The 180,928-nt window shown below is 61.6% G+C and carries 136 protein-coding genes, 1 tRNA gene and 1 pseudogene (1 of these 138 running past the window's edge); 48 read left to right on the top strand and 90 right to left on the bottom strand.

Annotated elements, in window-relative coordinates; genetic code table 11:
• From JNK74_01115 to JNK74_01100, 4 genes are all read right to left on the bottom strand, one after another.
• A partial coding sequence (locus tag JNK74_01115) for an aminotransferase class III-fold pyridoxal phosphate-dependent enzyme (GenBank protein MBL7644765.1) occupies window positions 1-953 on the bottom strand: 953 nt, incomplete at its 3' end.
• Window positions 954-1,029: 76 nt separating this feature from the next.
• Window positions 1,030-1,962, bottom strand: a complete 933-nt coding sequence (locus tag JNK74_01110) for a hypothetical protein (protein ID MBL7644764.1) — start codon at window positions 1,960-1,962, stop codon at window positions 1,030-1,032.
• Between the two features lie 261 nt (window positions 1,963-2,223).
• Window positions 2,224-3,402 carry an amidohydrolase family protein gene (locus JNK74_01105; GenBank protein ID MBL7644763.1) on the bottom strand — a complete coding sequence of 393 codons (1,179 nt, stop codon included), beginning with the start codon at window positions 3,400-3,402 and terminating at the stop codon, window positions 2,224-2,226.
• Window positions 3,395-4,138, bottom strand: coding sequence for a GntR family transcriptional regulator (locus JNK74_01100; protein ID MBL7644762.1), 744 nt, complete (start codon window positions 4,136-4,138; stop codon window positions 3,395-3,397). The genes JNK74_01105 and JNK74_01100 overlap by 8 nt, the downstream gene beginning before the upstream one ends.
• A gap of 240 nt (window positions 4,139-4,378) precedes the next feature.
• Here JNK74_01100 and JNK74_01095 point away from each other — a divergent pair, with 240 nt between their 5' ends.
• The 5 genes from JNK74_01095 (at window position 4,379) to JNK74_01075 (ending at window position 9,130) form a co-directional block, all read left to right on the top strand.
• Complete coding sequence (locus tag JNK74_01095) at window positions 4,379-5,704, top strand: neutral/alkaline non-lysosomal ceramidase N-terminal domain-containing protein (GenBank protein ID MBL7644761.1); 1,326 nt, start codon at window positions 4,379-4,381, stop codon at window positions 5,702-5,704.
• 34 nt (window positions 5,705-5,738) lie between these two features.
• Window positions 5,739-7,112, top strand: a complete 1,374-nt coding sequence (locus tag JNK74_01090; GenBank protein ID MBL7644760.1) for an FGGY-family carbohydrate kinase — start codon at window positions 5,739-5,741, stop codon at window positions 7,110-7,112.
• Window positions 7,113-7,257: 145 nt separating this feature from the next.
• Window positions 7,258-7,686: a hypothetical protein gene (locus JNK74_01085; GenBank protein ID MBL7644759.1), complete on the top strand. Its 429-nt coding sequence runs from the start codon at window positions 7,258-7,260 to the stop codon at window positions 7,684-7,686.
• Window positions 7,683-8,123 carry a hypothetical protein gene (locus JNK74_01080; protein ID MBL7644758.1) on the top strand — a complete coding sequence of 147 codons (441 nt, stop codon included), beginning with the start codon at window positions 7,683-7,685 and terminating at the stop codon, window positions 8,121-8,123. The genes JNK74_01085 and JNK74_01080 overlap by 4 nt, the downstream gene beginning before the upstream one ends.
• A gap of 5 nt (window positions 8,124-8,128) precedes the next feature.
• Window positions 8,129-9,130, top strand: a complete 1,002-nt coding sequence (locus JNK74_01075; GenBank protein MBL7644757.1) for an amidohydrolase family protein — start codon at window positions 8,129-8,131, stop codon at window positions 9,128-9,130.
• A gap of 45 nt (window positions 9,131-9,175) precedes the next feature.
• On the opposite strand, the gene JNK74_01070 is transcribed toward JNK74_01075, so the two are convergent.
• From JNK74_01070 to JNK74_01050, 5 genes are all read right to left on the bottom strand, one after another.
• Window positions 9,176-9,850: an outer membrane lipoprotein-sorting protein gene (locus JNK74_01070; GenBank protein ID MBL7644756.1), complete on the bottom strand. Its 675-nt coding sequence runs from the start codon at window positions 9,848-9,850 to the stop codon at window positions 9,176-9,178.
• The gene (locus JNK74_01065) at window positions 9,847-10,794 is read right to left on the bottom strand and encodes an endonuclease/exonuclease/phosphatase family protein (GenBank protein ID MBL7644755.1); all 948 of its coding nucleotides are present in this window, start codon (window positions 10,792-10,794) and stop codon (window positions 9,847-9,849) included. The genes JNK74_01070 and JNK74_01065 overlap by 4 nt, the downstream gene beginning before the upstream one ends.
• A gap of 257 nt (window positions 10,795-11,051) precedes the next feature.
• The gene (locus JNK74_01060) at window positions 11,052-12,020 is read right to left on the bottom strand and encodes a sugar phosphate isomerase/epimerase (protein MBL7644754.1); all 969 of its coding nucleotides are present in this window, start codon (window positions 12,018-12,020) and stop codon (window positions 11,052-11,054) included.
• Between the two features lie 150 nt (window positions 12,021-12,170).
• Window positions 12,171-12,938: a hypothetical protein gene (locus tag JNK74_01055; GenBank protein ID MBL7644753.1), complete on the bottom strand. Its 768-nt coding sequence runs from the start codon at window positions 12,936-12,938 to the stop codon at window positions 12,171-12,173.
• Entirely contained in the window at window positions 12,938-13,549 is a 612-nt protein-coding gene (locus JNK74_01050) for an RNA polymerase sigma factor (GenBank protein ID MBL7644752.1), read from the bottom strand. Before JNK74_01050 ends, JNK74_01055 begins: the two co-directional genes overlap by 1 nt.
• Window positions 13,550-13,718: 169 nt before the next feature.
• Here JNK74_01050 and argH point away from each other — a divergent pair, with 169 nt between their 5' ends.
• Entirely contained in the window at window positions 13,719-15,092 is a 1,374-nt protein-coding gene (gene argH, locus JNK74_01045) for an argininosuccinate lyase (protein ID MBL7644751.1), read from the top strand.
• Between the two features lie 83 nt (window positions 15,093-15,175).
• On the top strand, window positions 15,176-16,693 hold the full coding sequence (locus tag JNK74_01040; GenBank protein ID MBL7644750.1) for a response regulator: 1,518 nt from the start codon (window positions 15,176-15,178) through the stop codon (window positions 16,691-16,693).
• A gap of 9 nt (window positions 16,694-16,702) precedes the next feature.
• Here JNK74_01040 and JNK74_01035 read toward each other — a convergent pair whose 3' ends face one another.
• Window positions 16,703-17,551, bottom strand: a complete 849-nt coding sequence (locus JNK74_01035) for a DNA adenine methylase (protein ID MBL7644749.1) — start codon at window positions 17,549-17,551, stop codon at window positions 16,703-16,705.
• Entirely contained in the window at window positions 17,548-17,886 is a 339-nt protein-coding gene (locus tag JNK74_01030) for a hypothetical protein (GenBank protein ID MBL7644748.1), read from the bottom strand. The genes JNK74_01035 and JNK74_01030 overlap by 4 nt, the downstream gene beginning before the upstream one ends.
• A gap of 653 nt (window positions 17,887-18,539) precedes the next feature.
• On the opposite strand from JNK74_01030, the gene JNK74_01025 reads away from it, so the two are divergent.
• The 4 genes from JNK74_01025 to JNK74_01010 all read left to right on the top strand — a co-directional run bounded on the left by JNK74_01025 (window position 18,540) and on the right by JNK74_01010 (window position 23,651).
• A complete protein-coding gene (locus tag JNK74_01025; GenBank protein MBL7644747.1) occupies window positions 18,540-19,838 on the top strand; it encodes an ammonium transporter in 1,299 nt (432 codons plus the stop codon).
• A gap of 158 nt (window positions 19,839-19,996) precedes the next feature.
• Window positions 19,997-20,338: a P-II family nitrogen regulator gene (locus tag JNK74_01020; protein MBL7644746.1), complete on the top strand. Its 342-nt coding sequence runs from the start codon at window positions 19,997-19,999 to the stop codon at window positions 20,336-20,338.
• A gap of 189 nt (window positions 20,339-20,527) precedes the next feature.
• Window positions 20,528-20,604, top strand: a tRNA-Val gene (locus JNK74_01015).
• Between the two features lie 335 nt (window positions 20,605-20,939).
• Entirely contained in the window at window positions 20,940-23,651 is a 2,712-nt protein-coding gene (locus JNK74_01010; protein MBL7644745.1) for a phosphoenolpyruvate carboxylase, read from the top strand.
• A gap of 95 nt (window positions 23,652-23,746) precedes the next feature.
• Here the strand turns inward: JNK74_01010 and JNK74_01005 are convergent, their stop codons facing one another.
• From JNK74_01005 to ndhC, 13 genes are all read right to left on the bottom strand, one after another.
• Window positions 23,747-25,195, bottom strand: coding sequence for an NADH-quinone oxidoreductase subunit N (locus JNK74_01005; protein MBL7644744.1), 1,449 nt, complete (start codon window positions 25,193-25,195; stop codon window positions 23,747-23,749).
• Window positions 25,192-26,712: an NADH-quinone oxidoreductase subunit M gene (locus JNK74_01000; protein ID MBL7644743.1), complete on the bottom strand. Its 1,521-nt coding sequence runs from the start codon at window positions 26,710-26,712 to the stop codon at window positions 25,192-25,194. Before JNK74_01000 ends, JNK74_01005 begins: the two co-directional genes overlap by 4 nt.
• The gene (gene nuoL / locus JNK74_00995; GenBank protein ID MBL7644742.1) at window positions 26,709-28,595 is read right to left on the bottom strand and encodes an NADH-quinone oxidoreductase subunit L; all 1,887 of its coding nucleotides are present in this window, start codon (window positions 28,593-28,595) and stop codon (window positions 26,709-26,711) included. Before nuoL ends, JNK74_01000 begins: the two co-directional genes overlap by 4 nt.
• A gap of 13 nt (window positions 28,596-28,608) precedes the next feature.
• Window positions 28,609-28,917 (bottom strand): NADH-quinone oxidoreductase subunit NuoK, encoded by a 309-nt coding sequence (gene nuoK / locus JNK74_00990; GenBank protein ID MBL7644741.1) that lies wholly within the window; start codon window positions 28,915-28,917, stop codon window positions 28,609-28,611.
• Entirely contained in the window at window positions 28,917-29,432 is a 516-nt protein-coding gene (gene nuoJ / locus JNK74_00985; GenBank protein ID MBL7644740.1) for an NADH-quinone oxidoreductase subunit J, read from the bottom strand. The genes nuoK and nuoJ overlap by 1 nt, the downstream gene beginning before the upstream one ends.
• Window positions 29,433-29,445: 13 nt before the next feature.
• The gene (nuoI, locus tag JNK74_00980) at window positions 29,446-29,961 is read right to left on the bottom strand and encodes an NADH-quinone oxidoreductase subunit NuoI (protein ID MBL7644739.1); all 516 of its coding nucleotides are present in this window, start codon (window positions 29,959-29,961) and stop codon (window positions 29,446-29,448) included.
• A 7-nt stretch (window positions 29,962-29,968) separates the two neighbouring features.
• Window positions 29,969-30,922 carry an NADH-quinone oxidoreductase subunit NuoH gene (gene nuoH, locus JNK74_00975; protein MBL7644738.1) on the bottom strand — a complete coding sequence of 318 codons (954 nt, stop codon included), beginning with the start codon at window positions 30,920-30,922 and terminating at the stop codon, window positions 29,969-29,971.
• Entirely contained in the window at window positions 30,919-33,639 is a 2,721-nt protein-coding gene (gene nuoG / locus JNK74_00970; GenBank protein MBL7644737.1) for an NADH-quinone oxidoreductase subunit NuoG, read from the bottom strand. The genes nuoH and nuoG overlap by 4 nt, the downstream gene beginning before the upstream one ends.
• A gap of 3 nt (window positions 33,640-33,642) precedes the next feature.
• Window positions 33,643-34,917, bottom strand: a complete 1,275-nt coding sequence (gene nuoF, locus JNK74_00965) for an NADH-quinone oxidoreductase subunit NuoF (GenBank protein ID MBL7644736.1) — start codon at window positions 34,915-34,917, stop codon at window positions 33,643-33,645.
• Between the two features lie 9 nt (window positions 34,918-34,926).
• On the bottom strand, window positions 34,927-35,391 hold the full coding sequence (nuoE, locus tag JNK74_00960) for an NADH-quinone oxidoreductase subunit NuoE (protein ID MBL7644735.1): 465 nt from the start codon (window positions 35,389-35,391) through the stop codon (window positions 34,927-34,929).
• 26 nt (window positions 35,392-35,417) lie between these two features.
• On the bottom strand, window positions 35,418-37,166 hold the full coding sequence (gene nuoC / locus JNK74_00955; protein ID MBL7644734.1) for an NADH-quinone oxidoreductase subunit C/D: 1,749 nt from the start codon (window positions 37,164-37,166) through the stop codon (window positions 35,418-35,420).
• Window positions 37,167-37,232: 66 nt separating this feature from the next.
• On the bottom strand, window positions 37,233-37,865 hold the full coding sequence (locus JNK74_00950; protein MBL7644733.1) for an NADH-quinone oxidoreductase subunit B: 633 nt from the start codon (window positions 37,863-37,865) through the stop codon (window positions 37,233-37,235).
• 38 nt (window positions 37,866-37,903) lie between these two features.
• Window positions 37,904-38,200, bottom strand: coding sequence for an NADH-quinone oxidoreductase subunit A (ndhC, locus tag JNK74_00945; protein ID MBL7644732.1), 297 nt, complete (start codon window positions 38,198-38,200; stop codon window positions 37,904-37,906).
• Window positions 38,201-38,703: 503 nt separating this feature from the next.
• On the opposite strand from ndhC, the gene JNK74_00940 reads away from it, so the two are divergent.
• On the top strand, window positions 38,704-42,102 hold the full coding sequence (locus JNK74_00940) for a protein kinase (protein ID MBL7644731.1): 3,399 nt from the start codon (window positions 38,704-38,706) through the stop codon (window positions 42,100-42,102).
• Window positions 42,103-42,154: 52 nt separating this feature from the next.
• On the opposite strand, the gene JNK74_00935 is transcribed toward JNK74_00940, so the two are convergent.
• Window positions 42,155-43,108 (bottom strand): hypothetical protein, encoded by a 954-nt coding sequence (locus tag JNK74_00935; GenBank protein ID MBL7644730.1) that lies wholly within the window; start codon window positions 43,106-43,108, stop codon window positions 42,155-42,157.
• 346 nt (window positions 43,109-43,454) lie between these two features.
• Here JNK74_00935 and JNK74_00930 point away from each other — a divergent pair, with 346 nt between their 5' ends.
• Window positions 43,455-45,296: a sigma 54-interacting transcriptional regulator gene (locus JNK74_00930; GenBank protein ID MBL7644729.1), complete on the top strand. Its 1,842-nt coding sequence runs from the start codon at window positions 43,455-43,457 to the stop codon at window positions 45,294-45,296.
• Window positions 45,297-45,418: 122 nt separating this feature from the next.
• Here the strand turns inward: JNK74_00930 and JNK74_00925 are convergent, their stop codons facing one another.
• Window positions 45,419-52,810, bottom strand: coding sequence for an amino acid adenylation domain-containing protein (locus JNK74_00925; GenBank protein ID MBL7644728.1), 7,392 nt, complete (start codon window positions 52,808-52,810; stop codon window positions 45,419-45,421).
• Window positions 52,811-53,146: 336 nt separating this feature from the next.
• Here JNK74_00925 and JNK74_00920 point away from each other — a divergent pair, with 336 nt between their 5' ends.
• Together JNK74_00920 and JNK74_00915 are read left to right on the top strand one after the other, a co-directional pair.
• On the top strand, window positions 53,147-54,601 hold the full coding sequence (locus JNK74_00920; GenBank protein MBL7644727.1) for a hypothetical protein: 1,455 nt from the start codon (window positions 53,147-53,149) through the stop codon (window positions 54,599-54,601).
• An 80-nt stretch (window positions 54,602-54,681) separates the two neighbouring features.
• A complete protein-coding gene (locus JNK74_00915) occupies window positions 54,682-56,043 on the top strand; it encodes a divalent metal cation transporter (GenBank protein ID MBL7644726.1) in 1,362 nt (453 codons plus the stop codon).
• Window positions 56,044-56,077: 34 nt separating this feature from the next.
• Here the strand turns inward: JNK74_00915 and JNK74_00910 are convergent, their stop codons facing one another.
• The 3 genes from JNK74_00910 to JNK74_00900 form a co-directional block, all read right to left on the bottom strand.
• The gene (locus JNK74_00910) at window positions 56,078-57,553 is read right to left on the bottom strand and encodes a pectate lyase (GenBank protein MBL7644725.1); all 1,476 of its coding nucleotides are present in this window, start codon (window positions 57,551-57,553) and stop codon (window positions 56,078-56,080) included.
• Between the two features lie 149 nt (window positions 57,554-57,702).
• Entirely contained in the window at window positions 57,703-58,767 is a 1,065-nt protein-coding gene (locus JNK74_00905) for a Gfo/Idh/MocA family oxidoreductase (GenBank protein ID MBL7644724.1), read from the bottom strand.
• A gap of 93 nt (window positions 58,768-58,860) precedes the next feature.
• The gene (locus JNK74_00900; GenBank protein ID MBL7644723.1) at window positions 58,861-61,434 is read right to left on the bottom strand and encodes a PQQ-like beta-propeller repeat protein; all 2,574 of its coding nucleotides are present in this window, start codon (window positions 61,432-61,434) and stop codon (window positions 58,861-58,863) included.
• Window positions 61,435-61,637: 203 nt separating this feature from the next.
• On the opposite strand from JNK74_00900, the gene JNK74_00895 reads away from it, so the two are divergent.
• From JNK74_00895 to JNK74_00865, 7 genes are all read left to right on the top strand, one after another.
• Entirely contained in the window at window positions 61,638-65,180 is a 3,543-nt protein-coding gene (locus JNK74_00895) for a hypothetical protein (protein MBL7644722.1), read from the top strand.
• Between the two features lie 35 nt (window positions 65,181-65,215).
• Window positions 65,216-66,292: a hypothetical protein gene (locus JNK74_00890; protein ID MBL7644721.1), complete on the top strand. Its 1,077-nt coding sequence runs from the start codon at window positions 65,216-65,218 to the stop codon at window positions 66,290-66,292.
• Between the two features lie 216 nt (window positions 66,293-66,508).
• Window positions 66,509-67,285 (top strand): DUF1080 domain-containing protein, encoded by a 777-nt coding sequence (locus tag JNK74_00885; GenBank protein ID MBL7644720.1) that lies wholly within the window; start codon window positions 66,509-66,511, stop codon window positions 67,283-67,285.
• A gap of 96 nt (window positions 67,286-67,381) precedes the next feature.
• Window positions 67,382-68,260 (top strand): cytochrome c, encoded by an 879-nt coding sequence (locus tag JNK74_00880; GenBank protein MBL7644719.1) that lies wholly within the window; start codon window positions 67,382-67,384, stop codon window positions 68,258-68,260.
• A 137-nt stretch (window positions 68,261-68,397) separates the two neighbouring features.
• On the top strand, window positions 68,398-69,798 hold the full coding sequence (locus JNK74_00875) for an MATE family efflux transporter (GenBank protein MBL7644718.1): 1,401 nt from the start codon (window positions 68,398-68,400) through the stop codon (window positions 69,796-69,798).
• A gap of 185 nt (window positions 69,799-69,983) precedes the next feature.
• Window positions 69,984-73,112: an ammonium transporter gene (amt, locus tag JNK74_00870; protein MBL7644717.1), complete on the top strand. Its 3,129-nt coding sequence runs from the start codon at window positions 69,984-69,986 to the stop codon at window positions 73,110-73,112.
• Entirely contained in the window at window positions 73,109-74,692 is a 1,584-nt protein-coding gene (locus JNK74_00865; GenBank protein MBL7644716.1) for a DUF3369 domain-containing protein, read from the top strand. The genes amt and JNK74_00865 overlap by 4 nt, the downstream gene beginning before the upstream one ends.
• A gap of 69 nt (window positions 74,693-74,761) precedes the next feature.
• Here the strand turns inward: JNK74_00865 and JNK74_00860 are convergent, their stop codons facing one another.
• From JNK74_00860 to JNK74_00845, 4 genes are all read right to left on the bottom strand, one after another.
• Window positions 74,762-76,933: an acetylxylan esterase gene (locus JNK74_00860; GenBank protein MBL7644715.1), complete on the bottom strand. Its 2,172-nt coding sequence runs from the start codon at window positions 76,931-76,933 to the stop codon at window positions 74,762-74,764.
• Between the two features lie 295 nt (window positions 76,934-77,228).
• Window positions 77,229-78,956: a thioredoxin family protein gene (locus tag JNK74_00855; protein ID MBL7644714.1), complete on the bottom strand. Its 1,728-nt coding sequence runs from the start codon at window positions 78,954-78,956 to the stop codon at window positions 77,229-77,231.
• A 165-nt stretch (window positions 78,957-79,121) separates the two neighbouring features.
• Window positions 79,122-80,093 carry a Gfo/Idh/MocA family oxidoreductase gene (locus tag JNK74_00850; GenBank protein MBL7644713.1) on the bottom strand — a complete coding sequence of 324 codons (972 nt, stop codon included), beginning with the start codon at window positions 80,091-80,093 and terminating at the stop codon, window positions 79,122-79,124.
• Between the two features lie 198 nt (window positions 80,094-80,291).
• On the bottom strand, window positions 80,292-81,725 hold the full coding sequence (locus tag JNK74_00845; protein MBL7644712.1) for a Gfo/Idh/MocA family oxidoreductase: 1,434 nt from the start codon (window positions 81,723-81,725) through the stop codon (window positions 80,292-80,294).
• 183 nt (window positions 81,726-81,908) lie between these two features.
• Here JNK74_00845 and JNK74_00840 point away from each other — a divergent pair, with 183 nt between their 5' ends.
• The 6 genes from JNK74_00840 (at window position 81,909) to ispH (ending at window position 88,744) form a co-directional block, all read left to right on the top strand.
• Complete coding sequence (locus JNK74_00840) at window positions 81,909-82,415, top strand: hypothetical protein (GenBank protein MBL7644711.1); 507 nt, start codon at window positions 81,909-81,911, stop codon at window positions 82,413-82,415.
• A 445-nt stretch (window positions 82,416-82,860) separates the two neighbouring features.
• Window positions 82,861-84,603, top strand: coding sequence for a tetratricopeptide repeat protein (locus JNK74_00835; protein ID MBL7644710.1), 1,743 nt, complete (start codon window positions 82,861-82,863; stop codon window positions 84,601-84,603).
• 55 nt (window positions 84,604-84,658) lie between these two features.
• Window positions 84,659-86,095 (top strand): hypothetical protein, encoded by a 1,437-nt coding sequence (locus JNK74_00830; protein ID MBL7644709.1) that lies wholly within the window; start codon window positions 84,659-84,661, stop codon window positions 86,093-86,095.
• A 15-nt stretch (window positions 86,096-86,110) separates the two neighbouring features.
• A complete protein-coding gene (locus JNK74_00825; protein ID MBL7644708.1) occupies window positions 86,111-86,248 on the top strand; it encodes a hypothetical protein in 138 nt (45 codons plus the stop codon).
• 418 nt (window positions 86,249-86,666) lie between these two features.
• The gene (fbaA, locus tag JNK74_00820) at window positions 86,667-87,695 is read left to right on the top strand and encodes a class II fructose-bisphosphate aldolase (GenBank protein MBL7644707.1); all 1,029 of its coding nucleotides are present in this window, start codon (window positions 86,667-86,669) and stop codon (window positions 87,693-87,695) included.
• A gap of 128 nt (window positions 87,696-87,823) precedes the next feature.
• Window positions 87,824-88,744: a 4-hydroxy-3-methylbut-2-enyl diphosphate reductase gene (ispH, locus tag JNK74_00815; protein MBL7644706.1), complete on the top strand. Its 921-nt coding sequence runs from the start codon at window positions 87,824-87,826 to the stop codon at window positions 88,742-88,744.
• A 293-nt stretch (window positions 88,745-89,037) separates the two neighbouring features.
• Here the strand turns inward: ispH and asnB (JNK74_00810) are convergent, their stop codons facing one another.
• From asnB (JNK74_00810) to JNK74_00750, 13 genes are all read right to left on the bottom strand, one after another.
• Window positions 89,038-90,924, bottom strand: coding sequence for an asparagine synthase (glutamine-hydrolyzing) (asnB, locus tag JNK74_00810; protein MBL7644705.1), 1,887 nt, complete (start codon window positions 90,922-90,924; stop codon window positions 89,038-89,040).
• A gap of 70 nt (window positions 90,925-90,994) precedes the next feature.
• Window positions 90,995-91,909 (bottom strand): glycosyltransferase family 2 protein, encoded by a 915-nt coding sequence (locus JNK74_00805; GenBank protein MBL7644704.1) that lies wholly within the window; start codon window positions 91,907-91,909, stop codon window positions 90,995-90,997.
• Between the two features lie 84 nt (window positions 91,910-91,993).
• Window positions 91,994-92,836 (bottom strand): hypothetical protein, encoded by an 843-nt coding sequence (locus JNK74_00800; GenBank protein ID MBL7644703.1) that lies wholly within the window; start codon window positions 92,834-92,836, stop codon window positions 91,994-91,996.
• Window positions 92,836-94,659, bottom strand: coding sequence for a BatD family protein (locus JNK74_00795; protein ID MBL7644702.1), 1,824 nt, complete (start codon window positions 94,657-94,659; stop codon window positions 92,836-92,838). Before JNK74_00795 ends, JNK74_00800 begins: the two co-directional genes overlap by 1 nt.
• Window positions 94,660-94,662: 3 nt before the next feature.
• Window positions 94,663-95,874 (bottom strand): tetratricopeptide repeat protein, encoded by a 1,212-nt coding sequence (locus tag JNK74_00790; GenBank protein MBL7644701.1) that lies wholly within the window; start codon window positions 95,872-95,874, stop codon window positions 94,663-94,665.
• On the bottom strand, window positions 95,871-96,884 hold the full coding sequence (locus JNK74_00785) for a VWA domain-containing protein (GenBank protein ID MBL7644700.1): 1,014 nt from the start codon (window positions 96,882-96,884) through the stop codon (window positions 95,871-95,873). The genes JNK74_00790 and JNK74_00785 overlap by 4 nt, the downstream gene beginning before the upstream one ends.
• Window positions 96,881-97,939 (bottom strand): VWA domain-containing protein, encoded by a 1,059-nt coding sequence (locus tag JNK74_00780; GenBank protein ID MBL7644699.1) that lies wholly within the window; start codon window positions 97,937-97,939, stop codon window positions 96,881-96,883. Before JNK74_00780 ends, JNK74_00785 begins: the two co-directional genes overlap by 4 nt.
• Before the next feature lie 4 nt (window positions 97,940-97,943).
• Window positions 97,944-98,891, bottom strand: coding sequence for a hypothetical protein (locus JNK74_00775; GenBank protein ID MBL7644698.1), 948 nt, complete (start codon window positions 98,889-98,891; stop codon window positions 97,944-97,946).
• A 212-nt stretch (window positions 98,892-99,103) separates the two neighbouring features.
• A complete protein-coding gene (locus tag JNK74_00770; protein MBL7644697.1) occupies window positions 99,104-99,982 on the bottom strand; it encodes a DUF58 domain-containing protein in 879 nt (292 codons plus the stop codon).
• A gap of 28 nt (window positions 99,983-100,010) precedes the next feature.
• Entirely contained in the window at window positions 100,011-101,000 is a 990-nt protein-coding gene (locus JNK74_00765; protein MBL7644696.1) for an AAA family ATPase, read from the bottom strand.
• Between the two features lie 312 nt (window positions 101,001-101,312).
• Window positions 101,313-101,648 carry a hypothetical protein gene (locus JNK74_00760; protein ID MBL7644695.1) on the bottom strand — a complete coding sequence of 112 codons (336 nt, stop codon included), beginning with the start codon at window positions 101,646-101,648 and terminating at the stop codon, window positions 101,313-101,315.
• 2 nt (window positions 101,649-101,650) lie between these two features.
• A complete protein-coding gene (locus JNK74_00755; protein ID MBL7644694.1) occupies window positions 101,651-103,663 on the bottom strand; it encodes a serine/threonine protein kinase in 2,013 nt (670 codons plus the stop codon).
• An 11-nt stretch (window positions 103,664-103,674) separates the two neighbouring features.
• Window positions 103,675-104,019: an STAS domain-containing protein gene (locus JNK74_00750; GenBank protein MBL7644693.1), complete on the bottom strand. Its 345-nt coding sequence runs from the start codon at window positions 104,017-104,019 to the stop codon at window positions 103,675-103,677.
• Window positions 104,020-104,169: 150 nt separating this feature from the next.
• On the opposite strand from JNK74_00750, the gene JNK74_00745 reads away from it, so the two are divergent.
• On the top strand, window positions 104,170-105,705 hold the full coding sequence (locus JNK74_00745; protein MBL7644692.1) for an arylsulfatase: 1,536 nt from the start codon (window positions 104,170-104,172) through the stop codon (window positions 105,703-105,705).
• On the opposite strand, the gene JNK74_00740 is transcribed toward JNK74_00745, so the two are convergent.
• The 7 genes from JNK74_00740 to JNK74_00710 all read right to left on the bottom strand — a co-directional run bounded on the left by JNK74_00740 (window position 105,693) and on the right by JNK74_00710 (window position 116,458).
• Window positions 105,693-106,955: an acetylxylan esterase gene (locus JNK74_00740; GenBank protein ID MBL7644691.1), complete on the bottom strand. Its 1,263-nt coding sequence runs from the start codon at window positions 106,953-106,955 to the stop codon at window positions 105,693-105,695. The two genes, JNK74_00745 and JNK74_00740, sit on opposite strands and share 13 nt — an antisense overlap.
• An 86-nt stretch (window positions 106,956-107,041) precedes the next feature.
• On the bottom strand, window positions 107,042-108,394 hold the full coding sequence (locus JNK74_00735) for a right-handed parallel beta-helix repeat-containing protein (GenBank protein ID MBL7644690.1): 1,353 nt from the start codon (window positions 108,392-108,394) through the stop codon (window positions 107,042-107,044).
• Between the two features lie 69 nt (window positions 108,395-108,463).
• A complete protein-coding gene (locus JNK74_00730; protein MBL7644689.1) occupies window positions 108,464-110,629 on the bottom strand; it encodes a hypothetical protein in 2,166 nt (721 codons plus the stop codon).
• Between the two features lie 79 nt (window positions 110,630-110,708).
• Window positions 110,709-112,841, bottom strand: coding sequence for a serine/threonine protein kinase (locus JNK74_00725; GenBank protein ID MBL7644688.1), 2,133 nt, complete (start codon window positions 112,839-112,841; stop codon window positions 110,709-110,711).
• A gap of 234 nt (window positions 112,842-113,075) precedes the next feature.
• Window positions 113,076-113,837, bottom strand: coding sequence for a succinate dehydrogenase/fumarate reductase iron-sulfur subunit (locus JNK74_00720; GenBank protein MBL7644687.1), 762 nt, complete (start codon window positions 113,835-113,837; stop codon window positions 113,076-113,078).
• Window positions 113,837-115,747 (bottom strand): fumarate reductase/succinate dehydrogenase flavoprotein subunit, encoded by a 1,911-nt coding sequence (locus JNK74_00715; GenBank protein ID MBL7644686.1) that lies wholly within the window; start codon window positions 115,745-115,747, stop codon window positions 113,837-113,839. The genes JNK74_00720 and JNK74_00715 overlap by 1 nt, the downstream gene beginning before the upstream one ends.
• A gap of 3 nt (window positions 115,748-115,750) precedes the next feature.
• Window positions 115,751-116,458 (bottom strand): succinate dehydrogenase cytochrome b subunit, encoded by a 708-nt coding sequence (locus tag JNK74_00710; GenBank protein ID MBL7644685.1) that lies wholly within the window; start codon window positions 116,456-116,458, stop codon window positions 115,751-115,753.
• A 297-nt stretch (window positions 116,459-116,755) separates the two neighbouring features.
• Here JNK74_00710 and JNK74_00705 point away from each other — a divergent pair, with 297 nt between their 5' ends.
• From JNK74_00705 to pepE, 3 genes are read left to right on the top strand one after another with little or no spacing between them, the layout of a single operon-like run.
• Window positions 116,756-117,346: a DUF4202 domain-containing protein gene (locus JNK74_00705; GenBank protein MBL7644684.1), complete on the top strand. Its 591-nt coding sequence runs from the start codon at window positions 116,756-116,758 to the stop codon at window positions 117,344-117,346.
• Window positions 117,339-117,950 (top strand): uridine kinase, encoded by a 612-nt coding sequence (gene udk, locus JNK74_00700; GenBank protein MBL7644683.1) that lies wholly within the window; start codon window positions 117,339-117,341, stop codon window positions 117,948-117,950. Before JNK74_00705 ends, udk begins: the two co-directional genes overlap by 8 nt.
• Before the next feature lie 25 nt (window positions 117,951-117,975).
• Complete coding sequence (pepE, locus tag JNK74_00695) at window positions 117,976-118,680, top strand: dipeptidase PepE (protein ID MBL7644682.1); 705 nt, start codon at window positions 117,976-117,978, stop codon at window positions 118,678-118,680.
• A gap of 70 nt (window positions 118,681-118,750) precedes the next feature.
• Here pepE and JNK74_00690 read toward each other — a convergent pair whose 3' ends face one another.
• The 6 genes from JNK74_00690 to JNK74_00665 form a co-directional block, all read right to left on the bottom strand.
• A complete protein-coding gene (locus JNK74_00690; protein MBL7644681.1) occupies window positions 118,751-119,716 on the bottom strand; it encodes a glycosyltransferase family 2 protein in 966 nt (321 codons plus the stop codon).
• A gap of 315 nt (window positions 119,717-120,031) precedes the next feature.
• Window positions 120,032-121,894, bottom strand: a complete 1,863-nt coding sequence (gene asnB, locus JNK74_00685) for an asparagine synthase (glutamine-hydrolyzing) (protein ID MBL7644680.1) — start codon at window positions 121,892-121,894, stop codon at window positions 120,032-120,034.
• Window positions 121,895-121,897: 3 nt separating this feature from the next.
• Window positions 121,898-123,040 (bottom strand): glycosyltransferase, encoded by a 1,143-nt coding sequence (locus JNK74_00680; GenBank protein ID MBL7644679.1) that lies wholly within the window; start codon window positions 123,038-123,040, stop codon window positions 121,898-121,900.
• Entirely contained in the window at window positions 123,037-125,304 is a 2,268-nt protein-coding gene (locus tag JNK74_00675) for a bi-domain-containing oxidoreductase (GenBank protein ID MBL7644678.1), read from the bottom strand. Before JNK74_00675 ends, JNK74_00680 begins: the two co-directional genes overlap by 4 nt.
• A gap of 241 nt (window positions 125,305-125,545) precedes the next feature.
• Window positions 125,546-126,751, bottom strand: a complete 1,206-nt coding sequence (locus tag JNK74_00670) for a hypothetical protein (protein ID MBL7644677.1) — start codon at window positions 126,749-126,751, stop codon at window positions 125,546-125,548.
• A 126-nt stretch (window positions 126,752-126,877) separates the two neighbouring features.
• A complete protein-coding gene (locus JNK74_00665; protein ID MBL7644676.1) occupies window positions 126,878-127,960 on the bottom strand; it encodes a glycosyltransferase in 1,083 nt (360 codons plus the stop codon).
• 72 nt (window positions 127,961-128,032) lie between these two features.
• On the opposite strand from JNK74_00665, the gene JNK74_00660 reads away from it, so the two are divergent.
• Together JNK74_00660 and JNK74_00655 are read left to right on the top strand one after the other, a co-directional pair.
• Window positions 128,033-129,550: a hypothetical protein gene (locus JNK74_00660; protein MBL7644675.1), complete on the top strand. Its 1,518-nt coding sequence runs from the start codon at window positions 128,033-128,035 to the stop codon at window positions 129,548-129,550.
• Window positions 129,551-129,799: 249 nt separating this feature from the next.
• Window positions 129,800-130,645 (top strand): diaminopimelate epimerase, encoded by an 846-nt coding sequence (locus JNK74_00655; GenBank protein MBL7644674.1) that lies wholly within the window; start codon window positions 129,800-129,802, stop codon window positions 130,643-130,645.
• 4 nt (window positions 130,646-130,649) lie between these two features.
• Here the strand turns inward: JNK74_00655 and JNK74_00650 are convergent, their stop codons facing one another.
• From JNK74_00650 to JNK74_00625, 6 genes are all read right to left on the bottom strand, one after another.
• Window positions 130,650-132,140 (bottom strand): sulfatase-like hydrolase/transferase, encoded by a 1,491-nt coding sequence (locus JNK74_00650; protein ID MBL7644673.1) that lies wholly within the window; start codon window positions 132,138-132,140, stop codon window positions 130,650-130,652.
• Window positions 132,141-132,150: 10 nt separating this feature from the next.
• On the bottom strand, window positions 132,151-133,548 hold the full coding sequence (locus JNK74_00645; GenBank protein ID MBL7644672.1) for a class I SAM-dependent methyltransferase: 1,398 nt from the start codon (window positions 133,546-133,548) through the stop codon (window positions 132,151-132,153).
• A 39-nt stretch (window positions 133,549-133,587) separates the two neighbouring features.
• The gene (locus JNK74_00640) at window positions 133,588-134,274 is read right to left on the bottom strand and encodes a hypothetical protein (GenBank protein ID MBL7644671.1); all 687 of its coding nucleotides are present in this window, start codon (window positions 134,272-134,274) and stop codon (window positions 133,588-133,590) included.
• A gap of 166 nt (window positions 134,275-134,440) precedes the next feature.
• Entirely contained in the window at window positions 134,441-135,364 is a 924-nt protein-coding gene (rbsK, locus tag JNK74_00635; protein MBL7644670.1) for a ribokinase, read from the bottom strand.
• Entirely contained in the window at window positions 135,361-136,005 is a 645-nt protein-coding gene (locus JNK74_00630; GenBank protein ID MBL7644669.1) for a transglutaminase family protein, read from the bottom strand. The genes rbsK and JNK74_00630 overlap by 4 nt, the downstream gene beginning before the upstream one ends.
• Before the next feature lie 4 nt (window positions 136,006-136,009).
• Window positions 136,010-137,179, bottom strand: a complete 1,170-nt coding sequence (locus JNK74_00625; GenBank protein ID MBL7644668.1) for a radical SAM protein — start codon at window positions 137,177-137,179, stop codon at window positions 136,010-136,012.
• Window positions 137,180-137,347: 168 nt separating this feature from the next.
• Here JNK74_00625 and JNK74_00620 point away from each other — a divergent pair, with 168 nt between their 5' ends.
• From JNK74_00620 to JNK74_00605, 4 genes are all read left to right on the top strand, one after another.
• Window positions 137,348-137,977, top strand: a complete 630-nt coding sequence (locus JNK74_00620) for a hypothetical protein (protein ID MBL7644667.1) — start codon at window positions 137,348-137,350, stop codon at window positions 137,975-137,977.
• A 134-nt stretch (window positions 137,978-138,111) separates the two neighbouring features.
• Window positions 138,112-139,374, top strand: coding sequence for a PAS domain S-box protein (locus JNK74_00615; protein MBL7644666.1), 1,263 nt, complete (start codon window positions 138,112-138,114; stop codon window positions 139,372-139,374).
• Complete coding sequence (locus tag JNK74_00610; GenBank protein ID MBL7644665.1) at window positions 139,375-140,580, top strand: response regulator; 1,206 nt, start codon at window positions 139,375-139,377, stop codon at window positions 140,578-140,580.
• Window positions 140,558-141,808: an HDOD domain-containing protein gene (locus tag JNK74_00605; protein ID MBL7644664.1), complete on the top strand. Its 1,251-nt coding sequence runs from the start codon at window positions 140,558-140,560 to the stop codon at window positions 141,806-141,808. Before JNK74_00610 ends, JNK74_00605 begins: the two co-directional genes overlap by 23 nt.
• Before the next feature lie 18 nt (window positions 141,809-141,826).
• On the opposite strand, the gene JNK74_00600 is transcribed toward JNK74_00605, so the two are convergent.
• From JNK74_00600 to JNK74_00585, 4 genes are all read right to left on the bottom strand, one after another.
• Window positions 141,827-143,008, bottom strand: a complete 1,182-nt coding sequence (locus JNK74_00600) for a hypothetical protein (GenBank protein MBL7644663.1) — start codon at window positions 143,006-143,008, stop codon at window positions 141,827-141,829.
• Between the two features lie 242 nt (window positions 143,009-143,250).
• Complete coding sequence (locus JNK74_00595) at window positions 143,251-143,445, bottom strand: hypothetical protein (protein ID MBL7644662.1); 195 nt, start codon at window positions 143,443-143,445, stop codon at window positions 143,251-143,253.
• Window positions 143,446-143,795: 350 nt separating this feature from the next.
• Window positions 143,796-145,184: a sulfatase gene (locus JNK74_00590; protein ID MBL7644661.1), complete on the bottom strand. Its 1,389-nt coding sequence runs from the start codon at window positions 145,182-145,184 to the stop codon at window positions 143,796-143,798.
• Between the two features lies 1 nt (window position 145,185).
• Complete coding sequence (locus tag JNK74_00585; GenBank protein ID MBL7644660.1) at window positions 145,186-146,544, bottom strand: sulfatase; 1,359 nt, start codon at window positions 146,542-146,544, stop codon at window positions 145,186-145,188.
• Between the two features lie 189 nt (window positions 146,545-146,733).
• On the opposite strand from JNK74_00585, the gene JNK74_00580 reads away from it, so the two are divergent.
• Together JNK74_00580 and JNK74_00575 are read left to right on the top strand one after the other, a co-directional pair.
• Window positions 146,734-148,101, top strand: a complete 1,368-nt coding sequence (locus JNK74_00580) for a sulfatase-like hydrolase/transferase (protein ID MBL7644659.1) — start codon at window positions 146,734-146,736, stop codon at window positions 148,099-148,101.
• 163 nt (window positions 148,102-148,264) lie between these two features.
• The gene (locus JNK74_00575) at window positions 148,265-148,909 is read left to right on the top strand and encodes a hypothetical protein (protein ID MBL7644658.1); all 645 of its coding nucleotides are present in this window, start codon (window positions 148,265-148,267) and stop codon (window positions 148,907-148,909) included.
• Window positions 148,910-148,973: 64 nt separating this feature from the next.
• On the opposite strand, the gene JNK74_00570 is transcribed toward JNK74_00575, so the two are convergent.
• The 14 genes and pseudogenes from JNK74_00570 to JNK74_00505 all read right to left on the bottom strand — a co-directional run bounded on the left by JNK74_00570 (window position 148,974) and on the right by JNK74_00505 (window position 161,084).
• On the bottom strand, window positions 148,974-149,849 hold the full coding sequence (locus JNK74_00570; GenBank protein MBL7644657.1) for a YifB family Mg chelatase-like AAA ATPase: 876 nt from the start codon (window positions 149,847-149,849) through the stop codon (window positions 148,974-148,976).
• A 24-nt stretch (window positions 149,850-149,873) separates the two neighbouring features.
• Window positions 149,874-151,826, bottom strand: coding sequence for a recombinase family protein (locus JNK74_00565; GenBank protein ID MBL7644656.1), 1,953 nt, complete (start codon window positions 151,824-151,826; stop codon window positions 149,874-149,876).
• 110 nt (window positions 151,827-151,936) lie between these two features.
• Entirely contained in the window at window positions 151,937-152,728 is a 792-nt protein-coding gene (locus tag JNK74_00560) for a hypothetical protein (protein ID MBL7644655.1), read from the bottom strand.
• 2 nt (window positions 152,729-152,730) lie between these two features.
• Entirely contained in the window at window positions 152,731-153,228 is a 498-nt protein-coding gene (locus tag JNK74_00555) for a hypothetical protein (GenBank protein MBL7644654.1), read from the bottom strand.
• 20 nt (window positions 153,229-153,248) lie between these two features.
• A complete protein-coding gene (locus tag JNK74_00550) occupies window positions 153,249-154,652 on the bottom strand; it encodes a hypothetical protein (protein ID MBL7644653.1) in 1,404 nt (467 codons plus the stop codon).
• Window positions 154,649-155,032 carry a hypothetical protein gene (locus tag JNK74_00545; protein ID MBL7644652.1) on the bottom strand — a complete coding sequence of 128 codons (384 nt, stop codon included), beginning with the start codon at window positions 155,030-155,032 and terminating at the stop codon, window positions 154,649-154,651. The genes JNK74_00550 and JNK74_00545 overlap by 4 nt, the downstream gene beginning before the upstream one ends.
• A 78-nt stretch (window positions 155,033-155,110) precedes the next feature.
• The gene (locus JNK74_00540; protein MBL7644651.1) at window positions 155,111-155,713 is read right to left on the bottom strand and encodes a recombinase family protein; all 603 of its coding nucleotides are present in this window, start codon (window positions 155,711-155,713) and stop codon (window positions 155,111-155,113) included.
• The gene (locus JNK74_00535; protein ID MBL7644650.1) at window positions 155,713-155,889 is read right to left on the bottom strand and encodes a hypothetical protein; all 177 of its coding nucleotides are present in this window, start codon (window positions 155,887-155,889) and stop codon (window positions 155,713-155,715) included. Before JNK74_00535 ends, JNK74_00540 begins: the two co-directional genes overlap by 1 nt.
• A 360-nt stretch (window positions 155,890-156,249) precedes the next feature.
• Window positions 156,250-156,339 (bottom strand): annotated as a pseudogene (locus JNK74_00530) (poly(3-hydroxyalkanoate) granule-associated protein PhaF).
• A gap of 382 nt (window positions 156,340-156,721) precedes the next feature.
• On the bottom strand, window positions 156,722-157,816 hold the full coding sequence (locus JNK74_00525; protein MBL7644649.1) for a DUF262 domain-containing protein: 1,095 nt from the start codon (window positions 157,814-157,816) through the stop codon (window positions 156,722-156,724).
• A complete protein-coding gene (locus JNK74_00520) occupies window positions 157,813-158,925 on the bottom strand; it encodes an adenine-specific methyltransferase EcoRI family protein (GenBank protein ID MBL7644648.1) in 1,113 nt (370 codons plus the stop codon). The genes JNK74_00525 and JNK74_00520 overlap by 4 nt, the downstream gene beginning before the upstream one ends.
• 68 nt (window positions 158,926-158,993) lie before the next feature.
• Window positions 158,994-159,305: a hypothetical protein gene (locus JNK74_00515; protein MBL7644647.1), complete on the bottom strand. Its 312-nt coding sequence runs from the start codon at window positions 159,303-159,305 to the stop codon at window positions 158,994-158,996.
• Between the two features lie 173 nt (window positions 159,306-159,478).
• On the bottom strand, window positions 159,479-160,186 hold the full coding sequence (locus JNK74_00510; protein ID MBL7644646.1) for a recombinase family protein: 708 nt from the start codon (window positions 160,184-160,186) through the stop codon (window positions 159,479-159,481).
• A gap of 232 nt (window positions 160,187-160,418) precedes the next feature.
• Window positions 160,419-161,084, bottom strand: coding sequence for an ATP-binding protein (locus JNK74_00505; GenBank protein ID MBL7644645.1), 666 nt, complete (start codon window positions 161,082-161,084; stop codon window positions 160,419-160,421).
• 269 nt (window positions 161,085-161,353) lie between these two features.
• On the opposite strand from JNK74_00505, the gene JNK74_00500 reads away from it, so the two are divergent.
• The 6 genes from JNK74_00500 to JNK74_00475 all read left to right on the top strand — a co-directional run bounded on the left by JNK74_00500 (window position 161,354) and on the right by JNK74_00475 (window position 167,133).
• Complete coding sequence (locus JNK74_00500) at window positions 161,354-162,076, top strand: hypothetical protein (GenBank protein MBL7644644.1); 723 nt, start codon at window positions 161,354-161,356, stop codon at window positions 162,074-162,076.
• 204 nt (window positions 162,077-162,280) lie between these two features.
• The gene (locus tag JNK74_00495) at window positions 162,281-163,324 is read left to right on the top strand and encodes a PD40 domain-containing protein (protein ID MBL7644643.1); all 1,044 of its coding nucleotides are present in this window, start codon (window positions 162,281-162,283) and stop codon (window positions 163,322-163,324) included.
• Window positions 163,321-163,809: a hypothetical protein gene (locus JNK74_00490; protein MBL7644642.1), complete on the top strand. Its 489-nt coding sequence runs from the start codon at window positions 163,321-163,323 to the stop codon at window positions 163,807-163,809. Before JNK74_00495 ends, JNK74_00490 begins: the two co-directional genes overlap by 4 nt.
• Window positions 163,810-164,099: 290 nt before the next feature.
• On the top strand, window positions 164,100-164,936 hold the full coding sequence (locus JNK74_00485) for an alpha/beta hydrolase (GenBank protein ID MBL7644641.1): 837 nt from the start codon (window positions 164,100-164,102) through the stop codon (window positions 164,934-164,936).
• 3 nt (window positions 164,937-164,939) lie between these two features.
• Window positions 164,940-165,449, top strand: a complete 510-nt coding sequence (locus tag JNK74_00480) for a hypothetical protein (protein ID MBL7644640.1) — start codon at window positions 164,940-164,942, stop codon at window positions 165,447-165,449.
• A gap of 175 nt (window positions 165,450-165,624) precedes the next feature.
• A complete protein-coding gene (locus tag JNK74_00475) occupies window positions 165,625-167,133 on the top strand; it encodes a sugar ABC transporter ATP-binding protein (GenBank protein MBL7644639.1) in 1,509 nt (502 codons plus the stop codon).
• 83 nt (window positions 167,134-167,216) lie between these two features.
• Here JNK74_00475 and JNK74_00470 read toward each other — a convergent pair whose 3' ends face one another.
• The 7 genes from JNK74_00470 to JNK74_00440 form a co-directional block, all read right to left on the bottom strand.
• Window positions 167,217-168,932, bottom strand: a complete 1,716-nt coding sequence (locus JNK74_00470; GenBank protein ID MBL7644638.1) for a hypothetical protein — start codon at window positions 168,930-168,932, stop codon at window positions 167,217-167,219.
• Window positions 168,933-169,160: 228 nt separating this feature from the next.
• A complete protein-coding gene (locus JNK74_00465; GenBank protein ID MBL7644637.1) occupies window positions 169,161-171,383 on the bottom strand; it encodes an alpha/beta fold hydrolase in 2,223 nt (740 codons plus the stop codon).
• A 64-nt stretch (window positions 171,384-171,447) separates the two neighbouring features.
• The gene (locus tag JNK74_00460; GenBank protein MBL7644636.1) at window positions 171,448-171,828 is read right to left on the bottom strand and encodes a PilZ domain-containing protein; all 381 of its coding nucleotides are present in this window, start codon (window positions 171,826-171,828) and stop codon (window positions 171,448-171,450) included.
• A gap of 227 nt (window positions 171,829-172,055) precedes the next feature.
• The gene (locus JNK74_00455; protein ID MBL7644635.1) at window positions 172,056-175,718 is read right to left on the bottom strand and encodes a hypothetical protein; all 3,663 of its coding nucleotides are present in this window, start codon (window positions 175,716-175,718) and stop codon (window positions 172,056-172,058) included.
• 128 nt (window positions 175,719-175,846) lie between these two features.
• Window positions 175,847-176,869, bottom strand: a complete 1,023-nt coding sequence (locus JNK74_00450) for a Gfo/Idh/MocA family oxidoreductase (GenBank protein MBL7644634.1) — start codon at window positions 176,867-176,869, stop codon at window positions 175,847-175,849.
• Window positions 176,870-176,932: 63 nt separating this feature from the next.
• Window positions 176,933-177,910 (bottom strand): Gfo/Idh/MocA family oxidoreductase, encoded by a 978-nt coding sequence (locus JNK74_00445; GenBank protein MBL7644633.1) that lies wholly within the window; start codon window positions 177,908-177,910, stop codon window positions 176,933-176,935.
• Between the two features lie 27 nt (window positions 177,911-177,937).
• Window positions 177,938-178,774 (bottom strand): ThuA domain-containing protein, encoded by an 837-nt coding sequence (locus JNK74_00440; GenBank protein ID MBL7644632.1) that lies wholly within the window; start codon window positions 178,772-178,774, stop codon window positions 177,938-177,940.
• 312 nt (window positions 178,775-179,086) lie between these two features.
• On the opposite strand from JNK74_00440, the gene JNK74_00435 reads away from it, so the two are divergent.
• Both JNK74_00435 and dauA read left to right on the top strand, forming a co-directional pair.
• Entirely contained in the window at window positions 179,087-180,658 is a 1,572-nt protein-coding gene (locus tag JNK74_00435; GenBank protein ID MBL7644631.1) for a hypothetical protein, read from the top strand.
• Between the two features lie 211 nt (window positions 180,659-180,869).
• Window positions 180,870-180,928, top strand: the beginning of a protein-coding gene (dauA, locus tag JNK74_00430; GenBank protein MBL7644630.1) for a C4-dicarboxylic acid transporter DauA. 1,654 nt of this gene lie beyond the right edge of the window; only the first 59 of its 1,713 coding nucleotides appear in the window; the start codon lies at window positions 180,870-180,872; the stop codon falls past the right edge of the window.

Raw genomic sequence — 180,928 nt, 5'->3', positions numbered from 1 at the left:
GCTTCTTTATAGGGCTCGCGCACGGCCACGCAGGTGACGGGGAAGCCGTTGCCGAAGCCCTTGCCGATGGTGACGATATCGGGCACGGTGTCGTAGTGCTCCATGCAGAGCCACTTGCCGGTGCGGCCCCAGCTTGTTAACACTTCGTCGGCCATGAGGAGGATACCGAGTTCGTCGCAGAGCTTGCGCAGCTTGGGGAAGAAATCGTCGGGCGGCATGATGGTGCCCCCCCAGCCCTGGATGGGCTCGAGCACCCAGCCGGCCACGTCGTGGACTGTGCCCTTGTCGATGTATTCGCGATAGAAGCTGATGTAGGCATCGGTGTCGATGGAGCCGTCGGCCTTCGTCCACATGGGGCGGTAGAGGTCCGGGCGGGGCAGCATGTGTACGCCGGGCGCGCGCACGGCGCCGTACACGTGGGAGCGAATGTGACCGTGGGACACGGCGCCGTAGGTCTTGCCGTGGTAGTCGTAGAAGCAGGAGAGGGTCTCGTTTTTCTTCGTCACGGCGCGAAGCACGCGGATGCCCGCTTCTACGGCGGTTGTGCCGGAGTCGTAGAACTGGAAGCCGTTCAGATCGCCGGGGAGGATCTCCGCGAGCTTCTCTACGAGCATGGTCTTGATGGGCGTGGTGAAGTCGTGGGCGTTCATCAGCTTGAAGGCGTATTTCGCGATGGCCTCGCTGATCTTCGGGTGGCAGTGGCCCAGGGTCGTGACGTAGATACCCGAGGAAAAGTCGATGTACTCGTTGCCGTCCACATCGCGCAGCATGCAGCCTTCGCCGGATTCAAAGGTCACGGGAAAGAGCTTCACCTGACCACTGAGGCCTTTGAAATAGGTGCAGCAACGGTCGTGAAAATCCTGCGAGATGGGGCCCGGCGCGGAAACCACCATATTGGGAAGATCGGCGCAACGGGCGTTCGCCCAGTCGAGGGAAGATGTTTTCGTTGTCATGAGAATTCCTTTTAGTACCTGCGTATTCGTGTAACCTCGTTACACGTGCCGGCAAGGATGCCGGCGCTCCCAACTATCAATACCCTTTGTCCCAGCGGGGACGGATATCTTCGGCGATGCTCTCGGTCATCCACACGTCCGTACGGAGCAATTGGTGGATGGATGTGGGCAACTTCGGCGTGACCGGACCATGAAGGCAGAGCCGCGACATGGTTCGCTGCCACGAGGCCTGGGAACCGTCCACCGTGATGCCGTGGAGGTCGATGCGGTTTTTCGCACCGATAACCTCTGCGGGCCCGATGGTCGCGGCCTTCGGCGGCACGGCGGTGAGGTCGCCGCTGAGGCCGAAGCTTCCGTGGAGCGAGTTCTGCGCGATGGTGAATGGACTCAGGGTGCAGATGCGTGGGCCCATCTGCTTCCACTCCTCCAGGGGCGCTTCGAACTCGGGGCAGTCGGGTTCCACGAAAGCGAGGTGGCCCGTCCAGCCGGGGCCGCTGTAGCAATAATCCGCGCCGCCCATGTCGGCGATCATCTTGCCGTAATCATTGATGTTTTCCGAGGTCGGTCCCTTGATCTGCTCGATGGGCGGACGCAATGCGGGGTCGATGTTCGCGTAGAAATGGGTCATCATGGAGTACATGAAGCCATATTCCCACGTGGCGGGCGGCGTCTGGCCGTGCTCGTTCGCGTATTCGTCCATGTTGAAGGTGTGGAGGTGGCTGCAATCGAGGCGGTTGATGTTGATCATCTCCGCCACCCACTTGTAGCCCGGCCAGGGCTGGGGCGTGATCAGCACACAGGTGCGGTTCTCATCGCGCGCCTGCTTGATCTGGGCGTAGATGTGCAGCAGCCACTTCAACTGCAATTCTGCATCGGGAATGACCTCGATCTTCAGCTCGGGATTCGGATGCTTCGTGATGTTTTCGCGCGTGATGGCGCGCACCCGCGCAACGGCGTCCTTGTCGCGGAAGGGCACGCACTCGGCCGGGCTGAACTCAAATGTGGACATGGAAGTCCCTCTCCTGTTCTGAGACAAAAAATGATTATTACCACGAAGGACACGAAGCACACGAAGGTGAAGGAAAGGAGAAAAGAGACAGGAATTCACGCAGCACTGTTCGATTTAGAGTCGAGCTTCTCTTTGCTGAATGGCATACATTCAACAAAAACTTCGCTGCGTTCCCACTACATTCTCCCTGGTTCACTTCTTCTTCTCTTTTCCCTTCGTGCTCTTCGTGTGCTTCGTGGTGAATACTTTCTACATTCGTGGTCAAAATACTTTCTTCCCCCCGACCCAAACGGCGGCGGGGGTTAGTGCTTCATCATCGTTCCACAGTACCAGATCGGCGCGCATGCCGGGCTCCAGTTTTCCGCGATCCGTAAGGTCCAGGACCCGCGCGGGGCTGCTCGTGCCCATCGCCCACACCTCCGCTTCGGGCTTGTCGATCCATTTCAGCAGGTTTGCCATACCCTGATTCATGGTGAGGGCGCTGCCCGCGAGAGCGCCGAAGAAAGGATGCTCAGGATCCGCGATGCGCGGCGCGTTCCCCGGCTTCGCTTCAACGTTGTATCCCCAAGGGGTGTCATAGACACCGGGGCCCAGGCCCGCCCCGAAGGAGGCGTCCGTAATGAGCGAAACGCCCTCAACACCTTTTGCCGCGATGGCCGCGCGCACGGCCATCGGGTGAACATGGATTCCGTCGCAGATAAAATCGCAGGTGGCCTCGGGGTGGACGAGAATGGCCTCCACCGCGCCCACGGGCCGCACGCCGGGATCGGTCTCTTCGGGCACGGGAAACACATCATAAAAGTGGGTGGCATGGCGCGCGCCCGCTTCGATGGCGGCCCAGGTCTGCTCGGCGCTCGCGCGGGTGTGGGTGATGAAAGGCGCGATACCCGCAGCACGGAGGCGCTCAATTACGGGAATGATATTCGCCTTTTCCGGCGCGATGGACATGACACTCACGCGGCCCGAGCAGGCCTTGAGCAGGCGCTCCAGCAACTCAAGATCGCCGTCCAGCGTGGCGCAGGCGGCCCCGGCAATGGCGACGAAGGGCCCCTCCAGGTGCAGGCCGGGAATGGACACGTCGGTGATACTCGGAATGGCCGCCGCAAGTTCGGGCAACACCGCCCACATCTCGTCCGTCATTTTCGGTACGAGGGTCGGGATGACCGTGGTGACGCCATAGCGCGGCAGGAGGGCGGCGGCGGCGCGCAATTCCTCGGCGCCGCGATCATAATTGTAGTGGTGCATGCCGTGGGTGTGGACATCGATCAGGCCGGGCGTGACACGTTTGCCCCGCGCGTTGATGCATTCGATCTTGCCGCCGCCCAATACAAGGTCGGGACCAAGCGCTTTGATGACCCCATTTCTCACATGGATCGAGCCCTCTAAGACACCCTCGCCGGGCGCGATCACGCGCGCGTTCTCAATAAACAACTCAGCCATGGGATTTCCCCAGGGTGCCGCGCGATTTGAGGTCAATGGTGCTCTCGAAGCGAAATACGTCGTGGCGATAATGGGTGATAAAGAGTCCCGCGGGTATGCCGCCGGAAACAGTTACCACATTGGTCTCTTTGAGCACGATATCGTTCGTCTTGATGTTGAGCAGGGTGGCAATGGGCTTCAGGGCGCGGGTTGCTTCAATGGACTGGGTGCAATAGTCCAGCGCGATCCGTTGCCGCCGGGCCCAGAGGGCAAGAAAGTCCATTTCCTCGAAATGGGCGATGTCCAGGCGGTCGGCGAAGCGCTGCACGATGAACACCTGGTCCGTGGCGATGGGCTCCTCGCGGAGACGATCCACGCGCACCCCTTCCAGCACCGACTCGCCGGGGGCGAGTTGCAGGGCTTTCGCGGTCGCTTCGTTCGCCGCGGCCGTGCGGAGATATTCCAGGCGGCGACTGAGATCGGGCGCATGGGTCTGGATGCTGCCGAAGTAGTCTGTCGTCAGCAGGGGTATCTTGCGTTCCGGATTGGACTTGATAAAGGTGCCCACGCCCTGATGGCGTTCCACCAGTTGCTCATCCTCCAGAATCTGTAGGGCCCGGCGAATGGTGATGCGCGATGTTTGAAACCGCTCGCAGAGTTCCCGCTCCGTCGGCAACTGGTTGCTGCCTTGCCAGGTGCCCGAAAGGATCTGGTCACGGAGGGTGGCGGCGACGCGGTTGTAGGCGGTGGCTTGCATGGTTGGGCGGGGCTTCCTGGGGCCGGTCGAGAATCGATTGCAACACAGGTATGGGAAAAGTATAATTGGTTATAACAACATTATCAAGTCGAATGACGCCCCTTGTATTGGGCGGGAAGCGCGTCTACCTGTATTTCGGACCGCCATCCCGGCTAGAATTCCAGCCGCCGGTTGCCCGTTGCGCCCGTGTAGCCCGGCCGTGTTGCTTCGTTGTGTTTCAGTCCACGGAAAGGTTCGCCTTTGAACAACCAACTCTTCGCCGGCGCGGCGGCGGTGGATATCACCCCCGCGACGTCCCTTCACCTCTTCGGCTACCCCCACGTGGCCCGCAACAGCACGGGCGTCCACGATCCCCTCTACAGTTCCGCGCTCTACCTCAAGTCGGGCGGCGAGCAGCAACTTTTCATTGGCAACGATGTCATTTTCGTGCCCAAAGATCTTGCGGGCCGCGCGCGCAACCGCCTCGCATCGTCCACGGGCATCCCCGCGAGCGCCATCTGCCTGTCGGCGACCCACACGCACTCCGGGCCGGATACGGTGGCCTACGTGAGCAACGCGGCCGACCACACGGTGCCGCCGCCGGACGAGGCCTTTCTCCAGCAACTGGAGGATGGCATTGTGGCGGCGGGCGAGGCGGCGGTGAAATCCGCCGTGGCGGCGGAGATCGCGTTTGCCATTGCCGATGGTTCGTGCGTGGGCGGGAACCGGCGCAACCCCGCCGGACCGAGTATTCCCGAGGTGCCCGTGTGGCTTGTGCGCGACGCGGTGACTCAGGCGCCCATCGGTGTCATGTTGATTGTATCCATGCACCCTACGGTGCTGCACGAAGACTCTACGCTGTACAGCGGCGACTTTCCCGGCCTCACGCGGCAACGCCTTCAAGCAGCGTGGCAGGGCCTTCCCGTGATCTATCACACGGGCGCCTGCGGCAACCAGAGCCCGCGCCATGTGGTGAAGGCGAACACCTTCGCCGAAGCGGAGCGCCTGGGCTTTGCCCTCGCCGACAACGTGCTGGAGGCCATGGCCGCGCCGAAATTCAGCGCTGAATTGACACTGGGCCACGGTGCCACGTCCGACAGGCTGCCCCTGCGAGTCTTCCCCGGCGAGGCGGAAGCGGCGGCGGCGGTGGACACGGCAACCGCCCGATTCGAGCGATTGAAACAGGCGAATCCGGGCAGCCCCGAGACGCGCACGGCGGAGACGGATCTTTTTGGAGCCCAGGAGACCTTAACGCTGGCCCAGGCGGTCCGCCGTGGGCTGGTGGATGCGGCGGCGGCGAAGTGCATACCCGCCGAAGTGCAATGCTTCCGCCTCGGTGATCAGCGGATCGCGGCGTTCCCCGGTGAAGTCTTTGTGGAGTTTGTCCTCGATTTGCAGGCGGAGTTTCCGAAGCTCCATGCCATCACCATGGCCAATGGTGAACTGCAGGGCTATCTGGTAACAGAAGAGGCCCTGGCCGAAGGCGGCTACGAAGCGTCGAACGCCCTGTTTAAGAGTCCAGACGGTGCAACCATTCTGATGGACCTCGCGGCGGAACTGCTCTGCGAGCCGGCGCTGGAAATATGATGTTTTCAGTACTTCACCCAACTTACAGGGCGACATGTTGAATCCTTCCGGCACCATTCTCGTGTTCGATCTTGGCACAACCAATTTCAAGGGCACGCTTTTCGACATCAACGGGGAACTCAAGGCCCTCGTCCGCATCCCCACGCCCTTCACCAACACGCGCGGCATGCACAGTGAAGTGTCGGTAGCAGCCTTTGATGCGGCCATCCAGCAGATCGCAGACGAACTCCGGGCCTCGGCGCCTGCGGACTACGCCGCCATCACTGCGGTCACCTTTTCCAGCCAGACAAACAGCTTCGTACTGCTTGCACCATCAGGAGAGGCCCTCACCCCCTTCATTATCTGGAATGATCGCCGCGCAGCCGCCATCGATCCGCCACTGGACGCCTTCATAACACTGCCCGATTTCTACGCGAGATCGGGCGTTCCCGGACTCTCGCCGGAGTTCATGCTGGCCAAGCTCTACTGGCACCAGGAAGAAACCGCCGAACTATGGGAGCGCGTAGATCGTATTCTCCTCATCAGCGACTATCTCACGTGGCGCTTTACTGGCAAGTTTGTGACTGAAGCGGGTACGGCGGGGCTGACCGGACTCATCGACATTCATACGCTGGAATGGCGCGACGATGCGTTGGCCCTGATCGCCCTGGAGCGGGACAGCCTCTGCGACATCGTCCGCGCGGGCACCAATCTGGGTAGGGTGACGCCGGCTGCAAGCGAAGCATTTCACCTTTCATCTGATTGCCGGTTTGTCGTCGGCTGTCTGGATCAGTTTGCGGGGGCTATCGGCGCGGGCAACACGCAATGCGGCGACATCTCCGAAACCACCGGCACCGTCCTGGCCACGGTGCGTTGCGCGGATGAGTTCGCGCCCGTCGTGGGGAGCCCCGTGTTCTGGGGACCTTCCGCTTCGCCCGGTCGCTACTACCAGATGATTTTTGGCGATGTTTCCGCCAATCTGCTCGAAGCCTTTCGCAATGCCCTGCCCGAGCCGATGGAGTTTGACGCGCTCGGTGAAGAAGCGGCGAATGCTTCGAGTGGACGACTCATTTTGCCCCGCAATCTGGATACGCCGGCGCTTTTGGAACTTGTGCGCGCCTGGGCCAATATGGAGCCACGCGGCGAGGCCGTGCGCGCCATCTTCGAAGGCGTGGCGAATTCCCTGAGCGATCAACTCGAACAACTGTGCGGTCCGTCGCGCCCGAGCGAGATTCACAGCGTGGGCGGTGCGGCGCGGAGCAAGGTGTGGATGGCGATCAAGTCCGATATCCTGGGTATTCCTGCCCGAGCGGTGGACTGTCCCGAACCCACGAGTCTTGGCGCGGCCCTGCTGGCGATGCACGGTCTCAGTGGTATATCGTTGGAGTCATTGGCGGCGCGATGTGTGAAATTGGCGGGTACAGAATAACATTGAAGATTGCCAGAGAGAGATTTGAGTCTTATAGGTCGTATAAGTCGTATGGGCCAAAGGACTTGAAGTCCCATAAAACTCATAGGGCCTTTCCCCCGACGAGAACCACCTCCAAAAATCGTAGAACTTACAGGAGCCATTCATGGCCAACGTACACAAGGATTTCCACGGCGCTTTCAGTTATGGCATCCAATTCATCATGCAAAGTTATGGTATGGAAGGGCTCAAAGCCTACCTGGAGAAACTGGCCGACACGGTTTACACCCCGCTGGTGAAGGGTCTGCGCGACGAGGGCCTGTCCTCCCTCCGCGCCCACTGGGAGCACATCTTCACGCTCGAAGGCGGCAAGTTTGAACTGCGCGACGAAGGCGAAGTCCTCGTGCTTGATGTGCACGAGTGCCCGGCCATCGCCCACATGAAAAAGCAGGGCTACGACATCGACCCGAATTTCTGCGAGCACACGCGCATCTTGAACGAGGCCATCTGCCAACGCGCAGGCTATCGCAGCAGCGTGGAGTACAATCAGTCGGAGGGCCGCTGTGTGCAGCGTTTCTGGAAGGAGGAAGCATGATTTCCTGTACCGAGTTTATCTGGTGCTACAGCGAGCTGTTCCGCTTTCTGGAGGAGAAAGACGGCGAGGCGAAGGTCCACGAATTCTGGAAGGGCATCTCGGACAACTTCCTGGGCAACCTTCGGGAATATATTGAGAAAGATGGCCTGGAGGGTATGCACAAATACTGGACCCACACCCTCACCGAAGAGGGGGGCCGCCATCGCCTGTCGATCTATGAGGATATGTTCGTGATCGACATGCAGGATTGCCCCTCCGCGCGGCTGGTGCACCAGTCGGGCCGCATCGATCCCTACAAGAAGTACTGCGAGCACTGCCAGGTGCTTTACCCACCGTTGATCGAAGAGTATGGCTATCAGGTGGACTTCGATATCATCAGTTGCGAGAAGGGCCGCTGCCGCATGACGGTGGTGAAGCCGCCCGAAGTGGAGAAGTGAAACCCATGCGCCAGTTGACCCTCACCGATGACGACCGCCAGATCTACCGCACCGAGATCGCGCCCTGGCTTCCGACGCGCATCTTCGACGCCCACACGCACCTGCTGATCAACCGCTGCCACCCGCAAATCGCGGAGACCCTCTCCTTTGCCGAAGACGATCTTCTGGGCAATGTGGATCTTCCGTGGCTCCAGCACTGGTGGGAGGTCCTCCTTCCCGGCATCAATGTGCGCGGGATGGTCATGGGCTACCCCACGCCCGACGTGCTGATGGCGGAAGAAAACCTGGAAGTGGCGACCCAGTGCGCGCCGGCGGGGCATATCTTCGCGTGGCTTGTGAAGCCGTCCGACTCGCTGGAGCGGCTTGAGGCCGATATCCTTCGGCATCGCCCGGCGGTGCTGAAGCCCTACATGTGCTTTGTCGAAGGCAAGCCCATGAACGATTCGGACATCACGGATCTCATCCCGGAGGGGCAGCTCGCCCTGGCGGACAAGTATGGTCTCGCGGTGATGCTCCACGTGGCGAAACAGGCGGGCATGGGCGACGCCGACAATCTCAGGGACATTGCCCTGCTTTCAAAGGCGTTTCCCAACTGCCAGTTCATCCTCGCCCACTGCGGGCGTTGCTTCATCGCGCCAAATGCGGAGAAGATGGTGGCCGAGCTGGTTCGGGCGGACAACGTCTGGATGGACACGTCCGCCGTGTGCGACGCGGGCGTGTTTCTCACCGTGTTGAAGCACTACGACCGTTCAAAAATCCTGTTCGGCTCCGACCTTGTCACGGCGGTGGGTTTTCGTGGCAATTATGTCCGCATGGGCCTGAGCTGGCATTGCTGCACCGATGGGATGGTGGCGCGCCAGGGCGGCATGGCCCACCGAAGCACCTTCGCGGCCTATGAAAACCTGGCGTCGCTGTGCTTTGCCATGCGCTTTCTGGAAATTGACACAGCGGGCCGGGAGGCCATTTTCTTCGCCAACGCAGAGCGACTCTTCAAGCCCTTCCTCTGAGAGTCCTGGGGTGGCGCCTTCTTGCCGTCACTCATGAAACTGCGCTCAGGGCTCGGGCACAAACATGCTGGGGCTCGGGTTCGAATTGAGCTGGATATTGCTGAAAGTCATGGTAATCCCCAGGGTGCCGTCCTGCTGGTAGATCTCCGATTTCCGCTGGATGCCGAGACCCTTGTCGATATAGAAGATCGCTTTGGAAAAAGGCAGGGCCGCATCCCGAGGCTTGCCTTCGACGACGAATACTTCGTGCTCGCCCACTTTGGCGCTTTCCAGGGGCGTCAGCACCATCTGAGCTTCCATTCCTTCGATCAGTCTGCCGCCGCCAGGCGGGAGGGCGTTCTGCTCCAGGGAAGGCTTGCCCTCCTGCTTGTGCTTCTGCCCCATGACCTCGGTCACGGTGTACACCTTGTCGTCGTCATACAGCACATCCATCTTCATTTCCATGGCGAAGGGCTCGGGAACTTTGGTGACGACTTTGAAGCGATACTTGTCCTTTTCCTTATCCCGCAGGTAATTAAGTGACCCGGCGCCCGTCAGGTTGAGGGGCTCAGTGCCCACGGGAAAAAGGAAGTCCATAGTCACGTCGCTCGTGAACGACTGGACCTGCTTCCACGAGGCCTCCGCGGCGGATTTGATGGTCTCTATCGAGGGGGTTTCTCCCTGGGCCAGGCCGGTGGCGGCGAGTAACGGCATCAGCAGGGCGCAAGCGCGACGTATCATGGTTCACTCCTGTTCGTAGTGGTTTCATTTGGGCGGATCGCAATAGTGCTCATATAGCCGATGTGGTCGCTCAAGGAGATCTCCTTCTCGCTCAGCTTGACCTTGGCCTCGATCGGCTCCGTCTTGATTACTTCAAATGTATAGCGGGCGTCGGTGCGGGCGAAGATGTGGTCGATTCGGGATTCGCCGGACATAACGCGCGCGAGCCCCGCGCCGTTGACCGCGGTCTGAAACTCGGCGTCCTCGATACGGCAATTCATGTCGCCCGCCAGCAGCGCCGGGGCGCTTCCGGTGTGGCTGCGCTTGACAAAAGCAGCGAGCTCGGCCATCTGCTCGTTGCGCACGAGGTCGTAGGCGGGGTTGCCGTAGCCCGCCTGGGCGTGGGTGTTGTAAAAGTCGATGTGGCCCTCGGGCAGTTCCAACCGGGCCAGGGCCACGCCCTTGCCGGCCCACCAGTCGCCCTCCCAGATCTTATAGAAAGGATTGGACGTGGTGAAGCGGTGAAAGTAAACCTCTTTGATAGGGAAGGCGCTGGCAATCAGAAGCCCGCTGCCCACATTCCCGCTGGGATAGTATTGATGATATTTCAATCGAGTGGATTCGAGTTCCTTCAGCAGCACGGCGCGGTCGGAAGCGATAAAGGCCTCCTGAAAGCCCACGATGTCGGGATCCAGGATCATGAGCTTCGCGCCGATAGCGCGCATCCGCAGTGGACGATCTTTGCCTGCGATGTAAAGATCCTGGATGTTGAAGGTGACCACCTTCAACGTCACGGGCGCGCCGAGCGGCGCGGGTGGGGTCGCGAGGAGGGCGCTTTCGGATAGATCATCCCCCACCCCCGCACGGCTGTTCATGAGCAACAGCAGGCCGCCAAGGGCAACCGCCAAAACAGCCGAGAGCAGTGTGAACAGCTTGATGAATTTCTTCGCCGGAATTTTGCCCAAGTGATGGCCTTCCGTGGGTTCTGCGGCAATCAAGAGAGAAACTGACCACGGAGGTCACAAAGGCACGGAGAAAAACAAAGGAAGGAGCGCTTAGAAAGAACGGGCATGCCACAAAATTCCAATCCAAAACACCTCACGTTCTCTTTTTCTCCGTGCCTCCGTGAACTCCGTGGTTCATGATGTCGCTCGCATCAGTGCCAAAAGGCGGCATCCCGGGCGCTGGCCCGCGGCGCCCGGGATGTCCGCAGGATTACTGATCAGGCGAGCGCCTTTTCCACGCCTTCGCGCATTTTGCGGAGGCCGATCTCCGACACTTCCTTCGGATCCTTTTTCCACAGTTCTTCATTGAAGAGTTCCAGGGAAAGGGTGCGCGTGTAGCCGATGGCCTTCAGATCGCGCAGGGCCTGATGCAGGGGCAGAACGCCATCGCCCGGAAGAATACGCGAGGCGTCGCCCGTACCTTCGGGCTTCGCGTCCGCGCCGATGTCGTTCCAATGGAAGTTGCCGATGATCTTCTCATTCAGCAATTGGATTCCGTTGAAACCGGAGCCGCCCCGCCACAGGTGAAACGTGTCGGCCACGATGCATGCTGTGGGATCGTCGGAATCCACGGCCAGCGAGCAGGCCATGCCGAACTTATTGAGTCCTTTGAGAAAGCCGATGAACTCGATGGCCACGATGATGTTGTAGTCTTCCCGACCGATGCGCAGCAGATCCCGATAGCGTTCCGCACCCCACTTCACGTCGAAGTTTTCCCGATCGGGCGTGGGAATGGCCGCCACGTGTATGGAGCCGATATCGGCGCATTGGCGCATGCGGCGGCGGGTGACTTCGAGCGAGGCCTCCCAGGCGGCCTGATCGGCGGGGATGCTTTCCCACAGTCCGATAACGTTGGGCACAAAGAGGCCCAGGTCTTTAATCTGCTTTCCGAGGTCCTTGAGGTTGCCCCCTTCTTCCTCATACTTTTCCAAGTCGTTGATCCAGGGCTCGATGGCGTCCCATCCCGCTTCCGCCGTCACCTTGATCTTGTCCTGCAGGGAAGCGGGGCGAATGGTGCTGGTGTTCATCGAGAGGGGCCAGGGGCTGATTCCGCCCTGGTATTTGTATTTCTCCGCCGCAGTCGCTTTCACCGGGGCTGAGAGCGTGGTTGCGCCGGCGCCAAGCGCGGCCGCGCCGGTGACCGAGGCGGTCTGGAGGAAGCCGCGACGGCTTACAGGATTGGACATGGTGAATGACTCCTCTTTGCACGTTGTGTGAACCGGGAAAATTCTTCAGGCGGATAAGTGTACTGGGAGTTCGGGTGAAGTGCAAGGCGGAATCGGCAAGCAGGACGATGCGGGGGGGCGCGCACCGGCGCCGACATGGATACCCTCGCTTTAGATGAGGGTGGACTTCCGGGGCTGGAGCATGTCGATGAGGCCGGTGGAGTCGTGGCCGCAGGCCACCGCCGTCACGTAGTCGCCCGTCACGCGCGTTTCCTGAATCGTGCCGCAGCGTGCGGCGCCCTTGAGCTTCTGGGCCGCCGGTGTTCCCTGGCGCGCCACCAGCAGCGCGGCGGGTTTTCCACAGCAACTGAAGCGCAGTTCCACCAGACCCTTTTCTTTGCACTTGCTGCGGCAGGCGCCCAGAAACTCCACCTTGTGGGCATGGCCGCTGGCCGGCACGGGCAGGCTGACGAACTGCAGATCAATGTTGTTGTCGTCCAGAAACTTTTGAGCCGCTTCAACGGTGGCGGGCACTTCCGAAGCCTTGGCGAATTCCACAACGTCGGTGTTGTCGATTTCGATGATGCTCGCTTCGGCGAAATTCTGGTTGGGCGCGAGATCGGTGTAAAGCGTGACTCCAAAAACCACCAGCGCCGTAGCCGCGAGCACGGAAATACCCCGCGACAGCCAAAAGTACTTCCGCGACATGACCGCCGGAGCGGGCTTCTTCATTTTTTCATTCAGCGAGTTCCAGAGCGCCACGGGGCAGCATTCGCGGCCCATGAGGGATTCGCATACCGCGGATTCAAGCCGGACCTCGCCGGTGAGGCGGTCTTTTTCACGAGAAGAAAGCGACCGCTCGAATTCAAGCGCCTCGGACGTGCTCATCTGGCCGTCCATGTACGCCATCCATCGCTTTTCTCGTTCGTCGGTGCTCATTATGCGGTACCGTGGCTTTGCAAGCCGCTTTCATCCGTATCGCGAAGTGCGCGCGGGATAAGCCGCGGCAGATTCCGTACGATCCCTTGTTCCTGCGCATAGGCCAGGAGCTCTTTTCGGAGCTTCGCCCGGCCGCGAGAGAGGTGGGTCATCACCGTACCCACCGGTATTTCCATAATCTCGGCAATTTCCTTGTAGGAGAACTTTTCCACGCCCCGCAGCAGCAGGCAGGTTCGCTGTGCGGCCGAAAGTTTTCCCAGGGCGACGTTGACCTCGTCGCCGCACTCCTCCAACACCTCCTGAGGGTTGTCCAGCACGTCGTAGTAACCGTGCTCGTCGGACAAGTCCATGAAGGACGACTCCGGAACATCGTCGATCGGGGCCGGTGTTCTGCCGGTAACGCGATTGGCCACGTAACACTTGTTCGTGATGATCCGGTACATCCAGGCGCGGAAATTCGTGCCCGGCGTGAACTTGTGTTGATTCTCCCAGGCGGCCAGCACCGCGGACGAGAAGACGTCGTCCGCATTGCCGGGGTCCCAGAGAGTCCTCAGCACATACCGATAGAATTCATCACGATAACGCTCAACTTGTTCGATGAAGTCGTCCATAGCGTCCAATATATTCAACAGGTTGGAACGTTTATGTCAGGGGCGGGCACAATGCCCGGGCCCGTTCGAATCCGGGAGCAACAATGGGCTATCATTAACCGGGGTGGCGCAGGGTCGACAGGACGCGCCACGCCACGTAGTTAAGGATACTATAGCGCGAGGATGATGAATGAGCAAACTTTGGGGTGGCCGTTTCGAGGGCCAGACAGACGCATTGGTGGTAGCCCTCGGAGAATCGGTCAGTTATGACGCCCGCCTCGCCCCCTGGGACATCCGCGCGAGCATCGCCCACGCCGAAATGCTCGGCGATTGCGGCATTATCGCCAAATCCGAGGCCACCAAGATCATCAAGGGCTTGAAATCGATTGCCAAAGACGTGGAGGCGGGCAAAATCGCGTGGGACACGGCGATGGAGGACGTGCACACCAATATCGAGGCAGCGTTGGTGGAACGGATTGGCGACGCGGGCAAGCGCCTCCACACCGGTCGCAGCCGTAATGACCAGATTGCCACGGACATGCGCTTGTGGATGCGGGACCAGATCGACGCCGTCGTGGGACTCATCGGCGCCCTCCGAAGCGCGCTGCTGGACCTGGCCGAGGCCCACCTGGACGTTATTCTCCCCGGATTTACTCACTTGCAGAACGCTCAGCCCGTGTTGCTGGCCCATCACCTGCTGGCCTATGTGGAGATGCTGACCCGCGATGCGGAGCGGTTCACCCAGTTGCGCAAGCGGGCCAATGTGCTTCCGCTGGGCTCCGCCGCCATGGCTGGAACCCCCTATCCCATTGACAGAAATAAGGTTGCGAAGGCGCTTGGCTTCGATTCCATCTCCCGAAACAGCATGGATGCCGTCTCCGACCGCGACCACATGATCGAGTTCTGCGGCAATGCGGCCCTGGTCATGATGCACCTTTCGCGCTTCAGCGAGGAACTGATCCTGTGGTCCACGCCGGCTTTTGGCTTCGTGGAAATCGGCGACGCCTTCACCACGGGTTCCAGCATCATGCCGCAGAAGAAGAATCCCGATGTGGCCGAGCTGGTCCGCGGGAAAACGGGCCGGGTCTACGGCGACCTGAATGCCCTCCTCACGCTGATGAAGGGTCTGCCCATGACCTATAATCGCGATCTGCAGGAAGACAAAGAAGCGATTTTCGACGCCTCCGACACCGTCCAGCTCTGCCTTGCGGTCTTCGCCGCCATGATTCCGTCCATCGCGATTCAACGCGAGGCCATGGCCGCCGCGACAAGTCAGGGCTTCATGGAGGCCACGGATCTGGCGGACTATCTGGTGGTGAAGGGGGTTCCCTTCCGCGAGGCCCACGGCATTATCGGGCGGATTGTTCGCCACTGTGTGGCCTTGAAGACGACCCTCCCGGCCCTTGCACTGGCGGATTATCAACGATTTTCGCCGAAGTTTGAGGCCGATGTGTATGCCGTGCTGACGCCGGAGGCCATCGTGCGGCGGCGCAATAATCCGGGCGGCACCGCGCCGGGCCAGGTCCGCAAAGCCCTCAAAGCGGCACGCAAATTGGGTACATAAATTGACGTAAACGTATTTTGCGAAGTTTCGTCGAATCTGTGGTATGATTACCCGTAGTGCCCTGCCGGTATCTGGGAGACCTTATGGCAAAATCGGAACGCATTCTGATCGTTGACGACGAAATTGTGATTCGCGAGCTGATGTCCGATATCCTGACGGATGAAGGATTCAATGTAGAATCCGCGCCCAATGGCGTGGCGGCTCTGGAAATGCTGAAGGCGACCGACGACTTCGTCGTGCTCTTCACCGATATCATGATGCCCGAAATGGACGGTATTGAGCTGATCCGCAAGGCCCGTCTGGTTGCTCCCGCGCTGGTTCCCATCGTAATGACGGGCTACGCGACGCTTGAGACGGCTCGCGCGGCGGTGAAGGAAGGGGCCTACGACTACGTTCTGAAGCCCTTCAATCTCAGCGAGATCAAGATGGCGGTCACCAACGCGCTGGAGCGTTGCCGCCTCGCCAACGAGAATGCCTCCCTTCTCGAAATCACCGAACTGTTCAAGATCAGCGAGCGAATCGCATCGATCCGTTCGGAGGATTCGCTCCTCGATTTTGTTCTCGAAGCCGCGCTGGAGCGGGTGGAAGCCAGGCGCGGTTCGCTCATGCTCGTTTCCGAAGACGGCCAGAACCTTGAAATTGCACGCGGTGTGGGGCTCCCCCAGGACTTTGACCGTGCCGCGATCCATGTCAAGAGCAGTATCTCGGGCTGGGTGGCGGAAAACGTGAAGCCCCTTTTCATTGAAGATATCCGACAGGAACCCACGGTCGACAAGCTGAGCTGGCAACTCCGGGACAACTCCTTTATATCGGTGCCGCTGGAACGCAAAGCTTCCACCCTCGGCGAGCCCTGCTCCGACAAGGGCAAAGTTATTGCCGTACTGAATGTAACGGAAAAGCGCAGCGGCGGCACCTTTTCCGAGGCCGATCTGAAGATTCTCAGTATCATGGCCAACCACGCGGCGGCGGCGCTGGAAAATGTGCGCCTGCTCCGCGACGTGGAAGACGCCCAGCGCGAAATTGTGTTTACCCTCGGCGAAATCGTGGAGACGCGCTCGCAGGAGACGGGATTCCACGTCAAGCGCGTGGCGGAATACTGCAAGCTCCTCGGGCTCAAGTGCGGCCTTTCCCAGGGCGAGGCGGAGATTCTGCGCCTCGCTTCACCGTTGCACGATGTGGGCAAGGTGGGTATTCCAGATGCCATCTTGAACAAGCCGGGCAAGTTGACGCCGGAAGAGTTTGACGTCATCAAGACCCATGCAACCATGGGCTACGACATGCTTAAGGTCACCAAAGGCCATGTGCTTCAGGCGGCGGCCATCATTGCCCTGCAGCACCACGAGCGCTTTGACGGAAAAGGCTATCCCCACGGCCTTTCCGGGAAGGACATCCACATTTTTGGGCGCATCACCTGTATCGCGGACGTGTTCGACGCCCTCGGCGTAAAGCGGGTGTACAAAGAAGCCTGGTCCCTTGATCGCATTCTGGATCTGTTCAAGGAAGAGCGGGGCCGCCAGTTCGATCCCGAAATCACGGACGTCTTCTTCGATAATCTGGACGAGATCCTCGAAATCCGCGCCGCCCTGATCGACGAAGACTGAGTCCGTCGTTCAGAAGTTCCTCACCAGCACTTCCCTTACCTCTCCCCGCTTGTCCGCGCGGCTGTTCACTAGCCGACGGGCCATCACCACTTCGATCGTGAAGGGCGCGTACAGCTCCTGGATCAGGGGCGTGTCCGAATTGGAGAGGACCACCTTCACACCTCGACCGTGCAGGCGCCGAAACACGTCGGCCAGCGAGCGCTGGGCATCTTCTCCGAAGGGATCGCGGTGGTAGCTGGTGAAGTTGGCCGTCTTTGAAACCGGGTCGTAGGGCGGGTCGAAATAAACCAGATCGCCCTCGACGGCTCGGTCGAGCACGGCGGTGAAATGGCTGCGATGGATCTGGCAGCGACAAAGCGCCGCGGAGACCGCCCTGAGATTGGCGTGATTGCAGATGAGGGGGTTCTTGTAGCGCCCCATGGGCACGTTGAACTCGCCTTTGCTGTTCTCCCGGTAGAGCCCGTTGAAACAGGTGCGATTCAGATAAATCAAGCGCGCGGCGCAGGCGACTTTGTCATCCGGCACCTCGGCACGCACCCGGTAGTAGTGCTCTTCATTGTGCCGGGCCTGGTGCTGCTCCAACAGCGCAATGACCTGCTCCACGTTTTTCTGCACGCCTTCGTAGGCCTCAATCAGCCGGGGATTGTTGTCCGAGAGGATCGCCTTGGAGCGACCGAGTTCGTGGCGACCGTACAGATCGAAAAAGAGGGCGCCCCCGCCGACAAAGGGCTCATGATAGCGACCGTAGGGCCGGGCCTGGGCAGTCCGGACACGAAGCTCGTCCAGCAGTTGGCGTTTGCCGCCCACCCACTTCAAGAAAGGCAGGGGTGCGGGATTTGTTTGCACGGCGTCCGTCATAGTCCGAAGTAGAGCTCCAGCCACTTCTCCAGGTCGCACAATTCCACGGCTTTGCCGGTGGAAAGGAGGTAGGCTTTGATATTTTCGGAGAATCCTTCCCCCGCGAAGACCACGATGCCGCGAATAGGCCAGGCCTGAATATCCTCGATGGTCGCGGGAATCTTCTCCTCCGCCGAGCCGGTGGTGCCCTGATACTTGCACTCTATGCCCAGGCTGATTCGAGTTTCGGGATGCTTCAGCACCACATCGATCTGGCGCCGCGCGCCCCAGATACGCCGACCGACGGCCACCTGCGACTCCACCACAAGCCCAAGTGCCGCGCCGACTTCCGACACGGAGACTTCCAGGTCTTTACCTGACTTTACAGCATTGGCTTTACCGGGCATGGATTGTGGATTGGACCTCTGAACTGCCTTCCGCGGCAGGGCGGATTGGAAGGGACCGGAAGCAGAGCGCATCCGGACGCGAGCGGAGTATGGCCCAAGGGGGCCCCCGCGATCAAGGTGCCGCCCCCTGAGTGGTTGGGGGCGCGGTCGGGGGCCGGAGGCCGATTGAAACCTACTTCGGCGTACAATGCCCGGAGGCATCTTACCAAACGGTAACATTTGCCTGTCGCCGATCGGTGAGGGTCTCGACCTACCCTGCGGCGGCCCACGTTCCGTTAAGCGACCACGGGACAATGGCTTGCGGAGAGACCAAATGGCGCCCGACCGCCGGAATCAAGATTGGCACAATTGCTGCTTTTGGAGGTCGGGCAAAGATGATGCTCAACCGTTTACAAGGCGTGTGAAGCGGTTTGGGCACATCGGGTAATGGGATGGAGCCATTCGCCCGGTAATCGTCGCTATCTCGGCGTTCCCGGTCTACCTGCCTGCACTAGCTGCCATAACCATTCTTTAACGCACGCCTCAGGACTTAGTGTAAGGAGAGTTTCGTGAAAATTATGCAGAGATTTCGCAGTGGGGCGTGGTCGCGGCTTGGACTGACAATGTTCGCATTGTCCGCTTCCTGCCTTGCCTACGCCCAGGATGCCCCCCCCGCCCCCGAACCTGGCGACACCGCCTGGATGTTGACATCCACGGCGCTCGTTCTGTTCATGACCATTCCGGGTCTCGCCCTGTTCTACGGCGGCCTGGTGCGGTCGAAAAACGTGTTGTCCGTCCTTATGCAGTGTTTCACCATCACGGCCCTGGCCACCCTGCTCTGGGTCATCTGCGGGTACAGCCTCGCTTTCGCGGTGCCGGCCACGCAGGCGGAAGGCGTTATCGGATTGCATGCCTTTGTCGGCGATTTGAGCAATGTCTTCCTGAAGAATCTGACGGTGAGCAACCTGACGCTGACCTTCCCCGAGTCGGTCTTCATCACGTTCCAGTGCACGTTCTTCATCATCACGCCGGCCCTCATCATCGGCGCCTTCGCCGAGCGCATGAAGTTCTCCGCCGTGCTGGTCTTCACCACCCTGTGGCTGGTACTCGTGTACGCCCCCATGTGCCACATGGCCTGGTCCGGCGCCGGCGCGCTGTTCTGGGACTGGGGTGTGCTGGACTTCGCGGGCGGCACCGTGGTGCACATCAACGCGGGTATCGCGGCGCTGGTCGCCTGTATCCTGGTTGGCAAGCGCTCGGGCTTTCCCCAGAAGCCGATGCCTCCGCACAACATGACCATGACCGTCACCGGCGCGGGCATGCTGTGGGTCGGCTGGTTCGGCTTCAACGCGGGTAGCGCGGCCGCGGCCAACGGCACGGCGGGTATGGCGATGCTGGTCACCCAGATCTGTGCGGCGACGGCCACCCTGACCTGGCTCGCGATTGAGTGGATGAAGCACGGCAAGCCGAGCGCGCTGGGCGCGGCCACCGGTGCGGTGGCGGGTCTGGTTGCCATCACCCCGGCTTCCGGCACCTGCGGCCCGCTGGGCGCCATCCTGATGGGTATCGCCGTGGGCATCATCTGCTTCCTCGGCGCCACGACCATCAAGAAGCTGGGCGGCTACGACGACTCTCTGGACGCCTTCGGCGTGCACGGCATTGGCGGTATCGTGGGTGCGATTCTGACCGGTGTGTTCGCATCCGACGCCCTGGGTGGCGTGGGATATGTTGAAGGTGTGACGATGGGATCTCAGGTGTTTGCCCAGTTGAAGAGCGTTATCGTAACGCTGGTGTATAGCGGCCTGGTATCGCTTATACTGTTCAAGCTCATCGACCTCACCATCGGCCTGCGGGTCTCCGAAGAAGTCGAAAGCCAGGGCCTGGATCTTGCCGAACACGGCGAAGAAGGCTACATCCTCTAATCAGTATCAGTTCGGGGGAGGCCCCGTGGCCTCCCCCGCATGAAACCCCCGGCAATCAATCCGCAGCCCGCGGCGCCGGGTGGCCCCAAAGAAACCTGTAGCCTGTCGTGCTGGCCCCGAGATTCGGCGGCCCCGGCGATGGAGTGGAGAACATAAAGGTGAAAAAAGTAGAAGCGATTATCAAGCCGTTCAAGCTGGAAGAAGTAAAGGATGCCCTTTCCGGCGTTGGCATTCAGGGCCTGACCGTCTCGGAGGTCAAGGGATTTGGCCGCCAGAAGGGACACAAGGAACTTTACCGCGGCGCGGAATACGTCGTGGAATTCCTCCCGAAGGTAAAGCTGGAAATCGTCGTGACCGACGACGCGGTGGAAAAGGTGGTCAAGGCCATCATCGGCGGCGCCTCGACGGGCCGCATCGGTGACGGCAAGATCTTCGTCTCCACGGTCGACGACGCCGTGCGCATCCGCACCGGTGAAACCGGCGACGTAGTGCTGAGCTGAGCGGAAGCCGGCTGGCATATGCTGCATGTCCGCCCCGCATCCGGCCCCCCGGCCCGATGCGGGGCCTTTATTTTGCGCCTGACCGGGGACCGGGTGTGTAAACCCGATCAGCCCCATAATTTGATACGATTCCGCGGAGATGCTATACTTGCGCGTCTTGAGAAGCACCTCACCCGCTTCCATCCTTTCGGGCGATTAGCTCAGTTGGTTAGAGCACCTGTCTTACACACAGGGGGTCGCAGGTTCGAGCCCTGCATCGCCCACCATTTAATATCCCTCCCCTTTGTATCCTCTTCCACCATTGTGCCCCGGCACCCACGTTCGCCCACTGGCGTGCGCGCCATCCAATCAAGAAATCCGGGGCCTACCGGGAGGTATGCATGCCCCGCTCTTCCAGGAGGACATTCCCATCCCGGCGGAATGAATGGCCGGGTGCGTAGTGTTCTTTTTGGGGATGCGACCACTGGCATCGCATCGGGGGAAGATCCGGCTCCGGCCTTGTTGCGCCGTTCCAGGCCCCCAGTCCAGCAAGTTGATTTACCACACGCGGGCAGCACCGCTCCGAGCCCAGAAAGGATTCCATATGTCCGCAAGAGATCTGATGCCCGAATGGTCCGAGAAGGTCGGCGAGGACATTGCCTTCCTCACGGAATGTTTCGCGGAGGTGCTCACGGAGCTGGGCGAGAAACGACTGGTGCCCTTCCTGCCGTGGCATGCGAGTTATCGCCCGCGCCGCGCCAAAGCGCCCCTTCAGGTGGGCAAGGTCAACGAGCAACTTCAGGTCATGTCCATCGCGTACCATCTGCTGAATATCGTAGAGGAGAATGCCGCCGCACTGGGCCGCCGCGAGCGGGAGCGGCACCTCGGCCTGCTCCATGAGCCGGGCCTTTGGGGCCGCAGTCTGAAGCGTCTGCGCGACGAGGGATTCAGTGAAAAAGAAATCCTGAGCTCCTTGAAGAACATGGAGGTGGAGGTGGTGCTCACCGCTCACCCGACCGAGGCGAAGCGACCGGTGGTGCTCCGGCAACACCGCGCGCTCTACGATGAGTACACGAAGCTGGAGGGCACGGATTGGACGCCCTACGAGCGCACGGCGATTCGCGAGCGCATCAAGGCTCACCTCGAACGCCTGTGGCGCACCGGTGAAATGCACATGAAAAAGCCCGACGTGCTTTCGGAGCTGGAAGACATGTGCGACTACCTGGGCATGGTCTTTCCCCGCGCGGTGCTCAAGTTGAACCAGCGCCTCCAGGGGGCCTGGGCCGAAGCGGGGCTGAACCCGGCGGCGCTCTGCAAGGCGGGCGCCGGCCCGCGTCTCTTCTTCGGCAACTGGGTCGGCGGCGATCGGGATGGTCATCCTCTCGTGACGGCCGAAGTCACACGCCAGACCCTCGCGCGACTGCGCCGGGGAGCCCTCGATCAGGTTCGTACCCGGCTGGAGACACTGGCGGACAACTTGACGTTGTCGGACCTGTTTCAGCATGCCCCGCAGAATTTTCTGGATGTCCTTGAGGAAAGAAAGCTCCTCCTCTCCCCCGCCGCGCTGGGTCGGCTGGCGCCCATTCCCCATGAACCCTGGCGCGAGTTCGTCTTCGTCTTGCGGCTGCTCCTGGATGACGCACAGCATACGCCGGGAAGCGCCTATGCCCGTCCCGAAGCGCTCCGGGCCGATCTCCAGATTCTGGTGGACTCGCTGGTGGCGGTGGGTGCGCGGCGGCTGGCCGACACGGAGGTGGCGCCGGTACTTCTGCACCTGGACACCTTCGGTTTCCACATGGCGGCCCTCGATATACGCCAGAACAGCGACTTCCATGCGGTCGCGCTTACCCAGTTGCTCCATGCCGCCGGCTTTGAGGATTGGGACTACGAAAACTGGGATCGTGAACAGCGCCGCGCCTTTCTCGACCTCGAACTTCGTTCCCTGCGGCCCATCGCTCCCCGACAGTGCGACCTCGGTCACGAGGCGCGAGCGATGCTCGACCTGTACGAAGTCATTGCGGAGCACGTGCGGCACTTCGGCCCGGATGGCATCGGAAGCTTCATCGTAAGCATGACGCGTGACGAAACGGACCTGCTCATTGTCTACCTCTTTGCGCGCGAAGTGGGCCTGGTCTTTGCCGCGGAGGGCGGCCTCGCCTGCGCGCTGGACGTGGTGCCCCTCTTCGAAACGATGGAGGATCTGGAGGGGAGCCCGGCCATACTTGAGGCATTCTTGAGCCATCCCATCACACGCCAGAACACCGGCCAACCCCAGCAGGTCATGGTGGGCTACAGCGACAGCAACAAAAGCGGCGGCATGTTTGCAAGCCAGTGGGCGCTCAACCAGGCCCAGGGCCGACTCGCCGAGATCTGCCGGGCTCACGGCCGGCCCATCTACTTCTTTCATGGCCGTGGCGGCACCTATAGCCGGGGCGCAGGGCCCACCAACCAGTTTCTGGAGGCGCTGCCCGCGGGATCGCTGGATGGCCGGGTGCGCCTGACGGAGCAGGGTGAGGTTATCGGCCAGAAGTTCGGCAACCTGCCGACCGCAGTATACAATCTGGAACTGCTGACGGCGGGCGTAGCCGTGGCCACGCTCCATCACAGCCGCCCGGTGCCCGTTTCGCCCCGGCTGCTGTCCATCGGTGAAACCTTGAGTCGATTCAGTCAGGATGCTTATCGCGCGCAGTTGGAATCGCCCGGATTCATCAAATTCTGGGCTTCGGCAACGCCTATCGACGCGCTGGAACGGAGTTTCATCGGCTCACGACCCTCGCGGCGCACCGGGAAGCGTTCCGTGGCCGATTTGCGCGCGATCCCGTGGGTTTTCAGTTGGACCCAGGCACGGTATTATCTCCCCGGCTGGTTCGGCGTGGGCACGGCGCTTGAGCGCCTCGAAAAGGAGCAGCCCGAGGCCTACGAAACCCTTCGGCGCGAGAGCGGCGGCTGGCCCTTCGTGCGCTATGTGCTTTACAACGCTGAGAACAGTCTGGCGTCCGCCGACCTCGCCATCATGGAGCAATACGCCTCGCTGGTGAAAGATCCCGCCCTGCGCAAGTATCAGTTTGACCGGATCTCGGGCGAGTACCTGCGCACCGAGCGCATGTTGAATCAGTTCTTCGGCGCCACCCGCGCGGAACGGCGTCCACGGCTCACGCGTACCCTGGAAATGCGCGCGGCCGGACTGCGGAGCTTGCACGAACTGCAGATCGGGCTGTTGCGCGAGTGGCGGGCGCTTCGGGCCGCAAGGAAGAACCTGGAAGCCCAGGCCCTTATGCCCTCCCTCCTGCTTTCGGTAAACGCGATCGCCAGCGCGGAGCGGACAACGGGCTGACTGCGCAGCCATTCAGGTGATCGAGTAGGTAAGAAAGCGCCCGGTCGATTCGGTATCGACCGGGCGCTGTGTAATTCGAGAAGGGATGGGCTTGATTATTGGCCCGCGCTCATGCTCTGGATGAAGTGAATGATGGGTGCGGGGAAGATGCCGACCAGGAGCGTGGCGAGGGTCAGGCCGACCAGCACCACATCGCGCGGCACGGAAACGGGCAGGCGACGCTTGACGCAGACCGCCTCGCCGCTGTCTTCCCGGGAAGCCATGAGCACGATGACCCGGAGGTAGTAGTAGGCGCCCACGGTGCTCGTCAAGGCGAGGACGACCAGGAGCCACCAGAAATTGGTGGACGCGCCGGCGGCGAGAAGATAGAACTTGCCGAGAAAACCGGCCGTGAGGGGAATGCCCGCCAGCGAGAGCAGGCTCACCGCGAGAACGGAAGCCGCCAGCGGATCGCTCCAGAAGAGGCCGCGAAAGTCGCCTATGCGCTCCACTTCTCGGCCCGTGGCCGAATGGCTGGTCAGGCACATGATAACGCCAAAAGCCCCCAGGGTAGCGGTGGTATAGGCGAGGAGATAGAGGGCCACGGTCTCGTGGGTCGCGGAGCCGCCCGAGATGAAGGCAATGGAGAGGTAGCCCATGTGGGCGATGGAGGAGAAGGCCAGCATGCGCTTGAGATTGCTCTGCACCAGCGCGAGCACGTTCCCCGCGATCATGGAGGCGGCGGCGGTCAGCGCGATAAAGGCAACGAGCGACTCGGTCACCGGCGCACTGTCCACGGAGAAATAGCGAACGAGCACGGCGAGAATCGAAATCTTGGATATGGTTGCGGCAAAGGCCGTTACCGGCGCGGGCGAGCCTTCATACACATCGGCGGTCCAGAGGTGGAAAGGCACGATGGAAAGCTTGAAGCCAATGCTGACGAACATCATGGCGACGCCGAGGAGCACCACCCGATTTTCGGTCTGGTCCATGGTGGCGTGGGCCAGCGCGGTCATGTTCATGGTGCCGAGTTCCGCATAGACCAGGGCCATGCCGAAGAGCAGGAATGCGGCGGAGGCGGCGGCGAGAATCAGGTACTTGATGCTGGCTTCCGTGCCGCGAAAGTCGCTGCGTACATAGGCGATCAGCCCGTAGAGCGACACGCTGAGCAGTTCGAGCCCCAGGTAGAAGGTCGCGAAGTGGGTGCTCACCGCCATGACCCCGGCGCCCGCCGTGGCAAGCAGCAGGAGCACGTAGTATTCCTCCGGTTGGGATTCGCGGAGGGTGAAATAGGTCTTGCTCATGGAGAAGAGTACAAAGGTCGTGAGCAGGATCATGACCATGTACAGCAGGCCAAAGTGATCTATCAGCACGAGATTGGTGACCTGCCGGGGCGCTTCACCCGCGGCAACCCAGCAGGCGAGGAGGCCCAGCGCGAGGGACCCCATGGCCAGCACGCGGGCGACCTTATGGTTGCGCCGCCAGGCAATGGCAAGTAGCACGGCTACGGGCGCGGCGCTGAGGACCAGGAGCGGCGAGAGGGCGAGAAAGTCTGCGCCAGTCATTGAACTTCTCCATTCTGGATATCCGCGGACACGCCGGAAAGGGGGCTGCCCGAGGTTGAAGACAGGGCCGTCGGGGCGGCGCCCGCCTGCCAGGCGGTGTCAAGGAAGGGTTTGGGATAGGCGCCGAGCCAGACCAGCACCGCGATAAGCGCGGCGCAGAGGGCGAGTTGAGCGGGGGTTGCGTCCCAGGCGGGTACGCCCTCCGGTTTGGGCCCGAAAAAGACGCGCTGTACGACCCGCAGGGAATAGGCTGCGGCCAGTACGGCCCCGATGGCGGCGATTCCCGCTGCGACCGGGTGGGTTGTGAAAGTACCCAGCAGGGTCATGAATTCTCCCGCAAAATTGCCGAGGCCGGGAAGTCCGAGGGTCGCCATGGCGAATACAATGGCCACGGCGCCGAGGCGCGGCGCGGTGTGCCACAGGCCGCCGAGCTTCTCAACGTCCCGCGTCTTCATCTGGCGTTCCACGAGGTCGGCGATGAAGAACATGCCGGCCACGCTGATGCCGTGGCAGAACATCTGGAGAACGGCGCCGCGCTGGGCGAGAGGGCTCATGGAAAAAGCCCCGAGGGCAATGAAGCCCAGGTGTGAGGCGCTGGAGTAGGCGATGATACGTTTCAGGTCGTTCTGTCCATAGGCCATCCAGGCGCAGTAGATGACGGTGATGACGCCCAGCAGTACAATAGCGGAGGCGTAGTGCGCCGCGCCTTCCGGGGCGAGCGGAATCGCGAAGCGGAGCAGCCCGTAACCGGCCGCCTTGGCCATCAACCCGGCGAGGAGCACGGTGGTGTCCGCCGGCGCGGCTTCATAGGCGTCCGCCTGCCAGGTGTGAAAGGGTACGAGGGGCAATTTCACGGCAAAGGCCAGGAAGAAGCCGAGGAAGATCCACTTGGATGCCGTCGCGCCGAGTGGTGTGGCGAGGAGCGCTTCCGTCGCGAAGGTATATTCGCCCGTGGCCTGACCATGAAGAAAGAAGAGGGCGAAGATGGAGACGAGCATCAGAAGCCCGCCAGCCTGGGTGAAGATGAAGAAGCGCATGGAAGCCCGGACGCGGTTGGGGTGATCGCCCAACAACAGCAGGGCGAAAACCGGCACGAGCATGATCTCGTAGAACACGAAGAAGAGGGCCAGATCCGCCGCGAGGAACACGCCCATCAAGGAGGAAAGGGTGGCCAGGATCAGGAATCGCCGCATGCCGGCGCGGCTGCCTGCGCCGTCCCGCACCATGAACAGGGCCACGAGGCCCACAAGGCAGGTGAGGATGACCAGAATCAGTGCCAGGCCGTCCAGAGCGAAGGACAGGGACATGCCGAGCTGGGGAATCCACGGGATGGACCAGGACACGATCCAGCCGGCCTCGGGCGACGCCGCGCGCCCCCACAGGACGATAAGCTGGACGAGGGCCAGGAGCAGCGATGCGGGCCCGGCCCACTGGGACAGGGCGGGAAAACGTTGTCCCGCGAACCAGGCGGCCGCCCCGCCCAGGAGGGGCAGGAGAAATATCCAGAGAAGTATCATCGGTACACCACCAGGTAGGTGGCCGCAATGGCACCGGCGGCAATCCCGGCCATGTACCACCGCAGCTTTCCAGTCTGCGTCAGTCTAAAGAGTTGGGCCACGCCATTCACGGTCTTGTCGACGCCGACGAAGGCCAGATCGACGCCGTCGGCGCGGTTGGCACGGGCCGATGCGCCAAAGGGGGCCACCAGCAGAAAATGATAAAGGGCGTCGAATCCCCATCCCGCCGTGAGGAGGCGATGAAGCGCGCCGCCCATGGACGAGGTGGCAAGACGCTCAACAACGGGCTTCCGGGGAAGAAAACAGGCCCAGGCGATGAACAGGCCCGCGGCCACGACACAAGCCGCGGCCCCTTGAAGGGCGAGCTCGATGTTCAGCGGGCCGAAGGCGAAGCCGGGCGCGGGCAGCACATGCTCCAGATAGTGGGAGAAGGCCGGCCAGTGTCCAAGCGTGCGGGGCAACTCCAGGAATCCGGCCAGGGTCGCGCCGACGGCCAGGACCACCAGGGGGATCTTCACCGCGCGACCGGGCAGGGATGACACGAGGGTGTTGGACTCACCGAAGAAGGTGATGAAGACCATGCGGAAGGTATAGAGGGAGGTAATAAAGGCGCCCAGAAGCCCGGCGGCCCAGAGGCCCTTCCCGCCCAGGGGCGAGGACCAGACTTCCCAGAGGATCATGTCCTTGCTGTAGAAGCCTGCGGTCACGAGGGGCAGGGCCGCGAGCGACAATGCGCCGATGAGGAAGGTCCAGAACACGAGGGGCAACTGGCGCCGGAGGCCGCCCATCTTGAACATGTCCTGCTCGTGGTGCAGGCTCAGGATGATGGCGCCCGCCGCCATGAAGAGCAGGGCTTTGAAGATCGCGTGGGTCATGAAGTGAAACATGGCCGCCGACCAGGCCCCCGCGCCGAGGGCGAGGAACATGTAGCCGATCTGGCTGATGGTGGAATAGGCCAGGACCCGCTTGATGTCGCGCTGGACGAGGGCGCACGTGCCGGCGATGAGCAGGGTGGCGGCGCCGATGATGCCGACAAAATGCTGTACGGAGGGGGCCAGCTCAAAGATCGGGTGGGTGCGCGCGATGAGATAAACACCCGCCGTCACCATCGTGGCGGCGTGAATCAGGGCGCTCACAGGCGTGGGACCCGCCATGGCGTCGGGCAGCCAGACCTGAAGGGGCAACTGTCCGGACTTGCCCAGCGCACCGCCGAGGAGGCAGAGCGCGGCGAAGGTCGCGGCGGCCGACCCCGCGGCCCAGGCGTGGGGCGCGCGCTGGAGCGCGGTGGCGATGTCGAGGGTTCCGAGTTGGGCGTAGATATAGAAGAGGCCAATCACCAGGGCCACGTCGCCCACGCGGGTGGTGAGGAAGGCTTTGGTAGCGGCTTTCCCGTTCGCGGGATCGCTGTACCAGAAGCCGATGAGCAGATAGCTGCACAGCCCCACCCCCTCCCAGCCCAGGAAGAGGAAGAGGAAGTTGTCCGCCAGCACGAGAACCAGCATGGCGGCGACGAAGAGATTCATGCAGGCAAAGAATCGCGCATAGCTGTCGTCGTGGGCCATGTACTCCGTGGAGTAGACATGAATGAGGAAGCCGATCAGGGTGACAACCAGCACCATCAAGAGGGACAGGGCATCGAGGCGGAAGGAAATCGCGGAGGAGAATCCGTCGGCCGCCACCCACTCCCACAGGGTCTGGGTACGCGCTTCCGCGCCGCCCGCGAAGAAGGCGATGGCTACGACGAGGGCGGCCAGGGCGCTGAGGCCCACGCTGCCCACGCCGATGCGCGTGGATTCCTTGCGCGTCAGCCCCCCGCCGAAGAGGGCGAGGATAAGAAAGCCCGCGAGGGGAAAGGCGGGTATGGTCCAGAGTATCGACACGATAAGTATCCTCGAATTAACCGCGCATCAGGCTGGCCGCGTCGCCGTCCAGCGTCTTGAATTGCTGGTAGAAGCGGAGCACCAGGGCGAGGGCGACGGCGACCTCCGCGGCCGCCATGGTCATGATTATCAAGAACACGATCTGGCCGTCGGGCTGCTCCCACCGGGACCCGGCGACCACAAAGGCGAGGCCGGAGGCGTTGAGCATGATTTCGACGCACATGAGCATGTAAATGATGTTGCGCCGGACCAGCAGGCCCAGCAGGCCCAGCATAAAGAGCGAGGCGGCCAGTGCCAGCCCGTACTCCATGGGAATGGTTGCCATCATGAGCGTTCCTCCTTGGGGGGTTCCGGGGGGCGCCGACCGAGGTGGTAGGCGCCGACGAGCCCCGCGAGCAGCAGCATCGAGCCAAGCTCGACCACCAGGAAATAGGGCCCGTAGAGGGCGAGAGCCACTTCCTTCGGTTCCACGATGCGGGTGCCGGGCAGGGAATTGCCATCGCCGCGCAGAATCAGGGCCAGTTCGACAAAGAGCACCGCGGCCATGGCCGCCGGACCTATCCACATCCGCGGGCTGAGCCAGGCGCGCTCCTGTTTGGCGGATTCGGGCCCCTGATTCAACATCATGATCACGAAAATGAACAACACCATGATGGCGCCGGCATAGACGATGGCCTGCAGGGCCGCAATGTAGGGCGCACCCAGGACGAAGAAGATGACCGCCACCGCCATGAGGGACACGACCATATAAAGCAGCGAATGCACGGCATTGAGGCGCGTGATCGCGAGCAGGGTCGAGAAGACCGCGACGCCAGCCGCTATGTAAAAGACCTCGTTCATGGGAAATTCCTTGTCAGGGCAGCAGGCTGCGCACGTCCACGGGCGCCGCCTCATTCTCGGCTTCGCCCTTGCCCTTGTCCTTGATGGCCAAACCGGCCACGCGGTAGAAGTTGTAGCCCGGATATTTGCCCTGGCCGCTGATCAGAAGATCTTCCTTCTCATAAACCAGGTTTTGCCGGTTGAACTCGCACATCTCGAAGTCGGGCGTAAGTTGTATGGCGTAGGTGGGGCAGGCCTCCTCGCAATAGCCGCAGAAGATGCAACGCGAAAAATTGATGCGGAAGAATTCCGGATAGCGGCGTCCGTGCTCGTCTTCGGTCGACTGGAGGGCGATACAGTCCACGGGGCAGGCCACGGCGCACAGGTGGCATCCCACGCAGCGCTCTTCGCCGTCGGGATCGCGCGTCAACACGATACGACCGCGCCAGCGGGGCGCGATTTTCGGGCGCTCATCGGGGTATTGCACCGTCACGCGTTTGGCGAAGGTGTGCTTCAATACCACCCACATGCTTTGAAATATGCTGAACATGGCGTTCCTATTGCTGGGCGAGCACGATCGCGCCGGTTACCATCAGGTTAAGCAGGGCCAGGGGGAGCATCAACTTCCAGCCGAAGGCCATGAGCTGGTCGTAGCGCATGCGCGGCAGTGAAGCGCGCAGCAGGATGAACCCACAAATAAGAATAAAGGTCTTGAACATGAACCAGAAGAGGGGCGGAAGCCAGGGGCCGTGCCAGCCGCCGAGAAAGAGCGTGGACGTGAGCGCGGAGATCAGGGTGATGCCGATGTACTCGCCCACGAAGAACATGCCGAACTTCATGCCGGAGTATTCCGAGTGGAAACCGGCCACGAGCTCGCTCTCCGCTTCCGGAAGGTCGAAGGGGATGCGGTGCGTCTCCGCAATGCCGGCGATCATGAAGATGCACATGCCCAGAAACTGGGGAATGCAGAACCACATGTCCTCCTGCGCCGCCACGATGTCTTTCAGGCTGAAGGAACCGGCCAGCATCACCACGCCCATGACGGAGAGGCCCATGAACACTTCGTAGGCCAACATCTGGGCGGAAGCGCGGAGGCCGCCGAGGAGCGAATACTTGTTGTTGGATGCCCAACCCGCCAAGGCCACGCTGTACACGCCCATGGAGGACATGGCCAGAAAGAACAGCAGGCCCACATCGAGATCGAGCACCACAATATCGGGCGAAAAGGGCACCACGGCAAAAGACATGAGCACCGTGACCATGATGATCATCGGCGCGAGCACGAAAACCGCGCGGTCCGCGAAGGGCGGAGTCCAGTCCTCCTTGGTGAAAATCTTCAGCATGTCCGCGATGACCTGGCCGAAGCCGAACGGGCCCACGCGGTTGGGACCGTAGCGGTCCTGCCACAGCGCCAGCAGGCGACGCTCCAGCCAGATAAGGCCGCTCGCCGTGGTCATGAGCGCCCCAAGCACGAAGACGATGTTGAACATGGGCTGAATCATTGCACTCATTGCGCGATCGCCTTTCGCACCGTGGCGGCCCGGGGCAGGTCGAGATAGGGCATGCCGGGCAAGCCCCAGGGCAGGCCCGTCACGCCGGCCTGCAGCGTCGGGTTGATTTCGGCATTCAAGACCAGGGTGTCATCCCCCAGGGTCACCTCGACGGTATCGCCCACGGACACGCCGAGGCGTCCGGCGTCGGCGGGACTGAGGGCAACATAGGGTTTGGGTGTGCGCTCGGCCACGGCGGGCGAAAGGGCGCTCAGTTCTTCGGATCCGTAAATATGATGGAGCGGCACGGTGAGGAACTGCCCATCGGCCACGCTGTGCTCATGGGGGATGTCCTTGAAGTAGCGGGCGGTGCTTTCCGCCGCGGGCTCGATCAGGCGTATGCCTGGATCGCCGCCTTCGAGGGGACCGTTTACCTCCTCCTGAAAGCGCGTGATCGACTGGGCCGAGTTCCAGCCGGGCAGCCAGAAGGACGACACCAGGGCCGCGGGCGTCATGTGCTGGAAGCCTTCCATGGAGAAGGACATGGGCGAATCGGGATCTTCCCAGATCTTCGTCTCACTCACGTGCTCGTTCGCCTTGATGGCCGTGCGCCCGCTGAACCGGTGGGACTGGCGCGGGATGCGCTGGCCGCCGACGCGGAACGAGGCCGAGGGCGACACGTCGAGAATTCGAGAGAAGGCGGGCACCGCATCGGCCAGGGTGGAAAGGAAATCGTCCAGGGTGGACCATTCCTTCATGGTCCCGAGTCCGGCAACCGCGCGCATACGACGGATCCAACGCCACGACTCTCGAATCTGGCCGGGAGCCGCGAATACTTCCGTGATGCGCTGGGCGCGGCCGATATTGTTGACCAGCGTGCCGTCGCCTTCGGCAAAGGTCGCGGCGGGCAGCACCACTTCGGCTTTTTTCGCCGTCTCGGTGCGGGTGTGATCGATTACGATGACATGCTTTGCCGTGCCGAGGAGCGCGTCAACGCGGGCATGATCCGCGCGGCGATAGAGGTCATTCTCCACTATCACCACCGTGTCGGCCGCGCCGCTCAGGACGGCGTCGATGGCGTCGTCCAGGTTGCCGCCGCCGAGGAGCCCCAGGCCCACGGTGTTGCACTCATTTTCGGTATAGTAGATGCCGGGCGTGCGGCCCTTGCGGTGCAGGGCCCAGGCCACGTTCGCCGCGGCATGGACCGTGGCCTGGCTTCGGCCCGAGGGGCCGGAAACCACGAGGGGCTTGTCGGCCGCCATCAGATCGCGGGCGATGATCTCCGCGAGTTCAGCCACTTCGGGCGAAATTCCCTCCGGCTGGGGACATTCCGAATCGATGGCGTGAGCCACGGCAAAGCCGAGGCGCGCGATTTCGAAGGGCGGGGCATGATAGGTCTTTGTCGCAACGTCGTCGAGCTTGCCGCCCGCGGGTGTGGCGATGTACAGGGGACCCCGCTCGGTGTCCACGGCCTCTTTCACCGCGAGGGCGTTCCAGTCGGCGATGCCCAGCTTGCGGGCAATGGCCTTCGGGCGGTTCAGCACCGTCTGGCGGATGTTGAGGGCCGCCACGGGAGCCACATTGGTCAGGTCCTCGCCGAGCACAAAGGTGGCGTCGAAACGGGGAAGCTCACCGAGTCCGGGCGAGCGGACCGGGCCGTCACGGAGGATGCTTACGATGGAGGCGATGATGGCGCTGTCATTTTTCGACATGCCTTTGTAAAAGTTCTTCGCTCCAACGAGGGTGCGGAGCGCAAAGTTCGACTCCAGCGAGGCGCGGGGCGATCCGATGCCGATGACCTTGGCGCCCTTCCCGATGAGTCCCGCGATATGCGCCAGGGCCTCGTCGCGATCCACCTGCACCTGCTCCGCTTCGCCCGCCTTGCGCAGGAGGGGCATCTGGGGGCGCTCGTCGCTGTTCACGTACTCGTAGCCATAGCGGCCACGGTCGCAAAGGAAATAACCGTTCACTTCGCCGTTGTAGCGATTGCGGATACGGCGGAGCTTGCCATAGCGCTCACCGGGCGTGATGTTGCAACCGAGCGCGCAGTGAACGCAGACCGACGGCGCGGTCGTGAAGTCCCAGCGGCGGGCATAGTGTTGCTTCAGGGTCTTGTCGGTGAATACGCCCGTGGGGCAAACTTCGACCAGGTTGCCGCTGAATTCGCTTTCGAGGGTTCCGTCTTCGTGGCGACCGAAATAGGTGCGGTTGCCGTTGGCAAAGGCATCCAGATCGGTTCCGCCCGCATAATCTTTGTAATAGCGGACACAGCGGTAGCACTGGATGCAGCGGTTCATCTCGTGGTTGATGAAGGGCCCCAGATTCTGGTTCCGGAAGGTGCGCTTCTCGAAGCGGTAATCTCGATAATTGTGGCCCGTCATCAGGGTCATGTCCTGAAGATGGCATTCGCCGCCTTCGTCGCAGACCGGGCAATCGTGGGGGTGGTTCGTCATCATCCACTCGATGATATTGCCCCGGAACTCCTTCGAGTCCTGGTCTTCGACGCCGATGCGCATGCCGTCGGCCACGGGGGTCATGCAGGACATGACGACGCGTCCCTGCTTGTCGTTCTCGTCCTTGTATTGCGTCACGGCGCACTGGCGGCACGCGCCCACGGAACCGAGGGCGGGGTGCCAGCAGAAATAGGGCACGTTGACGCCCAGCTCCACGCAGGCTTCCAGCAGGTTCTGCCCGTCCGAGGTCTCGTAGGGCTTGCCGTCGATGTAAATGGTCGCCATCGATTAACTCCAGGGACACTTCTTCTCGCGGATGTGCCGCTCGAAGTCGTCCCGAAAACGCTTCAGTGCGCTGCCCAGGGGCGACATCGCGCCGGGCGCCAGTGCGCAAAAAGTCATGCCCGGCCCGAGCCAGCGGGTGTGGCGCATGATCATGTCCAGGTCTTCCATCTTGCCTTCGCCCTTCTCGATGGCCACCAGGACCTTGTCGAGCCAGGGGAGTCCATCGCGGCAGGGGGTACACCAGCCGCAGGATTCGTGGGCGAAGAACTGAATCAGATTTCGGACCATGCCCACGGGGCAGGTCTTGTCATCCAGAATAATCATGGTTCCGGTGCCCATGCGGCTGCCGGCCTTGCCCACGGTATCGAAGTCCATCTGCAAGTCGAGATGTTCCGGTCCGAGGAAATCGGTGGACGCGCCGCCGGGGATGATCCCACGCAACTCGAGACCATCCTGCATTCCACCGGCCAGATCAAGAATCTCGCCGATGGTTACGCCGAGGGGAAGTTCCCACAGGCCGGGGCGCTTCACCTTGCCGCTGACGCCAAAAAGCTTGGTGCCGCCGTTGGGCGTGCGGCTGATGCTCTTAAACCATTCGGTGCCGTTGTTGATGATGTGCGGGATGTTGCAAAGCGTCTCGACGTTGTTCACGATCGTGGGCTTGCCCCACAGGCCGCTGATCTGGGGAAAGGGCGGCTTCGAGCGGGGATTGGCGCGCTTGCCTTCGAGGGCGTTGAGCAGGGCGGTTTCCTCGCCGCATATATAGCGACCAATACTCATGTGAAGGTAGACGTCGAGGTCATAGCCCGAGCCGAGGATGTTCTTCCCGAAGTAACCCTTGGCATACGCCTCATTGATGGCGTTGGTGATGCGCTCCTGGGCCAGCGTGTATTCGCCCCGTAGAAAGATATAGGCGATGTTGGCCTCGATGGCGTAGGAGGCCAGAAAGATGCCTTCCAGCAACTGGTGGGGATCGCCTTCCAGCAACACGCGGTCCTTGAAGGTGCCCGGCTCCATTTCGTCGGCATTGACCACAAGGTACTTGGGCTTGGGCGCATCGGGGCCGATGGGCACGAGGGACCACTTGATGCCGGTGGGGAAACCCGCGCCGCCGCGCCCGCGCATGTTGGCGTCTTTCACGCGCGCGGTCACATCGGCGGGCTGCATGGTGGCGAGGGCGGAGCGTACGGCGGCGTAGCCACCCGCGCGTTCATAGTCCGCGATGGGCGGTGGCGCCTGGCCGGGCTTGATGTTTTTGGTAAGGGGCGTTTCGTTCACGGCGGCTTCTTACACGTAGCGGTTCAGGATTTCGTCGATACCGGCGGGATCGACGTTCTGGTACAGGTCCTTGCCGATCAGTAAGGCCGGCGCGCGATCACAGGTGCCCAGGCACTGATTCGGAATAAGGGTAAAGCGCCCATCGGGGGTCGTCTCGCCGAGAGCAACACCCAGGCGCTTGAGCAGCGCCTCGCGGAGCGCGTCGTAGCCCATGACCCAGCAACTGACGCTGGAGCAGATGCGAATAACGTGGCGGCCCACCGGGCGGCGGTGGATGAGATTGTAAAATGTGGCCACACTGTCCAGTTCTTCGACCGACATGTCCAGGAACTCGGCAATCTCGCGGATGCTGTCGTCGTCGATCCAGCCGCGGTGCTCCTGCACGATGCGCAGGGCCTCCGTACACGCCGCCTGCTTGTGCGCGGGCTCGTGGATGTGGTGGTTTATCTCGTCTTGTATTTCCTGGGGCAACATGGGGTCACGGTGCTTTCATAAGTCGGCTATCGATCAACGTCGGCAAGCACGTAATCCATGCTGCCGAGGATGGAAAGAAGGTCCGAGACGCCGACGCCGCGGCTCAGGAGCGGCAGCATCTGCATGTGGGGGAACGAAGGGGTGCGAATACGGGTGCGGTACGACATGGTGTTGCCGTCGCTGATCAGATGATAGCCGTAGCTGCCCTTGCTGCCTTCGATGCCGTAGAAGCCTTCACCCGCGGGGATGATGGGGCCCCAACTCACATTCAGGAAGTGGGTGATCAGCGTCTCGATATCGTGCATCGTCCGCTCTTTGCGCGGCGGTGTGGTCAGCGGGTGATCGGACTTGTAGTGGCCCTCGGGCATGTTGTTCACACACTGCTCGATGATCCGCAGGCTCTGGCGCATCTCTTCGATGCGCACCACCGCGCGATCATAGCAATCGCCTTTTACGGCGGTGGGCACGTCGAATTCATAATTCTCGAAACCCGAGTAGGGACGCGTCTTGCGCAGGTCCCAGTCGGAGCCGCAGGCGCGAAGGCCGGGGCCCGTCACACCCCAGTCGATGGCTTCTTTAAGTGAATATCCGCCCACACCCTGGGTGCGCGCCTTGAAAATACGATTTTTCATCAACGCCGTGTCGTAGTCTTTCAGGCGCTGGGGGAAGTAGGCAATAAACTCTTTGATCGGCTTCTGCCAACCCTGGGGCAGGTCGTGGGCCACGCCGCCGATGCGGAACCAGCTCGGGTGCATGCGCCCGCCGCAGATGGCTTCGACGATGCCGAGGATCAACTCGCGGTCATTGAACATGAAGAAGGTGGGCGACAGTGCGCCGATATCCTGGGCGAAGGTTCCGTACCACACCAGGTGGCTGGCGATGCGGAAGAGCTCCGACATCATCACGCGGATGGTCTGGGCGCGGGCGGGCACTTGAATGCCCGCAAGCTGCTCCACGGACAAGAGATAGGCCAGATTGTTCATCACGCCGCTGAGGTAGTCAATGCGGTCGGTATACGGAATAAAGCTGTGCCAGGTCTGGCGTTCGCCCATTTTCTCGGCACCGCGGTGGTGGTAGCCGATGTCGGGGATGGCCTCGACGATTTCCTCGCCGTCCAACTGAAGAATAATACGCAGGAGACCATGGGTACCCGGATGGTGGGGTCCCAGGTTCAGGAACATGTAGTCGAAATCTTCCGTGCCGCGCTTCAGGCCCCACTCTTCGGGCTTGAACTGCATGGCTTCCTGCTCGCGGGCCTGCTTCTCATCGGGCAACTGGAAAGGCTCGATTTCCGTGGCGCGCGCCGGGTGATCCTTGCGAAGCGGGTGACCCGTCCAGGTATTGGGCATGAGGATACGGCGGAGGTTGGGGTGACCTTCGAAGCGAATGCCGTACATGTCCCAGGCCTCGCGCTCATACCAGTTGGCATTGGGCCACAGCGAGGTCGCCGACGGAACCACGGGCAGATCGATTGGAATGGCGACCTTGAGGCGGATGTCCGCGTTGCGCTCAAAGGACAACAGGTGGTAGACCACCGTGAGATCGCCATAGGAGTGCTGCTCCCGATCCAGACGCACGCGCTCGTCGATACCGAACAGATCGTAAAGCAGCCGATAGGGTTTCGCGGCGTCGTTCTTGAGCCACATCAGGACGGGGAGCAGCAGTTGCGCGCTCACCCAGAGCGTCGGGATGCCGTCGCGGGTTTCCTGAACGACCAGCGAGTCGGCGCCGAAGCGTTGCTGCAATTCTTCCGTTATGGTGGTGGTACTGTCCATGAGCTTGGCCGGGTAAACCTGAAATTCGGGTCAGTGGGAGTTTTGGGTGCTTGCCGAAACGGGGTATCAGATGGTATCGGGTCGGGCCAGGTCGGTCGCCTTCATCCGGGCGTCCCGTTTCAGATCCCGTTGGCAGAGCCGCTCGGGCTGGATGACCCCCTGGGGGCCGACGGCCCAGCTCAAGGGGCGGCGTTCCTTACCGATGGTGTCCTGAAGAAGGAGGAGACCCTCCATGAAAGCCTCGGGACGAGGCGGACATCCAGGCACGTACACATCCACGGGCAGGAATTTGTCCACGCCCTGGACGACGCTGTAAATATCATACATGCCGCCGGAATTGGCGCAGGACCCCATGGAAATGACCCAGCGGGGTTCCATCATCTGCTCGTAGAGCTGCTTGATCACCGGCGCGACTTTGATAAATACGGTACCGGCGACGACCATGACGTCGGCCTCGCGGGGCGTGGCGCGGATCACTTCCGAGCCGAAACGGGCCAGATCGTACTTGCTGGTGAGGCTGGTGGCCATTTCCACGAAACAGCAGGAGAGGCCGAAGTTAAAGGGCCACACGGAGTTTTTCCGCCCCCAGGAGATCAGGTCTTGCAGCCGCGTAAGGACAAGGCTGTCCTGCACCGCCTTCATGGCGGCGGGCGACGCACCCAGGGCTTCTTCCGAAGGCTTGCTGAGCGACCAGTCCATAGGGGTTATTCTCCCAGGGCAACACCGGCGAGGCGGTGTTACCGTTTCGACTCCAGGGCCCCCAGACGCCAGAGATAGGCGAGGGAGGCCAGAACGACACCGACGAAAACGCATACCTGAGCGTAGCCCACCCAGCCCGCCTCCCGCACCACGATGCACCAGGAATAGACGAAGACCGACTCAAGGTCAAAAATAACGAAAAACATGGCGTAGAGGTAGAAGTCCGCCGAAAGGCGCACGCGGGCGGTGCCGGTGGAGGAAATCCCCGACTCGTAGGGCTGGGCGTCGGCGCGATCACGAATTTTCTGCCCCAGAAAGTACGAGGCGCCGATCATGCCGATCACCAGGCAGAGTACGGCCGCGAAATACACGCCTATTGGCCAGAATATCACTGAGGGTTCCTGAGGGTTCACACACACACCTTGGAGCGGAGACAGGTCGGTTCCGAAGATTCAATGCGGATTGACGTCACAACCAACCCGGCAACTGCGTTTGAATGGTTGAGCCTCCCGGCACCGCTTCCCGACCTCAAGATGCCAGAATACAGGATGCGTTTTGCACCCTGTACGACTCCGCCATAGCATAGCACCCGGCGGATGTCCAAAGCAAAATGGACACCCCCAAACGGCCCGTCGGGGGGCTCGACGCGCCCTCGTTTTCGAGGGCGCGGAACGCGACCGGACGGGCGCGGGCACCGCCCCGGCGTCATGGTAAGAAGCCCCTCCGATGCAGTATGATTCCCGTGGGCAAGCCCCGCCAAATCACCGCGATCAGGTCGCCCGCAATTTCGCGTGCGGACGGCGCATCCAGACGATTCCGGGGCAATTGAGGATTGACGATGAGGTACAACTTCGGTGAGCGCATCGGACCCTTCGAGATTCTGGGTCGGCTGGGGGAAGGGGGCATGGGCGTCGTTTACCGCGCCCGCGACACCCGGATCGGTCGCGAAGTCGCCCTGAAGCTGCTGCCCCCCTCCTACGCCCTCGAACCGGACCGAATCGCCCGCTTCCGCCGGGAAGCCTCCGTTCTGGCGTCCCTGAACCATCCCAATATCGGCGGCCTGCACGACGTCCTTGAGGTCGACGGCGCACACGTGCTGGTGCTCGAGCTTATCGAAGGGGAAACCCTGGGGGAAGCCATCCGCCGGGCCCCCCTGACCGCCGACCGGGCCGTCGCCCTCTTCGCCCAAATCGCGCGGGCTCTGGAAGCCGCCCACCAGAAGGGAATCGTCCACCGGGATCTGAAGCCCGGCAACATCAAAGTCGGATCGAACGGCACCGCAACTGTCATCGACTTCGGCATAGCCAAGACGGCCGCGGTGGCCAACCTGGAATCGGACGCCGACACGCAGATTCCGGGGGCCACACCCGACGCCCTGGAGACGACCAACGGCCTGTTGATAGGCACGCCGGCCTACATGAGCCCCGAGCAGGTCCGGGGCGGTCAGATCGATGAGCGCGCCGATATCTGGGCTTTTGGATGCTGCCTGTACCAGGCCCTCACGGGCCAGCTCCCCTTCCACGGCGACACGGCCACCGACACCGTCGCCGCGATACTGCGTTCGGAACCGGATTGGGAGCTGCTCCCCCCCGACCTCCCGCCGGAAGCCTATGTCGTCCTCCGGCGTTGCCTGGAGAAAAACGCGGCGCTCCGGCTGCGGAGCGCGGGCGATATCGCGCTACTGCTAACCTTTCAGGCGGATGCCACGGACGAGAGCGCCCACGCGGCCCGCGACTGGGTACCGGTGGCGGGCGAATCCGTGCTGGGCCGGCCAAACTGGCGCCTTGACGAGCGCCTGGGCGAAGGCGGATTCGGCGAAGTGTGGCTCGCCGCCCACCGCAAGACCGATTCGAAACGTGTTTTTAAATTCTGCCGGGACGTGGAGCGGATCCGGGGGCTGAAGCGGGAGGTGATCCTCTTTCGCCTGCTGAAGCAATCACTGGGCGACCGGAAGGACATCGCCCAGATTATCGACTGGCAGTTTGAGCGCGCGCCCTATTACCTGGAATCGGAGTATACCCAGGCGGGCGATCTCGCCCAGTGGGCCGAGACCCAGGGCGGCATCGGCGCGCTGCCGCTGGAGACCCGCCTGGACATAGTGGCCCAGGTGGCGCGGGCCGTGGCCGCCGCCCATTCCGTGGGGATTCTGCATAAAGACATCAAGCCCTCGAACGTGCTCATCGCTCAGGGCGAGGAGAACGGACCACAAGCCGTGCTCACGGATTTCGGAATCGGGTATCTCACGGATCGCCATCTGCTTGCGGAAAAAGGAATCACAGCCACGGGACTTACGGAAGCAATCGACGGGTCCTCGGGCAGCACCTCTGGAGCGGGTACCCGCATGTACATGGCCCCCGAGCTCATTGAGGGCAAGGGCGCCACGATGCAGTCCGACGTATACGCCCTGGGTGTGCTCCTCTACCAGGCCGCCGCGGGGGACTTTGCCCGCGCCCTGGCCCCCGGTTGGGAGCGGGACATCGAGGATCCCCTGGTTCGCGAGGACGTGGCCGCCTGCGTTGATCGGGATATATCGCACCGGCTGCAAAGCGCATCGGAGCTGGCCGAACGCCTGCTCCACCTCAAGGAGCGCCGGGCGGAACGGGAGCGGGAGGATCGAATCCGTGAAACGCTCCAGCAGGCCCAGGACACGGCGGCCCTCGCGCGCATCCGCCGCATCCGGCTTGTCGCGGTGGCGGCCACCGGCGTCGCCATCAGTGTGCTCTTGACCCTTTACGCCATCCGGGAAACTCAGCGGGCTTCGGTGGAAGCCGATCTGCGTTCCGAGGCCGAATCCCGCTCACAGGAGGCCCACCGCGAGCGAGAGCGGGCGGAGGAGAATTTGCAGATCGCCCGGGGTGCTGTGGACGAGTTTTTCGTCAAGATGGGGCGCAGTTCGCTGGTCTATGACCCCTCCTACGCCCCCCTGCGCACCAGCCTGATCAAGTCGTCGCTTCAATATCACCAGCAATTTGTCGATGCCTATCGCGACGTGCCCGCGCTCCGGGGCGACATGGCGTGGACCTACTTCACCATGGCGGCCATGCTCATGCAACTGGAGGACGCCACGTGGTTCGATGCCTACGCCGACGGCCTGGAATTGCTGGCGGAGATCTTGCGCACCGAGACCCGGCCCGAGGATCTCGGTCGCATGGCCGAGGGGGTCTGGCATGCGGGCGCCACCGGCGGCCCGAACGCCATCAACTCGATCCGGATGGATCCCAAACGCGCCTTTGAGCTCGGCCAACGGGCGATAGAGCTGACCGAGTCCCTGGCGGTGAAGTATCCCCAAATCCGGGCCATCCGTAATGACCTCGCGATTGACTACCACCTCCTGGGGCACATGGTGGAACCGGTGTCGCGCGAACGCGCCATGGCGGCCCACCAGCGCGCCCTCGCCCTGTGGAGCGACCTGCTGGAGGAAGACAGCGAGTCGATCGATTACATGTACGGCGCCGCCCTCAGCCTCAACCGCATCGGCAGCCTCCACGACCTGGCGGGGAACACCACCGAGGCCCTCGATCACCTGGAGCGGGCCCGCGCCATGTATGAAAGGGTGTTGTCCCACTCGCCGGGGGTGCCCCAGTTTTACGAGACCTACGCGCGCTTCCTGAACAATTACGGCCAGGCCCTGGCCAACTCGGGGCAGATGGAGAAGGGCGTGGAAGCCTTCGATACCGGCAGCGCCCGCCTGGACGAGCTGATGGCGACCTATCCAAGCCTGAAAAACTTTCATCCCCTGGCCGCCGACATCGCGTACCGGCGTGGTCGCACGGAACAGCGATTGGGCCAGTGCGACGCGGCGGTGCAGGATTTCAATCAGGCGATTGCGCTCTCCGCCGATTCACTGGAAAAGGTTACCCTCGCACTGGCGGAGGGCGTCGCGGGAAATTGCGCGAACCCCGAGCTCGCACTGACCCTCGCGACGGATGCAACCACAAGTCGGTCCGACGCCCCCACTTCGTGGCGGGCCCTCGCGGCGGTGCGCCTGGTGCGGAAAGAATTCCAACCCGCGCTTGATGCGCTGATGCGCGCCATAACGCTTGAGACGAAAGGCCCGGCCCACGTCCAGGATCTGTTTAGCGCGGCGCGATGCCATGTGGAACTCGGCAGTCTGGAGAAAGCCCGGGAGCTACACGACCAGGCCGTTGCTGTGATGGACGCGCTGTCGCCCGGTGCGGATGAGAGCCTGCAGGCGCTCAAGGCCGAATCGGAGGCCCTGCTGGCGCGCGGAGCGTAAAAAGAGGGTGGCGCTCCGCGGCGGGAGGTTCCACGGAGCGCCGGGGGGTGTATTAACGGCGGGAAACCGCCGGCTGGTGGAAGTCATGGGAGGACTCCACTTGCCGGGCTATGGAATCCACGCCGTCGCGAAGCAACATGCGAATGTGCCCCACCAACGAGGCGAAGCGGGGCGAAGTCGCGCCGCGGGAGGCCTCGGTGCGGTGGGTATCCTGTCCGCCGATCTCCGGTTGGGCGCCGGTGCGGTCGGCCCCGGGGCGGCGGGTGGTAATCCGCACCGCGCGCACCAGCGCGTTCAATTCGGCGGCGGAATAGGTCCGGCCAAAATTGAGCCCGTCGGGCCCGGTGGCGGCACTCACCTCGGTCAACCTGGTCAGGGAGCGGGGCGATACCACGTTGATGCTCACCGTGTCGGTCGTGCCCATGCCCGCGGCGTTACGCACGGAGAGGGACACCTCGTAGCGACCTTCCAGGTCGGGAAAAATCATCGGGTCTTCGGAGGCGGCGTAACTCAGCATGGCGATGCTGCCGGCGGGGGCCGACGTGATCCGCCAGTCGTATGACAGGCTTCCCGCTACGGGATTCTCGGTGGAGGCCGCGCTGAGCCGGATCGGCGCACCGGTCATCACGAGGGCGGATTCTGCCTTGGCGACGGCCACCGGAGTCATCTCATCGCGGCTCACGCGCACCTCTTTGACGAAGCGCAGCGCGCCCGCCGGGGTGCGTGCTTCGAGGCGCACGAGATAGCGTCCCGCGACATCGGGTACGAAGCTTGCCCGACAGGTGTCCGCCTTCATCAACAGGGCCCGGCTTCCTTCCGGCACCCGTGCGAAGCGCCACGCGAACTGAACCCCGCTGCCCATGGCTGTGGGATTGAGCAATGCGTTTCCGTCGAGATAGACGGTCTCGCCGGGCAGGATGGAGCGGGTGCGCTGGGTCCTGTACGCCGCAGGCCGGGGGGTATGCTCGCGGGCGGGCTGCGTTGTGGGGAGCAGGGAACTCTTCATGGTATTTTCCTCAACGTTTATTTTTTCACGATCTCTTTCGTGGCTTGCACGATCATTGTTGACCACGGAGTGGATTAAGCAATTCGCTTGCCAAGAATCATGCGCGGCTGACAAATACACCTAACCTATTGATAAGAATTGCCTTAGATGATTCCGATGCCCGAGCCGGACGCAGCACGACCTGTCTCTAAAACGAGCCTAATCTCAATTTGGAGACCCAAAAGTTTCCAAATAGAGACAAATGTGCTACCATGGCGCCGCAGCGTAGCACGGGTAACCTGGAAGTGGCCCCCGGGTGGGTGCGCAGGGCACCCGAGCGCGACGGGCCAGGCAAGCGGAGTTCAGCATGTTTCATGTTACGGTACAGCAGGGCGCGTCGCGGGGCGCCACGTGGGCCCTGACCGAAGGGTTCTACCGCCTGGGACGTTCTTCGGATTGCGACGTGGTCATCGCGGGCGATTCGGCGGTTTCGCGCAACCAGTGCGAGCTCTGTGTTGAGGGCGGCGTGTTGCACCTGCGCCATTTGAGCGACCGGAGCGTGACCCTGCTGAATGGGGACGTGGTGACCCAGGATACGACGATCCGCCCGGGGGATTCGCTCACCGTGGGTTTTACGACCCTTCTAATCAGCAGTGCCGCCCAGAGTTCGGGCTCCTTCTCCCCCCAGACCCCCGATTTGAAAACGCACGTGCTGGGCGTGGAGGACGCCGTGTATTTCGGCGGTCCCCAGAAGGGCCACGACGTGTCGCGCCGGATCGAATCGCTGCAAGATCTGGTGGAACTCTTTAATCTGGCGCTGGTTTTCAGCGAAGCAACGGGGGTCGATGACATGGCCCGCTGCATCCGCCGGGCGGTGGACGAACGATTTCACCCCCAGGCCGCGTGGGCGGCGCGCCTGCGCTTTTCGGGGACGGGATTTCGCATCCTGCCCGGCAGCGACGCGGAGGAGGGGCCCGCCTTTGAGAAATCCATGCGCCTGATGGTGCAGGCCTTCACGGAAAACCGCGGCCTCCTGGTGCCGGAGGCTTCGGGCGTGCCAGGTTCGCGCCAGGTGCGTACGTCGATGGCGGCTCCCCTTTCGGTCGGCGGCAAATCCATCGGCGCGCTCGCCGTGGTGACGGAAACCCCGAACGGGGTCTACGAAGAAGACGACCTGCAGTATCTGGTGGCCCTCGGCCGCCTGCTCGCGCCGTGCATTGTATCCGCGGAGCACACTGCGGGACTGGTTATAGAAAACGAACGGCTCCGCGCCTCCCAGGCCGACGCGGGCGAACTCGTGGGTACCAGTCGCGCCATGGCGGAGGTGCGCACCCAGCTCAAGCAGGCGGCGGGCTCGCGATTGAGCGTGTTGATCCTTGGCGAGAGCGGCACGGGCAAGGAACTGGCCGCGCGCTACGTGCACCGCCTCTCCCCCGTCTCCGACGGTCCCTGTATCGCGGTGAACTGCGCCGCCATTCCACCCGAACTCTTGGAAAGCGAGCTCTTCGGTCATGAAAAGGGGGCCTTCACGGGTGCGGCGGGCCGCCGGATCGGTCTGGTGGAACAGGCCCAGGGCGGCACGCTGTTTCTGGATGAAATCGGCGATCTCTCCCTGGAAAATCAGGCCCGCCTGCTCCGCGTACTGGAAGACGGATCCTTTCGCCGCCTGGGCGGTCGCGACGAGATCCAGGTGACGTTTCGGCTCATCGCCGCGACCAATATGGATGTGGCGGACCTCGTGGCCCAGGGCAAGTTCCGCTCGGATCTCTACCACCGCATCAACACCTTTGAAGTGATCATTCCTCCGCTGCGCGAACGCCCTTCGGATATTCCGGTGCTCGTGGAGCACTTTCTGAACCTCGCGCAGAGCCACGCCAACCGGCCCCTGCGCGGAATCGACACGGAGGCGATGGAGATGCTGAAGCGGGCCTCCTGGGCGGGTAATGTCCGGGAGTTGCGCAACGCCATCTACCGCGCCGTGCATGTGGCACAGGACGACGTCCTCACTTCTTCGGATTTCGCACCGCGAAAGGAACGTAGCCCGGCCGCGGCGGGAGCCACGCCAATGATTTCCATCGACGAAGCGGAGAAGCGCCACATCGCGGCGGTGCTGCACGCTTGCGGAGGCGATGTGGACAAGGCCGGCCCGATACTCGGTGTGGCGCGCAGCACGCTCTACAAGAAGATCAAGAAGTTCGATATCTCGTAATTTTCTGGCTCTCCGAGGCACGGAGACCTCTGGCCCACCAGTTAACGGTTCATCAGGCCCTTGAGCGCGATCACACCCCGACGCGAGAACGTCCACAACGCATCTTCCTGCCCTTGGCGTGTCTATTCGGCGCGGGCACGGGCGCGGGCCAGACATTCCGACAAACGGTCGGCGAGTATGCGCACGCAGGGCTCTTTGACCAGGGTGAAGTGATTGCCTTCGATGATGACGACTTCGACACTCTCCGCCACCCGCCCGAACCCGAAGGTCGCGTCATTCCGGTTAATCCCCCTCGGCACCTCGCCGGTGCGAAAAAGCGTTACTTCACCACCGTAAGGTTTCATTTCGAAGGCCTTCGCCGCCTGCTCGTTTGCCGTAAGTCCGGCCACGATTTTCTTCACGAACTCATCGGCCATGACATTGAGACGGCTTGACTGACCTTCCGCGGGCGGGAGACCGGCCTGCTTCAGGGCGTAGGCGTTCATGAGGCTGCTGCGCGCGAAGTGGAGATATTCTCGGAGAGACGCGCCGTTCCGCCGACGCCCCGTGGCCGCCCGGGCCATAATTCGCACGATATCGCGGGTGTGGAGCCAGAGCGTGGCCCGCGTATGAAAGAGGATCTTGATCCGGTTGAGCAGACGCAGTAAGGCGTGGCGCACGCCCGAGGCCAGACGGCCCAGGGATGGTGGCTCGGGCACGCAGGCTTTGCAGTCGATGACGGCGAGGAGGGCCACGATTTCGCCCTGTTCCCGAAGGTACCGGGCCATTTCATAGGCCACGAGTCCGCCGAAAGACCAGCCGGCCAGGTAATAGGGACCCTGGGGTTGATGACGTCGCAGGGCGCCCAGATAGCGAAGGGCCACGGACTCCACCGACGTGAACTCCCGGTATTCGGGCAGGTGAGAATACTGGAGGGCGATTATGGTCTGTGCGGTTCCCATATGGGCCGCCAGGGGGCCATAGGCGAGGCGCGCGCCACCCGCACCGAGCACACAAAAGAGCGGCGGGAGGCTCCCGCCGGTCTGGAGCGGGACGGCGCAAGGATCCCACTGGTCAGCTTCCATTTCGCCGGGGGGCGGCGCGCCATGGGTAGCCTCCTCCCCGCCGGGCGCGAGCCGTTTCGCGAGGCCCGCGACGGTGGGGCTCTCGAAAAAGTCGGTGAGGGTCAGCGCGCTTCCAAACTGGTCATTGATCCGGCTGAGCACCTGAATGGCGAGGAGCGAGTGCCCCCCGAGGGCAAAGAAATCGGTGTGAATCCCGCCCGCGGCACGGTTCAGGCATTGATTCCAAATGGCAAACACGGCTTCCTCGGTGGGGTTTTGCGGCGCTAAGCCATCCCCTGCGGAAACCAGTGCGGGCGGCGCGGGAAAGGCGGCGCGATCCAGCTTGCCTTGGACCGTCCTCGGAAAGGCCGGCAGGCAGACCGATTGGGCGGGGCGCATGTGGGCGGGCAACTGATCTTTCAGGAAGGCGTCGATGACCTCTTCTGCCGGAGGCGCGTGCTCTCCCGTCATGAGATAGGCCACCAGTCGTTGTTCCTCGGGCGAGTCTCCCACCAGCACCACGGCGGCATCCTCCACCATCGGGTGGGTGCGGAGAATGCTCTCGATTTCACCGGGCTCGATCCGGAGTCCCCGCAGCTTGATGTAGCGGCCCATGCGGCGCACGAATTGGAGCTGTAGGTCGTCTCGAAGGTAAACCAGATCACCGGTGCGATACAGCCGGTCGGCATCGGCGGCTCCGAAGGGATTCGAGACAAACTGGGCGGCCGTCAACTCGGGATCGCGGTAGTATCCCCGGGCGAGCCCGGCCCCACCGGCGTAAAGTTCGCCCGGCACGCCGATGGGCACCGGATTCATGTTCGCGTCGAGCACGTACAGGTGCGTGTTCTGGATGGCGGCGCCGATGGGCGCATTGCTCTGGGGGTGTGGCGCCCCGGCGAGAATCGGATAGAGCGTGACGTATACCGTGGCCTCGGTGGGGCCGTAGGCATTTACCATCACGAGGCCCGGCGTCGCATCCACGATATCGCCGAGCAGCGACTCGGGCAGGGGCTCCACCCCAACCATCAGCCTGCGCAAAGGGATGGGGTCCTTGCCCTGGCGCGACCGTAATGCGGGCAGCATGTAGCCGGGCAAATAAGCGGAGGCGACTTCGCGCGCTTTCATCCAGTCCAGGCATTGCAATGCATCAAGGCGGACGCGCTCGGGCACGATGTGCAGCGCCGCGCCGCCGAGGAGACCGGTCCACGTCTCGTAAACAGTGGCGTCGAAACTGAAGGCGGCCCAGACCGAACAGGCCTCGCCTGGTCCGACGGGTTGCCTGGCCTGGAGATCGTTGAAGAGATTGATCACCCCGCTGTGGTTGCAGCATACCCCTTTGGGCTCGCCCGTGGAGCCCGAGGTGAAAATGATGTAGGCGGCGTCTTCACCGTGCAGCGCCAGCCCCAGGTTACCGGCATCGAAAGGAGCCAGCACGGCGGGTTCGTCCAGCGCAACACACTCAAGGCCCGCCGATTTCAGTTGGCTGGTCATGGCGGTTTCACTGAGAATCAGGCGGGGCTCCAGCACCTTTAGAACCCGATTTCGGCGGGCCGCCGGATCCTGCAAATCCAGGGGAACATAGGCGCCGCCCGCTTTGAGAATGCCCAGCATGGCCACCACGGTGTGGATGCATCGGGAGATAAAGAAAGGAACCGGATCTCCAGGCTTCACGCCCCGCTCGATCAATAATCGGGCCAACTGGTTCGCCCGTGCGTTGAGCTCGCCGTAGGCCAGCGAGGTCGTATCGTCCGCGACGGCGGGCGCCTGCGGGTTCTGAAGGGCATGGGCCTCAAAGATACCGACGAGCGATGCGCCCATGTCGAGGGGCGCGGAAGGGCCGGACAGGCCGAGCACACAGGCGCGCTCCGCAGGTTCCAGCATGTCGATCCGGCCGATGGCAACCTCGGGCTGGCGGGACACCGCTCGCAGCAGGGTCACAAAATTATTCAGTATACGGCGTGCCGTTGTTTCGCGGAACAGGGCCGTGTTGTATTCCAGATTCAGGACCAGATCGCCGTCCACAGGTTGAATGGCGAGGGTGAGATCGAATTTGGCACCCGAGTTCGGCAGGGCCTCTTCCGTGATGCGAAGCCCGGCGAACTCCGCCTCGCAGCGCGGGGTGTTTTGCAGTACGAACATGATCTGAAACAGAGGGGAACGGCTCGGATCCCGCTCGTGCCGGACCTCGGCCACGATCTGCTCGAAGGGGACCGCCTGATTTTCCTGCGCGGCAATAATCACCGACTCGAGCTCTTCCAGGTACGCGTCGAAGCCCATGGCGGGTGTGAGCCGGGAGCGGAGCACGACGGTGTTCACAAAACATCCGATCAACCCTTCCAGATCGTGGTGGGTCCGGCCGGCGGTCACAGAACCGATGAGGATGTCTTCCTGGCCCGAATAACGGTGCAGTAGAACATTCCACGCGGCGGCCAGAACGGTGAAGAGCATCTTTCCCCGCTCCCGGGCCAGTTGCTTCAGTTCCCGGGTCAGCTCCTCGCCCAGGGGGCGCAGTGCGGATGCGCCGCACCAGGTTTGACGCGGAGGGCGGGTGAAATCGGTGGGAAACTCCAGCACGGGAAGGGGACCCGCAAGCTGCTCCTTCCAATAGGCCAACTGTTGCTTAAACTCGGGCGTTGCCACGGAGTCCCGCTGCCATTGGCTGTAGTCCGCGTATTGTATCGGCGGGGGCGTTGGCGCTTGAGAAGGCCCGGCGCAGTAGCAGGCCGCCAATTCGTCCAGAAACACGCTGACGGACCATCCGTCAAAAATGGTGTGGTGTATGACCAGGACGAGGCAGGCGTGCCCTTCCCGATGGGGAAAATACGTGAATCGCAGCAACGGTCCGGTCTCAAGGGAAAAGGATTCCGTGGCGATTGCGCCCATATGCTCCCTGGCCGCATCCAGGAAGGCCGCATCCCCGTCGACGGTGGGCAAAGGCACAACCAGAAAAGGGACCCGGAGTTCCGGGAGAATGACCTGTTGCGGTTCACCCCCCGTCTCCACGAATACGGTTCTCAGGACTTCGTGCCGTTCCACCACGGTATCGATGGCCCGCCGCAGCCGGTCCACTTCCACAACACCGCATATCTCGAAAAGGATCGGGATGTTGTAGGTGGAATTGCCCGGATCCATTCGGTCAACGATCCAGAGACGCTCCTGGGCAAAGGACAGGGGCAGGGGCGCGTCGCGTCCCGCGATGGGAAGGGAGCCGCCGCTCCAGGTGACCATTCCCGAGGCCTGCGCCTCCGCAATGGCCAGGGCGTGGGCCTGGATGGTGGGGCCCGCCATCGCCATTCGCAGCGGCAGGTCCACCCCGAAGAGCTTCCGGATGCGGACCAGGAGCCGGGTGAAGAGCAGCGAGTGCCCACCGAGGTGAAAGAAGCTGTCCTCGATCCCCACGTCGCGGCAGTCGAGGATCTCACGCCAGATTCCGGCCAGTATGCGCTGGGTGCGTGTCGCCGGCGGAACGAAGTCCCGGCGCGGTACGAGGGCGCTTTCCTCGAGTGGGGGCAGCGCCTTGTAATCCACTTTGCCGTTGACGGTCACCGGAAAGGCATCAAGCACGGCGAAACCCGCGGGCACCATGTATTCGGGCAGAGAAACACGCAGCGTGTCGCACAGCTCCGCCGCATTGAGATCGGCCCCCTGTTCCGGCACGACGTAGGCGACCAGTTGGGCCTCGCCGTGCCTGTCGTTGCGGCAGCGTACGGCGGCGTCGCGCACGCCGGGACAGCGCAGCAACGTGGCTTCGACTTCTCGAAGCTCAATGCGGAAGCCCCGGATCTTGACCTGATCATCCAGGCGCCCGAGGAATTCGAAGTTCCCGTCGGTTAGCTCGCGGACCCGGTCGCCGGTCCGGTAGAGTCGCGCGCCCGTGCCGGGACGAAGGGGGTGATCCACGAAGACCCGGGCGGTCAGATCGGGGCGATTGTGGTAGCCCCGGGCGACCCGATTTCCGCCGATGTACAGTTCCCCCGGCACTCCGGTTGGAAGCGGGTTCTGGAATCGATCCAGCACGATGGTTTCCGTGCCACGGATCGGTTTTCCGATGGGCAGATGAACCCGAACGCCGGCGGGGTCAAAGTGATCCGGCACTTCGTAGTACAGGGCGGTGATGACGGTCTCCGTGGGCCCGTAGGCATTCATGAGCGCCACGTGGGCGGTTTCGGGAAAGGTCTGCCATTGTCGCACGGTCCGGGGCAGTACGACGTCGCCCCCGACGATTAGAAGCCGAAACTGCGCCCCGAAATCGGCCAGGCCCTGGGCCATGCCCTCATCGGTCCACTGCTGCCAGAAGGCGGGGGGCAGGTTCAGCACGGTGCTCCCCGCTTCCCGCAGCACGGCGGAAAAGTCCGATGCGATGTACATGCTTTCGTCGGCGATGTGGAGGATGGACCCGGCGAAGAGGGGCGCAAATATTTGCTCCAGCGACACATCGAAGCTGAGGGAGGCGAACTGGAGCGTGCGGTCTTCCGGGACAATCCGGTAGACCTCGCGCATCAACTCGAAGTGAAGGGCGGCTTCGCCATGATTCACACAAACGCCCTTCGGGTGCCCGGTGGAGCCCGAGGTGTAGATGATATAAGCCAGGTCTTCAGGGGCTACGGGCACGGCGAGATTCTCGCCCGAGTATCGGTCCAGCGTGCTGGGCTGTCCCTCCATGATCACAAATTTCACATCCGCACCGCCAAAGCAGGGCCGGGTAGCTCCGTCGGTGATCATGACGGTGGCGCCCGAATCTTCGAGGGTGTAGACGAGGCGCTCGGCGGGATAGGCCGGATCCATGGGGACATAGGCCCCGCCCGCTTTGAGGATGCCCAGGAGCGCCACCATCGCCTGTGGCGTGTGGGGCAGACACATCCCCACGCGCGATTCCGCCCGGACTCCCAACCCCCGCAGGTGGCGCGCGAGCTGGTTCGCGCGTGTGTTCAATTCGCGGTAGGTGACGGCGATGTGCTTGTAGCGCAGGGCAATCGCTTCGGGATTTCGGGAAACGGCCGCCTCAAACCGCTCGGGCGTCATGCACACGGCCGGTGGCACGGCTTCGGGCGCGGCGCGCTTCAACAGCAATTCCAGTTCATCGGGCGGGAGCAGGTCCAGGCGCACAGCGGGAACTTCGGGATGTTCCAGGAAGGCGCTCAGAAGCTGGATTAAATGGCCCACCATGCGCTTCATGTCGGTTGCGGCAAAGCGGTGGACATCGTACTCCAGGGAAAGAAGAAGTGAAGGACCGCCGTAGCCCGCCAACATGAGGGGGACCGGCGTATATTCGTGCAGGGTGAAGTCACGCTTCACCCAGGCACCGCCGAGGCCGCGCAGAGAATCCCCCAGCGTCTCCCGTTCGAAAACATAGCACAGGTTGTACAGCGGGGCATCGCCCGGAATTTCGCCGCACGCGCGGATCAGGTCCGTGGGCGAGTGCTCGACGGCGCGCAGGGCAATCCACTGCTCGCGCAGGGCGCGCAGCCATTCGAGGGCGGTCGTGGATTCGTCCAGGCGGGTACGGACGGGCAAGGTATTGATATAGGGACCGATTCCATCGGCGGGCGCGGCGGCGCCGTGGCGTATGGCCTTGGTCGCGCCGACAACGACGTCGGCGGTGTCGCCGTAGCGGTGGGCCAGGAGCATCCACGCGCCGAGCAGGACGATGTTGAGGGTCAGGCCGTTGCTCTCCGCGAAGTTCGACAGGCGCGCGGTGAATTCCGGATCGAGGGCGTGGCGCAGATGTCCCGCGCCACGCTGGTCGGCTTCCCGCACATCGGGCGGGGAGAGGGGCAAACTCGTGGCTTCACAGAGTCCTTCCAGACGATGATGCCAATAGGACCTGGCTCCGTCCGTGGGCGCTTCCTTCAGCCAGGCGGCATAGGCCCCGAAGTTGGCGGCGCTTGCCCCGACCGCATCGGGCCAGGCGGCTCCCTCGCCGTAGCGCCCGAAGACCTCCTGGAGCAACAGGTTCATGGAACGTCCATCCACGATGAGGTGGTGGACCGTCCACACGAAATAGAAGTCGGCATCGCCCGCGCGGAACAGAGCGACGCGCATGAGCGGCGCTTCGCGAAGGTCAAAGCCCCGGGCTCTATCGGTGGTCAGAAAGTCGGAAAGGATCGAATCCTGTTCCGCGGACGATTTCGCACGCCAATCTTCCTCCAGGACCGGCAGCGTGACCTGGGGCTCGACGAACTGGCCCGGCTCGGGAGCGTCGTCCCGCTGAAAGCAGGTTCGCAGAATGCTGTGACGTCCGAGTGTGGATTGCCAGCACTCCACGAATCTCGGCACATCGAGCGACTCGCGAAGGCGCCCCACGACCTGCTCGACATAGCATCCGGAATGGGGGTGGGCAAGGGTCTGGAAGAACATTCCCTCCTGCGCCGGTGTCAGGGGATCGTGTTCCTCGCCCGGGTTCCTGAGACGGTGCGGGGTCCCCCCTGTCACTTGATAGGCCACACCCTCGCTCCCAGTAAACACGTCCATTTCCCAATCTCCGGGCGGTCGAATCATCCCTGCAGGTTACCCCGAACAAACGCCGATTGCGGGCACGACCGCGGGCGTTCTGCATTCCCCCTCGACCACCAATCCCGGCATATTTAACCACAACATGAGCGAATGCGCAATCAAAGGACGTCCCGGTCGGAAAATAGTGTTACGTCGAGACGCGGCGGCCAATATGAGTAACCGGTGAAATTCCAGATTATGTACGAAAAAGTCGTTGACTGAGGTTGCAATGCCGTGTTAGAACAGGCCAGCGCATCGGCTCCACGCCGCAGCCCGCCACGCGCGAAGCGTCTCCGCAACTTAAGGACGGAAACCATGGAAGTACGAGGATTTCGGTATCGAATCGTGTTCACCCGCGGTGTTGTGCTGGCCCTGACCGGCATCGCTTCACTGGCGGCCGCGGCAACGCCAACCGAACTGACGCTGATCGCGCTGGACGGCTGGGCCGGGCGCTTTGCCCACGAATACGACTATGTGCTGCGCGAGACCAAGGGTCTGGAGCGAATCCAGGAGCCGGTGGAGCTTACGCTGACGGTGCAAGGCGATGACACCGCGTCATGGCGGGAACATATCCGCGTAGTTCGGCTGACCGAGGCGGGCCAGGGCGCGCTGACGCCCCATCAGGTCATTGGAGAAGTCACGGCGGGGGGCGTGGAACAACGGGACGGCAATACCCCCCATCCGGCGGCCAGCATTAATATCGTGTTTCTGGCGGACTGCGGTGCGAATCAAACGGCTACCTATCGGCTTTTCTGGGGACACCCGGATGGCGCGACCGCAGGCACGGACTTGCCATCGGCGACGCTGTCGGGGGGGCTTGAGATATCGGGAGAGGCGCCCGCCCTCACCATCTCGAACGAGTTCTATCGGATGACGCTGGATCCGAAGTCGGGTGCGATCCGGCGGATCCTGCCGGCGAAGCAGGAAGAAAGCTCGGAACTTTTCTACCAGAACATTCCGATCCATTTCGGCGTAGATATCTGGAGCCCGCCCCAGAGCTGGGATCATGACTATGACTGGCCCGCGCCGCCGAACCAGAAGCTGGAGGGGGGCCCGCTGGCGCTTCGCTACCACCGCTGGGGCTCGATGCACAATTACACGGATGTGGAAGTGTCGATTACCTACACGTTTTACGCCCACAATCCCCATGTGCATGTTTCGTCAACCATGCGGCTCACGCAGGACCGCTCCGCCCATGCCATCCGCATGGGAGAAGTGGTGGTCAGCCACTCCAGGCGCCCTCCGGAAAATCCGGATCCGACTAAAGAGGAAAGCCCCGAGATCTTCACCCATTATGGGTGGCCCGTATCCGATGGCGGCACGCTGGTGCGGAAGATCAATGAGCACCGAAACGAATTGGGCCAGGCGACGGTGGAAGGGCATGTGCCCGGCGGGCTGGGCGTGCTTGATCGCGACCAGTGGTGGATCGCGGCCTTCAATCAGGACAAGGGCTTTGGCCTGGCCACGCTGCGCAAGCACCAGTTTGCCGGAAACTACCTTGGCGGTGTTACACCACAGGCGGCGCCGTGCACCTATCTCGGCCAGTATGGCTGGGGCTTCGTCTACTGGTCGCGACCGATGGTCTACCCTCTGGGCACGTCCGGGTCACCGCTGGACCTGAACACGGCGGTGAGCGCGGGCACGATATTCGGCACGGAGGAGGCCTTGCTGCTTTTTGAACCGACGGAGGACCTGGGCCAGGTGGCGGGCGCGTATGCGCGGTTTGTGACACCCCTTCGCTTCGAATTCAAGGGTACTGGACCGTGGTAATCCGCAGGGACGTGGAGATGGACATACTCCCGTGTACCGTCCCGGCAGGCGCTTCAACTTGAACGAAAGGAACGACCCGAATGACGGAAGATAAGTCCGGACTGTCGGCCTGGTTTCGCCTGGTGGCGGCCTTCGTTGGCCCGGCCGCCGTGATGACGGCGGGGATCATGGGCGCGGGTTCCACGAGCGCGCTGGTGCTGGCCGGGGCGTGGTTTCGCTATGATCTGCTCTGGCTGACGCTGCTCATATTACCCGCACTGATCATCTGCCTCGATTCCGGCGCGCGCATCGGTATCATGGCGGGGGGCAAGGGCATGCTCTCGGTCATTCGCGACGAGATACACCCCGCGATCACCTGGTTTGTCATCGTGGTGATGGTGCTGTTCAATCTCTTTGTGAATATGGGACAGATGTCCGTCATGACGGAGTCGCTTCTTTCCATTTTTAACTGGTACAAGCCGGGTGCGGACGCCACAGCGGAGGCGACAGGCGCCTACCACCTGGCCACCATCAGCGCCTCGATTCTTCTGGCCACCGGCATCTTGTATCTGCTTCTTTCCGGGGGCTATGCACGCGCACAGAAAGCCATGACCGGCCTGCTGTTTCTCATGTTCGGCTGCTTCCTGATCGTGGCCGTGCGCGGGCTGGAGGAATTCGGCGCGATTCTGGGCGGGCTGGTGCCGACGATCCCGACGGACCTGCAGATTCCGGGCACGGAGCGCACCCGCGATTCCTTCGGTTCGATCATGGCCATCGCGGGCGGCGCGCTGGCCGCCGCACCGCTGTTGAGCTTCTCCTATTTTCACGCCGACGATAATGCGAAGCCCGAAGATCTCCCCCGCTACTTCTGGAAGTCGGTTCTTAATCTCGGTGTACTCTTCGGCCTCTACTCGGTGATGGTCCTTGTGGCGGGCGGCTATGCCCTGTATCCCCTCGAAAACCATGCCTCCATTCAGACCGTAGGCGAGGCGGGACGCGTCTTGACCCGCGCGCTGCCGGCCGCGCTGAGCACCCTGTCTCCGAAAATATTCGGGCTGGGCCTGTTTTTATGCGGCTTCACCACGCTGATTGTTGTGGCGCAGTTGATGTGCTATTTCTGCCTGGACACGCTCAAGCTGGACTGGCACTATACAAAAGAGAATACGCGTTTCCGCGGGCTGCTCATCTTCTGGATCGCGGTGCCTTCGGTACTTTCGCCCTTTTGGGAGTTCCCCGCGCTGCTCAAAATCATCCTGCTGATGGGCGTGAATATCGTCATTGTCCCCATTGCCATTGTTATCATCATTTACCTGGTCAACAAGCGCTCGGTCATGGGAGCCTATAAGGCCAACGCGGGGCGCAACGCGTTCCTCGCCGCGAGCCTGCTGTTGTCGCTCTGGCTGGCCTCGGCGAAGCTGCCGGATTACTGGACACAGATTCAGAAGGCCATCAGCGGCGGCTGACGGGAGCTTCAGGCCGGCACCGGCCCCGTTGACTTTACTCCGCCACGTAGCCGGCGAGCGCCCGCATGTTGTTGCACCAGGTGCGGGTGCTGATACCGCGAAACTCGAAGCGCGGTCTGTATTTCCAGTCGATGTGATCGGCGGCGGAAAGATTCTCCAGCCAGATGCCTTTCTTCGCGTCCTGCGCATCGAGAATCTTCTTGACCTCGGCTCCGGTTGTCTCGGGTAACGGATTGACCGGCCAGGTTTCCTCTTTCATGGCCGCTTCGGGGCTCAGGGCAAAGACGCGTTCGTATTCCTTGCGAATCTCGGCGACGTCGATGGTAATCTGCATGCCGTAGTGATCGGGGAAGTTGCCGGGGGTGTAGTCCACCCAGTAGCGACCCTCCACGCGGTTCGGTCCCTCACGGTGGGCGTAGAGGGGCTTGCCCGTGCCAATGTCGACGAACTGAGCGTGGGTCTGGCCCGCGGTGGCGTGACCCTCCGGCAGCCGTTCCCGATCGAGCCAGTCGAGGGCGTCGGGAATGCCGCGCAGGTAGCGCCGGTCGCCCGTGACCTTGTAAAAACGCATCAGGTCATAGATATTCTGCACGGTCTGGCTGGGCGCAACGCATCGTGGCTCGTACTCCCGTGCGGCGCCCGGCTGGATGTCGAGGGTGTATTGCTGGGCCCAGCCGGCCTGGGGGGTACCCAATTGGGAAACGAGATAGAACTGCATGCCGCGCTCGGCGGAGACGCGGCATTCGCGCAGCCCCAGCAGGCGGTGGGCCTTCAGCATGAACTTGATGTTGCCCAGGATCACGTCGTCATTGAAGGTGAGGTAGGCGGAGTAGTCCTCCACGTGCCCCGCGCCATCGGGCAGGGCGTGAACCGGGTATCGCTGGGGCCAGCCGCCCACCGGATACTGGGAAGCCAGCATACCGTCGATGACCTTCATCACCGCATCGCGGTAGGCCGGGTCCATGGTGAGGGTGTACAGATCCAGCAGAAAATCCGCCGCGGTGGCCGTCGTGAGATCGTCGTAGGTGGCGTTACCGTGAAAATGGTAGAACTCGTCCCAGCCCCAGGCATGGGCGCCGATTTCTTCATACCATTTCGCGGTGCCCTCCGGCTCAAAATCGATAAAGTAATTCCAGCCACCGCAGGGAAGCTGGCCCCAGATCAGCGCATCCGCGCATTGGCGCGCGGCGTTCAGGAAAACTTCCTCGCCGGTGGCCTCGTGGACTTCGAGCAGCATTTTGGCCACGGTGACGGTGCCGGGATCCTGCACCCAGATCATGGAGCGTCGCGCGGGCACCTCCCCCCACTGCCGAGAGAGATCCTCCGTGTACATGCTGACGAAGCCACCACGATTGGAGACTTTGTCCATCATGTAGTCCGTTGATTTTTTCATGGCGGCGACGACTTCGGTTTTGCCGGGCCCTTCGGCGGGCAATGGCGCCGCACACAAGAGGGCGGCGGACAATACCCCCGCCGGGAGGATTTTTGAAATCCACTGCACACACTGCATAACCATCTCCTTCTCGCCAGCCACGAGCGAAATTGGCCCATTGAGTCATAAACTGTATACGGACTGCTACCACCCGGATTACGCGGGGACTTCCAAGACAATCATTCCCCATCACCTTCCCGGCGCTCGCAATTGCGCCCGGGATGAGTTCACCAGATCTCCACATCCGTCGCCAGCGGAAGCGCCACCGGACCGCTGCGTTTTGCCGACGCATACATGGCCAGGGCGACTTCCAACGTGTGACGGACACTTTCCACCGGAATCACGACATCGCGCCCGGCGAGAATAGCGTCAATCATGTCCTGCACCACAACAAGGTGATCGCGAAAACCGAAGTCGGCCGCTCCGCCGGCGGCGGTGTGTTGCTCCGCACTGCCCAGACGGCGAATGGCCTCGTCGTCGGACTGCTCATCTTTGAACTTCCACTCCGCCATCCGCTCGCCAATCAGGATCGCCGTGCCGTTTTCTCCGTGAATTTCGACGCGCAAGTCTGAACCGGGCCAGAGCGCCGTGGTCGCCTGCACGACCCCATGGGCACCGCTTTCATACTCCACGAAGGCCGACAGCGTATCTTCGAGGTTGACCGAAGGATGCTGCAGATTCGTCATCCGCGCGTCAACCCGCTTCATGGGCCCCGCCAGGTAAACTAGCAGGTCGATGTAATGAAAGGCGTGCTGGATTGTCACCCCGGCACCGCACTGGCGGGAAGAACGCCACGGATCCATATGGTAATAATCGGCAGGTCGATACCATTTCATATAGGTATCCGCCTGGAGCAGTTGACCAAAGCGCCCGCTGTCGACCGCGCGCTTGATGGCGGCCACGGCGTCGCGCACGCGGCACTGCACGGTACAGCCGAACTTCACGCCGGCATCTTTGCAGGCCGCCACCATTTGATCTGTTTCGGCAAGGGACATGGCCGGGGGTTTTTCGCACAGCACGTGCCTGCCCGCCTGCGCGCAGGCGAGGACGGCCTCGAAGTGGAGATGGTTTGGGGTGGCGATGTTGATCACGCTGATCGCGGGATCGTCCAGGAGCGCCTCAAGACTGTGGCGCGCTTCGACGCCAAACTCCGACGCGCGACTGTTCGCCCGGGCCTGATCCACGTCGGCTATGGCGACCAGGCGTCCTCCGTTGGAATGAAGGATGGCGTTGGCGTGAAAAGGGCTCACGAGCCCCGCACCGAGAATACCGAAACCGATGGAATTGTTCATACTGCTCCGAACTTCAAAATCTATTATGCTGAACCGCGAGTTCCCTTGCGCTCGTCACCACGGAGGACCGTGGCAATGAGTGTGTCCTTCCTCTTACTTCAATTTTGTCGCGTTTTTCACGTAGTACACGCTGTAGAAGGTACCTTCATCGAGGGTGGGATAGCCCTTGAAGTGGGGCTGCTCCTCGATCTCCTCGTATTCAAAGTCTTTCGACACTTTCCAGTGCTTGCGCTGCTCCGGTGTAATTTCCGCATACAGAATATGCATGGCGAGGTTGCCTTTCTCGTCGAAGGACATGCCCTGGAGATGACTCCACCGGATGTAGTCGCCGCCCGTGGCGCAAGAACCGAGATAGGTCTTCGTTTCGGTCTTGGGATCCCACACGAAAATGTCCAGGGGCACGTTGCGCCCGCCCGTGCTTCCCCAGTAAATACGGCCGTCGGGACCGCGCTCGAAAGCCTGCACCCCCGAGTGCTGTGAATCGCCATCGACGCCCACGTAGCACAAGGGGCGGGCGTGCAGCTTGCCATCCTTGCTGGTGTCCAGGCTCATCTCGAAGATCGTGTCGCCCGCGAGGCCGTAGTAGGTGCTTGTCCCCGGTGCGCCGCACGCGGAGGCATAGGAGTGGACATACTTCAGCCCCTCCTCCCCCACCACCTCGATATCGCGCAGGCGAAATTCTTCCGGATCCCACACGCTCATGAAGTTTCTGCCCGAGGGCGTGGTTTCGCCGGGGTGATAGATTTTGCCTGTGCCGGGGTCGCCCGGCATGTACCGCTTCGGGTGTCCGTGCGACATTTGACCGGCGTCCCAGAGGCGCCTGGTCTTCAGGTCATAGACAATAAACGAAACGCCGGGCACAGTGGCGCCATAGAGGTAGCCGCGCGCGGTGTCCACTTCGAAACTGGTAATACCCTGCTGGAGCAGCCCCGGTCCGAGATCCAGCGCGGTATCGGTCTTTGGGTCGTAGGAGAAAAGATGGCACGTGTACTGACTGCCGCGCGCACCCTCCGGCGCTTCCCCCACGTCGGCCCGAATCTCATAATGCAGTTCATAGCCCTGTTTCATCGCGCCGTAGATTTTGCCATCCTCGCCGAGCCGCAATTTTGTGTGGATCTTTCCGGGAATGCCCTGGCCACGCCCGTACTGACCCGTCAATTCATCCGATCTGAACACCGATTTCCAGTCCGCCGTTCGAGGCGTAAGCTGCGCGAGATAGGCCGTCTTCCCGTAGTAGGCGGTACCAATATAGACGCGGCCCTTTCGATCCTGCTCGACCGCCGTGTAGCCCGATCCACCGTGCATTGATGTGGGAATGGGATACACCTCAACCTCAAGGGGCTTGCGCAGCGCGAATCTACCTTCATCCACAACGGCGACCCTTCCCTCGCCCGCGGTTGTGGGCGGGAACACGCCGCTCTTCTCCCAGGCCTTTGGCTCGCCCGCGGTCAGGGCCCAAAGATTGCCCACGCGGTAGGCCTCCGCAGCGACCAGCGTGCCGTCCGCGGCGCAGGCCACAGCCCCCACCCGTCGGCGGTTCTGGAAGACCTGCTTTGCCGGAAAATCGATGTCGAAAGTGCCGTCGGTCACGTTGCACGACCACAAGCGACTCATGCCTTCCTCGCCGCCGCCGCTCACGCCGTAGAGCCGACCATCCAGGGGAGAAAAGGCCATGCCCATGACGTCGATGGCGCGAATGGGTTTGCCGAATACGCCCATCTCCTCGGTGGCCAGATTGTACTTGACGATGTAGCCGTCGGAAGTACCGAGGTAAAGGTGGCCATCCTTTTCCACGATGGCGTCGATACGGTTCCAATAGTTTCGTCCAGGCACGGAGGGGATATAGGCTACCGCGGTGAAACGCTGCTGGAGATCGGCCACTTCGGGGTCGTAGCGGAGGATTTGCCCATCCCAACCGGAGGTGTACATCTTTCCATCAGAGGCTACGTGCATGGCCTTCGCAATGAGACGATTGTTCCACTCCGCTTCGCCAGGTGTAATCCCGGCGAGTTCACGATCTACGGTGACCAGCCCCACGCGGTGATTCGAGACCATGGAATAGGTCTCGCCGAATGCGGTGTGCTCCACGTTACCGGTTTTCGTGTCGTAGATGAAAAAGCGGCCGTTGGGCGCGGTAACACCGTAGATGAGGCCGCGCTTCTTGTCCAGCGTCATGGTGTGGATACCCTGATTGGGCACCGGAACCCCAAGGTCCTCCAGTTTGCCCTCGCTGATACGGTACATGTGGCCGGTGTTATACTCGGGCTTGATGGGAATCAGGTTGGCGTCTTCGGGGTCAAAACCGGGCTGCGCTTTCCGAATCTTAAGCCAGAGCTGCTCCTTGGTCAGCATCGTGCCGACATAGACCGTGTCCCCATCCACCGCAAGCCCCCGCATGACCGTGTTCGTGCCGGGGACGGTTGCGAGGACATCAACTCTCGCGGTGGCGGGATCAAAGCGGAAGATATGACACGCATCACCCGATGTGGCGCCGTAGACGTAGTTCCCCTCGACCGCGAGCGCGTTGATTTCCCGGGAATCCGCCTCCATCCCGGCCGCATCGCGCAGACTCACTTCGGTGGCCTGGTTGTAGGTCAGGAACTTTTCGGGCGCGGCGTGGGCCGCCAGCGCGATGGCGATCAGCCCGATGCATACGAACGATTTCATGAAGCACGACCTCCAATGGGGTAAGGGGGAACACCCAGGAATGCACGAACCGCGCCCGACCGCACCATGCTATCGAAAGGACGGTCGGAGATCAAGGGTCTATTGATTTGGGAGTTTTTATAGACTTACACTGCCCCGGTACCGACGGAGTTCTCTATTTCCCGCACGAACCGCGCCTGTCGCATTCCCAGGGAGTCTTTCGAATGGCCCGTGCTCTATCTCTCGTCCTATTGCTTTCGGTGATCACCCCGTCTGAGGCAAACTCAGCGGCCTCTCCTCCCGGTGAAACGCTGTATTTGCCTTTTGAGGAAACTTCCGAGATCCTTTCCGACTTCGTATCGCGCAATGAGCACTACAAGAGTCAGGGAGCGGAAAGCCTGAAGGAGCGGGCTCTCTCCATCGGCGAAGGCCGCTTCGGAAACGGACTGCACATTGAGGACGGCGCGCCCAAGTCCGCCGGCACCTGGAACCAGTCGGGTCTGGACTGCGATCTGACCGTTGCCGTGGTCTGGGGCGAGTGGCGGAAGAAGCCTCACTACTGGGGCTCGGGGCATTTCTATGGGGATCGCGGCACGGTGGCTTTCTGGGTCAAGGGCGAGGCGGCCCATCGGGGAGTCCTGTTCATGCAGGGTAGCAGCGCGTGGGGCCGAAAGGAACGGGACCTCTTCACGGTGGAGGTGGATCAGGAGGGACGCCTCCACGCCCACCTGCGCGACGTGCGCTCGGAGTATCATCGCGTAAAGGCCGATCAACCCACGTGGCAAGATGGAGCGTGGCACCATGTGGCGATGAGCTACGACCGTGCATACGGGATGAAGCTCTATCACAATGGCAAACTCGTCGGGTCGTCGTGGGGGCAGGACGCGTGGTGGCAGGCGCCCCTGCCCGGACTCTTCAGCCCCTTCCTCCAGCAATCGCGCTATGACGAAATCCGGATGTTCGATTACCCATTGGACGATGCCGAGATCGCGGCGCTGTATGAAAAGAACGAAGCGCCAGCGAATCCCGCGCTCCGCGATGCACCCATGGATGGGGATGCGGCCCGGCGGCTTCTGGCGGAGTATGGCGATCTCGATGCGATGGAGCTTCCCGTGGTGAAGGCGGGCGAAGGCGTGCTGCCCATGCGCCAGAGTCTGGTGGAGTCGTGCCTGGACGAACAGATTCCGGTCTCCTTCATCATGGACGGGCGCTACGAACTGGCATGGCCCGCGCCCTACCGGCTTTTCACGTTCATCCTCGGCGATGCCGATTTTCATGGCGAGAATATCGAGGTGAAGCTTGCGACGGGCGAAAAGCCAAACTACGTCTCCTTTGAGGGCACGCTGTCCGGCTTGGACGTGCGACGCAACAAAGAGGACGTGCCCTTGTTGAGAATGGAAAAGTACGCACCGGTCTTTTATTCTGAAAAGATCGATTTGAAGGGTGATGAAATTTTTCAGATTCCGCTCGTTAAGGAACACGGCCTGCCTGAGGATCTCGAAGGCAGCGCGGAAATGCCGCTGACCGAACCTACACGTATCCATGAGATGCAACTCTGGGAAGTGGGCCGCCAGGACAAGAAGGAGACGAATCAGAGCAGCCAGGTAGCCTACATCGGCACTCCAATCGCGTCAACGGCGGACATTTCGCGCTATTGGGATGCCCTCGAGAAGCTCAAGGGCGGCCAACATCGCGTTGTTCTCCCGACGAGCGCGCAGGCGGGAGTTCCTTCGGAGCTTACCCTGGCACCGCTTCAGTCGATTCACGTGCTGGCGGCTCCGAGCAAGACCCTGACCGGCGTCGACGCGATTGGCCTGCGTCTTGTGGTCAACCCCCAGGCTCAAGCGGACGTGCTCTGGATGAAGCTGCGTGATCCTGGAAACCCCAGTCGTTTCTGGACACAGTCCTGCGTTCGTATAGACTACTCAGGCAACGACACACCGCAGGTGGTCGAGTTGATGTTCGATATTACGGACTTGGTGCTTGCGGACAACGACCGGCTACTCGTGGAGCTGACCTTCGCGAAGGGGGCCACGTTGGTGGTCGGCGGGGCAGCAGGCGCTTCCGCCCTGACGCTCACCCCCACATCCGGACAAGGGGAATCCCTGGCGCAATACGCCCAACACGCGTTGCTTCCCGCGCGCATGCAATACATGAAAGAGTACAATTACCGCCCCTGGCTATTCGCGGGAGACACGATTTCAGTGGACGAGTGGGAAGTCTTCGGCGGGCCCTACGACATGGCCTATCCCCCGCTGGCTGTGTTGCGCATCGACCCGGAGAACGAGATGGCGAAGCGCTACAAGACACTTCTTTTCGACCGCGCCTGGTTCGGCAGCATCGACGAGGACGAGCCGGAGCGACCGCTGCGTTTCGAACCTGTGGAGGGTGCCCCCGCGTGGGCGACGGCGCAGCGCGAACTCCTCGCGGCGAACTACGAAGTGGTGGACTGGATCGTGGGACAACAACGCAAGGACGGCATGTTCTGGGGCGGCTCGAATGACGACTCCTTTATTCCGCTGGGTTGGGCCGCCCTGCCGCTCCTGGGCCACGAAGGCGCGCGGAAATCGTGGCTGCGCTTCTACGACGGCCTGGAGGCGCTGGGCATCTACAAAGACGGCTACTGCGATATCTGGCCCATCGACCCGCTCCACATCACCGATTACATCTGCAGCCGCCCGCTCATGCTGTCCAATGCCCTTGGCAATCCGCGGGTCTTCGAGCGCGAACTGCAAACCGCCCGGCGCTACCGCGAGCGCGTGGAGGCGGCCAATGCGGCGCGCGCTCAGAAAGGCCTCGCGCCGCTCAACGGCGACCGCGCCATGCGGGATCAGCCCGACGTAAATCTAATCGATCAAATGGACTCGGAGATCGGTCACTACACCCGCACCCACCTCGGCTGGTGGTGGGGCGAGACCGAGACCCGCCCGCCCCACGCCATCACGGATCGCGCCGACATCGCCCGACAGATGATGGACGCCGTTAAAAAGGTGGACGACCTCGCAGTTTTCGGGCTTACCGAGGCGCGGGTCCACACCGATAATCAGCGGGGTATCGGCCGCGAAGTGCTCACCAGCGCGGCACTCGGCGGACGCCTGCAGGCCTACACCGAGCCCTTCCCCCCCTCCATCGCGGTAAGCTGGGAAGATGTCGATTCGCCCGATTTCTCGCGGCTGGTTTCGTATGCCGACGATACGCGGCTGGTGGTGAATTGCTATAACTTTGACGAGGAGCCGGTTGAATGCGCGATGCGCGTGTGGCGGCTTGAGTCAGGCACGTACGAGGTGGCGGTCGGCGCCGATCTGGACGACGACGGAGCTATCGACGCTGATGCCGTGCGGGAAGTGGCCACGGTTCAACTAAGTCGATTCAGCACCGTGCCGTTCAATGTACCGGCGGGCCAGAACACGATAATATCCATCAATCGGATCGGCGCTGTGGAGCATCCGGCGCAGCTCGCCGACCTGGCGATTTCGCACGAGGATATTCAGATCGATGGCAACACCGTGACGGTCACGGTGCACAATCTGGGCGGGGTGGCGGCGTATAACGTTCAAGTGGCACTGATCGACAGGAAGGGAATCGTGCTGGCGGAGGAGCGAATCGCCCACATCGATACGCCCCGGAGCGATCTGGCGGCCCGACGCACGACGGTTACGATCACCACAAAGGGTGAATCGGTGGTGGAATCCGTGTTCGTGGATCCGGGCGATATCGTGGCGGAGGTGTTTGAAGAGAACAACGAGGTGACGTTGGCGCGGCAGTAATGCGAAAGCGCCAAGGCGAAGCGGAGGAAAGAGCTATGCTGCGACTGAAAAAGGGCCTTATCACGGCGGGGCTGGTCGCCATGACTCCGCTGCTGAGTTCCTGCATGCACACCTATGTGGGCGGGACGTCTTATCTGCCCGAAGGCACCAATTGGGAGACCCATGACCGACGGATTTCCGTATACGTAAACGGGGCGGCGGGGCATGCCTATGTCGACAAGACCGAGAAGAGAGTATTCGTGTCGCTTCGGGACCGCGAGGGGCGACCGCTACTGCAGCGAGAGTATACGGTTGAAGCTGGCGATCTCGAATGGGCGTCGCGCGCCACTGGGGAAGACACGTTCGATCTCGTCTTTTATGAGTTCGACGCCGTCGACCCAGAGGTCGCAGGTGTACCGAATCTTCGGCAGATTCTGGGGTTGGTGTACAAAGGCGAAGACATGGAGGAATGCGGCGGTGAAATGCCTGCGCCAGATTGGGTAACTTCTCGTGTTGCAGACCAGTTGGCGCGGGAAGACAAACGGCAAGTAGTAGAGCTGACACTTTCGCTGACCAAGGAAGCGCCGGACGCAGTATTGGACCGCATACGGGCAATTGCCGCAACGTATGATCTGACCGAAAATAAGCCTGGCCCCGAGCACTTCCACGGTCTGGAGACCCGATATTCCACACGAGACTTTTCTCTAGCCATTTACCGCGACCAATCGCCGAACGAACTGCAGCTCACGCTCAATGATTGGGGACGGCACGAATATTCCTCTCAGGTGCAAGCGGCGCTTGCCGACTTGGGGGCGGTCCAGGTTAGCCGTTCGAGAAGCGTTTATGTGCGGGAGAGTGCGGTGCCGCGCGAGACCGTGCTCCGCGCTGTGGAAGAAGAGGCTCGCATCCACGGTTACACCAGAAGTGATTCATTCCCGCCGGCTTGCCTGGTGCGCTATGAGTCACCGGGTATTCAAGTCTCCGTCTCCGAGCTGTCCACGCCCGATCGGGTGGTAGTGTTCGTCGAGGACTCAAATCCGTCATCTGCCACTTGCGCATTCGAAGATTCGCTCCGTACCCGTATTGAAAGCTTGCGCAGTGAAGCGGTCGGCGGTGACGTGGGACCGAAATGACTCAAGGGATGAACCGCGCGCACTCGTGGACTTCGGTGTTGGGGCAAAGTGCCGAATCGGGGACCCACTGCGGAGTGTGTACAATACGACGACGTCTTACCCGCCCAAAAAGTTGTATTGTTCCCGCCAATCCGACAGAATGGCGGGTGTTGTCGGGACGTTGTTTTTCGCCGCCCGCCTTTCCCCATCGAAAACCCACTAAGGGAGGTTTTGACCATGAAATCAAAGTACCTTATGTTGCTTGCCCTGTTCCCGGCCCTGATGCTGGCGGGTTGTCCGAAGAGCGAGACGGCCCCCGCCACGGAGGCCCCTGCCGAGGCCGCATCCACGCCCGCGGACGAATCCGCCACACCGGCGGAGGGCTCGGGCACGGTAAATGAGGCGCCGGCGGAAGCCCCGGCGACGGCACCCGCCGCATCGGCGGAGAAGGAAGCCGAAGAAGGCGGCGAATGGATCTCCCTTTTTAACGGCAAGGATCTGGAAGGCTGGACGCCGCGCGGCGATGCGGTGTGGGAAGTGAAGGACGGCGTCATGGTGGGACGCTCGCCCGGAAAGCAGGGCCACATCTACATCGGACCGGAGCTTACGGATCTTGAGGTCAAGGGCATGTTCCGGATTGCGGTCACCGAAGAGGGCAAAAACGCGAACAGCGGTCTTTATTTCCGGGCCAATCCGCCGGCGGACAATGTGAACGGCTACCCGGAGGGCTACGAGGCCCAGATCTGCAACAGCCAGGAAGCCCACACGGGCTGGCTTTGGAAGCCGGGCAAGGGCGTGGGCAAGGCCTCGAAGCTGCTCACGAAAGACGGCGAATGGTTCGCCATGCGCGTGAAGGCCGTGGGACCGAAGATTGAAATCTTCATTAACGACGAACTCGTGACGACCTACGAGGACATGGAGTACACCAAGGGCTTCTTCGCAATCCAGTGCCATAACTCGGGCATGACGGCGGAAGCGAAAGAGCTTTACTACCGCGATCTTTCCAAGAAGTAGACTGCGTTTTGTCTCCTGCGGGCGCGTGGTGCGCCCGCGGGAGTTGCTTATCTCAGCGGCAACGGCGGGCGGTGTGCCCGCATCACGGAGGGCGTTATGTGGATTGTACTGGCACTGTTGTTTTGTGCGGCGGCGGAACCGGGCGCGGACTGGAATAAGCTCGAAGTCAGCGGCTGCGAGAATGTGTTCCAGGTGACGGAGTCCGTCTACAGCGGCGGCGAACCCCACACGGAAGAAGCGCTGAAGGCCCTGGCCGATCTGGGCATCAAGACCATTGTCAGCGTGGACGGGGCAAAGCCCGATGTGGAAACGGCGAAGAAGTACGGCCTGCGATACATCCACCTTCCCATCGGCTATGACGGCTTTTCCCGCGAGCGGGGTCTCCAGTTTGGCCGCGTATTGACGGACACCGAGGGGCCGGTCTATTTCCACTGCCACCACGGCAAGCATCGGGGTCCGGCGGCCGTGGCGGCGGGTATGGAAGCCTCCGGCCAGTGGAAACCCGGCCAGGCGAATGCTTTTCTGAAGGCGGCGGGCACGGCGGCGAAGTACACCGGGCTTTATGAGATTATCGACACCTTTACGCCACCGACGAAAGAAGAGATCGCCGCGGTGGACGTCACCTTTCCTGCGAGCGCGGATACGCCACCCTTTCAAGAGGCGATGGCGCTCATTGATCGCCAGAAGGACAACCTGGCCTTGGCGGAGAAGGCCGGCTGGAAAACTCCGGCGGACCACCCGGACATCGCACCGGCCCACGAAGCCCTCCAGCTCCGCGAGAGCTTCACCGAGATTCTTCGCCTCAAGACCGAGGCCGAGCGCCCCGCCGCGTACCAGCAGGAGATGAAGCGGGCCTTGGACGCGGCAGCAGCACTGGAGGAGGCCCTGCGCGCCAACCAGCCGGACAACGCCACGGTCGCCTTCAAGGCCCTGAACCAGTCCTGCAATACCTGCCACGAGCAGTTTCGCGACTGATTGGGGTGGTGACCGGGGGCGGGCGGGTTGCGCACGCTGAAACGGCTATCAACACCCGGCGTCCCCGTGCTATAGTACGGCTTCCCTGAATCACCCGGAAATCCACCCGCCCTCGACGGCAGTTGAAGCCCTGTTTCATGAGAAAATTCGACGACGAATTGATTTCCGGCAATATTGTCTGGTCCGTTTGGAAGCTGGCGTGGCCCGTCACGCTGCTCAATCTGGTCAACGGCCTCCACGGGATGGTGGACCACATCCTCGTGGGACACTACATTGCCTCTGAGTCCAATGCGGCCAACGCGGCGATTGGGGTGGCCTGGCAAGTATTCCTGGTCATTGTCGTATTCATCGCGTCCCTCTTCCACGGAATGAACGTGCTCATATCCCGCTATGCCGGCCGGCAGGATCGGGAGAACATGAGCCGCGTGGCCTATGAAGCTTTTCTCGCATCCGTTTACATTCTCGTGTTCATCGTGGCACCGGCGGGCTATTTCCTGGCGCCCCACCTGCTCGATCTCGTGGAGGCTCCGCCGGAGGTGCAGGTGCATGCCCTTCCCTATCTGCGCGTGCTGTTCGTATTCGGCGCGCCACTCTTCCTGAGCTTCATGTTCACCGGAGCCTTTCAGGCCACGGGCGACGCCAAGACGCCTCTGGTGCTCGGAATATTGGCCACCTTTCTCAATGTGGGCATCAGCGCCGTGTTGATCACGGGCGCGGGCCCTTTTCCCGCGCTCGGCGCTGTGGGTGCCGCTCTGGGCACGGTACTCGCCCCTCTGTTCACCGTATCCATTTCCATCGCGCTGGTGCTGCGGCGGAAGATGCTGATCCTCCCGCCCGAACACTATCGCCTGATGCCGGACTTCGCCACGATGAAAGTCATCGCGCGCATCGGGATTCCCACGGGCATTCAGGGGGTGTTGCTCAATATCGGCGGGACCCTCGTCATGCGGTTTCTCGGCGCGATGGAAGCCGGAATTTCCGCACCCGCTCTGGCGGCCTATACCATCTGTTATGCCCAGTTGTTTTCGCTGATCACCTGGACCAGTTTCGGGCTTCGGGCCGCCGCGGGGACCTTAATGGGTCAGAACATCGGCGCGGGGAAGCATGAGCGCGGAAAAAGCGCCGTCCGCGTAGCCGCAACTTTTGGTGGCGCCTGGGCCGTGCTGGTGGGCGCCGTCTTCTGGTGCTACCCCACGGAATTGCTGGCCGTCTTCGGAGCCAGCCATGGCCCGATCGTACCCATCGGCGTTTCATTGCTGCAATACCTGACCTTCTCGGGCGTGGTCATTGCGGTGGCGCTGGCGCTGACCGGCGGGCTCCAGGGCGCGGGCGAGACCAAGCTGCCCATGTACATCGCGTTCCTCACCCAGATCGTGGTGCTGCTGGGCATCTGCTGGTGGTATCAGTGGCATCAGGCCCTCACGCCCCAGCGCGTCTGGATGGCTATTCTGATCAGCCATCTAAGCCGACTTTTCTTGACCTGGCTGGTCTTCCGCACGGAGAAGTGGGCGCATACGGTGGTGGAGCTGGACGACTGATCCGCTGCGGCGCGTGATCGACGATTGCCCCTTCCCGGTTCCAGGCCCCGCTCCCGTCTCGGCACATTTCCTGCTCCCTGTTGTGTCAGGCAATGGAAGTGGACCGGAAGATTACCCTCGCGTACGGATTACCCCGCAAATCCTACTTTCGGGTATGGTTTTTCCTGTCCAGAGCGAGGAGAAGCATGTCCCAGGAGCAATCGGATATCCTCTGGATGTTGGTGACGGCGTCGCTGGTTTTTATGATGCAGGGGGGCTTCATGTGCCTCGAAAGCGGGTTCACGCGCTCGAAAAACAGCATCAACGTCGCCCTCAAGAACTTTACCGATTTTGGCATATCCTTTTGCCTGTTCTGGGCCCTCGGATTCGGTCTGATGTTTGGCGCGACCCGGGGCGGCTGGGTGGGCACGGATTCCTTCCTGCTGCCCTTCGAGACCATCGGTGAATGGCGCACCGCCTTTTTCTTCTTTCAGGCGATGTTCTGCGCCACCGCCGTGACCATACTTTCCGGCGCGGCGGCGGAGCGCATGCACTATTTGAGCTACTCCCTCGTAGCGTTAATCGTGTCGGGGCTGATCTATCCCGTATTGGGGCATTGGGTCTGGAATGGCGCGGACGGTGCTTCCGGCGGGGGCTGGCTGGGTAATCGGGGCTTCGTGGACTTCGCCGGTTCAACCGTGGTTCACAGCGTGGGCGGCTGGGTGTCCCTGGCGATCCTGCTGCTCATCGGCCCGCGCCAGGGCCGCTTCCCGGAAGGCGGGCCGCCCCAGCGCATCACCGGACACGATCTTCCCATGAGCGTGCTGGGCGCGCTTCTGCTCTTTTTGGGCTGGTTTGGGTTTAACGGGGGCAGCACCCTGACCCTGGACGCGAGCGTGGCGCGCATCGTTGCCAACACGGCGCTGGCGGCCTCCTTTGGCGGCATCACGACGCTGGCCATCGGCTGGACCCTGCGCAAGCGTCCGGACGCGGAGCTGGTGATCAACGGAACACTGGCGGGCCTGGTGGCCATTACGGCAAACTGCCACGCGGTCACGGCGTCGGAGTCTCTCGTGATCGGGAGCGTCGGCGGCATGATCATGCTCGCGCTGGAACAGCTTCTGGTCCGATGTCGTATCGACGACGCCGTGGGCGCGATTCCCGTGCACCTCGGGGCGGGCATCTGGGGAACCCTGGCGGTCGCCCTCTTTGGCGATGGGGCGCTCCTGAAAACAGGCCTGGATTTTCAGGGGCAGCTTATCGCCCAGAGTCTGGGGATCGCCGCCGCCGCCGTGTGGGCTTTCGGGGTGACGTTTCTCATCTGCTGGCCGCTGAACCGGATATTTCCCTTCCGCGTATCCGCGGAAGCCGAAGAGCAGGGACTGAATTTTTCCGAGCACGGCGCGACGACCGAGTTGATCGACCTGCTTCAAGTCATGGAATCACACGGGCGCACGGGCAACCTGAGCGCGCGGGCGCCGGTGGAACCTTTCACGGAAGTCGGGCAGATAGCGCGACGCTACAATCAGGTGCTGGACTATCTCCAGAAGGCCGTAGCCCGCTCAGATCATATTGTGCGCGATATTCAAGACGGTATCGTTACGTTTACGCACAACGGACTGCTCACCAGCCTCAATCCCGGGGCCGAGAAGCTCTTCGGCTATTCCATGGCGGATGCAGTGGGACGGCCGATCGGCCTGCTGCTCGCCGCCGAAGCCGGGGGTGGGCCGGTGCAACTCGAACGCTTCCTGTCGCAGGACAGCAACGGGCGTCCACCGCTGATCTATGGGGTCCGCGGGAACCAGGAGCGCTTTCCGGTGGACTTTCGCCTTTCCCGAAGCGGCTCCGGGGGTGCTTATGAATACACCGGGCTGGTGAAAGACGTGACCGAGCAACGCCTGGCGGAAGACGCCCTGGAGGCGAGTCGCGATCGGATACGCCGCCACAACCAGGCGCTCACCTCGCTTGCCCAGACCCATCGCGAATCCGCCGGCAATTTCGACGTGCTGCTGCGGACCATCGCCTACGAGTGCGCCACCTCTCTTGAACTGGATCGCGTATCGGTCTGGCGCATCATGGAGGACGGCAAGCGCCTGGCGAATGTCTATGTGCTGGCGGGGACCGGGGGCGTGCTGCAGGATATGAAGCGCCCCGAGCCGGTCGAGTTTTCCGAGGCATTGCGAAGCGCGGTCCATGGCCAGCGCATTATCAGCACGGACGACGCGATGAACGATCCGCGCACCGAGAGCCTTTGGAGCGCCTACCTCAACGAGTATGACACGACCGCCATACTCATCGCCCAGATCAACCTGGGGGGTGAATTGCGGGGGTTGATGTTCTTCGAGCATGTGGGTGGCCGGCGCCCCTGGTTTCCGGAGGAAGCGCAGTTTGCCGCATCGGCCTCGGATTTCCTGGTGCTGGCCTATGAAGAGGCCGAGCGGCGCTACGCGCAGGACGCCCTGCGCGAGATTAACGAGTCGCTGGAGGTCCGCGTGTCCGAGCGTACGCGGGCGGTGGAGCAGTCGAATCGTGAGCTCCGCGAGACGCTGGAGAATCTGGAGCGGACGCAAAACAAGCTGATCACCTCGGAGAAGATGGCCGCGCTTGGGGAACTGGTGGCGGGTGTGGCCCACGAGATCAATACGCCCGTGGGCGTTGCGGTGACCGCCACATCGCACCTGCAACTCAAAACGCGGGAGCTGCTCGACCGCTTCGCGAGCAACGGCATGAAGAAGTCGGACCTGGACAATTACCTCCGGATCGCGGGCGAATCCACCACCATGCTCATGACGAATCTCACCCGGGCGTCGGAGCTGGTGCAGAGTTTCAAGAAGGTGGCGGTGGACCAGTCCAGCGAGGCCATGCGGGTTTTCGATCTCAAGCAATATGTGGGCGAAGTGCTGTTGAGTCTCCAGCCCAAGCTGAAAAAGACGAAGCACGAGATCACGCTGGAGTGCCCCGAGGGTCTTGAACTGAACACCTACCCCGGCGCCCTGTCACAGGTGATTACCAACTTGATCGTAAATTCCATGATCCACGCTTACGAACCGGAAGACGCGGGGCAGATCCTGATGCGATTCGCCCCGGAAGGCAAGGAGTTGCTGTTCACTTATCGGGACGACGGCAAGGGCATTCCACCGGAGTATCTGGGGCGAATCTTCGACCCCTTCTTCACCACGCGCCGCGGCACGGGCGGCAGCGGGCTGGGGCTCCACATCCTTTACAACATTGTTTCAAGCCAACTGCAGGGAAGCATCCATTGCGAGAGTACGCCAGGAGCGGGCACGACCTTCTACATTCGCATGGCAACCACGATTGAGGACCATGAAGTATGAGTCATTCCCCAGATATCCTCCAGGAAGACCATGATGACTTGATGTTCGCCGATGACGACGGGGCGCCGCTTGCGGATCCGCAGGGGCATCCGTGGAAGGTGCTCATCGTCGACGACGAGCCGGAAGTGCACAACGTGACCCGGCTCGTGCTGGACGGATTTGTATTCGACAACCGGCCTCTGGAGTTTGTCAGCGCCCACTCCGCCGCCGAGGCGCGGGTCTTGCTCCAGGCCCATCCCGACGCCGCGATGGTGCTCCTTGATGTGGTGATGGAGACCGAGAATGCCGGACTGGAACTGGCCCAGTACATTCGGGAAGAGCTGCACAATTTCAACATCCGGATTGTGCTCCGCACGGGCCAGCCGGGCCAGGCGCCGGAGGAGCAGGTCATCCTCAACTATGACATAAACGATTACAAGGCGAAGACGGAGCTGACCGCCACCAAGCTCTTCACCACGATGGTGGCTTCCCTCCGCTCTTATCAGCACCTGCAAACACTCGAAGCCAACAAGCGGGGCCTGGAGACCATCCTCCATGCGTCGTCGTGCATCTTCGAAACCCGCGCCATGGAGCAATTCTCCACCGGGGTGCTCACCCAGCTCACCGCCCTGCTCAACCTCAAGGAAGATGCGCTCTACTGCAAGACCTCCGGCTTTGCGGCCACCTCCAGCGACGGCACCCTGCGTATTGTCACGGGCACAGGGATCTACTCCGATTTCGTGAGCCATGCGGTGGAGGATCTCAGCGACGAGGATGTGCTCACCTGCCTGGCGGAGGCTCGGAAACAGCGCAAAGAGCTCCACCTGGATGACAACCGCTATGTGGGCTATTTCCGATCCGAAAGCGGATCGGAGAGTCTCCTTTACCTCAAGGGATGGAAGGGGCTCGACGAATGGGACCAGTACCTTTTGCAGATCTTTTGCAAGAACGTGGCCATTGCTTACGACAACATCAGTCTGAACGGCGAGATACTCGAAACGCAGCGGGAGATCATCTTCAAGCTTGGTGAAATCGTGGAGACGCGATCGCGCGAAACGGGAAATCACGTCAAGCGCGTGGCGGAGTACTGCGCACTCCTTGCGCAGAAAGCGGGCCTCGGGCGCGACGAGACCGCCGTGCTTCGCTTCGCTTCGCCCATGCACGATCTCGGCAAGATGGCGATTCCCGATTCCATCTTGAAGAAGCCGGGCAAGCTTAACGACGCGGAGATGCGGCTCATGCAAACCCACACCACCGTGGGCTATGAAATGCTCTGCCACAGCAAGCGCGAACTGCTCGGAGCCGCGGCCACCATCGCCCTGCAGCACCACGAGCGCCCGGACGGGGCGGGCTATCCGAACGGCCTCGCGGGCGAGGAGATCCACGTATTTGCCCGCATCACCGCGATCGCGGACGTCTTTGACGCGCTAGGCGTGAAGCGCGTCTACAAGGAAGCCTGGCCGCTCGACCGCATTCTGGACTACTTCCGCGAGCAGCGGGGAAAGCAATTCGACGACGCGCTCACCGGGGTGTTTCTGGACAATATCGAAGACTTCATCGCCATCCGCGACGCCTTTCCCGACGTACCCGCGGAGGAGTGACGAGTAGCGGTGGCACCCGGCGTTTCATGCGAGAGTCAGCCGCTCAGGTACGTCTTTTCGGCCGAGTTGTTACTCCGCTTCCGCTTGCTTCAGACACTGCTCAACCCATCCTTCAAAGGTGTATTCCGGTCCCGGCGGTGCGTCTGACGGAAGACAGGCGAGGGTGGCCGGAACACGGTACATCGCATCCACGTCGACGACGACTGTGCCCCGTTCCCGTTGTTCGGTGTTATAGAGTTCTTCGATTTTCTGGCCCCGTGCCGATACCCAGTCGCCATATTTTATGGTCGCAATGTCGGATGCCGGCTCGGTTCCTGCCAGGTGTTTCTCCATCCATTGCAGCGCACGGGGCGTGAGGAAATAGGGCCGGTGGCATGCGCCCTCCTCCCAGGCGGTCTCCAGCACGTGGGGCGTGCCGGATGTGGCGAGCAGTGCTTTGGCCGCCGCCACGTTTTCTTCGGTGAAGCGCTGGAGCGCCGCGCCGCCTTCGCTGTGATCGATCACCGAGTCTTGCGTGCCGTTGTAAATCAGCATGGCGGCGTGCGGCGCGGCAAGTGCGGTCATTTCGGCGAAGGTCATTGCTTCCGAGAAGTCTTCATAGGGCACCTGGGAGCAGGGCTTGCCCCACTCCACCGCCAGTTGGGTGAAACCCCAGCCGGTGATGATGGCGCTTTTCACCCGCGGGTCGAGCATGGTGAAGGGCCCCGCGCTGGAGCCTCCGAGGGAGTAGCCCACGACGCCCAGTCGGCTCGGGTCGATTTCCGGTCGCGATTCGAGGTAGTCCGCGCCGCGCATGAGGTCCCACACGATCTTGCCGAGGACCGATCGCTTCATCGTGTTCTGCATGAAGGCTGCCCGCTCCTCTTTCGGCAGATGGTAGAGGTCGTGGCCGCGCACGCCCATCTTGCGCTCGGGGTGGCGTTCCTCTTCGCCGATGGTGTCGATGACCAGCACGGCAAATCCGTTCTTCGCATAGAGTTGTCCGGCATATTGTGCATAGAGCGCGGACTTCGATCCGCCATGGCCGCACGCCACAATTATCGCGGGCGCGGGTTTCGCCGACTCGGGAAGATAGAGTAGCGCGGTCACGCGGGAACCCGACTCGCTCGCGAAGGTGACGGATTCGATCGCGTAGCCGTCACCGGGGGTAATCCGGTGCGTCTGCGACGCCAGGGGCACCCGCTCGGTGGGCAGGGTGAGGGCCCGCGCCATCTTTTCGCGCAGTTCCACCGCGCGCGCGGGCCACGCGGAAGGTAACGTCCTGGGGCCGTCCCAGCGCGCGGTGCCGATGGCGAAATACTTGTTTACAAAGGGCGGGGCCTTCCGTGAGGCATACCACATGCGCCACGAGCCGTCGTCCAGCTTCAGCACGGATTGACTCGTGGTGTAGTGAGACTCCCAGGACCGCGATTCGTCGGGTTTGAACACCGGGTTGGTCGGCGATTTTGTCCACGTGAGTCCATCCCCGCTCGTGGCCACGCCGATCGCGGTGGTGTTCTCTCTGGCGGTCCAATAAGACCCATACCATAGTATAAACTGGTTATCGTGCTTGATGACGGCGGGATAAAACAGTCGACCCTTTTCCCACGGCTGGTCGATAACAAGGCAGGGTGTTTCCGTGCGCTCCCAGGTCTTGCCGTCGAGGCTTTTCGCATGTCGCACGATCCAGGGATCTGCGGAGACGTCGCTGTACCACATGCGATAGACGCCACCCTCTTTGAGAATTGTCGGCGCGTAGATACCGTCGAATTGCGCGGGCGACGGCGCGGACCAATGAACGCCGTCCGCACTCGTGCTTTCATGAAGGGTGTGCACACCATCGTTCGCCGCGAAATCGGTGGAGGCGAACCAGAGCCGTAGTTTGCCCTCCTCACGCATGACGGCGCCGTTGGTGCTGCGGAGCAGCGTCGGGGTGAGAATGGAGTGCTTACCGTCCCCAAAATCGAAAACCGGCTCGGGCCGCTTCTCGAAGTGGATACCGTCCGTGCTCATGGCCAGGCCCATCTGGAAAACCCGATTGGCCACGTCCTTCTGGGAGCCGCAGTAATACATGGAGAACACGCCGCGCTCTTCCATCACACAAGGCGCGAAGAGATGGGTGTCGTCGAAGGCGCCGGGTTCACCGAGGGAAATCACTGGCGCGTCTGTATCGCGGATCCAAGTCTGGTTGTTGAGATCGGCCGCATGGGAGAGCGTGCATATCGCGAGAAGAAGAGAAGTCGGGATCAGATGTAGATACATTGCAAGACTCCGTAAATGGGAAGTCTCGTTATACACGACGGTTACCACGGGGTGCCACCCGGGAGCGCGGGTTTTCCTACCCGCGCATGCAACGACGTTGCATAAATAGAGGGAATCGGATGCGCCGTCGGCGCTTACACGGGTAGGAAAACCCGTGCTCCCGATTTTTTGGGAGCATACAAATAATCCGGGCGTCCCGCAGTCGTCGCCGAACTGTGGATCGTCGCGACACTACCCTGGTCTCCAATTGCTATGGACCATTCGACGGCGACTGCGGCGCGCCCGGGGAGCCGCGTTACTTCAACTTGAGCACCCGATAGGCGGGCATGCCGATGACGCCGTAGTATTCCATGATCTCTTTGGTGGGCGAGAGGTCGGGACGCTCAGCCTGGTATTTGATCTTCACGAAGCCTTCCAGCTTCTCGATAACGGCGGGATCTTTCAACGTGGTGGCGTCCATCTTAAGACAATTCTTGCACCAGGTCGCCCAGAAGTCGATGACAACCGGCTTGCCGGTGGCTTTGGCTTCGGCGAGCCCCTCTTCGAGGCTGGTGTACCAGCCTTCCTTTACACCTTCGGAGGCCGTCGTATCGACGCGCATGAGGGTCCAGGCCTGGTAGCCGTAGTAGATGGCAAAGCCGATGATGAACACGCCGAAGGCCTGCTTCACCCGCACCATCCACATGCCGGGCTTGGGCATGACCGAAAGTCCCGCGCCGACGAAGGGCCAGGGCAGGGCCATGCCCACGCCGAGAAGGAAGGGAAGGGCCAGGGCGAGCGTATTGCCCTGGCTGTAGCTGTCCTGCGCGAAGAGGATGGTGGAGATGACTACGGGGGCCACGCAGGCGCCCGCGAGGAGCGCGGAGATGCTGCCCATGGCGAAGGCGATACCGAAGCTGCCCTTCTCGTTCTTGCGAATGCCGAGCTTCGCCTGGAACTTGGTGAAGTCGATCTGGATGAGGTCAAACATGGCGAGGCCGAGCACGATGAAGAGCGCGGCAATGAGACCGTTGAACCACGGCGTGGCATTGATGGTGCCAAAGGCCGAGGCGAAACTCAGCATGACGGCGAGGCCCAGCAGGCCATAGACCAGGGACATCCCCGCGCCGTAGGCTCCGCCGAGCGCAAAGCCTCGGCCGCGCGAGCCCGCTTTGGCGCCTGCGCCGATAATGGCCACATTGATGGGAATCAGCGGCAGAACGCAGGGCGTAAGGTTGAGCGCGAGTCCGCCGCCGATGATGAGCAGGATGATCAGGCCCCAACTCTTGCCCGCGAAAGCGCCGTTTTCCGATGCGGCCTTACCGGAAAGAGACGCGTCGAGAAAGCTCAGAAAGCCATCCGTGTTCTCATAGCCTGCCTTGCCCACCACGTTGAATTGATCCGCCAGGGACTTCCAATCCCCCGCTGCGGGAGCCGGCGTCGCTTCCGGCGCGGGAATGGTTTCGGGGATTGTTTTCGCCGGTGCGGCTTCGGGGGCCGGAGCGGCCTCCGCGCCTTCGGGCCACTTCACCTTTGAAAAGAGCTCCGGGTTCGCCGGTGCTCCCGCCTCGCCAACCTGAACGGTAATTTCCACCGGTAGTTTCGCGGGCGGGAAGCACATTTCATTGTTGCAGGCTTGATACTTCAATTCCCCCGCCAGCTTGTGTTCGCCCGGTGCGGTGTCGGCGGCGATCTGGAGAACCACGCCGATATGGAAAGTGTGCTCATAGACCGCGAGCTTGTCCCCCGCGAGATCGAAGAGGATATGCTCGGGGTAGACCGTATTCGCGAGTGTGATGCCGTTCGCCGGGGCGACGGTGAGTTCGGTCGGAATGAGAAACTGGTCGAGAGGCTTGTGGGCGTTGACATGCCAGGTATCGCCCAGATTGAAAGTGAGCACGGCGCGCACCGCGCTACCCGCCGGGGCCGAATTCTCGACCGTGGCGGTGTAGGTAACTTCAGGGCCCTGGGCGGAGGCCACAAGCGCTGTGACCACCATGGCCATCATTGGAAAAATTCGGAAAGTCCAGTGGTTCTTGGGCATATCGGTTCCAGTGCTTGACCGCCAAAGGCGGGAAGAGTGCGTTGGGGTGAAATCGGGCGCCACGCGCTTTGCCTGGCGGGCCCCCAGGGTTGCGTCCAGTATATTCGCGCTGGGTAACGGCGCATGTCAAGCCGAGTATTGGCCTTGAAGTACTCGGCCGGCCAGTCAGACCGGTTGTCCCGTTTCGCCCGATGACCAGCGCGCCCAATAGTCCATCGCGCCGCTCACGGCCTCCTGGGCGATACAGGCCGCGCGGAGTCGCGCGCTGGATTCTTCCCGTTCACCCGCTATCGCGGCGGCGAAGCGAGTCAAGTCCTCGGCGAGATTGGCCTCGTCCGTGGCGGGGGGCAACTCGATTTGATCCAGCAGTCCGCGCATAAGCGAGGGACCCTTTGGCCTGTCCCCACACTCCAGCACGACGGTTGCGCCGTTGCCATAGCGCAGCGTCATCAATACCCGATCCGGTGTGGATTCCGGATCGCCGTGGAATACACCACCGAGCGCGGTGGCCCGCTCCGGCGCCTCCCAGGCCAGGTGATGGTGGAGCGGATAGAGCATGTTGAAGATCCGCCGCGCGGCGGGCCCGTGGGTGCGGGTCCGATCACGTTGCCACGGTTTATCCTCGTGCGATTCAACCCGGATGGCGTTCGCCTGAATCCAAAGGGGCGCGCCTGTCCGCGCCCGGGCGTCTTTCGCCAAGGTCCAGCGGAGTACTTCTCCGGGCGCCATACCCACGTGGAGCACACGCTCCCGTTCGCACGCCAACGCGGCGAGACGCCGGGCTTCTTCGCCGGTCCGGGTAAAGGGCGGCAAGACATAGACATGCTTGCCCGCATGCAGCGCCGCAGCGGCCATCTCGGCATGGAGGTGGTCCGGCGTCGCAATGAATATGGCGTCAAGATCGTCCCGTTGTACTAGCGCGGGCCAGTCGCGCGCCGTGGCCACGAGGGGCGGCGGCCCAATGGTACGGGCGGCGATGGCCTCCATCACAAGCCGTCCGCCCGTGCCACCGCCGATCAGGCCTGCGCGCAGCGGCGGTGCGGCGTGGCTCCCGGATTGCGTCGAGACCAGTGTGGCCAGGGCGCTGGTGGCGATGAAAGCGCGGCGGGAAAAGCAGGTTGGGTCGTGCTGTGCCATGAGCGATCTCCAGGTTGTGTTACACCCCCAGCATGGCGATAGCGTCATCGAAATGCAAGGCAACATCGGACGGATCGGACCGATCTGACCGATCTGATCGGTCTGATCGGTCTGATCGGTCTGATCGGTCCGATTCGCCTGATTTTCGGCACAGAAAAAGCGCCCTCCCGCTGGAGGGCGCTTCCGATTTACTTCAAATTACCCGCGGAAGTAGGGGGCCTTGAGGCTCCAGCCGTTCTGGTATTCGCGGTAGGCCCACTCGTTGGCCGTCTTGACGGCCTGCTTGTCGTTTCCGGTGAACTTCTGCGCTTCCTTGTCCCAGCCGAGTTTCGCGCCGCCCGCCACGTAGGAGCAGGTGCCCAGGTGGCAGAGACGGGTCGTGTTGTGAATGACTTCCACGGTGGAGATGGGGTCTTCTTTGCTGCGGACGCAATTGGCGAAATTTTCCCAGTGGGGCTCGTTCAACTGGCTCTCGCCCGCTTCCTTCGCTTCGATGGGTTGCTCACGCAGCAGGGGTGCGCCGCTGGCATCCTTGCCAACATTGTTCATGACGGGGAAAACTTTGTAGCCGCCGCGGGAAACTTCCAGCGTACCGAGCGTGCCATAGAACTTGATGCCGTGGCTGTCGTCGCCGTTCCAGACGCGGTTGGTAAAGCTGATGGTGAAATTGTCGAACTCATACAGCACATCAAGGGTGTCGGGCGTGGTGCGGTTGTCCTGAAGGACCCACTTGCCGCCCGTGGCCACCACGCTCTTGGGCTGGAGCGTCGGCTTCTTGTCCTCGTTTTCCATGGCCCAGAGGGCGATGTCGAGAAGGTGCGCACCCCAGTCGGTTACTTTGCCGCCGGAGTAATCCAGGAACCAGCGGAAATTGTAGATCCAGCGGTTCGTGTTAAAGGGCTTGTGTTCCGTCCAGCCCTGGTGGAAATCCCAGTCGAGGCCCTGAGCTTTGTATTTCTCGATGTCATCCTCGCCCATGCCGATGCCTCCGACCGGATCCTTGTCGTGGATCCACGTCTCCACACGGTGCACCGAACCGATGTAGCCGCTGCGGACGAGCTGCACCGCTTCCTGGAAGTGGGCGCCGCTGCGCTGCATGTTGCCCGCCTGGAAGACCACGTTGTTGCGGCGCACCGCCTCCACCATGGCGGCGCCTTCGGCGATGGTCGTGGCGGCCGGCTTCTCGCAATAGATGGCCTTGCCGGCGTCGGCGGCGTGCAGGGTGCACAGGCAATGCCAGTGATCCGGGGTCGCGATAACGACCGCGTCGACATCTTTGTTGTCGATCACTTCGCGGAAGTCATGGTGCTTGGAGGGGTTGACCCCGGGCTTGCGGCTCGCCATGCCGTGGGCGCGATCAAGGTTTTTCGCATAGAGATCGCAGAAGGCGATGGGCTGCATGTCACTGCGCTTGAGTACGAAAACCATGTCGGCGGTGCCCATGCCGCCGAGACCGATGTGGCCAGTGCGGATCATCTCGTTGGCGCCCAGAATGGTGGAGGGGAGAATGGACTTGTACACTCCAGCTCCCGCGGATTGGGCGGTGACGGCGGCCGCGGTGCCGACGGCCGCGGTCTTGATGAAGCTGCGGCGGCTATCCGCGGAGACGGGCTTCTTGGGTGTGTCTGACATAACGTTGACTTCCTCCAGCCATTCGGAAACGAAGGCCATACAGTTGGTGAACAAAACAAGGCATGATACTCCGCTCACAAAGTCCATTTCAAAAGGAAAAAGCGGGCCGGGTAATCTATTGGCAGTTCTGCGAAGGCTGTGGTACACTCGCACCGTAAACCGGGAGAAAGGAGCCGAAGGCCCATGGAAGAACTCATTGCCCACTTTCAGGAAAATGCCATGGGGTATGGCATCGGAGCGGTCTGCGCCGCGCCGATCATCTATGTGACCCGCAAGTACTCCGTTCCCTTTATCCTGTACATCCTTGAGTTCTCCATTTATGCCACGGCCATGCACGTGGTGTTCTGGCTCCTTGTCGTAGTCACCAAGTGGTTCAAAGAACAGTCTTCCATGCGGGCCCTTCGCGAAGACGGCAAGCCGGAAGATGCGCCGGAATGGGCAACCCCGCTTCTGGAGTTCTGGAAGAAGGAGGACTACAACCCAAGCTGGATCTGGATTGTCGAAGTGGTCTTCCTCGTGATCATCTTGCTCCTCATGTGGCGCTATCGCCCCATGAAGATTCAGCGGAAGCCCAAGCGGGCCACCCAGGAGTTCGGCAAGAGCAGCGCACGAGCCGGCACCCCGGCCAAGCCGGGCGTAAAGGGCAAGCCCGGCGGCTTTGGCTCGTCCAAGGGCCGTTACGGGCGCTGAACGGCGCTGCGGTCCGGCGAACGCAGTATTCCGGCTATTCGTGGTAATCGCATGCCCGCGCTATGCGCTTTTCCTCCAACGGCTTGCTTCGCGCTTGCCCCGTGCCCAATCGGGGAATCAGTTGACAAAGGCCCTTCCACATTTTCCGGTGGCGGTGTATAATAAAGTCAGGCTGCGGGTGGGTTGCCACCTGATGAACGTGGAGTTGGCCCGGCGTGTCGGAAACTGCCTATCTGGTGATTATGGTAAGCATCATCACCGTGGTTGCGCTGGTGAGCGTGCCGGGACTTTTCCGGAAGCGGTGCCCCGAGTGCCGCGCCTGGAGTCCATTGGAAGCAAGAAACTGTAGCAAGTGTCCCCATGTTTTTCCCGAGGACGGTCCCTGAAGCGGGAACTTCTGTCGTTAGTAAGGGGAGAGAAACGGGAAACCGATTGGAGAAGTGCTGTGGGTGCGAAGATAAACTGTTCAATTTGCGGAAAACTCACCGACGCCAGCCTGGACAATTGTCCTCACTGTGGATCTCCGGTGACGGTGGGTCGCCCTCCCGCGCCCCCCACGCCGATAGTGGGGGGAGGCCGAACGGATCATTGTCCGTCTTGCGGCGCCGTTGTTCAGGATGGAGACATTGTTTGCGTGCGCTGCGGCGTGAGCCTCCTTACGGGACACAAAGTCATCAACGATAAAGCCGAATCCTCCCCGGGCGCGGTGCGCCGCCAGATACCGCTGGGGCTTGTGGCGGGGGTGCTGGTGTTGCTCGCGGCGGCGGGTGGTGTGGCGGCTTTCTTTCTGATGCGCGATCCGGTCAGCCAGGCGCGCAAGATGGCCCGCGCGGGCGACAAGCTGGGCGCCGTGAGCGTGTTGAAGAAGTATGCCGATTCCGCACCGAACGACGGGGATGCGTTCGCCACCCTTGGCAAGCTCTACCTTGACACCCAGCAGTACCCGGATGCCGCCTCGGCGCTGGAGACGGCGGTGCGCCTTGTCCCGGAAGACGAAGATCTGGCCTTCCTCGCGGTGATCGCGGCGGGCAAGCTTGAAGGTCAAGGCGGGATGCAACGCCAGATCGCGGCCCTTGAGGCGCTTGTGCAGCACCACCCGGACAATGCCCAGGCCGTGAAGATGCTTGCCCTGGCACAGGGGGCCTCGGGCAATCTGGAGCCCAGTAAGGGCACACTCGGAAAGCTGGCGGCCATCGGCCAGTCTCCGGCGGAAGTGGCCAAGTATCAAGGTATCGTCGATGCGCTCGGCGGCGATCTGCCATCGGCCCGCAGCACCCTCGCGGGTGCGGGTGACGGTGACCCCGACGTGCGGGCGGCACTGGGCTATGTATCCAGTCTGGAAGGCGACGCGTTCGCCGCGGCGGATGCCCTGAGCGCGGTGGTCACCGGAGGGCAGGATGCGGACCCTGAAGCGAAGACGCGTCTCGGGCTGCTCTATATGGCCCAGGGACAGTTTGCCCAGGCCCTGCCCCTCCTTCGCCCGGCGACCGGCGGGGGCCCCTCGGACAGTGCGCGCTTCTTCTATGCGCTCTGCCTCCAGACCTCCGGAATGGCCGACGAAGCCTTGCAGGATTTTGAGAAGCTCGTTGCCGGCGGCGGAAAGTTTGCGGAGGACGCCGCCGTGCAGATGGCGATGGTGTACCTGCAACGCGGCCAGATCGATCAGGCCGCCGAGGCGACGCGCAAGGCGCGAAAATTCGGCAGTTCGGCTCGGCTCCACACACTGGAGGGCAGTATCGCCGCGCTCCAGGGCGCGGAATCGGATGCCCAGGATCAATTCCGCACCGCCATCCAGGCCGACGCGGAGTATCCCGCCGCGCACCTGGAGCAGGGGCTCATGTATGTGCGGCGTGGTGTTCTGGACGAGGGCATTCGGGAGTTGGAGCTCTACATGACCCTGGCCGACCCGGCCATACCGGGCGGTAGAATCAACGAAGTCGACCTGCTCATCAAGCAGTTGAAGCAAACGGAAGGCGGAATGGCGCCCGAGGCCCCGGCGGCGGCATCCGCCGCGCGGCGCGCGTTACCCGAGGCGGCGCCCGCAGTCGAGCCCGCGGTCGAGTCCGCGCCCGCCCCGAAGTCCGAGGCCGAGGCCGCAACCGAATCCGACACGCCGCTGGTGGAGACGCCCGTGGTGGTTGAGACGCCCGTGGCGGTGGAGACTCCGGCGGTCGCCCCGACCTCCTGAGTCAGCCAGGCACTTCACGCACTTCCCGATGATGAGATTTTACGGAGAGCACCCGATGACCAAGATATTGATAGCCCTCGTTTCCGCCACCGCGCTGGCCTTTCCCGCGGGCGCCTGGGGTCCCAAGACGCAGCTCGCCATAAGCACCGCGGCCCTGCACCTCATCTCCAAGGAGGGCAACCAGCCGCTGAGCAAGATGAGCGATTCCGTGCGCCGCGGCGCAATGGAATCTCAGGCCACGGTGACGGCCATGTACCCCGATATGCAATCCGGCCCGATCCAGGCCATCGAGACCGAGATGGTGCTGCTGAAGTCCATGCGCGGCGAGAAACTGGACAACTACTTCGCCTATCGCATGGGGCTGCTGGGGAAGCTCGTGGCGCAGGTAACGGCGCCCATGCTGGAAGCAAACCCGACGTATCGCAATCTCTATTACACGGACGTGGAGCGCGCGATCGAGAATACGACGGTGACCAACCTGCCCAAACAGACGGTGGACTCCGGGGATTACTTTTCGCGCCGCATGGCCGAGGCCAATGCCAACAACGAAGTAATCGAGAAGGAATATGAGGCGGGTATCGGCATCGGCGGGATCGCCAAGTCCCTGCTGGCCGATGACACCAGCCGCTCGGCCCGGGCCGTGGCCGACGTGTGGGGAACCATACTCACCGGGGCCGAAGTCGCCGGGAATGTGTCGCCGGAACGCATGCGGGAGTACTGCCTGTACGGGATGAAGTTCTACATCGACCGCAAGAATACGCAGGCGATGGAAGCGGCTGAAATCCGCTACGAACAACTGGTCGCGCCGGACGCGAACTACCTCGTGGCGTTGGGCGATTCCTATTTCGGGGCCGGATTCAACGAGCAGGCGATCATCAAGTATAAGGCGGCCCTGAGTCTCGCCCCCGACCGCCGCGATGTGGCGGGGAAGATTTCGGACTACTACGTGGCCAAGGGCAACCAGGATCTGGAGAACGGCCAGCTTGAGTCGGCACAAGACTCCTTCGCCGCCGCCCTGGCGTCGAATCCGCTGCATGAGAGCGCCGAGGGGAGCCGCCTAGAGGTGACCCGTATGATCGAGGATCGCGACGCGCGCCTGGCCGCGAATCAAACGCTGCTTGATCGGGCCGCGGAACTGGAGCGGCTGGCCGATGACGAAGCGCTGCGCAATCGCGCCGCCGAAGCGATCGATCTGCTTCGGGAAGCGGAAGGCAACTACATGGAAGTGACCGACGAATTCCCCCTCGAGTATTCATTGCGCGAGCGGGGTCTCGCTGCGGTTCAGACACGAATTCAGGAGCTCAAGAAGCAGATTATCGTGAACGCCGCGGATTTCAGCGGCACAGGCTATGTTCAGGACGTTCCCCGTCTGGTCCAGGCCCACGGCACCGGGCTGGACGAGGCGGGTCTGAAGGCGCTGCTCCGGCGCGCGTATGACGCTGAGTTTGATGCGGTGGCGAAGCGACTGGAAGAATCCGCCCAGGTGAAGTAAGGCCGGGTGGGACTTATGGGACTTATGGGACTTATGGGTCGTATGGGTCGTATGGGTCGTATGGGTCGTATGGGTCGTATGGTTCGTATGGGTCGTATGGGTCGTATGGGTCGTATGGGTCGTATGGGTCGTACGGGACTTGCTCGCCCTTAGGAACCAATTCTTCCCCCTTCGTCCTACAGCCTACAGCCTACAGCCTACAGCCTACAGTCTACAGTCTACAGTCTACAGCCTACAGTCTACAGCCTTCCGCCCCATACTTTTGCAATCCTTCGAGCCCCTATAGTATGCTTTCCGTGGTTTTCGTACGGGTCCTGCCCGCGTGGAGACCGCCCCGAATTCTGGAACCGTCGGCGGCTGGGAGGCTCGCCGGATGGGGCCGCACCGCACACTGTCGGCTGCGGGGTTCCACCGAAGCATTTATCCCTGCCACCCCGCTGTCGCGCCGAAAACCTCCCCAACTGGCCCAGGCCAGCCACCGGACAGAGCGGCCTGAAATGGGGCCCGGCAACCGAAATACTCGTGCCCAGTTGTTCAGAATCCGTATCAAGCAGCCCAAGGAGATGGAACCATGCCAGTCGTAGACTTCAAGAAATATTGTGCGATGCTGGAGAAGGCTCAGAAAGAGAAGTACGCCTATCCCGCTGTAAATATCACCACCACCGACACGGTGAACGCCGCCATTGAAGGCTTTGCCGCGTCCAAGAGCGACGGCATCATCCAGGTGTCCACCGGCGGCGGCGAGCATGCCTCCGGCAACCTGAAGGACATGGTGCTCGGCGCCATCTCTCTGGCCGAACACACCCACCGTGTCGCCGCAAAGTACGACATCAATATCGCCCTGCACACCGACCACTGCCAGCCCGGCAAGGTGGACAGCTTCCTGAAGCCCCTGATTGCCGAGACCGCCCGTCGCCGCGCCGCGGGCCTGCCGAACCTGTTCAACAGCCACATGCTCGACGCCAGCGAACTGCCGCTGAAGGAGAACATGGCGCTCTCCGTGGATATTCTGAAGCTCTGCAAAGAGAACGAGATCATCCTGGAAGTGGAAGCCGGTGTGGTCGGCGGTGAAGAAGACGGCGTAAACCACGAAGGCGCCCCGGCCGAAAAACTGTACACGACGCCGGCCGACATGGTCGCGGTGTACGAAGCCCTGAGCACGGTGGAAGGCGCAAAGTACATGTTCGCCGCGACCTTCGGCAACGTGCACGGCGTGTACAAGCCCGGCAACGTGAAGCTGACCCCGATCATCCTGAAGAACGGCCAGGATGCGGTTGTCGCAAAGTATGGCGAAGACGCGCGCTTCTGGTTGGTGTTCCACGGCGGTTCCGGCTCCAGCGTGGATGAGATCCGCGAAACCCTGGACTATGGCGTGATCAAGATGAACATCGACACGGACACGCAGTACGCCTTCACGCGCCCCGTGGTGGAGCACATGTTCCACAACTACGACCAGGTGCTCAAGGTCGAGGGCGAAGTGGGCAACAAGAAGATGTACGACCCGCGCGCGTGGCTGAAGAAGGCCCGCGCCAACATGGCCGCCCGCATCTCCCAGGCCTGCGACGACCTTCGCAGCACCGGAAAGACCATGGGCGTCTGATTCTCGCCCCGAAGCATCCTTTCGCGCGTTCGTAGTATAATAAGTAGACGCGCGAGTCTATCGAAGCATTTCGCGCGACCGCCTGATACAGGCGGTCGCGTTTCATTTCCTTCAGGAGTTTGATCACTATGGAAATCATCGTCGCCAAGCCCCGCGGCTTCTGCGCGGGCGTCGAGCGGGCCATCAAATGCGTGGAGCAGGCGCTGGAACGCTACGGCGCGCCGGTGTACGTGCTCAACAACATCGTGCACAACGCCCACGTCGTGAACGAGCTCAAGGAGCAAGGCGCCGTGTTTGTGAAGGACATGGACGAAGTGCCCGAAGGCGCGCACCTCCTTTTCAGCGCCCATGGGGTCAGCCCCGAGCGCTGGGAGCACGCCAGGCGCCTCAATCTGGAAGTGATCGACGCCACCTGCCCTCTGGTGGAAAAGGTGCACTTCGAAGCGCGCCGCTTCGCGAAGAAAGGCTACACGATTATCCTCATCGGCGAAGAGGGTCACGACGAAACCATCGGCACCATGGGCCAGGCCCCGGAGCACATCATCCTCGTGACCACGAAGGAGGATGTGGATCAACTGGAGGTCGAGGACCCGGACAACCTTTCCTACATTACCCAGACAACCCTCAGTGTGAACGATTGCCAGATTATCATCGACGCGTTGAAGAAGAAGTTTCCCAATATCATGCAGCCGCCCAAGGAAGATATCTGCTATGCCACGACGAACCGGCAGGCGGCCGTAAACGCCCTCACGCCCGATGTGGACCTGGTGTTGGTCGTGGGTGACCAGGAAAGCGCCAATTCCGCGCGCCTCGCGGAGATCGCCCGAGACAAGGGCAAGCCGGCCCACCTGATTCTGGACGCCACCCGGATAGATGAAGCCTGGCTCAACGGCGTGGAGCGCGTGCTGCTCACCTCGGGCGCGTCCGTGCACGACAAGCACGTGCAGGGCGTCATACGCTATCTGCAGGATCGCGAACCCTGCACGGTGGAGGAGCGGGAACTCGTTGAAGAGAATGTGTTTTTCCGACTGCCGGCCGCGATTGCGTAGGGACTGACGCACCCACCGTGTATTGGCCGTAACGTCTTGCCCTTCGGCCCAAGACCAACGGCGACAAAGTGGAGTGTTGTCTCTGGGTGTGGCTGTCCCGTCGTGCGGGAAGTGGATTGGACGTCTCTATGGACAAGTCAACAGGCAACATGTAGTCTGGTCGATGTGGGACTGTAGACCGGTGTTATCTCCGCGAGCGACGGGACAGCCACACCCGGCGGCATCACGGACTCGCAATCGGAGCGATTGACGGGTTGTGTATCACGAAGATCTTCACCGATATCGCGGGTGCGTCAGTCCCTGCGCGCCCACAGCGCAAACATCAGCAGGGTAAAAATGAGATAGCCGTGATCGCGCTTGCCCTTGTTGTGGGCGTCGAGTAAGCCTGCCACCGTGTCGCTGTTATACATCCCCATGCCCGCGTCTTTGGCCCGCAACGTATCCTGTACCAGCTCCCGCCAGGGCCCCGCGATCCAGTGGGAGACGGGAGCGTTGAAGCCCGCTTTTTTTCGGGCAAGAACGGCCCTGGGCACTTGGCCCCGGGCCGCATCGCGCAGAATCTTTTTGCCACGAAGCCCCGACAGCTTCAGGTGCGGCGGCAACCCGGCGCAGAACTCCACCAGGCGATGATCGAGGAAGGGGCTGCGCACTTCCAGCCCGTGGGCCATGCTGGCGCGATCAACTTTTACGAGGATATCGTCGGCCAGCCAGGTCTTGTAGTCCACGTAGAGCATACGATCCAGCGGGTTCAGCTTCGGCACTTCGTCCCAGGCGCGCTGGAAAGGCGCAAAGGGATTGAAGGTTTCTTCCCAGGCATCGGCGGCTATCAATGCCTTCAGGGCATCGCGGCGCAACAGCATGCGCCACCAGGCGTGGGCGTCACAGGGGTTCAAACGGGCACCCGACAGAAACTGCTTCAGCTTGTAGGTCGCCCCCACCTTGCGCCGGTTATCGGGCAAGAGGTCTGCGGCGAGCGAAGCGGACGCCAGCAGTGGGCCGGGCACAATCGACGCCAGTCGCCGCAGGCGATCCGCCGCGTGGGTCGTGTAGCCTGCAAGCAGTTCATCACCGCCATCGCCCGACAGGGCCACGGTCAGGTGCTTGCGCGCTTCGCGGCATAGCACCCACGTGGGGAGGATAGACGTGTCCGCGAATGGTTCGTCAATGTGGCGCGTAACTTCGAGCAGCAGATCCGGGCTTTCGCATTGCACTATTGCTTCGGTATGTTCGGTTCCAAGCTCCTTTGCCACGAGGGAGGCCCAGGGCAATTCGCTGTAACTTTCCTCCTGAAAGCCAATGCTGAAGGTCTTCAGCCAGGCTTGTTGCGCTCGAATACGCGCGCAGATCATGCTGGAGTCGAGACCACCGCTGAGAAAGGCTCCGAGAGGCACATCGCTCAAGAGGCGCTCAGAAACGCTCTTATCCAACATTCCCGAAAAAGTCTCGACTTGCGCCGCGTCCGGGCTCATCTGCTCCCGTTGGCGATCCGTCCACACCCGAGCGAGGTTCCAGTAGGTGTACTCCACGATACGCTCGCCGGGTCTCCAGCATAACCACGTTCCCGGATTCAGTCGCTTCACACCGCGGTGGGTGGCCTCCTCACCCATGACGTAGCCGGTGGAGAAGTATTGAAGCGCCGCGCGTCGATTCAAGACTGAAGGAAGTCCCGGAATCTCTCGAAACGCCCTCATTTCCGACGCGAAGTAAAGTACCCCGCGCCCGTCGGTCGTCCAGTAGAGTGGTTTGACGCCCAGGCGGTCACGCACCAGGTAGAGGCTGCGGTGGTGTTCATCCCACAGGGCGAAGGCGAACATCCCCGCGAGTCGTTCCATCAGTTTTTCCATCCCCCACGCTTCATAGCCATGAAGCAGCACTTCGGTGTCCGAACGGGACTTGAAGTGGGCTCCGCCGGCGATGAGTTCATCGCGAAGATCCGGATAATTGTATATCTCGCCGTTGAAGATCACATGGAGGCCACGTTGCGGGAGCTGCATGGGCTGACGCCCGCCCTCCAGATCGATGACCGAAAGGCGCCGGTGGCCCAGCGATACGCCACTCGCGCTGCAATATCCATCGTCGTCTGGCCCTCGATGGGCAAGCGCCGTGGTCATGGCTTCCAGCACGCCGGGCGGCGGTGTTCGCTGGGGATCGGGATAGGCAATGCCGCAGATACCACACATGGTTCAGACGCCGGTCTGCAAACGAAGCTTTCGGCCCATACGGATGGGATCGATGCCGCCTGTTCTCCGCTCAGCCATCGGGCGTTGATGCCTTGTAGCCCCGCTCCGGTATACGAATTTCGGAGAGGTTGCACTGAAAGCGCACCGCGAGAAATCCGAGGGCCATGACGATATTGGCGCAATAGAAGCCCAGCGAGAACAGGAGCAGTGCTGGAAACCGCCCCGGGACGAGCAGGGCCGCGATCAGTGTGCCGACTGTGAAACCAGCGACCGCCATCACCTGCGCGAGAAAGAGCTTGATCGGATTGAACAACACAATCGTCATGACAATGATCTGCAGGGCCCGAAGCGTGTCGCGCCGGTAACGCACGTGGCTCTTTCCGTTGCGCGCAAAGTATTCGATGGGCCGATACGCCACGTGATGCCCCGTCTGAAAGGCAATAATGGTAATACTTGTGGTGAAGGAAAATCCCCCCGACAGGGCGGGGGCGCACTGGGCGATCAAGTCGCGCCGAATGATTCGCAGGCCACTGTTCACGTCGGGAATGGGCTGACCCACGACAAATTCGGTGAAGCATTTGAAGAGCACCCTGGCCCACCGCTTCACGACACCCGCCGCGAAGTGCGCGCCCTGCCGTGCGCCGACGAGCATATCGAGATCCCGTGCGACCGCCTCATCGAGCATCGGCGCCATCTCATCGACGGGATAGGTGCCGTCGGCGTCGGTAATGCCAATCCAGGGATGGGTCGCGTTGCGAACACCCGTAAGCAGCGCGTTGCCATAACCTTTGTTGGTGGGGTGAACAATAACCCGCGCCGAAGTCCGGCGCGCCCGCTCCCCGGTGTCGTCCGTGGAACCGTCGTCCACCACGATGATTTCGAAGTCATGCCCTGTGTCCTTGAAGGCCACATTCAGCTTCGAAACCGTGTCTTCGATCGATCCGGCCTCATTGAAGACCGGAATAACGATGGTGATGGCGGCCATGGCGTTCCCGCGATTACGGTTGGCGACTGAGAATGTACAGGTATCTCCGCGGTTATTATAGTGATACCGCGCATTAAATCAACCTCAATTGTCAACGGCCACCAGGGCCACGTCCCGCTTGTCCAGCCAGCACGTCCGTTCGTCGGGGAGGGTCACCTGGACCCAGTCGCCCCGATCTTCGAGCACGGAAAATTCGGTGCCCGCGTGGAGGGGTTCGCCAAAACTGGGCTGATAGGTCTCGCCGTCTCCCTTTCGCGCGACACTCTCCTTCGCCACGACGACACCCGCCGGATGGGCGCGGTGGCCCCGGGCCTCGACCGTCAGAGAGATGAACAGGAGCCCCGCGAGGAGTCCCGTGAGCACAAGCGCGCCATTGAGCACGCCGCGCTTCCAGAAGAGTCGGGCCGCCGCCAGCCCCCAGAAGGCGAGAAAGGCGCCCGTAAAAACGCGCAGGCGTATGCCCGATGGTATATCGTAGTGCCAGAAGAAGAGCGTGTTCAGAACTTTGCGCTTTTCCGTCGGCTTGAAGGAATCCATGCGCTGCTGGCGCACGTAGGCCAGATTCTGCTGGAGGTTTATGTTGTTCGGCATGTATTGCTCCGCGCGGAGATAGTTGAGGATGGCGCGCCCGATATCCCCCCGCTGGAACCATACGTTTCCCAGATTGTAGTAGAGCTTGCCGTTTTCAACGCCGCCCTCGCGAATAATCTGCTCCAACCGCAGCGTGGCCTTCTCATACTCCGCCTGGGCCGCCGCGGGATCCGTGGCAACGAGTCCGTTGCCCGCTTCGAAGGCCTTGGTGGCCTCGGTGAATGCGGTCTCAATTTCGGCCCGCCCCATGGAGGCCGCACCAGCCGGAGGGGCGGCGAGCAACACGGCCGCGATACAGAGCAGGGCCAAATGCAGCAAAGACATCATCGCGCGCATCAGCCGATCTCCTTTTCCAGCGCGTCCGCGCATTCCAGCATGCGTCGGGTGACTTCGGCGAGGGGGCTTCCACCCGCACCCGCATAGTGGTGCGCTTCGCATTCTTCGAAGACCTTCCGCAGCGCGCCCAGCGTGGCATCGCTTGCGCCCTGAGCCCGGAGGGGGCGCTCTACATCGCTGAATATCAGGGCACTGGCCCGGGCATCCAGTTTGGCGGCGAGATAGGCGCGGAGCGCCTGAAGGGCCTTGCCGTGATTCTGCTCCGTGTCCGCCAGCGCCAGAGTGAGCTGGGCGCGGGCCAGTTTTCGGGCCCGGGCCTTCGGGCGCAGCCCGCCCAGCCGGCGTACCATCAGGGTGCCGGCGAGGGCCCCCCACGCCACAGGCGGCAGCAAGAGGAGCAGCCAACTCGAAGCGGAGCGCATCCACACATCCGGCCCGAAACGCTGGGGATTGAGCGCGTCCGCCTCGGTGAAATTGTGGGCGATGCCTTCGTTCACGGCCACATGCTCGATAGTCTCTTCCCGCGGGCGGAAGCCCTCCGCATCGGAAGCGGTCACCACCTGGGTTGCCCGCACCTTAAGGGGGATGGGGTTCGACCGGGCCATTTCATAGCGGCCGCTCACCGTGTCGAAATAGGCCAGCTCGATGGGGGGCACCTCCGTCACTTCGGGTGACTGGGCGCGGATGGTCTGAGTAAAGATCTTCCGATTTTCCTCGGCGCGACCGGGGGCCATTTCGTCCGGGATGCGGAATTTTTCCGCGAGCGCGGGCTGTTGCTGGAGCGAGGGCAATTCAAAGTGGCGTAGGTAGGTGGGGCCCTGCAGCATGATCGTGAGTGTAATCGGATCGCCCACGTTGACTTCGGTCGGTGTCGCGGTCGTGGCGATCGAGAATTCTCCGATCAGTCCCGAGAAGTTTGCGGGTTTTCCCTCTTCAGGCACGGCCTTCACCGAAAGTGTCAACGGATCGGCCTGGACCACCACACTCTTGGTCTGATCGCGCGACCCGAATTCAAATGGTGAACGGCTTCGGCGCTGATCTTCCACCACCGCCTGCGCCGCGGCGGTTGATTGGGGTACTTCGATCTCGCCGGCGGCTTTCGGCACCAGTACATGCACGAAAGTCAGGGTGACAAAGCTTGTACCATTGGAGCGGGCCTCGCCCTTTTCCGCCACGACTTCCTGATTGTCGATCATGATGCCGACGTATTCGCGATCCCGGCGTTGCTCGATCTGCATCACTTCCGAATCGAAGTCGGGCGCGTTCAGCACGGGCAGATTAAAGGTTACATCCCGCACGGGATCGCCTATGTAATAGGTCGTGGTCATGGCGATGGGTTCGCCGACGTAGCAGGTCGCCTTGGAGAGTTGCGTGGTCAGTTTGAAGTTCTCGACCGCTTCCGGGGGGCTCGCCACCACGACGAGGGGCTCGGTTGTGAGGGGCCGCCCCTCGGCGGTGACGGTGATCGCCGGTATCTCGATGCGTCCGGTCCGCTTCGCGGTGAGTCGGAAATTAATGAGGTACTGGCGCGACACGACGCGGGTCGTGCGACCGTTGATCCGGGTGATTGACGCGCTCTCGTTGCGGCGGTTTCCGCCAAACTCCACGGTAAAATCATTGGACAGGAAACTGAGATCCGGCGTATCCGCGTTGTCTACGTTGCTGACCTGGAGCTGGAGGACAAAGGGCTCGCCGACGGAAACCGCCTCCTTTTCCACCACCGCGGTGATGGTGGGGGATTCCTGCGCGGAGGTTGCCCAGGCCGTGACCAGCGTCAGGACACACAACGTTACCTGAGCTATAGATGCGTGGCAGAATCTCATGGGTCACCAATCCTTCTCAACGGGCGCAACACCGATCATCCGCCTCAGGTCGCGTTGTTCTTTGTTCCGCTTTTCCTGGTTGAGAATGTCTCTGGCGTTGGCGTCCGGCGGCGGTGTTCCGTCGTCCGGTGTATCCATCTTCCCGGTTTCTTCGGGCTTGTTGTTCTCCCCGGACTTTTCTTCGGGCTTTTCGGGCTGTTCTTGCTGATTCTTGTTCTTGTTGTCCTCGGCGGACGGTTGTTCCTCGGACTGTTGTTCCTCCTTCTCCTCCGCATCGAGGGCCTTGCGGGCCTCTTTCAGTTTCTCCAGCGCCTCTTCCTGGGCCTTGTTCGCCGCTTCGGCGTTCTGGTTCTTCAGATGCTCTTCCGCTTCCTTCTGCTTTTCCGCCGCGTCTTTCGCGCTGGATTTCGATTCCGGTTCGGGCGCCGGATCGCCCGGCGACGTCATCTGCTCGGCCAGGTCTTCGGTCTTATCCCGGGTCTGTTCCTGCTGCTGCTTCATCGCCTCCATCTGCTCCGGCGTCGGCGCGGGTTGCGAGGGGTCCGACTGCTGCGTCCGCTGTTGTTGCGCGGCCTGCTCCGACTGCTGGTTCTGCTGTTGTTGCTCTTCGATGAGCTCGTCCAGCTTCTCCTTCGTCTCCTCCTTCTTCTGCTGTTCCTGCTGCTTCTGTTGTTGTTCTTTTTGTTGCCGCTCTTGTTCCTGTTGCCGCTGTTGCCGGCGGAGTTCCTGAATGGTTCTCTTCACCATTTCAAGATTGTGAGCCGCGGCATCGATCGACTTGTCGCGGGCGAGGGCGTCCTTGTAGTAACCCATGCTCCGGTTCAGCGAGGCCATGGCGGCGTCGGGGTCCTGGGCAACTTTCTCCTGCCCCTCCTTGAATGCGCAATTTCCAAGATTATAGGCGCTCCGCGCCTGCAATTGCGCGTCCTCCGAAAGGACACCGGCCTGCTCGAAGGCTTCCCGCGCTTTGGGGAGGTCCCCCAACTGGTAAAGGGCCGCCCCTCGGTTGAACTGGAGCGCGGGATTGTCCGGTTGCTCTTTCGCAAGTCGATCATAGACGTCCAGGGCTTCCTGATAGTTGCCTGCGCCGTAGAGGGCATTGGCCCTGTCCACTTCGGGATTGGACCCGGCCCAGACGTGCCCCGAAAGCAACAGTGCGCCCACAACCATCATCCGGGTTGCATGGCGCGTCAAGTTTCCAGCCGCGTATATCATGTTGATTGCCGCCTCCGCTCAGTCAACAGGGTCTCCGCACAGAGCAGGAGGAAGCCCGCCGCCAGGAAGATCTGGAACTTCTCGTCGTACAATGTGATTCGGGATTCATCCAGCGCCTTCTTTCGGGCGCTCGCGATGAATTCCTGGTAGATGGCATTGAGGTCAAATGCGCCCGTGGCCACGTTCAGGTATTTTCCGTCGGGCGTCGCGGCCGCAACTTCCCGGAGCGTGGCCGCGTCCAGGCGAGTCCATACTTCTTCGCCCTGATAGGTCAGGAAAGACTTTCGACCATTGGAATCAACGACGGGAATACGCTCGCCCTGATTCTCGTTTCCCAGGCCGATGGCGATGATACGGATACCCGCTTCTCCCGCCTGCTTTGCGGCCTCCATGGGAAAGCTCTCCTGATCGTCCCCGTCGGTAATGAGGATGATATCCCGGAATTCCTTCTCCTGCTCGTCGAATACCTCCGTCAACGCTTTGCGCAGGGCGTCGCCGATGAGGGTTCCACCGCGCGATATTTCGTCGGGTCCGATATCTTCCAGCATCATGCGAAAGAAACCATAGTCCAGTGTGAGCGGGCACTTGACCACGGAGGTGCCGGCGAAGGCGATGAGGCCGACCCGATCGCCGCTGAGGCCTTCCAGACAGTCGCGAATGGCGAGCTTGGCCCGTTCCAGGCGGTTGGGTGCGAGGTCTTCGGCCAGCATGCTGCGGGAAACGTCCACGATGAAGACCACGTCGCGCCCTTCGCGGTTGACGATCTGGGGCTGTGGGTTCCACGCGGGCCGGGCGAGTCCAATCACAATGAAGGCGACGGCGGCGAGGAGCAGGGCGTGTTTCCCCAGCCGCTTACCGGAATGGAGCTGGTTGTTGAGTTGTAGCAGCAGCGGATTGGCCGCGAATTTTTCGAGGGCCGTGCGGCGTCGCCAGGCGCCATAGGCCAGCAGCGAGATCAGGGCGGGCAGCAGCCACAACAGGTGAAGCATTTCCACGTGGTAGAGCTTCATGGGTGCCTCCGCAGCCAGGTATTGCGCAGGACAAGCTCGGCGACCAGCAGAAACAGGGCCGAGAGCGCGAAGGGCAGAAAGCGCTCGTTGTAATCCAGATAGCGAAGCGACTCTACTTCGCTGGTTTCCAGGCGACCTATTTCGTCGTAGACCGCGCGAAGGGACTCCGCCGAGTCCGCGCGCTGGTAGATGCCACCGGTCATGCCGGCGATTTTCTTGAGTGTCTCGTCATTCAAATTACGATCACCGGGCAATATAAAGGCCCCAAAAGGGCTCTGGCCCTGTTCCAGCGCGGGATCGCTGCCGATGCCGATGCAGTAAATCTTGATCCCCCACTCCTTCGCCAGTTTCGCCGCATCTTCCGGGGTCTGGGTGCCGCGATTGTTGATCCCGTCGGTCAGCAGGATGATGATCTTGCTCTTTATCTCGTAGGATTTCCCGAGGCGGGCGTTGACCTTGAGCTGCTCCTCTTCCGCCGTCTTCAACCGCGCGGCGGCCAGGGCCAGTGCGTCGCCGATTGCCGTGCCGTCCTCGCTTTTCACTTCCGGCATTTCCACCTTTTCCACCAGCGAAACGAGGGCGTCGTGTCCCAGGGTGAGGGGTGCGATGGTGTCGGCAAAACCGGCGAATACAACCAGGCCGATCAAGTCGTTCGGTCGGCCGTCGAGTTTGCCGCCGCTGCCGGTTACGAATTCGTTGAACACGCGCTTCACAACTTCGAGGCGGTTCATGATCTGGCCGTCGAAGGCCATCTCCTCACTCATGCTTCGGGAGCGGTCGAGCACCATTTCGATGGCGATGCCCTGCCCCACGTCGCGCACCCGCTCCTGCCCTTTCTGCGGGCGCGCCAGGGCGATGATGAGCAGAAAGAGCGCGAGATATCGGAGGGCGGGCAGCAGCTTCTGACAGCGTACGCGTAGCGATGCGCCGAACCTGGCCGCCGTCTCGGTGCTGGAAAAGCGCAGGGCCGCCTGGCTCCCGCGGTGTCGGCTGTAGTAGTAGAGAGCGGGCAGGGCCAGGAGGAGCAATAAGGCCAGGGGAGACTCGAATCGCACGGGCTCAAGCCTCCGCGGCGGCGGCCGCCTGGGCCACCGCTTTCATCGCCGCGCGGTGGGCCGCCTCGGAATCAATAATGAACTTCCGGCAGGACTGGAAGGTATCGCGAATCTCTTCGGAAGTGGGCTCCGCCTTGGCAAACTTAACCAGGTCACAGTGGCGCAGGAAGGCGCGCAGCAGTAGCTGCTCCTGAAGCCCGAGGACGGCGTTGTGCTGGAGTTCGGACAGAAACTCTTCCGTGGTACGCTCGGGAGCACGCAGTTGGAACTGGTCTTCCATGTAGCGTCGCAGGGCGTCCGAAACGCGGATGTAATACTCCTTGTACAGGCCTTTCTCCACGAGCTTTTCCCGTTCAATCGCATCCAGCGCCTCGAGGGCGCGCAGGTGTGGCGGAATCGGGGCCGGTGGAGGCGGGCCCGGCACCACCCGGACGCACCTGTACCAATAGAGCGCGCCAAGGGCCGCCGCGATCAGCAGCACCAGCGCGATGTATAGTGCCCAGGGCCTGGGACTCCGCACCGCCACGGGGCCGACGATATCCATAATACCGGGTTGCGCACTCGGGGCGATCACGGAAGTAACGGTGATGCTCACCGGTTCCGTTTCCGCTGTGGACTTCTCGTCGTCGCCCTCCACTTCCTTCCAGAAGGACACGGACAGGGAAGGGATGGTGTAGGTGCCGTCGAGGAATGGCTCCAGACGATACGTGCGGCTCCGGTGGACCTTGCCGTCGTCACCGAGAACCGGCGGGGCGTCTTCATAACTCGCCGAAGCGAACTCGGAGGGAAGGTCGGGCGCTGGTATCTCCGGACTGGCCGCTTCTGCCTTTTCCTGCTCGGGGTAGATTGGAAATTCCACCGAATACCCGTCATCCGTGGTTGCGGAAAGGGTGAGGGCGAGCGATTCCGCCGTGGAAATGGATTCGGCGGAGGTCTGGAGCGTAAGGGTCATGGGACCGCGTTCGATGGTCCGTTCAACGCCCCTGGGTGTTTCGGGTTTAACTTCCGTCCCACCACCACAGCCCGCAAGGACCGTGAAAGACAAGGCAAGGGCGAAGGTCGCACTCAAACCCGACGCCTTCCCGCCCGTCCAAATGCTTGCGACCCACGTCATCGCGATCCGCATTCCCGGGCCAGCCTGAAGCTTATGTGCAGACGTCCCCCTCATCGCTTCTGGCGCTCCCGTCGCTTGAAGAAACGGATCAGGTCCAGCAGATAATCGTGAGAGGTACCGACCTCGATCAGGTCGATGTCCATGGAACGCAGGTTCTCGCGGAGGCCCTCGGCCCGCGCGCGCCCCGCCGCCGCATACGCGCTGCGAATGGCGGCGCTGCCCGTATCAATCGTCACGGTTGTGCCGGTCTCCGCATCCTGGAGGTCGAGGAGGCCCACATTGGGCAATTCGTATTCGCGGGGGTCGCTCACCGATAGGGCGATGAGGTCGTGGCGACGGCTCAGGATGCGCAGGGTGCGGTCATAGTCCCGGTCGAAAAAGTCGCTGATGAGAAAGACGATGCTGCGGCGGTTGAGGATGCGCGCGGCGAAATCGAGTCCGGCGCGGATATTGGTGCCTTTCTTCTTCGGCTCGAAGGAAAGGAGTTCGCTGATAAGGCGCAGCACGTGGGTGGTGCCTTTGGCGGGTGGAATGAACATTTCCACCTCTTCCGTAAACACCACGAGCCCGACCTTGTCGTTGTTCTTGATGGCGGAGAAGGCCAGCAGCGCGCAGAGCTCCGTGGCCACTTCGTTTTTCATATTCTTCACACTGCCGAAACGCCCCGAAGCGGAGAGGTCCACCAGGAAGAGCAGCGTCAACTCGCGTTCTTCGCGAAAACGCTTCACGTAGGGGTGGCCCGTCCGGGCGGTCACGTTCCAGTCGATGGTGCGGATCTCGTCGCCGGGCTGGTATTCGCGGACTTCGTCGAATTCCATGCCCTGACCCTTGAACACGCTATGGTATTCGCCCGCCAGCACATCATTGACCGCCTTGTTGGTCATGATCTGGATGTAGCGAACTTTTTTTGCGAGTTCTTTGGAGATCATCGTGCGATACCGGGTAGCTCGGGGCCGTTCAGGGCACTTCAACCGTGTCGAGGATCTGTCCGACGAGATCTTCAGAGGTCTTTTCGTCGGCCTCGGCCTCGTACGTGGGAATCACGCGATGACGCAACACGTCCAGCGCGATGCTCTTCACGTCCTGGGGTGTCACGTAGCCCCGGCCCTGCAGCAGCGCGTGGGCGCGGGAGGCCATGGCGAGGAAAATCGTGGCGCGGGGCGAAGCGCCGTAGCGAATGTATTCGCCAATATTGAGCTGGTAGGCGTCGGGGTTGCGGGTGCACTCCACGAGATTTACGATGTACTCTTCGAGCTTCTCGTCCATGTAAATTTCTTCGGCCAGCAGGCGGAGGCGCGCGATGTCATCGGGCGTGAGCACGCCATTCGCCGAGATCTTGGTCGATGCCCTGGACTGGGAACGGAGGATCTGAAGCTCTTCGGCTTTGGTGGGGTAGTTGATCTTCAGCTTGAGCATGAAGCGGTCCACCTGGGCTTCGGGCAGTGGGTAGGTGCCTTCCTGCTCCACGGGGTTCTGGGTGGCCAGCACGAAGAAGGGGTCCGCCAGTTTGTAGCTCGCATCGCCGATGGTGACCTGCTGTTCCTGCATGGCTTCCAGCAGGGCGCTCTGCACCTTGGCGGGGGCGCGGTTGATCTCATCCGCCAGAATCACATTGGCAAAGATGGGTCCTTTACGCGTCACGAAACCGCCATCTTTGGGATTGTAGATGAGCGTGCCGATAAGGTCCGCCGGCAGAAGATCGGGGGTGAACTGAATGCGGTTGAAGCTGCACTGGACAACCTGGGCCAGGGTGGTGACGGAAAGCGTCTTGGCAAGTCCGGGGACGCCCTCGATCAGCACGTGGTTGTTGCACAGCAGCGCCAGAAGCAGGCGGTCGATGAGGTAGTCCTGGCCTACAATGACCTTTTTGATTTCGGACCGCACCTGCTGGAGGAGGGCCGCTTCCTGGCCGACGCGCGCGCTGATCTGATTGACATCCACCGCCATTATATCGGTTCTCCTTGGTTCAAACAGGGGGAATTCAAGCTGATTTGGTAAATTTCCGCAGTGGCACGGGGCTCACCTGGGCAGGAAAAGCAATATACGTGCCAGTTGGCATCCGGCGTAAACGGCTTGTTTCAAAGCAGGTTAGGGGCTTTGAGCGACCACAAAATGCCTCATTTCACCCATTCACTCCCGATATGAGGCACGCCGAAGCCTTACAGTACCCTGTCGCAGGGGGGTGAGGCAAGACGGGGCCAGTTGATTGTGGATGTTGCTGGTGCATGTTGGAGAGCAAGAAGTTCCAAATTGAGCGGATCAGTCTTCCAGCTTTCGCCGATACTCGCTGGCATACTTCTCGCGCATTCGAATTTTCTCGGTCTCCCGGTCGTACACGGCCACGGCCAGGGCCCAGGCGCGGTCCTGCATGGTATCCTGCTCCATGGCCTGCTGGTAGGCCATTTCGCCAATATCCAGGATGTAGAGCGCGGAGAGCAGCTTCTCCGGCTTGTTGCGCAGCAGGTCCAGGATCCGCTCGGAAAGCGCCTCAAGGAGCAGTTGACGGTTGGCGTCGAAAGGCGAAATGCCGCCCAGCTCGACCTGCCAGTTTTCCCGCAGCGCGCTGCAAGCGGATTGTATAAGCGATGTGTCCATGCTCAGGCGCCTCGCTTCCCGTGCTGTGTTTCCCGCATCCAGAACCAGTAATCGTCCCGCTCCAGGTGCTTTTCCAAGCGGCTGGGATATCCGAGGAAGGTGGCGAATCGGGCGTAGGCGGCGGCCGTTTCAGGTTCGATTTCCTGGTCCAGGGTGGCGAGCTCGCCCAGCGTGAAGGATAGCCAGGCCATGTCGGGCGCAAAATCCGGATAGCCGCTGATGTCGGGCCAGATGGCGTTTCGGGCGACTTCGAGCGGGAGCGTGTCCATCTCGGGCACGAGTGCGTCGAGCACCATTTCGAGGGTCAGGTGATCGTCCGGTCGGCTCCAGCCCACCACATCATCGTAGCCGATACTCTCAATTTTCCGGCCGATCTCTTGCAGGATCGCGTCCTGCATGGTGTGCAGCAATACCCGCAATTCTTCGCGCCGGTCACTGGCGCGGAGCACTTCGGCGCGCAAGAGGCGCGTGCGGAACGAGTCGGGAAACTCCTGCAGGATGGCGAGGGCCTCGTCAAATCGCTCATTTCCGATGGCGACACGGATGACGGGTTCGAGCACCTGATCGAGCGATCCGGGCGCCTGGCGGAGGTAGGCCTGGAGAACCACATCGGCGCGGGCATGGTGCCCCTGCTTGATCCAGAGCTCGGTAAGTCGGCGAACCGCCTCGTAGCCCGCGGCATGATCCTTGAGGGCGAAGGCCTTGCTTAGCTGATGCTCTTCTTCCTGGGGATCGTCAACGCAATGGAAGTAGGAGGCCAGGGCCAGGTGAAAGGCGTAGGGGCTCTGCTCCTGACCTTCGCGCAGTTTGCGCATGTGGATGGCCTGGTCGTAGCCTTCAAGGAGCGTGATGGAGCGAAGTTGCGCCGCGATCTCGGCCGGCGAGGGCCGGTTGAATTCGGACGACCGGGGCATGATGTCGAGAGCGTCCATGATGCTGAGCACGGCCACGCAAAGGTCTTCGTAGCTCTCCCAGCGATCGCGCGGGTGTTTGGCGAGGCAACGGCGGACGAGGGCGTCGACGGCGGTCGGGAAGGTGGGTCCCAGGAGCTCGCGCAGGGATTCGGGCGTTTCGTTGAGGTGCATCCGCTTCATTTCGAGAAGGCGGCCGGCGGACCCGTCGCTCTGGACGATAAAGGGTGGAAGCCCGGTGAGACACTCGAACAGACAGCAGCCAAGGGCATAGATATCCGCGCGAAAATCGACTTCGTTGGTCCGGGCAAACTGCTCGGGCGCCATGTAGGCCGGAGTACCGAAGATGGAGCCCACTCGGGTTATGTTTCCGGAGAAATCTTCAAAAACCTCCGACCGGGCCCATTGTTCCAGGCTGTCCTCCTCCATGCCCCGGGTGCGCACCAGCCCGAAGTCCGTTATCTTGATGGTGCCGTCGGGAGTGAGGAGAAGATTCTCCGGCTTGACGTCGCGATGAACCAGGCCGGGCACGGCGCGGGTGGCGTGGAGCATGCCAAGGCAGAACTGGTAGGCGACATCCAGGGTCTCCACAATCGTGAGCGGCCCGTGGTTCAATCGCTGGGAGAGGGAATGGATGCCCTTTTCATCGGAGGGCACCCACTCCATGAAGAGGCAGGGCGCCGCCTCGATAATTTCCAGTTTGCGCGCGCATACGATATTCGGATGGGAACCCACGAGCATCCAGGTGCGCGCTTCGCGCACGAAGCGCTGGAGCAGGTGAAGCTCGGTGCGAAAACGACGCTGCAGCGTCTTGACCGCACTGCGGTTGCCATGATCGTCTTCGACGATGAAAACGATGCCCATGCCGCTGGCCCCTTTCCCGCCGCGGATCTCCTTGATCTCGTAGCGGTCATCCAGCCGGTAGCCGATGTACCAGGCCTCGCTTATCTCTTCCAGGGGCGGTCCGCCCGCGATCAAGGTCGAGGCCTGGGCCATGGCCCCCTTCAGCACCTGGGTCTTCTGATCGTGCGCCACGACAGAATCGAGCAGGTCGGGCCGGGAATGGGGCGGCGGACCCTTGCTGAAGTTTTCGTCTTCGTCCATGATGCGCCCGGCTAGTTGCCGCCTTCAAATTCACGGCGTGCGGAATCGAGACTGTCGTGCACGTCAAACATGACGGAAAAATTGCTGACTTCGAATACTTCGGCCACGAAAGGGCTCAGATTGCAGAGCTTGAGGACGCGTTGCTGGTTTTTCATGGCCTTCATGAGCATGAGCAGGACGCGCAGGCCGCTGCTGCTGACATACTCCACACCGTCCATATCCACGATAAGCCCCTGGCTCTCGTTGTTGAGGATACCGGTGAAGGCCCGCTCCACCTCGGCCGTGGCCAACTCGTCCAGCCGCCCGAGCAGCGAGAGAATTGTGGCCCCGGCGGTACTCTGTTGGGAAATCTGCATGGCGTGTCGTCGTCCCGTGGAATTGCTGCATCTCGCTGGACAGTGTAGCGGATTCCACGTCGCGCGGGCCAGTTTCGACGGCTTGAATGTCCCGCAGGCCATACCGCACCATGGACGGCAGGAGAACCGCAGCCAATCGGGAGAGAATCCATGTCCTTGAGACCACACTCCGGCGTAACCCGACGGGCCTTCCTGCAGGCGGGTACCGCGTGCGCGGCCTTGTCCCTGTCCGCGTCGGCATTTACCCTCCCCGCAACGGGAGCCGCGAGCCGGCCCAACATCTTGTTTATCATGGCGGACCAGCACCGGGGGGACTGCGTGGGCGCCGACGGCAATTCGGTCATTCATACGCCGAATCTGGACCGGTTGGCCCGGGAGGGGGCCCGGTTCCGTTGCGCCTATTCCTCTACACCCACCTGCACACCGGCGCGGGCCGCACTGCTCACGGGGATGGCGCCCTGGAACCACGGGATGCTGGGCTACTCAAGAGTGCCGGCCCGCTATCCCGTGGAAATGCCTCAACTCTTGCGCGACGCGGGCTACTACACGCTGGGTGTAGGGAAGATGCACTGGTCGCCACAACGCGGAGGGCACGGTTTTCACCGGCTCGTGCTCGACGAGGCCACCCGGGTCGAGACTCCGGATTTCCTGAGCGATTACCAAGCGTGGTTTGCGTCTGTCGCACCCCATCTGGATTCCGGCGCGACGGGTATCGGGCCGAACTCATACCGGGCCGCGCCTTACGCCCTGCCCGAAGAGCTGCACCCCACCCACTGGACGGGCTCCGTGGCGAATCGCTTCCTGGAAAGCTATGACCAGCCCGAACCCTTCTTCATGAAGGTATCGTTTGTCCGCCCCCACTCCCCTTATGATCCACCAAAGCGCTGGATGGATTACTACGCCCACAAAGCGCTGCCCGCGCCCCATCTGGGTGAGTGGAGTAGAGGCAATCGAGAACGGGATACCGACAAGGACACGCTTTGGCGCGGCGACCTCGGCGCCGAGCCAGTTCGCCTGTCACGCCAGGGTTACTATGGCTCCGTCTCTTTCGTGGACGAGCAGGTTGGGCGAATGCTGGACACGCTGGAGCGGCGGGGAATGCTCGAAAATACGCTGATTCTCTATACCTCCGACCACGGCGACATGACGGGGGATCACCACCTCTGGCGCAAAGGCTACGCCTATGAGCCATCGGCGCGCATCCCCATGATGATTCGGTGGCCGGAGGGCATGGTCGCAACTGAGCGCGGCCAGGTATATCGCGCCCCCGTCGAGATTCGGGACATCCTCCCCACCTTCATTGACGCGGCGGGAACAACTGCGCCCCAGCCGCTCGACGGTCGGAGCATGCTGGACGTGATTCGGGGTGCGGATGACTGGCGGACGGTGATCGATCTGGAGCACGACATCTGCTACAGCCCGGACAATCACTGGAGCGCCCTGACCGACGGGAGCACGAAGTACATATTCCATGCACGCACGGGAGAGGAGCAGCTTTTTGACCTCGACACCGATCCAGGCGAGACCAAGGATCTGGCGCGGGACCCGGCGCACTGGGAAAAACTCAGTCTGTGGCGCAGGCGCCTCATCGCCCACCTGGAACCGCGGGGCGAAGCCTGGGTAAAGGACGGCCGGCTTGCGCTGCGACCGGATTCAATCGTTCACTCGCCCAATTACCCGGGCTGAGCCACGGCCATCAGATTCGATGAAACGATACAACCGCGATCATCGATGAGATTGATGTAGTACCACGTGCAACCCTCGGGCAAACTGGCCGTGGCCGTCTTGGTCGCGGGGTCGAGTCTGGCCTCGGCGGCCTCAAATTGCTGCACGAGGTCGAGGTGCTTTTTTTTGACACTTTGCACGTATTCGAGCGCCGCGGTGAGGTAGTAGAGGGTTGCGGAGGCGACAGGCTGTTCGCCTTCGTAGTGGAGAACTACGGTGCTGCCTTCCGCCGCTTCGGGTTGCTTTGTTATCCGCGTGAGGGGGGCGCCTGTGCCTTTCAGCAGGTGATCGGCCAGGGCGTATATTTCCGGCACCCGATCTGGCTCCCAACTCACGCCGTGGCCATGGGGCATTTTCGGGTGGATGGAGAGGATGGATTCGGGGCCGGCGCTGACGTGGGAACGGCTCAGGGTGTCGACGGAAAAGTGGGGATCGTTGTCGCCGTTGACCCAGAGCATGGGCATGGGGGCATCGGTGAAGTAACGGGCGGGGTCCCAGTATTTTCGAAGTTCCAGGGAGGCTTCGTCGTCCGCGCCCATCCGATTGAAGTAGCCTTTGGAATCGTAGAGATAACCACAGCCGTAGACCGGAGCCGTGAATACGAAGCGATCGTCCAGGCCGCCGACTAGACTTGAGAGCACACCGCCCCAACTGATGCCCGTGAGGCCGATGCGCTCCGGGTCCACCTCGGGCAGCGTGCGCAGCAATGAGTTCGCCAGCATGATGTCGGCTACCGCATGATACATCCACTGTTCTGTGCGCGGTTTGGCCTCATCGTCAAACATGCCCGTGCGGACGGGGCCGCTGAAGGCATGGCGCGGGCGATTGGGAAAGTCGTTCAGTGGAATTTGACCTTCAAGATCCATGGCGATGGCGGCGTAGCCTTTGTCGTACCAGATCTTCGCCCACTCGTGGAAGGCGGTGCCGCCGCCGCCATGGACGAGGACCATGCCAGGAATCTTCTGGCCCGCTGGAGCCTCGGGCACAGCAAGGTAGGCGAAGGCCCGCGTGGGATGGCCACCATAGGGCAAGGCGTCGTAAAAGACGGCTTTGATGGGCCCTTGATCCATTTCGGGTGCGGGGTAGTATGGCGGAGCGGTCAGTACGGTATCACCGAGGGCCGCACGGAGATCAGCGCGAGCGGCTGCGGGATCGGCGGAAACGCCCGCCGTAAAGCCAAGGGCAAGAAAAAGAAAAACAGAAAATCGCATGGGAGCTCTCTCCGAGGTTTGAAAAATCGGCCGGATCCGCCCGATCTGATCGGTCCGATCCGCCTGATCGGTCCGATTGTTCCGCCTCAGGCCTTCCTCAGATCGTTCACGGGCGTGGCGAAACCTTCGATGACATTGTCCACCAGCTCCATGGCGCCCGCGTCCGGTCCGAATTGGATACCAATCCGCTGCGCGGGCCCTCGAGTCTCTTTGATAGTATTGCGAATAAGACTATTATTCGCCGTGACGCCAAGCACGTCCACAGCCACGCCCGCATCGCCTCCCGAATCGGTGATACGGTTGTTTTCGAATCGGTTGCCCTTGGCGGTAAAGCCCTCGCCGCGCTCGGGCCGGAAATGGAGGCCGTTCACGGGACTGGCGACAATGTCGTTGTTGATAACGAGGTTTTCGTCGTCATGGTGGCCGATGGAGACGCCATAGTTGCATCGCGTGATGGTGTTGGCTTCGGCGAGGCCGTATTTCACCCCCCAGCAGAAGAATATGCCGTAGGTCGAATCGCTCACGCGATTGTTGACCATGCGCGGCCGCTGCGAGCCGGACCCCGGGTGTATGCCCAGGTCGGCATTGTTGATCAGCTCGCAGTTCTCCACGACCACATCGTGACAGATCTGAAAGCTGATGGCGTCGCCGTTGTAGTCACGCACATGCAGGCCGGTCAGGGTAATGTTGCTGCAATCCTGAAACCAGAGGGCGCCCGCGTAGTTGCCGTTGATGTTCGCGTTGTTGGCCCGATTGCCGTCCAGCGCGATATTCTCCACGGCGAAGTGGGTCTGCTCTTCCGCCGTGATCATAGGGAAGCGGGCGGTCACCGTGGGGGCCGAGGCGGTCCAGAAATTGGCGCGGAGGGCCTTGTCCAGCTTGAAGCGGTTGCCACTCCGGGCAACGAGGGTGCGCCGAAGTACATCCAAACCGCCCGTGTCGGCATTCTTCGTTTCCAGGATGATGCCATCGCCGATCTGAAATCCATCGGGATTGACAAGCGTGATTTCCTGGTCATACCAGTCCGAGTCGTCGGCCAGGGTGGTTTCCTGGCTTTCTTTCTTGAAGAGCAACGCGTCCGTCCCGCTGCCGAGTAGACGGACGCCTTTGCGCAGAAAGATGGAATTGCGCAGGGTGTAGGTGCCCGGCAGCACGTGCACGGTGCCGCCGCCGAGTCGCACCACGTAGTCCACGGCGGCCTGGATGGCGCGGTCCGTGGTCCCGGCGATATCGGCCTTGTCCGGCCCGACGGTAATGGTCAGGCGTTCGTCCCAGTTCGGCTCGGAAACGGCATCGCCCGAGGTGGCACGAGGCAGGCGGACCTGGGGCATGGGGGCGGCCTGGCCGGAACGGGCCGTGACGGTTACACCGACCGCCAGACCAGCGGCGGCCTGCAGCATCTGCCTTCGATTGAGCTTATAAACGTTGGAGAGATTCATGTGCAATTCCTTGTGATCCTGCCGATACCGTGCTGTGCGTCCACGGCCAAGGTGGACAGACGCGGGGCGCTATCGCCTGTCCACGACCGGCGATTGGAGTACATCATACGCATTCCCGTTTACAATGTCGCGCACAAGAGAGAAGCGCGGCGGAGTACCGTCGAGGGCCCAGAGCTCCGTGCCCAGACCATCGAGATCGGCGGCAAAATAAATCTTGCCCTGATGCTCGGTCGGAGACAGGAGTCCGCCACTCTGGAAAGGGGCATCCACAATATCGCTTACCATGACGGTGCCCACCGCCGTGCCATCGGTGCGCCACAACTCCCTGCCGTGGACGCCGTTGTCCGCTTGGAAATAGAGAAAGTCCTTCCAGACGAAGAACTTGTCCGGCGAGCTGGACGCTTCGCCCTCGGCGATGCCTTTCAGCAGCTTGGGTTGTCCGCCCGCCTCGAGGGTCCAGAGTTCCTCGCCCTGAATTGGCTCGAAGGCGCTGAAGAGGAGTCGGCCCTTGAAAACGATGAGATTGCCGGGTCTCGCGTCACCATCGGGATGGATGTCTTTTACAATAGAGGTGCCTTCCGCGCTTCCGTCGGAACGCCACAACTCCACACCGTTTATCCCGTCGTCCGCAGTGAAATAGAGCAATGTGCCGAGGGAGACGAGGTTCTCCGGATTGCTGCCGGGGATGTCGGGAAAAATATCCTTGACCATCCGCGTCCCGTCTTTGGTCCCGTCCGTGCGCCAGAGTTCCGTTCCATGTGCGATATCGTTGGCAGTGAAAAAAAGTATATTTCCGGCCGAAGTGAAGTGGTCGGGGTAGGAGGATGGATTTACGCTGAAATCCGTGTTGATATCGGCAAGCAGAACCATTTCCTTATTCAGTAGATTTGAGATCCACAACTCACGTCCATAAACCGGGCTGGTTGCCACGGTGACCACGCGCCCCTTGAACTCGACGGTGTAGTAGGGAAACGAGCTTTCAGGCCCAGGGTTGAAATCCGCAAAGATCTCGGGCGCCGACCGGAAGTTTCGAACGCACCAGAGTTCTTCGCCGGTGTCGGGGTGGAGCGCGCTGAAGAACAGGGATTCCCCGGATCCACAAAGCTCGTAGGGCTCGGATCCGGAAATGCCGCTGTAGATGTCCATGGGCGGCTCGAAAAGGTCCGTCTCCGCGACGTAGCGCCAGAGTTCCTTTCCGATTCCGTCCCCGACGGCCACAAGATACTGAGCACCCCTCACGTCAAACATACTCGACGGACTGGAGGTTCCCGAACCCGGAATCAAATCGGCGCGAAGCTGCGTACCCTCGGGGGTGCCATCCGTTACCCACAGTTCCCGGCCAGCATCGGGACTGGTTGCCGCAAATACGACGCTTGGCCGACCTGTGGGACTCATGAAACGCGAGCAATCACTGATTCCAGAGGACTCGGGCCCCGGATAAATGTCCTTTAGCAGGGTGGTGGTTTCTGGCGTGCCTCCGGATATCCAGAGTTCGTGGCCAATTTCTCCATATTCGGCGGCGAAAATAAAGCGCTGCTCATCCAGAGGAAACATTACCCCGGGTGGAACCGAGAATTGCCTGACACAATAGGTCCCCTCCGGAGTCCCATCCGTTCGCCACAACCCGGGTTCGGCATACTGTCGGGCGCTCACATAGTGTATTCCACCAAGTATGCAGCCGGTATAGTGATTCAACAGGAGGGGATAGTCATTTTCGATCGCCTTCAGCACGCGGGTACCTTCCACGCTACCGTCCGTAGACCACAGTTGGCTGGTCCCCTCGGAATCGCCCACCGTGAAGAAAAGTCGGTCGGCCTGTCCGCGTATGATAACACTGAGCCCCGACTCTCCGGTGGGGGAGCCGAAGGCGCGAACCAGCTCCGTGCCCTGGGCGGTACCGTCCGTGCGCCAGAGATCACCGGGGCGATTCTCGTCGGCCACCCGAAAGTACAGCCGTTCCTTGAATACGAACAGATTGTCAATGGTTGCCCCCTCCGGCCCAGGGGTGATGTCGAAAACCATTTCCGGATTCCCGGAAGCATTGACCCGCCACAATTCGCGCCCGCGGATTCCATCATCCGCTGAGAAGTAGACGTAATCGCCGAAAACGCACAGATTCTCCGGGTTTGACGACGGGGGCTGGTACTGATTCTGGGCGGTGGAACTCAGGTGGGCGCCCCATAGAAGAAGCGGAATAAGCAGGAATCGCGCACCCGGGGTGGATCGCATCATCATCAGTAACTCCTTGTAGCCTTCGACTCACCGACTGGGTTGGAGCCGGATCGCGCACCAAAGCGCTGGTACCGGGACGGAATCATCGCTCAAATTCCAGAAGCGCGCCATGTTCAAGCTCTTCATGCTCCGCCCCCCCCCAGTCCACGACGGTTCTGCGGCTGCCATCCGGGGCGCTCGCGGTAATCTGAGCGTTAATCCGCCAGCGTTTTCCGGCCTTAATGCGCGCCGAATCCTCCAGGAGTTGGAGGGGGATGCGCAGCTCAACCTGAGCTTCGCCATCCTCAATGGTCATGGCCCCTTCCCAATCGCAGGCCCATGGCTGTTCCCGAGCATTCACGAGATAGCGGGTGTTCTCTACTCCCCCTTCGCCGAGACTCCCATAGAAACGCCCGGACAGGGCGGGGGACAGCTCCAGTGCGGGCAGCAAGCCCAGTTCAAATCGGGTAGCCGGGCCACACCCTTTGGCGCGCGCGCCCAGATAGAGGGCGTCGCTGTCCCACCGAATCATGAGCGGATCCGCGCCTTGGGATGACTGGGCGGCGAGCTCGCCAACCCGTCCCCGCGCGTTGAATTGCGTTGTCCACAGCGGTTCGAGAAGCTTGCCGTCGAGCGTGAGCGCCTGATCCGTGTAGGGCACCGTCGCCCGGCCATTGGCGAAGGCGGGAAATCTGGCTTCCAGCTCCACAGCCCAGGGCAAGGTTCGCGGCAGGAGCTCCCGGTAGAGCAGGGCCTGCAGCGCAATGTTGGATTCCAGTTCCTTCAAGAAGGCCGCCTTGTCATAGGGGCTGTCCTTCGATCGGCCGACCAGACTGATTTCCTCTGGAACGTTGTCGTGGGAACGCGTACGATCGACGGAGAGCGAGAACCTGCCGACCTCGGGTTCCCAGACCATATGGCCCATAAGGGTGCCATGACGGGAAGTCGAGTTGTGCGAGGACAGACAGGCACCCCAGGAACCCTTGAGCGTATGGCGCCCGCCGTCGCCCCTGGGACCGACGTCGATGGCCCACAGTTCCAGCGGTAAGAATCCGGTGATGCGTGCGGGTTGTCCGCTGCTGTCGCACTCAACCATCCAGGAACCGGTTCCGACATCGTCCGTATTGATGGCGGTGATGTCAAAGAACCTGTAGGGCCCTTGGCGTACGGCCTGTGAATGGATGGAGGAATCCGGTGCGTCTGGCGCCACGGGGGGCGGGGGCTCCGGAAGTGTGCGGTAGTACGCGACCACACCAAAGGAGGTGGCGGCCAATGCGCCCGCGGCGGCGAGCAACTTCCACCGTCTGGAAAGGCCGGAACCGTTCCGGGGCCGATTCGCAGTCATCTTCCTCGGAGGCAGCGTGATCGTGGTCGCGATGTCGCTCTCTTTCAGCTCCCGATACTCGGGCGTACTCCGCAGACATTCCATCGCACTGGTGGCTGTGATTTCGGACGCCCCATCCCGGCAGGCGGCCAAGAGGACGTCCACAAGCCGGGCGAACTCGGGAGAGATATTTGCGTTGCCCTCGTCCAGGCGCGGCAGGGTTTCCACAAGCTGCTTTCGCATTACCGCAATGGGGTTGTCCCCCTTGAACGCTGGCTTGCCCGAGATCAATTCGTGGAGGACGACACCGAAAGAGTATAGGTCCCAGAAGGGCTCCGGGTTACCCCCCTCCCATGCCTGAATCGGCATGTAGCGCGGCGTGCCCATATAGAAGCCCGAGGAGCTGACGCCCTGTATAGTGGCTTCCATGTGGTTGGCGTAGGCCGTCGCCAGCCCGAAATCTGTAATTTTTGCCTGGCCCACGCTATTGAGCAGGATATTGCTGGGCTTGATATCGCGGTGGACCACGCCGATCTGGTGGCATGCCGCGAGGCCGCCGAGCACGTCCCGTGCGATCCCGGCGGCGAGGTGGGGTGTGACGGCGCCCAGTTGATCGAGGGAAGCGCCCTCCACGAATTCCATATCGATGGCGACGACATCGCCGGCCCGCTCCAGTCCGTGAACGCACACGATATTGGGGTGGTGAAGGGTGGAAACGCTGCACGCCTCTTCCTGGAAGCGTTCCACAAAGGCGCTATCGCGATTCAGGTAGTCATAGAGCACCTTGAGGGCAACCTGCCGCCGCAACTGGCGGTCTTCGGCCAGATACACGACGCCCATGCCCCCCCGGCCCAGTTCCCGGATCACCTGGTACTTCTCAGACGTTATCGAAGACCCATTGCCACTGCTCATTACCGGCTTCCGTCGCACACTCGGAAAGTCCCTGGGAGTGGCTTAGCCTGATGGCTACCCTCCCACTACGGCCTCTGCATGTCCGCTATTATGCCAGACATCCCCCGATGTCGTATACAACGGTGTTCGAGCGGCGCCAGCCGAAATTTCGGCGCCCGCCGCACTCCCCCATACGGCAAAACGAGCGCCAGCCGGAGGGCTGGCGCTCGTGAGGAATTGGATGGAATTTTCGGCTTAGTCCCGCGTGGCGAGGGCCCGCATGTATTCACGGTTCATGATGGTGATGTTCTCCACCTTGATCTCTTTCGGGCAGGCGGCCTCGCACTCATAGTGCTTGGAGCAACTGCCGAAACCCTCGCGGTCCATCTGCTCGACCATGGCGATGACGCGTCGGCGACGCTCGGGGCCGCCCTGGGGCAGCTTGGCAAGCTGAGTCACCTTGGCCGCGGTGAAGAGGCTCGCGGAGGCATTGGGGCATGCGGCAACGCAAGCGCCGCAGCCAATGCAGGAGGCGGCATCCATGGCGGCGTCGGCCTTGTCCTTAGGCACAGGAATGGCGTGGGCATCGGGTGCCTGGCCGGTTTTCACCGAGACATAGCCCCCCGCCTGGATGATCCGGTCGAAGGCGCTGCGGTCCACGGCGAGATCCTTGATGACGGGGAAGGCCGCGGAGCGCCAGGGTTCCACCACGATGATGTCGCCGTCGTGGAACTTGCGCATATGCAACTGGCACAGGGTGGTGGCGGACTGGGGCCCGTGGGCCACGCCGTTCACCACGGCGCCACACATGCCGCAAATGCCTTCGCGGCAGTCGTGATCGAAGACGATCGGCTCTTTGTCATCCTTTTCCAGGCCCGTATTCACGATATCGAGCATCTCCAGAAAGGAGGCGTCCGTGGAAACGTTCTTGACGCTATAGGAGGCGAAGGAGCCCCGGGCGTTCTTGTCCGCCTGGCGCCATACTTTCAACGTGATGTTGATGGTCTTGCCGGACATTACTTGTAACTCCTCTGGGTCAGATGCACTTCTTCGAAGGTGAGGGGTTCTTTGTGCAGCGCGGGCTCTTTATCCACGCCGTTGAATTCCCAGGCACCCACATAGCAGAACTCGTCGTCCTTGCGCTGCGCTTCGCCTTCCTCGGTCTGGCTTTCCTCGCGGAAGTGGCCGCCGCAGGATTCGCTGCGGTGGAGCGCGTCGCGCACCATCAGCTCGCCGAATTCCAGGAAGTCAGCCACGCGCCCGGCGCGCTCCAGCACCTGATTGAAAGTGCCGGGCGATCCGGTGACGTTGACATTCGACCAGAACTCGTCGCGCAGTTTGGGAATCTGTACGAGGGCCTCTTTGAGACCGGCTTCGTTGCGGGCCATGCCGCACTTGTCCCACATGATCAGGCCGAGTTCGCGGTGGAATTCGTCCACCGTCTTCTTGCCCTTGGAATTCACCAGGGTGTTGATCCGCGCCGTGACTTCCTCCTCCACCTTCTTCACCTCGGGGTGATCGGTCGTCACTTTGGCTGGGCCGGCCTTCGCCAGGAAATCGCCCAGGGTGTATGGAATGACGAAGTAACCGTCGGCCAGGCCCTGCATCAGCGCGCTGGCGCCGAGGCGGTTCGCGCCATGGTCGGAGAAGTTGGCTTCGCCGAGCACGTGGAGGCCGTTCAGGTTGCTCATGAGGTTGTAGTCCACCCAGAGGCCGCCCATGGTGTAGTGAACCGCCGGGTATATCATCATGGGCACCTGGTAGGGATTGTCGTCCACGATGCGCTCGTACATGTCAAAAAGGTTGCCGTACTTCTCGCGGATGACATGCTCGCCATCGCGCTCAATCGCGTCGCGGAAGTCGAGGTAGACCGCCATGCCGGTGGAACCGACACCGAAGCCTTTATCGCACCATTCCTTCGCATTGCGGGAGGCCACGTCGCGGGGAACCAGGTTGCCGAAGCTCGGGTATTTCTCTTCCAGGTAGTAGTTGCGATCTTCCTCGGGAATGTCCGCTGCGCGGCGGGTATCGCCCGCCTTGCGCGGCACCCAGATGCGGCCGTCGTTGCGCAGGCTCTCGCTCATGAGAGTGAGCTTGGACTGGAAGTCGCCGTGGACCGGAATGCAGGTGGGGTGGATCTGGGTGTAGCAGGGATTGGCGAAGAAAGCGCCGCGCCGGTGCGCGCGCCAGGCCGCCGTCACGTTGCTGCCCATGGCGTTGGTGGACAGGTAGAACACGTTACCGTATCCGCCCGTCGCCAGGAGCACCGCATCGGCCGTGTAACTCTCGATCTGGCCGTTGATGAGGTTGCGGACCACAATCCCGACCGCCCGGCCATCGACCACGATGAGGTCGAGCATTTCCCGGCGGGTGTACATGTCCACGTTGCCGTTGACGGTTTCCTTCATCAGCGCGCTGTAGGCGCCGAGCAGGAGCTGCTGGCCGGTTTGGCCGCGGGCGTAAAAGGTGCGGGACACCTGAGCGCCGCCGAAGGAGCGGTTATCAAGGTAGCCGCCATATTCCCGGGCGAAGGGAACACCCTGGGCCACGCACTGGTCGATGATGTTCAGGCTGACCTCGGCCAGACGGTGTACGTTGGCCTCGCGGGAGCGATAGTCGCCGCCCTTCACCGTATCGTAGAAGAGGCGGTGCACGCTGTCACCATCATTGGGGTAGTTCTTGGCGGCGTTGATGCCGCCCTGGGCCGCGATGCTGTGGGCGCGGCGTGGGCTGTCCTGGAAGCAAAAGGCCTTGACTTTATAGCCCATCTCGGAGAGGGAGGCGGCGGCGGAAGCGCCGGCCAGGCCGGTCCCCACGACGATCACACTGTATTTACGCTTGTTCGCGGGGTTGACCAGCTTCATGTTGAACTTGTGGCGGGTCCACTTCTCCGCCATGGGACCTTCGGGAATTTTTGCGTCGAGCATGGCTCAGACTCCTATCACATGGGCGCGGAAGAGCACGAAAAGGGGAATGGATGAGAAACCCAGCGCCACGATCAGGCCGATGGCCTTGGCTGCGAGTTCCGCCCGGTCCGTGCTCTTGTCGGCCAGGAAGCCCAGAGTAACCACCACGCTCGAAATCGCGTGGCTCAGGTGGAGCCCCACGGCGCACACCGCGATGATGTAGAACAGGGAGCGCACGGGGTTGGCAAACGAGTTGAATACGACCCCGTAGAGCCCCATGCTGTCTTCGCTCATACCGTCCACAAAGGAGCGGGCGCCTTCGCGATCGCCGGTGATGGTGAAGTCATAGACGTGGAAGAGAACGAAGCAGAGGATGGCGATGCCGCTGAGGGCCATAAGGCGGGTTGCCACCGTCTTGCGGCCGGCGGACTTCTCCACCTCGTAGCGCTGGCCGCCCCGGGCCGCCGCATTGGCGCGGGCGAGGGAGATGGCCATGCTGATGTGGGCAGTGAACATGACAATCAGGCCGAGTCGCGCGATCCAGACGAGCTCGCCCAGGCTGTGGAGCTTCTCCGCGTAATCGTTGAAGGCACCCGGCCCGAGCAGGATGAGCAAGTTGCCCATCAGGTGCATGAGAATGAACGCGACCAGTAGAACGCCGGTCACGCCGACAATGAGTTCCTTGCCGACGGTGGTCGAAAACCGGCTGCCGGAAATGGATGTGGTGCTCATAAGCGCGGCAAACCTCCTTGTGCTAGTCCGCCTTTGCGCTGCTCCTGGCCTTGAGGAGGCCCCGTGTACTGCGGCAACCCCGCCGCGGAAGCGGCCAAGGGCCCAGCGAATTTCGAACGCCGCACATGGTACCTGATGGAGCGCGCGCCATTCCAGAATTCCGCGAAATTCAGCGCACTTTCCACCGATTCAGCATGCTATGCGGGCGGCCCGAACGGACAACTTTCTTCCCTTTCGGGCAGGCCGGGGGATACAATCCCGTAGCCGTCAATCCAACCCAAAAGGGATTCCGCCACAATGACCCAGGACGAACTGGAGAAGATACTGGAGGCCATCGATCAAGCCAACCGCCAGGATCCCAACAGCGATATCGAAGCGGGCGAGTACCTGCCTCGGGAATTGCTTTACGGGCGCCGAATGAGCCAGTGGCTCGCGCGCCTCCGACCGGATGCGGACGCCGCGTTGCAAATTGCCGCGCGTGCCCAGCACATCCGGCGCTGGGAGCACCCGCGGGAAGAATATCCCATGGACCGCAAGGGCTACCTGGCCTGGCGTCGGGGACTTTACACGTTTCACGCGGAGCAGGTCGGCGCTATCATGGCAACGGCCGGCGTCGACGCTGCCATGATCGAGCGGGTCTCGTTTCTGTTGCACAAGAAACAACTGCACGACGACGCCGATACGCAGGCGCTGGAAGACGCGGCCTGCCTCGTTTTTCTGGAGCACCATATTGGCGATTTTTCCGCGAAGACAGATCGCGAGAAGATGATCGGCATCATCCGAAAGACCTGGCGGAAGATGTCGGATCGGGGTCACGAGTTCGCGCTGAAGCTGGACTATGCCCCTGAGGTATCCGCACTCCTCGGCGAGGCCCTGGCAAATGGCTGACGCACCGCGCATTGTGGGCATTGCGGGCGGGAGTGGCTCGGGAAAGACTACGGTCACCGCCGCGCTGATGGAGCGCCTGGGCCCGCTGGCGACGCTGCTCCAGCAGGACTGGTACTATCGCGATCAGTCCGCATTGTCGCCCGAGGAACGCGCGGCGCTCAACTACGACCATCCAGACGCGCAGGAGACAGATTTGCTGGTGACCCATCTGGAAACACTACGCGCAGGCCTGCCTGTGGAAGCGCCCCAGTACGACTTCGCCACCCATACGCGCCGTCCGGACACCGTGCTCGTTGCACCCTGCTCCTGGCTCGTGGTGGAGGGGATCAATGCACTGGCCCACGAGGGATTACGCGCGCGGTGCGATCTGACGGTCTATGTGGACGCCCCGGCCGACATTCGATTCATCCGGCGGCTCCGCCGCGACGTGGCCGAACGAGGGCGGACTGCAGAAAGCGTGATTGCCCAGTACCTCGCCCAGGTGCGACCCATGCATGAGCTTTACGTGGAGCCCTGCAAAAACGTGGCCGATCTGGTGTTGTCCGGCGAAGCGCCGGTGGAGAAGTCGGTGGAGCTCATTTTAGCGCGGCTGGAGTTGAAATGAATGCTGCATCAACAGGATCTCCCTCATGTCCCTCCTTCTCTTCAGCAATTCCACCATGGCGGGCGAACCCTACCTCGCCTGGACTCGGCCCTGGCTCGACCCTTTCCTTGAGGGCGTCGAGAATATTGTCTTCATCCCCTATGCCGCCGTGGACATCTCCTATGATGACTACACGGCCCGCGTGAACACGGGACTGGGCATGGAGCGCATCGTCGGAATTCACACGGCGCCTGAAAAAGCTGCGGCGATTTCCAATGCGGACTGCATCGTCGTGGGGGGCGGCAACACCTTCTCTCTGCTGTGTCGTTGCCAGGAAGAGGGACTGCTTGATGCGATTCGCGCGGCGGTCGCGGCGGGCGCAAAATATGTCGGCTGGAGTGCCGGGGCCAATCTGGCCTGCCCCACCATCAAGACGACCAACGACATGCCCATCGAGTCCCCGAGGGGACTGGAGGCTTTGGGACTGATCCCCTTTCAAATCAATCCGCATTTTATTGCGGAAGCGCCTCAAGGCCATGCCGGCGAGTCCCGCGTGCAACGGATCAAAGAATTCCTGATTCGCAACCCTGAGCTCCCCGTGCTGGGTATGCCGGAAGGCTCACTGCTATCGGTCGAGGAACGTAAGTTCACGTTGGAAGGCAAAGCGGCGATGTGGTTTCAACAGGAGAAAGAGGCCCTGCGCCTTGCCCCAGGCCCGTTGAATGTCCACCTTAGTAGTGGCGCTCACTAGTGGAATTCACAGTGATTGCAGGTATCCGTTGGAAACATACGACTCATACGACTCATACGGCCCATTCCCCCTACTTCCCCTTGCGCGCGCGGTGCTCCTGATACTCGCGCTCGCGCATGCGCCAGCGGAGATCTTCGAGCAGTTGCCGGTTCACGCCGATTAGCTCCGCCAGGAATCCAGCCACGACCAGCACGAAGCTGCCCGAAAACATGACCGCCGCCGCGATAAGCGACTGAATATTGCCGCCACCGTGTCCAGTGACGTGAAGCCAGACATAGCGCAGACTCGGGACCAGCGCCAGCACAAACAGAATCATCCCCGGAATCACAAAGAACCGAAAGGGGCGGTAGGTCATAAAGATGCGGATCGTCGTCACGATGGACTTGCCAATGTAATGCGCCGGACTCCTCATCAGTCGCGAGGGGCGCAGATCACGATTGGTACGAATCGGCACCGAGGTGATGGCCATGTTCTTTCGCCCGGCCTGTATTACGGTCTCCAGCGTGTAGGTATAGCTGTCGAAGACGTTCAGGCCCATGGCCACGTCGCGCGTCATGGCGCGAAAGCCGCTCGGCGCGTCGGGAATGTCCGTGCCACTCGCCACGCGCACAACCCATGACCCGAGTCGTTGCAACACCTTCTTCGTGACGGAGAAATGCTGAATAGTGTCGATGGGGCGCGCGCCCACCACGAATTCCGCCGTGCCTTCCAGTATGGGCAACACCAGCACGGGGATGTCCGTCGCGTTGTATTGGTTGTCGGCGTCGGTATTGACGATCACGTCGGCCCCCGCCTTGATGGCATAGTCCAGCCCCGCCGTGAAAGCCCTCGCCAGCCCGCGATGGACGCTCAAGCGCAGGATATGGTCGACCCCATGGTCGCGCGCGACCTGCACCGTGTCGTCGGTCGATCCATCGTCGATAACGAGCCACTCCACCACGTCGAATCCAGGGACCTCCCGTGGGAGCTCCTGAAGCGTGACGGGCAGGGCGCATTCTTCGTTGTAGCACGGTATCTGGATGATCAGTTTGTTCATGCTTTTCGCCTGATGGATCGGGGTTACGCCAATAGTACACCACGGAGCACCGGAAGTCATTTTCCTGGAGTTCTTGTCCTTTTGCGGCCTATGCAAAGATGCCTTCCCACAGATTTTCACAGATCAGCACAGACAGGAGGAAGAATAGTCGCAACAAAACAACCCGTTTGTGGTATACGGTTGAGGAGAGTATTCAAGGCGGAAGTTTGCCAGGCAAGAGGCCACGGAGTATCTCTGTTTTATCTGTGCGGATCTGTGTAGATCTGTGGGAAACTCTTTGCTCGCGGCCAAAGACGGCGTCAACCCTTCGCTGATTCAGTCCATATAGGCCCGGCGCCATTCTTCAAACACAATCAGCGACCACAAGCGCCAAGTGTGATCCCGCCAACCGCGCCGATGCTCCTCCATCAATTTTGCCACCGCCGCGGGCGCGAAACAGCCGCGCTGCTTCAAGCAAGCCTCCGACAGATGGTCCTCCAGTATCGGGCGCAATGCGTCGTTGAGCCAGGCACCCATGGGGGGATTCAAGCCGAGCTTTGGCCGCGTTATCACCCCGTCGGGCACGCGGCCTTTGAGGTGCTCGCGCAGCAGCACCTTCGTTGTACCTCCGTCGACTTTGAAACGTACAGGCATCGACAGAAATGTAGATGCAAGCACGGGATCGGCCAGGGGAACACGCAACTCCAAGCCGTGAGCCATGCTCATGCGGTCACCATAGCGCAGCACGTTGTTCGGCAAGAAAGTGTTCAGATCGAGGTACATGGCCTGATTCACCGGGCCGAGCGAGGCCGACTCCGTCGCCAGCGCGCGAAGATGCGCCAGGGGATCGCGCCCGGCGAGTTGCCGCCGCAATTCGGGCGCATAAAGCCCGTCGAGCGATGCCCGGTCATGATAGACGGTCCACGCCGCATATCGCGCAACGGGATCGCGGCCCTGCGCCGTCACGAAGCCCTGGAGACGTCGAATACTCGCGGGACTACTTGTGCCCGATGGGAATAGACTCATTAATGCGGCGCTGCCCCGCCAGATCGCGCGCGGCGCCCAAGCCAGTCGATCCGACAACGCAATGCCCTGATAGCGTCGATAGCCGCCGAAGACCTCGTCGCCGCCGTCGCCGGACAGCACCACGGTAACGTACTTCCGCACTTCTTCGGCGAGTACATACGTGAGCAGCGCGGTCGGATTGCCGAAGGGTTCGTCGAAGTGACGCACCATCGCAGGTAGCAGCGCGGCGACATCGGCCTCGGCGCGCAGCTCGCGATGGGTCGAACCAAAGTGCCGCGCCGACGCTCGCGCCGCCTGTGTCTCGTCCAGCCGCCCGCCCTCCGCGCCGAAGCCGATAGAAAATGTCTGGGGAGAAGTCGTGCGCGCGAGTTGCGCCACAATGCAGGCGGAATCCAGTCCGCCGCTGAGCAGCGCGCCGACGGGCACGTCGGCCTCCGCATAGTGCGGCATGTGGGTTTCCAGGTGCGATCCCAATCGCTCCAGCCAAGCGGCTTCGTCGGCCTCGGGCATGCTCATGGGCCAGTGCCAGTAGCGCCGCTCCCGCCACTCGCCCGAACGCCACGTGGCGCAATGGCCCGCCGGAAGCTGACAAATATCGCGATAAATCGTTCGAGGTGGCACGGTGTAAAGAAAGGTGAGGTAGTCCTCCAGCCCCTCCGAATCCATCTCCCGGGAAACTTCGGGGCAGCACAGGATGGACTTCATTTCCGATGCAAAATAGAGACCGTTCTGGACTCGGGCGTAATAAAGAGGCTTCACCCCCAGGGGATCCCGGGCCAGCAGCAATCGCTCTTCGGCCTGGTCCCACAGGGCAAAGGCAAACATGCCCTGAAGCCGCCGCAGCGCGGCCTCGCCCCAGTGAATCAGGGCGGCCAGCACCACTTCCGTGTCACACTGGGTATGGAACAGGTATCCCTCCGCGCGCAGCGCCTCGCGCAGTGCGCGGTAGTTGTAGATCTCGCCATTGTAGACCAGCGTGTAACGCCCCGTGGCGTCGTGCATGGGTTGGGCGCCGCCCTCGCGATCCAGCACCACCAGGCGACGATGGCCCAGTGCGATGCCCGCGCCCACGTGAAACCCCTCGCCATCGGGGCCTCGATGCGCAAGAAACCGGGTCATGCGCTCGATCAGAGCGGGGCTCTGATTTCCAGCGATGCCAGCGATGCCACACATGGACTAGCCCCGCTCCAGCGACTGAATCGCGGCGAGGAGCTTCGCCTCTTCGTGCTGCCAGTTATAGCGATCTTCCACGGCTTTGCGACCGCTTTCACCGAGCCGCCGCGCGAGCGCGGGGTCGCTCAGGAGCCGCACGATGGCCTTCGCGATGGCCCTGGCCTCGGTCACCTCCACCAGCACACCGCACGCGGCGTCATCCACAATTCGGGCCACTTCAATGGCGAAATCCGGCGCGACCACGGGCTTCGCCTCGCGCATATAATCGAAAAGCTTATGGGGCATGGCCAGGGTGTGATTTACGAGCCCCGGTTGAAAAAGAATGAGCCCCACGTCGCAGGCCGCGATCCAGGCCGGCACCTCTTCGTAGGGCACGGTGTCCACGAGCTGGAAATTTTCCGAGAGTCCCGTCCGCTCAATGGCGCGCTTGTACTTGTCGAAATCGCCGTAGGCATAGTGCCCCAGCACAACGCAGCGGACGCCGGGCACTTTCTTACGGACGATCTTCATGGCGTTGAGCAGTTGCCATGAACCGCGGATTGTGCCGAAGGTCCCCTGATGCAGCACGACGGGACCCTCGCCAATGCGTTTGCGAATGGCGTCCGGCACTTCGTTGCAGCGGGGCTGGACGTGGTTGGAATTTATGACCACGCCGCGCGGTGTGGAGAGCCCGTCCCACTCGAAGTCGAAGCTCTCCCGCGTGAGGATGATGTAGTCGGTAAAACGCGCCATGCCCCGCATCGCGCGGCGCGTGAGCCAGACGACGCCCTCCCGCAGGAACGCGGGAAAGAATTTCGCGAACTCCGTGGGCACATGTTCGTGCATGTCAAAAACGACACGACAGCGGCGCGTGCACTTGATTAGCAGCGCCGCCACCCACGATTCGGGCTCGGGCGCGAGATACAGGTCCGCACGCGCCCGGCGGCCCAGCCAGAAGAGATACGCCAGCGCCCTCAGCCGGTGAACCTTTGAGCCCGACGCCGGGATGTAGTGAAAGTGAATGCCGTCGCGCTCAGGGCCGCTAAATTCACCGCGCGGACAGATGGACACAACCTCGTGGCCCGCGGCGACGAGCGACATACCCACTTTGTGAAACATACGCTTGTCGAAAGGACCGTGGAGCACGTTGAGGATACAAATCTTCACGGCGTGGGTTCCGGGGAATTCGACGGATAGGACCGATAGGACGGATTTGTTCGATCTCCCTCATCCGTCCTATCGGTCCAATTCGTCCTACTGGTTCCCCGCGCCGAGGCCAAAGCCTCCAGGGCGATCCGAGTCGCACGGAGGCCATGTGCCGCCGTCACCTCAAGTGGCTCTTCGCCGCGTACGGCGCGAATGAAATTCTGGAGGAGCCCGAATTGACCTTTGTCCTCGCGGCCTGGCTTGACGCTCTTCCCCGGCAGGCCATCGAAGCGAACGCCGCGATAATCTTCGATGACGATCGATCCGCCGCCCCTGTAGATCTCGATACGTTCCTTGCCCGAATTCAGCGAGCCCGTGGTGCAGTAGATCACCGTGGCCAGAGATCCATCGGGAAAGCGCAGGAGCGTGGTGAGGTCATTCCAGTCCGGCGCAATACCCGCCGCTTGTGCGATGACCGAAACCGGATCGGCGTTGAGCAACCAGCAACAGAAATCGTAGAAGTGCACCGCCTCGCCCAGGATGCGACCGCCGCCCTCCTCAGGATCGAGCGACCAGTGGTCCGCCGGGCGAGGTCCCGCGTTGCAACGATAAATTACCTGCGTTGGCCCCGACACCTTCGCCAGCGCCGCTTTGGCCGCGCGGGCATGGGGCGAAGAGACCCGGTTGTATCCCACGGTCACAAGCAGACCGGTTTCAGACGCTTTCGCGCAGATCGCCTCGCAATCCGCCACTGTCAGCGCCATGGGCTTTTCCACAAAGACGTGCTTGCCCGCATCAAGGGCCGCGAGGGCTTGTGCCGCGTGAAGGTTGTGACGTGTCGCAATCACCACCGCGTGGACTTTCGGGTCCGCCAGAATCACATCGATATCGGTTGTGCAGTACCGGGCCCCGAAGCGCTCCCCAGTCTGTTTCGCCGAGCTGCCGGTGCGCGCGGCAACGGCTTCGAGGTGACAGCCTTCGATACGCTGAAGATTCGGCAGGTGAAAGGCCTGGGCGAAGGCCCCCGCGCCGACTACGGCCACGCCGATGCTGCCTGCGGGGGGATTGATGGAACGGAGATTGAGCACGGGGTCCATCCCCCCGCTGTCGAAGATGCGCCGAAGGTGGACGGGGGGGAAGGGGGGGTGAACGCCCAGGCGATCTTCGTTTGAAATAGAGTAACGCAGCAGTGCGGCTATCGTATCGCCGTCGCCCCGCGTGATCGCGTCATACGCGCTGGCGGCGTCGTCGACGGAATCGATGCGCGAAATAAGCGACGACACCCGTACCTTGCCCTCTGCGACCATGCGCAAGAACTCCGCCATATTGCGGCCCTCGGTCCAGCGCACGTGGCCGATGGGATAGTCAAGTCCATTTTCTTCATAGGCCGTATCGTAGCGGCCCGGACCATAGGAGCAGGACAGCGAAAAATCGACTTCTTTTCGAAAGAGTCCCTCGCGCTCGAGGTGCATGCCGACAGCGCCCACCACGGAGACGCGGCCGCGCGGACGGCACAGATCAATGGCCTGATTCGCGATGGCGCTGTCTTTGGAGGCGGCGCACACGATGACGGCATCCGCGCCATAGCCCGCGCTCCACTCATGGACGACACCTTCGAGCTCGTCCGGCGCGCACGCGGCTTCAACGCCCAATTCCAATGCGAGGTTGCGACGCGTCACCACGGGGTCGCAGCCGATGACGCGACAACCGGCGGCCCGGACGACCTGCGCCGCAAGGAGACCGACCAGCCCCAACCCGATTACGACGATCGTCTCGCCGAAGGTTGGCTGCGCCCGGCGCACGCCCTGCATGGCGATCGCGCCCAGGGCCACAAAGGCGCCCGCGTCAAAATCCACGCCGTCGGGTAGGGGTGTCAGGAGTTGGTGGGGCACGGCGTTGAACTCGGCGTGGCAGGCGTAGCCCACGCCCGCGCAGGCCACCCGATCGCCCACGCGAAAGCCGGGCACGTCGGCGCCGCAGGCCACGATTACGCCCGAAGTGCTGTAGCCCGGCGCCTGAAATTCGAGGAGTTTGCCGCGGACGATGTCGAGGGTGCCCTTCACCCCCACCGTCGCGAGCTTCCGCTTCACCTTTTCTATGTTGAGGGGATCTTTTGCCTTCTTGAGCGCGTAGGCGGCCGTACCGCCGCTGGAAACAAAAGAGGATTCCGTGCCCGAGCTGATGAGGGAATAGGACACCCGAACCAGTGCCATTCCGAGCCCGATGGCGGGAGGCGGCACGGTTTCCAGATGCACCCTGCCCCCTTTGACCAGCACTTGCTTCATGCGCGATGTCCCTCATTCCCGATGGCGGCGTGTGACGGGGCACATGGTACGTGGCGGGACCGTGGGGATGCAAAGGGATTTGTGGACGGAGTGGACGAGGTGGACCGAGTGGACAAGTTCGACGGAGATATCTCAACGATCATCACGGGCGCCATCCTCCTGCGACGGATCTCCGACCCACACGCGGGCCGCCTCGGGCGGCCATCAGCTTGTGGGTGCGGTGACTGAAGCGACGCGTCAATCACCCTATCCGCCACACATATTCCGCCAACGCCCGATACATCCAGGCCACGCCCCACCTGGGATAAGGCATCTTCGAGGTAAAGCCCTTGTACTTCCGGTAGTGAGGCGCGCCATCCTTCACGTCGCGCATGTAGGCCCAGGCCCAACGCAGCGCAATCACCGACTGTTGACGCGCGCCCATGAAGTCCTTCTCCAGCGTCGCGTGGCACAGAATCGCTTCGGCGCAGGCGTGGATATCAACGGGATACGTGCCATGTTCGCCATGGGGCATGCCGCTGGAATCAAGCAGGGTTCGGTAGAAGGCGTAGCCCCGTTTGAGGGCGTCTTTGATGATCGGGTTTTGTGCGTGCGCGTTGATGGCGGTCAGCGAGCGCAACACGAAACCGGTGTGGTGGTGATCCACGAGAGCCATCAGCGCCGCTTCTTGCCGCGAGCCGGGCAGCATCGCGCCATAGGGAAAAGCGCCGTCGGGCCGTTGCGCGTCAAGCGAGAACTGCACCGAACGCAGGGCCGTGCGCGCCATGGCTTCATCATCCGTCGCCACGGCGACTTCGAGCAGGTGCTGCGCCACGAGCAAGTTCGCATTGTGCACGGCGCGATGATCCGCAAGTCCGTAAGCAAAGCAAAAAGATCTGTCAGTCTCACCAATGCGCGGGAGATCTTCCATGAAGTGTCGCGCAATGGATTGCGCGGCCTCCAGGTGTTCCATTGCGCCGGTGATGTTGTGCGCCAGCAGAAAAGCTTCGCCCGCGATGGCGCTTACCACGGCAATCGGAGAGCGAGTCGGGATATCGACGCCCGCGCCGTAAACCCAAAAGGGGTAACCCCAGCACAAGCCGCTCGAGCCTGTCCATGAATGATCGCGCAGCCACTTCAGGTGTGTATGCGCGGCCTTCAGCGACCCATTGTCGCCCGCGATCTGGTGGAAGCGCAGCCGCCCGATGGCGAGGAGCGCGTGGGTCTTCGGATTTTCCGTAGGCGAGATGCCCAGCAACCGGCGCGATGCTCGGGGGAAGGCATCGCACAGCACCGTGCTCGTCTTTCGGAGGAAGGGCCGCTCCTGCAACGCGCGGATGCGCGGGTGGGCCTTGATGTCGAAGGGATCGTAGCCAACCGTACCGTGGGCCGCAAGCCAGGCTTCGAGTTCGCCGAGCCACTCCTGGGCCAGCGCGATATCGGGATCATTGGAGGGGGTCATGGGCATGGGGCTGGCTCAATGGGTCGTATGGGGCCAATGGGCCACTGGTCGTCGTGGCGGGTATTCGCAACTTTTTCATCATAAGACCCATAGGACCCATAAGACCCATAAGACCCATTTCTCAACACGATCTCACCACCGCTCTTTTTCACCACGCGCAACCCTTTCCAATACCCGCTTCAGCACGGGAAAGTATACCGCATGGCTGTAGCGCGCCTGCACCCGTGCGCGGGCCGCACGGCCCATGCGCTCGCGCAGCGCCTGATCGGTGATGAGCCGCGCAAGCTTTTCCTTCCATTCCTCAGGCGAGTCCGCCAGGAAGCCGCTGACACCATCCTCCACCACTTCCGCGTTCATACCCACGGGCGAAAGAACCACAGGGGTACCCACGGCCATATATTGCAGCGCCTTGAAGGCGCACTTGCCCCGGGCGCGGGGCGTATCGTGGAGCGGCATGAGGCCGATGTCGGCGTGTTGCAGGTACTCGATTTCGTGTTCCAGGGTCCAGTGTTCGTTTTCCACCGTCACCCCCTGCAATGCGTAGGGTTTTCCCGTGGCAATGTGCAGGGTGATGCCGTATTCGCCCGCCAGTCCCCTCAGGACGCCTTCAATCGGCGCGAGATAGCCCAGGTTGTCTTTCAGACCGGTCCAGCCGAGTATCGCGGCTTCCCGTCCGGTGTACTCCTTCTGCGTGTGCAACTCCATATCGATGCACGTGGGGATGATGGTCACACTTGGATTCAGGCGGGCAACATAGTCCCGCAACAGCCCATTTCCTACAACCGCATGGGCGCACAAGCCCGACATCTTCCGTGTCCAGCCGTAGTCCACCCAACGCAGAAAGAGGCTCTCCACATGGGCCGGTGGCTCCCAGATGGCGTCGTCGATATCAAAGACGAGGCGCGGATTCATCCACCGGATGAGTCGCTCCAGCACGGGCGGACCATAGGGTAGCAGCGGGCCTCGAAAGTACACCACATCAGCGCGGGGCACGTGACGCAGTTGCGCCAATCGCCGCAACACGACCTGAAAAAGCATCCAGAGCTTGCCCGGTTTCGATGCCCCGCTGTAATAGTGCTCTTCCTCCGCCATCGACATGGGCAGGCACACGGTGCTGCGGTGGCCCTCCGCCTCAAGCATGCGGGCGAAAGTTCCGATGCGGTAGCGGATGGCGGCAATACGGTTGGAGGCGTTCCCGAAGAAGACGATGCGCATGGCGCGATTGTACGGATTGGCCTCCGGTATAGTCCACCCGCTATGCTACTCCCTCAACCTGGAGCACAAACCATGAAACACATCAGCACCCTGCTGGCTATCCTCTGTCTGGCCCCTGTCGCCAACGCCGAACCCGGCATTATCATCAACGAGGACAACAGCCACTATTTCACCTCGCGGCCGGCGGAAATGATGAATCTTGAAGGCCTGAACGCCTTCATCGATCAATATGCCGGGACCAAAGTGTCCCACCTCTTCCTGAACGCCAATTCCATGAAGGCGAGTTTCAAGAGCGCCACGCGCGATGCCATCTGGGAACTGGGCGAGCAGAAGATGCCCGAGGGCGCCGGCAAGAAGTGGATGGACAATGCGCGCCTGCTGCACGAACAGGGCCTGGACCCCTACGCCATCTGGATTGCCCGCGCCCGGGAGAAGGGCATTTCCCCCTGGATTTCCATGCGGATGAACGACATTCACGATGTGCCGGATCCCACGAGCTACATGCACAGCACGTTCTGGGTAAAGAATCCCCAGTTCTGGCGCGTGCCCAACGATCCCAGCGGCGGCTGGACCACCCGTGCCCTGGATTTCGGCCACCCGGAAGTGCGCGCCCATGCCATGGACTTCGTCAAGGAACTGTTGGAACGCTACGACGCGGACGGCCTGGAGCTGGACTGGATGCGCTTTGGCTGGCATTTCAAGGACGGAGAAGAAGCGGCCGGCGCCGAGCTCTTGACCCAGTTCATGCGCCAGGTGCGCCAGCTCACCATCGAGTGGGGTGAAAAGCGCGGACACGCCATCCAACTTGCCGCGCGGGTTCCCGCTCACCCGGATGCCGCCAAAGGCCTGGGCATGGACGGGGTGCGCTGGGCGAAGGAAGGACTCGTGGACCTGCTCATCCCCTGCCCCTTCTGGCTGAGTTCCGATTTCGACATTCCCGTAGAGCTCTGGCGCGAGCAAATGGGCGTGGAAGGGGCCGCTGTAAAGCTGGCACCGGGACTGGAGTTTAATTCCCGGGCCTGGCACGGCGGCGCGCCCATGGCCAATGATCTCGCCTCCACCCGGGGATTTGCGGCGAGCGCCTGGCAGCGCGGCGCGGACCAGATCTACCTCTTCAACTACATGGACTCCGAGACCATTCCCGTGAGCACCTCGGACTACCGCATCCTCGTGGAACAGGGCCTCGGCAAGGACGTGGTTTTTACCCAGCCGCGCCGCCATCTGCAGTGCTTCCGCGACACCGTGCCCTCCGGCTTCCCTAGCGGCGTGGTGCTTCCGGCGGAAGGCGCCGAGGCGAGCTTCACCATCAACACCGGCCCCAGGCCCGCTGCGGGCACGGTACGCTTCATCATCGGTCTGGGCGAGAAGCCCGGCGTCGCCGAGGCTGCCTACACGGCAACGGTCAACGGCACGGCTTGCGCAGCGGCGGTGGATGTGGAGAATCCCGCCCAGTTCCCCGGCGCGGTAAGGGCGCTCGCCTTCGACTGTCCGCTGGACGCGGTGAAGGATGGCGGGAATGTGTTTACCGCGCAGCAGCCCGCGGGGCAACAGATCGTCTGGGCGGAAGTGCGGGTGGAGCCATCAATCTGACAATGAAGAATTGAACCACAAAGAACGCAGAGAGCACAGAGAAAGGTCTTTCTTTTGTGCTCTTTGCGTTCTTTGCGGTTAATCGTTTTTCAATTCCTATCTGTGTCCATTTGCGTCCATCTGTGGGAAACCATTTTCCCAGTGCTTATGCGTATGCTAAAATGCCCGCCTGCGCATATGCCCTCGTTTAAGAGCAATATGACTTGATCCCCCTTCCCATTCCCCCACTAAAGGATTCCATACATGAGCATCGCCTTCACCAAGCTCCACGGCCTGGGAAACGACTATCACTTCATCGAAGCCGCGAAGTATCCCGGCGTCGACTGGCCCGAGCTTTCCCGCCAGATGAGTCACCGCCACCTCGGCGCGGGTTCCGACGGCATTATCCTAATCCAGCCGAGCGAGCAGCATGACTTTGACATGCGCATTTTCAACGCCGACGGCAGCGAGGCGGAGACCTGCGGCAACGGCATCCGCTGCTTCGCCAAATATGTCTTCGAACGCGGCCTCACGAGCAAGACCGAGTTTGTGATCGGTACCCTCGCGGGGCCCAACGCTGTGGTGCTCAAGACCGAAGGTGGCAAGGTTTTGTCCGTCCGCTCCAACATGGGCCGGCCCCGATTCGAGCGCGCCGAAATCCCGATGCTCGGCGCGCCGGGCGAGGTGAAAGAAGAGCCCATCGACATCGACGGGCAGATTCTCCACGTGACCTGCGCGAATATCGGCAATCCCCATGCGGTGTTCTTCGTGGACGACGCCACGGCCGTGAAACTCACGGAAATCGGCCCGAAAATCGAACACCACCCCAGCTTCCCGGCCCGGACCAATGTAGAATTCGTCAACGTTGTTGACCGCCAGAATATCGTGATGCGGATTTGGGAACGGGGCAGCGGGATCACCATGGCCAGCGGCAGTGGCTCCTGCGGTTCCGCGCTGGCGTCGATGATCACGGATCGCGTGGAACGTCGTGTCAACGTGCACCTGGTTTACGGAGTCCTGGCCATCGAATGGGCCGAAGACGGCTGCGTCTACCAGGAAGGCCCCGCAACTGAGGCCTACTCCGGCATCTGGGATCATCCCATCCCGATGGCGTGAGGGATTACCGCACCTGTTCAATTTCACTGCTGCCCGGAAAGCTCATAAAGGTCTTGTCGGGCAGCAGTTCGTATTTGGTGCCGAAATACTTGTTGAACACGATCCGAAAGGTGTTCACCGGCGTGATGCCGGGATAAAAGGCGCTGTAGTCGCCATCGGGAAAGTAGATCGTGTTCAGCACGGCCGTGTAGTCGCGAATGTATTCGTCGCGCGTGCCCTTCCAGGGGATCAGGTCCGTGCCCGCGGTGCTCTGCCAGTCTGAACGGCAGCCGTGGTCGCCCTGAATGATGATTACCGAATTGGGTTGGCGCTCGCGGATTCGGTCGACCATTGTAAGCAGGCGCCCGTTGATACACTTCACGGCATCCCGAAAGCCCTCGTAGTACGGGGGCGTTTCGGTACGCGGTTTGCCTTCCGCATCAAAGTTGTGGGGCATGTGCGGCGCCATCATATGGGCGAACACAAACATGGGCTTGTCGCCCCGGCGCACCTTCCCGAGACCGTCCAGCACAAACAAGACCCGGTTGGCCTCGTTGGATCGCGACATGCGCTCCACCGGCGAACGCAGGGGCGTCATGGCGAGGTAAACCTGCTGCAATTCCGTGAGGAGAAAGGTGTCGGGCTTTACAAAGCGTCCCGCGTTGATCTCGGTGGCCGCTACGCCCGAGGAAAAGGTCGGGAACTCATAGCCATAGCCCGCCAGGAAGTCCATGACTTTGTTGTCCCAGATCTGGGCCACGAAATCGGGCAGGGCCTGATTCCACTGGGCCTCGAGCCGACCGGGATCAAGGTAGTCGAGGTTCATGGACGATGCGAGAGACATCTGAGTCTTGGGGTAGTTCGAGTGGGCATCTTCCACCACATGGAAGCCCCGCTCCTTCAGTGCATCGAGGAACGGCGTGTTGTCATGACCAAAGGTATCGCGCAGCACATCGGCCCGAGGGTAGGAATCAGGAATGATATAGTAGATGTCCGGAAGGGCCGCGAGCGCCTCGGGGGAAAGGTTGGCCGCGCCCGCGGACTGGGTGGTGGCGGCGGGCGCCTCCTGCCTGATGCGGGCCAGACCGTAGGTCGTCAGGGGCACCACCAACAGGCACGCCCCGAGTAAATTCAGCCCCTTCGTCAGCCCCGCCAGATCGCGGCGGGTCCGCCAGAGCCACACGAACAGCGCCGCGCCCCCCAGAGCGATCAGCGCGACAACAGCAAGGACAGGCAAGGGTGACGCACCGGCGCGCAGGGCCGCCTTCAGTCCGTCGGCCAGGGCGCCATAGGCGTGAAAGGGCACCCAGAAAGCCGCGATAAGCAGCGCGCACTTGTGGTGATCGCGCAGCAGGGCATACAGCAATCCCCAGAGCAAACTGGCAATCGCCGCCACGACCGCACAGGGCAGCCACACTTCGGCAAAATGGGCGTCGCCAATATTGCGGCTCAGAAGCGAAAGGGCTGGGAAAAAGCCGAAGAGCAGCGGGTACCAGGGAAAGCCTTTTCCATGCATGGGCGACGCCTCAGGGTTGGGTTCGGTTTTTCATCCGATACAGCGTCCGCAGCGTATCGTCTACCGGCGACTGGGCCTCGATGACAAAGTACGCGCCGAAGGCCGCCTCGAAACCCTCTCGGGTATAGCCCGGAAAGACATCCTCCCGCGTGGCCAGCATGCGGTTCACCATGCTGTCTTCCTTCGGCACGAATTCGATGATCAAATGCCGGCAGGTCCGGGCAAAGAAGGCGGCCGCCTGCGGAAGGGGGACGTTGTTGCCGATGCATAGGTGGTGGATAAGCGCCAGGGCCATGGCGCAGTCCGCCGGACCGCGCTGGAGCAGGCTGGCACGCTCTTCATGGGCCCAACCCAGCGCGGGACTCGGGTTGGACAGATCCATCACCAGCGGCAGCACGCCCCTGAGCGACGCTTTCTCCCGCAGGTAGAGGGCTTCCACCGCACCGTAATCCAGATCCATCGCAACGGTCACCGCGCCGCATTCCGCCGCCAACGCGCTATAGACCCCCGTGTTCGCGCCGAGATCCCAGACGGTCTCGGGAGCGATCTGGCCGAGATAGTCCCGCACCAGCGCCTCCTTCGCCCGGGCGCCCGCGTCGCTGTAGTTGGTGTGGGCGTAGTAGTCGCCCCAGGTGGTCTTGTCCGACTTCCGGTCCAGCCCGCGGATGGTGGATCGGAGATTATCGATGATCCCCAGCAGTCCCTGCCTGGAGACCTTGACGGCTTTCGCGGCGCCGCCCGGTCCCTCCTGATTCAACTGGGCACGCTCGGCCCGGGCCAGCAGGTGCAGATGGAGGAGCAAGCCCGGCTTGAGTTTCGAGCGCCAGGGCAGGGCCCGCGCCGCAAGCGGCAGAGGTATTCCGTCGATGTATCCGCGCATCAAGCGCGCCATGCCGGCCTCGCCATAGTGCATAAGGGCGAGGGGCGCGAGAAAGTGGCGGCAGAACTGGCCATAGGCGATCCAGGGCTTACCTTCCACATAGGGCTCGAAGGACAGGGTGTCGATGAATACAGCGCGCGCACCCTGGAACTGAACATTAAAGGCGCTGGCGTCTTTCAGGGACAGGCCATGCTCCATGGCGATGGATTGAATATCGAGTGTCAGCAGCGCCGCGTCGCGGAGTTGCCCCGCGCACCATTCATAAGGGTAAGAGATAAACTTGATCGGTTCCGGCGCCAGCACCCGGACGGCCTCCGACGTCAGCGCGCGCTCCAGCGAGATTTCCTCATGGGATACCAGCAGCCCCCGCTTCACCAGCTTCGCGTAAAGCCCGGAATCCATGAGCTGGTCATAGTGCGGCCCATAGACGGCATTGACCTGCCGCAGCAAGACGCCCTGGTCATCGCGAAAAACGAAACCGCTGGGATCGCGGAATGATGCGGCCAGGCGGCCCGTTTCCTGCACGATGAAGTCTCCCTGATTTCCCGAGTTGGACTCGGACCGCACCTATACCGTATGCACGGCCGAAGCAGCAGCGGCGCGGTACTCCCGCAGGGCCTCCGGCGCGGCGGGATCGCCAAGCCCCGGCACGTCCTTCGGACCGACTACAATCCGCACCCCTCCAAAACGCTGGCAGCGGGCGGCGTCCTCGGGACCCATGGGGCCTTCCGTTTCCACGGCCACGGTGTACTCATGATACCGTATGTTCTCGCAGGCAATTCGGACCCGGTCAAAGGCAGCCCGGGGCATGGCCCGCCCAGGCGCCACCGGATCCGCACCCACCAGTAACAAGCGGCCAATCTGGGGCAGCAGGTAGTTAATCTTCGTAAGGGAAGTCGTGGGCGACACCGCAACACCCGCCACATGACCCGCATCATGGATGGCGGCCAGCGTGCGGTGGATGTGGACACACGTTTCCAGGTGAATCGAGATCGTATCCGCGCGGCTCTTCAGGATTTCCGACAGCATGAGGTCGGGCTGCTCCACCAGCAGGTGGTAGTGGCAGGGCAGCTTCGTCAGGTCCTTTGCGGCAGCCACTGCCGACGGGGCCATGCCGTAGCGGGGGATGAACTTCCCGTCGGCGCCGTCGAAGTGCAATTCGTCAATGCCCTGGGCCTCCAGCGTGCGAATGACGGACTCCAACCGGAGTGGATTGAATTGTTTCAGGTCTGCGGCACAGATCAGATTGGCCACGGGGATACTCCTTTGGACGATGGATTATGCAGGCCGGTACTGTATCACAGGGGGCCGGATCGCGGCCAGTCAGAGAAATTCCAACTTGCAAGCAGGGACAACCGAGCCACCGTAGACGGAGGGACTCATCGGTCTGGTTTCCTGTCGTCCCTGTGACCAATCCTGCTCAGCGCTGCTGGTTCAAGATCCGCGTTACATCCTCCGCAAACGGCAGCGACGGCTGGGCCCCCGCTTTCGTCGTCGCCAGGGCGCCCACGGCATTGGCAAAGCGCAGTGTCTCCGCTATCGCACCCTCATTCCAGCCCACGCCGAGTGCCCCGGTGAAGGCATCGCCCGCAGCCGTCGTGTCCACCACTTCCACCTTGAAGGGCTGCGCGTCAAAGCGCGCGCCTTCGCCAAAATATCGCGATCCACGGCTCCCCAACTTCATGACAACATGGCTGGAACCAAAACTCAGCAACCGCGCGGCCGCAGCCTCGACATCGGCATCGCTTTCTATGGTCATGCCCGTCAGGCGCTCCGCCTCGCTCGTATTGGGCGTTACCACGGTAGCCTTTCCGATGACCGCCTCGGAGACGGGTTGATCCGAGCCGATATCGAGGATGGACAAGGTATCCGTCTCCCGCGCGAGATCCAGCGCGGCCTCGACCACGGCAACAGGCACTTCGAGCTGCATCAGCACCGCATCCGCCGCTTCGAAAGCCGCGCGGCAGGCAAGAATATCTTCCGGCGTCAGTTTAAAATTAGCTCCCGGAATGACCACGATGGAATTCTCGCCCTCGTCGCTTACTTCGATGATGGCGGTACCCGTGGGCGTGCCGGAGACCGTCTTCAGCAAGTCCAGCTTCACCCCGGCGGCGCGAAGGCTTTCTTTCTGCTGCACCCCGAAGGCGTCGTCGCCCACACAGCCGAGGAACGACACGTTTCCGCCCAATCGGGCGGCGGCAACGGCCTGATTTGCCCCTTTGCCCCCGCAGATGGTTGCGAAGGTCTGGCCCATGAGGGTTTCCCCCGGTCGGGGGATGCGCGAAACGCGCGCGACGAGATCAATGTTGGCACTGCCGATAACGAGAATATTGCGAGGGGTCATGGTTTCCTCTTGCGCCCCTGCACATCGGGCAGGCGGGCGTAGAACGCGTCCCAGGTTTTCCAGCGCCGCAGGGCTCTTACAATTTCGGGCAGCGGCGTGGCATGAATTTCGTCAAAAATGTACTCTTCGGAGTCCTGCAGCGGGAAGGCGAGCCGCTCCACGGGCGGGGTGAATTGTGCATCGACACCCGGCTTGTTGCCTCGGGGATCAATGCGATACCAGCCGTACACCGGCAGGTAGACGGCGTTGAGGCCGTGGGTGCAGTACGGTGGCCCGCAGATGCCGATGCTCAGGCGCTGATAAACCAGCCCGGCCGGAATGCCGTTGGCGCGGAGCAGCGCCGCGAGCAGGTGCGCCTTGGCGTAGCAATAGCCCGTGCCCGCCGCCAACACTTCCGAGGCGCTGCACGTCACGGGGTTCATCCGATAGTCCACGCTATGCCGGATCTCGTCGCGCACCCATTCGAAGCAGGCCCGCGCCGTGGCAACGGAGTCATCCTCGGAGGCGCGCAAGGTCTTCGCCAACGCGGACACGGCGGGGTGAAGAAAGTCTATCGTCTCGTCGGGCTGAAGGAAGGCGTTGAGATCGGTATCGCGGACGAGCCCAGCGCTCGACACCGTGACCTGATTGCGGGCCGGCATCTTCCTAGGCATTGCCTGCCGCCACACCCGCCACGATGGGCCGCGCGGCAATTTGCTCGCCACGGTGTTCGAGGAAACAGCAACCGGGGCAGGGCGCGAAGAGCTTCTTCTGGCATGTCTGCCGGAAGTCGCGCATTTCCGCGTTGTGCCACAGCTCCTTAAGGGAGTTCTCCCGCACATTGCCCACTTTCTGGAGCCAGCAGGGATAGGCGTCGCCGAGGCGACCGATAATGAGGGTGTTCCAGGCGTTTCGGCACTGATACGCCTTCAGATCAATGCCCCGCCCGTCATAGTAATCGAGCAGATCCTGACGGGGCATGCGCGGCAGCCGCACTTCAACGCCGACCGACTTCGCCTCGTCCAAGGTCCGATTCAGGGCGATGGATAGCTCGGAGCGATTGATTCGCGGCCAGTCGATATCTTCGTGGTTGAAGAGGGTTGGGGGCTTTTCCCCGAAGCCCGGCAGATCGTGCATCCGCGTTTCCGTGACGAGATTGAGCACATCCACCCCGGCCTCTTTCACCATGCGGGGCATGAGATGGAGCACGTCGATGTTGTCCCGCTGGATCACCGTGGTCACGTGAATATGGGGGCAGGATTTCCCGCTTGCGTCTCGAAAATGGCGCAAAAGGCGAATGCCCGCCATGCTCCGTTCCCATGCACCCTTCATCTTGCGAATTTCGTCGTGACGGTCCCCCGGTCCCTCAATGGACGTGCCGGCAAAGTTGAAGCCCACGCCTCCCGTGTGTCGGGGCGCCAGCGCCACGATGGCTTCCGCCCGATCTTCGGGCAGCATGGTCGTATTCGAAATAAAATGAGTTCGAGAGCGCCGGCTGGCAAAAGTCAGCAGCTCCATGAAGTCCTTGCGCACGAAGGCTTCGCCGCCGGTGAAGGTGATCAGGCTGAAGCGAGGGATCTGGGCCAGCACGTCCAGCCACTCCCGCGTGGAGAGTTCGCCCCGCTTTTGCTCCTTAATGGGCACGTTCTCGAGCCAGTCGATGTACTGGCACATCTTGCAGCGAAGGTTGCAGCGCCGCGTCACCTCAATAAAATAATGCCAGGCCGGGAAGGAATAGCCCGATTGCATATAGCGGTACGGCACCTCGCTGTACATCCGCTGTGCGAAGTCGTAAAGTCTTGCCAACTGGAATCGGCTCGCGCCATTTCCGCTCATGCTCGGCTGCCTTTGTCGCGTCGGCCGACCGAAGCGGTGACGCGGGTGGAAGAATCTCACCGGTGTTTGCAATCAACCGGCGCGCCTTCTATTCTACCACCGGCCCCGACACCGGTACGAACTGCGACAGTACGGGCAGGCAGCATGCCCGATGGTGGAACCCGACCTATGCACCTCGAAACTTCCGATGGGACGCGCACCAGCGTCGACGCCTCCCGCCTGGCGCGTATCCTTCAACGGCCCGCGCCCCTCGTGGCCCTGCGTGGCCCCGGCACCGCGCTGGTCGCCCTCCACGCCCGCGGGCGGGACTACCGGCTGATCTATTGGAACGGGCGCACCTGGCAGCAATCCTCCCCCGGCGTCCCCGAGTCGGCCCTCGCGGGTCTGTTTGTCGATTTCTTTCACGGCGGGGGCGACTGGCGCGCCAATCTGGTGTGGGAAACACTGCGGCAGGACGCCGCGCGAGAGACGATCCCTGCTGTCCCCGCGGGTCTACACATACTGCTGACCTTCATGCTCGTCTTCGGCGGTTTTGGCGTGGGCATCCTGCTCGGCTTCGAAGCCGGGCGGCGCGCAGAACCGTACGACGGCATCATGGTGTACGTCGGCGCCCTTCTGTTGGCTCCACCCCTCGCCCTTCTGGGGCAGCGGATCGCGCGAAACCTTCCCTCCGCCTGCGACGAGTGCGGCGAGCGTTCCATCAACCTCCAGACCGGGCGCTTCGCCTATCTCTGCACCGAATGCGGTCGACTCAATATCTCCCGGTGGGGTATCAATCGCGGCCCCATGGCGCCCTAGCAAACCCTAACCATACGCTAACAATGGCAACTCGGTGCTGGGAATGGGTGCAGCACTGTGCTATGCTTAGCTCGGGCTAGGACGGGATGGGTTGGAAGAATCACGCTGGTCCTTGCAGGGGATCGGAGGGGACTATGTCAGATTGTACGGGGAACAGTGGTGGCGTGCCTGCGGCGCAGGCGCTGCCCGCCATGGCGTTCGCCCAGGCGGAGTTTGCCGCGGCCATTACCGATGGCTGCGGAATCATCACTTTTGTAAACGACGCCTTCACCCGCCTGACGGGCTACACGCCCCAGGACGCCATCGGCGCATCCATCGAAATTCTGCGAACCACCAATTATGACGACGCCTTCTATGCCGACATCTGGCGGCGCCTGACTTCCGGTGAACGCTGGTCCGACCGGCTGTCCGTGGGCCGAAAGGATGGAAGCGCGTATCGCTCGCGCAGTTTCGCGGCACCCATCCTGGAGCCCGACGGCGCCATCGCGGGCTACAGTTTTTTCTCCCGCGACACCTCGGACGAAGCGAAGCTGGAGGCGCAGTTGGGGCACCTGCAGAAAATGGAAGCCATCGGCGAGTTGGCGGCCGGTATCGCCCACGAGATCAATACGCCCATTCAATATATTGGCGACAATATCCAATTCCTCCTTCAGGCCACGGCGGGCCTGATGCGGCTTGTCGAGGCGAGCGCCGCCGCCTGCGAAGCGGGACGGGGCGCCGCCATCCCCCCCGAAATCCTCGACGGACTCGAAACGCTGCGGCGGGAAATCGACTGGGATTTCCTGAAGGTGGAAATTCCCCTGGCAATCGAACAATCCCTGGAGGGTCGGGACCGGGTCGCCGACATCGTGCGGGCCATGAAGGAGTTTGCCCACCCCGGCGACGAAGAACTCACGCCGCTGGACATCAATCACGCCATCGAGAACACGCTCGCCGTTTCCCGGGGCGAATGGAAGAACGTCGCCGCCATCGCGCTGCACCTGACGGACCACTTGCCGCCCGTCCATTGCTACCCGAGTTCTTTCAATCAGGTCCTCCTCAATCTCGTCGTGAACGCGTCTCACGCCATCGCCGATCGCCACGGGAATGGCGGCAAGGGACTCATTTCCATCTCCAGCGCACTTCGAGAGGACGCGGTGGAGGTCGTTGTGGGAGATAACGGCTGCGGGATCCCCGCCGAGATCGTCAGCCGGATTTTCGAGCCCTTTTTCACCACCAAAGACGTGGGGAAGGGGACCGGGCAGGGGCTCGCTCTGACCCATGCCGTCATTGTGGAACGTATGAAGGGGGCGATCGAAGTCGATTCTACCCCCGGGGAGGGCACCCGCTTTCTACTGCGCCTCCCGCTGGGAGACCCCCAGAACACGCAGGGAACGGAAGAAGCGCAGGAAACTTAAATGACCGACGCCAGCTATACGATAGAACCGCAAGCCGGGAGCGCGGAACCCGCAAGGAAAAAGGTGCTTTTCGTCGACGACGAGCCCAACTTCCTCGCGGGCCTGCGCCGGATGCTCCGGGGTCAACGCGACCAGTGGGATCTGTATTTCGCCGGTGGCGCCGACGAAGCGCTGGAGCTGGTCAAGCGGGAGCGAATCGACACCATCGTTTCCGATGTGAACATGCCGCGCAAGACGGGCTTCGACCTGCTGACCGCCCTGAAGGGCAACCCCGAGACGCGGGACATCCCGGTCATTATTCTCACGGGAAATGCGGAGAACGACCTCAAACGTCGCGGCCTCGACCTGGGTGCGGACGACCTGCTCAACAAGCCGGTCAATATGGAAGACCTCACCGCGCGCGTTCGCAGCGCCCTTCGCATCAAGGAGTATGAAGACCGCCTTCGCGAACAAAACGCCGTGCTCGAGCAGAAGGTCCGCGAGAGAACCGCCGCCCTGGAACATTCGCGCCAGGACATCATCTGGCGCCTGGCCAAAGCGGGCGAATTTCGAGACCAGGACACGGGCGAGCATGTCATGCGCGTCGCCGCGTGCAGCCGCGCCCTCGCCGAGGCGATGAATCTCGACCTCCAGTTCTGCCACGCCATTTTCATCACGAGCCCGCTCCACGACATCGGAAAAATCGGCGTGCCGGACGGTATTCTCTTCAAACCCGGCAAACTGACGCCCGAGGAGCGCCAGTTCATGGAGCGGCATTGCGAGATCGGCGCGGCGATTCTGCTGGAAGTACCGCAGGAGGGAAAGTCCGACCGGTTCGGACAGGCTTTCTATACGGGCGCGGGCGCTTCGAATATGAACGGGGGCGATGAACTGCGCCTCCTGGCCGCCGAAATTGCCCTCTCCCATCACGAGCGGTGGGACGGTGGGGGCTATCCCCGCGGCCTGAGCGGGCACGACATTCCCATATCCGGGCAGATCGTGGCCATCGCGGATGTCTATGACGCCCTCCGGTCGGTGCGGGCCTACAAGCCCGCCTTCACGGTGGACCAGACGGTGGCAACCATGCGCGCCACCCGCGGCACCCACTTCTCGCCGGAAGTCTACGATGCTTTTGAACTCGTGGTCGAAGCCTTCGAAACCATTCGGCGAGACTTCGCCGAGCAGGAAAGCGCGGGGGAACCCTATGAAACGAGTCCTATTCGTTGACGATGAAATCAACGTCCTGAACGGACTGAAGCGCATGCTCCGGAGCGTGGCCCGCGATTGGAGCATGAGCTTCGCCCAGTCCGGTGAAGACGCGCTGGACGCCATGCGGAAGTTTCCCGATTTCGACGTGGTGGTCACGGACCTCAACATGCACGGCATGAGCGGTGTGGACTTCCTGATGAAAGTTCGCGAGGAATTTCCAAACACCGTTCGCTTCGTCCTGTCGGGCAGCACGGACGCCCAGATGATCCTGAAGGTCGCCAACGTCGCCCACCAGTTCATGGGCAAGCCCTGCGACCCCCAGAAGCTGTACCACGCGGTGGCCCGGGCCTTCGCGCTCCGCGAGCAACTCAACGGGGGCGCCATCAAGAGCCTGCTGCACCGCATGGGCAAACTCCCGGCCCTTCCCGTCGTATACAATCAGATCCTGCAGGAAATGATGCTCGACGACACCTCGGTCGCGCGCGTGGGCAAACTGATCGAACAGGATCCGGCGCTGAGCATCAAGGTACTCCAGATCGTCAACTCCGCCTATATGGGCGTGCGAAATCCCGTCTCCAATCTGGTCCAGGCCTGCTCCATGCTCGGTCTGGAGAGCCTTAAGAATGTCGTGCTCATGGCGGAGGTCTTCGAGCTGCCGAAAGGACGGAAACTTCCCGCAAGTTTCAACCTGGGCGCGCTCTGGAATCACAGCCTGACCGTGGGCGAAGGCGCGCGCCAGATCGCGGCCGCGGAAACCGGCGACAAGAAGATCATCGACCGCGCCTTTACCGCGGGTTTGCTCCACGAAATTGGCCAGTTGATCCTGGCATCGCAACTTACGGATGAATTCGCCACGGCCATCCGCTACGCGGATGAAAAGCAGATCTCCCTGGTTGACGCGGAGATTCAGGTCCTGGGCGCCACGCACAGTCAGGTGGGAAGTTATCTCCTGGAACTCTGGGGACTGCCCGACCCCGTGGTGGAGGCTATCGCCTTTCACATCTATCCCTCGGCCTGCCCCGCGGAAGACTACAGCCTCCAGGAATCCGGCTATCACGTGCCGGAAGAGGCCGCCTTCACCGCCCTGACCGCACTGCACGCCGCCAATTACTTCTCCGAAGAGCATGAATCCGGGGACGGGGTGAAAGCGGAGCTCGACATGGCCTATCTCGAAAACCTGGGATACGCGGATCGGATCGGCGCCTGGTGGGAGCGCTGCTCTCCCGCCAAGCCTGTTCGCGGATAGGCCCGCCGTAGGTTTCGGTCAGAAGAGGCGACCGAAGTCCACCTCGGGAAAGCTCTCCAGCGCCGTACCCGGGGTGGCGTTCAGAATCCTGCGGCCACTTCCCTCGGCCCAGCGCCGGGCGCAGTCAAAGTCCCGCTCCGCTTCTTCGGGCTCCGGCGGCAGGAAGCGGTTCTTCCCGCCATCCGTGTAGTCCGAGGTGAAGTGGGTCGCGCGGGTGGCGTCCGCCGTCGTCCAGAGCGCCGCATCGCCGGAGCGGCTCCCCTTCGTCCAGGCGCGTTGCGCGGCAAGTGCGGTCTCATAGACCCGCCCGCCGCGCAGGCGCCGCGCCACACCGCGCCATGCGCGCCGCAGAATCGGCGAGTAGCCCCGCCGCGATAATTCGTAGCGATGGTCGGCGCCGATAAGGATGATGGGGTCGCAGCCCATGATCGCCGCAATCTGCAGCAGCATGAAGGTTACCGTGAATCCGCGATAGACCCGCGACGGACAGTCTGAAAAAGCGCGGGGGAAGGGATCGGGCCACGCGCTGTTCACCGGGCATCCTTGCGCCACGCGCATCACGGGCCAGTACTCCGCCGGAAAAAACTTCACCGTGTCGGCGGGCACGGCCGATTCATAAACCGGGTGGTAGGTCTCTATCTGGTACTTGTCGTATACCCCCCAGTAACTGAAGGGGAAGCCCCACGACTCATAGCCCAGGAAGCATCGGTTCGAACCCAGGGTCAGCTCGCCTTTCAGCTTCGTCATATCAATGTCGTTCAGACTCGGCCCATTCCCCACTACAAAACAGCGTTCGCCCCGATGGCGATGGTGGAAGCCGTCCAGCAGGTGGGGCATGGGCAGGACCGTCGCGCCCCCGTGATCCACAAATACAGCCTCCCTGAAGCCGCGCCGCCAGAGCGGGGGCAACAGCGCATAGCGGGAAGACACCTCGGGCAGGGACACGCCCGCGCGGTACCGCATGGGGACCCGTTCGAGAGATACCGGGATGTGGATCCGGGGGCAGTCCCGAGCCGCGACGGCGTCGAATTCCCGCGCAAGGGTGAGTCGGGGATCGGCGGGAAGGGCGGCTTGCTCCGGAGCGCCGTGAACATCGGAGGGCAGCAGGACCACCCGCGCTTCGGGCGGAAGGGTGCGCAGCCAGCATTCCAGCAGATAGGGCGACTCACCTTCGGGAAGGCAGGCGTAATAAGGATTCATCCGGGCGGCTCCTGCCGTATTGAAGCAGGTTCGTTGCGGTGGAGGCAAGCTCATTCCACCACCCGCGGGCCACTGGAAAAAAGGAGGGGGTGCGCAGCGCGGTGGTGTGGGCCGCGCTGCGCACCATGGTGGGGGGTGTGCCTTAATCCGTCTGACTTGGGGCAGAACGGCATGTGCCGAAGGCACTCGACTGTCTTGCAGGCCGGGGTGCGTTTCCGGACCTCTTCTTGCGCATAAAAAACTTAGAAGGCTGCCATCACGGATGCGGGTTGCTCCGTGCTGACCAGGACCCAGCTATACTGATAGAGGATAACGCCGAAGATGCACAGGGTCGGCTGGCAGATGGTGGTGAACACCTTCTTGCCGCGAAAGGTGGCAAGATACCAGGCTTTGATCGGGGACTGTGTGCGGATGGCTTCGGGCATTAGCGGGCTCATTTCGGACCTTTCTGTTCCTTCATGGAGGCTCTTGGGCTGCTGTTTAACTGTCAACAGATTACCTAAAGCCATTCCCATGCCAAGAACAAACCCATCCATCTAACTGCCTACACTACAATGACTTACCCATCAAAGAGGCCCTTCAAAGCGTTCCCAGGGCCCGAAAACATCCTATGTCGGGTCCAAATTTGTACAAATAATGCGAAGCAAGGAGGCCGCGTACAATTTTGTTGAGCCCCCGCCACTTTGCCCGGACACGGCACCCCGAATACCCAATGGATCGGGGCCGGATCGCCGAAAATGGTCCGGTACGCCCTTTGGATGCCGCACATTTTCGTACGATCGCGCCCTCAGTGCCCCGAGTCGCCGTAGCCAATCGCTTCAAGCACCTCAACGTCCTCGGGAGCCAACGGTACGGTGGCGCTTTCGCTCGCAACGGACTCCGCAAGATAGGAATTGAGCATTGCGCCCATGGAGAGGGCCCGCGCCGGATCACTTACCGACACGTCCGCCCATTCTTCGGGATCGCGCTCAAGGCCGAAGAGTTCGCTCTTGTTGGCTCCATGATTCCTAATGAAACTGTGGCCTTCGCTGAAAACCGCCGACTGGTGCACGCCCAACGAGGGCCAGGGCCCCCACGTCTCGGAGAACACCGCCCCGTTGTCCAACTGACTCCATGATTCGAGGGGAGGAACACCCAGGCGCTTCGCCAGCCAGGGCAGGATCGCCATGGTGCTTGTCATTCCTTCGTGGACATTTCCCGGCGCCTGGCCGTCAACGACAATCAGAGGCACGCGCACCTGCTCCTGAAAAAGGGTGACGCCGTGGCCCATGCCGCCCCGCTCCCAGAACTCTTCGCCATGATCGGAGAGAAACACAAATACGGTATCGGGGTGCTTCTCCCGGACCGCCGTGACCAGTTCCTCGATGGCCCGATCCATGGCCAGGCACTCCAGATCATATCGGTGACGCACCGCTTCTTTGGCCCCCTTGCCGAGATCGGGCAGGGTGTGAGCACTCTGTAGTCCTATGGCCGTCTTTACCTGATCCAGATAGTAGTCCATGAAACGCCCATCATCGTCCAGAATCGCCCGGTCTTCGTCGCTCATCACAGGCTCCGCACCCAGGGCCTCCGCAAGCTCCGGCACCGGACGGTAAGGCGCGTGGGGGTCCATATAGTGAGCGTAAAGGAAGAAGGGCGCGGGAAGCTGGGGGAACGATTCCAGCGCGGCACGGGTCACCTCGCTGGCGGGCGCGCCGTTGCTGAAGCGGTACTGGCGCTCCTCATAGCCCTGGGCAAATCCGAGGGCCCTTGTCAGATTGGCGTTCGTCTGAAAAGCCCAGGGCGTGTAGCCCTGCGCGACCAGCCACTCGGCGAGGGTTGTCCACGAATCACCCAGCACGTCGCTCGTGGGATGCTCCGGATCCTCAATCCGCGCACTATGCCGCACGCCATGACGGTTGGAGTAGACGCCGGTCAGCACCGAGGCCAATGCGGGTTTGGTCCAACTGCTGGGACTGATGGCATTGCGATAGTTGTCGCCCTCCTCCGCCATCCGCGATAGAAATGGCATGACAGGCTTACCTTTGCGCCGGGCATCGATACGGTCCGCTCGGAGGGTGTCCATGACAATCAGGACGATATTCGGACGGGCCGAAGGTGGCGCAATCGGCTTGGGCGCTTCGCCGCAGCCGCTGACAACGAAGAGACCGATGAACGGTAGTATCCAGATTCGCATCTTATTCGTGCTCCCACTTCAGAATCCAGGGGTCGTTGGTCCGTTCCTGGTGCGCCTTCAGCCGGGCCTTCATTTCCGCGAGGCGCTCCTGATAGACCGGTATGTCCGCGAGGTTATGGAGCTCGTCCGGGTCCTGCTCGAGGTCGTATAACTCAAATGGCGCGCGGTGGAGATAGTCATGAACTGGACGCTTCGCGAAGTGGGTGGCGTTGGTCAATACGAGATATTGCCAGGTTTTGGATTCCCACAAGTCGGAGGCGAAGGGAAAAGACAGGCCGCTGGCCATGTTCCACATGAGCTTGTAGCGTTCGTCGCGCAACACCCGCACGGGGTAGTACATGGTCACTTCGTGAAAGGTATGGCTCAGAAACACGCTGTCCCACCCTTCGGGCGATTCCTGCTCCAGCACGGAGAGAAAAGAACGCCCGTGGAATTCCTCGGGCTTCGTCGCGATACCGGCATAATCCAGAATCGTCGGCGTGATGTCGGCCCACGTGATCATGGCATCGGTCACCACGCCCTCCCGCGCGGCCTCGGGATTGCGCACCACGCAGGGCAGGCGCACCCCCGGCTCGTAGCAGTTGGTCTTCGCGCCGGGAAAGGCCATGCCGTTGTCGGAAACATAAATGATGAGCGTGTCTTCCCAGTGGCCCGTGTCCTTCAACGACTGGATAAGCCGCACAAGGCCGCTGTCCGCCTGCTGCACGGAGGCGTAGTAAGCCGCAAGCTCCTCGCGCGTCGCGGCGTTGTCCGGCAGGAAGGACGGCACGATCACATCTTTCGGGTTGACCGCATCGGCCGTTTCCCGCTTGAAGGGCCGGTGCGGCTCCACGGTGCAGAAGTACATGAAGAAGGGCTGTGAATCGTCGGCCAGGATAAAGGCCTCGGCGGCCGCCGCCAAGTCCCCCGGCAGGATGCTCTTCTTCTCATCCATGAAATCGACGCCCCACGACGCGAAATCATAGGCCTCCGGCGGGCCCACATGGAGCTTGCCGAGGGAGATGGTCCGGTAGCCCGCTTCGTTCAGGCGGTTCGGCAGGCTCTTGACCGTCTCGAAAGTTCGAAAGTGATGATAGTCGTGCTCGTGGCCGTACTGGCCGTTGGCATGGTTCAGCAGACCGGTGAGAATCACCGAACGGCTCGCACTGCACGATGGCGTGGTGCAGAAGGCCCGGGTGAAGCGCGTGCCCGACGCCGCAAGGGTGTCCAGGCCGGGTGTCTTGATAACCGGGTTTCCGTAGCAGCCGGCGTCGGTGCTGCCCTGGTCGTCGGTGACATAGAGCACGATGTTTTTCGGCGCAGCCTTTGCCGAGAGCGCTGCCAGGAGAAGCGCCAGCGAGAGCAAGACGATTCGGTACATTTTTGGGAACTCCCTTCTCCCTTGAATAGGACGAATAAGTCCGATAGGACCGTTTACTGTCATCGGTCCTATCAGACCTGCCCGTCCTATCACGCACTTGATTTTCGCGGGCTGCGCCGCTCACCATGGCAGGCCCGTAGCATGCCGCACGCCGTGTCCATGACACAAGCCAACCGGAGAGACTCTACCATGTTTCAGAACCGACGCGCCTTCTTGAAAGCCACCGCGAGTGCCCTCGCGCTCGGTGCGCTACCCGCCGAAGCGCGACCCGCCGATGTGCGCCAGGGACAGCCAAACATCCTCGTTATTCTCGCGGACGATCTGGGCTACGGCGACCTTTCCTGCATGGGTGCGGCGGATATTCAGACGCCCCACATTGATGCGCTGATGAGCGCGGGCATGCGCTTCGACAATTTCTACGCGAACAGCCCCGTGTGCTCGCCCACGCGCGCGGCCCTGCTCAGCGGGCGCTATCCGGACCTCGCGGGGGTGCCCGGCGTCATTCGCACCCACCGCGAGAACAGTTGGGGCCACCTGCGCGAAGACATCGACCTGCTCCCCGCCGTGCTGCGTCGCGGCGGCTACCACACGGCCCTGGTGGGCAAGTGGCACCTCGGCCTGGAATCGCCCAATACGCCGAATGAGCGCGGCTTCGACCTCTTCCACGGTTTCCTCGGCGATATGATGGACGACTACTACACCCACCGGCGTCACGGCATCAATTACCTGCGCCACAATGCCGAGGCAATCGAAGCCGAAGGCCACGCCACCGATCTCTTCACCCAGTGGTCCGTGGATTACGTTCAGAAACAGCAGGTCGAAGAAGCGCCCTTCTTCCTCTACCTCGCCTACAACGCGCCCCACTCGCCCATCGAGCCGCCGGAGGATTGGTTCCGGAAAGTGCAGACGCGTGACCCCGCCCTGCCCGAGCAACGGGCGAAACTCGCCGCGCTCATCGAACACATGGACGACGGCATTGGCCGCGTGGTGCAGACGCTGAAAGATACAGGTCAGTATGAGCAAACCTTGATTCTCTTCTGCTCCGACAATGGTGGCGACCTCCGCGCGGGCGGCACGAGCGGTGCGCTCAACGGCGGCAAGCAGGACATGCTTGAAGGTGGCATCAAATCGCCGATGTGCGCGGTCTGGCCCGAAAAAATCGCGTCAGGACAGCGCTGCGACTCCCCCGCGATGACCATGGACCTCTACCCCACCCTCTGCGACCTCGCCGGGCTGCCATTTGACCGCAACATCGACGGCCTCAGCCTCCTCCCCACGCTCACCGGCGCGGGCACGGTCGATCCCGACCGCACCCTTATCTGGGTACGCCGCGAAGGCGGCCCCTACGGCGGCCGGGACTACCACGCCATCCGGCGCGGCCCCTGGAAGTTGCTGCAGAACGGTCCCTTTGAGCCGCTGCGGCTCTACAACCTCGCCGAAGATCCGGCGGAGACCACCCCGCTGCCCGAAGACCACGAGATGCACCGCGAACTCTTTACCGCTCTCCGCGAGCACATCAACCGCGCCGGGGCCGTGCCCTGGCAACCGAGGGATTGACGCGGACAGGACCCGATATTTCTCCTTGAAAATCTTCGCGCGCTGTCGTAGTATGCTGCTCATTGGAATTTATGAAGCAGGGCATGGCGGCAGTAACAGGGGCATCACTCGTTCCCCCGGGCGCTGTATTCCTGGTATTCAACCGGAAACAGGGAGAAATCGCGTGGAAATCAATGCAATTCTTGGTGCGGTAGCGGGAGCCATTGTGGGCGCAATCGTTTGGGCGGTAATCGCCGTTTCGACAGGCTATGAAATTGGATGGATCGCCTGGGGCGTGGGCGGCGCGGTGGGCTATGGCGCCTATGCCCTGGAAGGCCGGGGAAAGACCTCAGGCATCGTCTGCGCCCTGCTGGCGGCCGTCGCGATTCTCAGCGGGAAATACATGGTCATTCATCACTTCGTGAACCAGGAACTGACCCAAATCGCCGACACGAGCTTCTCTGAAGAATATTACAACGAATTGAAAGCCGACGCCGCCGATTTTGCCGCGCTCGGGTCCGAAGCGGAATACCCGGCCTTCATGGTCTCTCATGGCTACACCGAAGCGGCGACGGCCCCCGAAGTGGGTCAGGGGGAGGTCGACGACTTCAAAGAATTCCAAGTGCCCATGCTTCGGGAGTGGAGCACCGCGCCTCCCACCTTCGAGACGTGGCAGGCCGAGGCAAATGCGGAGTCCGAGGCGCTGCTCGCAGACGGGATACCGATGAGCGAAGTGTTTATCGGCTCCCTCGGACCGATGGACCTCTTATTCTTTGCCCTCGGAATCGGCACGGCCTTCAAGGTGGGATCGGGCGGCGAGTATGAATAGTACGTGCAGGGACTGACGCGGACACGCCGGAGAATGAGTTGGCTTCGCAATTCCGCGCCGGTCCCTATAGCACCGACTTGTCCAGGCTCCGGTATTGCACGGCCTCCGCAACGTGGTGTTCTGTAATGTCGTCCTTGTCTTCCAGGTCCGCGAGGGTGCGGGCGATGCGGAGGATTTTATCGTAGGCGCGGGCGCTCAGGCCGAGGGCATTGAGGGCCCGCTCCAGGAGGGTCTTGCTCGCATCGTTGAGCTTGCAATAGTGGCGCAGGGTCTTGCTGTCGAGGTGGGCGTTGTAGCGCGTTGTGCCGTTGCACCGGGCGCGCTGGCGCTCGCGGGCGGCGAGGACCTGCGCTCGCACTTCCTCCGTCGTGGGTCCGCTGATCCGGCTGTCGGTCAGATCGTCGAAGCTTAGCGCGGGTACGTCCACATGGATATCGATGCGATCGAGCAACGGTCCCGAGAGCCTTCCGATGTAGCGCTGCACGTCGTTCGTGCTGCAGCGGCACTGCCTGCGCGGGTCGGTGCGGCAACCGCAGGGGCAGGGGTTCATCGCCACCACCAGCATGAAGCGGCTCGGATAGGTTACGGAATAGTTCGCGCGGCGGATGTGGACGAGTCCCTCTTCGAGGGGCTGGCGCAACACCTCCAGCGCGGCGCGATTGAACTCGGGCAGCTCATCGAGAAAGAGCACGCCGTTGTGCGCCAGACTCACCTCGCCGGGGTGGGCATGCTGGCCGCCGCCCGCAATGGAAACCGTGGTGGAGGTGTGGTGGGGACTCCGGAAGGGCCTCGTGACGATGAGCGATTCCTTCCTTGTCTCCACGGGGCACACGCTGTAGACCCGCGTGGTCTCCAGGGACTCGTCGAAGCTCATGGGCGGGAGGATGCCGGGAATGCGGGAGGCCAGCATGGTCTTGCCGGTGCCGGGCGGGCCGACCATCAATATGTTGAGTACAGTTTACCCCTACCGCTTCTTCGCCGCCTTCTTGTTGTATTCTGTCTTCCAGTCTCGCCACATTCGGTCAAGCTTCGGGTTCACAAAACGCCAACCGGCTTGGCGTCTGGCATCCTTCGTCATCTGCACTCCGGATGCCAAGCTACCCTCTGGAACTAAGTCTACCACAGCCCCGGTCGTGAAGTGAACGCGTACAAACCGACCCTTCTTGGTCCGTCGCTGTTCGGCGATTTGTTTAATGAAGCCCCTGAACATCTTGTCGCGCCACAGGTCATCGTCGGCTTGAGCCATCATCGCGTCGTAGAAGTCATCCTCGGTCGGTATCGGTGCCGGGATGTATCGGAGCCGTCCGTTATCCTTCACCGTCCGCCCCCGCTTGGGCAGCGTGTTGTCGTCCGTCTTCTCTGTGCCTTTCGCGTACCCCTCGGCGAACACTTCGATGCTCTTTATCAGTTCCCGCAGATGGGCGTTGAGCCGCATACGCATTTCGATGGCCGTTTGGTCTCGGCCTTCGATGCTCTCTCGCAACTGTTTGAGGTCGCGTTGCCAAGTCGCAAATGATTTGGTGTCACGTTCGGCTTGCTGTAGTTCGCTTTCGCGCTCGGCGATGGCGTGTTCAATGTCAGCGTGCTGTTGCTGCATGGAGTCCCATTCATCAGCTAGGGCCTTTCGGAGGGCATCACGGTCCTCTTTCGCAATCGATTTAAGGAGGTTCTTCTGCTTCCGTTCGATATCCGTAAGCTGAGCATTCAACCCTTGGATATGCTCGGTGAGTGCTTGGCATCGCTTCGCCTGCTCATCCGGTTCGGGCAATACCTGTTCCGGTTTCAGCTTCGGGCAGTTGTCCAGTACACAGTCCGCGATGTCATCGAATCGAATCGCGTAAGGGCTCGGGTGGCGACACCCGGCGTTCCGTTGCCCGTTGTAGCAAACGAACCGGAGGCCCCCCTTGGTACGTTCGCCCTTGTTGTCAAAACTCATTGGGCCACCGCAATACTTACAAATCATCATGCTCTTGAAAATATTGCTGAACTGGTCCGCCCGTCCGCCAGTGCCCTGATTGCGGGATAGTATCTCCTGTACGGCAAAGAAGCACGGCGGCTCAACCACAATCGGGTAGTACCCTTTGATGGCTTCGCCTTTCGGTTCCCGCTTGCCGTTCACTTTTTTGAATGGTTGGTACTCACCGATTACCGCTCGGTTGCGGACTATCTTCGTGATATAGCTGGCACGCCAACCCGTCGTTATCTGATTCTCCCTCGGCGGTGCCGTCCAAGTCCCTTCTTCGTTTAGCTTGCGCTCTATGGCGCGCGTTGATAGCCCCTTGAGCTTGAGGTCAAAGAGGCGGCGTATTGCTTCCTCCGCCTCGGGGATTACTACGAACTTGTCACCCTCTTTCGTGAGCCATGCGGGGCATTGGGCTGTGATAATCTTCTTCTCGTCACGAGCCTTCTGGCGGGCCGTCTCTCGGGCCGCACCAATCAACTCGCTCTTGCGTTTGGATTCCTGATATGCCCGTTGTATCTCAGCAATCAAGCCATGTATTCGACCATCATTCACCGCATCGGGCGGGTACTCGGCAACAGTCGTCTTTACCGTGATGCCATGCTTTAGCAGTCCAAAGCAGACCATCTCGATAGCCTCTATTGGCTCCAGTCGTGTTAGCCGGTCGATGCTCTCAACGAGCAAGATGCTCCCCGACGGCACCATGCCACTTTTCACCGCGTCGAGAAATATTCCGAGTGTCCCCTTGCCGCGAAGGTGCTCCCCCTTGAACGCACTACGACCTTTGTCGAGAAGCTTGAAACTCGTGTCGAGGTGATAGCCATTCGCGTTGACGTAGTTGTCTCGCCACTCTCTCTGCCGACGCAGGGAGTCTCCCTTCTCTTGCTCTGGGGTTGAGAAGCGGATGTATGAGTAGACCCTCGGTTTGGGTCGTCCTCGTGGTACTTTCATTGTCATAGCCGACCTTCTTTCTGCCAACCGTGGTGTAAAGGAGAGGGCGACCGGGCCGGTCGGCTAGCCACACGGCGCGGGGATCAATCCGCGCCGGGTCGCCCTCCACGAAAGGATTAGGCAACGTGCCCATCCATGCTGGGCAAGTGTAAGATATCATCGTCGGCGTTCGCTACCGGGCTGCAATCGCAGGGGCTTTGATAGTTCATCGCGGGCAGCGGCAGCAAGTTGTCGTCCCGGTCACCTCCGCCGTTGTTGACGGTCGGTACCATTTCGTGGGCATAGCCCATCGTGGGCATTGGCAATACATCTTCATCGTGCTGGTTCATTGTGACTTCCTCTTGGTTGGTTTGAAATAATCCGCATCCGTCCGCCACACTGCACGCCCCAATCAGGTCGGGCAGGATGGCGAGGTGGTCGGGTTGGTGGTTTCGGGCAATCTCACCATCGAGGGCAAAGTAGAGGCCCGTGCTTACCTCCATCTTCTGATTGAGGCGGATGGCATCGGCTACCCGTTCATCGACCTGTCCGACACGTTCTGCATCAATCCACGCTTCGGCTTTCAGTCGGTGTCCGTCGAACTGGGTGTTGAAGACGGTCCCAATCCGCTGGCGGCTGGTGATGTCCGGGTCAGCGGCACTTACGCCCTGTCCGTTCAGTTGCGGGTGATAGACCACAACGGGCCTCCCGTTCCATAGTTTGGCTGATGCCCGCAGTTCGTCGGCGGTGTAGGTGATGGGGCCTTGGCTCCCGTTATGCACCCCAACCACGAGCATCGTGACCGGCAGGACATAATGGGTTCGGCCTTCGAGAGGTGCGGTGCGTGCGTTGGTTTGAACGCCGAAGCTGGCCCGAACACCAGCTTTCTTCAAGGACAGGTTGGTGTGGTTGGATACATACGTGTTCATAGTCATACCTTCATTTTGTTGAGTGCTGCGGCCTTATCTTTGATACGCTGTTGACGCTCGGCCTCGACTTCCTTCCGGGCTTCAAATTCCTTCACAGCCGGATTCTCAGACCGTTCGTCCTTGAGTTCGTCCAACGCCTGCCGGGCAACTTTCACGGCATCCGAGAGCCGCTCAAGTTCTTTCAGTTGGTCATCGGAGTAGTCATTGCCCATCATCGAATTGCGGAGCTGTTCGTGGGCCTTAACGAGGTGGTGGACCTTGGCATCCCAGTAGTCAATCCGGCGCTCAATAGCGTCGAGGTCGAGCCGGTCTTGGTTGCCGTTATACGGATACAACTGCAACATCTCGGCTGATGGCGGGCTTATGAGCCTCCCGTATGGGTTCGTCTCGCGGCGGGCACCGTCGGGATACAACAGCCAGTTACCGTTGGTTGACTGCACGGCGACGCTTGTTCCTCCGTGTCGGGCGTCAAACTCATTTATCGCTTGCGTGGGGTTCATTATGTTTTCCTTTCGTTGGGTTATTGGAGTGCGCCGGCCACTCGGTATCCGGCTGCGGCGACCACCGCCACACCCGCAACTGCGTTTGCAAGGTCATCGTGTCCCCCGGGCGGGTGGTCGATAACGTCTCGGCCTCCACTGCGGGTTCGTCGTTCAAGTGATGCGAGTTGGGATACCAATCGCTCGTCGTCAAGTAGTTCGATGTCACCTGAGCAGAGCCGGGGCAACAACTCCGCGTAGATGATGTTTTTGTTCTTGTCGCTCTTGCGATATCGGATGCCGTTCTCAACGAAGGCGCTGGCGGTGAACTCGGCTGCGTAGTTGTCACCTATGACCCGTCGAAGGCCGTATGCCTTGAGTTCTTCAGCCATCGCCGAAATAACGTGGTGCGGATTGAAGGGCGGCGCCCAGCGCTTCGCGAGGTCAATGACAACGGTTCGACCTTCCTTGTGAGCTATCGCTAGGGCAGCGTCATCGCTTCGACCACCCGACATATCAACGAAGGCGAAGTATCTATTCTCGTGGTTGTGGCTGAGGCGGTCCCGGCCCGGCACCACAAGTTCCTCAATCACCTGCCGTGGGATAAACGAAGCCACGTCGTCGCGCCATTCGCCCAGGTACTCGCTCTTGGCGGATGCCAGGTCCTCCGCGAGTGCCCGGTCAACGATTCGTTGGGGCAAGGTGGAATTCATTGTTCGGCTTGGGCAGTTCCACACTAGCGTTTCGCCAGTGTCGTTGCCGTGGTGCATCTTGTATTGGTTATGAGCCCATCCCTTGCGGGCATACGGAGACGAGATGGCTATCAGCTTCCCGCCTACTGTGGCAAGCGATGGAGCGATTGCCCGGACCAGTTCCGTATCGCTTCGGATGCGGCTCTCCTCGCTGATACCGAAAAAGCACGCCTCGTCAACGATTGCCGCCAGCAAGGTATAGCCCCGGATGGTCCGCCAGTCGCCCGCGAGTATTTCAATCATCGTGCCGTTGCGAAGCTCAAACCCTTCTCGGGTTTCGCTCTCCACCTCGCGGGCAAGCATTGGTGTTGCGAACACGCCCTTGAGGTAGTTGGTTACGATACGTGCCTGTGACTTCGTTGGGGCGATGATGGGCACAATCCCGCGTTCGCCTTTGGCGAGCTTCTTTTCGTGCCCGGCGATGGCGGCTTCGTATGCCCCGATTACCGCTGCGATGCGGCTCTTGCCGCTGCGTCGGCCCGTTAAGAACAAGGCGGTATCGAAACCGTCTTGGGGCATCGTTGATACATCACGTCCGGTACACTGGCGGACTAGGCGCTTGCTCTGGCTCGCCTTGATTGGCAATCCATACATCGCTCGTAAGGCGGTCAACCACGGCTTCCACGATTCGAGGTCCTCGCCCAAAAAGGGTCGAAACAGGTTCTCGTCTTTGATTGCCTCGATGATGTTCACTTGTCACCCCCGTTCACGTACTCATGGAGGTTGACCACCTTCTTGGTTGTCTGCTGCTCCAAGCCGAGCTTACTGAGAAGCCCCGACAGGGCATTCGTCATCTGCGTGTATACGCCTGCCTGAAACTCCCCGCCTTCGACGCTCTGCACTTCCATCGTTTCGAGTTGGATACTGATAAAGATTGCCCGACGTACCAGCATCTCCTTTTGGACGCGGTCCACGCCTGCATCGTCTCGCAGTGCTTCGAGCCGTCGGCGTATCTCCTTCACCACCCCCTGTCGCTGGTCGGTCGTCTCCCAGAACCTCGGTTCAAATCGCTCCGGGAGCGTTGCGGGGGTCTTCGCCCTCCGCTCTTCTCGTGTTGATGGTCGCTGTGTCATTGTCACACCTTACTAGCTATCGCTGCTGTAATGCGTGTACTTATAGCATCGTCAAAAATGATTCACAAGAGAGATTGTTTACACTTCTTGCTTCTGTTCGAGCACCTTGTAGATGGTGGGGCGTGATAGCCCCAACTCGCGAGCTATTTCGGCGATGGGGACCTTGTCCTTCTTCATCTTGATGATGAGGTCGGCCTTTCGTTGGGATACTTTGGCCTTGTGCTTCTCTGTCCATCCTCCCCATCGCACCCCCTTGGCTTTCGCCACCGCTTGGCCTGCGGCCACACGTTCCCCCCGCATCTCCGTTTCGTACTGTGCGACGCTGGCGATAACGTTCGCCATCATTCGTCCGGCTGCGGTTGAGAGATTGATACCATCCATGATGGTGACAAGATTGATTTTGCGTTCGGTGAGTTCATCGAACAGGGTAGACAAACCGCTCACTGTCCGCCCCAACCGGTCCAACCGCCATACCACGATGGCTGATACCTTGCCGGTTCGCATCGCGTCTTCGAGTTGCTTCCATCCGGGCCGGTTCATGTTCTTTCCGGTGGCGGTGTCTTCGTACCATTTGATTGGCTCGTCCTGGGCTTCCGCCCATCGTTCGAGGTCGGGCTTCTGGCTCTTCGTATCCTGCTGTCGGCTTGATACTCTGAGGTAGATGGCGATGTGCTTGGGCATCACGATTGCTCCTTCTCCCGCTTGGCGGGGTTCACGACCTTGGGGTTTCGACCTGCATTCCACTTCGCAATGTAGAACCGGCGACCGATGTAATAGTCGTCAAACTCTTTGAGGACCCGTTGCCCTCGGCGGTCGTATTCGATTAAGAACGCTGGGCACTGTTTTTGTTCGAGCATTTGATTTTCTCCCTATCTACGACCAACGCCCCACGGTATCCCGTAGGGCGTCGCGTTTGGTTGGGGCTGGTAGCCTCACCATTGGTCGCTGTCAAGTTTTAGGGCTCCTCTCCTACACACAACACGGTCTGTAGCCAAAGTCGCCCCACAGAGGCGTCACTTGGCTACCTTGTAGCCTTCTTCGGTCTTGGTCACGTGCTCCCGGTCCATGAGCCACTTCATGTGATTGCGTACTCGGCTCGTGCTCAGCTTGGTCGCGCTGGCGATGGCCTCAATCGTTTGGGGCTTGGTGGTCATCGCAGCGTTGATTTGGCCGCTCTCCGTTGTGGGGCGTGAGCCAAAGCGGTCCCGTTCGGCCTTGGGCTTCGCGGGCTTCTTCGCTTCGGGCTTCGTGGGGGCTTTTACTTCGGGCGTCGCTGCGGGCTTCGTGGCGGCTTTCGCTGCGGGCTTCTCAGTAGTGGTCTTCTTCTCGGTCGTCTTCTTCTCGGTCTTGGTGCTCATTGTCTGGTCTCCTGTGTTGAGTAGGTGTTTGGTGTATCAGTAACCTAGTACACACAATGCTACAGTCTCACAGTCGATGGTGTAAAGCCCGAATTACAAACGGGGGCTTACACTTGGGCGCATGAAAAAAGCCCCATGTTTCCAAGGGGCTGGGGTGTTGGATTGGGTCCGGATTGGGTCTTTACAGGACGGGGCTGTGGGGCGGGCGTATCGTCGTGGTCGTGAGTGGGGGCGATGGCGGGGTGGTAATCATTTCCTGCAAATCAGGCTCGCTTTGGTAGGCAGTCGGCGGGGCGTGGCGTGGCGTATGGAGGCGTTGGTCAGGTGCCCTCTATTTCCCTGACTTCCTTCTGTTGGCTTCTTTGCACAGCATCTGGCAATTCTCCGCGGTAGTCTTCCCGCCCTCGTGCCATGGTGTGATGTGGTCAGCTTCCATTTCCTCAAGCTCGAAGTGCTTCTTGAATACAGGGCAGATACCCTTCTGGCGCTCGTAGGCTTCCCGCTTCATTTGTGGGGTGAACGCACGGACGTTCAGGTGCTTTTCATTACCATTCAACACATACTGATAAATTCCTGGTTTGCGCGTGACATCAATATCCTCCATCAATTCCGCGACCCGCTTCTCCAGTTTGTCTGTGTCAAGCGTGGCGTCCTTAAACTGGTTATAGAGCGGACCCCACTGCACGCCCTTCATCTCTTTGCGGTACTTTGGAAATGTGGCTTTCACCCACCCTATCACTCGCTGGAAGTACTGCCAAAGCGGCGTAGCGTTCTCGTCGTGTTGGTGCTGCCCCATGTATTCCTCGATTGATGCCAACCCCTTTAATTGGGCATGCCACTCGATTGCTGTCTCAAGGTATTCCTGTCGAATTGGCGCGCCATTTAGGTATTCTCCGGCGAGGCCATATGCCGCACAGCCTGTCTTGCTGAAATAGCGTTTGGCATCGGTGGTCCATGGCCCGGCATAGACCGCGTTCCTGAGTTCCTGGTCGGTGAGTTCCTCACCGGCAATGTTAATCGTCTTGAACCATTCTAGCTTTTCACTGTCGGTGCCGGAGCAGAAGTAAATCATGCAGACGTAATCGAGAAGCTGTTGCCGTTGGTCCTTTTTCAGATTGCCAAAATACAGGCGATCGACGGAGTAGTCCCCGTTGACGTACTGGCAGATTGACAGGGTGCGCTGCTGCCCGTCGATGACTTCATAGTTGCCGTCCTCCCGAACCGCCCAATACATCACGTTCAGCGGGAAGTCTTTCTGCGCAGTGTCTATCACGGCGTTGCGCTGCTTGTCCTTGTAGATGAACTCTCGCTGATATGGCGGTCGAATATCGAGCTTGCCTCCAAAAGCCCTCACGCCTTCTTCGTCGGTATCTATAAAGCCGTCGCAAAGTTCGGCGACCGTGATTTTGTGGAGTTCGATCTTCATTGATGCTCCTTGCGCCGAATTAGAAGGCGTGGATAAGTCTGGGTAAAGTATTCCCCGTCGACGATGTAGTATGTCTTACCAGTCGGGCGGGTTGGCCATTTGAGCGCCGCACCGTCGTTCAACTTAGTTACCTCACTTTTGGTGCCGTCAGCATCAACCTGAATCTGCTTTGGATACTTCTTCGAAGCCATGCCGCACCACGTCTTCGTAATCCCAACAATCTCGAACTGGTCGGGGTTATGTTTGGTGAGAAACCCACCGGGCACCCCCATCGTGCCAAAGTAGTCGACTGGAATGCTATCGACTTTACTGACGTCGATAGCATCGAAGTTGTCATATGTCGGGTACACTTCCGGGTCATAAGTCTTGTAGAGAATCAAATCTTCGTGTCGTTTGGCTATGTCAAGATTGGTGAGCCAGCACATGGTGCCGAAGCTTCTCCACTTGTTACCGCTCTCATCAACCCAAAAACGCGTCGCTCTTGCCTCGTAGTGGTCAGGGACTCTGAATGCCATGTCGCCATTGTTGTAACCCAGCCAGAGCTTGTCATCTCGGACAAGTCCGAACACGTCCTTGGTCGACAGAGAGTTCTGATTCGCCAAGACAATAAAATTCTTCTTATGCTCGACTAGCTGTGTTACGTACTCTCGAAACAGCGAGAACGGCGGATTCGTGACAACGATGTCTGCTTGCTTCAGTAGCTCGATGCACTCATCGCTGCGGAAGTCACCATCGCCTTTGAAATGATGGATGCCGATACGGCCGGGGGTGGGGACGCGGCCACCGGGCGTACGCTCGCCTTCATACTCCAAATAGACCCCTTTCTTGGAGTCGTTCTTGCTAAATAACTCGGGGTCTAGGCTTTGGTAGCAGGTGGTGATTAGCTTCTTGAGCTTGAGGTCGTCGAACTTCCGCGAGAAGTAGTGAAAGAAGTTGCTGGCCTTGGGGTCATCGCAGTTGCACAGGACGGTCTTGCCCTTGAAATGATGCTTGTAGTGCTTGAGTTCCTTCTCGATGTCGGAAAGCTGGGTGTAGAACTCATCCTGCTTCGAAGCCTTGGCGGCGTGCAGACTGCGGTTTAGTGTCTTCTTCTTCGTCTTCTTGTCCATGGGTATCCCGGTTCATCGGAGGCGAACATATGATAAGGGTCGCCCGCCCTCCGTCTCTTGCCAACACGCTACGCACCACTCTCGCCGCGAAGCTGCGCTCTCTGCTTTTCGTATTGCTCCCATATGAGCCTGTCCCGTTCGGCTCGCTCCTGTTCGAGTCTCTTATCGTTGGCTAACTCGATTTCAGTATAGACTATATCGTATACGTCATTCATGATGTATGCAATCTGCCGGTCGAGTGCGTCGGGGTCTGCCTTCAAGTGGTCCCACTGCTCTTGGCCATCGTCAAAGCCGGGTGGGTCGACGTGATTGGCTGCGTACTCTTCGAGGAGGAGGATAAATGCTGCTCTGGCTTTGTCTGTGAATTGTGGGGTCGACATAAGGTGCACTCCTGTGGTTGTGCGTTGTGCGTTACGATTTTGCGATTTGCGTTAGGTTAATGGCTGGCTGTTGGCTCCGGCTCTAGGAAAGCGGAACCCCTCGATTTTGCGGATGTTTCGCAGGTGGCGAGGGCTTACGCATGGGGGTGTAAGCTAACAAAAAGTAACAGTGATTACGTTGGCTCATTCAGCCACTCCCATATCGTCTTGTGCGAGACCTTTGGCAGCTCTCGGGCCACGAGTTCGTCGGCTATCTCTCGACACGAAAGGCCACACCGCGCAAGCTCTCGAATCACGCCAGTCAGCATGTCCTTGCGCTTGCGTCGCCGCATCGGTTTTTGCCGATGTTTGCATCCGGCCGACTCGACTTTTTGAAGGGACTTCACATCCTTCCATTTACTGTCCGGTGCGACGAACGTGAGCAAGGGTACCGGGGCGAAGGCTACAAGTGCCTCGAAGTCTGCAACGCTGGGCTGTGCCGACTGGTCGTACTTGTTGAACCCCTTGGGTCGGAGAAAGCGGTCCGTGGCGGCCGCCAAAATCGGGACCGAGTGTGCTTTTGCGAGGTCGACGGCTTGTGCCAGTTCGGGTCGTGCATCGACCGTCACACCATTACCATTGACGGCTTCGTAGACCTCATCGAGAATGCCGATTCGAGAGTCGTTGCAGTATCGCCGAAGACACCGCTCCTGCCAAGCGTAGTTGTTATTGCGGTGTTGATTGCCGGTCGATACGCGGTAGTAGAGAATCACGGCATCGAACGGCTGGCGTCGATGTCGGGTTGATGCCTTAGTCAGATATTCGGTTGGGTCCGCTTCTGGTTGCTCAGGCTCTAGGTCCTCTGGTGCGCGTTTACGTTTGTCTCGGCGTTTACAAATCATGCGACAGCCCCCCAAACTGGTCCACAGCCCTTGACGGGAGCCGAGCCTCTAGGGCGCCCTACACCGCGATTTGCGCGACGGCTGGTCTGTGGGTATGGGGAGGGGCCGTAAAACACGGTACCGCCCAATGGTGAGCGCAGGGTTTGGGCGTGTGGGGCTGTGGGGTTGTCGTGTCGCGTCTTGTAGGTCATATCCATCGCTCCAACGGGTCGGAGTGGATGGGGTAAACCGTTTACAACATAAAGATATTGTGCGCTCCCGCGGCGGCCACGGTGAGCGCGCGCTTCACATGGCCCTGGCCCTTTACTTCGCTCAAGTCGGGCACGCGCAGGTGGGCGGTGTGAAAGAGTTCATCCACCTCGGTAACGTGGGGAAGGATTTCTTCGTCGCCCGCCAGAAAGGCCGTGGCCTGCTCCAGCGAGCGCACGGGAATCACCTCGCAGCCCTGGACGACGCCCGCCTCATCGGCATTCATGGCGGGCAGCACGATACCGCGCAGGCCCTGATTTCGCGCGTTGATGGCCATGGCCAGGGCGCCCGCCACGGGTCGCAAGGAGCCGTCCAGCGCGAGTTCGCCCACAAAGGCATACTCGTTGAAGGCGTTACCCCCAATCTGGGCGCTGGCGGCCAGGAGACCGAGGGCGATGGGCAAATCCAGCGCGCTGCCTTCCTTGCGTGTTCCGGCGGGTGCGAGGTTAATGGTGTTGTAGCCCCTGGGATAGCGGAACCCTGAATTGCGCAGAGCGCTCCGCACACGGCTGTCGCTCTCTTTAACCGCCGCGTCGGGCAGACCCACGATCCAAGTCTGGTTCTGCTGGCCACCGGTGTTGTCCACCTCGATCGCCACGGTAAAGGCGTCGATGCCGAGCACGGCTGCCGATTGTACGCGCGCTAACATGGTGTAGGTGGCCCCCGCGTTACGGTGGTTGAGAATCCTGAACTGCTCTCGGGCTATTGTGGAAAAACGGGTGCCGAGGTGTCAAGATGGGGGGTTGAAGGACTTAAGGGACGAAAAGGACTTAAGGGACAAGAAAGACTTAAAGGACTCTTGGAGAACGACCGCGAAGCTGCTGGTCGAACACCTGGCCGAAAAACCAGTAAAATCGAACTGGCCTTGTCACTTACGTCTTTTCCGTCCCTTAAGTCCTTGAACTTGGAACCATGACCATGAATTTCATCTGTCTCCTGCTTCTTGTTTCCGCGCTAGGCGACAACGCCGTCGTCAATGGCGATTTCAGCGACTGGCCCACCTACACGGGCAAGGGCCTGACCACCACGACCGTGGGCGTGGACCGTGCGCAATTCTTCACCCATTGGTATGGCGGGCCCGGTGTGGGCGCGACGGCGACCTATGACGTGGTCGCGTTCCCCGAAGGTCAGACGGAAGTACCGGGCAGTCCGAAACGCCACCTGCGTATTGCCTGGACCGCCCCGCCAAGTTCGGGGGAGACGCAGCACACCGATGCCTTTCGGGGCACCTTTCTGGAGTATTTCGGGCTGCAGGATGTCCGCCTCTTCTCGGGAAAGACCGTGCGCCTGTCTTTTTACGCCCGCATCGTATCGGACAACCCTGAAGCGACCCTTCCCATCGTGCCGATTATGTGGCACAGCTACGACCCGACAAACCCAACAAAAGGTGAAGGTTACCAGCTCTTCGAGTCTTCCGGCGAGCCGGGCGTGGTGGCGGTGGCCCAGGGCCCTCCGAATCCTAAGGCTATCTGCAACCTGACGACAACCTGGCAGCGCTTTGAGGTGCCCATAACCCTGCCGGATGTTTCGGCTATCAAGATCACGCCCGGCCACTACACGGGACTCGGCTTCGACATGATCACCCGCGCGGCCCCGACGATTGACATTGCCAACGTGGAAGCGCGGGCGATGGAGCCGTGACTCGAGCGTGCATAGGAACCGTGTCTTGGACATGGGCGACCAACGTGGCTTAGCCTTCGATCGTTTTCAGATACTTCCCATGCGCAGAGACGCCTCAATCTTGAACGTCCCATGGCAAGGGTGTAGGCTATTGCCTGGCCGAAGGGCGTCTGCCTTCGCATCGTGGTCAACCAGTACAAGCCCACAGAACGGGAGTGCCCCGCAATGAGATCTCCATCGACATTTGTCCCGAGTTGCGTGCTAGTGACGCTTGCGATGGTCGCAGCTATCGCCCCCACTCCCGCCGACGAGGCCACAGACGCTCTGAAGGCTGAAGTCGCGGCCAAAGGCTGGATTGCCTACGGCGCGCGTTCGGACACGAAGACCTGGGACCTTTTCGCCATGCGTCCCGATGGCTCCAATGTGCGCAAGCTGACCGATACCCGCCTTCACGAGGAGGCGGCGCCACGCTTCTCGCCCGACGGCACCCAACTCCTCTACCGCCGGCTGGCGAAGGGGACGAAGATCGATCACGACAAGTGGGGCTTTTCCGGGGAACTGGTCATCGCAAATGCGGACGGCACCGAGCCCCGCGTGGTCGGCGCCGAGGGCGAGCTGCCGTGGGCCGCGTGGATGCCCGACGGCAAGCAGCTCTCCTGTCTCTATCGCCAGGGCATACGGATTGTTGACGCCACCACCGGCGAGACGGTTCGCGAGATACCGCGCAACGGCATCTACCAGCAGCTCTTCCCCTCCCCCGATGGCAAGTGGTTTTGCGGAACGGGCAATGTGAAGAACGCCGCATGGAACGTGGTGCGCATGAACGCGGAAACGGGCGAGGTTAACCCGGTGCATGTCTTCCAGAGCTGCACCCCGAACTGGTTCGCCGACTCCACCCGCATGATTTATTCCTCGCGCCCGGACAAGCAGAAGGCGCTGGAGGGTTACGGCGTTACCCAGCTCTGGATGGCCAACGCCGACGGAACGGGACAACAGCTCGTCTATGGCGAAGACGGTTTCCACATTTACGGCGGCGAGGTCTCGCCCGATGGTGCCTATGTGCTCTTCACCAAATCCGTGGCCGATGGAGGCGGTTCTGAGAAGGAAGGCGCACCCATGTTTCTCATGCGACTCGCGGATTCGCCCGCCATTGGCGGCGAGAGCGCCGAACTGCGCGAGCTCCACCCCGATGCGAGGACCGCCCCTGTACTTGCCCTGCCCGCCGGCTGGGAACCCAACTGGACCTATACGGAAATAGCCCAACCATGATCTGTCGCCTTCGCAGCACGTCCTTTCTGTCCCTTACGCCCTTTGCATCTTTGCTCCTTTTGCTGGCCGGTTGCGGCGGGCCTGCCCCCACCGACGGCGCCGACCCGAAGGTCACCGCCATGGGCACTATCGAGGTCACCGCGAAACTGGTGGATATTCCCGGCGCCTTCCCGCCGAACGACATCTATGACTACGCCTACGTGATGAAATATGAAATCGTCCAGGTCCACCGGGGCGAGGCCAGCGGCACGATCTTCGTGGGCCAGTACAATCCACTCAAGAATCGCGCCGAAGCGGCGGACGAGCGCTCCGGCGAAATCGGCGGCAACGTCACCCGCTTCCGCACGGGCGACCTTCACCGACTTGCGCTCGATGTGCCCATCGACAACTTCTGCATGGCCGGCATCGTGAACGAGTACGCCGAGAAGGAACCCAGCGACGCGCCCATCTACTGGGCAATCTGGTCCAATCAAGTGGTGCGGTAGCCCGATGGCAGGATACGACCGATTCGACGGATAGGACGAATTGGTTTCTACAATCGGTCCAATCGGACTTATCGGTCCTATAGATGCGCTAGCAAGCTCGCTCCCTTTTACCTACGCCCCCATTTACGCTAAACTTGACTACGTCGGGGTTTTCAGTAGTACAGGCGGCGAATAATCGGCAGCATCTCAGGCGTGCAGCAGCGCCTGGCACCTCGTCCTATTCGCCCGCCCGGTTTTCCGTGTGTCGTAAACCAACCCAGGCGCCTGCGGGCGCGAAGAGGACCCACCCCATGACCAGCACTGTCACCGTAGGCCAGGAAAAAGGCAAACCCGTCGAAATCTTCTACAAGGACTGGGGCAGCGGCCAGCCCGTCGTCTTCTCCCACGGTTGGCCCCTCAACGCCGATGTGTGGGACGAGCAGATGATGTTCCTGGCGAATCATGGCTACCGCGTCATCGCCCACGACCGTCGGGGTCATGGTCGCTCCACCCAGACCTGGGAGGGCAACGAGATGAACACCTACGCGGACGATCTTGCGAAACTTGTGGCGGCCCTCGACCTGAAAGACGCCATCCACGTGGGCCATTCAACGGGCGGCGGCGAAGTGGCGCGCTACATTGGCCGCCATGGCACCGGGCGCGTGGCCAAGGCCGTGTTGCTGGGCGCGGTCCCCCCCATCATGCTCCAGACCGAGGCCAATCCCGGCGGTCTGCCGATTGACGTGTTTGACGGCATCCGCGCGGGCGTGCTGGCGGACCGCTCCCAGTTCTACAAAGACCTCACCACGCCCTTCTACGGCTACAATCGGCCCGGGGCGAAGATCTCGCAGGGCATTCGCGATTCCTTCTGGATGTGGAGTATGCAGGTGGGCGTCAAGCCGGCCTACGACTGCATCGCGGCATTCTCCGCGACCGATTTTACGGAGGATTTGAAGAAGTTTGACGTGCCCACGCTCATCGCCCACGGCGACGACGACCAGATTGTGCCCATTGGGGCTTCCGCATTGCTCTCGGCGAAATTGATCCCGAACGCGACACTGAAGGTGTATACCGGCGCGTCCCACGGCCTGGCTCAGACGGGTGAAGTCGATTTCAACGGCGACCTGCTGGCTTTTATTAAGGCGTGACCGATGCTGGAAACCCTCCAACTCTCGCCCTTCGGGCTCATCCATACCATCATCAGTCTCATCGCCGTGGCGGCGGGCATCGTCGAATTGACCCGCCACGGCGACATCCACCCGAGCCGTTTCTGGGGAACGGTCTATGTCGCCGCAACGGTCGGGGCCTGCCTGACCGGCTTCGGCATCTTCCGCCACGGCGGCTTCAACGAGGCGCACATGCTCGGCGTCGTCACCCTGCTTGTCCTGGGGCTCGCCGCGCTCGCAGGCAAGACACGGGTCTTCGGCGGGGCGTCGCGCAAGGTGGAAATGCTGGGCTATTCGATTACCTTCCTGTTTCACATGATCCCCACGTTCACCGAGACCTTGACCCGGCTGCCGATAGGCCATCCGATTGTGTCGGACCGCGACGGTCTGGTTCCGAAGATTGCGGGTGGGGTCTTCTTTCTGATTTACCTGGTTTTTGCCAAGCATCAGCTCAAACGCTTGCGTGAAAAGGACGGCGCAGCCCCTTCAATGTGAATCCCCCTTCCCAGGCGGGGAGCGGGATGGGCCGTATGGGCGCAGCAGGGGTCTTTTAACTTTCAATGACTCCGGGACCCATACGGCCCGGCGCTCCCGGCAAGCTTCCCCGCTTTGGTTCATTCCCGACACTGCGCTATACTTCAAGGCAATGAGCAACCCGTCAGGAGAGATCATGGGCGAGTACATTCTTGAAATGCGTGGGGTTACCAAACGGTTCCCCGGCGTGACCGCGCTGAAGGGCGCCAACCTTTCTCTGCGTCCCGCGGAGGTCCACTGTCTGCTGGGCGAGAACGGCGCGGGAAAATCGACCCTGATGAAGATTCTGGCGGGCGCACAGCCCCTGGACGAGGGTGAGATCCTGATCGACGGCGAGCCCGTTATCATTGAGTCGCCGCTCCACGCGCGGGAACTCGGCATCAGCATGATTTATCAGGAATTCAATCTCAGCCCCTACTTGAGCGTGGCGGAGAACATCTTTCTCGGGCGGGAGCCCCGCCGGGGCCGCACGCCGATCGTGGACTGGAAGCGGATGTACCGGGATGCGGAGGCGGTGCTGGAGCGGATCCGCGTGACGATGGATGTGCGGCGGCCCGTGCACGAGTTGAGCATTGCGCAACAGCAGATGGTGGAGATCGCCAAGGCCCTCTCGGTCAACGCGAGAATCATCGTGATGGACGAGCCCTCGGCCACGCTGACCGACCACGAGCTGGAGGCCCTGTTTGCCCTCATCAAATCATTGAAGCAGCAGGGCATTGCGCTGGTCTATATCTCCCACCGACTGGAAGAAGTCTTCGAGGTGGGCAATCGGGCCACGATCATGCGGGACGGCGAGCACATCAACACGAGCGAACTGTGCGACCTCACCCGCGAAAGCATCATCAAAATGATGGTGGGCCGCGAGCTCACGGAAGAGTTTCCCAAGGAAATCTTTTCGAGGGGCGGGGAACGGCTGCGGGTGGAAGGTCTCTGCCGCATGGGAGCCTTCTCGGATGTGAGCTTTTCGCTGCACACCGGCGAGATCGTAGGCCTCACGGGGCTGGTGGGCGCCGGCCGCACCGAAGTAGCACGGGCGATTTTTGGCGCCGACGCCATCGACGCGGGGCAGATATCGCTGAACGGGGAGGCCGTGGTGATCGGCAGCCCTCGGGACGCGATCCAGCACGGCATCGGCCTGCTGACGGAGGACCGCAAGAATCAGGGCCTCGTGCTGGGAATGTCCGTGGCCGAGAATACGACGCTGGCCAATCTGAAGGCGCTTTCGGGGCGCTTTCTGATGAACCGAGGCCGGGAGCGAAGCGTCACCCAGGGCTACATCGACGAGCTGCGCATCAAGACCCCGGGCTCGGGGCAGATGGTGCAAAATCTTTCCGGCGGAAACCAGCAGAAGGTCGTTCTGGCCAAATGGCTGTTCACCAAGTCCCGTGTGCTCATATTCGATGAGCCGACCCGCGGCATTGACGTGGGCGCGAAAGTGGAAATCTACAAACTGATGAACGAACTGGTGCGCCAGGGGGTGGCCGTTCTGGTCATCTCCAGCGAGCTGCCGGAGATCCTGGGCATGTGCGACCGCATCCTGGTGATGCATGAAGGCCGAATCGCCGGTGAAGTCCCCAGAGCGTCGGCCACACAGGAGCGCATCATGGAGCTGGCGACGGGCTCGGGAACCGCGAGCGCCGCTTGATCGACTGGACCAATAAGAACGCCCCCCTATCCTCGGATCGGGGGGCGAACCTTACAAACCGACGCGAAGTCTGATACAGGGGGTTACTCTTCGTCGCGCGCGCGCCTCCGGTCACCCGGCGAACGAGGTGCAGGTGGAGCGGCGACTCCCACAGCTGCAGGCGCCGCACCTGGAGCCTGCATGGCCGGGGCGGCGCCGGGCGCACCAGGTGTTCCGCCGGCTTGCTGGCTGGCCTCGTAACGCGCCTTATTGTTGGTCGCTTCGGCAATCTTGGTTTCGGAAAGGACAATGATGTCCTTCTTGTCCTGCGTCGCCGTGTTGTTGTGATCTTCAGGGATAACGCTCACGATGGTCGGCACGAGGGTGTACTGCTGGATGGCCTCGTCGTACTTATGCTGCTCTTCCAGCGCTTCGCCCTTTTCGATGGCCGCGCCGGCCTGCTCCTGAACGTCGGATATGGCCTTGCTCACGTTCTTCGTGATCGTATCCACCATATCTTTGGCGATGTCGGCCTGGTCGGTGAATTCGTCGTCCACCGCGCTGAGAATTTCCTTGGCGCGGTTGAATTCGCCGATGGCGTTGCCGAAGTTGCCGCCGGTGGCCTGATTCTGGGCCTCTTCCTGAACCTGCAGGGCCGTGGCGATGATGTCAACAATCATCTCGCGGCGCTCGTTGCGCTCCTTGATCTTCAGGTTGGTGTCCTGAATCAGGTCGGCCGCTTCTTCGCTCGTGCGGTTATACTGGAGCGCTTCCTTGAAGGACGCAAGCGCGCTGGGCAGTTCGGTCTCCCCGGCACCCTTCTCGGTGGCCAGTTCCAGGTAGGTACGGCCTTCGCGAAGGAAATGATCGGAAATCTTCTTGGATACCGCTTCCCGGTTGTCGCCGCCGAGTTCAAAGGCGCGCTTCCATTCCTTCACGCTCCGCTCGGCGCTTTCCTTCGTGTCGAAGGCGTAGTACAGGTCGCCGATCTCTTCGAAGAAGCTGGCGTTGGAGGAGTTGAGGGTTTCCAGATTTTCGTACACCACGCCGGCCTGGTGGAAGTTCTGCTTCTCGCCGAGCTGGTAGGCGATCTCGTCCACGAAATAGCGGGCGAGCAGGTCGCTGGTCTTGGTGGACTTGCCCTTGCTCTCTGCGGTCAAAATCGTGTACCAGGCGTCGGATACGGCGCTGATCGCGGCTTCGAAATGGGCCTTGCTGCTCTGCTTGAGCAGGCCGTTGTAACCACGGCCCCGCTTGTAGTCATCCGCGATGATCAATTTGTTGTCGTGATAGAAATGCATCTGAGCGCCGAAATATTCGCTCGAATTCAAGATCAGCGCGCGCTCCGTGGAGGAATTCGTGTAGCGGTAGGCATTCAGGTTTTCCTCGATGTCAACGTCGATCTTGGCCTTCATGCTCTTATCCGTCTCGTCCCATGCGAGGCCGTAGGGAAGCATGATGTCCGCGATCAGCGAAGAAAGAGCGCCCATGCGGTAGGCAAAGTAGGAGCCGGCCCCGAAGGATCGGACGTCGCGCAGCAACTCAATTTCGCTGGCCACGGCCTGCACCGCCTCGGCGTCTGAATTAATCGGCAGGCCTTTGGCAATAACCGACCAGCCCGCTTCGGCGCCCTTGAGCACATCGCGGGTGTAGTCCGAGTCCCCCGGGCGGAACGTGCCGGGGTACTTGCTTTGAATGACCTGGATGGCCATTCCGGTGATAGTGCGCTGGGCGCGTGGACCCCAGGCGGAGGCAGGGCCGATGGCGATTACCAGAGTAAGAACCACGCTGAGACGAAGGAGTTGTGTTTTACCAGTCATGATAATCCTTATCCATCATTTCCCGGCCTGCTGTCAGGCGTGGGCTGCGGGCACCTAAGCCCTGTTTCCATGCTGTACCCCAATGGTGTCACCGGAGCCAATCAAAGCACCGAAACTGATAAAACCTATCAGTCTCCTCCCGGCCTCAATTGCGCTAAATCCAGTGATCACGGTAACATAAGGGGCGAAGATGTGTCAACGAATTCCCTGACCTAGACTTTCACACTATTAGCCGGTCAATTCCGCCAGGCGCCCCTCCTCTTGAAGCATGATACCGTGGACCGGCGCGCGGCCCAGAAAATGCTGTACATGGGAAAAAACGTCTTCCCGCCCCTCCCCATTTACGATTCCGTGGCGGCTGCGCTCCACCATCACCAACTCCTTGAAGGGGCTGGCTATCTGCTCGAATAACTGCCGTCCACTCTCGGGATTCACGATGGGATCTTTGGAGGCCTGTATGATAAGGGTTGGGATGGTGATTTCGGGCAGGCAGGCCTCGGTGGCGTTCATGACCTTGACGAGTTCGTTGATCCCCTTGAGGGGGTTGCGCTCGTAGTTTATGTGGCGGTTCTCCGGCTCGTTCACCACGTATTCCCAGGCTTCCCGGCCCTGACCGAGCTTTTTCAGGAGTGCGTTCAGCGTGACAATGGACGGCACCAGCCGCACGGAATAGTTGTTGACCTGAAGGGGCGCACAGATGGAGAAGGCGGCCTGGATTTTCTCGCCCTTACGGGCGGCGGCAAGGAGCGCCAGGCACCCCCCGGTGGAAAAGCCGCCGACGATTATGTGGTCGGTGACGCTCTTGATGATGGCGTAGCCGCGGTTGAAAGAGTGGTACCAGTCCTCCCAGGTGCGCCGGGACAGATCTTCCGGCGAGGTGCCGTGGCCCCGCAGGCGCACGCCGTACACGGCATAACCCTGCTGGTAGAAGTGATCCGCCAGGGCGCGGACTTCCGCCGGCGCCGCCATGTAGCCGTGGGCCAGCACGATGCCGGCCTTGGGGCGCAGGGGCTTGAGGAAGAAGGGCCGGCCGATATCGGGGCTTTTGCTGTCCTTCGGGTCGTAGAATTCGGCGTAGTCCTCCTCGAAGTAGCGCTCGTCCTCCTCCAGGAAAATCTCGCGAATCCGCCGGGACAACTGAGGACGGGGCATCTGGGCGATGTTCTTGACGATCCGCGTGACGTCGTGCAGCGGCTCGATTTCATTGGCGATTACTTCGGTGAGTTCGTGGAAGCGGACGGTGTGAAAATCCGCTTGCCCCCGTTCCAGCGCGGTATTCTTGGTGTAGACGTTGCCCTCGCGAACGATCAACCCCTCCTGGAGGCACAGCCGGGCGAAATCCAGAAACTTCTCGCTCGGATCCTCGAACACGATATCCCGGTAGGTATGCTCCAGTACTCCGTGCAGGCGGTGACGGCCCAGTTTCTTAATCTGGTGCACACACAGAAAGATCCGGTTGCGATAGGCCCGCTCGGTGAAGGACTTGGCCTGCTGGTGGCGGATAATCGTGGCGAAGATATGATCGTAATTGATGGTCGTGAGCTGGTAGATGGACTGCATATAGTGCAGCATCAATTTCCGCGCGGCCTCGTTAAAGACCGATCCCGGATCGGTTTCCAGCGCCTGCATGTCGTTGAGGCCGCAGGCCATCACTTCGGCGTACTCGGGCGCATTGAGATAATCATGAACATCGATGGGCTCGCCCAGGGTGATATCGATGTCCGTATCCTCGGAGAGTACCGTACCCTCCACGGAGAGCTCCTCCACCGCCCGCACGCCAAGGTCCTTCGCGAAGCGGCGGGCCGTGCGCAGAAGAAAATTGTCCCGGGCGCGGATGGGGAAATAGGTTATGTTGACGGGAATGATCACCGTTCGCTTCGATAGCACGTCGGCATCCGGGGGCAGGGCGAAATGTTCCATCGCCTGGGCAAGTGCGGCGTCGCCGCCGGGACGGGCGTCGAGACAGGACATCTTGTGGCGGTAGAACTCGGCGCGCAGGGCGAGCACGGCGGCCCCGGTGTGGGGGGGGCGGCGTTTGCCATCGCTGTAGATGCTGAACTTCCCCGTATGGTCGATGACCTTCTTGTCTTTGATCATCGCGCCTTCGGGAAAGATCATCCAGGGGTGTTCCCCCGTCAGCAGGGAGTGAACGATGATACGGTCCCGATCGGGATCGGACGTGGAGACCGTGCCCGTGGATCGCAGAAATTGGCCGATGCGGCCCTTGAACAACTGGGCGGCGGCGAGGCCCCACACTTCCTTGCCCGTGTACTTGTTGATGACGTAGGGCAGCAGGAGGGTCTCCAGCCGGGTAAAGTGGTTCACGACGAAGATAATCGCCATGTCATCCCGGATGGTCTCGTGGTTGTGAAGTCGAACATCCGCCCGAATTAACTGCGAAGCGAGGTCCAGCGACCATTTGGTCATGGACAGGGCTACGGTAGAGGCCATCAGCATACTCCCATTGCAACGTATGTCGGCCTCATGACTATAGCACGCCCGATCCCGCCATGCACTAGTTCTTGCGCGGCTTCAAGGGTGCGGGAGTCGCGGCCATGACCCGGTCCCGTTCCGGCACATTGAAGGTGATAACCTCGCGGAGATACTCGGTATTGTCCAGATCGATATCCGTGAACTGGACGGCGACGCCCTGATCGTGGAGACGGGCAATCTGACCGCCGACATTGATGTGGCGGGGTTCGGCATCGCCATCGAGGATCAAGACGACCCGCACGGGCTTCCCAATGGGGAGGCGGTTTTCGGATACGAACATGAGGCCGCGCAGACTGACGTCAACGGCCTTGCCCTCCACGGTGATGCCATTGCCCAAGCGGACTTCGGTCCTGGCGTGAATGGGGCTCCGGGAGTACTCACGGTGTTCTGAGAAGGTGACCATGGCCTGGACTCCGGGACGCGGGCAAGTTCTCCCGGCCGCTTGCGGGCCGCCATTCGGCCGGTGATGGGCTTTGAGTCGGGGGAAAACCAGTGTCCGATTTGCCGACGTTTGCGCTCCGCCGACGATTGCTCAATCCTTCGTTTGCTCTCAAATTGAGCGTAGCACAAGATAGGAAATTGCGCCACTAAAATCGGTGTCTTTTCCAGCGCGGAAACGGCAGAAATCCGTCAGGGCGACTTTCCCGACTTGACCGGGGCGGCCACGCCAACGCCGAAGCTGGGCTCCTTCGCCGTACCCGACACTTTGATGGGAACGCCGAATACTTTGCTGACCAGATTGGCCGCATCGCCGAGGATGGGAATCTTTCGGGCCATACCGGTGACACCTTCGAGCACCTGAATCTCGCCACCGCCCTCGGCGATATCTTTCGGGTAATCAAAGGTCGCCTTACCCGCCAGGACATAGGCCGAGTCCGCCAGTTGGAAGGGATCCAGCCGAAACACCCCCTGCGTAATCGCCACATGACCGGAAATAGTCTTGAAGGAGAGGCCCTTGTCCTTGAGCTGGGGTATGCGAAGGCGAAGGATGTCGGTGGTCCGCAACGCGCCGAGCAGTTTCGAGGCCAGGCCGGCCTTGCCCAGCGTGCCGTCCCTGCCTTCGAAGGTAATATCCCCGCTGATGTGGTGCATCACCGAAGGGCTCTCCGAAACGAGGGGAATGGTGAGGGCCACGCGACCGTTCATCGGCCCGGCGAGGCCCCGCGCCTTCTCCAGAAAGAGACCTTCGAGGAGGACCGCGTCCACACCGCTTACATTCAGATCCGTACTCAGCACGGCGGGATTGCCCTCGCGCGCGGATTCATAGCCCGCCACACCGGCCAACTGCCCCGCACCGTGGGCCATGACAAGTTCTTCGAGCCGCAGGACGCCGGGCGTGAAGCGGGCGCGACACCGGAGGTTTTCCAGCGTCGCCTCCGCCCAGATCAGCCTGTCGGCGGTGACGGAAAAGTCGCCGCTGAAGGACCAGGGGGGGGTATTTTCTTGGGCGGGAAGGCCCCTGCGCGCCGTCCACGCGGCATACCCCTGCTTCAGCTCGGAAGCGTGAATCCGGCTCGCCTGCAATTCCCCTCGCCAGCTTTCTCCCGCGCCGGTAACTTTCAGAGTGCCCTGACTCGCGCCGATGGTCCACGCCAGCTTCTCGGCGCTCCAGGCACCCCCTTGACGCGTCAGCGCGCCATCAAGCCCCACAGGCAACAGGTCCGGTGCGAATTGCGCCGTGGCCCCGTCAAAATTCAGTAACAAAGGCCCCGATTCACCGGCATAGCTCCCGCCGATCCGCCCCCCAATCGTACCCTCCTGTGGAAGCAGGGGCGCCAGGGCGGCCAGGCCGACCGAGAACTGGTCGGCGCGAAGTGTCCCTGCGTTAAGGGTGAAGTCGATTCGTTCTCCGCCCGCTTCCACGTGCCCCGCGCTGATACGTGCTCCGTCGGAACCCCAGTTGCCCACTGCGGAAAGGGCCATGGGAAAACCCGCTTTCTTCTCCAGTACCGACCAACCCAGCACAGCCTCCGTCAGGTCCGCCCGTACCGAGATCTTGGCGCTGGCCGCGTCTACGCCGAGTTCCAGTTTCACCGCGCCGGAAGGCGCTATCGCGGGCGAGAGATGGGGCGCGAGCCAGGCGGTGGGAAGCGCGGCGCCAAGTGTGAGACCGATGGGAGCTTTCGCTTTCGCGCCGCCCCCAATGTCCAGGGTACCCTTGAGGAACAGGGGCGCTTCGGAGGAAAGGTCCAGGCGGGCGCCGGTTCCGCCGTAACTCACCGTAAGGGGCACATCACCCAGGGCTTTCAGAACGGTTCCTCCCACGCCGCCGCGCCAGGCCTCCGGAATCAGTGTCGCTTCCGCCGGTCGCATCCGAACCTGGCTCCGTACCGCGCCCCCCGCAATCCCATAGGTGCCTTGGGCGGAGAAGGGGCCGAGTATTCCCGACGCGCCACCGGCATCATACGCCACTTCGGCGACGGTGCCTTTGAGAGCAAGGGTATCCAATTGAATCGAGTCTTTGTATCCTCCGGTACTGAGCGCCACCTTAACCCCCTTCGCGGTGGCCTCGACCTGCAGCGCTTCGGGCTTCTTCTCTCCCTGGACGTAGACCCCCTCCAGGCGGGTGCAATCGAGCTTGCCGCCCAGAAAGGTGACCCCGACAGGCTGGATGAACTCCCAGAGGGGGCTGGACAGGTCGCTCGTGAGTTTGGAAACCACGGTCCAGCGCCGCAGGGTTTCGTCGGGGGTCAGCGTGCCGCTGAAGGTTGTATAGGGTCCGGTAATTCGGGTGATGTGGAGTGCCCCTTCCTTAAAGACCCCCTCCCCCGTGACTTCCGTGGCCGGGGCGAAGGTCCCCGCGCTTCGGTCGTAGGCCGACACGGCTCCCTTTTCGAGCGCCCCCGCGATGTGGAGCGTGGAAAGCTGCACGTTGCCCTCGACAAAAGTGGCCTGAAATTCGGGGATGGTCACCGTACCGGTCTGCGCGCGCAACAGATTCGATACAGCCTCGGGCAGGGGAAAATCGGGGCCGAGATTCAACTTGCCCGTCAGGTTCAGGCCCACGGTATCGGTCGCGTACTCCAGGGTCATGGTACCGGCCGCCTCGATGTGCCCGTTGGAAAAATCGGACAGCCGATAGACGTCGTTTTCAACCGTGATCGAGCCGTGAATACCCGCGACTTCATAGCCCCCTTTGATGCGGACACCCAAATCCTTCGCGGTTATGGCCCCACGTTCGAAGGAAAAGCCGCCGACGGAATCGCCGCCGAACCGGACCGCCGTCATAGCCGCCTCGGCCGATACACCGTCGCCCGTCGTGACCGGGAGGGCCGGTATGAGCGCCACCAGCCAGGCGATACCCTGATTGTGCAACGTCGCCTCCGCCAGATCGAGGTCCCAGCTTCGATCATCCCGTACGTCGAGCGTCCCGCTGAGGCGCACCGGCAACGTGTTTACCCGCAGTCCCTCCAGACGCAGTCCGTCCACGCCACGGCGCACCGTGACCTCAAAGGGACCCAGCGCGTCGGCCTGATCGGGCAATCGAACCTGCCCGCGGGCCTCCACGCTAAGGGAGGCGTCGCCCGCGAGCGCATAGGTGGTTTCGCCATCCAGCAGGAGCGGGGGCAGCTTCGCATCGCCGGTCAGGGCGGTCAGGGGCACACCCCGAATCAGAGCGGAACCGTGTAGTCTGGGATCATTCTTCACATCGAGCGTCAGCGCGCCACGGGCCGTCGTCTGGCCCTGTTCCCCGGTGCCAAGAAGGTCAAACACAAACTCCGGCGCCCCCGCGGTCACCCCGAGAACTTCGAGGAGCCCGTTCGCAACACTTTCGGCTCCGCGCATGACAACAAGATCGGGCGCATTAATGCGCTCCAGGGTGACCCGGAGCCCCGGCTTTCCCGTGGCTTCCCGGGGTGCGCGCAGCGCGGCGAGATAGTCCGACCACCGGGCCTTGAAGGCCTCATTGCCCTCGGGCATCCGGAGTTGCGCGTCGTGGAAGGTGACGTCATGGAGTGCGAGTTGTTTCTGGAGCAGCCGGGCCAGACTTGCGGTCACGGAGACTTCCGGGGCGAAAACGGAAAAGTCCCCCTCGCCCGCCCGCACGTTCTCAACAACGAGACGTGGTGTGGGAAAAAGCTTGAGATCCATTTCCCCAAAGGTCAATGGGAGCTTGATCAGCTTTTCCAACTCCGCGTCAATCACCGGGCGGTAACGCTCGATATAAATGAACCGCTCGACCCCCTGCCACAAGAGGGCGCCAAAGAGCGCCACCGAGAGCAAGACGACGAGTCGGCGGCGGGAGATGCGGCGCTTGGCGGCGGGCGGTGTGTCGGGCGTGGTGGCTGCCATATTGACCGCTATTTTAGCAGGGATCAGGGGCCCGGTAACAGGATGATGTGAACGTGGCGACAACGCAAGCGGGCGGAGCGCCCGATCCGGTGGGTTCGGCGCGGTCTCCGCGGGGTCGGCGTTCCGGCTTATTCAAAGGGCTGCCGGAGGCCTTTCAGCGGCACCAGTTCGCCCGGATAGTGCAGTCCCCACTGTCTGCGAAGCTTGTCCATCACCTCCATGACTTCAACGGTTCGGGCATGGGGCATGGCGGGGCACTCGAGCAAGCCCTGATCCAGGCAGGCCATGACTTCGCGTATCTCGTACTCGAATCCGAGGCTTTCCAGCGGTGACTCGATGGTCTGCTCCTCGCCGTTTTCGGGAATCAGCGTGACTTTGCTGGGCTGCCAGAATGGGCTGTGAATCTTGATGGCGCCCGTATCGCCGTGGATGTAGGCGTCCCAGTTGGTCTTGGTCCGGACGGCGCTGGAAAGGGTGGCGAGGCGCCCGCCGCTGTAGGCGAGCACAAAGGCCGCCTGCTCGTCCACCCCGTACTCGCCGATGTGGGCAAAGCCATGGATATCCGTGGGGGCGTCTTGAAAAGCGATGGACGCGATGGTGATCGGGTAGATCCCCACATCCAGCAGGCTGCCGCCGCCAAGGCGCAGATCCCAGAGGCGACCGCGATCACCATAGTCCATGCGAAAGCCGAAATCGGCCCGGACCATGCGGGGCTCGCCGATGGCCCCTTCCGCGATCCAGGCTTCGGCCCGCTTCACCACCGGAAAGAAGCGGGTCCACATGCCCTCCATGAGAAAACGCCGCGATTCACGCGCCACCTCGATCACGGCGCGGGATTCGGCGGCATTCAACGTGAAGGGCTTCTCGCAAAGCACGGCTTTGCCCGCCCGGAGGCACAGCATGCAGTTGTCCATATGCAGCGCATGGGGTGTGGACACGTAGACGACATCCACGTCGGGATCGTTGGCCAGGGCCTCGTAGCTCCCGTGGCGCACAGGGATATTGAAGCGTTCACCGAACGCATCGGCACCCTCCTGACTTCGCGAAGCGACCGCCTGGAGGGTTGCCCTATCGCAAACCCCGAGGCAGGTGGCAAATTTTGTGGCAATGTTGCCGGTTCCGATAATGCCCCAGCGGTACGTCCTGGCCATGCGAAACTCCTGGTTTGGGGAAACGAAAAGGTCGACTGCTTAGTCTGTTCTACCCGGCTCCGGTCACTCCATCGGGTAGCGAAGGCCCCACTGGAGCCGTATGTTGTCCATGGTTTCGAGGATATCCAGCGTGGTCTGGAGGGGCATGATCTCACTCTCCAGCTTACCCTCGCGCAGACAACGATGCACCTCCATCGCCTCGTATTCGTAACCATTACAGTGGAGGGGAAACTCCTGGATGATCCTTTCCTTCTCGGGGCATTCGAGGCTGACCTTGGTCGCGTTCCAGAAGGAGTCATGAAGCGTAATCATGCCGTCGGTCCCCATGATGTAGCCATCATAGGGAGATTTTGTCTGGATCGCGCTGCCGAGAAGGGCCAGCCCGCCGCCGTCATAACCAAGAATATAGGCCGCCTGCTCGTCCACGCCGTTGCGGCCGAGGTAGGGCAGGCTTCGAATCTGCGTGGGCGCCTTGCGGAAAGCCATATGGGCGAGGGTAATGGGGTAGATGCCCACGTCGAGGAGACTTCCGCCCCCCAGTTCCGGATCGAAGAGGGGTGCGGCGTCGTAACGGAAACCAAAGTTCGCCTGGACCATCCGCACCTCGCCAATGGCGCCCTCGTCAATCCAGGCCATGGCCTGGTGCAGCGCGGGCATGAAGCGCGTCCACATGGCTTCCATGAGGAAGCGTTTTTCCCTGCGGGCGACCGCGATGACCGATTCGGCCTGGGTGCGATTGATGGTAAACGGCTTTTCGCAGAGGACCGCCTTGCCCGATTCGAGGCAGAGGATGGTATTGTCCTCGTGGAGCGAATTGAGGGTGGCGATATAGACCGCGTCCACTTCGGGATCGGTCGCCAGCGCCTCGTAGGAGGGGTGGCGGTTGGGGATGCCGTAGGCCGCGCCGAACTTGTCCGCGCTTTCCTGCGCGCGCGAACCCACCGCCTGAACCACCGCGTCGTCCAGCGAGGCGATCGCCGTGGCGAAGGTATTGGCGATGTGCCCGGTGCCCATAATGCCCCATCGAATCTTGCTGCTCATGCGTGTGTACCGTTCCAGTTGTAGTCGCTATTTCTTCGGGTCAAGATTTTTCGCGAGGTCCTCTTCGGAAACCGAGGATTGCACGCCGCCTTCCGGCACCTCCAGGCCGGACACCCAGACGAGGGCATTCAGCACGATTTTTCGAAATTCGTCGTTGCCCCAGTTGCGGTGGATGTGGCCACCGGTAAAACCGACGCCGCGACCGCCATCGGGACGCTCCACGGCCCACATCATGGACTCGGGCTTGCCTTTATCCGCCTGGATGTGAGGATAGGGGCCCGCGGGGTAGACGTAGGGTCCGTCACGGACTTCGTCCGGCGGGGTCGCCACCAGAAGCTCCGTTACCCCGGCCTTGTCCTCGCGGAACCGCATGTGCATGTACCATTCATCCTTGATCTCGAAGGGCTTCACCCCTCGGGCCACGGGATGGTCCGGAAAGGAGAGATATTTCGGGCTCCACATGGGGTTGCACGAAAACTGATCTTCGTAGTAGCCGCCGATCCATTGCTTGAACTCGGCTCCTCCGTTGTCTTTCGGCACTTCCACGCCAAAATGGGCGCACATAAGGCCCACGCCCTTCGCCATCAGTCCACCCAGAAAGGCCAGCCGTTCGGCCTGAACCGCGGGGTGATTCTTTCCACCGTCCATGTACATGAGGATGCCGTCGACGCCGTCAAACTTCGACTCGTCCTGGGGCCAGCCGTTCAATTGAACCACGGTTTCCAAGCCCTCGACGGACTCCAGGCATTTCGCGAGCAATTGAACGCCCGCATTAAATTCGTGGTCACCGGGGCCGTGGCTGGGGGTGCCCGCGATGAGCAGGAGTCGCTTCGTCTCTTCGGCATCGGCGGCGGGCGCCAGCATGCCGGTGATCAGCGCAAGGCCCAGAAGGCCCTGCAGTACGGAACGCAACACGTTAAATCTCCTCTTGAATTGAAAACCTTCGAAACAGGCGGCAATCACGCCCCAAGCATACGGGGACGACAGAAACCGGAACCACCATTGTTCTGGTGTGACTATGTCGCCGATGTTCCGGACATGGGCACAAAAGCTCGGCCTTCTTATTCGCACCCAATCGTGGCTAAACTCTAGTTCGAATCCCGTGGACCTTTTCCGGTCAGTCGCGGATTATAGCACGTGAACCGGGCAATGGGTTCAACCCCGAAGGGAAACGCCGTGTCATCTTTATCCGTCCATCGTCAATTCGTCATCCACATCCTGTTGGCCGTCAGTTTGCTGGCGGGCCTTCGTGCGCAGGCCGAGCGGGAAATCCTGCCGGGTATCACAACCGACCGGGTGGTGCTCGGCAAGCCCTATGACCTTCTGGGCAACCGCATCGTGTTCACCAACTGGTACTACATCGATCCGGGGGACCTGGACTGGCGCGACAGCAATGACAAGAGTGTCTACGTTCACGGAGACGAAGCGGTGGATGCGTCGCGATTCGTGGGGATCCGGCCGCCCCACGGCATCAGGTTAGCCGCGCGGAAAGCGCAGGTCATGGGGCCCTTCGAGAACATGCCCTATCGCAGTATTCTCAAGGATGGCGACACTTACAAGGGATGGACTTCGACGGAATATTACGAATCGAAGGACGGCATGGCCTGGGAGAAGAAGGCCCTGCTGAACTTCACCGACCCCACCGATGACGGGATCTATCAGGTATTCATCGATCCTTCCGCCGCTCCCGAGGAGCGATACAAGGCGGTCTGGGTGGGGCACATGACTCGGGCGGAATTCGATGCCTTCCGGGCGAAGCGCCCTGACGGGTGGGAACCGAAGGCCGCTTTCTTGCTCGGCGAACAGGACAGCGTGTCGTGTCTCCGGGGCAGCGTGTCGCCCGACGGCATCACGTGGAGAAATCGTCCGGAGCCGCTGGTGGTGGAGTACTGCGACACCTTGAACACGGCCTACTACGATGTCCAGACGAAGAAATACGTCATTTTCACCCGCTACTGGTCCGTGGGACCAACGGCCGCAAGCCAGCCCGCGAACATCCGCGATTCGTGGACGGGTGTGGGCCGACGGGCGATTGGCCGCACGGAATCGGATGACTTCCGCAGCTTCCTTCCCTCGGAAATGATTCTCGAACCGCCCCCTTCCATGCTGCCTTCGGAATCACTCTACACGAACTGCTACACCACCATCCCTGGCGCGCCAGACCAGCATCTGATGTTTCCCACGATCTGGAACGCTTCAATTGACGACACCACCCGCGTTGCCATGGCCTCCAGCCACGACGGAAAGGTGTGGCACTGGGTGCCCGATGGCGATGTTCTGGAGACGGCGCCTTTTGGGAATTGGAATGGCGGGTGCATCTGGGCCCAACCCAATCTGCTGGAACTGGGCAATGGCGACTGGGCACTGCTCTACCTGGCCCACAACGTCCCCCACAAGTACCCCCGCGGAAAGCGCGTGGGCGGCGTGGGCTATGCCATCTGGCCCAAGGGCCGCATGGTGGCGCTGGAAGCACAGGACGAGGCCGAATTCACGCTGATCCCCGTAATGCCAAAGGGCAAGACGCTGAAAATCAACGCCACGACCCGGCGCACCGGCTGGGTGAAGGTGGAGGTGGTGGGCGACGCGGATCGAAGCCTGGAAAAGTGTAAGCCCATCATGGGCGACGCTCACTGGACCGCGTTCAAGTGGGAAGGGGAAAGTGCCGAAACCGTGCGGGATTTGGAGAAGCCCGTCACGCTTCGCTTCCAGATGTACCAGGCGGAATTGTACGGTGTCGAGTTTGAATAGTGGCGGCCCGCGGAACGGAATCGGCGGCGGCTCGGTGCTATCTGGAGCCCGCCCTTTCCCTCCCAGGCGCCGATATTTTCGCCCCTGGTCTGCCCATCGTTAGCAATTTACCCCCACCCTCGGGTATGCTCTCCATAGTTTCTTCGCGCCCAGCCTCCTGTTTGAGCGCCACCCCCCAATTGAATCTGTGCCCTCCGGAGTTCCTGTCCCCATGTTTTCCGCGCTCACCCGTTCCTGGAAGAGCAAGCCCTCCCGAAACGAAATTCTAGC

Source organism: Candidatus Hydrogenedentota bacterium, from assembly GCA_016791475.1.
Taxonomy (GTDB): Bacteria; Hydrogenedentota; Hydrogenedentia; order Hydrogenedentales; family JAEUWI01; genus JAEUWI01.
The sequence above is the reverse complement of the archived record's forward strand: the minus strand, read 5'-3'. Positions and strand labels throughout refer to the sequence as shown.

What these genes read in the sequence shown, in the direction of transcription:
- JNK74_01110 (MBL7644764.1), bottom strand. Translation starts at nt 1,962, where the DNA reads ATGTCCACATTTGAGTTCAGCCCGGCCGAGTGCGTGCCCTTCCGCGAC.
- JNK74_01105 (MBL7644763.1), bottom strand. Translation starts at nt 3,402, where the DNA reads ATGGCTGAGTTGTTTATTGAGAACGCGCGCGTGATCGCGCCCGGCGAG.
- JNK74_01100 (MBL7644762.1), bottom strand. Translation starts at nt 4,138, where the DNA reads ATGCAAGCCACCGCCTACAACCGCGTCGCCGCCACCCTCCGTGACCAG.
- JNK74_01090 (MBL7644760.1), top strand. Translation starts at nt 5,739, where the DNA reads ATGTTGAATCCTTCCGGCACCATTCTCGTGTTCGATCTTGGCACAACC.
- JNK74_01085 (MBL7644759.1), top strand. Translation starts at nt 7,258, where the DNA reads ATGGCCAACGTACACAAGGATTTCCACGGCGCTTTCAGTTATGGCATC.
- JNK74_01080 (MBL7644758.1), top strand. Translation starts at nt 7,683, where the DNA reads ATGATTTCCTGTACCGAGTTTATCTGGTGCTACAGCGAGCTGTTCCGC.
- JNK74_01075 (MBL7644757.1), top strand. Translation starts at nt 8,129, where the DNA reads ATGCGCCAGTTGACCCTCACCGATGACGACCGCCAGATCTACCGCACC.
- JNK74_01070 (MBL7644756.1), bottom strand. Translation starts at nt 9,850, where the DNA reads ATGATACGTCGCGCTTGCGCCCTGCTGATGCCGTTACTCGCCGCCACC.
- JNK74_01060 (MBL7644754.1), bottom strand. Translation starts at nt 12,020, where the DNA reads ATGTCCAATCCTGTAAGCCGTCGCGGCTTCCTCCAGACCGCCTCGGTC.
- JNK74_01055 (MBL7644753.1), bottom strand. Translation starts at nt 12,938, where the DNA reads ATGAGCACCGACGAACGAGAAAAGCGATGGATGGCGTACATGGACGGC.
- JNK74_01050 (MBL7644752.1), bottom strand. Translation starts at nt 13,549, where the DNA reads ATGGACGACTTCATCGAACAAGTTGAGCGTTATCGTGATGAATTCTAT.
- argH (MBL7644751.1), top strand. Translation starts at nt 13,719, where the DNA reads ATGAGCAAACTTTGGGGTGGCCGTTTCGAGGGCCAGACAGACGCATTG.
- JNK74_01040 (MBL7644750.1), top strand. Translation starts at nt 15,176, where the DNA reads ATGGCAAAATCGGAACGCATTCTGATCGTTGACGACGAAATTGTGATT.
- JNK74_01035 (MBL7644749.1), bottom strand. Translation starts at nt 17,551, where the DNA reads ATGACGGACGCCGTGCAAACAAATCCCGCACCCCTGCCTTTCTTGAAG.
- JNK74_01025 (MBL7644747.1), top strand. Translation starts at nt 18,540, where the DNA reads ATGTTCGCATTGTCCGCTTCCTGCCTTGCCTACGCCCAGGATGCCCCC.
- JNK74_01010 (MBL7644745.1), top strand. Translation starts at nt 20,940, where the DNA reads ATGCCCGAATGGTCCGAGAAGGTCGGCGAGGACATTGCCTTCCTCACG.
- JNK74_01005 (MBL7644744.1), bottom strand. Translation starts at nt 25,195, where the DNA reads ATGACTGGCGCAGACTTTCTCGCCCTCTCGCCGCTCCTGGTCCTCAGC.
- JNK74_01000 (MBL7644743.1), bottom strand. Translation starts at nt 26,712, where the DNA reads ATGATACTTCTCTGGATATTTCTCCTGCCCCTCCTGGGCGGGGCGGCC.
- nuoK (MBL7644741.1), bottom strand. Translation starts at nt 28,917, where the DNA reads ATGGCAACCATTCCCATGGAGTACGGGCTGGCACTGGCCGCCTCGCTC.
- nuoJ (MBL7644740.1), bottom strand. Translation starts at nt 29,432, where the DNA reads ATGAACGAGGTCTTTTACATAGCGGCTGGCGTCGCGGTCTTCTCGACC.
- nuoI (MBL7644739.1), bottom strand. Translation starts at nt 29,961, where the DNA reads ATGTTCAGCATATTTCAAAGCATGTGGGTGGTATTGAAGCACACCTTC.
- nuoH (MBL7644738.1), bottom strand. Translation starts at nt 30,922, where the DNA reads ATGAGTGCAATGATTCAGCCCATGTTCAACATCGTCTTCGTGCTTGGG.
- nuoG (MBL7644737.1), bottom strand. Translation starts at nt 33,639, where the DNA reads ATGGCGACCATTTACATCGACGGCAAGCCCTACGAGACCTCGGACGGG.
- nuoE (MBL7644735.1), bottom strand. Translation starts at nt 35,391, where the DNA reads ATGTTGCCCCAGGAAATACAAGACGAGATAAACCACCACATCCACGAG.
- nuoC (MBL7644734.1), bottom strand. Translation starts at nt 37,166, where the DNA reads ATGGACAGTACCACCACCATAACGGAAGAATTGCAGCAACGCTTCGGC.
- JNK74_00950 (MBL7644733.1), bottom strand. Translation starts at nt 37,865, where the DNA reads ATGGACTGGTCGCTCAGCAAGCCTTCGGAAGAAGCCCTGGGTGCGTCG.
- ndhC (MBL7644732.1), bottom strand. Translation starts at nt 38,200, where the DNA reads ATGATCGGCGCCTCGTACTTTCTGGGGCAGAAAATTCGTGATCGCGCC.
- JNK74_00940 (MBL7644731.1), top strand. Translation starts at nt 38,704, where the DNA reads ATGAGGTACAACTTCGGTGAGCGCATCGGACCCTTCGAGATTCTGGGT.
- JNK74_00935 (MBL7644730.1), bottom strand. Translation starts at nt 43,108, where the DNA reads ATGAAGAGTTCCCTGCTCCCCACAACGCAGCCCGCCCGCGAGCATACC.
- JNK74_00930 (MBL7644729.1), top strand. Translation starts at nt 43,455, where the DNA reads ATGTTTCATGTTACGGTACAGCAGGGCGCGTCGCGGGGCGCCACGTGG.
- JNK74_00925 (MBL7644728.1), bottom strand. Translation starts at nt 52,810, where the DNA reads ATGGACGTGTTTACTGGGAGCGAGGGTGTGGCCTATCAAGTGACAGGG.
- JNK74_00920 (MBL7644727.1), top strand. Translation starts at nt 53,147, where the DNA reads ATGGAAGTACGAGGATTTCGGTATCGAATCGTGTTCACCCGCGGTGTT.
- JNK74_00915 (MBL7644726.1), top strand. Translation starts at nt 54,682, where the DNA reads ATGACGGAAGATAAGTCCGGACTGTCGGCCTGGTTTCGCCTGGTGGCG.
- JNK74_00910 (MBL7644725.1), bottom strand. Translation starts at nt 57,553, where the DNA reads ATGCAGTGTGTGCAGTGGATTTCAAAAATCCTCCCGGCGGGGGTATTG.
- JNK74_00905 (MBL7644724.1), bottom strand. Translation starts at nt 58,767, where the DNA reads ATGAACAATTCCATCGGTTTCGGTATTCTCGGTGCGGGGCTCGTGAGC.
- JNK74_00900 (MBL7644723.1), bottom strand. Translation starts at nt 61,434, where the DNA reads ATGAAATCGTTCGTATGCATCGGGCTGATCGCCATCGCGCTGGCGGCC.
- JNK74_00895 (MBL7644722.1), top strand. Translation starts at nt 61,638, where the DNA reads ATGGCCCGTGCTCTATCTCTCGTCCTATTGCTTTCGGTGATCACCCCG.
- JNK74_00890 (MBL7644721.1), top strand. Translation starts at nt 65,216, where the DNA reads ATGCTGCGACTGAAAAAGGGCCTTATCACGGCGGGGCTGGTCGCCATG.
- JNK74_00885 (MBL7644720.1), top strand. Translation starts at nt 66,509, where the DNA reads ATGAAATCAAAGTACCTTATGTTGCTTGCCCTGTTCCCGGCCCTGATG.
- JNK74_00880 (MBL7644719.1), top strand. Translation starts at nt 67,382, where the DNA reads ATGTGGATTGTACTGGCACTGTTGTTTTGTGCGGCGGCGGAACCGGGC.
- JNK74_00875 (MBL7644718.1), top strand. Translation starts at nt 68,398, where the DNA reads ATGAGAAAATTCGACGACGAATTGATTTCCGGCAATATTGTCTGGTCC.
- amt (MBL7644717.1), top strand. Translation starts at nt 69,984, where the DNA reads ATGTCCCAGGAGCAATCGGATATCCTCTGGATGTTGGTGACGGCGTCG.
- JNK74_00865 (MBL7644716.1), top strand. Translation starts at nt 73,109, where the DNA reads ATGAGTCATTCCCCAGATATCCTCCAGGAAGACCATGATGACTTGATG.
- JNK74_00860 (MBL7644715.1), bottom strand. Translation starts at nt 76,933, where the DNA reads ATGTATCTACATCTGATCCCGACTTCTCTTCTTCTCGCGATATGCACG.
- JNK74_00855 (MBL7644714.1), bottom strand. Translation starts at nt 78,956, where the DNA reads ATGCCCAAGAACCACTGGACTTTCCGAATTTTTCCAATGATGGCCATG.
- JNK74_00850 (MBL7644713.1), bottom strand. Translation starts at nt 80,093, where the DNA reads ATGGCACAGCACGACCCAACCTGCTTTTCCCGCCGCGCTTTCATCGCC.
- JNK74_00845 (MBL7644712.1), bottom strand. Translation starts at nt 81,725, where the DNA reads ATGTCAGACACACCCAAGAAGCCCGTCTCCGCGGATAGCCGCCGCAGC.
- JNK74_00840 (MBL7644711.1), top strand. Translation starts at nt 81,909, where the DNA reads ATGGAAGAACTCATTGCCCACTTTCAGGAAAATGCCATGGGGTATGGC.
- JNK74_00830 (MBL7644709.1), top strand. Translation starts at nt 84,659, where the DNA reads ATGACCAAGATATTGATAGCCCTCGTTTCCGCCACCGCGCTGGCCTTT.
- JNK74_00825 (MBL7644708.1), top strand. Translation starts at nt 86,111, where the DNA reads ATGGGACTTATGGGACTTATGGGTCGTATGGGTCGTATGGGTCGTATG.
- fbaA (MBL7644707.1), top strand. Translation starts at nt 86,667, where the DNA reads ATGCCAGTCGTAGACTTCAAGAAATATTGTGCGATGCTGGAGAAGGCT.
- ispH (MBL7644706.1), top strand. Translation starts at nt 87,824, where the DNA reads ATGGAAATCATCGTCGCCAAGCCCCGCGGCTTCTGCGCGGGCGTCGAG.
- asnB (MBL7644705.1), bottom strand. Translation starts at nt 90,924, where the DNA reads ATGTGTGGTATCTGCGGCATTGCCTATCCCGATCCCCAGCGAACACCG.
- JNK74_00805 (MBL7644704.1), bottom strand. Translation starts at nt 91,909, where the DNA reads ATGGCCGCCATCACCATCGTTATTCCGGTCTTCAATGAGGCCGGATCG.
- JNK74_00800 (MBL7644703.1), bottom strand. Translation starts at nt 92,836, where the DNA reads ATGCGCGCGATGATGTCTTTGCTGCATTTGGCCCTGCTCTGTATCGCG.
- JNK74_00795 (MBL7644702.1), bottom strand. Translation starts at nt 94,659, where the DNA reads ATGAGATTCTGCCACGCATCTATAGCTCAGGTAACGTTGTGTGTCCTG.
- JNK74_00790 (MBL7644701.1), bottom strand. Translation starts at nt 95,874, where the DNA reads ATGATATACGCGGCTGGAAACTTGACGCGCCATGCAACCCGGATGATG.
- JNK74_00785 (MBL7644700.1), bottom strand. Translation starts at nt 96,884, where the DNA reads ATGAAGCTCTACCACGTGGAAATGCTTCACCTGTTGTGGCTGCTGCCC.
- JNK74_00775 (MBL7644698.1), bottom strand. Translation starts at nt 98,891, where the DNA reads ATGACCCTTACGCTCCAGACCTCCGCCGAATCCATTTCCACGGCGGAA.
- JNK74_00770 (MBL7644697.1), bottom strand. Translation starts at nt 99,982, where the DNA reads ATGATCTCCAAAGAACTCGCAAAAAAAGTTCGCTACATCCAGATCATG.
- JNK74_00765 (MBL7644696.1), bottom strand. Translation starts at nt 101,000, where the DNA reads ATGGCGGTGGATGTCAATCAGATCAGCGCGCGCGTCGGCCAGGAAGCG.
- JNK74_00760 (MBL7644695.1), bottom strand. Translation starts at nt 101,648, where the DNA reads ATGGACACATCGCTTATACAATCCGCTTGCAGCGCGCTGCGGGAAAAC.
- JNK74_00755 (MBL7644694.1), bottom strand. Translation starts at nt 103,663, where the DNA reads ATGGACGAAGACGAAAACTTCAGCAAGGGTCCGCCGCCCCATTCCCGG.
- JNK74_00750 (MBL7644693.1), bottom strand. Translation starts at nt 104,019, where the DNA reads ATGCAGATTTCCCAACAGAGTACCGCCGGGGCCACAATTCTCTCGCTG.
- JNK74_00745 (MBL7644692.1), top strand. Translation starts at nt 104,170, where the DNA reads ATGTCCTTGAGACCACACTCCGGCGTAACCCGACGGGCCTTCCTGCAG.
- JNK74_00740 (MBL7644691.1), bottom strand. Translation starts at nt 106,955, where the DNA reads ATGCGATTTTCTGTTTTTCTTTTTCTTGCCCTTGGCTTTACGGCGGGC.
- JNK74_00735 (MBL7644690.1), bottom strand. Translation starts at nt 108,394, where the DNA reads ATGAATCTCTCCAACGTTTATAAGCTCAATCGAAGGCAGATGCTGCAG.
- JNK74_00730 (MBL7644689.1), bottom strand. Translation starts at nt 110,629, where the DNA reads ATGATGATGCGATCCACCCCGGGTGCGCGATTCCTGCTTATTCCGCTT.
- JNK74_00725 (MBL7644688.1), bottom strand. Translation starts at nt 112,841, where the DNA reads ATGAGCAGTGGCAATGGGTCTTCGATAACGTCTGAGAAGTACCAGGTG.
- JNK74_00720 (MBL7644687.1), bottom strand. Translation starts at nt 113,837, where the DNA reads ATGTCCGGCAAGACCATCAACATCACGTTGAAAGTATGGCGCCAGGCG.
- JNK74_00715 (MBL7644686.1), bottom strand. Translation starts at nt 115,747, where the DNA reads ATGCTCGACGCAAAAATTCCCGAAGGTCCCATGGCGGAGAAGTGGACC.
- JNK74_00710 (MBL7644685.1), bottom strand. Translation starts at nt 116,458, where the DNA reads ATGAGCACCACATCCATTTCCGGCAGCCGGTTTTCGACCACCGTCGGC.
- JNK74_00705 (MBL7644684.1), top strand. Translation starts at nt 116,756, where the DNA reads ATGACCCAGGACGAACTGGAGAAGATACTGGAGGCCATCGATCAAGCC.
- udk (MBL7644683.1), top strand. Translation starts at nt 117,339, where the DNA reads ATGGCTGACGCACCGCGCATTGTGGGCATTGCGGGCGGGAGTGGCTCG.
- pepE (MBL7644682.1), top strand. Translation starts at nt 117,976, where the DNA reads ATGTCCCTCCTTCTCTTCAGCAATTCCACCATGGCGGGCGAACCCTAC.
- JNK74_00690 (MBL7644681.1), bottom strand. Translation starts at nt 119,716, where the DNA reads ATGAACAAACTGATCATCCAGATACCGTGCTACAACGAAGAATGCGCC.
- asnB (MBL7644680.1), bottom strand. Translation starts at nt 121,894, where the DNA reads ATGTGTGGCATCGCTGGCATCGCTGGAAATCAGAGCCCCGCTCTGATC.
- JNK74_00675 (MBL7644678.1), bottom strand. Translation starts at nt 125,304, where the DNA reads ATGAAGCAAGTGCTGGTCAAAGGGGGCAGGGTGCATCTGGAAACCGTG.
- JNK74_00670 (MBL7644677.1), bottom strand. Translation starts at nt 126,751, where the DNA reads ATGCCCATGACCCCCTCCAATGATCCCGATATCGCGCTGGCCCAGGAG.
- JNK74_00665 (MBL7644676.1), bottom strand. Translation starts at nt 127,960, where the DNA reads ATGCGCATCGTCTTCTTCGGGAACGCCTCCAACCGTATTGCCGCCATC.
- JNK74_00660 (MBL7644675.1), top strand. Translation starts at nt 128,033, where the DNA reads ATGAAACACATCAGCACCCTGCTGGCTATCCTCTGTCTGGCCCCTGTC.
- JNK74_00650 (MBL7644673.1), bottom strand. Translation starts at nt 132,140, where the DNA reads ATGCATGGAAAAGGCTTTCCCTGGTACCCGCTGCTCTTCGGCTTTTTC.
- rbsK (MBL7644670.1), bottom strand. Translation starts at nt 135,364, where the DNA reads ATGACCCCTCGCAATATTCTCGTTATCGGCAGTGCCAACATTGATCTC.
- JNK74_00630 (MBL7644669.1), bottom strand. Translation starts at nt 136,005, where the DNA reads ATGCCGGCCCGCAATCAGGTCACGGTGTCGAGCGCTGGGCTCGTCCGC.
- JNK74_00625 (MBL7644668.1), bottom strand. Translation starts at nt 137,179, where the DNA reads ATGAGCGGAAATGGCGCGAGCCGATTCCAGTTGGCAAGACTTTACGAC.
- JNK74_00620 (MBL7644667.1), top strand. Translation starts at nt 137,348, where the DNA reads ATGCACCTCGAAACTTCCGATGGGACGCGCACCAGCGTCGACGCCTCC.
- JNK74_00615 (MBL7644666.1), top strand. Translation starts at nt 138,112, where the DNA reads ATGTCAGATTGTACGGGGAACAGTGGTGGCGTGCCTGCGGCGCAGGCG.
- JNK74_00610 (MBL7644665.1), top strand. Translation starts at nt 139,375, where the DNA reads ATGACCGACGCCAGCTATACGATAGAACCGCAAGCCGGGAGCGCGGAA.
- JNK74_00605 (MBL7644664.1), top strand. Translation starts at nt 140,558, where the DNA reads ATGAAACGAGTCCTATTCGTTGACGATGAAATCAACGTCCTGAACGGA.
- JNK74_00600 (MBL7644663.1), bottom strand. Translation starts at nt 143,008, where the DNA reads ATGAATCCTTATTACGCCTGCCTTCCCGAAGGTGAGTCGCCCTATCTG.
- JNK74_00595 (MBL7644662.1), bottom strand. Translation starts at nt 143,445, where the DNA reads ATGAGCCCGCTAATGCCCGAAGCCATCCGCACACAGTCCCCGATCAAA.
- JNK74_00590 (MBL7644661.1), bottom strand. Translation starts at nt 145,184, where the DNA reads ATGCGAATCTGGATACTACCGTTCATCGGTCTCTTCGTTGTCAGCGGC.
- JNK74_00585 (MBL7644660.1), bottom strand. Translation starts at nt 146,544, where the DNA reads ATGTACCGAATCGTCTTGCTCTCGCTGGCGCTTCTCCTGGCAGCGCTC.
- JNK74_00580 (MBL7644659.1), top strand. Translation starts at nt 146,734, where the DNA reads ATGTTTCAGAACCGACGCGCCTTCTTGAAAGCCACCGCGAGTGCCCTC.
- JNK74_00570 (MBL7644657.1), bottom strand. Translation starts at nt 149,849, where the DNA reads ATGGTCGGCCCGCCCGGCACCGGCAAGACCATGCTGGCCTCCCGCATT.
- JNK74_00565 (MBL7644656.1), bottom strand. Translation starts at nt 151,826, where the DNA reads ATGACAATGAAAGTACCACGAGGACGACCCAAACCGAGGGTCTACTCA.
- JNK74_00560 (MBL7644655.1), bottom strand. Translation starts at nt 152,728, where the DNA reads ATGAACACGTATGTATCCAACCACACCAACCTGTCCTTGAAGAAAGCT.
- JNK74_00555 (MBL7644654.1), bottom strand. Translation starts at nt 153,228, where the DNA reads ATGAACCCCACGCAAGCGATAAATGAGTTTGACGCCCGACACGGAGGA.
- JNK74_00545 (MBL7644652.1), bottom strand. Translation starts at nt 155,032, where the DNA reads ATGACACAGCGACCATCAACACGAGAAGAGCGGAGGGCGAAGACCCCC.
- JNK74_00540 (MBL7644651.1), bottom strand. Translation starts at nt 155,713, where the DNA reads ATGCCCAAGCACATCGCCATCTACCTCAGAGTATCAAGCCGACAGCAG.
- JNK74_00535 (MBL7644650.1), bottom strand. Translation starts at nt 155,889, where the DNA reads ATGCTCGAACAAAAACAGTGCCCAGCGTTCTTAATCGAATACGACCGC.
- JNK74_00525 (MBL7644649.1), bottom strand. Translation starts at nt 157,816, where the DNA reads ATGAAGATCGAACTCCACAAAATCACGGTCGCCGAACTTTGCGACGGC.
- JNK74_00520 (MBL7644648.1), bottom strand. Translation starts at nt 158,925, where the DNA reads ATGGACAAGAAGACGAAGAAGAAGACACTAAACCGCAGTCTGCACGCC.
- JNK74_00515 (MBL7644647.1), bottom strand. Translation starts at nt 159,305, where the DNA reads ATGTCGACCCCACAATTCACAGACAAAGCCAGAGCAGCATTTATCCTC.
- JNK74_00510 (MBL7644646.1), bottom strand. Translation starts at nt 160,186, where the DNA reads ATGATTTGTAAACGCCGAGACAAACGTAAACGCGCACCAGAGGACCTA.
- JNK74_00505 (MBL7644645.1), bottom strand. Translation starts at nt 161,084, where the DNA reads ATGTTAGCGCGCGTACAATCGGCAGCCGTGCTCGGCATCGACGCCTTT.
- JNK74_00500 (MBL7644644.1), top strand. Translation starts at nt 161,354, where the DNA reads ATGAATTTCATCTGTCTCCTGCTTCTTGTTTCCGCGCTAGGCGACAAC.
- JNK74_00495 (MBL7644643.1), top strand. Translation starts at nt 162,281, where the DNA reads ATGAGATCTCCATCGACATTTGTCCCGAGTTGCGTGCTAGTGACGCTT.
- JNK74_00490 (MBL7644642.1), top strand. Translation starts at nt 163,321, where the DNA reads ATGATCTGTCGCCTTCGCAGCACGTCCTTTCTGTCCCTTACGCCCTTT.
- JNK74_00485 (MBL7644641.1), top strand. Translation starts at nt 164,100, where the DNA reads ATGACCAGCACTGTCACCGTAGGCCAGGAAAAAGGCAAACCCGTCGAA.
- JNK74_00480 (MBL7644640.1), top strand. Translation starts at nt 164,940, where the DNA reads ATGCTGGAAACCCTCCAACTCTCGCCCTTCGGGCTCATCCATACCATC.
- JNK74_00475 (MBL7644639.1), top strand. Translation starts at nt 165,625, where the DNA reads ATGGGCGAGTACATTCTTGAAATGCGTGGGGTTACCAAACGGTTCCCC.
- JNK74_00470 (MBL7644638.1), bottom strand. Translation starts at nt 168,932, where the DNA reads ATGACTGGTAAAACACAACTCCTTCGTCTCAGCGTGGTTCTTACTCTG.
- JNK74_00465 (MBL7644637.1), bottom strand. Translation starts at nt 171,383, where the DNA reads ATGGCCTCTACCGTAGCCCTGTCCATGACCAAATGGTCGCTGGACCTC.
- JNK74_00460 (MBL7644636.1), bottom strand. Translation starts at nt 171,828, where the DNA reads ATGGTCACCTTCTCAGAACACCGTGAGTACTCCCGGAGCCCCATTCAC.
- JNK74_00455 (MBL7644635.1), bottom strand. Translation starts at nt 175,718, where the DNA reads ATGGCAGCCACCACGCCCGACACACCGCCCGCCGCCAAGCGCCGCATC.
- JNK74_00450 (MBL7644634.1), bottom strand. Translation starts at nt 176,869, where the DNA reads ATGGCCAGGACGTACCGCTGGGGCATTATCGGAACCGGCAACATTGCC.
- JNK74_00445 (MBL7644633.1), bottom strand. Translation starts at nt 177,910, where the DNA reads ATGAGCAGCAAGATTCGATGGGGCATTATGGGCACCGGGCACATCGCC.
- JNK74_00440 (MBL7644632.1), bottom strand. Translation starts at nt 178,774, where the DNA reads ATGCTGGCGCCCGCCGCCGATGCCGAAGAGACGAAGCGACTCCTGCTC.